Source organism: Mongoliibacter ruber (genome assembly GCF_003003005.1).
Classification (GTDB): domain Bacteria; phylum Bacteroidota; class Bacteroidia; order Cytophagales; family Cyclobacteriaceae; genus Mongoliibacter; species Mongoliibacter ruber.
Window position 1 is genome coordinate 57,672 of sequence record NZ_PVTR01000008.1, and the last position, 197,097, is coordinate 254,768.

At 39.4% G+C, this 197,097-nt stretch carries 197 protein-coding genes, 4 tRNA genes and 2 pseudogenes (1 of these 203 cut by a window edge); 76 read left to right on the forward strand and 127 right to left on the reverse strand.

All coding sequences use genetic code 11. The annotated features are described in order from the left end of the window. Both CLW00_RS13890 and CLW00_RS13895 read left to right on the forward strand, forming a co-directional pair. A protein-coding gene (locus tag CLW00_RS13890) for an acyl-CoA dehydrogenase family protein (RefSeq protein ID WP_106134304.1) crosses the window boundary here: on the forward strand, positions 1 to 442 show its 3' portion. 698 nt of this gene lie to the left of the window's left edge; 442 of the gene's 1,140 nt are visible here — the last part of the coding sequence; its start codon lies off the left edge, out of view; its stop codon occupies positions 440 to 442. Between the two features lie 409 nt (positions 443 to 851). After that, positions 852 to 2,306: a bifunctional metallophosphatase/5'-nucleotidase gene (locus tag CLW00_RS13895; protein WP_106134305.1), complete on the forward strand. Its 1,455-nt coding sequence runs from the start codon at positions 852 to 854 to the stop codon at positions 2,304 to 2,306. 296 nt (positions 2,307 to 2,602) lie between these two features. Here CLW00_RS13895 and CLW00_RS13900 read toward each other — a convergent pair whose 3' ends face one another. The 3 genes from CLW00_RS13900 to CLW00_RS13910 all read right to left on the reverse strand — a co-directional run bounded on the left by CLW00_RS13900 (position 2,603) and on the right by CLW00_RS13910 (position 6,619). Beyond that, entirely contained in the window at positions 2,603 to 3,349 is a 747-nt protein-coding gene (locus tag CLW00_RS13900) for an MIP/aquaporin family protein (protein ID WP_106134306.1), read from the reverse strand. Then, positions 3,349 to 4,839, reverse strand: a complete 1,491-nt coding sequence (gene glpK / locus CLW00_RS13905) for a glycerol kinase GlpK (RefSeq protein ID WP_106134307.1) — start codon at positions 4,837 to 4,839, stop codon at positions 3,349 to 3,351. The genes CLW00_RS13900 and glpK overlap by 1 nt, the downstream gene beginning before the upstream one ends. A 214-nt stretch (positions 4,840 to 5,053) precedes the next feature. Further along, a complete protein-coding gene (locus CLW00_RS13910) occupies positions 5,054 to 6,619 on the reverse strand; it encodes a glycerol-3-phosphate dehydrogenase/oxidase (RefSeq protein WP_106134308.1) in 1,566 nt (521 codons plus the stop codon). A 131-nt stretch (positions 6,620 to 6,750) separates the two neighbouring features. On the opposite strand from CLW00_RS13910, the gene CLW00_RS13915 reads away from it, so the two are divergent. Further along, positions 6,751 to 7,512, forward strand: coding sequence for a DeoR/GlpR family DNA-binding transcription regulator (locus CLW00_RS13915; RefSeq protein ID WP_106134309.1), 762 nt, complete (start codon positions 6,751 to 6,753; stop codon positions 7,510 to 7,512). A 58-nt stretch (positions 7,513 to 7,570) separates the two neighbouring features. Here the strand turns inward: CLW00_RS13915 and CLW00_RS13920 are convergent, their stop codons facing one another. Then, positions 7,571 to 8,083, reverse strand: a complete 513-nt coding sequence (locus CLW00_RS13920; protein WP_106134310.1) for a phosphoglycerate mutase family protein — start codon at positions 8,081 to 8,083, stop codon at positions 7,571 to 7,573. A gap of 70 nt (positions 8,084 to 8,153) precedes the next feature. After that, a complete protein-coding gene (locus tag CLW00_RS13925) occupies positions 8,154 to 8,888 on the reverse strand; it encodes an RluA family pseudouridine synthase (RefSeq protein WP_106134311.1) in 735 nt (244 codons plus the stop codon). Positions 8,889 to 9,037: 149 nt separating this feature from the next. On the opposite strand from CLW00_RS13925, the gene CLW00_RS13930 reads away from it, so the two are divergent. Then, positions 9,038 to 9,961: a YihY/virulence factor BrkB family protein gene (locus tag CLW00_RS13930; RefSeq protein ID WP_106134312.1), complete on the forward strand. Its 924-nt coding sequence runs from the start codon at positions 9,038 to 9,040 to the stop codon at positions 9,959 to 9,961. Positions 9,962 to 9,964: 3 nt separating this feature from the next. On the opposite strand, the gene CLW00_RS13935 is transcribed toward CLW00_RS13930, so the two are convergent. Next, complete coding sequence (locus CLW00_RS13935; RefSeq protein ID WP_106134313.1) at positions 9,965 to 11,545, reverse strand: peptide chain release factor 3; 1,581 nt, start codon at positions 11,543 to 11,545, stop codon at positions 9,965 to 9,967. 113 nt (positions 11,546 to 11,658) lie between these two features. Then, on the reverse strand, positions 11,659 to 12,888 hold the full coding sequence (locus tag CLW00_RS13940; protein ID WP_106134314.1) for a sensor histidine kinase: 1,230 nt from the start codon (positions 12,886 to 12,888) through the stop codon (positions 11,659 to 11,661). Between the two features lie 137 nt (positions 12,889 to 13,025). Between CLW00_RS13940 and CLW00_RS13945 the strand changes: the two genes are divergently transcribed. After that, the gene (locus CLW00_RS13945) at positions 13,026 to 13,496 is read left to right on the forward strand and encodes a Dps family protein (protein ID WP_106134315.1); all 471 of its coding nucleotides are present in this window, start codon (positions 13,026 to 13,028) and stop codon (positions 13,494 to 13,496) included. A 49-nt stretch (positions 13,497 to 13,545) separates the two neighbouring features. Here the strand turns inward: CLW00_RS13945 and lipA are convergent, their stop codons facing one another. Then, a complete protein-coding gene (lipA, locus tag CLW00_RS13950; protein ID WP_106134316.1) occupies positions 13,546 to 14,424 on the reverse strand; it encodes a lipoyl synthase in 879 nt (292 codons plus the stop codon). 62 nt (positions 14,425 to 14,486) lie between these two features. Next, the gene (locus CLW00_RS13955; RefSeq protein ID WP_106134317.1) at positions 14,487 to 15,215 is read right to left on the reverse strand and encodes a hypothetical protein; all 729 of its coding nucleotides are present in this window, start codon (positions 15,213 to 15,215) and stop codon (positions 14,487 to 14,489) included. A gap of 71 nt (positions 15,216 to 15,286) precedes the next feature. Between CLW00_RS13955 and CLW00_RS13960 the strand changes: the two genes are divergently transcribed. The 5 genes from CLW00_RS13960 (at position 15,287) to sdaAA (ending at position 19,612) form a co-directional block, all read left to right on the forward strand. Further along, positions 15,287 to 15,691 carry an OsmC family protein gene (locus CLW00_RS13960; protein ID WP_106134318.1) on the forward strand — a complete coding sequence of 135 codons (405 nt, stop codon included), beginning with the start codon at positions 15,287 to 15,289 and terminating at the stop codon, positions 15,689 to 15,691. Between the two features lie 86 nt (positions 15,692 to 15,777). Further along, positions 15,778 to 16,326, forward strand: coding sequence for an RNA polymerase sigma factor (locus CLW00_RS13965; RefSeq protein WP_106134319.1), 549 nt, complete (start codon positions 15,778 to 15,780; stop codon positions 16,324 to 16,326). Then, positions 16,307 to 17,662, forward strand: coding sequence for a hypothetical protein (locus tag CLW00_RS13970; RefSeq protein WP_106134320.1), 1,356 nt, complete (start codon positions 16,307 to 16,309; stop codon positions 17,660 to 17,662). Before CLW00_RS13965 ends, CLW00_RS13970 begins: the two co-directional genes overlap by 20 nt. A 4-nt stretch (positions 17,663 to 17,666) precedes the next feature. Continuing rightward, positions 17,667 to 18,614 (forward strand): FKBP-type peptidyl-prolyl cis-trans isomerase, encoded by a 948-nt coding sequence (locus CLW00_RS13975; RefSeq protein ID WP_106134321.1) that lies wholly within the window; start codon positions 17,667 to 17,669, stop codon positions 18,612 to 18,614. Positions 18,615 to 18,703: 89 nt separating this feature from the next. Then, positions 18,704 to 19,612 (forward strand): L-serine ammonia-lyase, iron-sulfur-dependent, subunit alpha, encoded by a 909-nt coding sequence (gene sdaAA, locus CLW00_RS13980; RefSeq protein ID WP_106134322.1) that lies wholly within the window; start codon positions 18,704 to 18,706, stop codon positions 19,610 to 19,612. On the opposite strand, the gene CLW00_RS13985 is transcribed toward sdaAA, so the two are convergent. From CLW00_RS13985 to CLW00_RS14000, 4 genes are all read right to left on the reverse strand, one after another. After that, entirely contained in the window at positions 19,601 to 20,050 is a 450-nt protein-coding gene (locus tag CLW00_RS13985; RefSeq protein WP_106134323.1) for a hypothetical protein, read from the reverse strand. The genes sdaAA and CLW00_RS13985 overlap by 12 nt on opposite strands. Then, positions 20,050 to 20,973 carry a calcium/sodium antiporter gene (locus CLW00_RS13990; RefSeq protein WP_106134324.1) on the reverse strand — a complete coding sequence of 308 codons (924 nt, stop codon included), beginning with the start codon at positions 20,971 to 20,973 and terminating at the stop codon, positions 20,050 to 20,052. The genes CLW00_RS13985 and CLW00_RS13990 overlap by 1 nt, the downstream gene beginning before the upstream one ends. A gap of 5 nt (positions 20,974 to 20,978) precedes the next feature. Continuing rightward, on the reverse strand, positions 20,979 to 21,629 hold the full coding sequence (upp, locus tag CLW00_RS13995) for a uracil phosphoribosyltransferase (protein WP_342747911.1): 651 nt from the start codon (positions 21,627 to 21,629) through the stop codon (positions 20,979 to 20,981). Between the two features lie 119 nt (positions 21,630 to 21,748). After that, positions 21,749 to 23,071 carry an OmpA family protein gene (locus CLW00_RS14000; protein WP_106134325.1) on the reverse strand — a complete coding sequence of 441 codons (1,323 nt, stop codon included), beginning with the start codon at positions 23,069 to 23,071 and terminating at the stop codon, positions 21,749 to 21,751. Positions 23,072 to 23,244: 173 nt separating this feature from the next. Between CLW00_RS14000 and CLW00_RS14005 the strand changes: the two genes are divergently transcribed. The 9 genes from CLW00_RS14005 (at position 23,245) to CLW00_RS14045 (ending at position 31,431) form a co-directional block, all read left to right on the forward strand. Next, positions 23,245 to 24,153 (forward strand): aminopeptidase, encoded by a 909-nt coding sequence (locus tag CLW00_RS14005; RefSeq protein WP_106134326.1) that lies wholly within the window; start codon positions 23,245 to 23,247, stop codon positions 24,151 to 24,153. Between the two features lie 82 nt (positions 24,154 to 24,235). After that, positions 24,236 to 24,769, forward strand: coding sequence for a hypoxanthine phosphoribosyltransferase (gene hpt / locus CLW00_RS14010; protein ID WP_106134327.1), 534 nt, complete (start codon positions 24,236 to 24,238; stop codon positions 24,767 to 24,769). Positions 24,770 to 24,786: 17 nt separating this feature from the next. Next, positions 24,787 to 25,359: an adenylate kinase gene (locus CLW00_RS14015; RefSeq protein ID WP_106134328.1), complete on the forward strand. Its 573-nt coding sequence runs from the start codon at positions 24,787 to 24,789 to the stop codon at positions 25,357 to 25,359. Between the two features lie 84 nt (positions 25,360 to 25,443). After that, a complete protein-coding gene (obgE, locus tag CLW00_RS14020) occupies positions 25,444 to 26,439 on the forward strand; it encodes a GTPase ObgE (protein WP_106134329.1) in 996 nt (331 codons plus the stop codon). Between the two features lie 72 nt (positions 26,440 to 26,511). Continuing rightward, entirely contained in the window at positions 26,512 to 27,099 is a 588-nt protein-coding gene (locus tag CLW00_RS14025) for a nucleotide exchange factor GrpE (protein WP_106134330.1), read from the forward strand. Between the two features lie 9 nt (positions 27,100 to 27,108). Continuing rightward, positions 27,109 to 28,218 (forward strand): molecular chaperone DnaJ, encoded by a 1,110-nt coding sequence (gene dnaJ / locus CLW00_RS14030; protein WP_106134331.1) that lies wholly within the window; start codon positions 27,109 to 27,111, stop codon positions 28,216 to 28,218. A gap of 78 nt (positions 28,219 to 28,296) precedes the next feature. Beyond that, positions 28,297 to 29,184, forward strand: a complete 888-nt coding sequence (locus CLW00_RS14035) for a hypothetical protein (RefSeq protein WP_106134332.1) — start codon at positions 28,297 to 28,299, stop codon at positions 29,182 to 29,184. Between the two features lie 44 nt (positions 29,185 to 29,228). Beyond that, a complete protein-coding gene (locus CLW00_RS14040; protein WP_106134333.1) occupies positions 29,229 to 30,128 on the forward strand; it encodes an ABC transporter ATP-binding protein in 900 nt (299 codons plus the stop codon). Continuing rightward, complete coding sequence (locus CLW00_RS14045) at positions 30,121 to 31,431, forward strand: ABC transporter permease (RefSeq protein WP_106134334.1); 1,311 nt, start codon at positions 30,121 to 30,123, stop codon at positions 31,429 to 31,431. Before CLW00_RS14040 ends, CLW00_RS14045 begins: the two co-directional genes overlap by 8 nt. 34 nt (positions 31,432 to 31,465) lie before the next feature. Here CLW00_RS14045 and CLW00_RS14050 read toward each other — a convergent pair whose 3' ends face one another. From CLW00_RS14050 to CLW00_RS14060, 3 genes are all read right to left on the reverse strand, one after another. After that, positions 31,466 to 31,906, reverse strand: coding sequence for a UPF0158 family protein (locus tag CLW00_RS14050; protein WP_106134335.1), 441 nt, complete (start codon positions 31,904 to 31,906; stop codon positions 31,466 to 31,468). An 83-nt stretch (positions 31,907 to 31,989) separates the two neighbouring features. Beyond that, positions 31,990 to 32,631 carry an alpha/beta hydrolase gene (locus tag CLW00_RS14055; RefSeq protein WP_106134336.1) on the reverse strand — a complete coding sequence of 214 codons (642 nt, stop codon included), beginning with the start codon at positions 32,629 to 32,631 and terminating at the stop codon, positions 31,990 to 31,992. After that, positions 32,631 to 33,113, reverse strand: a complete 483-nt coding sequence (locus tag CLW00_RS14060) for a cytidine deaminase (protein WP_106134337.1) — start codon at positions 33,111 to 33,113, stop codon at positions 32,631 to 32,633. Before CLW00_RS14060 ends, CLW00_RS14055 begins: the two co-directional genes overlap by 1 nt. A 127-nt stretch (positions 33,114 to 33,240) precedes the next feature. Here CLW00_RS14060 and CLW00_RS14065 point away from each other — a divergent pair, with 127 nt between their 5' ends. Next, positions 33,241 to 34,575, forward strand: a complete 1,335-nt coding sequence (locus CLW00_RS14065; protein WP_106134491.1) for a saccharopine dehydrogenase family protein — start codon at positions 33,241 to 33,243, stop codon at positions 34,573 to 34,575. On the opposite strand, the gene CLW00_RS14070 is transcribed toward CLW00_RS14065, so the two are convergent. The 8 genes from CLW00_RS14070 to aroQ form a co-directional block, all read right to left on the reverse strand. Continuing rightward, positions 34,572 to 35,630: a DUF4249 domain-containing protein gene (locus tag CLW00_RS14070; protein WP_106134492.1), complete on the reverse strand. Its 1,059-nt coding sequence runs from the start codon at positions 35,628 to 35,630 to the stop codon at positions 34,572 to 34,574. The genes CLW00_RS14065 and CLW00_RS14070 overlap by 4 nt on opposite strands. Positions 35,631 to 35,635: 5 nt before the next feature. Then, a complete protein-coding gene (locus tag CLW00_RS14075) occupies positions 35,636 to 38,038 on the reverse strand; it encodes a TonB-dependent receptor (RefSeq protein WP_106134338.1) in 2,403 nt (800 codons plus the stop codon). 13 nt (positions 38,039 to 38,051) lie between these two features. Continuing rightward, on the reverse strand, positions 38,052 to 39,512 hold the full coding sequence (locus CLW00_RS14080) for an IPT/TIG domain-containing protein (RefSeq protein ID WP_106134339.1): 1,461 nt from the start codon (positions 39,510 to 39,512) through the stop codon (positions 38,052 to 38,054). A 94-nt stretch (positions 39,513 to 39,606) separates the two neighbouring features. After that, entirely contained in the window at positions 39,607 to 40,323 is a 717-nt protein-coding gene (locus tag CLW00_RS14085; protein ID WP_106134340.1) for a tRNA1(Val) (adenine(37)-N6)-methyltransferase, read from the reverse strand. A 17-nt stretch (positions 40,324 to 40,340) separates the two neighbouring features. After that, entirely contained in the window at positions 40,341 to 40,796 is a 456-nt protein-coding gene (gene rnhA, locus CLW00_RS14090) for a ribonuclease HI (RefSeq protein ID WP_106134341.1), read from the reverse strand. Positions 40,797 to 40,816: 20 nt separating this feature from the next. Beyond that, positions 40,817 to 41,404, reverse strand: coding sequence for a MarC family protein (locus tag CLW00_RS14095; RefSeq protein WP_106134342.1), 588 nt, complete (start codon positions 41,402 to 41,404; stop codon positions 40,817 to 40,819). 1 nt (position 41,405) lies between these two features. Further along, complete coding sequence (locus CLW00_RS14100) at positions 41,406 to 42,461, reverse strand: aminotransferase class V-fold PLP-dependent enzyme (protein ID WP_106134343.1); 1,056 nt, start codon at positions 42,459 to 42,461, stop codon at positions 41,406 to 41,408. Further along, positions 42,461 to 42,886: a type II 3-dehydroquinate dehydratase gene (aroQ, locus tag CLW00_RS14105; protein ID WP_106134344.1), complete on the reverse strand. Its 426-nt coding sequence runs from the start codon at positions 42,884 to 42,886 to the stop codon at positions 42,461 to 42,463. Before aroQ ends, CLW00_RS14100 begins: the two co-directional genes overlap by 1 nt. 140 nt (positions 42,887 to 43,026) lie before the next feature. Between aroQ and CLW00_RS14110 the strand changes: the two genes are divergently transcribed. From CLW00_RS14110 to pyrF, 9 genes are all read left to right on the forward strand, one after another. After that, positions 43,027 to 43,251 carry a hypothetical protein gene (locus tag CLW00_RS14110; RefSeq protein WP_146131429.1) on the forward strand — a complete coding sequence of 75 codons (225 nt, stop codon included), beginning with the start codon at positions 43,027 to 43,029 and terminating at the stop codon, positions 43,249 to 43,251. A gap of 6 nt (positions 43,252 to 43,257) precedes the next feature. Then, complete coding sequence (xerD, locus tag CLW00_RS14115) at positions 43,258 to 44,163, forward strand: site-specific tyrosine recombinase XerD (protein ID WP_106134346.1); 906 nt, start codon at positions 43,258 to 43,260, stop codon at positions 44,161 to 44,163. Positions 44,164 to 44,222: 59 nt separating this feature from the next. Further along, positions 44,223 to 44,519 (forward strand): hypothetical protein, encoded by a 297-nt coding sequence (locus CLW00_RS14120; RefSeq protein WP_106134347.1) that lies wholly within the window; start codon positions 44,223 to 44,225, stop codon positions 44,517 to 44,519. Then, on the forward strand, positions 44,489 to 44,734 hold the full coding sequence (locus CLW00_RS14125; protein ID WP_106134348.1) for a hypothetical protein: 246 nt from the start codon (positions 44,489 to 44,491) through the stop codon (positions 44,732 to 44,734). The genes CLW00_RS14120 and CLW00_RS14125 overlap by 31 nt, the downstream gene beginning before the upstream one ends. 87 nt (positions 44,735 to 44,821) lie before the next feature. Continuing rightward, positions 44,822 to 45,328 (forward strand): hypothetical protein, encoded by a 507-nt coding sequence (locus CLW00_RS14130; RefSeq protein ID WP_106134349.1) that lies wholly within the window; start codon positions 44,822 to 44,824, stop codon positions 45,326 to 45,328. A gap of 99 nt (positions 45,329 to 45,427) precedes the next feature. Beyond that, complete coding sequence (locus CLW00_RS14135; RefSeq protein ID WP_106134350.1) at positions 45,428 to 46,477, forward strand: quinone-dependent dihydroorotate dehydrogenase; 1,050 nt, start codon at positions 45,428 to 45,430, stop codon at positions 46,475 to 46,477. Between the two features lie 52 nt (positions 46,478 to 46,529). Next, positions 46,530 to 49,016, forward strand: a complete 2,487-nt coding sequence (locus CLW00_RS14140) for an FtsK/SpoIIIE family DNA translocase (protein ID WP_106134351.1) — start codon at positions 46,530 to 46,532, stop codon at positions 49,014 to 49,016. Between the two features lie 42 nt (positions 49,017 to 49,058). After that, a complete protein-coding gene (gene lolA1 / locus CLW00_RS14145) occupies positions 49,059 to 49,712 on the forward strand; it encodes an outer membrane lipoprotein periplasmic chaperone LolA1 (protein ID WP_106134352.1) in 654 nt (217 codons plus the stop codon). 61 nt (positions 49,713 to 49,773) lie between these two features. Then, positions 49,774 to 50,589, forward strand: coding sequence for an orotidine-5'-phosphate decarboxylase (gene pyrF, locus CLW00_RS14150; RefSeq protein WP_106134353.1), 816 nt, complete (start codon positions 49,774 to 49,776; stop codon positions 50,587 to 50,589). A 3-nt stretch (positions 50,590 to 50,592) separates the two neighbouring features. On the opposite strand, the gene CLW00_RS14155 is transcribed toward pyrF, so the two are convergent. After that, entirely contained in the window at positions 50,593 to 51,132 is a 540-nt protein-coding gene (locus CLW00_RS14155; RefSeq protein WP_106134354.1) for a septal ring lytic transglycosylase RlpA family protein, read from the reverse strand. A 116-nt stretch (positions 51,133 to 51,248) separates the two neighbouring features. Here CLW00_RS14155 and CLW00_RS14160 point away from each other — a divergent pair, with 116 nt between their 5' ends. The 7 genes from CLW00_RS14160 (at position 51,249) to CLW00_RS14190 (ending at position 60,670) form a co-directional block, all read left to right on the forward strand. Further along, complete coding sequence (locus CLW00_RS14160) at positions 51,249 to 51,497, forward strand: DUF6364 family protein (protein WP_106134355.1); 249 nt, start codon at positions 51,249 to 51,251, stop codon at positions 51,495 to 51,497. Further along, complete coding sequence (locus CLW00_RS14165; RefSeq protein WP_106134356.1) at positions 51,494 to 51,919, forward strand: type II toxin-antitoxin system VapC family toxin; 426 nt, start codon at positions 51,494 to 51,496, stop codon at positions 51,917 to 51,919. Before CLW00_RS14160 ends, CLW00_RS14165 begins: the two co-directional genes overlap by 4 nt. A 31-nt stretch (positions 51,920 to 51,950) precedes the next feature. Further along, a complete protein-coding gene (locus CLW00_RS14170) occupies positions 51,951 to 53,168 on the forward strand; it encodes a metallophosphoesterase family protein (RefSeq protein ID WP_106134357.1) in 1,218 nt (405 codons plus the stop codon). A 202-nt stretch (positions 53,169 to 53,370) separates the two neighbouring features. Beyond that, on the forward strand, positions 53,371 to 56,400 hold the full coding sequence (locus CLW00_RS14175; RefSeq protein WP_106134358.1) for an SbcC/MukB-like Walker B domain-containing protein: 3,030 nt from the start codon (positions 53,371 to 53,373) through the stop codon (positions 56,398 to 56,400). 306 nt (positions 56,401 to 56,706) lie between these two features. Beyond that, positions 56,707 to 57,111: a septal ring lytic transglycosylase RlpA family protein gene (locus CLW00_RS14180; RefSeq protein WP_106134359.1), complete on the forward strand. Its 405-nt coding sequence runs from the start codon at positions 56,707 to 56,709 to the stop codon at positions 57,109 to 57,111. Positions 57,112 to 57,371: 260 nt separating this feature from the next. After that, the gene (locus CLW00_RS14185; protein ID WP_106134360.1) at positions 57,372 to 59,738 is read left to right on the forward strand and encodes a TonB-dependent receptor; all 2,367 of its coding nucleotides are present in this window, start codon (positions 57,372 to 57,374) and stop codon (positions 59,736 to 59,738) included. Positions 59,739 to 59,740: 2 nt separating this feature from the next. Then, entirely contained in the window at positions 59,741 to 60,670 is a 930-nt protein-coding gene (locus CLW00_RS14190) for a DUF4249 domain-containing protein (protein ID WP_106134361.1), read from the forward strand. 63 nt (positions 60,671 to 60,733) lie between these two features. On the opposite strand, the gene CLW00_RS14195 is transcribed toward CLW00_RS14190, so the two are convergent. The 9 genes from CLW00_RS14195 to CLW00_RS14235 all read right to left on the reverse strand — a co-directional run bounded on the left by CLW00_RS14195 (position 60,734) and on the right by CLW00_RS14235 (position 69,776). Then, positions 60,734 to 61,345: an alpha/beta hydrolase gene (locus tag CLW00_RS14195; RefSeq protein ID WP_106134362.1), complete on the reverse strand. Its 612-nt coding sequence runs from the start codon at positions 61,343 to 61,345 to the stop codon at positions 60,734 to 60,736. Further along, a complete protein-coding gene (locus CLW00_RS14200; RefSeq protein ID WP_106134363.1) occupies positions 61,338 to 62,288 on the reverse strand; it encodes a ring-cleaving dioxygenase in 951 nt (316 codons plus the stop codon). Before CLW00_RS14200 ends, CLW00_RS14195 begins: the two co-directional genes overlap by 8 nt. Positions 62,289 to 62,347: 59 nt before the next feature. Further along, a complete protein-coding gene (locus CLW00_RS14205; protein WP_106134364.1) occupies positions 62,348 to 62,863 on the reverse strand; it encodes a YceI family protein in 516 nt (171 codons plus the stop codon). A gap of 84 nt (positions 62,864 to 62,947) precedes the next feature. Further along, positions 62,948 to 63,397, reverse strand: a complete 450-nt coding sequence (locus CLW00_RS14210) for a MarR family winged helix-turn-helix transcriptional regulator (RefSeq protein ID WP_106134365.1) — start codon at positions 63,395 to 63,397, stop codon at positions 62,948 to 62,950. A gap of 120 nt (positions 63,398 to 63,517) precedes the next feature. Next, complete coding sequence (locus CLW00_RS14215; protein ID WP_106134366.1) at positions 63,518 to 64,318, reverse strand: alpha/beta fold hydrolase; 801 nt, start codon at positions 64,316 to 64,318, stop codon at positions 63,518 to 63,520. Positions 64,319 to 64,372: 54 nt separating this feature from the next. After that, on the reverse strand, positions 64,373 to 65,965 hold the full coding sequence (locus CLW00_RS14220) for an amidohydrolase family protein (RefSeq protein ID WP_106134367.1): 1,593 nt from the start codon (positions 65,963 to 65,965) through the stop codon (positions 64,373 to 64,375). 105 nt (positions 65,966 to 66,070) lie between these two features. Continuing rightward, entirely contained in the window at positions 66,071 to 66,520 is a 450-nt protein-coding gene (locus tag CLW00_RS14225) for a hypothetical protein (RefSeq protein WP_106134368.1), read from the reverse strand. 66 nt (positions 66,521 to 66,586) lie between these two features. After that, positions 66,587 to 69,106, reverse strand: coding sequence for an ABC transporter permease (locus CLW00_RS14230; protein WP_106134369.1), 2,520 nt, complete (start codon positions 69,104 to 69,106; stop codon positions 66,587 to 66,589). After that, positions 69,099 to 69,776: an ABC transporter ATP-binding protein gene (locus CLW00_RS14235; protein ID WP_106134370.1), complete on the reverse strand. Its 678-nt coding sequence runs from the start codon at positions 69,774 to 69,776 to the stop codon at positions 69,099 to 69,101. The genes CLW00_RS14230 and CLW00_RS14235 overlap by 8 nt, the downstream gene beginning before the upstream one ends. Positions 69,777 to 69,934: 158 nt before the next feature. Here CLW00_RS14235 and CLW00_RS14240 point away from each other — a divergent pair, with 158 nt between their 5' ends. From CLW00_RS14240 to CLW00_RS14255, 4 genes are all read left to right on the forward strand, one after another. Beyond that, positions 69,935 to 70,621: an arylesterase gene (locus CLW00_RS14240; protein WP_106134371.1), complete on the forward strand. Its 687-nt coding sequence runs from the start codon at positions 69,935 to 69,937 to the stop codon at positions 70,619 to 70,621. Between the two features lie 101 nt (positions 70,622 to 70,722). Beyond that, positions 70,723 to 72,465 (forward strand): GMC family oxidoreductase, encoded by a 1,743-nt coding sequence (locus CLW00_RS14245; RefSeq protein ID WP_106134372.1) that lies wholly within the window; start codon positions 70,723 to 70,725, stop codon positions 72,463 to 72,465. Between the two features lie 11 nt (positions 72,466 to 72,476). Continuing rightward, positions 72,477 to 73,184: a gluconate 2-dehydrogenase subunit 3 family protein gene (locus CLW00_RS14250; protein WP_106134373.1), complete on the forward strand. Its 708-nt coding sequence runs from the start codon at positions 72,477 to 72,479 to the stop codon at positions 73,182 to 73,184. 158 nt (positions 73,185 to 73,342) lie between these two features. Then, positions 73,343 to 74,053 (forward strand): hypothetical protein, encoded by a 711-nt coding sequence (locus CLW00_RS14255; protein WP_106134374.1) that lies wholly within the window; start codon positions 73,343 to 73,345, stop codon positions 74,051 to 74,053. 80 nt (positions 74,054 to 74,133) lie between these two features. On the opposite strand, the gene CLW00_RS14260 is transcribed toward CLW00_RS14255, so the two are convergent. The 51 genes from CLW00_RS14260 to CLW00_RS14510 all read right to left on the reverse strand — a co-directional run bounded on the left by CLW00_RS14260 (position 74,134) and on the right by CLW00_RS14510 (position 114,241). Beyond that, a complete protein-coding gene (locus CLW00_RS14260) occupies positions 74,134 to 77,364 on the reverse strand; it encodes a S41 family peptidase (RefSeq protein ID WP_106134375.1) in 3,231 nt (1,076 codons plus the stop codon). Positions 77,365 to 77,493: 129 nt separating this feature from the next. Next, positions 77,494 to 78,777 (reverse strand): phosphopyruvate hydratase, encoded by a 1,284-nt coding sequence (gene eno, locus CLW00_RS14265; RefSeq protein WP_106134376.1) that lies wholly within the window; start codon positions 78,775 to 78,777, stop codon positions 77,494 to 77,496. Between the two features lie 25 nt (positions 78,778 to 78,802). Continuing rightward, positions 78,803 to 79,897 carry a glutamine-hydrolyzing carbamoyl-phosphate synthase small subunit gene (gene carA, locus CLW00_RS14270; protein ID WP_106134377.1) on the reverse strand — a complete coding sequence of 365 codons (1,095 nt, stop codon included), beginning with the start codon at positions 79,895 to 79,897 and terminating at the stop codon, positions 78,803 to 78,805. 128 nt (positions 79,898 to 80,025) lie between these two features. Then, positions 80,026 to 80,553 carry a 50S ribosomal protein L17 gene (gene rplQ, locus CLW00_RS14275; protein ID WP_106134378.1) on the reverse strand — a complete coding sequence of 176 codons (528 nt, stop codon included), beginning with the start codon at positions 80,551 to 80,553 and terminating at the stop codon, positions 80,026 to 80,028. Between the two features lie 5 nt (positions 80,554 to 80,558). Continuing rightward, on the reverse strand, positions 80,559 to 81,548 hold the full coding sequence (locus CLW00_RS14280; RefSeq protein ID WP_106134379.1) for a DNA-directed RNA polymerase subunit alpha: 990 nt from the start codon (positions 81,546 to 81,548) through the stop codon (positions 80,559 to 80,561). Between the two features lie 31 nt (positions 81,549 to 81,579). After that, positions 81,580 to 82,182, reverse strand: a complete 603-nt coding sequence (gene rpsD / locus CLW00_RS14285; RefSeq protein ID WP_106134380.1) for a 30S ribosomal protein S4 — start codon at positions 82,180 to 82,182, stop codon at positions 81,580 to 81,582. Between the two features lie 20 nt (positions 82,183 to 82,202). Next, positions 82,203 to 82,601, reverse strand: coding sequence for a 30S ribosomal protein S11 (gene rpsK, locus CLW00_RS14290; protein ID WP_084118500.1), 399 nt, complete (start codon positions 82,599 to 82,601; stop codon positions 82,203 to 82,205). A 15-nt stretch (positions 82,602 to 82,616) separates the two neighbouring features. Next, positions 82,617 to 82,994 (reverse strand): 30S ribosomal protein S13, encoded by a 378-nt coding sequence (rpsM, locus tag CLW00_RS14295; protein WP_106134381.1) that lies wholly within the window; start codon positions 82,992 to 82,994, stop codon positions 82,617 to 82,619. A 5-nt stretch (positions 82,995 to 82,999) separates the two neighbouring features. Beyond that, positions 83,000 to 83,116: a 50S ribosomal protein L36 gene (rpmJ, locus tag CLW00_RS14300; protein WP_092174341.1), complete on the reverse strand. Its 117-nt coding sequence runs from the start codon at positions 83,114 to 83,116 to the stop codon at positions 83,000 to 83,002. Positions 83,117 to 83,205: 89 nt separating this feature from the next. Then, entirely contained in the window at positions 83,206 to 83,424 is a 219-nt protein-coding gene (infA, locus tag CLW00_RS14305) for a translation initiation factor IF-1 (protein ID WP_009034195.1), read from the reverse strand. Between the two features lie 2 nt (positions 83,425 to 83,426). Continuing rightward, the gene (gene map / locus CLW00_RS14310) at positions 83,427 to 84,200 is read right to left on the reverse strand and encodes a type I methionyl aminopeptidase (RefSeq protein ID WP_106134382.1); all 774 of its coding nucleotides are present in this window, start codon (positions 84,198 to 84,200) and stop codon (positions 83,427 to 83,429) included. Further along, positions 84,197 to 85,519: a preprotein translocase subunit SecY gene (secY, locus tag CLW00_RS14315; protein ID WP_106134383.1), complete on the reverse strand. Its 1,323-nt coding sequence runs from the start codon at positions 85,517 to 85,519 to the stop codon at positions 84,197 to 84,199. The genes map and secY overlap by 4 nt, the downstream gene beginning before the upstream one ends. 4 nt (positions 85,520 to 85,523) lie before the next feature. Continuing rightward, on the reverse strand, positions 85,524 to 85,970 hold the full coding sequence (rplO, locus tag CLW00_RS14320; protein ID WP_106134384.1) for a 50S ribosomal protein L15: 447 nt from the start codon (positions 85,968 to 85,970) through the stop codon (positions 85,524 to 85,526). 2 nt (positions 85,971 to 85,972) lie between these two features. After that, complete coding sequence (gene rpmD / locus CLW00_RS14325; RefSeq protein WP_211300199.1) at positions 85,973 to 86,152, reverse strand: 50S ribosomal protein L30; 180 nt, start codon at positions 86,150 to 86,152, stop codon at positions 85,973 to 85,975. A gap of 4 nt (positions 86,153 to 86,156) precedes the next feature. Continuing rightward, on the reverse strand, positions 86,157 to 86,675 hold the full coding sequence (gene rpsE / locus CLW00_RS14330; RefSeq protein WP_106134386.1) for a 30S ribosomal protein S5: 519 nt from the start codon (positions 86,673 to 86,675) through the stop codon (positions 86,157 to 86,159). Between the two features lie 9 nt (positions 86,676 to 86,684). Continuing rightward, on the reverse strand, positions 86,685 to 87,035 hold the full coding sequence (rplR, locus tag CLW00_RS14335; protein ID WP_106134387.1) for a 50S ribosomal protein L18: 351 nt from the start codon (positions 87,033 to 87,035) through the stop codon (positions 86,685 to 86,687). Between the two features lie 5 nt (positions 87,036 to 87,040). Beyond that, positions 87,041 to 87,598, reverse strand: coding sequence for a 50S ribosomal protein L6 (rplF, locus tag CLW00_RS14340; protein ID WP_106134388.1), 558 nt, complete (start codon positions 87,596 to 87,598; stop codon positions 87,041 to 87,043). Positions 87,599 to 87,607: 9 nt separating this feature from the next. Then, a complete protein-coding gene (gene rpsH / locus CLW00_RS14345) occupies positions 87,608 to 88,003 on the reverse strand; it encodes a 30S ribosomal protein S8 (protein ID WP_106134389.1) in 396 nt (131 codons plus the stop codon). Positions 88,004 to 88,088: 85 nt separating this feature from the next. After that, the gene (rpsN, locus tag CLW00_RS14350; protein WP_106134390.1) at positions 88,089 to 88,358 is read right to left on the reverse strand and encodes a 30S ribosomal protein S14; all 270 of its coding nucleotides are present in this window, start codon (positions 88,356 to 88,358) and stop codon (positions 88,089 to 88,091) included. 2 nt (positions 88,359 to 88,360) lie between these two features. Next, positions 88,361 to 88,921, reverse strand: a complete 561-nt coding sequence (rplE, locus tag CLW00_RS14355) for a 50S ribosomal protein L5 (protein ID WP_106134391.1) — start codon at positions 88,919 to 88,921, stop codon at positions 88,361 to 88,363. Next, positions 88,914 to 89,258 carry a 50S ribosomal protein L24 gene (rplX, locus tag CLW00_RS14360; protein WP_106134392.1) on the reverse strand — a complete coding sequence of 115 codons (345 nt, stop codon included), beginning with the start codon at positions 89,256 to 89,258 and terminating at the stop codon, positions 88,914 to 88,916. The genes rplE and rplX overlap by 8 nt, the downstream gene beginning before the upstream one ends. A gap of 2 nt (positions 89,259 to 89,260) precedes the next feature. Beyond that, on the reverse strand, positions 89,261 to 89,629 hold the full coding sequence (gene rplN / locus CLW00_RS14365) for a 50S ribosomal protein L14 (RefSeq protein ID WP_106134393.1): 369 nt from the start codon (positions 89,627 to 89,629) through the stop codon (positions 89,261 to 89,263). 2 nt (positions 89,630 to 89,631) lie between these two features. After that, positions 89,632 to 89,895, reverse strand: coding sequence for a 30S ribosomal protein S17 (gene rpsQ / locus CLW00_RS14370; protein ID WP_106134394.1), 264 nt, complete (start codon positions 89,893 to 89,895; stop codon positions 89,632 to 89,634). Positions 89,896 to 89,902: 7 nt separating this feature from the next. Beyond that, the gene (gene rpmC / locus CLW00_RS14375; RefSeq protein ID WP_106134395.1) at positions 89,903 to 90,097 is read right to left on the reverse strand and encodes a 50S ribosomal protein L29; all 195 of its coding nucleotides are present in this window, start codon (positions 90,095 to 90,097) and stop codon (positions 89,903 to 89,905) included. Between the two features lie 8 nt (positions 90,098 to 90,105). Next, the gene (gene rplP, locus CLW00_RS14380) at positions 90,106 to 90,525 is read right to left on the reverse strand and encodes a 50S ribosomal protein L16 (RefSeq protein WP_106134396.1); all 420 of its coding nucleotides are present in this window, start codon (positions 90,523 to 90,525) and stop codon (positions 90,106 to 90,108) included. 23 nt (positions 90,526 to 90,548) lie between these two features. After that, on the reverse strand, positions 90,549 to 91,283 hold the full coding sequence (gene rpsC / locus CLW00_RS14385; RefSeq protein ID WP_106134397.1) for a 30S ribosomal protein S3: 735 nt from the start codon (positions 91,281 to 91,283) through the stop codon (positions 90,549 to 90,551). A gap of 9 nt (positions 91,284 to 91,292) precedes the next feature. Further along, complete coding sequence (rplV, locus tag CLW00_RS14390; RefSeq protein WP_106134398.1) at positions 91,293 to 91,685, reverse strand: 50S ribosomal protein L22; 393 nt, start codon at positions 91,683 to 91,685, stop codon at positions 91,293 to 91,295. Between the two features lie 2 nt (positions 91,686 to 91,687). Continuing rightward, the gene (rpsS, locus tag CLW00_RS14395; RefSeq protein WP_009034213.1) at positions 91,688 to 91,966 is read right to left on the reverse strand and encodes a 30S ribosomal protein S19; all 279 of its coding nucleotides are present in this window, start codon (positions 91,964 to 91,966) and stop codon (positions 91,688 to 91,690) included. Positions 91,967 to 91,968: 2 nt separating this feature from the next. After that, positions 91,969 to 92,793, reverse strand: a complete 825-nt coding sequence (rplB, locus tag CLW00_RS14400) for a 50S ribosomal protein L2 (RefSeq protein WP_106134399.1) — start codon at positions 92,791 to 92,793, stop codon at positions 91,969 to 91,971. Positions 92,794 to 92,806: 13 nt separating this feature from the next. Continuing rightward, positions 92,807 to 93,094, reverse strand: a complete 288-nt coding sequence (gene rplW / locus CLW00_RS14405) for a 50S ribosomal protein L23 (RefSeq protein WP_106134400.1) — start codon at positions 93,092 to 93,094, stop codon at positions 92,807 to 92,809. Positions 93,095 to 93,098: 4 nt separating this feature from the next. Further along, a complete protein-coding gene (gene rplD / locus CLW00_RS14410; RefSeq protein WP_106134401.1) occupies positions 93,099 to 93,728 on the reverse strand; it encodes a 50S ribosomal protein L4 in 630 nt (209 codons plus the stop codon). A gap of 4 nt (positions 93,729 to 93,732) precedes the next feature. Further along, the gene (gene rplC / locus CLW00_RS14415) at positions 93,733 to 94,365 is read right to left on the reverse strand and encodes a 50S ribosomal protein L3 (protein ID WP_106134402.1); all 633 of its coding nucleotides are present in this window, start codon (positions 94,363 to 94,365) and stop codon (positions 93,733 to 93,735) included. A gap of 256 nt (positions 94,366 to 94,621) precedes the next feature. Next, on the reverse strand, positions 94,622 to 94,927 hold the full coding sequence (rpsJ, locus tag CLW00_RS14420; protein ID WP_106134403.1) for a 30S ribosomal protein S10: 306 nt from the start codon (positions 94,925 to 94,927) through the stop codon (positions 94,622 to 94,624). A gap of 13 nt (positions 94,928 to 94,940) precedes the next feature. Further along, positions 94,941 to 97,061, reverse strand: coding sequence for an elongation factor G (gene fusA / locus CLW00_RS14425; protein ID WP_106134404.1), 2,121 nt, complete (start codon positions 97,059 to 97,061; stop codon positions 94,941 to 94,943). 6 nt (positions 97,062 to 97,067) lie between these two features. Beyond that, positions 97,068 to 97,535, reverse strand: a complete 468-nt coding sequence (rpsG, locus tag CLW00_RS14430) for a 30S ribosomal protein S7 (protein ID WP_106134405.1) — start codon at positions 97,533 to 97,535, stop codon at positions 97,068 to 97,070. A 23-nt stretch (positions 97,536 to 97,558) separates the two neighbouring features. Continuing rightward, a complete protein-coding gene (gene rpsL / locus CLW00_RS14435; RefSeq protein ID WP_106134406.1) occupies positions 97,559 to 97,948 on the reverse strand; it encodes a 30S ribosomal protein S12 in 390 nt (129 codons plus the stop codon). 100 nt (positions 97,949 to 98,048) lie between these two features. Then, positions 98,049 to 98,378 (reverse strand): DUF3467 domain-containing protein, encoded by a 330-nt coding sequence (locus CLW00_RS14440; protein WP_106134407.1) that lies wholly within the window; start codon positions 98,376 to 98,378, stop codon positions 98,049 to 98,051. 69 nt (positions 98,379 to 98,447) lie between these two features. Continuing rightward, entirely contained in the window at positions 98,448 to 102,761 is a 4,314-nt protein-coding gene (rpoC, locus tag CLW00_RS14445) for a DNA-directed RNA polymerase subunit beta' (protein ID WP_106134408.1), read from the reverse strand. 47 nt (positions 102,762 to 102,808) lie between these two features. After that, positions 102,809 to 106,684: a DNA-directed RNA polymerase subunit beta gene (gene rpoB / locus CLW00_RS14450; protein WP_106134409.1), complete on the reverse strand. Its 3,876-nt coding sequence runs from the start codon at positions 106,682 to 106,684 to the stop codon at positions 102,809 to 102,811. Positions 106,685 to 106,840: 156 nt separating this feature from the next. Next, positions 106,841 to 107,221, reverse strand: coding sequence for a 50S ribosomal protein L7/L12 (gene rplL, locus CLW00_RS14455; RefSeq protein ID WP_106134410.1), 381 nt, complete (start codon positions 107,219 to 107,221; stop codon positions 106,841 to 106,843). A gap of 48 nt (positions 107,222 to 107,269) precedes the next feature. After that, positions 107,270 to 107,806, reverse strand: a complete 537-nt coding sequence (gene rplJ, locus CLW00_RS14460; RefSeq protein ID WP_106134411.1) for a 50S ribosomal protein L10 — start codon at positions 107,804 to 107,806, stop codon at positions 107,270 to 107,272. 2 nt (positions 107,807 to 107,808) lie between these two features. Continuing rightward, a complete protein-coding gene (gene rplA, locus CLW00_RS14465) occupies positions 107,809 to 108,507 on the reverse strand; it encodes a 50S ribosomal protein L1 (RefSeq protein ID WP_106134412.1) in 699 nt (232 codons plus the stop codon). 12 nt (positions 108,508 to 108,519) lie between these two features. Beyond that, entirely contained in the window at positions 108,520 to 108,963 is a 444-nt protein-coding gene (rplK, locus tag CLW00_RS14470; protein WP_009034228.1) for a 50S ribosomal protein L11, read from the reverse strand. Between the two features lie 3 nt (positions 108,964 to 108,966). After that, positions 108,967 to 109,524, reverse strand: a complete 558-nt coding sequence (nusG, locus tag CLW00_RS14475; protein ID WP_106134413.1) for a transcription termination/antitermination protein NusG — start codon at positions 109,522 to 109,524, stop codon at positions 108,967 to 108,969. An 18-nt stretch (positions 109,525 to 109,542) separates the two neighbouring features. Continuing rightward, positions 109,543 to 109,731, reverse strand: a complete 189-nt coding sequence (secE, locus tag CLW00_RS14480; RefSeq protein WP_106134414.1) for a preprotein translocase subunit SecE — start codon at positions 109,729 to 109,731, stop codon at positions 109,543 to 109,545. A gap of 17 nt (positions 109,732 to 109,748) precedes the next feature. Next, a tRNA-Trp gene (locus tag CLW00_RS14485) sits at positions 109,749 to 109,819 on the reverse strand. 117 nt (positions 109,820 to 109,936) lie between these two features. Next, positions 109,937 to 111,124 (reverse strand): elongation factor Tu, encoded by a 1,188-nt coding sequence (gene tuf / locus CLW00_RS14490; RefSeq protein WP_106134415.1) that lies wholly within the window; start codon positions 111,122 to 111,124, stop codon positions 109,937 to 109,939. Positions 111,125 to 111,183: 59 nt separating this feature from the next. Continuing rightward, a tRNA-Thr gene (locus CLW00_RS14495) sits at positions 111,184 to 111,255 on the reverse strand. Positions 111,256 to 111,285: 30 nt separating this feature from the next. Next, a tRNA-Gly gene (locus CLW00_RS14500) sits at positions 111,286 to 111,358 on the reverse strand. Positions 111,359 to 111,407: 49 nt separating this feature from the next. Beyond that, a tRNA-Tyr gene (locus CLW00_RS14505) sits at positions 111,408 to 111,490 on the reverse strand. Positions 111,491 to 111,649: 159 nt separating this feature from the next. After that, positions 111,650 to 114,241, reverse strand: coding sequence for a M1 family metallopeptidase (locus CLW00_RS14510; protein WP_106134416.1), 2,592 nt, complete (start codon positions 114,239 to 114,241; stop codon positions 111,650 to 111,652). Positions 114,242 to 114,287: 46 nt separating this feature from the next. Here CLW00_RS14510 and CLW00_RS14515 point away from each other — a divergent pair, with 46 nt between their 5' ends. The 3 genes from CLW00_RS14515 to frr all read left to right on the forward strand — a co-directional run bounded on the left by CLW00_RS14515 (position 114,288) and on the right by frr (position 116,170). Continuing rightward, positions 114,288 to 114,782, forward strand: a complete 495-nt coding sequence (locus CLW00_RS14515; protein ID WP_106134417.1) for an acyl-CoA carboxylase biotin carboxyl carrier protein subunit — start codon at positions 114,288 to 114,290, stop codon at positions 114,780 to 114,782. Positions 114,783 to 114,881: 99 nt separating this feature from the next. Further along, on the forward strand, positions 114,882 to 115,592 hold the full coding sequence (pyrH, locus tag CLW00_RS14520; protein WP_106134418.1) for a UMP kinase: 711 nt from the start codon (positions 114,882 to 114,884) through the stop codon (positions 115,590 to 115,592). 17 nt (positions 115,593 to 115,609) lie between these two features. Then, positions 115,610 to 116,170 carry a ribosome recycling factor gene (gene frr, locus CLW00_RS14525; RefSeq protein WP_106134419.1) on the forward strand — a complete coding sequence of 187 codons (561 nt, stop codon included), beginning with the start codon at positions 115,610 to 115,612 and terminating at the stop codon, positions 116,168 to 116,170. A 159-nt stretch (positions 116,171 to 116,329) separates the two neighbouring features. Here the strand turns inward: frr and CLW00_RS14530 are convergent, their stop codons facing one another. Together CLW00_RS14530 and CLW00_RS14535 are read right to left on the reverse strand one after the other, a co-directional pair. Continuing rightward, positions 116,330 to 117,160, reverse strand: coding sequence for a purine-nucleoside phosphorylase (locus tag CLW00_RS14530; protein ID WP_106134420.1), 831 nt, complete (start codon positions 117,158 to 117,160; stop codon positions 116,330 to 116,332). Positions 117,161 to 117,166: 6 nt separating this feature from the next. Beyond that, positions 117,167 to 118,003 carry a purine-nucleoside phosphorylase gene (locus tag CLW00_RS14535; protein WP_106134421.1) on the reverse strand — a complete coding sequence of 279 codons (837 nt, stop codon included), beginning with the start codon at positions 118,001 to 118,003 and terminating at the stop codon, positions 117,167 to 117,169. A 115-nt stretch (positions 118,004 to 118,118) separates the two neighbouring features. On the opposite strand from CLW00_RS14535, the gene CLW00_RS14540 reads away from it, so the two are divergent. Beyond that, the gene (locus CLW00_RS14540; protein WP_106134422.1) at positions 118,119 to 118,643 is read left to right on the forward strand and encodes an NADPH-dependent FMN reductase; all 525 of its coding nucleotides are present in this window, start codon (positions 118,119 to 118,121) and stop codon (positions 118,641 to 118,643) included. A gap of 3 nt (positions 118,644 to 118,646) precedes the next feature. Here the strand turns inward: CLW00_RS14540 and ftsZ are convergent, their stop codons facing one another. From ftsZ to mraZ, 13 genes are all read right to left on the reverse strand, one after another. Further along, positions 118,647 to 120,293 carry a cell division protein FtsZ gene (gene ftsZ, locus CLW00_RS14545; protein WP_106134493.1) on the reverse strand — a complete coding sequence of 549 codons (1,647 nt, stop codon included), beginning with the start codon at positions 120,291 to 120,293 and terminating at the stop codon, positions 118,647 to 118,649. Between the two features lie 106 nt (positions 120,294 to 120,399). Then, positions 120,400 to 121,713 carry a cell division protein FtsA gene (gene ftsA, locus CLW00_RS14550; protein ID WP_106134423.1) on the reverse strand — a complete coding sequence of 438 codons (1,314 nt, stop codon included), beginning with the start codon at positions 121,711 to 121,713 and terminating at the stop codon, positions 120,400 to 120,402. Positions 121,714 to 121,724: 11 nt separating this feature from the next. Next, complete coding sequence (locus CLW00_RS14555; RefSeq protein WP_106134424.1) at positions 121,725 to 122,480, reverse strand: cell division protein FtsQ/DivIB; 756 nt, start codon at positions 122,478 to 122,480, stop codon at positions 121,725 to 121,727. Continuing rightward, entirely contained in the window at positions 122,470 to 123,864 is a 1,395-nt protein-coding gene (gene murC / locus CLW00_RS14560) for a UDP-N-acetylmuramate--L-alanine ligase (protein WP_106134425.1), read from the reverse strand. The genes CLW00_RS14555 and murC overlap by 11 nt, the downstream gene beginning before the upstream one ends. Further along, positions 123,861 to 124,943, reverse strand: coding sequence for an undecaprenyldiphospho-muramoylpentapeptide beta-N-acetylglucosaminyltransferase (gene murG / locus CLW00_RS14565; RefSeq protein WP_106134494.1), 1,083 nt, complete (start codon positions 124,941 to 124,943; stop codon positions 123,861 to 123,863). The genes murC and murG overlap by 4 nt, the downstream gene beginning before the upstream one ends. Positions 124,944 to 124,976: 33 nt before the next feature. Then, entirely contained in the window at positions 124,977 to 126,146 is a 1,170-nt protein-coding gene (locus tag CLW00_RS14570) for an FtsW/RodA/SpoVE family cell cycle protein (protein ID WP_425437970.1), read from the reverse strand. Next, the gene (murD, locus tag CLW00_RS14575; protein ID WP_106134427.1) at positions 126,146 to 127,498 is read right to left on the reverse strand and encodes a UDP-N-acetylmuramoyl-L-alanine--D-glutamate ligase; all 1,353 of its coding nucleotides are present in this window, start codon (positions 127,496 to 127,498) and stop codon (positions 126,146 to 126,148) included. Before murD ends, CLW00_RS14570 begins: the two co-directional genes overlap by 1 nt. Then, the gene (gene mraY / locus CLW00_RS14580) at positions 127,499 to 128,710 is read right to left on the reverse strand and encodes a phospho-N-acetylmuramoyl-pentapeptide-transferase (RefSeq protein ID WP_106134428.1); all 1,212 of its coding nucleotides are present in this window, start codon (positions 128,708 to 128,710) and stop codon (positions 127,499 to 127,501) included. It lies immediately after the preceding gene. Between the two features lies 1 nt (position 128,711). Then, positions 128,712 to 130,175, reverse strand: a complete 1,464-nt coding sequence (locus CLW00_RS14585) for a UDP-N-acetylmuramoyl-L-alanyl-D-glutamate--2,6-diaminopimelate ligase (RefSeq protein WP_106134429.1) — start codon at positions 130,173 to 130,175, stop codon at positions 128,712 to 128,714. Next, complete coding sequence (locus tag CLW00_RS14590; protein WP_106134430.1) at positions 130,176 to 132,284, reverse strand: penicillin-binding protein; 2,109 nt, start codon at positions 132,282 to 132,284, stop codon at positions 130,176 to 130,178. Continuing rightward, positions 132,281 to 132,661, reverse strand: coding sequence for an FtsL-like putative cell division protein (locus CLW00_RS14595; RefSeq protein ID WP_106134431.1), 381 nt, complete (start codon positions 132,659 to 132,661; stop codon positions 132,281 to 132,283). The genes CLW00_RS14590 and CLW00_RS14595 overlap by 4 nt, the downstream gene beginning before the upstream one ends. Before the next feature lie 2 nt (positions 132,662 to 132,663). Further along, a complete protein-coding gene (gene rsmH / locus CLW00_RS14600) occupies positions 132,664 to 133,569 on the reverse strand; it encodes a 16S rRNA (cytosine(1402)-N(4))-methyltransferase RsmH (protein ID WP_106134432.1) in 906 nt (301 codons plus the stop codon). A 3-nt stretch (positions 133,570 to 133,572) separates the two neighbouring features. Continuing rightward, positions 133,573 to 134,013, reverse strand: a complete 441-nt coding sequence (gene mraZ, locus CLW00_RS14605) for a division/cell wall cluster transcriptional repressor MraZ (protein ID WP_106134433.1) — start codon at positions 134,011 to 134,013, stop codon at positions 133,573 to 133,575. A 470-nt stretch (positions 134,014 to 134,483) separates the two neighbouring features. Between mraZ and CLW00_RS14610 the strand changes: the two genes are divergently transcribed. Next, on the forward strand, positions 134,484 to 135,704 hold the full coding sequence (locus tag CLW00_RS14610; protein ID WP_106134434.1) for a peroxiredoxin family protein: 1,221 nt from the start codon (positions 134,484 to 134,486) through the stop codon (positions 135,702 to 135,704). Between the two features lie 20 nt (positions 135,705 to 135,724). On the opposite strand, the gene CLW00_RS14615 is transcribed toward CLW00_RS14610, so the two are convergent. After that, positions 135,725 to 136,699, reverse strand: coding sequence for a polyprenyl synthetase family protein (locus CLW00_RS14615; protein WP_106134435.1), 975 nt, complete (start codon positions 136,697 to 136,699; stop codon positions 135,725 to 135,727). 232 nt (positions 136,700 to 136,931) lie between these two features. Between CLW00_RS14615 and CLW00_RS14620 the strand changes: the two genes are divergently transcribed. The 6 genes from CLW00_RS14620 to CLW00_RS14645 all read left to right on the forward strand — a co-directional run bounded on the left by CLW00_RS14620 (position 136,932) and on the right by CLW00_RS14645 (position 145,342). Then, positions 136,932 to 138,632, forward strand: a complete 1,701-nt coding sequence (locus CLW00_RS14620; RefSeq protein WP_106134436.1) for a 1-acyl-sn-glycerol-3-phosphate acyltransferase — start codon at positions 136,932 to 136,934, stop codon at positions 138,630 to 138,632. After that, on the forward strand, positions 138,607 to 139,665 hold the full coding sequence (locus tag CLW00_RS14625) for an NAD(P)H-dependent glycerol-3-phosphate dehydrogenase (protein ID WP_106134437.1): 1,059 nt from the start codon (positions 138,607 to 138,609) through the stop codon (positions 139,663 to 139,665). Before CLW00_RS14620 ends, CLW00_RS14625 begins: the two co-directional genes overlap by 26 nt. Before the next feature lie 13 nt (positions 139,666 to 139,678). After that, complete coding sequence (locus CLW00_RS14630; protein ID WP_106134438.1) at positions 139,679 to 140,971, forward strand: APC family permease; 1,293 nt, start codon at positions 139,679 to 139,681, stop codon at positions 140,969 to 140,971. A gap of 46 nt (positions 140,972 to 141,017) precedes the next feature. After that, the gene (locus CLW00_RS14635; RefSeq protein ID WP_106134439.1) at positions 141,018 to 142,673 is read left to right on the forward strand and encodes a DUF5060 domain-containing protein; all 1,656 of its coding nucleotides are present in this window, start codon (positions 141,018 to 141,020) and stop codon (positions 142,671 to 142,673) included. A gap of 141 nt (positions 142,674 to 142,814) precedes the next feature. Next, positions 142,815 to 143,756, forward strand: a complete 942-nt coding sequence (locus tag CLW00_RS14640; protein ID WP_106134495.1) for a nucleoside hydrolase — start codon at positions 142,815 to 142,817, stop codon at positions 143,754 to 143,756. Between the two features lie 257 nt (positions 143,757 to 144,013). Further along, entirely contained in the window at positions 144,014 to 145,342 is a 1,329-nt protein-coding gene (locus CLW00_RS14645) for a pyridoxal phosphate-dependent aminotransferase (RefSeq protein ID WP_106134440.1), read from the forward strand. Here CLW00_RS14645 and CLW00_RS14650 read toward each other — a convergent pair. Beyond that, positions 145,293 to 146,339 carry a zinc dependent phospholipase C family protein gene (locus CLW00_RS14650; protein WP_245917303.1) on the reverse strand — a complete coding sequence of 349 codons (1,047 nt, stop codon included), beginning with the start codon at positions 146,337 to 146,339 and terminating at the stop codon, positions 145,293 to 145,295. The genes CLW00_RS14645 and CLW00_RS14650 overlap by 50 nt on opposite strands. A gap of 205 nt (positions 146,340 to 146,544) precedes the next feature. Here CLW00_RS14650 and rpsT point away from each other — a divergent pair, with 205 nt between their 5' ends. From rpsT to CLW00_RS14695, 9 genes are all read left to right on the forward strand, one after another. Continuing rightward, positions 146,545 to 146,799 carry a 30S ribosomal protein S20 gene (rpsT, locus tag CLW00_RS14655; RefSeq protein ID WP_106134441.1) on the forward strand — a complete coding sequence of 85 codons (255 nt, stop codon included), beginning with the start codon at positions 146,545 to 146,547 and terminating at the stop codon, positions 146,797 to 146,799. Positions 146,800 to 146,937: 138 nt separating this feature from the next. Further along, positions 146,938 to 147,636 (forward strand): RadC family protein, encoded by a 699-nt coding sequence (gene radC / locus CLW00_RS14660; RefSeq protein ID WP_106134442.1) that lies wholly within the window; start codon positions 146,938 to 146,940, stop codon positions 147,634 to 147,636. A gap of 109 nt (positions 147,637 to 147,745) precedes the next feature. After that, positions 147,746 to 148,369 (forward strand): DUF1684 domain-containing protein, encoded by a 624-nt coding sequence (locus tag CLW00_RS14665; RefSeq protein WP_106134443.1) that lies wholly within the window; start codon positions 147,746 to 147,748, stop codon positions 148,367 to 148,369. 326 nt (positions 148,370 to 148,695) lie between these two features. After that, on the forward strand, positions 148,696 to 151,107 hold the full coding sequence (gene pheT, locus CLW00_RS14670; protein WP_106134444.1) for a phenylalanine--tRNA ligase subunit beta: 2,412 nt from the start codon (positions 148,696 to 148,698) through the stop codon (positions 151,105 to 151,107). A gap of 3 nt (positions 151,108 to 151,110) precedes the next feature. Then, positions 151,111 to 151,395 carry an alanine--tRNA ligase gene (locus CLW00_RS14675; RefSeq protein ID WP_106134445.1) on the forward strand — a complete coding sequence of 95 codons (285 nt, stop codon included), beginning with the start codon at positions 151,111 to 151,113 and terminating at the stop codon, positions 151,393 to 151,395. Position 151,396: 1 nt separating this feature from the next. Continuing rightward, positions 151,397 to 151,681, forward strand: a complete 285-nt coding sequence (locus CLW00_RS14680) for a cell division protein ZapA (RefSeq protein WP_106134446.1) — start codon at positions 151,397 to 151,399, stop codon at positions 151,679 to 151,681. A gap of 64 nt (positions 151,682 to 151,745) precedes the next feature. Continuing rightward, positions 151,746 to 153,311: a ribonuclease Y gene (gene rny, locus CLW00_RS14685; protein ID WP_106134447.1), complete on the forward strand. Its 1,566-nt coding sequence runs from the start codon at positions 151,746 to 151,748 to the stop codon at positions 153,309 to 153,311. A 443-nt stretch (positions 153,312 to 153,754) separates the two neighbouring features. Further along, positions 153,755 to 154,546, forward strand: coding sequence for a zinc-dependent peptidase (locus tag CLW00_RS14690; RefSeq protein WP_106134448.1), 792 nt, complete (start codon positions 153,755 to 153,757; stop codon positions 154,544 to 154,546). Positions 154,547 to 154,862: 316 nt separating this feature from the next. Next, a complete protein-coding gene (locus CLW00_RS14695; RefSeq protein WP_106134449.1) occupies positions 154,863 to 156,146 on the forward strand; it encodes a M20/M25/M40 family metallo-hydrolase in 1,284 nt (427 codons plus the stop codon). Here the strand turns inward: CLW00_RS14695 and CLW00_RS14700 are convergent. The 5 genes and pseudogenes from CLW00_RS14700 to CLW00_RS14720 form a co-directional block, all read right to left on the reverse strand. Next, positions 156,111 to 156,350, reverse strand: coding sequence for a hypothetical protein (locus CLW00_RS14700; RefSeq protein WP_211300200.1), 240 nt, complete (start codon positions 156,348 to 156,350; stop codon positions 156,111 to 156,113). The genes CLW00_RS14695 and CLW00_RS14700 overlap by 36 nt on opposite strands. Beyond that, a complete protein-coding gene (locus CLW00_RS14705) occupies positions 156,319 to 156,531 on the reverse strand; it encodes a hypothetical protein (RefSeq protein WP_106134496.1) in 213 nt (70 codons plus the stop codon). The genes CLW00_RS14700 and CLW00_RS14705 overlap by 32 nt, the downstream gene beginning before the upstream one ends. A gap of 272 nt (positions 156,532 to 156,803) precedes the next feature. Continuing rightward, positions 156,804 to 157,148: a type II toxin-antitoxin system PemK/MazF family toxin gene (locus CLW00_RS14710; RefSeq protein WP_106134450.1), complete on the reverse strand. Its 345-nt coding sequence runs from the start codon at positions 157,146 to 157,148 to the stop codon at positions 156,804 to 156,806. Beyond that, positions 157,135 to 157,368 carry a hypothetical protein gene (locus CLW00_RS14715; RefSeq protein ID WP_106134451.1) on the reverse strand — a complete coding sequence of 78 codons (234 nt, stop codon included), beginning with the start codon at positions 157,366 to 157,368 and terminating at the stop codon, positions 157,135 to 157,137. The genes CLW00_RS14710 and CLW00_RS14715 overlap by 14 nt, the downstream gene beginning before the upstream one ends. A 172-nt stretch (positions 157,369 to 157,540) precedes the next feature. Continuing rightward, positions 157,541 to 157,837, reverse strand: a pseudogene (locus CLW00_RS14720) (efflux RND transporter permease subunit); the annotation flags it as partial. A gap of 753 nt (positions 157,838 to 158,590) precedes the next feature. Here CLW00_RS14720 and CLW00_RS14730 point away from each other — a divergent pair. From CLW00_RS14730 to CLW00_RS14740, 3 genes and pseudogenes are all read left to right on the forward strand, one after another. Then, the gene (locus CLW00_RS14730) at positions 158,591 to 159,733 is read left to right on the forward strand and encodes a YncE family protein (RefSeq protein WP_146131431.1); all 1,143 of its coding nucleotides are present in this window, start codon (positions 158,591 to 158,593) and stop codon (positions 159,731 to 159,733) included. Between the two features lie 403 nt (positions 159,734 to 160,136). After that, a complete protein-coding gene (locus CLW00_RS14735) occupies positions 160,137 to 161,288 on the forward strand; it encodes a DUF4221 family protein (protein WP_106134455.1) in 1,152 nt (383 codons plus the stop codon). A gap of 91 nt (positions 161,289 to 161,379) precedes the next feature. After that, positions 161,380 to 161,649, forward strand: a pseudogene (locus tag CLW00_RS14740) (cysteine peptidase family C39 domain-containing protein); the annotation flags it as partial. A gap of 98 nt (positions 161,650 to 161,747) precedes the next feature. Here CLW00_RS14740 and CLW00_RS14745 read toward each other — a convergent pair. The 4 genes from CLW00_RS14745 to CLW00_RS14760 form a co-directional block, all read right to left on the reverse strand. Next, a complete protein-coding gene (locus tag CLW00_RS14745) occupies positions 161,748 to 161,939 on the reverse strand; it encodes a type II toxin-antitoxin system PemK/MazF family toxin (RefSeq protein ID WP_106134456.1) in 192 nt (63 codons plus the stop codon). 212 nt (positions 161,940 to 162,151) lie between these two features. Then, positions 162,152 to 165,259 carry an efflux RND transporter permease subunit gene (locus tag CLW00_RS14750; protein WP_106134457.1) on the reverse strand — a complete coding sequence of 1,036 codons (3,108 nt, stop codon included), beginning with the start codon at positions 165,257 to 165,259 and terminating at the stop codon, positions 162,152 to 162,154. A 598-nt stretch (positions 165,260 to 165,857) separates the two neighbouring features. Continuing rightward, entirely contained in the window at positions 165,858 to 168,893 is a 3,036-nt protein-coding gene (locus CLW00_RS14755; protein ID WP_106134458.1) for an efflux RND transporter permease subunit, read from the reverse strand. A 4-nt stretch (positions 168,894 to 168,897) separates the two neighbouring features. Beyond that, the gene (locus CLW00_RS14760; protein ID WP_106134459.1) at positions 168,898 to 169,971 is read right to left on the reverse strand and encodes an efflux RND transporter periplasmic adaptor subunit; all 1,074 of its coding nucleotides are present in this window, start codon (positions 169,969 to 169,971) and stop codon (positions 168,898 to 168,900) included. Positions 169,972 to 170,146: 175 nt separating this feature from the next. Between CLW00_RS14760 and CLW00_RS21760 the strand changes: the two genes are divergently transcribed. Together CLW00_RS21760 and CLW00_RS14765 are read left to right on the forward strand one after the other, a co-directional pair. Beyond that, the gene (locus CLW00_RS21760) at positions 170,147 to 170,272 is read left to right on the forward strand and encodes a hypothetical protein (protein ID WP_281257442.1); all 126 of its coding nucleotides are present in this window, start codon (positions 170,147 to 170,149) and stop codon (positions 170,270 to 170,272) included. A gap of 246 nt (positions 170,273 to 170,518) precedes the next feature. Then, the gene (locus tag CLW00_RS14765) at positions 170,519 to 171,127 is read left to right on the forward strand and encodes a Uma2 family endonuclease (RefSeq protein WP_106134460.1); all 609 of its coding nucleotides are present in this window, start codon (positions 170,519 to 170,521) and stop codon (positions 171,125 to 171,127) included. A gap of 179 nt (positions 171,128 to 171,306) precedes the next feature. Here the strand turns inward: CLW00_RS14765 and CLW00_RS14770 are convergent, their stop codons facing one another. Beyond that, positions 171,307 to 172,569, reverse strand: a complete 1,263-nt coding sequence (locus tag CLW00_RS14770) for a replication-associated recombination protein A (protein WP_106134461.1) — start codon at positions 172,567 to 172,569, stop codon at positions 171,307 to 171,309. Positions 172,570 to 172,729: 160 nt separating this feature from the next. Here CLW00_RS14770 and CLW00_RS14775 point away from each other — a divergent pair, with 160 nt between their 5' ends. Beyond that, positions 172,730 to 172,981, forward strand: coding sequence for a type II toxin-antitoxin system Phd/YefM family antitoxin (locus CLW00_RS14775; protein WP_106134462.1), 252 nt, complete (start codon positions 172,730 to 172,732; stop codon positions 172,979 to 172,981). Positions 172,982 to 172,986: 5 nt separating this feature from the next. Next, positions 172,987 to 173,241 carry a Txe/YoeB family addiction module toxin gene (locus CLW00_RS14780; protein ID WP_106134463.1) on the forward strand — a complete coding sequence of 85 codons (255 nt, stop codon included), beginning with the start codon at positions 172,987 to 172,989 and terminating at the stop codon, positions 173,239 to 173,241. Positions 173,242 to 173,298: 57 nt separating this feature from the next. Here the strand turns inward: CLW00_RS14780 and CLW00_RS14785 are convergent, their stop codons facing one another. From CLW00_RS14785 to lpdA, 7 genes are all read right to left on the reverse strand, one after another. Next, complete coding sequence (locus CLW00_RS14785) at positions 173,299 to 174,510, reverse strand: ATP-binding protein (protein ID WP_106134464.1); 1,212 nt, start codon at positions 174,508 to 174,510, stop codon at positions 173,299 to 173,301. A gap of 307 nt (positions 174,511 to 174,817) precedes the next feature. Further along, positions 174,818 to 175,834: a threonine aldolase family protein gene (locus CLW00_RS14790; protein ID WP_106134465.1), complete on the reverse strand. Its 1,017-nt coding sequence runs from the start codon at positions 175,832 to 175,834 to the stop codon at positions 174,818 to 174,820. Between the two features lie 154 nt (positions 175,835 to 175,988). After that, positions 175,989 to 176,918 carry a glycerophosphodiester phosphodiesterase family protein gene (locus tag CLW00_RS14795; RefSeq protein WP_106134497.1) on the reverse strand — a complete coding sequence of 310 codons (930 nt, stop codon included), beginning with the start codon at positions 176,916 to 176,918 and terminating at the stop codon, positions 175,989 to 175,991. Then, positions 176,908 to 177,366 carry a DUF2721 domain-containing protein gene (locus tag CLW00_RS14800; protein ID WP_106134466.1) on the reverse strand — a complete coding sequence of 153 codons (459 nt, stop codon included), beginning with the start codon at positions 177,364 to 177,366 and terminating at the stop codon, positions 176,908 to 176,910. The genes CLW00_RS14795 and CLW00_RS14800 overlap by 11 nt, the downstream gene beginning before the upstream one ends. 158 nt (positions 177,367 to 177,524) lie before the next feature. Beyond that, positions 177,525 to 178,343 carry an anti-sigma factor gene (locus CLW00_RS14805; RefSeq protein WP_106134467.1) on the reverse strand — a complete coding sequence of 273 codons (819 nt, stop codon included), beginning with the start codon at positions 178,341 to 178,343 and terminating at the stop codon, positions 177,525 to 177,527. Next, positions 178,343 to 178,876 carry an RNA polymerase sigma factor gene (locus tag CLW00_RS14810; RefSeq protein ID WP_106134468.1) on the reverse strand — a complete coding sequence of 178 codons (534 nt, stop codon included), beginning with the start codon at positions 178,874 to 178,876 and terminating at the stop codon, positions 178,343 to 178,345. The genes CLW00_RS14805 and CLW00_RS14810 overlap by 1 nt, the downstream gene beginning before the upstream one ends. 96 nt (positions 178,877 to 178,972) lie before the next feature. Then, positions 178,973 to 180,373 carry a dihydrolipoyl dehydrogenase gene (lpdA, locus tag CLW00_RS14815; protein WP_106134469.1) on the reverse strand — a complete coding sequence of 467 codons (1,401 nt, stop codon included), beginning with the start codon at positions 180,371 to 180,373 and terminating at the stop codon, positions 178,973 to 178,975. Between the two features lie 178 nt (positions 180,374 to 180,551). On the opposite strand from lpdA, the gene CLW00_RS14820 reads away from it, so the two are divergent. From CLW00_RS14820 to CLW00_RS14850, 7 genes are all read left to right on the forward strand, one after another. Further along, the gene (locus CLW00_RS14820; RefSeq protein WP_106134470.1) at positions 180,552 to 180,935 is read left to right on the forward strand and encodes a GxxExxY protein; all 384 of its coding nucleotides are present in this window, start codon (positions 180,552 to 180,554) and stop codon (positions 180,933 to 180,935) included. A gap of 113 nt (positions 180,936 to 181,048) precedes the next feature. Continuing rightward, positions 181,049 to 181,795 carry a 3-oxoacyl-[acyl-carrier-protein] reductase gene (gene fabG, locus CLW00_RS14825; protein ID WP_106134471.1) on the forward strand — a complete coding sequence of 249 codons (747 nt, stop codon included), beginning with the start codon at positions 181,049 to 181,051 and terminating at the stop codon, positions 181,793 to 181,795. Positions 181,796 to 182,147: 352 nt separating this feature from the next. Next, the gene (locus CLW00_RS14830; protein WP_106134472.1) at positions 182,148 to 183,446 is read left to right on the forward strand and encodes a M23 family metallopeptidase; all 1,299 of its coding nucleotides are present in this window, start codon (positions 182,148 to 182,150) and stop codon (positions 183,444 to 183,446) included. Positions 183,447 to 183,841: 395 nt separating this feature from the next. Then, positions 183,842 to 184,690, forward strand: a complete 849-nt coding sequence (locus tag CLW00_RS14835) for an SPFH domain-containing protein (RefSeq protein WP_106134473.1) — start codon at positions 183,842 to 183,844, stop codon at positions 184,688 to 184,690. 6 nt (positions 184,691 to 184,696) lie between these two features. Then, positions 184,697 to 185,188 carry an LYR motif-containing protein gene (locus CLW00_RS14840; RefSeq protein WP_106134474.1) on the forward strand — a complete coding sequence of 164 codons (492 nt, stop codon included), beginning with the start codon at positions 184,697 to 184,699 and terminating at the stop codon, positions 185,186 to 185,188. A 2-nt stretch (positions 185,189 to 185,190) separates the two neighbouring features. After that, complete coding sequence (locus CLW00_RS14845) at positions 185,191 to 185,673, forward strand: hypothetical protein (RefSeq protein ID WP_106134475.1); 483 nt, start codon at positions 185,191 to 185,193, stop codon at positions 185,671 to 185,673. Further along, positions 185,663 to 185,821 carry a type II toxin-antitoxin system antitoxin gene (locus CLW00_RS14850; RefSeq protein WP_106134476.1) on the forward strand — a complete coding sequence of 53 codons (159 nt, stop codon included), beginning with the start codon at positions 185,663 to 185,665 and terminating at the stop codon, positions 185,819 to 185,821. Before CLW00_RS14845 ends, CLW00_RS14850 begins: the two co-directional genes overlap by 11 nt. Before the next feature lie 198 nt (positions 185,822 to 186,019). Here the strand turns inward: CLW00_RS14850 and CLW00_RS14855 are convergent, their stop codons facing one another. The 3 genes from CLW00_RS14855 to CLW00_RS14865 are packed head-to-tail and all read right to left on the reverse strand — an operon-like array spanning position 186,020 to position 190,135. After that, entirely contained in the window at positions 186,020 to 187,501 is a 1,482-nt protein-coding gene (locus tag CLW00_RS14855) for a TolC family protein (RefSeq protein ID WP_106134477.1), read from the reverse strand. Then, a complete protein-coding gene (locus tag CLW00_RS14860) occupies positions 187,494 to 188,813 on the reverse strand; it encodes an ABC transporter permease (RefSeq protein ID WP_106134478.1) in 1,320 nt (439 codons plus the stop codon). Before CLW00_RS14860 ends, CLW00_RS14855 begins: the two co-directional genes overlap by 8 nt. Positions 188,814 to 188,815: 2 nt before the next feature. Continuing rightward, on the reverse strand, positions 188,816 to 190,135 hold the full coding sequence (locus CLW00_RS14865; protein ID WP_106134479.1) for an efflux RND transporter periplasmic adaptor subunit: 1,320 nt from the start codon (positions 190,133 to 190,135) through the stop codon (positions 188,816 to 188,818). 318 nt (positions 190,136 to 190,453) lie between these two features. On the opposite strand from CLW00_RS14865, the gene CLW00_RS14870 reads away from it, so the two are divergent. Next, positions 190,454 to 191,218 carry a class I SAM-dependent methyltransferase gene (locus CLW00_RS14870; RefSeq protein ID WP_106134480.1) on the forward strand — a complete coding sequence of 255 codons (765 nt, stop codon included), beginning with the start codon at positions 190,454 to 190,456 and terminating at the stop codon, positions 191,216 to 191,218. On the opposite strand, the gene CLW00_RS14875 is transcribed toward CLW00_RS14870, so the two are convergent. From CLW00_RS14875 to CLW00_RS14895, 5 genes are read right to left on the reverse strand one after another with little or no spacing between them, the layout of a single operon-like run. Continuing rightward, positions 191,215 to 192,177: a glycosyltransferase family 2 protein gene (locus CLW00_RS14875; RefSeq protein WP_106134481.1), complete on the reverse strand. Its 963-nt coding sequence runs from the start codon at positions 192,175 to 192,177 to the stop codon at positions 191,215 to 191,217. The two genes, CLW00_RS14870 and CLW00_RS14875, sit on opposite strands and share 4 nt — an antisense overlap. Continuing rightward, positions 192,177 to 193,139 (reverse strand): glycosyltransferase family 2 protein, encoded by a 963-nt coding sequence (locus CLW00_RS14880; RefSeq protein WP_106134482.1) that lies wholly within the window; start codon positions 193,137 to 193,139, stop codon positions 192,177 to 192,179. The genes CLW00_RS14875 and CLW00_RS14880 overlap by 1 nt, the downstream gene beginning before the upstream one ends. 6 nt (positions 193,140 to 193,145) lie before the next feature. Continuing rightward, complete coding sequence (locus CLW00_RS14885; RefSeq protein ID WP_106134483.1) at positions 193,146 to 193,691, reverse strand: DUF4199 domain-containing protein; 546 nt, start codon at positions 193,689 to 193,691, stop codon at positions 193,146 to 193,148. A 6-nt stretch (positions 193,692 to 193,697) separates the two neighbouring features. Continuing rightward, on the reverse strand, positions 193,698 to 194,210 hold the full coding sequence (locus CLW00_RS14890; protein ID WP_106134484.1) for a DUF4199 domain-containing protein: 513 nt from the start codon (positions 194,208 to 194,210) through the stop codon (positions 193,698 to 193,700). Next, on the reverse strand, positions 194,211 to 195,452 hold the full coding sequence (locus CLW00_RS14895; protein WP_106134485.1) for a dihydroorotase: 1,242 nt from the start codon (positions 195,450 to 195,452) through the stop codon (positions 194,211 to 194,213). A gap of 689 nt (positions 195,453 to 196,141) precedes the next feature. Between CLW00_RS14895 and CLW00_RS14900 the strand changes: the two genes are divergently transcribed. Next, a complete protein-coding gene (locus CLW00_RS14900) occupies positions 196,142 to 197,044 on the forward strand; it encodes an IS4 family transposase (RefSeq protein ID WP_281257444.1) in 903 nt (300 codons plus the stop codon). The last annotated feature ends 53 nt before the right edge of the window (positions 197,045 to 197,097 follow it).

The window sequence follows — 197,097 nt, forward strand, 5'->3', positions numbered from 1 at the left end:
ACAGTCCATGAAAATCCTTGATGGTGGAAGAATTTCAATTGCAGCTTTGTCTTTGGGAATTGCCGAAGGTGCACTTGAAGAATCAATCAAGTATGCCAAAGAAAGAGAGCAATTTAACCAACCGATCAGTAAATTTCAGGCAATTTCTTTCAAACTGGCTGATATGGCCACACAAGTAGAAGCTGCACGCTTACTGACTTTCAAGGCTGCTGATTTGAAAAACAGAGGAGAGAAAGTAACATTGGCCAGTGCTAAGGCTAAATATTATGCCTCGGAAGTATCTGTAAGTGTTGCTAATGAAGCGGTACAGATTTTTGGTGGCTATGGCTTTACCAAAGACTATCCGGTAGAAAAATACTACAGAGATGCAAAGCTTTGTACCATTGGTGAAGGAACATCTGAGATTCAGAAGCTGGTGATTTCAAGAGAGATTTTGAAGTAATTAATTCCCACACTCCCAAAGTTCAGAACTTTGGGAGATTTTTTTCTTATAAGATGAACTACTGAAAATCAAATCAGTTTTTTTCAGTCAAAAAAGAATTCTAGTAATATGCATATTTAGAGATAATAATCTCCAAAATTACATTTTTTCCATCAGCATGCCTTTGTATATTGTGAAGGACTCATCTTCTTTATCCTTGTTGAGAGGCTTCATCCATCAGATTTCATCATCGATCACGCGGTAACTATCGTAATGCATTGGCGGTAAGACAACATCATATTTTTCTCCGTTTTTGAAAAAGACTGTTTTTACCTTAAAGTAGTGCATTTTAAAGATATTTTTTGTCATTTTTCACTAATAAACTAACTTGTAATTATTACCGCTCAATGAACTTGAATTGATTTTATTCATGCTAAAAAGCATTTCGAAAAACATCCTGTTGTTAATACTGATTTTTGCATTTTCCTGCAAAGATCAAATTGAAGAATTAGAGCCCTTAGATGAACTCATTGAAGTGGTGATACTAAGCACCAATGACGAACACGCAAAAATAGAACCCTTCTCAAGGCTCCAAAAATTAGTTGAAAGAGAAAGAAAACTGAACAAAAATCTGGTTTTGGTTTCTGCTGGTGATTTTTTTTCAGGCAATCCTTTTGTGGATTATGCTGATGAACCCGGTGCCCCAATGATAGCCCTGATGAATCTGGCAGGATATGATTTAGCTGTTTTGGGTAATCATGATTTCGATTATGGATTGGATATTTTACGGTTGAGAATGTCGGAAGCAAATTTCCCCATGATTCTGGCCAATGTAAAGCAAAATGATTTATTACCAGGGTTAGAACCATATAAAGAATTCCATTTTGAAGATATTGACATATCCTTAGCATTTGTAGGCTTGGTCCAAACAAACATCAATGGGATACCTTCTACCAGACCCGACAATGTCAATGGGCTCGAATTTAAGGAGCCCGAAAAAGCACCTATTGATTATTCCGAATTAAAAAATCGAAATAGTGCTATTATAGGCCTTACCCATTTAGGGATTGAAAGAGACCTGTTATTTGCAAGGCAAAATGAAAATATTGACATAATAATAGGAGGGCATTCTCATACCCAAATCTCGAACGGCAGGTATGAAAATGGCATTCTCATTACCCAAGCAGGAACAGATTTGAAGTTTGTAGGCAAGACTGTTTTAGGGTTTCGTAATGGCAATTTGGTTCATGAAAGAAATCAATTGATTCCCCTTGAGGATTTCCCTGAGTCAGATCCTGAAATTGAAGAACTGATAAATGGATATTTGTCCAATCCTATTTTGGAAACTGTGATTGTTGAACTTGAAAAACCGATTTCAGGAATTTCTCAATTGAGCTGTCTGATGACAGATGCTTTGAGGTTTGGCCTTGAGGTAGATATTGCCTTTCAAAATGTAGGCGGAATTCGACTTGGAGAACTAAAGGCAGGTCCTGTCAAAATTAGCGATGTTCTTACTCTTGACCCATTTAGAAACAATGTTGTGCTTATGGAACTGAATGAAGATGAAATCAAAAATCTCATTGCGACCAGAACAGCTAATACAGGATTGATTGATTTGTTGCCTTCCGGAATTAATTACACTGTTTTTCGGGATAGTCAAGGAAATTTCCAAAGATTTGAAATCAAATTAGAAAACGGAGATAAATTAGATCCAAACAAAAAGTATAAGGTTGCGATGAATAGCTTTATCGGAACCACATATAATTTTCAAAGACAAGATCCAGGGGAATTGTTGTTTTATCAGACTACTGACCTCTTGATTCAATTTCTTCAGGAAAGCAAAAACCTTGACTACACAGGGTGGTTGAGATTCTCATTGGAATAGAACGTTTTTTTAACACTTTCTTTACCTTAATGTCTTGCTTCTTAATCACTTTTTGACTTTTCTTGACAGTTTTTGATTGCTCTTAGTATCCTCTTTGCCCTACCTACAGTAGGAAGTCCTACGGCATTGGTACATCGTTATTTAGATGGAATCTTTAAGGTTTTTTCCCTTCATCCTTACTTCCCTACGCATGGGATTATTTCTACAATATTTCTATCTATATCAACTGTATTTCTACTCTTTATTCTCTAGACCTTTGAGGCAGGATACTTCTATCTAATCTCTCGCTTCTTCCATCAAACCACCCCTCCAACACCTAAAAGCATATAAATTCCTGCGGCTATAGCAGCACCCAAAACAGGCCCAACTATTGGCACCCAACTGTAAGCCCAGTCACTTCCACCTTTTCCTTTGATGGGTAAAATCTGATGCATAATTCTCGGCCCTAGATCTCTGGCAGGATTGATGGCATATCCTGTGGTACCTCCCAAGGCCAAACCAATCACCCAAACCAAAAATGCTACAGGAAGTGCACCAAGTGACCCAAGCCCGATCGGTGTTCCGCTTCCATCTTCAATTACTGGTTCAGTCGAATAGAGGATTACAATGATCAAAACTGAAGTTCCTACGATTTCAGAAACAAGATTGGAAGGAAGGTTTCGTATTGCTGGTACTGTCCCAAAAGGAGCAAACTTTAAACCTTGATCATCGGTGGCGTCAAAATGATCTTTGTACACCAACCAAGCTATCCCAGAGCCAAACATCGCACCCAGCACTTGAGCAAAAACGTATTTTGGCACCAAGGCCCAAGCAAAATCACCTGCAATTGCCAACCCAATGCTGACAGCGGGGTTCAAATGGGCTCCGCTGTATGGCCCAGCTACCACTACACCTATGAACACACCCAGTGCCCAAGCTGTGGTGATGACCATCCATCCACTATTTTGTCCCTTGGTTTTGTCTAGTACTACGTTGGCAACTACTCCGGACCCCATTGCCAAGAGCAAGGATGTTCCTACAAATTCAGCAACAAATGCATCCATTATTCAACCCAGTTTTTAGAACGTTCAACAGCCTTATGCCAAAAATGAAGATTGGTTTTTACCTTTTCTTTCCCCATTTCAGGTTTAAATTTTTTATCTGACTCCCACAGTTTTTGGAGCTCAACTTCATCCTTCCAGAAGCCTACAGCCAAACCAGCTAAGAATGCGGCTCCTAAAGCTGTGGTTTCGATAATTTTTGGTCTGGAAATGACACAATCTAAAATATCCGATTGAAACTGCATCAAAAAATCATTTGCTGTTGCACCACCGTCTACACGCATTTCTTTGGTCGGTTCTTCACTGTCTTTCTCCATGGCCTTGAGCACATCATGAACCTGGTAAGCAATAGCCTCTAGTGCTGCCCTTGTCATATGGGCAATGGTAGTTCCTCGCGTAATTCCAAAAAAGGCTCCTCTTGCATTTTGATCCCAATGTGGTGCACCCAAGCCTGAAAGAGCAGGAACGAAATAAACACCATCATTATCTTCAAGACTTTCGGCAAGGGATTCACTTTCTTTTGCATCTTTAAAAAACTCTGTCCCATCTCTCAACCACTGGATGGCAGCTCCTCCAATAAAAACAGATCCTTCCAATGCATAATTGACTTTACCGTTGACCTCCCATGCAATGGTAGTCAAAAGGCGATTTCCTGAAGACACGGGCTTCTCACCTGTATTCATCACCAAAAAGCATCCTGTCCCATAGGTCGTTTTAGCCATTCCTGCTTCAGTACATTGCTGTCCATAAAGTGCTGCCTGCTGATCACCTGCGATTCCGGAGATAGGAATCTGATGAGAAAGAATATCTCCTGATGTTTTACCATACACTTCCGATGAAGACTTGACTTCCGGTAAAATTGTCTCTGGAATATCAAAAAGTGCTAACAATTCCTTATCCCACTGACGCTCATGAATATTGAAAATCATAGTACGGCTGGCATTGGACACGTCCGTTACATGACATTTCCCACTTGTCAACTTCCAAACGAGCCAAGTATCTACTGTTCCAAATGCAAGTTCACCATTTTCTGCCTTCTCCCTTGCCCCTGATACATTGTCTAATATCCATTTGATTTTAGTAGCGGAAAAATAGGCATCCAGAATCAATCCTGTTTTCCTGGCAATCATATCTGCCTTTCCTTTTTCCTTCAATTCATCACAGTAAGACGCAGTTCTTCTGTCTTGCCACACGATGGCGTTGTAAATGGCTTTCCCTGTATTTCTATCCCAAACAATTGTCGTTTCTCTCTGGTTGGTAATGCCAATTCCAGCTATTTCAGAAGCTTTGATCCCCTCATTGGCTAAAGCTTCAATCATGACTGCTGACTGACTTGACCATATTTCCTGAGGATCGTGTTCTACCCATCCTGATTTAGGAAAATGCTGTTTAAAATCTTTCTGTTCCGAAGAAACAATTTGGCCTTTTTTGTCAAATACTATCGCTCTTGAACTAGTCGTCCCTTGGTCTAGGGATAAAATATATTTAGACATCAAATTTGGGGTTTATGGTTAAATCTATTCAAAAGAAATACAGTAGATATAAGGTTGAAATATAGTCGAAATACAATTGAAATATTACCTAAAACACCCTGTTGACCTGGTAGTAATATTTCTACCATATTTCGCAAAGCATATCTCTATCTTACTTTTATGTTCGAGCAGCTAGGCCAAACATATTTCTATTTTATTTCACATCAGGTATATCTCATTTCAATATATATTTATTTGCTGTTTTTTCGAAATCTTTTATCTCTGCCTTCACCCAATCTTGATCAAATCCATTTGCTTCTGCCATAATTTCCGCAACTTTTGGAGCCATCTCAATTGCTACTTTCGCATCAAGAAACAAAACTCTTAATCTTCTAGCCAAGACATCTTCCACTTTGGCTGGCATTTCTTGACCTACTATCCATTTCACTTCTGCAAGGGTAAATGGATATTTTGGATGCAACCTTACAGCGATATCTTTGTCCTTTTCCATCATCTGCTCAATCAAAACAGCATCTGCGCCAAAACCGGACAAATGTCCTTCAGGCACTTTCTCAGTATAACCATGAAGTTTTAGAGTAGCAGAACTGCTTTCTTTTATGGCTTCTCCTGTCACTTCTGTGAATCTTTCAACTGTATCCTCTCCCATTTTCCTGAAAGTTGTCCATTTCCCTCCCGTGATGGATACCAGTCCACTTTCTGAAACGATAACTTTATGGCTCCTGGAAATTTCTTTTGTTTTGGCACCTCCCTCCTTGGGTGCTGCTAGCGGCCTCAATCCGGCAAATACTGACAGCACATCTTCTCTTTGTGGTTTCTTAGCGAGATATGCCTGGGCAGTTTCAAGTACAAAATCAATTTCTTTTTGTAAAGCTTCCGGCTCAAGCTTTACCTTATCTCTCAATGTGTCTGTAGTCCCGACTACCAGTTTACCCAACCAAGGCACAGCAAAAAGTACTCTGCCATCTGAAGTTTTTGGAATCATCAATGCATCCTTTCCACCAAGAAAACTCTGGTCAAATACTAAATGTATGCCTTGACTTGGCCTGATGCTTTTGGGTGCTCCAGGTTTATCCATCTGAAGAATTTTGTCTGCAAAAACACCTGTTGCATTCACCACCATTTTTGCTTTGATGGTATATTTCTTATCTGAGACCTCATCCTTGAATTTCAAGCCGTCAATTTTACCCGACTCGCTTTTTGTCAATGAAGTCACTTTGGCATAATTGAGTACACAAGCTCCTTGTTCATCGCAAGTTTGAGCCAGAGAAACTATCATCCTGGCATCGTCAAATTGACCATCATGATATACAACACCCCCCTTTAAGCCTTCTTGTTTGATCTGAGGCAGCCTTTTGATAGTTTCTGATTTGGAAATAAAACGTGATTTTCCCAATCTCAACTTCCCTGCCATCCAATCGTATATTTTCAGACCTGCACTGTATTGTACGCGGTCAAACCAGGTGTAAATAGGAATGATAAAAGGCTGATTGAAAGTCAAGTGCGGAGCATTAGAAATCAGGCGTCCTCTTTCCTTCAAGGCTTCAAAAACCAAGGCTACATCACCTTGAGCCAAATACCGCACTCCACCGTGTAGTAATTTGGTACTTCTACTAGAGGTTCCTTTCGCAAAATCTGATTTCTCAAGAAGTAAAACAGACAAACCTCTTGAAAGTGCGTCAATAGCCACCCCAAAACCTGAAGCACCTCCACCGATCACCGCTACATCCCAAACTTTATCTTTGCCATTCTTTAATTTTTCAACACTGACTGAACGCTTCATACAATTTATTTTATATCCCAAATATATACAAAAAGAAACAAAAGAAAACAAAACGAAACACATTTTTATCATTCGAAAAAAAATAGATATCTTTATAAGATAAACGAAACAATACGAAACTCCACAACAGCATGACTATAGCGGAAAGGCATAAGTACATTTTGGACAAACTTGAAGCTCAGGGATTTGTAAATGTAGCTGACTTGAGTAAGGAATTGGATGTGACTCAGGTCACTATCAGAAAAGACCTCAAAATCCTGGAGGACAAAGGACTTCTATATCGCTCTCATGGATCTGCCACTCCCAAATCCCCTTATGTCAATGATAAGCCTGTACAAGAAAAGAAACTTGTCAAGATTGAAGAAAAGTATAGAATTGCCCAAGAAGCAATCCGGTATATCAATGAAGATGACGCAATAATCATAGGCTCTGGAACAACAGTTGTGTCCTTTGCACAAGCCATCCCCAACCAACAAAAACTAACTGTATTGACAGCCGCCATGAATGTGACCTTGTCACTGCTGGACGCTCCTCATATTGAAATCGTTCAGCTTGGAGGGGTAGTCCGGAAAAGCAGTAGCTCTGTGGTTGGCCACTATGCGGAGGAAATGCTCAAACAGTTTGCCTGCTCAAAATTATTCTTAAGCGCTGACGGAATCAGTCTTGACCACGGATTGACCACGTCCCATATGATGGAAGCTCATCTAAATGCCCATATGATAAAAGGGGTACAAAAAACAATTGTATTGGCTGACTCAAGCAAGTTTGGCAAAAAAGGATTTGGGAAAATCTGTAACCTTGAAGACATCGATATCATCATCACAGACCAAGGTATTCCAGAACTTTACAGAGAAAAAATGGAGGGAATGGGAATTGAGGTAAGGATAGTTTAACTGACTTTTTATTGAACATCCATCAACATGAAAAAGAGCGCCAATTATGGCGCTCTTTTCAATTAAAATCTCTGTAAATTTTCCGTTCTACCATGGAATTGCCTCTTTCATCCAAAGTGACTTTGAATATGAAGTCATATTCAACATCCTTTAACTCTTCGTATTCCACATCATCATTTATGAAATAATTGACCAAATGATGGATCGTATTGCTGTGGCCGACTACTAGAATATTCCCTTTTCTTTGTTTAAGTTCTTTTACCAAATCATCATGTCTTCCAGTATCGTACGCTTCTATCTGGGCTCCAGAATGATTTGACACATGTCTCACTGTAGCTACTGTCCTTATAGTATTGGTACTGAAAATATGCGCAATCTCTTCTCCTTCAAGAATCTGCCCAAGTTTCACCGCCCTTGCAGCACCTGCTACGCTCAATTCTGGATCATCCCCCGTCAACAGTTTTTCTGCATGGCGTACAATGTAAATTGTTTTGGGTTCTTGTTTCTGTGAACAGGCCTCCATTATAGCCATCAGAACAATCACTAATATAATTTTGGTGAAATTTCGCATAGTAGTAGGTATCACTTGAGGTGAAACTGTAATTTACTTGGTGAAAATAAAATAAATGTATTGGTCAAAATTAACCACTGTAAGAATTATCAACATGTTGATCTTTTGCCCTTACAGGCTCAAATTCGAGGTATTGTTCCCAAAACGGCTCTTCGGGCAAGGCTGCACGTAAATACACTTTTTCTTTTTTGATGGGGTGAACAAACACCAAGTGAAATGCATGCAAGTTGATACTGGCATCTGCATTTGCCTTATGAAAGCCGTACTTCAGATCCCCTCTTATAGGGCAGCCCATAGAGGCTAGTTGAACCCTGATTTGATGAGGCCTTCCGGAAATAGGTCTTACCTCCAAAAGCCAATGATCATTCATTTTTCCTAAAGTTTTATAATTTAACTCGGCTTTTTGTGATCCCGGCACCTCTTTTTCATGAGCGGTGACTACATTTTTCTTCTCATCCTTGACAAGGTAATGAGTCAACTTACCGGTTTCTTCTTTAGGTCTTCTTTTTACCATTGCCCAATATACTTTGTGTATATCCCGCTTACGGAAAAGCTCCATCATCCTCTCCAAGCCTTTGGAAGTGCGTGCAAAAACCACAAGTCCACTGACAGGCCTATCCAACCTATGAACAGGATGCAAAAACACAGCTCCCGGTTTATCGTATTTATTGGCTATATAGTCTTTACAATAATCCGTAAGGGTTTTGTCTCCTGTTCTATCTCCTTGAACAAGGATTCCGGCAGCTTTATTCACTACCAAAAGATGGTTGTCTTCAAAGACAACCGAAAAAGGTTTATTTCTCATTTTAATTTTCCGGATTTTGACACAAAGATATTTTATTAATTACAGACCTCAGGGTCTTATTTGATTTTTATATTAAATTAAAGCCAATGTGTAACCTTCAATTTACTAATAACCTTACATTTAGAAACAGTACCTAGAAACCTGATTTGATGAATTTAAAAAAAACATATCGTGATACCATCGGAATTCTCAAAAACACAGTAAGCTATATTGGCCAAGACCAACCCATCGTTTACAGTGCCGCTATTGCCTTTTTCACACTTTTTTCACTTCCAGCCATTTTGGTCGTGATCGTCACCATTGGAACTGTTTTTTTTGAAAGGACTGAAATCAAAGATGAAATTGTAAGTCAAATTGAGCGAAACGTGGATTCTGAAGCTGCTGAACAAGTAAGTGAGGTGTTGAACAACGTGATGAATCTGCCAGACTCTACTCTTTACATCATAATTGCCATTTTGGTGATTTTCAAAAGTGCCACGATGATTTTCGGCATTCTTCAAAAAGCCTTAAATTCTATCTGGAAAGTAAAACTCAAAAAAGGTGTCAGTTTTTGGAAGATTGCCAAATACCGTACTATTCCATTGCTATTTGTAATTGGATTAGGCTTTTTGATGGTATTGACCCTTTTTATTGATCTGTTGCTATCATACATTTCAAATGTTGGCTCCGGAATTTTGCCGGAGACAGTAGAGTCTATCCTATTCGGCCTGACAAAAATGGCGGTCAATTTCTCCGTGGTGATTCTATTTTTCACCATAGTTCACAAAACCCTTCCTGACGCAATCGTCCAATGGAAAGACGCCATTGCCGGTGGAATCATTACTACCGTTCTCTTTTTAATCGGGACCAGAATTATTAATCTCATCATCTCCAATCTTGACCTCAATGATTACTATTCAGCGGCTGGCTCTTTGGTTATCCTCCTACTCTGGATATTTTATAGTTCAGTGATTCTATTTCTTTGCGGAGAGATCACCAAAGCATATGCTGTACAGCGTGGTCATAAAATTAAGGCCAAGCCCATTGCAGAGCTGTACTCGTATACGACAGATGAAGAAAAGGTTGCCGATTGAAATCTAAAACTCTGAAGTAAAATGGAAATCAATCTCAGGGTAATTGTCCTGTACCATCTGCAACCAAGACTTAGACTCCGCCATAAAGACAAGTTTTCCATCTTTATCTTGGGCAATATGCCTACTCTTACTTCTTACAAACTCATCTAATTTTTTCTTATCAGTGCTACTGATCCAGCAGGCTTTGTACAGATTCATAGGAGCGAATTCTACAGAAGCATTGTATTCATTTTTCAACCTGAACTGAATCACCTCAAATTGTAGCTGACCTACCGTGCCCACTACTTTTCTGGCGCCCATTTCATAGGTGAAATACTGGGCTACCCCTTCTTCCATCAGTTGCTTCAGCCCCTTTTCCAATTGCTTGGTCTTCATAGCGTCTTTGTTGATGACTTCTTTGAAGATTTCCGGAGAAAAAGAAGGAATACCCTTAAATGTCATGTCCTCCCCTTCCGTCAGGGTATCCCCAATCTTGAGGTTCCCTGTGTCAAAAAGCCCCACAATATCTCCTGGAAAAGCTTCATCCACCATTTCCCTATCTTGAGCCATAAACTGTGTGACGTTCGAGAAACGAAGTGGCTTGGGTCCTCTCACATGATTATAGGGTTTATTTCTTTGAAAAGTACCACTACAAATTCTTAAGAATGCAATCCTATTCCTATGGTTTGGATCCATATTGGCATGAATCTTAAAAACAAAACCTGAAAACTTAGACTCTTCTGGTTTCACTTCTCTGTCCTCAGTCTGACGGCTTTTCGGTGTCGGTGCTATTCTAATAAAAGTATCCAGCATCTCATTGACTCCGAAATTATTAACTGCCGAACCAAAAAATACAGGAGCTACTTTGCCTTCTAGGTACTCTTTTGTATCAAAATCAGTGTAAACACCTTCAATCAATTCAACATCCTCACGCAATTGATCTGCATAACTTTTGCCAATGATACCATCTAGTTTTTGGTCATCCAAATTCTCAAATTCCTCACGGGCATCACTTAGCTTTCTCTGACTGGGAGAAAAGAGGTTCAGTTTTTTATCGTAAAGATTATATACTCCTTTGAAGCTTTTCCCCATTCCTATTGGCCAAGAAAGTGGCCTTACTTGAATGTTGAGTTTTTCTTCGACTTCGTCCAAAAGTTCATATGGGTCTCTGCCTTCCCTGTCCAATTTGTTGATGAAACATATTACGGGAGTATTGCGCATACGGCAAACTTCCATCAACTTTTCAGTTTGAATCTCCACACCCTTGACACAATCAATCACCATGATAACTGAATCGACGGCTGTAAGGGTTCTGTATGTATCTTCTGCAAAATCCTGGTGACCGGGAGTATCCAATAAGTTGATTTTGATTCCTTGGTATTCAAACCCCATGACCGAAGTAGCTACAGAGATACCTCTTTGCTTTTCAATTTCCATCCAGTCAGATTTAGTCGCTGTATCAATTTTATTTGATTTCACAGCACCTGCCGTTTGTATGGCTCCACCAAAAAGTAAAAGTTTTTCTGTCAATGTAGTTTTTCCGGCATCCGGGTGGGCGATGATGGCGAAGGTTCTTCTTTTTTGTATTTCTTTGGTCAAACTCATGTCTTTCCCTTATCAAGTCGATTTTAAGTCTGCAAAGGTAAACCTTTAATTCAAAGGTTGGAAGGAGAGTGAACTTAAATTATACAGCGCTATACAAGCCGATTAAAAAGTAATTATTGTATCAAAAAATCCTCACGCTTGAAGCCAGAAACTCCTTCTTTGCTTCCGTGGAGCACAATCCTAAAAGTAGTACCGATTCCAGGCTCTGAAGTTTTGACATAGATTTTCCCACGATGATAGCCTTCTATTATTCTTTTAGCCAAAGTAAGTCCTAACCCCCAACCTCTCTGACGGGTGGTAAAGCCAGGATTAAACACCCTTTTGTACATGCTTTTCTCCATTCCTTTACCGGTATCTGTGATGTCCACAAATACAAATTTTTCGCTCTCTTTGATTATGTCGATTGATATGACACCCTGCCCTTTCATGGCATCTACAGCATTTTTACATATATTCTCCACTACCCATTCAAACAGCGGCTTGTTGATCATCGCTTCTATCTCATTGGAATAACCGTTGACTTTCATCTCTACTTTTGATGAAATACGTGGTCTCAAATAATTTATAGCTTCATCTACTACTGAAAAAACGTTTTCTGATTGGATGACTGGTTTACTCCCTATGGAGCTAAAGCGCTCAGTGACCATCCTCAACTTCACGATGTCTTTATCCATTTCCTGTATCACCTCCTTGTTTTCTTCCCATACAGGTGAATTACGAAGGTAATCTATCCAAGCCATTAACGAAGCTATTGGGGTTCCCAACTGATGGGCAGTCTCTTTGGTAAGGCCTGCCCAGACCCGGTTTTGTTCAGCCACCTTGGATTGATTGAAAACAGCATAAGCCAAAACCCCAAAAACAAGAATGACTGAAAGTTGTATATAAGGGTAATATTTGAGCGAGGTCAAAAGCTCTGAATTGCGGTAATAGACCAAAGCATCTTCGGTCACAATAGGCTCATACTCCGCCTTCATTGTTTCTACCTCTTTGCGCAATGTTTTCTGTCTGTCCTCTTCTGTACTTCTTTTCTTGAACTTGATGTTTCTATAATCGACAACATTCTCATCTGAATCTACGACAATCACAGGAATCGAAGTATTCTGCTGAATGATTTCTTGATTGATAAAGGTGAGGTTATCTGTATTCAAGGAAGCATACTCCAATGCCCTCGCCAAGAGTTCGATTTGCCTTTTCTCACGGTCCTTCAACTCTTCCACCAAAAGATTAGTATAATAAATAGAACCAAAACTTATGATTATAGAACAAATGAAAATGAGCCACTTGATTTTGTTCTTGTTGGTATATAAATCTAAAGTTGCGATATCCTGAAGTCTGTTCTTCATCAAAGGGGTGTTGGGGATTTTCTATTATAGACAACTCATTTTATCGATAGATATTATCAATCTGACAATATTACCTTTTCAACTCATGCGGTCTTATATTTGTACAGGGTGAGTTATAAATCAAAAATATAAATATTATGAGCACAAACGACATAGGTTTAAAAATAAAAGACAGTAAATTATTGGTGGAAAAACTGAATAGCCTTTTGGCTAACTATGAAGTTTATTACCAAAACCTGCGAAACTTCCACTGGAATATTACGGGTCCAAACTTCTTTGAACTTCATGCTAAATTTGAAGAGCTATACAACGAAGCCAATTTAGGTATTGATGAAACAGCCGAAAGGATCCTGACATTAGGAGCAAGACCTTTTTCCTCTTTTGAGGAATACATCAATAATGCGGAGATCAAAGAAGCTAAGCAGGTAGAAGATGGTAAGAAAATGGTGGAAATTATCAGAGATAACCTGAATACTTTATTGCGACTAGAAAGATCCGCTCTGGAAATAGCTGCCGAGCACGGAGATGAAGGAACAGTTTCTTTAATGAGCGAATACATCACAGCAAAAGAAAAAACTGTTTGGATGCTATCCGCATACCTGAAATAAAAATGACTCTTAAAAAAAAGGCTGGAATTGCTCCCAGCCTTTTTTCATATTAAACATTCACGTGTCTTTCGGCATGATAAGAAGACCTTACTAGTGGTCCTGATTCCACATATTTCAAACCTCTTCTCAATCCTTCTTCTCTGTAAAGATCAAACATGTCGGGATGAATGAATTCAGCTACTTCTATATGCATTTTAGTCGGCTGAAGATACTGGCCTAATGTGAGTATATCACAACCATGAGCTACCAAATCATCCATAGCTTTATATACTTCATCTTGCTTTTCACCTAAGCCCAGCATAATTCCAGTCTTGGTTCTCTTCCCAAATTCTTTGGTCAGTTTAATCTGCTCCAATGATCTATTATATTTGGCTTGAGGCCTCACCCTTCTATAAAGAGATTCAACTGTTTCCATATTATGAGAAACAACTTCCTGGCCACCGCTGATCATTCTATACAGTGCATCCCAATTTGACTTCACATCCGGGATCAAAGTTTCTATTGTAGTTTCTGGAGAAAGTTTTTTGGTTTCTACTACTGTTTGATACCATATCTCTGCGCCTTTATCTTTGAGTTCATCCCTATTGACTGAAGTCAGTACAGCATGCTTGACTCCCATCAACTTAATGGCCTCAGCCACTCTTCTGGGCTCATCTGTATCATATTCAGGTGGGCGTCCTGTTGCAACAGCACAAAAAGAGCAAGAGCGTGTACAAACATTTCCCAAAATCATAAAAGTTGCAGTTCCAGCTCCCCAACATTCGCCCATATTGGGACAATTGCCACTCTCACAGATGGTATGGAGCTTATGTTCATCTACAAGCTTCCTGACTTTAGCATATTCTTTACCTACAGGCAATTTTACCCTCAACCAATTAGGTTTTTTCTTTTTAGTTGCCTCTTCGGATATTACTGGTAGTTCGATCATTATATTTCTGATTTTACTTTGGCGAAATTACTCCCAAAGATTCATTTTACCCAATCGCTGGCCTATTTCCTGAAACCATAGAAGAAAGTAAAATAAACCGACTGAAAAACCTGCCTGTTTTCAACAGTTGGCATCAGCGGGATTTCTCTTGTAAAACCTTCCAATTGATAACCAAGTTCCAAACCTGTGACATTTGATTTAAATACACCAAATTCGAAGTTTACTGCAGCTTTGGCATTCGCCCCAAACGCAATGTCAGAGCCTCCAATACCTTCAAAAATTCTACCTGGCCCAAGAATATTGAACCTACTCTGATGAACTGCAGGATCAAATTGTTCTCTCACTGTCTCAACACGATTGACAGTATACTCTATAAAATATGGAGCAATAACACCAATTGAAGGACCCACTGCGCCTAACACTGACACCTGTACTCCTTGTTGGGGTGCTTTTTTGAACAATATCCTTTCCCTTCCGTAATATGGCCGGATTGAGTATAGATAATTCGATTTTCCGAAAATAAAAGAATTGCCCAATACTGTGGTGTTCCTTACTTCTTTAGGGTTTTTGACATTTGCCAAGTCCAAACCAAAAAACTGGAAGTTGGTATCATCTATTCTCATTCCATATTTAAATGAAAAACCTCCCACCAGTCCTCCATTGGTATTTTTATTGATCCCAATTAAAATCTCAGTATCATATTCATAATCTCCGGCATCTAACCGCTGTCCTAGCACGATGCCTGAAAACAGGAAAAAAAACAGGGCTACTGTATATTTAATACCTTTCATAATGTGTCGCTTGGGAAATTAACGCTAATTTCGTTTGTAAGTTATAGAACCAAAAATAAAAATAAGAGTTTATGGCTACTATCAAAAGTTCCTATTCCGGAAATCTTAGGACAGAAATGATCCATATTCAATCCGGTAGCAAAGTAATCACTGATGCACCATTGGACAACAATGGAAAAGGGGAAGCATTTTCTCCAACAGACCTTATTGCAGCTGCCTTGGGAAGCTGTATGGTGACCATTATGGGTATTGTTGCTGATAGAGATGGCGAAAAGCTTGAAGGACTGAGCTGGGAAATCACCAAAGTCATGCAATCAAATCCAAGAAAAATAAGTGAGATAGCTATTCATTTTATCTGGGAAAAACCTTCAGAAGACAAAAACATGCGTCAAAAGCTAAAAAACGCGGCTTTAACTTGCCCTGTAGCCCTTAGCCTAGATCCCTCTATCAATCAGACCATAACTTTCAACTTTTAGTCTTAAATAAATTACCTGAGTTTGTAGCGTTATCTTTACCCCCTGCGTCTAGTATTTAACATCTAACAATAAGTAAGTCCTCATCATTGGAACAACACCTGATTAAGGAAGCAAGGAAAGGAGATCAAAAATCTCTTGAAATGCTCTATAAGCATTTCTATGGCTATGCTATGAGCATTGCCTTACGTTATTCCAATGGTAGGGATGAAGCCTGCGAAATTGTCAATGACAGTTTCATGAAAGTATTTGATAAACTCCCTCAATATAGTGAAGCCAATTCATTTAAAGGATGGTTTAGAAGAATACTCGTCAATACCTCCATAGACTATTACAGAAAAAATGTCAAACACTTTTCCGCAATGGATATTGAAAAGGTAGACACAGAAAGCTATGAGCCTGAAATCATCAGCCAATTATCAAAGGAAGACATATTAAACATCCTAAGATCTCTGCCCGAAATGCTCAGGATAGTTTTCAACATGTATGAAATCGAAGGGTATTCACACAATGAAATTGCTGAACAGTGTGGCATCCCTGCCAGTACATCCAGAACTTACCTAGCTAGGGCTAAACAAAAATTAAGAGACAAGATAACAGAGTTAAATCAAATCAGAAATGAAGGAGCAGTTCGATAAAAAACTTGCGGATAAAATCAAAGCCTCCTTTGAAAATCACGAAGAGGCTTACGATCCCAAAGAATGGGATAAGCTTGCGTCTGCATATTTCGCAAAGCCAAAAGGTACTGCATTTCCTTCTTGGATTTATTGGGCTGCATCTTTCGCAGCGATTGCTTTGGTAGCAACTTTCCTACTTTTTAACCAAGGAGAAGAACCCATTGAAAGCCTTAGTGATATCAAAACGGAAACATTCGAAGAAGAAACACCAAATGCTGAAGAAAAAGAAGAAGAAAAAGATATTTTGAATATTTCACCTTCAGCCCCTATCGAAAGGAATAAAAATCTGGCCAAATCAGAATTACCAAACCAAAGGCCAAATCAATCCCCGCCAAAAAAACCTATGCCTAGCCAAACTTTAGCAGAGGCATCTTCCGAAGTCAAATTGACTGACGAAAAAGTAACTCAAATAGAAGAAAAACTTATCGCCAGTACCAGCAAAGAAGAAGAAATCATAAAAGAAGTCATCAAGGAAACTGAAAAAGCTACACCTATTTCAGAAAAAACTTTGGCCAACGCACTGAAAGAGGAGGATGAAAGTAAAGCCCTTGCTACAATAAATGAGTGGCTATCTGATGGGAATGAAAAAGATGTAAGAGAAGAAAAAGAAGATGAGGCTTTTGAACCCTTAAAACTTGGTGTATATCTTATGCCTCAAACAACCACTTCTTCGACCCAAGCCTTGAATTTAGGAGCTGGAGTGATTACAGAACTATCAGTATCAAAGAGGTTCAAGATTGATATTGGCTTGGCCTATGCCCAACAAAACCTAGTCCCTGGCACAAACAACAATTCTAATGTAATGGTGGCAGAATCTCTATCTTATTCCGATAGGTCAGCCATGATGTCTAGTAACTTTATTACTACGACCAATGAGTTGAGTTTTGGTCAACTTGAAGTACCCTTCAATCTCAAATACAAAATCTTTGAGAACCAAAAATCGGACATCTATGTCATCTCAGGGGTATCCAATATGTTCTACCTCAACCAAAGAAATACTGTAACTTACAATACTGTCAATTTGGCCAGCTCTGGGTTTGCAGGCTCACAAGCTGCAATAACAACCGTCTCTGAGACTTTCACCCCTGACTCACAGAACAACACGAACAGCAACACTGGCATTGGCCAATTGCTTAATTTAAGCATGGGATTTGAACAAAACCTTAGTAATGGCACGTTCATTTCCATAGAACCCTTTTACAAATTATCATTGGGCAATCAAACATTCATCAACCAACAGTTTTCAATTGGCGGACTCAACTTAAGGATGAACTTCCAACTAAAGGATAAAAAATAATGCTATGAAAAAATATTATTTGTTTCTGTTCTTGGCCTTTACAATGGGTTGTACGCAGGATGCGGATGAAGGAGTCAATGAAGATATTGAAAGAGATGAAAGAAAACTTTTAGAATTCTTTGCTCAAAATAACATCAATCCTAATGAAACCTCTCTAGGTATTTTCTTCGAAAAAATAGAGACCAATGACCTGGGAAATCAAATCACAAGTGGAGACATAGTAGGCATATATTATGAAATACGCACGATAGATGGCAGATTGATTGATAGCTACACGGATGAAAGCAGACCCCCTCGTTTGTATATTCATGAAGATGGCGGTACTATTCCTAGAGCGATAAATTTTGTTTCTAGTTTTGCAAAAGAAGGAGAAACTGTCTTACTCTATGCCCCCGCTTATTTGGGGTATAATGATTATTATTTTGGACAGCTTATTCAGCCTGAAGAAAATTTGAAGATCCGTATCAAGTTCAAAAAAATATATAGTGAGCAGGAAATACAAGAACTTGAAGACCAAGAAATCACAGAACACATAGCATTTAACAATCTTGTTGGTTTCGAAGAATCTGAGTCCGGTTTATTCCTATTGGAAATTGCGGAAGGAGATACTGAAAGTCCAAAAGCTGAAAATGGTAAAATCATCCGTATCACTTATAGCATATCACATCTAAATGAAGTACAGCCTGTTGCACAAGTCAGCTCCCAATCCAACCCATTCCAAGTGACTATTGGGGATGCGCAAAACGTTCCTTTTATTGAAGAATTGCTGAAAGGACTCTCTAAGGATGCAGAAATCCGAGCAATAGTACCTTCGCATCTTGCATTTGGCGCCACCACTCAGGTATTCCCTTTTGAAATACGAAGTGACTTGGTCCAAAAAGGCAGGCTCAATCAAACCGTGAGGCCATTTGAACCCATAATCTTTCAGGCTAAAGTTGTGGATGTAAGGTAAGAGGCTATTCAATTTTCACGCTAGCTTACTCATCTTTTGGTTTATCATCTACTTTTAGCCAATTTTGGAAAGATATAACCCAAATTGATATGAGTTACCTTTTTGAAAGTTTTGCAGGTTGGCAGTCCTATTGTCAGGAAAAAGATCTGAATCTATATGAATCTGTCATTGAGTATGAAGTTACCCAAAGGGGTAAGACGGAGGAAAGCATCTGGAATAATCTGGATAAAGCCTATACAGTGATGAAAGAGGCTGTAGAAACCGGCTTAAAAGAAGAGATGACCTCTAGGAGTGGGATGATCAACAATGGAGCTAAGAAGGTATACAATCACCCAGTATCTGTACTTTCTCCAGAATTCCAAAGACTGATTTCAAGAGCCTTGGCGGCAAAAGAGGTTAATTCTTGCATGGGAAGGGTTGTGGCTGCACCGACTGCAGGTGCTTCAGGAATTCTTCCAGGTACACTTTACACACTTCAAGAAATACATAATCTTTCCGATAAAAAAATATTGGAAGGCTTGTTGGTAGGTGCAGGTATAGCCTTGATTATCGAACAAAAAGCAAGTCTTGCTGGTGCTGTAGGAGGTTGTCAGGCAGAAACTGGCTCAGCTGCGGCAATGGCAGCTGGAGCAATGGTCTATTGCTTAGGTGGTACAGTAAGCCAGATTTTCAATGCGGTCGCCATTACAATTCAATGTATGCTTGGGTTGATATGTGACCCTGTAGCTGGATTAGTTGAAATCCCCTGTGTAGTGAGGAATGCCAGTGCCGCTGCCATCGCCAATAGCTCAGCTCAAATCGCCTTGGCTGATGTAAGTGCTGTCATTCCTGTGGATGAATGCATCGACGCAATGGGAGAGATCGGAGCAAATATGGAGACAAAATACAAAGAAACTGCACTCGGTGGTTTAGCTGCTACGATCACAGGTCAGGAAATTTCAAAAAGAGTACTGATTCAGGACATTGAGATCTTACCCGACGAAGACTTACCCGAATAACTTTTGAAAAAGGGGTATTGTCAAAATCCAATTTATCGAAGTTCCCATAATTATCACCCAAGCAAGACCACTGAAGAACATATAAGACAGTATCTTATTTCTTTTCACATTAAATGCCACCATGATGATGGTGCCACCGATTGGCGTCAAAAATATTGGAGTAGCAATGGCAATTCCTATTACTCCAAATTTTTGCCAAACTTGGACAATTCTCCTTTTTCTCTTGGTAAACCTCTTTTTATTCACATTTAATGTCCAATGTGATTTAAACCAATTCCCCAAATAGGTAACAAAAAGAACTGATGTCATCATTCCGCCAAGCGTTACAATAATAATCTCAATGAGTCCATAACCTGCTGCTGCACCAAGCAAGGGACCCGCTACAAATTTGAAAAGGCAGGTGAAATAAATAGCTAGAAATTTCAAAAAGTACTCCATTAGATTAGTGTATAAATATATAGTAAGTAAATGACCAAAAGAACCAACCCTTCAAGCCTGCTGATCTTTCTTTTGGTTCTAAGTATGGGGAATAGAAGAAGTGTAAACCCAAGCATCCAAATAAAGTCAACATTGATAAACTCTTGACTTACGGCAATTGGATTAATAACGGATGTAATTCCTATTATTGCAAGTACATTCATGATGTTACTCCCTAGAATATTACCTATTGCGATATCGGTTTTTTTATTCCATGCAGCTATCAGGGAAGTAACTAATTCTGGCAGACTAGTACCAATTGCGATAACGGTGACCCCTATTACTCTTTGACTAATACCGAAACTTTCAGATATTTCAACCGCACTATCCACAAAAAGATCCGAACCAAAATAAAGCCCAACAATCCCAACAATCAATAAGATTAGAGGTTTAAAGATATTTGATTGCTCAGTGGAAGAATTTTCTAAACTAACAGGGTCCACTCTTGCTATTTTTTTGAAAAAATAAATATTAAGCGATACGAGAAGAACAATGAAAATAAGGCCTTCAAACCTTGAGAGTATTCCATTGTATGCAAAAACAAAAAATAGTATTGATGACAATAAAGTAAACAGGTAATCAAGCTTCAATATAGACTTATGAATCGCAATAGGATAAACCATCGCACTTATTCCAAGGACTAAGGAAATATTTGAAATATTTGACCCTATCACATTCCCCAGAGCAATGTCACTATTTCCTTTGAGGGCTGCATTGACACTGACCAATAGTTCCGGAGCTGAAGTACCAAAAGCCACAATTGTCAAACCAATCAATCCTTCACTTAGGCCAAAGAAGGATGCTATTTTTGACGCCCCATCTACAAGGTATTTTCCGCCTGCGAGAAGTATGACCAAGCCCAAAAACAAGAAAAAGTACACCATGGTATTTACAGCTTAGGACCAAAAGCCAAATCACCTGCATCGCCCAAGCCTGGAACTATATATGATTTTTCATTCAAGGCTTTATCTATAGTTCCAACCCAAATTTTATGCGGTATCTCAATTTGGCTGGAAATATGCTCAATTCCTTCCGGAGCCGCTATCACACCAACTATATGTAGTGATTTTGGAGCCCCTATTTTTAGCAAATTTGAAACGGTACTCACTATTGACTTACCCGTCGCTAACATCGGGTCAATCAATATTACTTCTCTATCCGAAATATCAGGGGTTGCTTGATAAAGAAACTCTATATCAATTCTATTTTCTTTTTCTTGCCTGTATGCTCCTACAAAACCACAATCAGCCTTGTCAAAAACATCCAAAAATCCCTGAAAAAAAGGCATAGCGGCACGCAAGACACATATTAGCAAAGGCTGTTCATCCAGCACTTTCCCTTTTGTTACCTCGATGGGTGTTTGTATGGATTTTGAAATAAAATGTAGATCCTTTGAAAGCTCATATGCCAAGATTCCGCCAATCCTTTCAAGATTTTTTCTAAATCTTGTCCTATCCTTTTGAATCTCGACATCTCTCAATTCACTTAGGTATTGATGGACTATATTGTCACAATCACTTAATACAAACATTTTTGACATTTACTGAAGGTTTATTTTTATGATCAAATATAAGATGAGAAAAAAATATTAAGATTAAAATTGCACAAAAAAAGCCTAACCGAAATGGTTAGGCTTTATATTTATTGACGTATTGTCTATTACTTAACTTCGAAGCTTGTTCTTCTAGCAAGTTGTCTAGCATCAGCTGACCTCTTATCTACACTAGTATCTTCACCGTATCCTTTGTAAGAAATTCTACCACCTTCAATACCTGATGCAATTAGCAAGTCATAAACTGCTTTAGCTCTTCTTTCAGATAATTTCATGTTGTAATCCTCAGGTCCGATTTCGTCAGCATAACCTTTGATTTCAAGGTTAACACCTGGATTTCTCTTAAGGAAGTTAGAAACATAATTTACAGATGAAGCAGAATAACCTAGTGGTTTAGAGCTGTCAAATGCAAAATACACATTCACATAACCTTCATTGATTGCTTTCATGAAGAAATCTACTTCTTCAACTTCTTCAATAGGACATCCATCGTTAGATGCAGGACCTGGAGCAAATGGACACTTATCCAAGTGATCAGGGATACCATCACCATCAGAATCCAAAGTTCTACCAAAAGAATCTACTCTTGCACCAGCTGGAGTATTAGGCTCTTTGTCAAGATAATCAGGGATACCATCACCATCAGAATCTTTCAACATGTCCTTGATTTCACCAACTTGCTGAGCAAGTTCTTCCTTGGTAGCATATTTATCAGCAGCAATGTACCAATCAGCATGCTGATTTTTACTTCCTAGATAAATATTCAAACCGATAGTACCAGTCCACCAAGTCGCGCCAGTTCCAAAGAAACCGTTGTTAGTCGCTGCTGGGACGTTAGGATTAGCCACACTTGGAGGCATTGTGCTTGGAAGGATTGCAGAAGCTCCATCAAATGTAACAGTCTGACGACCATTCATGATGTGGCTAATATCACCTACCAAAGCTACTCTTTCAGATAGTTTAACTTGTCCAGTCAAACCGGCGATAATATTGTATACATTATCATTGAAATCATTGAATGCATTTTCTTGTGGTCTTACCTGGCCAATACCGGCACCGAAATGACCTAATAAACTTACATTTCTAGAGAAAGTCTCCCAATTCATGATTCTACCTAAGTTAGCAACACCTTGAAGGTTTACTCTATGGTAGTTAGTAGAAAAGGAAGGGCTATTCCCACTTGATTCGTTGAATGTTCCGAAACCGAAATCCAGCTTCGCACCAAATTTTTCATTGAACATATATCTCACCCCAAGGTCAGCATGTCCAATGTTCAAGGTTGGAGACAAAAAACCTGGAGTTAACGGAGCCATTGGTTTATTGAATCCACCACCAAATTCGACAGACCATCTGTTGAAGTCGTCGTCCTGAGCATTGACTCCGAAAGCCAAAGCACCAGCCATGATTGTTGATAGTAGTAATTTTTTCATAATAAAAAATTCTTTCAAATTTTGAGTGTTTAATTGATTTTACTGCAAATTTATAAACTTTTAACTTATCACAAATGTATATTAATATTTTAAAACTTTAAACTTTCTGAAAAATCTTTTCAAATTTCCAGCTGCAATACTATAGATTTAATACCACACAAATTATGCCATTAATGGATATTTTAACGGACATTTTAAAAATTCAAAGCACCTCAGGGGACGAATCCGCTATCAAGGATTTCCTATTGAATCAAATCAGAATACGTCAAACTTCATGGAAGGTTCAGCCTGAAATCTACCATGGCCCACAAGTACATGACTGTCTGTTACTTAAATTTGGAAAACCTCGTGGAGCTGTCTTTGCACACATTGACACAATAGGCTTTATGACAAGGTACCAAAACCAAATTGTCCCTATCGGAGGACCAGATGTAGAGGATAGTGTGTCAGTAGTTGGTCAAGACAGACTTGGCCCTATCAAATGCAATATAACTGAAAATGAGGGTCAGCTTACCCACGATTTTCCAAGACAGATCGCTCCTGGGACTAGACTTTCATTTGAACAGGACATTCAAATCTCTGAAAAGTTTATTCAAGCTGCATACCTAGACAATAGACTTGGTGTATATAATGCTTTAAAATTGTGTGAAACGTTAGAAAATGGATGGGTGGTTTTTTCCACTTATGAAGAGCACGGTGGAGGAAGTGTCCCTGCTTTGCTGAATTTTATCCAAAAAGAATCGCCGATTTCATTTGGGTTGATTTCAGACATTACATGGGTTACTGACGGCGTACAACATCACGATGGTGTGGTTATTTCTATTCGGGACAAACATATACCACGTAAAATTTTTCTGGATAAAATTCTGGAATTGGCTTCAGACAGTAAAATACCTTTTCAACTTGAAATTGAAGATGCCGGAAGCAGCGATGGAAGAGAGGTTCAGTTCTCTCCATACTTTATTGATTGGTGTTTCATCGGTGCCCCAGAAGACAATGTCCACAGCCCCAAAGAAAAAGTTTCCTTGTTTGACCTAAACGCTATGATCGAAATGTACCGATATTTAATGGCCCATCTATAAGTATTAGCAGAAATAAGGAGGTGACAGTTATGATTTTTTATATATTTGTAAATGCTCCTTAGAGGAGCTTTTTTATTTGCTGATGATAGAGATTAAAGATAAAAAGTTTATTCCATTCATTGATTCCGATCAGTTGGACGAGAGGGTCAAGGAATTGGGAAGTGAAATTTCACGGGATTTTAAAGGTACACAACCTGTGATTATCGGAGTTTTGAACGGTGCGTTTATGTTTCTTTCAGACCTTTCAAAGTCTATTTCTATCCCAGTTGAGATATCTTTTGTCAAAATATCATCATATGAAGGTGAAAATTCGACAGGAAGTGTTAAACAGCTTTTCGGATTGGAAGCTGACATTGAAAATAGAGAAGTAATTATTGTAGAGGATATAGTGGATACCGGTCTGAGCATGTCGCATTTAATGGGCATGATCAGAGATAAAAAGCCCAAAAACATACACATCGTAACCTTACTCCACAAGCCTGAAGCCTTGCAAAAGGAAATTACATTGGATTACATCGGGTTTAACATCCCGAATAAATTTGTCGTAGGATATGGTTTAGACTATGATGGATTTGGGAGGAACCTCGCTCAAATTTACCAACTTAAAACAGATTAAAACCAAACACCTGTAAAATGCTGAACATCGTTTTATTTGGCCCTCCGGGAGCCGGAAAGGGAACTCAAAGTGAAAAAATAATCACGAAATACAACCTCACTCATCTTTCTACCGGCGACCTTTTTAGGAAGCACCTTGGAGAAGGAACAGAACTTGGAATACTTGCCAGAAAGTATATGGATGAAGGCAGGCTTGTCCCAGATGAAGTAGTGATAGGAATGGTAGGTGATAAAATCAAAAGCACTCCAGACACCAACGGATTCATTTTCGATGGCTTTCCACGCACTGTCGCACAAGCTCAGGCGCTGGATCACCTAATGGAGGAACATAAAATGAGCATTTCAGGGATGATTGCCCTAGAAGTAGAAGAAAAAGTGCTCAAGGAAAGAATCAGGGAAAGGGGAAAAACCTCTGGAAGGACTGATGACCAAGATGAGAACAAAATACAAACAAGGATAAATGTGTATTTAGAGGAAACCTTACCGGTAGCTGAATACTATAAAGCGCAGGGAAAACTCACAAAAGTAAATGGAGTTGGAACTATCGATGGAATCTTTGCAGATATCTCAAATGTGATGGACGAGTACTAATACTCAAAATATCATTACCTTTGTAAAAATTATAGTTGGCTAAGCTTCAGAGCTTAGCCATTTTTATTAGATAAAACTCAAACAGTGGCGGATTCCAACTTTATAGATTATGTAAAATTCTGTTCTAGATCTGGAGCCGGTGGTTCTGGTTCGGTCCATTTCAGAAGAGAAAAACATGTGCCCAAGGGTGGCCCAGATGGAGGTGATGGAGGCAGAGGTGGCCATATCATCCTTCGAGGTAATTCACAACATTGGACCTTACTTCATCTTAAATACAAAAAGCATGTCATTGCTGATGATGGAAAAGGTGGTGAAGGAGGTAGACGAAAAGGTAAAGACGGCCCCGATGTGATATTAGAAGTACCCCTAGGAACTGTAGCCAAAGATGCAGAAACGATGCAGACACGTTTTGAAATCACTGAAGAAGGGCAAGAAGTAATACTAACTCAAGGAGGTAGAGGTGGCTTAGGTAATGACCATTTTAAAACTTCAACAAACCAAGCTCCGCATTATGCCCAGCCTGGGGAGTCCGGCATTGAGGAATGGATCGTATTAGAATTGAAATTGCTGGCAGATGTTGGACTGGTCGGTTTTCCGAACGCTGGAAAATCAACTTTGCTTTCCAGTATTTCCGCAGCCAAGCCAGAAATAGGCGATTATCCTTTTACGACATTAGTACCAAACCTCGGTGTAATTCCCTATAGAAACGACAGGTCCTTTGTAATGGCTGACATTCCTGGAATCATTGAAGGTGCTTCAGAAGGCCGAGGTTTAGGACTTCGCTTTTTGAGACATATCGAAAGAAACTCCATACTTCTCTTCATGATTCCGGCTGATGCTGAAAGTATCACCGAACAATATCAGATTCTCTTAGGAGAACTGAAGAAATATAACCCAGAGCTTCTTGACAAAAAAAGGTTACTCGCAATAACAAAAGCGGATATGCTCGATCAAGAACTCATGGATCAAATGGAACCTGATATTCCTACCGAATTGCCATCACTTTTCATCTCTTCAGTCACCCAGTATAACTTGGAAAAATTAAAAGACATGCTATGGCAGGCAATTACACTCGAATAAGTGTCAGTTTGTCAGTTTGCTTGGTATGGCAAATAAATTGTTAAGTAAGGTTAGAGTATAAAATTGAAGAAAATGCAGGAAAAAGAAACCATCAAAGAGGAGCAGTCTCATTCAAATGAAAATGAGTTAAAAGAAGGTAAGGAAGCAGTTCTTGACCAGTCTTCCGAAAACACAGAAGAACAAACATCCTCAGAGACCTCTGAAATATCCCCTGAAAAAAAACTACAACAAGAAGTAGAGGAATTGAAAGATAAATACTTGAGGCTATATTCTGAGTTTGACAATTACAGGAGAAGAACTGCAAAAGAAAAGTTAGATTTAATCAAAACAGCTTCAGAAGACCTTATAAGAGAAATCTTGCCAGTGATAGATGACTTTGAAAGAGCTTTCAAAGCAAGTGAAAATTTGACTGAAATAGAAAAAGTAAGGGAAGGCAACCAATTGGTTTTTCAAAAATTACTTAAAGTATTAGAAGCAAAAGGAGTAAAGGTCATGGACGATTTGGTAGGAAAAGCGTTCGATCCGGAAACTCAAGAAGCTATCACCCAGATCCCTGCGCCTAATGAGGAGTTGAAAGGCAAGATAATCGATGTTGTAGAAAATGGATATACGCTAGGTGATAAGGTAGTGCGTTACGCCAAGGTAGTCACAGGAGCATAAAAAGAAATCATGGCAAAAAGAGATTTTTACGAAATATTGGGAGTATCGAAAAGTGCAAGTCCTGAGGAAATTAAAAAAGCCTACAGGAAACTTGCTATTAAATACCATCCCGATAAGAACCCAGACAATCCTGAAGCTGAAGATAAATTTAAAGAAGCAGCTGAAGCATATGAAGTTCTAAGTAATCCAGAAAAGAAGCAACGCTATGACCAATATGGACACCAAGGACTTGGTGGAAATGGCGGCTATGGTGGTGGCGGTATGAACATGGATGACATCTTCTCTCAATTTGGAGATATCTTCGGTGGTGGAGGAGGTGGCTTTGAATCTTTCTTTGGAGGAAGAGGTGGAAGAAGAACCAAAAAAGGCACTAACCTTAGGGTAAAACTTAAGCTGAATCTAAAAGAAATCGCCAATGGGGTTGAGAAAAAAATCAAAGTCAAAAGACAGGTTTTAGCTGATGGTGTCACTTTCAAGACCTGTGGTACCTGCCAAGGTTCCGGACAGATCAAGAAGGTAGTGAATACAATGCTCGGTCAGATGGTATCAGCAAGCACATGTCCTGCATGTGGAGGCAATGGTCAAATCGTTGATAAAAAACCAGCAGAAGCAGATCCAAGAGGTCTCATTCTTAAGGAAGAAGTCATTTCTATCAACATCCCTGGAGGAGTAGCCGATGGAATGCAACTGAGCATGTCAGGAAAAGGAAACGAGACTGCAGGAGGCATCCCCGGAGACCTATTGATAGTAATAGAAGAAATAGAAGACAACACGCTACAGAGAGATGGTAACAATGTAGTTTTTGACCTATATGTAAGCTTCATCGACGCTGCATTAGGTGCTTCCATTGAAGTTCCTACCATCGATGGTAAAGTCAAAATCAAACTGGAACCAGGTACTCAAAGTGGTAAAATCCTGCGGCTGAAAGGAAAAGGCATCAAAGATATCAATGGATATGTCAAAGGTGATCAATTGATCCATGTCAATGTATGGACGCCTAAGCAGCTTAGCAAGGAAGAAAGAACAGCATTGGAAGGACTAAAGGATTCAGAAAACTTCAAACCTGACCCAGGAAATTCAGAAAAAAGTTTCTTCGATAAGATGAAGGAATTTTTCTAAAAGTATACAGCCGGACAAAAATCCGGCTTTTTTTTTACCTTTAGGAACCTTTTAGAATCACCGCCGTAATTTATGCGTATGTTGAATAAATTATGCTTAATAATTTGCCTGGTATTTGGAGCAAGGCTTGAAAGCAGCTCTCAGATTATTAAGGAGTTTAAAGTTGAAGAAAAACACGGATTTAATTTGATCCAACTTGACTTCAATGTCTATAAGGGAATTTCTAATATTGAAAGAAAGCAAAGTGAGAACCCTGTATTTATACACTGTGACCTTGCCAAGGTAAATATTCTCCCCACTTTTCATCACGAAACGATCAATGGTGTACTCAATACCTATCTGACACACCGAAATGTAGAATCCGAAAATCTCGGAAAAAGTCTCTCCTATAAACTATTTTCAAATTCCAATGATGACTTTGACCACAAATGGAAAGTAGGACTTAACTCCAACTACCTCTATGACCTCAATTTCAATTTTGGAATCGGAAAGGCGAATTTCGACTTATCCCACCTGCCCATTTCCAATTGCAAGGTAAATTCTACGAGTGCGGACATTAATCTACATTACAGTAAAAAAATGGCAAACTCAGTAAAAATGGATACCCTGTTGGTAAAAATCAATATGGGCAACCTTGAAGCTTCAAACCTCAATTTTACAAATGCTAAAAAAATGATTTTTGAAGCCAACTATGGAACCATGAATTTGTCATTTTCGGACAAAATGCCTGAGTCTTGTGATATTACAGCTATCGTAGGTGCGGGGAAAGTAGACCTCATCCTTCCAGATGAATCACAACCATTTATCTTAAAAGTAAAATCTACTGCCATGTGCAGGACTACCATACCAAAAAGCTTGAAAGATATTGGTAACAAAACTTATGTAAGCAAGTCTTATAAAGAAGATGCGGAAAACTTGATGTCCTTTATCATTGATGTCTCTGTCGGATCTGTAAATATTAGATAAATACCCCACGATTTTTTTATTACTTTTAGTGTAAAATCAATCCCTTGGAAATTCTAAGTATTCAAAATCTAAATAAATCCTACGGTCCAAGCAAGGCCCTTACAGATATTGATCTCTCTATTCCGGAGGGAGTGATTTACGGATTACTTGGACCTAATGGTGCAGGAAAAACTACTTTGATCAGGATAATCAACCAAATCATTGATGCAGATTCCGGTAGTATTTTCTTTAAAGGCGAACAGCTAAACCCTAAACATATCGCACAGATAGGATACCTCCCTGAAGAGAGGGGCCTATACAAGAAAATGAAAGTTTGGGATCAGTTAATCTACTTTGCACGCCTAAAAGGCCTAAGTGCTAGCGAGGCCAAAGAAAAGGTTCATTTTTGGTTGGATAAGTTGGATATCAAAAACTGGAAAGACAAACGGATAGATGATCTTTCGAAGGGCATGGCTCAGAAGGTCCAGTTTATTTCAACCATTATCCATGAACCGAGACTTTTGATTTTGGATGAACCGTTTTCGGGTTTTGATCCGGTCAATGCAGACCTGATCAAAAATGAAATCCTTGAACTAAAACAAAAGGGGATAACCTTGATCCTGTCCACACACCGGATGGAGTCAGTAGAACTACTCTGCGACTATGTAGCCATGATCAATCAATCAAAGAAGATATTAGACGGAAAACTTACAGCCATAAAACAGCAATTTCGTCCAAATGAGTATGAGGTACAATTGAGGTGCGAAGATAATAGGCTACCTGAGCAATGGCAAGCAACTTGGGATAATCAAATTGCAACATTTACTATCAAACTCAATGGAGGAACTGCGAATGAAAGTTTGGCACATCTCATGCAATTTGGTGAAGTTATCGGCTTTTCTGAAAGGATGCCGAGCATGGAGGAATTATTTATCCAACAAGTAAACGCTAGTTCCAATGGATAAAATCTGGCTTGTCATCAAAAGGGAATACCTTTCCCGGGTACAAAAGAAATCTTTCTTATTGGCTACATTGCTCACACCTCTGATTTTCCCAATCATCATGGGCGCTTTTCTGTGGATTGCAATGGATGAGGCAGATAGTGCTGCCCTGAGGATTATTGAGGTAATAGATGAAAACAATATGTTTTTTATCGAAAGCTCTGAACAATATGCATTTTCCTATTCCAACGGTGATTCGGAAGAAGGCAAAGATCTTGTGAAATCAGGTGAAAGATTCGGGTTTCTATACATTCCAAAGATTGACTTGAGCAATCCCTCTGGTATAGTTTTTTATGGAGACAGCAATCCTAGTATGAATTTCATCAATTACCTGGAATCCAGCCTGAAGAGGAGAATTGAAGAACAGAGACTTTTTGAATCAGGAATTGATCCTGAAGTTTTGTCCGCTTACCGCACCAAAGTAAATATTCGTGCTATAACCTTAGACAACAGTGGTACAGAGACATTTTCAGACGCAACGGTCAATTATGTTATTGGATTCTTTACAGGCATCCTAATCTATATATTCATATTTGTCTATGGCAATCAGATCATGCATGGCGTAATTGAAGAAAAATCGAGCAGGATTGTGGAGATACTGGTTTCCTCACTCAAGCCATTTCAGTTGATGATGGGGAAAATCATCGGCATCGGTGCTGTTGGTCTGACGCAGTTCCTTATTTGGATGATTTTAATATCTTCCATTTCATTTGTGGTGATGGGCTATTTTGGTATGCAGATGCCACAACAGCAAGCGATGGAAATGGCCAATTCTCAAATGGGGTCCTCAATCAGTACTGAAACCCCGGAAATTGCGGGGATACTTCAGGTAATTCAAGAGATTAATTTTATCAAATTGGCTCTGACCTTTATTTTTTACTTTCTTGGTGGATACCTTTTGTATGGTGCGTTTTTCGCAGCTATAGGAGCGGCAGTTGATGCTCCTTCAGAGGCTCAGCAATTTATGCTGCCCATTACCATCCCACTCCTTATAGCCTATATGGGACTGTTTGTTTTTGTCTTAAATGACCCCAACAGCAATGTTTCATTTTGGCTTTCGATAGTACCTCTCACCTCCCCTATAGCAATGATGGGGAGAGCTAGTTATGGCATTCCTTTTTGGGATCTAGCATTGTCAATGTCCTTGTTGATTGTCGGCTTTCTTTTCAGTACCTGGGTAGCGGGAAAAATCTACCGAATTGGAATCTTGGTACATGGTACAAAAGTCAATTACAAAACACTTTGGAAATGGATCAAGAGTGAATAAAAAAAACCACATAGCGTGGTTTTTTTCTTACTCATTAATCTTCTGCATAATTGAAACTATCAATCTGCTCTTTTACCCAGTCCTTGTATTTACTAAGCCTGTATTCTTTCCATTTTTCATTGTACTTTCCAGAACTATCTATCAAAAATTTGAATCCTGTAGCAGCTTTAGGCTTACTTAAGGCATTAAACAGTTCATCCTGAAATCCTCTTTCTTTCACTTGTCTATCTGTGAAAATCTCCATGATCTGATGCTCTTGGTGAGGCTCCATCTTGGTAAACTCGGCAAAATTATCCGGGTTGTCATCTATTTCGTCCAATACATCTTCTTCATCTGATGTAAGGTCATAATTGAAATAGTCTTCATCATCAGGCATATGATGAATCTTTTTAGTGTCAATTTGATAAAAACAAATCATCCCCTTTAGCAATAGTGCTGCTATTTTCTCTACTTCTTTTTCAGATAGGGTTAGCATTTTATAAAAGCTATAGTTTTAAGAAATATAATTAACTGTGTATAAATATCAAACATTTTTTATTGTGATAATACCTTTTGCACTTATGCGTCCAAAAGTTCTTTCAACAATGGCAAATTTAAGTCATGTCCACCATCATAAAAGCGCTTTTCAACATTTAATTTCAAATCTGCTATAATTTCTTCCTGTTTTTGAATTGTTTCTGGTGTGATAAAATCATCATTTGTTCCAAGAACAACATATGTCTTAGTCTGGTCTAGCGAAGATTTTGTTTTTTCCAAAACCAAATCATGGGCAAAACCTCCACCCCAAAGAATTAGAGTATCCACTTTTTCTTCAAGCTGACTCACCCAACGGGTAGCTGTGGCTGCCCCTTGACTGAAACCTAACACTTTTATTTTGGGCGGTGTTTGATATTTTATCAAAAAAGCACGCAACAATTCATTAAGATACATATGATTATTAGCGATAGCTGTTTCCCTTTCATGACGTGTCATCCAATTGGCACCTACCCTACCTGAAAAACCTTCTAAATATGAATAATTAGTGGCTTCGGGAACCACGAAAACCCTTTCTTCCATAAACAAAGGGGTAAGCTTCCGGAGAAAAAATTCTGCTAACTGACCATACCCGTGTAAAGCTATAATGATTTCATTTTCTTCACGGTTGACTACATGTGAAATCCTGTAGTGAGCATTGTAAGTAAATTTTATTGATCCTTTCATTATCCATTCAAATCATTGAACCTAAATGGCAATAATTGATCTATGCCACTGGCTTTTAACAATTCTCCTTGAGGGTTAAGCATTAATATTTCAATCGCATGCCCAAATTTAATCTCGTACTCATTGATTGTTTGGCGACATAATCCACATGGAGTCACTGTCGCCCACACCTTGTCTTCCCTTCTTTTGGCTATAATTACGAGTTTTACTGGTCTTGAATCAGGGTAGTTTGCCATCGCATAACTGAGCACAGCACGTTCTGCGCAGATCCCCACGGGAAATGAGACATTCTCTTGGTTGTTTGCAGAAAAAACCTTGCCATTTTCAAGCAACAAAGCTGCCCCGACCATAAAATTTGAATATGGGGCATGGGCATTTTCGACCGCTATTTTTGCTTGCTCGACAAGCTCTATTTCATCTGTAGCCCATTCCTCCCGCTGAAAAACTTCCAGCGATACAGTAAGGTTTATTTTTTTTCTCATGTTCAAAAACTAAAAAGGATCTCAATTAACAAAATTAAATTGGCAATTGTTCTTTTGGGGCAATCTAAGGTTTGTATTTTTACTTTTATCTATCAGATATGATACGAAATATAAACCCAAAATACAGATGAAGAAAATATTGATCTTGGGAGCTGGTAAGTCTTCCATATTTTTAATTGAATATTTAGCAAATACCGCTCAGTCTAAAAACAGGGAAATAATAGTAGCCGATTTATCGAAGGAAGAAGCGTTAAAAAGAATAAAGGGCTTACCTCAAACGAGGGCTGTCGCTTTTAATTCCGACGATCAGGAAAATCGAGAAAAACTTATTCAAACAGCTGATGTAGTCATCTCAATGCTTCCAGCATTTTTACACCCCCTCATTGCAAAAGACTGTTTACAGTACGGCAAACATTTTTTTTCCGCTTCCTATGAATCTGCCGAAATAAGGAAAATGAAAACTGAAATCGAGCAAAAAGAGCTTTTGTTCCTCAATGAATGTGGGCTAGATCCTGGCATTGACCACATGTCTGCCATGCAAATCATAGATAGAGAAAAGAAACTTGGAAACGAAATATTTTCCTTTAAGTCTTTTACTGGAGGACTTCTTGCTCCTGAATCAGAAGATAATCCTTGGAATTACAAGTTTACCTGGAATCCAAGAAATGTAGTCATTGCAGGACAGGGAGTATCAAGGTTTATCAGAAATGGTAAATACAAATACATCCCTTACCACATGCTATTTCGAAGACTTGAAAAGATCAGTTTTGACGGAATTGGAGAGTTTGAAGGATACCCCAACAGAGACTCGCTAAGCTACCGTAAAGTGTATGGCCTAGACAATATACCTACGATCCTGAGAGGTACACTCAGAAGGTCTGGATTCTGCCAAAGTTGGGATGTTTTTGTTCAACTTGGCCTTACAGATGATTCATTTGAAATGGATCTTCCAAGCGATTTCACCCAGAGAATGTTTATCAATTCATTTTTACCATACCACCCGGAAAAAACTGTAGAAACAAAAATAAAAGAACTGCTTCCTTGGGTTGATGAAAACATACTGAAAAAAATAGCCTGGCTTGGATTGTTGGAAAACAAACCTCTTCCAAAATTCAAAGGAAGCCCTGCTTCAATTTTGCAGATGATTTTGGAAAATAAATGGGAATTGAACCCCGATGATAAGGACATGATTGTGATGCAGCATCAGTTTGAGATTAAGTCGGCTGGTAAAAAGAAAAGACTTACCTCAAGTATGGTCAGCATTGGAGAAAACCAAAACCAAACAGCCATGGCAAAAACCGTTGGTCTGCCATTGGCAATAGCTGTCGATTTATTTTTGGAAGGCACGATCAAAACCAAGGGACTGATGTTGCCGATTCATCCTGAAATATATAATCCCCTGCTTTCCGAACTTGAAAAACAAGGGATTAAATTCACTGAGAAGGAAGAGTTGATTGACTAATTTCTCAACCAGTTTGATGGAGGGCTCAATGTAGCGCCAGGAACAGTTCGGCAATCATCTGGAATTATTCTTGGTGTTGCTTTTATATCCAGATCATCACTTTCTATATAAAGCTCTGATGTCGCTACATCAGCGGCAATGAAATAGCCTAAAACCGTCTCATCTGGATTGTCTAAGCTGATAATATTGCCCCTGATATTTGCAGGTGGCTGGTCAAAGACACTGCCTGTTATGCTCAATTGTTGCTCTATCAATCTTAAAAATCTAAAGGCTTCTTGACTAATCCCCATCTGCTGTATCTCGGCCCTATAAGTATCTTTAAACCTTAATCCATTATCTTCTATAAATGCAACAGGGAGCCTGGTTTCTAGCCCGTTAAAACTTTCATCTGATGCAATTGTAAAATTCTGAGAGCGACTAGACTCAACCAGGTAACAAATAGCACAGCAATCTTTTGGAGCTGGCCCCCGTGGATCACTAGGGTGCGTGGGAGGATTGGTATACAATTCAGGATTGGCCACCAAAACGAATGACCCCGGAGCTGTCCTCCAATAGTAATTATTAGCTTGATCTCCAGGATCTTTGAAATGCGCTATCAATTGCACACCTACTCTTTGCTCAAGTCTATCGTCAGTAGCTATCTCTACAGTTCTGATAGAAACCTGATCTATGGGAGCCACCTGATTTACTTTTTCCGGAAATGATGTGTATTCTCTCCCTTCTATAAGCCTCAATTGTAAAGTATACGACAATCCTACTTTTGCTTTAAATCCAGCTGGTGTTTCGTAAACCCCTGCTTCCACTTCTGTGAGAAAGGTCACCATACCCTCACTGTCTCTCACATTTACTGTAGCCAATCTAACAGGCCTGATCAAGCCTTCAAAGACAGAACCATAGGTATCTGTTCTTGTCAATCTGATACGATGTGGCCCAGGCTCCGTAGTTATAAATCCGTCCACAGTAAGAAGTTGCTCTCCTCTTTCTAGTTCCAGCGTATAAGGATCTACACAGGAAAGCGGAATTATTAATAGTATATATAGTAATCTTTTAAGCATTTCCATTAAAATTTAAGCGAGTAACTCAAGGTTGGCAAGGGAACCCCTAGAATAGCTAATCTAAAGGCCTGAGGTGGCGATCCAGGTTGATCCGCAAAGAATATTGAGAATGGGTTCTTTCTACCATAGGCATTCATGACAGCAAATGTCCAATCACCATCATAGAACTTACCATCTCCTTGGAATTTGAAATTCAATGACAAGTCCAACCTGTGGAAATCAGGTATTCTCTGCAGGTTACGGTTTCTGAAGAAAGCAAGTGAATTGCCGGCAAAGTCAAATTTGGCTTCGGGGAAGGTGACCGGCCTGCCAGTGCTGTAAGAGAATGTGGCTGAAAGGGAAGTAAAAGAGCTGATCTTATAATTACCAATCAATGTAAGGTCATGTGGTTTATCAAAGTTCGCAGGAAACCAGTTACCATCATTGATGATTTCCTCTTCAAAAGGTGTGATCACTCTTCTCAAGGCTCTGGAGTAGGTATATGAAGCCCAACCGGTAGCTCTGCCTAGATTTTTCTTTACATATACTTCTACACCATAGGCCTGCCCTTCACCGGGAATAATTTCAGTTTCAAGGTGATTCTGAAGTAACAATCTTGCGCCATCTTTATACTCTACTACATTTTGAATATCCTTGTAATAAACCTCTACAGAGCTTTCAAAAATATTCCCTTTGAAGTTTTTGTATATACCTAAAGAGTATTGATCTACAATTTGTGGTCTCAAAAACTGGTCACTTAACTTCCAGACATCCGTCGGGGCTATGGTGGCTGTATTTGAAATAAGGTGGATGAATTGGTACATTTTATTATAACCTGCCTTGATGGACGTATTCTTGTCTATTGAATACCTTATAGAAGCCCTCGGGCCCCATCCATCATATGTCTGTATTGCCTCTCCATCTGAATAAGTACGTTCTCCTATGACATTAGAGGCATTGAGGGGTAAGTTTTCCGCATATTGCCTCACCGTCCTTGGTCCATAGTAAGTATAGGTATCATACCTCACCCCATAGGAAAATCCCAGTTTTTCTCCTAATTCAAATTCATGCTGGAAGAAAAATCCGGATTCCATAGCATATTCATTCTGTACTTTTTGCGGCAGCACTCCTGACTCACCATTTTCGGATGGAATAAGTTCTCCGGGCTGAATCGTTAATCTCTTTGTATCACCACCAAAGTTTATCCTGTTGTTTTCTCCTAACTGATAAGTCAAGCTTAACCTCCCTCCAGTATCGATTATTCCTGAGTTGAGGTCGAAATTATTGATCCCTGATTGATTAAAAATAGAAAAATCATATAGTGTATGAAAACCAATAAGATCAACGCTGAGTTTTTCTCCAAACTGCCCCAAATACCTTAAGGACTGACTTTGATTTGTCCATGAAATTGTGGTGTCAGAAGCCAATGCAAAATCATCATAACTTCTATAAAAGCTATACGTGAGGTTGTGGTTTTCATTGATCTCTCCGTATAAGATGCCATTTATATCATTGAAATTAGCCTGACTTGTTCTGAGTTCGGGATTGTTTAGCGAATTCAATAACCAATTGATATATGAACCCCTAAAACTCAATTGGGCAGATACAACATCTTTCACAATAGGCCCATTGATTGAAGCTTTTCCTGATACAGTACCTACCATCATGTCCCCTCCCCATTTGGTTAGACTTCCGGATTTGGGAGTGATATCTAGAATTGAGGAGCCTCTTCCTCCAAATTTCGTTGGTATTTGGGCTTTGTATAAGGTAAAGTCGTTGACCACATCAGGATTGAATGCTGTGAATAAACCAAACAAATGGGACGGATTATAGACAGGCGCACCTGCAAAGGTGATCAGGTTTTGATCAGCACCCCCACCTCTCACATTCAAGCCTGAAGATGCCTCCCCTACTTGACTAACACCCGGTAAGGTTGCTACTGATCGAATGATATCCACTTCACCCAAAAACGGAGGGAGTTCTTTAAGGGTATTCATACTGATACTGATGGCACCCATCTCTGTACTTCTGATGTTTTTTTCAGGGTCTCTTCCAAAAATCACAACATCGTCTAAGGTAAAGTCCTCCTGTATCATGGTAAGGTTGATCCTGCCATCACCTACCGCTACTATGGGATATGTTACTGTTTCATACCCAATATACCTAAATTCCAAAATGTATTCTGCCCTGTCCAAAACAAAAGAAAATGTACCATTGGTGCTGGTCACTTCCGTCTTATTTAATTCCCTTACAGTCACAGTAGCACCTACCAGTGCATCTCCTGTAATCTCATCAATAATCCTCCCTGATATATTCAGGTTTTTCATTGACCCTATATCCCTACCTACTACTACTCGCTTTTCCTGCGCTTGTAGATGGGTAGTCAAAAGGAGTTGAAATAATATAAATATTGGTAAAAGTTTTTTCATACATCATGATTTTTTAAAATGCATTTGGCTCAATTTTCCAGAATTCAATAGAACCACCTACTTGGGTTTCGGGGCTTCTTAAAATAAAAATTTCATCATCAATCTGATACGTCCCGATTACTCTAGCCAGGCTAGAACCAGTGAAATCATTTTTACGATCCCACTCCAAGGTTTGCATATTCAATTCCCACATTTGATTGGACCTATTGCCTACTCCTACGAATACTTTATCTCCGATCACTGCAGCAAAGCCTCCGCCGTTGTTACCAAGTTCCCCGGGGTAACTTCCTACAATTTCCCAATTGTTGAAATTCGGATCATAATAATATAAGTTTCTAGTTTCTGGATCTATGAAGTACTGTTTTGATTGGTAGGTAAATGAAAAATCTGTACTCAAAATCTTAAATGGCGAATGACTTACAAACTCCCAATCTCCTGTGTTTGTATCAACTAGAAACGTTGCTGTTCCTTCTCCTGTATCACCTCCAGCTAAATAGAGCTTTTCATCAATTTCAAAACCAACCCCATTTATGAAGAGCAGGTCCAAGTCAGGCAGTTGGATAAACTCACCATTTTCTAACTTATAAAAGCGTTCATTATTCGGAATGGCTGCCGGCACATCTGAACCACCACCAAAAAAAGTTTTGGTAGAAAATGCTCTCCTCAATGGTGGAGAGGGTGAATCTACCTGAGTCCATTCCGTTTCTCCATAAGTCCACTTCCAAAAGGTTGAGTTCAATGTTCCAGGCTGCACAATACCCAAACCTGCATAAAAGGTTGTTGATTCTTGTAAACTTACCCCTTCTGTAAATCGGATATTGCCAGGGAACTGGGAAATTTTCGTGTAAACACCAGTTCTATATACAAAAGGCTCCTGAAAAACTATTTCTTTTGATTGAATGACAACCCTCACAGGAACTGTACTTTCATCCCCTATCGCAGGCACGCGGACTCTTAAAATCGTCTCAAAATCAACACTTACCACCTCAGCTTCAACATTTCCAAAAAAGACCTTTACATCTTCCGTTATGTTTACCCCATTGATTGTCACTACCATTCCAGGCTGACCTCTATTTGGTGAGTATTCACTTACATTAGGACTAAGCGTCTGAAGTTCAACAACATTCCCAAAAATCGTTTCACTTGGAAGGTCCACAAATGACTTGACGAAATAATTCTTCTCAATTGTCAATCCGGAAGTTTCACCTATAAACCTGCCAGGCGTCTCTCTTTCTCCAAGGGAAATAATAATCGGCTGTGAAAACCCTTCATTGTCGGAGATATAAAAACCGTGATTAGTTGCTGATATATTTTGAGTAGTTATGATTCTACCTGAAAGCCTCATCCTTTCACCACTCACCAATAATGCTTCTTCTGTGATAATTGAGGGGGCAATTTCACCTTGTTCTTCACAAGCGAAAAAAGAAAAGGCAAAAACCAAAATAACCAAAGCACTTGAAACTCTGCGGATCATTAAATTTGTGTTTTTAAAGAAGATGCTAAAAATACGGTAATATTCAATTTTAAAAAATTATTCTTCTAATGCCTCAAATCTTTTATACAAAAGCTTAGAATATGATAAGAAAATCTTTTAAAAGATTCTTGTAGTCATTTGAATATTCGCCGTTTAATTCTTTTATAGATAGACTTTTATTCAAAATTTCATTTCTATTTTTTGTAAAGGAAGAAATCTTTCTTAATATGGTTTTTTCCATACTATCTTTTATTTCAATTGATATCCGAAGAAAAAACCCCATATCAACCGCCATGTCAGTCACTATGTTGGTCTCATATTCGGGCAAGATGACCCAAAACTCTCCTTTTTCGCTCAGCAGCTGGTTTACGCCTTTTAATAAAGCCTCAAATGACAAACTATCTGTATGCAGTGCCAGATTTCTTTTCGCATTAGGAGACTTTAGGTGAGAAGCAAAATATGGCGGATTACTTACTATCAGATCGAAGCGCTCTTCATAGTTTTGAAAAAACTCATTAAAATCCTCATGCTCAAAACTCAACCTATCAAACCAAGGTGAGCTTCTCGCATTTTGATTTGCTTGTTCGAATGCATCAAAATCAATCTCTACCCCTTGAATGTATGCCTTTTCAAATCTTTGGGCCAACATTAGTGAAACCAATCCGGTACCTAACCCTATTTCAAGGATCTTAGAATAGTGCGGCTTCTCCCCAGAAAGAGCTCCTAATAAAACGCCATCAGTCCCGACCTTCATGGCACACTTGTCATGATGTACATCGAATTTTTTGAAGCGAAAAGGACGGTTAGACATTTAGACCTTAAAATAAATCAAGAAATAGAGCTTTCATAACCTAAATCCGGAGGTAAATTTCCCGATTCCGCGGCTTCCACTGCCAACTGGTCGCAGCGTTCGTTTTCAGGATTACCTGCATGACCTTTAACCCAAATCAACTTAGGCTTGTATTTGACATGAAGCGGAATATATTTTCTCCATAAATCCGGGTTTTTTTTATCCTTAAACCCTTTTTTCTGCCAACCCCACAGCCAACCTTTCTCTATAGAATCTACTACGTATTTACTATCTGAATAAATCGAAACCGGAATTCCGCTGACTTTTATTTCTTCCAATGCCTTGATGACGGCTAAGAGCTCCATACGATTATTCGTCGTAAGCCTAAAACCCTCTGAGAGCTCTTTTCTGTGTTGCCTAAATTTCATCACCACACCATATCCTCCAGGTCCTGGATTTCCTTTGGCAGCTCCATCGGTGTAAATTGTAATCATGGTGGGTTTATTTTTTTAATTTAAAGTATAGAGTCACCTGTGTTCAGGGCTGTTTTGAAAATTTTAATAGCTATTGACAAAAGGATGATTCCGAAAATCCTTCTCAAGACATCTAGGCCTGTTTTCCCTAGCTTCCTTTCAAGCCAATTGGTGCTTTTGAGAACCAGATATACTATACCGAGATTGATAATTATTCCTACTCCAATATTCAACTGGGTGTATTCGGATTTTAACGTCAGTATGGTAGTCAATGTCCCCGCTCCGGCTATCAAAGGAAACGCTATTGGCACTATTGAGGCACTGGTAGTTGATGCCTCTGGATCTGGCTTGAAAAGCTCAATTCCTAAAATCATTTCTGCACCCAATGCAAAAATAATCAAGGCTCCCGCAATCGCGAAATCCTCCACTCCTATCCCAAATAATCCCAGAATAGATTTACCTACAATCAAAAATAAAATCATCAGCACTCCCGCCGCAAGTGTTGCTTTGCTGGACTGGATATGCCCTACTTTTTTTCTAAGGTTGATTATAATAGGAATGGAACCCAAAATGTCAATCACTGAAAATAAAATCAATGTGACAGAGAAAATTTCCTTGAGATCAAACATGTCAATACTGTTTCAAGAATTGAATCAATTTATCCAATTCTGCCTCTGTGATGGCAGGGAAATTAGCAACCCTGAAACTTGTAGGTTTCAATGCTCCATAGCCTCCACCCAGTTGCATACCTTCTTTTTCTGCCGCTTTTTTGATTTGGGAGATAAACTCTTCCTTTCCTTCAACAGCCAAAACAGTAGTACTGCGGGCCTCAGCATTTTGGATCAACATTCTGAATTTTGAGGTATTGGCGATAGTATCTTCAAGCTTTCTCATTCTGGCGACCAACTTGTTTTCTACGTGCTGAATCTCCTCCAAGTCCTGCAAAACTCTTTTCAATAGGTAAATACCAAAAACATTGGGGGTGTAGTGAGTCTGATATTGGGTAGCGTTTTCCAACATAAAGTTGAGGCTATTGTACCGCCCTTTTTCCCCTTTTTTCTCTGCTTTAGATATCGCTCTTGGTGAGACCAACAGTATACCCAATCCAGCTGGAAGTCCAAAACACTTCTGTACAGATGCATACCATATATCCGCCAAAGCGAAATTCATCTCAATCCCTCCCATGGAAGATGTCGTGTCTACAGCAATGATTTTTTCCGGATACTTATTGGCTATAGCGGAAATAGATTCCATCCTTACCTGAGTTGCATTGGAAGTCTCATTTTGTGTAATGGCAATCAGGTCGTAATCTGCCCCGATTTCCAGGTTGGAAACATCGATGGTTTCATCTGGATTTATTTTATGGGCATAGGTTTTGGGTTCGATATGCTTGGCATAATCGTACCATTTTTTACCAAAAGATCCAGAAAAAAGATGGTAACCTGCTGACTCAACCACTGACTGAGTGATGATTTCCCAGTTTTCTGTAGCGGATGAAGTGAACAACAGTTTATAATCATCAGGCAAATGAAGCTTTTCCCTGAAAAGGGTCTCTGTCTCCTGATAAAGATTCATAAAGACTGCTGAACGATGGTTGGCACTTAGAATGCCTTTTTCATATGCATCCTGCATATATTCCGGCAGTTTATCGTAAACCTTAGAAGGTCCTGCTGCAAAAGTCAACATCATATTTTTGGATTAAGAAAATAAGAAATAGCCAATTCATAACCTTTCAAGCCCAAGCCAGAAATCATCCCTATACACTCTTTGCTGATGATGCTTTTGTGTCTGAATTCCTCTCGCTTGTAGATATTGGAAATATGTACTTCCATCACTGGTGACTTTACTCCTGCAATAGCATCAGAAATAGCCACGGAGGTATGCGTATAGCCTCCTGCGTTGAGGATGATTCCATCGTATTCGAATCCGATCTCGTGTATCTTATCAATTAAGTCTCCTTCCACATTGGATTGGAAATACTCTAACTCCAAAGAGGAATACTTGGCTTGAAGTGTGCTGAAGTACTCCTCAAAAGAAGTGCTGCCATAAATCTCAGGCTCTCTCTTTCCAAGGAGGTTAAGGTTTGGCCCATTGATGATGATTATTTTCAAAGCTTGATTGTTTACTGGTTTGAGGTTTCAAAAGTATCAGTTATTTGCCACATTGCCCAAAAACATTGCCTCTAGCAATTTTTTATTTTTGATGAATTTTGTTCAATATTGATGTGAATTCTTTTTCTAGTCAGTTTGAAATGAAAAAACCAAAACAAGTAACCTTCACAACACTTTTGATCCAAACAGCAATTTCTGGATTGATCATTTCCTTGATTCATTATTTCTGGCTACAAAGCGAGCCAAGTTTCGGTAATACAGGGATTTCCTTTTTGGTTTTTTGCGCCGTCAACCTGACTATCATGAGCTTGATGTATAAAATCAACCCATTTAAGCGAAGATTTCAAAGTCCATATAAAGACTAAACTGTTGTGGCAAAATCTTGGGACCAACTGATCCGTCAATTCCAACACTATCTCAAAATCGAAAGGTCTTTGAGTGAAAATTCCATTATTGCCTACCTGCAGGATATGGATAAATTCAGTGGATACATGGAGAAAAACCACCCCGACACAGGTCCGCTGGAAGTTCGGCTCGAACATCTCCGGTATTTTGTAAATGGCTTGGCCCAACTGGAAATTTCAGCATACACACAATCACGAATAATTTCAGGGATAAAAGCCTTTTTCAGGTTCATGATGTACGAAGATCTGATCAGTGAGGACCCTTCTCAGCTTTTAGAATCTCCCAAGCTAGGCAGAAAACTACCTGACACCTTAAGTTTCCAGGAAATCACCTCCATTTTAGAAAGTATTCCTCTTGGGGAAAAAGAAGGCCACCGAAACAGGGCCATGCTTGAAATCCTATACTCTTCTGGACTTAGAGTGACAGAGTTGATTGAGTTGAAAATATCCAATGTGTATGCAGATGTGGGTTTTTTGAGGGTAATAGGAAAGGGAAATAAAGAAAGACTTGTCCCTGTTGGCAGGGATGCTTTGAAATACCTCAAATACTACACAGAAGAAATCAGGCCTCATGTAAAACCGGTCAAAGGACATGAGGAATTTGTTTTTCTAAACCGCCGAGGCAAAAAACTGAGCCGTGTGATGATTTTTTTGATCATCAAAAAACAGGTTGAAGCCATTGGGTTGAAAAAAAATGTAAGCCCCCATACTTTCAGGCATAGCTTTGCTACGCACATGATAGAAGGAGGCGCAGACTTGAGGGCCGTCCAGGAAATGCTAGGCCATGAAAGTATTACTACCACCGAAATTTACACTCACCTTGACCGGGACTATCTGAGGCAGGTATTAAATGAATTTCATCCAAGAAAGTAAGGTTTGTCTATTTTATTGTAAAAAAGATTAGTTTTACACACACCCCTAACAGCTTTATAATGAAACAGTTGTTCTTGATCTTTTTGGTTTTCTGTTGTTTCACTTCTCATTCAGGATTCAGTCAGGAAGAGACCCGTTCGGGCTTGATGATGTTTCATGTATCTAATGGCAATATCCGCTTTATTCCAGCATTAAGAAGAGTTACTGTCGTGGATAAAAATGGAGTGAGGGCAAAGGGTGAATTAAGGGTCTTCTCTAAGGAGGAAGTCTATGTAAACGGAAAGACATTCAAAATTGGAGATATAGCAAAAATCAAGAGAACCCAATGGGTACCAAAATCGCAGGTGCCGGTTTGATTGGCCTAGGATTGACGGTCATCCAACTAGAGCTGATTTTTGGTGCAGCTGTCGCATCTATCCCCATCCCACCTGCTGATGAACCAAAAACAGTAAGCATCTCTCCTACTGGTTTTGTTTTAATTGGTAGTTCGCTACCTTTTTTTCTTTATCCCCCTACTTACAGAAAGGAAAAATGGATTTTTGAAGCGCTAATACCAAGATCTCCTACATAAAACGCTAAATCGATAGTTAAAACTTGATTAATAAATTGTTTTAACTTAAGAAATAATTTATTTTTAGGTAACTAACTGGCTTCTACTATGAAAACTTTAGCTTTTTTTTTGACAGGTTTCTTATTATTAGTTGTTTTTCAAACAGCAATTGCACAAGAGGCTGCATCCTCAGGATTAAGGATGATTCACCAACAAACTGGTAAAACCAAATTCATCCCGGAAAATAAAAGAGTTACATTAACTCATTACAGAGGCTTTAAATCAAGCGGGAAACTAGAGGTAGTTTCAAAAGAGGAAGTAATTGTTCATGGCAGAAGGTTTAAAGTAGATGAGTTGTCGAAAGTGCGTAGGAATTTTATCGGAGCAAAAATAGTCGGAGCGATATTATTTGTAGGAGGACAGACTGTCATTCAGGTAGAAAAATCAGTTTCGTCCGGTATGTTTGATAGGGATATTGAGGAATTACAGGAACCGCAGATTTCTGCTGCTGGCTTTATTATCATGGGTGCCTCACTTCCTTTCCTGCTTTATGCCCCAAATTACAAGCAGGATAAGTGGGTTTATGAAGCCATTCCAAGTCAGTCTGGTATTTAATTCTATTTTTAGACAGAATAAATAATTCAAGTAAAAATCATTTTAATTTAATCTATTCCGAGGCAAACTCTATTTTTGCACTGACCAAAAACTTGTCTTGTGTACAAATCTATCCTCAAACCTCTCTTATTTAAGCAAAACCCTGAAGATGCACATCATTTCACCTTCAGTTGGATCAAGCGGACATTTAACCTTCCCTTGATAAAAAATATTATTAAAGGATTTTTTGATTATGACCATCCCTCTTTGGAAAGGGAGGTTTTTGGTTTGAAATTCAAAAACCCTGTAGGCTTAGCTGCAGGATTTGATAAAGATGCCAAGTTGATTGATGAAATGTCTTTGTTAGGATTTGGTTTTATAGAAATCGGCACCCTGACACCCAAGCCTCAGGATGGAAATCCAAAGCCTAGGCTTTTCAGGTTACCAGAAGATCAGGCCTTGATCAATAGAATGGGATTCAACAATGGTGGCGTAGAAGCAGCAGTGATGAGGCTTAAATCAAGAAAATCTAAGGTTTTGATCGGAGGAAATATCGGTAAAAACAAAGTCACACCAAATGAAAACGCGGTGGATGATTATATCAATTGCTTAGATGCCCTACATCCCTATGTAGATTATTTTGTAGTTAACGTCAGTTCTCCAAATACGCCAAATCTTAGAGAGCTTCAAGAAAAAGAACCATTGAAAAACTTGCTTGCAGCCGTCAAAAAAGCGAACGAAGAGCACAAAGATCCCAAACCTATTCTTTTAAAAATCGCACCTGACCTCACTGTAGGGCAATTGGATGACATTGTTGAAATCATAATAGAGACAAAAATTGACGGGGTAATAGCGACCAACACCACCATTGACAGGAGTGTGCTCAAAACTGCCGTCGAGAAAGTTACAGCGATTGGAGCGGGAGGTGTGAGCGGTAAAGTATTGTCCAAAAAAAGTACAGAGGTCATCAAATATCTTCACCGGCAATCTAAGGGGGCTTTCCCAATAATTGGAGTAGGTGGCATTTATTCTGCCAAGGATGCCATAGAAAAACTGGAAGCAGGTGCTTCCTTGGTACAGGTGTACTCGGGCATGATTTATGAAGGACCAAGCTTGGTAAAAGAAATCAAAAAGGGATTGGCAGAGTATTATCAACTTCAAAAAAGATAATTTCTGTATATTTCACTTATTCTTGCATTCAACAGAGAGATAATAATCAACAATGGCTTCAGAGAAACCAAGAGAAAATACTTTTCGAAGGAAAAACAGTCCAAAGTCCACTACAAAAGAAAGGGTTAAAAGAAACTTTTCTATGGGCTTTCTTAAAGACAAAAGAATCCCCCTGACTTTTGGGATTATTCTTCTTTCCCTATCACTTTTTTTATTCTTTGCATTCATCAGCTACCTTTTTGAAGGGAATGCTGATCAAAGTTTAGTGGCCTCGGAATTAGAAGAGGATATAAGGAGCACAGCTTCAGAAGCAAGGAATTGGTTGGGGCTTTTTGGTGCTCAGATTTCATATGTGATTATTCATAAATGGTTTGGGATTGCAGCTTTTCTGCTGCCTCCTTTTATATTCCTTTTAGGCTTCAATATGGCCTTCAAAAAGTCACTTTATTCCATCCCTAGATATTTGGTTTTTGCATTGTTTTTCACCTTTTGGCTTTGTTTGGTAACTGGATATTTAGGCAAGATTTCTACTGGCTACAATTCCTATGCGGATTGGAGTGGCGGATTTGGATATGAGCTAGGCAAATTAGCAGAAGAGTTTTTGGGCTGGGGCACCTTTATTCTTATTGGGGGATCACTTCTGATTTTTAGTGTGTTCTTTTTTAACATTCAACAATTGAATCTTTTTGGCAGTGCCAGAAGAGAAGATGAAGAAGACTTTGAACTGGAGAAGAAACCTTCAAAAGCCAAATCTCCATTTGATCAGGTAGAAGAGGAACCTGTACTGAATGAATTTGAAGAGGAGTCGCTGTTGGTGGAAGAAGATGATGGACTGGAAGATGATGGGAGTTCTTGGACCATCAAGTCAGACAAGGCCACTGATAAAGCAAAGTCTGGCTCCCAAGAGTTGGCCTTGAATATTGAGAGTACAGTACCCGAAAAAACCATCGAAGAACCTCCTGTTGAAGAAAAGAAGTTTTCGGTAACCAAAGCTGATGGTGAAGAAAAAACAGCTGTCGAGGTCCAAAATCTAGACCCTTATGACCCAACTTTAGACTTACCGCATTACAAGTATCCAACTCTTGAATTGCTCAATTCTTACGATCTGCAAAAGGTAACGGTGACTCGTCAAGAACTGGAAGATAATAAGAACAAGATTGTAGAAACCCTGGTCAATTTTAAGATTGGGATTCAGGAAATCAAGGCTACCATTGGACCTACAGTAACATTGTATGAAATTGTCCCCGATCCAGGAGTTAAGATTTCCAAAATCAAGAACCTCGAGGATGATATTGCACTAAGCTTGGCTGCCTTGGGCATTAGAATCATCGCTCCTATCCCCGGAAAAGGCACTATAGGCATTGAAGTACCCAATAAAAACAGGGAACTCGTGCCAGCTAGAGCTGTAATTGGGACAGAGAAGTTCATGAAAAGTGACAAGGATTTGCCTATAGCCCTGGGAAAAACCATCTCAAACGAAGTATTCGTAGTGGATTTGGCCAAAATGCCTCACTTACTTATGGCTGGAGCAACTGGACAAGGTAAGTCAGTAGGATTAAACATGATTTTGGCTTCCTTGGTATACAAGAAACACCCTTCCCAATTAAAATTTGTATTGGTCGATCCTAAAAAGGTGGAATTGACCCTTTTCAATAAAATAGAAAGGCACTTTCTAGCCAAACTTCCGGGCTCAGAAGAGGCAATCATAACCGATACCAAAAAGGTAATATATACCCTCAACTCCCTATGTATAGAGATGGACAACAGGTATGACATGTTGAAAGATGCCGGTTGCAGAAACCTCAAAGAGTACAACGCTAAATTTATTGCCCGTAAACTCAATCCTGACAAAGGGCATAGGTTTATGCCATATATCGTCTTGGTAATTGATGAATTGGCAGATTTGATGATGACCGCCGGCAAGGAAATAGAAGCTCCGATAGCCCGTCTAGCCCAGTTGGCAAGAGCGATAGGCATACACTTGGTTGTAGCTACGCAGCGTCCTTCGGTCAATGTCATCACAGGTATCATCAAGGCCAATTTCCCTGCAAGGTTATCATTCCGTGTAACTTCCAAAATTGACAGTAGAACAATCTTGGATTCAGGAGGTGCGGATCAGTTGATCGGTCAGGGGGATATGCTACTGTCTTCAGGTTCAGAAGTTACCAGGTTGCAATGTGCCTTCTTGGACACACCGGAAGTAGATGCGATCTGTGATTGGATCGGTGAACAAAAAGGATATTCTGACGCTTATTTGCTGCCGGAATTTGAAGGAGAAGACAGTGACAGTGGGCTGGCAGATATCGACTTGGCGGATAGAGATCCACTTTTTGATGATGCAGCAAGACTTATTGTAATGCATCAACAAGGCAGTACATCTTTGATTCAGCGTAAATTAAAACTCGGGTACAACCGTGCGGGAAGGATTGTAGATCAATTGGAGGCTGCAGGAATTGTAGGCTCATTTGAAGGCAGCAAGGCCCGAGAAGTCTTGGTACAGGATGAAGCAAGTTTGGAACGGTTATTGAACAATTTGTAACACCTTGTGCTTTTACCCATCAGGGTTTAATTAAATATTATAATGACCAGAAAAATTACGCTAATCGCATTATTCTTATCTTTTTTTTCAACAGTTGCTTTTTCACAAAAAGACGCTGAAGCAAAAAAAATACTGGATGATGTAAGCACAAAATACAAATCACTCAAGGGCCTTCAAGCCAGTTTTGAATTCACCTATGCCGATGTGTCTGACGGAAGGAGCCAGTCCCAATCAGGCGAAATATCCATCAAAGGGGACAAATACCATCTTAAACTTCCTGAGCAGGAAATTTTCAACAATGGAAAAACAGTATGGACTTATATTGAGTCCAGCGGTTACAAAGAAGTCACCATCAACAATGCCTCTGAAATGGAAGATGAATTGACGCCTTCCTCTGTCTATACCATCTACCAAAAAGGATACAATTACAGGCTGTTGGGTGAAAGGAAAGAAAATGGTTCGACCATACAAGAAATAGAACTTACGGCAGAGAAGTCAAATGCTCCATTCCAAAGAGTCAAACTTTTTGCAGATAAGGAGAAAAAAGATTTGGTAGGTTGGGAAATTTATGATGACCAAGGAGGTGTATTCAAATATCGGTTTAAGTCAGTCAATACCAATGTGGATCTTGCAGACAGCTATTTTACTTTCAATCCACAGAAATACGGTAAAGTTGAAATTATAGACCTGCGCTGATTTTAATTGATAAATCAGCGCAGATATTTTTTTATCCTTATTTTTGGGAAAAACACCCAAAATGAACAGAAAAGAACTTTTCAAGCACATCCAGAATAAGAAATCATTTTTATGCGTGGGCCTCGACACAGATTTGAGCAAGATCCCCGTCCACCTTCTCAAAGAAAAAGACCCTGTTTTTGAATTCAACAAACAGATAATAGATCATACTATAGATTACGCCGTGGCTTACAAGCCAAATATCGCCTTCTATGAAGCCTTGGGTCCAAAAGGCTGGGAAAGCCTTCAAAAAACATTAGAATATATCCCTAAAGACATTTTCACTATCTCAGACGCTAAGCGTGGTGATATAGGAAATACTTCAAAATTATATGCAAAGGCATTTTTTGAAGCTATGAATTTTGACTCCATTACTGTGGCTCCGTATATGGGGAGGGATAGTGTTTTGCCGTTTTTAGATTTTGAAAATAAGTGGGTGATATTGCTGGCCTTAACCTCAAACGAGGGAAGCGAAGATTTTCAACTGATCCAATCTAATAAAGGAGAATTTTTATTTGAATCAGTCTTGAGAAAAAGTGCTGAATGGGGAAATCCGGACAACCTAATGTATGTAGTAGGTGCTACACGCGGAGAAAATATCGCCAAAGTCAGAGCTCTGGTTCCTGACAATTTCTTTTTGGTACCCGGTGTGGGTGCACAAGGCGGAAGTTTGGAAGAAGTGGCCAAGTATGGCATGAATGATCATTGCGGCTTACTGGTCAATTCCTCCCGAGGGATTATCTATGCGGGAAAAGATCTGGATTTTGGCAAACAAGCTGAAAGAGAATCGAGAATTTTACGAGATGAAATGGAAAAACTATTAGAAAAATATCTCTGATTTTTAGAATCTCTTGGCGCTGATATTGGCCTGAAGCTCGATTTTAAGGTCTAAAAGAGAAACATCGTTTCTTTTGATTTCTATGGGATTTTCAAAAATCCTTAATCTTATGTCCTCCGGTTTTTCTTCTTGGTAATACTCCATCAAAGCCAACACTGTATCTTGATCGGGAACTTCCATTTTGACTTTCACAATTCCATCCTGAATCATATCGAGTTTTTTGGCAGCCCCTCTGGAAAGATCTATGCTCCTTTTAGAAGATTGAGGCAAGCGGTCGTTGATACGAACCCATACTTCTTTGCCATTTTTGAGGTTAGTCACTTTAAGTAAAGTCCCAAACGGAAGGTTTTTGTGTGCAGCTGTCAATTCTTCCATGTTGAAAATCTCACCATTGGCAGTTTTTTTATTATGGAATCTTTTCCCATAAAAACTGGCCACACCTTCTTGGATGACCAATTCTTCATTACCGTTTTCGGTGCCATTACCGGAAAAGCCAAGAAGAGGCAGACACAAAAGAAATATAAAAAGGCTGTATTTTTTCATATGCGGCAATTAAGCAATTTACAGACCAATTTTTTTAAAATGAAAAAAATCACCTTTTTTTAAAGGACATAACAGAAGAAAAAAAGTTTACGTATATTTCATAATAACTTACGTATATGGCTAAAAAACTCACCCTCAATGTTGACGAACATGTAATTGAACAGGCTAAGATATACGCCCATAAAACAGGCAGAAGTCTTTCGGCTCTGGTAGAAACATATTTGAAAAATCTGGTGAATCACCAGCAACCTGATACATCCATGGAGGAGAAGATCAAAAGGCTTTCTGGAAAAATCCAGCTACCTGCTGATTTTGACGAAAAAAAAATACTTTCAGATTATTTAACCCTTAAACATCTGAAATGAAAGTTTTCCTAGATACTAATATCCTTATAGATTTTTTATCTGACAGGGGGGCATTCACAAAATATGCGACCGAGATCTTTCTATTCAGTGCACCAAAAAAAGTTTGGCTTCACAGCTCTACTCATACTATCGCCACCACATATTATATTCTCAAAAAATTTACAGACGAAAAATCTCTCCGATTAAAATTACTCGATTTAATACAAATGATTGAGGTGCTTGATGTGACTAGAGCCCAACTCAAAAAGGCTCTAATTTCAGATTTTAGTGATTTCGAAGACGCTCTCCAAATTTTTAATGCTGATTCTATTTCTGGGGTAGATTATATCGTCACACGCAACCTTAAAGATTTCAAAGACTCTCCAATTCCTGCTATCGCTCCTGATGAGTTTATGGAATTGATTCAAAGGTTAAAACCTTAAAACATTATTAAAAGCATCCTATTTTTAAACCATGAAAATTCTACACACTGCCGATTGGCACCTAGGCAAAAAATTACAGGAATATTCCCGATTGGAAGAACAGAAAGAGGTCTTGGATGAAATCATTCAAATTGCTGAGGCAGAAAAGGTAGATCTCATCTTACTGGCAGGTGATATTTTTGACAGCTTCAATCCCAGCCATGACGCCATTGACTTACTTTATAAAAAACTCAAGAAGCTATCCAATGACGGCAAAAGGCCAATTATTGCCATTTCCGGTAATCATGACAGCACCCAATTCATCGAGGCCCCGGATCCTTTGGCAAGAGAGCTGGGGATTTTCTTTTACAGTAAGTATGATAGCAAAATTGCCATTGGACAGTTAGATAATGGCTTGGAAGTAATCAACTCCGAACCAGGCTATATGGAATTGAAGTTACCAAATTTTGACTTTCCTATCAGAATCATTCTGGCACCTTATGCCAATGAAACCTTACTAAAAACCTATCTGGGCGAAAACGACAGAGAGCAGAAGTTCAGGGAATTACTGGCTGACAAGTGGCGAACGTTGGCTGACAAATACTGTGATCCATCTGGCGTCAATCTTTTTGTAGGACATTTCTTTTTCACCAAAGAAGGAGAACCCTTGCTGGAAGAACCTGAAAGTGAAAGACCTATTCTTCATGTTGGAGGGACTCAAGCCCTTCTCACCCATAATATTCCACCCCAAATCCAATATGCAGCCCTAGGACACCTCCACCGATACCACGCGGTCAGCAAAACGCCATTCCCTGCAGTATATTCCTCTTCACCCCTAGCCTATTCTTTTAGCGAAGCCGATCAGCAAAAGCAAGTCGTGGTCGTCGAACTCAATCCGGGACTACCTGCAGCTTACAAACCAATAGGACTTACCAAAGGCAGGCCTTTGTTTAGGAAAACCTTCAGCGAATTAACCACTTGTCTGGAGTGGTTGGAAACCAATCCATATTGCTTTGTGGAGCTCACCTATGAAACAGAAAACTCCATAGACGCCGATACCCGGAAGGCCATCATGAAAGCCCATGATGGAATCGTGAGCTTGATTCCAAAAATCAAAAATCCACAGAGCCAAGAAAGTCTCAGCTTAAAAGCTGAAGACCTTGAAAAAGATATGGTCAGTCTTTTCAAAATGTATTTTAAAAGCGAACGCGGGCAGGAACCCAATGACGAGTTACTCGGTATATTTAAAGAAGTGATAAGTGAAGAATGAATAATCGGATGAAATCAAAAGAAATTGATATTTATTGATATTTGATATTTATAGATATTGGAAGAACTCCATGCATCGCTTAACTCATTGTTCAATTATAACGGTCCATATGGATTCTAATATCTCAATATCCAAGTATCAATTAATACCAGTTAAAGCAAAGGCCTTAAAATCATCACATTAATTTTTAAATAGTAGAATAATGATTCCAATCAGATTAGAAATTGAAGGATTATACTCATACAAGGAAAAGCAGGTTATAGAATTTGATAAGTTGACCGGCGCTGGTCTATTTGGAATATTTGGGGCAGTGGGCAGTGGAAAATCATCTATTCTGGAAGCCATTCTTTTGGCACTTTACTCAAGTACCGAAAGGCTCTCTGACCGCGGAGAAAAAAACAGCATGGTGAACCTTCAAAGTGAAGCACTCTTGATCACATTTGAATTCCGTGCCGGGAAAAACAATGCCAATACCTATGTCGCAAGATATTCAGCAAAAAGGAATTCCAAGAACTTTGAGGATGTCAAACCGGCCGAACATACTTTTTACCTGAAGACAGGGGATCACCTCGAGCCTTTGACGCAAAAGGCGGAAGATATAGTAGGCATGAAAAAAGAACATTTCAAGCAAACTGTCATCATTCCACAGGGTAAATTTCGGGAATTTATAGACCTAACTCCCGGACCAAGGGCGGAGATGATGAAGGAATTGTTCGGTTTGGAGCGATTTGATTTGGCTGCCAAGACAGGAACTTTGCTCAGAAACCTCAAGGATGAAAAGATCAGGATGGAAACACAATTGGGTGTTCTCAAAGAGATAAGCCCTGAATTATTGGAGGAGAAAACAGGCTTGATTCAAGAAATTGCAAAGCAAGCTGAAGAGGGTGAGAAAATTTTTAAGCAAACTGAGCTGACTTTTAAAAATCAGGAGGAAGTAAGAGCCAAGCATATACAATTACAGGATTTTTTGAAAGAATGGGAGATTTTGAATAACAAAAGGCCTGAAATAGAAAACAAGAAAGCCATTTGGAAAGACTTCCTAAAAGCAAAAACCTATCTCAAACCAGTATGGGAACAGGTTAATGAGAAAAATACTGAACTGGAAAAATACCGTATCAGCGTAACTGACTGCAAAAGGTTCAAGGACAATTTTTTGATAGAAATTGAACATCTAGAAAAAGAAGAGCTTGAACTCAAAGAAAAAGCAGACAAGAAATCTGAGAGAGAAAGTAAGATCCGAGACCTGGAAAAGGTAATTGAAATCAAAAATCTTAATAAGGAACTTGAGGAAGCAAAAAAAATAACAGTAACCTTAAAACCTGATTTGGAATCAAAAAAGGAAACATTGTCAGAGATTAAAGAGCAGATAAAACAGCTAGAAGAAGAATCTGAAAGCATAAAAACTCCTGACAGCAATACACTATCCGAACTGAAAGGACTGGCTAAAGATTGGGGAAACTGGGAAAGCCAAATCAAAGAAAGACAAAAAGAAGCGAATGAAATCTCAGCATCGACGGAAAATTTAAAGGCACAAATAGATACCCTAAGAGAAAAATTACCTGAATCAAATCATTCATTTGAAGAATGGATCAGTACCCAAAAACTGACCATCAATAAGCTCGAATCTGATAAAGAAAGGTTGATCCAACAATCCGGATTGTTCGCACATGCCCATCTCCTGATTGCCGGAGAAGCGTGTCCACTTTGCGGCTCAACAGATCACCCTCAGCCATTAGGAGAACCCGACAACAATACCCTTGATTTGAAAAACAAGGAAATTGAATCAGCAAAAGACTTATTGGAACAGATTACAACTTGGAAACAAACCCTTTCTGAGCAACAGATCAGGCTGGACAACCATCTCACCAATAAGACCAAAACAGAAACCGAGATTAATACCCTTTTCGAACAGATTAAAAAACTAAAGCAGGATCTGCAATCCCATCAAGTAGATACCAGTGAGGCTTTAAGTACACTGATCCAAAATTCTGATCAAGCAATCTCAAGAAGAGAGAAAATGCAATTGCAGATCAGGAGACTCAGAAAAACCTTGGAAGAGAATCAAATTAAATATGAAAAAGAGGAAGAACTAATCAGAGAAGCCGAACAAACTTTATTGGGATTGAGCAGTAAAATTTCAGCCAAAAAAGATGAGATCAAAGACATTTTATTCTGTAAAGCCTTCTTTGAAAAGGACAAAACTGCTATAGTACAAACCATCCAAAAAGTCCAACTGGACATAGAAGAAACTGCTTTCAAACTATCCGGAAAACAAAAAGTACTTTTGGAAAAGAGAAACAAACAGGCCACTAACTTGGCCAACCTCAAAAACTTTGAAAACCTCACTGAAATTACCAGCAAGAAATTAGATGAATTACAAAAGGAATTCGAATCACTCAAAATCACGCATGGATTTGAAGATGAAAAAAAATTGATTGCTCTTTTCCACCATTCATTGGATGCAGACAAAGTAGATGCAGAAATCAGACGTTTTGAAGACCGAAGCCTTTTGGTCAAAAACAAAGTAGATGAACTCCAAAATCAACCTGGGGTAAGCAGTTTTGATCAGGAAGCATTCATCCAATTTCAAAATAAGCTTCAGGAAGAAAAATCCGCTTTGGAAGCTATTAAAAAATCCTTCACACTGCTCGATCAGGAGCTCATTTCTATCAAAGCAAAGTTGGAAGAAAAACAAAAACTCCAAGCTACTTTTGAACAGCTTGAGAAGCGGGAAATCAACCTAAAGGAACTGGACCGACTGTTCAAAGGCAGCGGATTTGTGAAATATGTCAGTTCCATCTACCTCAAAGAACTTTGTGCCACTGCCAATCTCCGCTTTTCGAAATTGACCAAAAACAGCCTTAGCTTGGAGATTGATGACAGCAATACCTTTTGGGTGGTGGATTACCTGAACGGCGGCAAAAAACGCCTTCTCAAAACCCTATCTGGAGGACAGACTTTTCAGGCTTCTCTTTGTTTGGCCTTAGCATTGGCAGAAAAAGTAAAGGCACTCAACCAAGCCGATCAATCTTTCTTCTTTTTGGACGAAGGATTTGGAGCCTTGGACAAAAATTCTTTGAGGGTTGTTTTTGAAACCCTAAAATTACTCCGACATGAAAACAGAATTGTTGGCATTATCTCCCATGTGGAAGATCTCCAGCAGGAAATCGGTGTCTATGCCAAAATAGAGCTGGATCCTGAAAAGGGAAGTCAGGTGGGGTATTCATTTTGAGACTTGAGATGGCTTAGTTTTATAGGTAGGAAGGTTGGATCTTTTAAGTGAGGTTAGTGGGTTCGGAAATAATGTAGGCGGTATGAGTTAGAAATGGTTCAAGTCTTCAGACTTGGGCCATCAAATTGCAGTCTTCAGACTTCCCAGTGTACACATCAATAATACCGAAAGTACAGCATGACTAAATAATTGACAGAAATATAATTCTAGGTCAATGGCATGATAGGGGTTGTCTTTTTGTCTGTTAGGGTCAGCGTAAATCCTTAATTTAGATGATCTTGACGCAATTTTTTATTATATTAAATCATGAAACTATCGAACTCATTCTTTTTCACTGTTTTTTCAATTTTCACTTTGATTTTACTTATCGTATGCTGTAAAGAAGAAATCGAAATGGAAGAAGTAGAAGGAAAAGCCAGCTACTATGCACGCAGGTTCGATGGCAAAAAAACAGCAAGTGGAGAGGTATTCGAAAACCAAGAGCTTACAGCAGCCCACCGTTCCTTACCATTTGACACAGAGGTAGAAGTTGTCAATCCAGAAAACGGGAAATCTGTTACGGTACGCATTAATGACAGAGGCCCTTTCCGTCGAGGTAGAATCATTGATTTATCCAGGGCTGCGGCACGCGAACTAGGCATGTTGGACTCTGGTATTATTGATGTGATTATCCGCTATCCCAAAGTGGTAGAAGTAGATGAGGGCAATTGATCTTCAATAGAATTCAGTCAGTATGTACTTTCCATTTTTACCAGGTGATTACTGAATAAGTCTTGAACTTCCAAAACACTCCCCCATGTCCCTTACGACAGCAGAACTTTAGTCAAAGCAATGACATTAAAAAGCCTTAATTATGCCCGCTTAACTTTTTCAAAAGCTTTTTCAGATTCAAAAAAAAATTTAATTTCTGCAAAAGTGAACCAGACTTAAGTTTTTCTTTATTTTCGCAGATTATTTATATCACTATTCAAATGAAAAACATAGCTTTGTCCTTGGCATTCTTTTTAATCTATTCATTTTCTTTGGCTCAAAAGGTAAGTATCAGCGGTACGGTGAAAGATGCTAACAATGGTGAAACTCTGATTGGGGTGAATGTTTTTGACAAACAAAACCAAAAAGGCGCCATCACCAACAATTACGGGTTTTTCAGTTATACACCTCAGGACAAAAATATCGACCTCGTTTTTAGCTATGTGGGCTATGAACCTTTTAGTCTTTCATTGAACTTGGAAAAGGATACCCTAATTTCTGTAGAACTCAATCAGTCTGGCCTTTTAAAAGAAGTAGTAATTGAGGGAGAACGCACAGATCCTATCCAAGAGAGTACTTCTATGGGAATGATCAATGTTCCTCTCAGAGAAATCAAGAATATCCCTGCGCTGATGGGCGAGGTGGACATATTCAAAGTCATTCAGTTGCTTCCCGGTGTACAATCGGGTGCGGAAGGTGCATCTGGATTGTACGTCAGGGGTGGAAGTCCTGATCAAAACCTTATCTTATTGGATGGAGTCCCGGTATACAATGCAAGTCATTTATTTGGTTTTTTCTCTGTTTTCAATGACGGAGCCATCAACAATGTTGAACTCATAAAAGGTGGTTTTCCTGCCAGATATGGAGGTCGACTCTCCTCTGTGGTCGACATCACGATGAAAGAAGGGAACATGAAAGAATTTAAGGGTGAAGGCAGCATAGGGTTGATCGCTTCCAAACTCACTATTGAAGGGCCCATAGCTAAAGACAAGACTTCTTTTCTCCTTTCTGGTAGAAGGACATATCTGGACTTGATCGCAAGGCCTTTGATTCGAAATCAAACAGACGGCCAGGAAGATGTGGGATATTTCTTCTACGATGTCAATGCCAAAGTCAACCATATTTTCAATAAAAAGAACAGGTTATACCTCAGCTATTATGGTGGGAGTGACGTGGCATACACCTCATACAAAGGAGACTGGGAATCAAATGTTGGGAAAACAGAGTCTCAAGAAGAAGCTGGACTAGGTTGGGGTAATAATATTGCAGCCGTTAGGTGGAATCATATTTTCAACGAAAGACTATTTGCCAACTTCACCGGTACTTTTACAAAATATCATTTCAGTCTCTTTTCAGAATACGAAGATATTTTTACTTCTAACCAAAGTAATGTACCTGTAAGGGATTTTTATACTGCACGTTATACTTCAGGAATCAGAGATTTGGCGATCAAGGCAGATTTCGATTTTATACCAAATCCCGAAAATTATATAAGATGGGGTGCCATGCTGATAGACCACAGGTTCACTCCAGGAATATTTGTATCAAAAGAAAATCAAAGACCTGAAATCAGAGAAGGCGCACAACCTGCTGATAGTAAAGAAGTCTCAGCATATATTGAGGATGATTTCAGCCTAGGAGATCGTTGGAAATTCAATTTAGGGATGCATTTTTCTGCATTTTTGGCCGGAAATGAAACTTATACCTCCTTTCAGCCAAGAGCGGCGATGAGGTATCTTATCGATCCCAGCTCATCCATCAAACTCTCCTATGTACAAATGGCTCAGTTTGTCCACCTATTAACCAATGCGGGTTTGGGACTTCCTACTGACCTTTGGGTCCCTTCTACAGACAGAATCGGCCCACAAGAAAGTTGGCAGGTAGCAGCTGGTTATTTTAAAAAAATCGGGTATGGTCTGGAGTTCAGCGCCGAGGCCTACTACAAAAACATGAATGGAGTCATCGAGTATCAAGATGGCGCATCTTTTCTAAACACTACCGAAGACTGGCAAAACCAGGTCACATCCGGAGAAGGACGGAGTTACGGAATGGAGCTGTTTTTACAAAAGAAAACAGGGAAAACTACGGGATGGATAGGTTACACACTTTCCAAAACAGAGAGGCGATTTGATGAGATCAATTTTGGGGAATGGTTTCCATTCAGATATGACAGGAGACATGACATCAGCGTCACAGCTGTACATCAGTTGAGCGAGAAAATAGATATCTCAGGGACATGGGTTTTTGGCAGTGGCAATTTCATAACAGTTCCGAACCAGAGGTATCAGCACTCCACCTCAGTAATCAATGAGACCAATACTACTTTTGGGGGCTTGTATATCGACCATTTTGATTCAAGAAATAATTTCCAGATGAGAAATTACCATAGAATGGATGTTGGAATTAATTTTCACAAAGATAAAAGGTGGGGAAAAAGGACTTGGAATATATCAATCTATAACGTCTATAGCCGATTGAATCCGTTTTTTATGGATATTTCCTATAATTATGAAACACAAAGCAATCAATTTAGGCAGTTCAGTCTCTTCCCAATTGTCCCTTCCTTTTCTTACAGATTTACATTTTAACCATGAGAGTTTCCCTAAATATCATAAGCATAATTGGCATTGTATTGCTATGCTCTTGTGAGCGTTTTATAGAGGTAGAAATCCCCAATCAAGAGCCTAGGCTAGTGCTAAACGCCTTATTGGAGCAAAATGACACGCTTAAGGTATATTTAACCAAGAGTCGAAGTGTCTTGGAGGGCAGGGAATATGATGGATTTGAGTCAGTTAGAAATGCCATCGTAAGCTTAAGAGATGAGTCTGGGCAGGTTTTCACTTTTGATCCGGTAGACCGGAGCTTACCTTGGATGGATAATTATGTCTACGAACTACCAAACCCTGGACTACTTGAAGGGAAATCTTATGAAATCATTGCCGAAGCTTCTGGATTCAATACAGTAAATAGCTTTCAAACCCTTCCTGAATCTGTAAAAATCAAAGAGGTCAATTTTACTGACTTAGGTGAGGATCCAAATTTCACATCGCAAAATATATATGAGGTTTCCGTTAAATTTGATGATTTGCCAGGCTCAAATTATTATGAAATATCTGGGAATATGTTGGGGAAAAGCTTCTATGTGAATGAAGGTGATACGATGTTCTATTTCTACTCCTCTGAACTTTATCCTAACCCTGTAAATCAAGCATTAAAAAAGGATCACATGATGAGGCAGGTACTTTTGTTTCAAGATGTTTATCTTAATGGAGAAGATTCTGAAGTTACCTTCAGGACAAGGTTCCCCAGGGATGTTGACATTGAAATTACCATAAACTTATCTCATGTAAGTGAAGCGTATTATCGTTATTATGATACCGCAGACTTACAGCGATATAATCAGGGTGACATATTATCTCAACCGGTCCTAGTATATAATAACATCAGACAAGGTATAGGTATTTTCAAATCGAGAAACACTAATCAAAAAACATTTAACCTTAGGGTAGAAGAGAATTAATTATCAAAATTCACCCTATAAGTAAATCCAAATAAAATTCCCTTCATCATCGTTAACAGGCCCCTATTTCAGGATATGCTCATTTACCCAGTCAACTTCTTCTTGTCTGATGGTATGTTCAAAATCCTCAAAAATAAAAGTCTTGACAGTCGCTCCCATTCTACTTAACAATTCTTGAGACTGCTTAATTCTTGATAAAGGAACATGCGGATCTTTGAACCCTGAACCGATAAAAACAGGAGTTCCTCCAAAATCTCCTTTGTATTTTTCTTCTTTTACATGCTCTCCTATTAATCCTCCCGTAAAGGCTACCACTCCGCCATATTTTGCAGCATTCTGCGCCGCATACTCCAAGGACAAACAAGCACCTTGAGAGAATCCCAGGATAAATATTTGTTCTGTGGAAAATCCCTTGGCTTTCAGGTCCTGAATTACTCCATCAATTGCTTCAATTGAGTTAGAAAAAGATGGTTCATTGTTTTTGTCAGGTGCCATAAAGCTATAGGGATACCAGGTATTCCCAGGTGCTTGAGGTGCTATCAAGGCAAAATCTTCAAGGTTCAGGCTTTGCTCTAGGCTCAAAATGCTTTTTGCAGTACCTCCCCTACCATGGATCATGATGGCTACTTTTTTGGCCTCATTCAGTGCTAACCCTGCATTGATAATATTAGACATAATCTTGAGTTTTTAAAGTTACTTTAGCCAATTTGGATTCGATAGCTTGGCGTTGCGTTTCCGCCCATTCAGGTAATTTTAATGCTTCTCCAAGAAGTGCTTCATCTTCGTCAATAGCGAATCCAGGATCATCTGTAGCTATCTCAAACAATACCCCTCCAGGCTCTCTGAAATAGATAGATTTGAAATAGTTTCTATCCTTCACCTCAGTGACGTGATACCCATTGTTAATCAGGATTTTTTGAATCTCCAATTGAGAAGATTCATTTTCAGTTCTAAATGCAATGTGGTGCACAGTTCCAGCACTTTGGATACCTTGCCTTCCATTTTTATCTACAACAATATCTACAATATCACCTGGCTCCCCCTTTGTACCATACCTGAACCGACCGTCTTCTTCAGCGATGAATTTGTAATCCATAAACTGCGTCAAAAGCTTTTCTGTAAGCTCTTTGGCTTTAAGATTTAGTGTTGCTCCATAAAAACCTCTAATAACATGATTTTCAGGGATTGTTCCTGTGGTCCAGCCTTTACGAGAATCTTTATTGTTGGCAATTAACTCAATACCCATACCATCATGGTCTTCAAAACGAATGAGTTTTTGATCAAACCTATTTAGAATTGAAGAAACCGTAACATTATATTTCTTCAATCTTTCAACCCAATAATCGAGAGAGTTTTCTGCTATTGAAAAAGCTGTATATGTCAATTCGCCAGTTCCTTTGGTCCCTTTCCTTGCACCTTCAAAAGGGAAAGTAGTAAAGACGGTTCCTGGTGTACCTAACTCATCACCAAAATAAAAATGATACACATCCGGCGCATCAAAGTTGATGGTTTTCTTGACCATTCTAAGACCTAAGATCCCTGTATAAAAATCAATATTTTTTTGAGGATTACCCGCTATTGCTGTAATGTGATGAATACCTGTGATAAGAGCTGACATAAGATTATAATTATTGTTGGAAAATAAAGCTGGCAGTTATACACCGCCAGCAATATTATTTATTGTTTTACAAGTTGAACACTAAGGATCAATTTTACCTGATCGCTCACTACTACGCTACCTGCTTCAGTGACAGCATCCCACTTTAATCCAAATTCTTTTCTGCTGATTTTACCTTCGATTTCAAAACCAGCTTTGGTATTACCATAAGGATCACCCGCTACACCACCAAAGTCTACATCCAACTCTAAAGTTTTTGTGAAATCTCTAATAGTCAAGTCACCTTTCAATTTATCTCCGCTGATGGTACCTTCAAACTTCAGATGTGGATACTTTTCTGCATTGAAAAAATCATCCGATTTCAAATGCCCATCTCTATCCTTTTGATTGGTATCAATACTATCGATTTTAGCAGCAAATGCTACTTTAGCGCCTTGAAAATCATCAGAAGTAGACTCTGCAGAACCTTCAAACTCTCTGAAATAACCTGTTACTGTAGAAATTACCAAGTGTTTTACTTTGAAAGAAACTTCTGAATGCGTTGGGTCGATTGCCCATTTAGTTAATGTGCTCATTGTATTTGAATTTTAAATTTGAAATTATATTAAGATGATAGTTATATACATTAATTGTATATACATTTATTTGTTTAAATTTTTTTATTCTCTCAATCTGTCAAGGAGATTATTTAATTGACCAATCTCTTCCTCATTCAATTGAATTAATTCTCTATTTAGACTGTGTATTTTTTCTTCAAGTTGCTTAAGTACTTCCATTCCCTGATCAGTAATAACAACGTCCACTTGTCTCCTATCTCTTGGACACTCTTCTCTATTGATAAAGCCCTTTTGCTTGAGTTTTTCGACAAGTCTAGATGCATTTGACATTTTATTCAGCATCCTATCTTGAATCGACGAAACAGTGATTGGGTTGCCGTTTTGGCCTTTGAGAATTCTCAAAACATTGTACTGCTCAGGTGAAAGTCCGAAGGGCTTGAATAAACTACTTTGCTTGCTGACAATATAACTTTGGGTATAAAGTAAATTTACAACCGCCTTGTTATATATATCTTTAAAAGCTTTTTGCTGGATTGCCTCTTCGATCTTCATATGTATAATTTGTGTATGTATTAAATGTATATACACATAAAGGGGTGTAATAGTTTCACTTTTTTAAAAAAAGATTCAAAAATGTTGAAAAACATGGATAGGGTGGACAAATATTTTGCATCAAAAATGCTTCATCCAATCAGAAAGTAGCCTGTTAACCTCATCAGGTTTTTCTATGCTACTGCTATGCCCAGCACCTGGAAGTATATGCAGCACAGCGTTTGGAATGGACATTTGTATAAATTTTGCCTTTTCTGGTTTGGTTGCCACATCTTCATCTCCCACCACAATCATGGTCGGGCATTTGATATGTCTAATCTCTTCCTCTACACCTTTTCGATAGATAACTGCTTCTACTGATTTTGTAATCGACTTTTTATTGGATTGAAGTTCTTTAGACCATTTTTTATAATCTGATTTATTTTGTGGATTTGTCAGCCAGCTTTCTGCAAACATGATCTTCATCACAGAACTGGCTACAGTTGGGATTACACCAAACCATTTGACTACACCATTCAAGAATTTATACTTGGGGAGATTTTCGACAGGTTCGGGATTGGCTGAGGTTTCTAACAAGGTCAAACTTTTGATTTTATCAGGATATCTTGCCGCAAGACGCATACCTACAAATCCACCCATTGACAGGCCTACAAAGTGGACTGACTGACCGACTGCCTTTTCTATCAACTCCAGAGCATCGAGAGCCAACATATCCATATCATAAGTCCCTGGACTAACCTCACTCTGCCCCTGCCCCCTATGATCGTAGGCTATGACTGTATAATCCTTACTTAAATGATGGATTTGGGCTTCAAACATTTTATGGCTCCACAAAAGACCATGTGAAAATAGAATTACTTCTTTTCCTTCACCTTCTTTAATATAGAAAAGGTTAGTATTTTTTAGTTGTATGTGCGGCATGGCTATAACTTTAGAGTTCTAGGAAAAGTATCTAAGAACAAGACCAAACTTTAATTACCAATCTAATCCCGGTTGTTTATTTTTTCTTGATTCTTCTCTTGCTTTATGTTGGTTCACTATAGAACGTACATCTTCTAGCATCTGTTTGGCATCATAGACTATTCCGTCTTTTACAGTGTATTTTACTCCACCCGCACGATATGGTTCATTGTCTTCTCCTATCCTGATCGCACCGGTTCCATAAAGGACTTTGAAATTCTGTAAGGGGTTCTCATCCAATATCACGAAATCTGCCAATTTACCGACTTCTACACTTCCCAATTCTTTATCCACACCTAATGCTTCAGCACCATGTAAAGTTGAAGACCTGAAAACTTCCAATGGATGAAAGCCAGCTTCCCTAAGCAATTCCATTTCGCGGATATAAGCAAATCCATAAAGCTGATAAATAAAACCAGAATCAGAACCTGTAGTCACCCTCCCACCACGGTTTTTATATTCATTGATAAAAGTCATCCAAAGCCTGTAATTTTCTTTCCATTGGATTTCATCATCTGTAGTCCAGTCAAACCAGTATGAGCCATGGGATTCTCTGCTTGGCTTGTAAAACCTCCAAAGTGAAGGTAAGGTATATTCTTCATGCCATTCAGCTCTTCTTGCCCTCATCAAATCTCTATTTGCCTCATATATATTAAAAGTGGGATCAAGGGTAAAATCCAAGTCTAACAATTCCTGCATTACTTTGTTCCAGTGCTCGGAATATGGAGCCGCAGCTTGCTTCCACAACTTTCCAGCCTCAGAAAACCTGTGCTGTTCGTTCTGGTAATTATAATCCAATCTATAGTCCTGTATAGTCCGATTCTCAAACAATGCCTCAGGCAATCCATACCAATGCTCCATACTAGTCAATCCTGCCCGTGCAGAGTGAAGTACATTCCACCTCGCTACATCCATTTGAGCATGATGCATAGCAGACCTAAGGCCCAATCTTTTGTTTTCCTCTAAGGCAGCTTGCATCACTTCAGGTTTTGCTCCAAAAAACTTGATACCATCTGCCCCTTTATCTTTGTTCTGGTTCACCCAAGCCTTAGCTTCTTCGGCATTGGTGATTGTCTTGCCTGCATTTTGGCCAAAAACTGTATAAGCAAATATTCTAGGTGCTGTAATGGTATTATCAAGAGCCTTTTTCTTATGCTCTAATACCCAGTCTAATCCATTGCCAGCTGAAGGCTCTCTTATAGAGGTGATGCCATGAGCCATCCATAATTTAAATACATATTCCGCTGGAGTACCTTGTCCAGCTCCACCGATATGCCCGTGCATATCTATAAAGCCAGGTAATAAATAATGCCCCTCTAAGTCCATTACTTTATCATCAGGTCCTGCTACAGGCCTTCTTTCATCCTTGATAGCGAGACCTGGATATCCCACAACTTTGATTTCCTTGATGATATTCTTTTCAACAACAATATCAACTGGACCGATTGGTGGCGCACCTGTACCATCTACCAAAGTCACACCTCTTATAATTAATTTATCGTAAGGGCCTTCTCCTTCAGCTCTTTCCGGTGATGGCATCACTTGAGCAAAGGTCAAAAACGGCATGAGAATTAAAACTAGTAAGATGATGATTTGGCGGTTTTTCATAGTCTAATATTTATTGAAAAGTTTAAAATAGCCGAATTATGTACAATAAAAAAACCGCTTGTACTTTTTACATACAAGCGGTTAAAATGCTATAATTTTCTTCTTTTAATTCCCAAATGAATACCTAATTCCAAGAACGCCCCGTAAACCTACATTTCCAAATGATGATACAATCGGAGTTGTTTCAAGTAGAATCCCCAAGTTCCGATGCGCCTCAATGGGTTTTATAGTAAGGCCTAAAGGCAAGCCTGCACTTAGATCACCAAATTCCCATACCCTGAGCATAAGACCCAAATGAAAATTATACCAATCCGTCCTTTTCAAATTTCTATTAAAATACCCTTCTACACTAAAAGGAAAATCTAATAAATCAGTTGCATTCAACCTCAATTCACCATAATACTTCTTTTCAAAATCTGTACCTATTGATACCTGAGTGATTAGCCCTCCTTGATAAACACCCACATGCAAAGGCTTTATTTTACTTTGTGAAAAAGCCTCAGCGCAAAACAACAAACAAAAACAGGAAACAAGCAACAAATATTTTTTCTTCATAAAACTATTCAATAATCTATATAAATAATGAAAGTCAAATATGGAGAAAATAACATGAATTCAAAACTATTCTCTTAATATTTCCATTGGAGGCCTCTTTATAATTTTGCTTCCATTGAGCCATCCTAAGAATACGGTAAGTATAGTAATTGCCAAATAAACAACAATTGCTTCCTTCAGTACAGGCCTAAATGGTAATTGAAACACAAATTGACTTAAAAGAAATGCCGCCAAATAGGAAAGCAGAATTCCACTCAATGACGCCAAAGAACCCAAAAAGAAATATTCTAAAGTATTGATCGTAGTTACTTTTTTTGAACTTGCCCCCAAGGTCCTTAGTAGAATGCTTTCCCTCATCCGCTGATATTTACTTATAATCAGCGAACTTATCAATACAACAATTCCTGTAGCAATACTAAAGAAAGCCATAAACTGAATCACAAAGCCAATTTTTGATAGAATCTCTTCCAAAGTTTCAACTATGGCTCCAAGGTTTACTACTGAAATATTGGGGTATTCCCTCACTATCTCTGCCTGTACATCTGCAGCCTGCCGATCGTTTTTAGTCTTGGTAATCACCACATGAAATTTAGGTGCATTATCCAATACTTTTTCAGGAAAAAGAACAAGGAAATTGGTGGAAACCTGATTGAATTTGACATCTCTAAAGCTACCTACATAGGTCTTGATAGGCCTTCCTTGTACATTGAAAATAATCTCGTCTCCTAATTTTATACCTGTTCGCGATGCATATCCCTCATCAAATGATACAAATATGGAATCTCCCGCATTTTCTACTCTTCTGAGCTCTCCTTTTACAAGTCTTTCTGAACTGATCAATGTATCCCTGTAAGTCACCCTAAACTCCCTGTTGTACAATCCTCTTGACCTTCTTTCTTCATCAGGAAGGGTGTCATTGACTTTTTTACTTAATCCATTGATCGATTCCAGCGCCATGGTAACAATGGGTACCTGTTGCAGAATGGGCAAATCCCTTTTCTGTAAAGAAGCCACTACTGATTCTACCTGGCGTGTCTGAATATCGAAAAGTAACATGTTGGGTTGATCTTCCTTGTCAGCAAACTTCACTTCGTCTAACAACTGTCCTTGAACAAAGAACAGTGTACTGATCATAGCAGTGCCTAAACCTATGGTTGCGATCAAAGAAACTGTCTGATTATTTGGCCTGTATAGGTTGGATAAAGATTGTCTCAGGGTGTACCTTAAGGATATTGGCAAAAACCTTCTTATTGACCACATGATAAACAAGGCTACGGACCATAATACTGCAAACGCAAAAATTATAAACCCTGTAAAACCTGCAGCAATTTTCCACCCATCAAGAAGAAAATAACTAAAGCCAAAAATGAACAATAAGATACTCAAAATGACTAACCACCTCCATTTGTCTGCTCTTAGACTTATCTCATTGCCGCCAGGTCTCAAGGTTGCCATGGGAGACACTTTCCTGATTTTCAAAAGAGGCAATAAACCAAAAAGGATGGATACAAAGAGACCTGTAATCAACCCAAACGCAACACTTGTCCATGCAATACTTATACTTACCTCCACTGGAAGAAAATCAGCAAAAACAGAAGGTAATGCAAATTGCAATAAAGTGCCAAGAAAGGCGCCAAGGATGGATCCAAAAAGCCCCATGATCAAAATTTGCAAAAGATATATTTTCATGGCTACCCAAGAAGAAACACCAAGACATCTCAGAACGGCGACTGAGGCAAGTTTTTCTTTTACAAAGACATTAACTGCCGAGGCAACCCCCACACAGCCTAAAAGGAGAGCAATAAATGCCACCAAACTTAAGAAGTTTGCAAGATTCTCAAATGATCTTCCCGTTTGATTCCTCCTGCTCTCTACTGTGGTACTGCTTATTTTCTCCTCTTCCCATTTTTCCTCATATATTTTGATCACTGCTTCAGCGGACAATTCATCCGACAACTGATAATATTTCTGATAATTGAGCCGACTTCCATATTGAATCAGACCAGTAGCTTCTGCATATTCCATTGGAATATATACAGCTGGCGCTACTGTGGCAGTGATTCCCGTCTGACCTGGCACTTTTTGCAACTCTCCTTCGATCACAAAAGTCAATTCACCGACCTTAATGCTATCACCAACGACTGCATTGAATTGAGCCATTAGAATTTTTTCTACCAAGGCCTTCCTTCCTCCTTGTCTGAAGGTGCTTTCTGCTTGCGAGGGGACCGTTTCCAATTCACCATAGAAAGGGAAACCACCATCGAGTGCTCTTACTTGGGTAAGCCTACTTTCTCCTGTAGCAGGGAAAGCTACCATACTGGCAAAATTGACTTCTTCAGAAATTGCTATTGCCAAGCTGTCGGCTTCCTGTTTGCCAATGGGTTGATTGTTTCCCAAAACCAGGTCGGCACCCAACAATTCTTTCGCCTGACTGTCGATGTCTTTACTAAGGTTGTCTCCAAAGGAACTGATTGCAACCAAGGCAGCAATCCCCACCACCATTGCAGAAACAAAAAGCATAAGCTTGGAGAAATTTTTCCTAAAATCTCTCATTGCCATTTTGAATACCCAGGCATTCTTACCCATTGTGAGCCTCCTGTACTTTACCGCCCTTGATATTGATAATTCTGTTTGTTCTTTTGGCCAAATCAAGGTCATGAGTAACCAGCACTAATGTGGTTCCTTGATCCTGATTCAACTGAAAGATCAAATCCTCAATCATTTCTCCGGTCTCCGTATCAAGATTACCGGTAGGTTCATCCGCAAAAAGAATCTTAGGTTCATTGGCAAAAGCTCTAGCAATAGAAACACGTTGTTGTTCACCGCCGGAAAGCTGTGTAGGGTAATGGGTCATTCGATCTTCAAGCCCTACTTTTTTGAGTAATTCAGTAGCTTTTTCTCTTGCGTCTTTCCTTTTTTTGAGTTCCAGCGGAACCATTACATTTTCAAGAGCAGTGAGTGTGGGCAAGAGTTGAAAATTTTGAAATATAAAGCCTATATTTTGGCTTCTGACTTCAGCCCTTTCATCCTCATTCAAATCTTCCAATGCCCGATCTACAAGCATCACAGAACCCTGACTCGCAGCATCCAGTCCAGCGCAAAGACCCAACAGCGTGGTTTTCCCACTTCCGGATGGCCCTACTATAGCGATGCTTTGTCCTGGTTCCACTGAAAAATTAACATTATCCAAAACGGTCAGTGATCTATTTCCGCTTTTGTATGTTTTTGAAACATTTTTGACTGCAAGTATTGCCATAAATAGTAATTAGATAAATCGATGATTGCCCTTAACCTTAATACTGTTAAATTGTTGAATCAATATAAAGGTTCCTTATATAGCCAACTATTATATTTAAGAAAAACATCATCTCAAGAAATATTTTAACTTAAATTTTGAACAACAGTATGGATTTAATGAAATTAAGATACCCTAAACAAGGTATTTCAATTATAGTGATAGTTTCCACTTTTTTATTTTATTCTTGCGGACAGGGAAAAATCGATGAACAATCAAATGAAGAAACCGAAGAACTGGTACAAGAATCCAAACCTACTATTCTGTTTTTCGGCAACAGTCTAACCGCCGGTTATGGTATCGAAGAAGATGAAGCTTTTCCTGCATTATTAGGCGAAAGATTAGATAGCCTTGGATACAACTACCGTGTCATCAATGGAGGACTTAGTGGAGAAACCACCGCAGGAGGTTTGAGCAGATTAGACTGGTTTTTGGAAGAAGAACCTGAAATTTTTATTCTGGAATTGGGCGGTAATGATGGCCTCAGAGGAATTGCATTGGATGAAACCAAAAAAAACCTAAAGGCTATAATAAATACAGTCAAAAATAAATTTCCAAGTACCAAGATTCTTTTAGCAGGCATGCAGATTCCGCCAAATATGGGTCAGGAATATACTGAGCAGTTTAGAGAAATCTATCCACAAGTGGCTGAAGAGGAAAGTGTTCAGTTGATCCCATTTATGCTAGAGGGGGTGGCGGGAGATCCGGAATTAAACTTAAGAGATGGAATTCACCCCACAGAAGAAGGTCATAAAATTGTAGTGGAAAATGTCTGGCCCTACTTAAAAGAGTTGGTCAAAAGGTAGGTTGTATTTAGTTCATGAGGAGGTGTATTTTTTTGTAAGCCAATTTGATTTAAGAAAATTTTTACAGAACTTTCCAAAACATAATAAAAAAATTAGAAAACATGAGCTTTGAAATCAAGTCTTCGAGTGAAACTTATGATGTAATTATTGTAGGCTCAGGTGCTGGAGGAGGTATGGCCTCAAAGATACTTTCTGAAGCAGGTCTTTCTGTAGCCGTATTAGAAGCTGGGAAAGACTTCGATCCAGCTAAAGATGAAGACAGAACGCAACTACGCCCATCTTGGGAATCCCCTAGACGGGGAGCAGGAACTAGAATTCGTCCTTTTGGAGATTTTGATCAAGCCATTGGTGGCTGGGATATTGAAGGGGAGCCCTATACTAGGGCGCAAGGCACATCCTTCGATTGGTTTAGATCAAGAATGGTAGGTGGCCGAACCAATCACTGGGGTAGAATTTCCCTGAGATTTGGGCCAAATGATTTCAAAAGAAAAAGTATAGATGGCTTAGGTGACAACTGGCCTATTGGCTATGATGACCTAAAGCCATATTATGACCGGGTTGATAAACTCATAGGTGTATTTGGGTCAAAGGAAGGGATATACAATGAACCCGATGGCTTTTTCTTACCCCCTCCTAAACCAAGACTTCATGAATTATATATCATGAAAGGAGCGAAAAAATCCAATATGCCTGTAATTCCAGGAAGGCTTTCTATGCTTACCCGACCTATTAACAACGAGCGGGGAGTTTGTTTTTTTTGCAATCAATGTAATAGGGCGTGTCAAGCTTATGCTGATTTTTCATCAGGCACATGTCTGGTAAAGCCCGCTATGCAAAAAGGAAACGTAGAATTGTATACCCAAGCAATGGTAAGGTCTGTAACTACTGATGAAAAAGGAAATGCCACTGGTGTGTCCTTCATTAGCAAGGTAGATATGAAAGAATACAAACTACGCTCAAGGGTGGTAGTACTGGGTGCATCTGCTTGTGAATCCGCACGTATCATGCTCAACTCAAAGTCAAAAACTCATCCAAACGGTGTGGGGAACACCAGTGGAATGGTAGGTAGGTATCTGCATGATTCTACTGGTGCTGACAGGATGGGTATCATGCCTGACTTGATTGACAGAGAGAGGTATAATGAAGATGGTGTCGGAGGGATGCATGTATACACTCCATGGTGGCTTGAAAATAAGAAGCTTGACTTTGCTAGAGGATACCATATTGAATATTGGGGTGGAATGACCATGCCATCCTATGGCATTGGCTTTTCCATGGATACCATGAGAAAATATTTGAAGGATGAATTTGGCAACCCAAGTCCAAACGGAGGGTATGGTGAAGGACTCAAAAAAGACATTCGAAGGATCTATGGTTCAACTCTTGGAATGTCAGGAAGAGGTGAAAGCATACCACAATACTCCAACTACTGTGAAATTGATAACAATGTAGTTGATAAGTATGGTATCCCTGTATTGAAATTCCATTACCAATGGACTGATCAAGAAATCAAACAGGCGAAACATATGCAAGATACTTTTGAGGAGATCCTGACAGAGTCTGGTGCCACCTTACTAGGCAAAAAACCTGGACCTGAAACTATGTATGGCCTTGCAACACCCGGTAGGATCATTCACGAAGTAGGCACAACAAGAATGGGTGATAATCCTGACACATCAGTATTGAATAGTAATTGCCAAGCACATGATTGTAAAAACCTCTTTGTAGTTGACGCAGGTCCTTTTGTATCACAGGCTGACAAAAATCCCACTTGGACCATCTTGGCTCTGGCATGGAGAACATCTGATTACATCGTCAGTGAATTGAAAAAGAAAAACATTTAAATCCTTGAACAATGAATAGAAGAGAAAACCTAAAGCTCCTTTTTACCGGATCATTGGCTTCTGGATTATTGTTGACCAATTGTACCCCAGAAGACAAACAAGCTGATCTTTCTCCCAAAATTGCCGGAGGAACGCCAGGAGGCCGAATTGAAGCGGAGATAGAAAGAGACCAACAACTCCTTTCGGAAACATTTTTCACACAGGAAGAAAGAAAAAAACTGGATATACTGGTAGACATAATAATGCCCGCTGACGATGAATCAGGAAGCGCAACGGAGGCTGGAGTTCCCGATTTTATTGAATTTATGATGAAAGATTCTCCTTCCTATCAAACTCCCATGAGGGGAGGTATGATGTGGCTGGACAGTTACGGTAATGATCATTATGGGAAAACCTTCCTTGAGCTTTCTGAAAATGAAAGGATGGAAATAATTGACTTGATCGCATGGCCTGATAAAGCCTCTCCGGAAATAAAAGGCGCTGTTAACTTCTTCAATATCCTTAGAAATCTTACCGCTACGGGGTTTTTCACTACCGAAATGGGATTCAATTACCTGGGCTACAAAGGCAATGTTGCCAATGCTTGGGATGGCGTCCCAAAAGATGTCATGCAAAAACATGGTGTAGAATTACCTGAAAAATACTTGCCCTACTACCTCAAACCAGAGGAAAGGGGCACCGTGGCTGTCTGGGATGATGAAGGCAACCTCATTGGCTAAATAGAAACTTACCAGACCCTATCTCTATCGATAGGGTCTCTTTTTTAATTTTTTTCAACTTATTATGAGCCGGTTACCTCTTTGTTTTTAAACTTTCAGTCAATCCTACCTACTTTTTTAATCCAAATACGTCTAAAACAAAAACAATTAATCAACAAATGAACAACTACAAAAAAACCATCCCCTTAGCATTGATCTTTACATTTTTTTCTTTCTTAAACAGCTCAGAAGCCCAACTGATAAATAAATTTGAAAATCTTCAAGGTTTTACCAAGACAGATGACATTACCATTTTGGATGATTTCAGTGAGGTCAGTGGTTTAGTGAAGATAGGTGAAGCATACTCTAAAGCCAGAGGAGTAACCCTGTTTTCAGCCATGAACAATTTAAACTCCCGAGCAAAAAGAAAACTTTTAGAAGAGGCAACTGTAAGAGGGGCTTCTCATGTCTTGATAACCAAAAGACTCCCTGATGATGGAATAGGTTTGACTTCACTTTTCCTAGGTCGTCTCTTTAGCTACCAGGCAATATTTTATAAAGAAGACAGTAATATAATCAGTGAAAACCAGGTACGTTCAGTTATCCAAAACAACAGATTCACTGCAACACAAACAATGACTACAAATAGAAATACTTTTGGCGCAAAGCATGCTAATTTTGGCTCTGGAAGCATATTGAGAGTAGATTCAAATACAGAGCTGACTTCTAAAAACGGAAAAGTCTTCATCATTGCTAAAACCCCCAAACCGACAGGTATAATCATATCGGACACCTATGAAGTCATTGGATTCAACAGTGACTATATATTGTTGACAAAGGAAATCAAAGACGAAAAAATGTTCAGAGCTTATCTTTTGAAAAAGAATTGATTTCAGATATTTTTTCCAGAATTAAAGCTGTCAAAAACCATATATAAGAAAAAAGGGGTGCCGGTCGGCACCCCTTTTGGTTATTTCACCTGTTTCAAAAGTTCTTCAACAGCCGCCTCAATCTGAGCGTCTTTTCCGAACAGCACTTCTTCAAATGGTGTTGCTACCTTAATATCCGGCTCCAATTGCAGGTTTTCCAAAGGTCTATCCTCTTCAATACCATAGAATGCAATCATTGGAATCCCAAAAACAATAGTAGGATCAATTTGTGTTTCCCACCAAACAGCAGTACTTGTCCCTGGGACAGGCATACCGATCAGTTTACCGATACCTTTGGCCCTATACGCATATGGAAATGCGTGTGCATCAGAGTAATTGCTCTCACTCATCACTACCACACTTGGCCTAGACCATTTATCTCTTGGCTCACCACCTCTCGCAACGAAGCCATAAGGTCTAAAAGTAGCGTAGGGTTTACCATCTAAGAAAGTGGAAAGATCCTCATGTAACCAGCCACCTCCGTTGAATCGTGTATCTACTATCAAAGCCTCTTTGTCAGCATTTTTACCTAGGACTTCGTCATATACGGTTCTGAAACTATTGTCATTCATCCCTTGAACATGGACATATCCAATGCGTCCATTGCTCAAGCTATCCACCATAGTACGCATGGTCTCTACCCATCTTTTGTAAAGAAGTTGATTTTCCGCTCCCATTGCGATGGGCTTCACGATCTCTTCCCACCTGGTGTTTTCCTTCGGGTCATAAAGGGATAGCAACACATTCTTATCAGCTTTTCTATTTAGGGTTTTATTCCAATCCAAGTTGACGTCTAACTCGATACCGTCGATTTTCTCTATCACATTGCCTGCCTTGACTTTGCTTCCTGCCTTATCCAATGGTCCTCCAGTGATCACTTCTGTGATTTTCAAACCAGAGCTTTGCAAGCTTTCGTCATAGAACAATCCCAAAGAAGCTGTTTGATCTCCATTTTCAGCCCTGTGAGAATACCTGCCCCCGGTATGCGAGCCATTAAGCTCTCCTAAAACTTCACTGAGCAATTCCTGGAAATCGTAATTATTGTTTATGTGCGGCAAAAATCTAGCATAAGATTCTCTATACATTTCCCAATCAACTCCATGCAGTTCTGTATCATAAAATTTCTTTTTTACCTGTCTCCAAGCATGGTGAAATATATACTCTCTTTCGGCAGTAGCATCCAATACCATCTCTTCATTGACACCAATGTTAGAAACTTTTCCGCTTCCGGTTTCAATTTTTGACAGTCGCCCATTTGCCAATACGAAGAGATTTTTACCCTCTTTATCAAGCTCAATACTGCCTGGACCCGAATTTGTTTTTGCCAAGGATTTCAATTCTTTGGTCCTGGTATCAAGAACCCAAACATCATATTTATCCTCAAATCTTGCCATAAAATAAAGCTTATCTCCATCCGGAGACATGTCAAAAGAAGTCAAGTTCAAGGAGCCTGTGGTCAACCTCAACTTACGGTTTTCCAATCCCTCTAAATTCAATTCAAGTGGTTCAACCTTGTTTTTTTCATCAGACTTTTTATCAGCATCTTTTTTGTCATCTTTATCTTTTTTCTCCTGATCCTTCAATAGATCATATTCTGCTTTTCCCAGTTTGAATTTATCAAATGCGGGTTGATCAAAGAAAATAGCGTAAATATCGAGTTCTCTTGCCCCTTGTAATGCTAGAGGTTTTTTACCATCCTTGTCATTGGTCCAGACCAATGCTTTCCCATTCATGGCAAATCTGCCTCGACCATCTGAAAACCCACTGTTTGTCAAGTTGACTCCTTCTTTTTGGCCTTGTGCATCATAAAGCACCATATGGCTTGCACCATAAAGACCCATTGCATTTTTGGCAACAATCCACTTACTGTCAGGACTCCAAGTAAAATCTTGATCCCCATCTGCATACGAGAAATTCTCTCCAGCTGGAATAATTGTTCTGGAAGTCTTTTTTTCTAAGTTGTATACTTTAAGGATATTTCTTTCTTCCAAATAGGCTATCTCTTTTCCATCAGGTGACACCAAAGGCTGAAACTCATCCTTTTCCGAAGCAATGACAGGTTCCTCATTGATCAGTGTTGCTGCAAAAAAATATGGCTCCTCACTCCTTGAGATAGACGCTTTGTAAATGTCCCAGCTTTCGCCTCTCTCTGTAGAATAGAAAAGCGTCCTACCATCTTCCCCCCAGCTGAGCATTCTCTCCTGAGCTGGAGAATTGGTAATCCTCTTGGTTTGGTTATTATCCACTGATGTGACAAAAACCTCACCCCTAAAAACAAAAGCCACCTCTTTACCATTGGGAGACAAGGCCATTTCTGTAGCACCGCTATTCACAGATACTATCTTTTCCTCTCTACCCCTGAAGTCACCAAATATTTGGATATTGACTTTTTGAGGTGATTCACCTTCTTTCAAAGTATATATTTCTCCATTCCAAGAAAAAGTAAGGATGTCATTATTTGACCTGCTAAGATGCCTTACCGGATGATTTTCAAATTCTGTCAGTTGAGTTTCGTTTCCCGAGGCCAAATTTTTCTTAAAAATGTTTTGTGCCCCGTTTTTTTCACTCAGGTAAAAAACAGACTGGCCATCATTGGAGAATACTGGTTCTCTATCTTCCCCGTCAAAATCACTCAATTGGGTGTACGAATCATCTTTTGTATTAAAAACCCACACGTCGCGGGTGACAGAGGAGGTATGCCGCTTTCTCCATTCATCTTCATAACCCTTTCTGTCTTGAAAGACTATCCTTTCTCCGGCCCCATCAAATGAAGCATTTTGCATTCCAGCTGTAGAAAGCAGTATACTTCTACCTCCTTCTATCGGAACTGAATAGAGCTTACCAAAAAGACCTTTATTGGGAAACCTTACAGAGGTATTTAGATCGTTTCTGGGTGAACTGAAAATAACCTGCTTTCCGTCAGGTGTGAAGTCCCAAGGAATATCATTCCCCGAATGATAAGTCAAGCGCTTTGCTTCTCCTCCTGATGAAGGAATGATATACACGTCAAAATTCCCATACCTATCGCTAGCAAAGGCAATTTGCCTGCCATCAGGACTCCATACAGGCATCGCATTATGCGCATCATGTAAAGTGAGAGGAGCTGCAACACCGCCATCGGTACCTACTTTGAACAAGTCTCCTTTATATCCAAAAACTATCTCTTTCCCATCAGGTGAAATAGCTGGATACCTCAGCCATAAAGGCTCAGTCTGGGCCATAGCCCCAACTTGATAACCAAGTAAAATGATTAGTAAACTTAAAATTCTCATAAATTATAATTTGGATTATCTTGAAATATAATAAAGTCACGCTACAAGTACCACTCATACCTTATAAGTGGGACAAAAAAAAGGCAACCTGATGAGGCTGCCTTTCATTTTTTACATTCAACTTGGATATCAAGCCTTTTTTTGCGGGAAATAAGCACTTTCGCCCAATTGTTCTTCAATTCTTAGCAATTGATTATACTTGGCCATCCTGTCTGAACGGGAAGCTGAACCTGTTTTAATCTGACCACAGTTTACAGCTACTGCCAAATCTGCAATAGTAGAATCTTCTGTCTCTCCAGACCTATGAGACATAACAGCTGTAAATCCAGCTTTATGCGCCATAGAAATAGCATTCAAAGTTTCAGTCAAAGTTCCGATTTGATTTACCTTGATCAGGATAGAATTAGCAGATCTTTCTTTAATGCCTCTTTCAAGGAATTTCACGTTGGTAACAAATAGATCATCACCCACAAGTTGAACTTTATCTCCAATTTTGGCAGTCAACATTGCCCAACCTTGCCAATCTTCTTCAGCGAAGCCATCTTCAATTGAGTCTATTGGATATTTCTCAGTCAATTCAGCCAAATAAGCTACTTGCTCTTCTCTACTTCTAATTTGTCCAGAATCCCCTTCGAATTTCTTGTAGTCATACATTCCATCCACAAAAAATTCGGACGCTGCACAATCAAGTGCAATCGTGATTTCTTCACCAGCTTTATAACCTGCTTTTTCGATAGCCTCTAAGACACTCCCCAGAGCTTCTTCAGTACCACCGGAAAAGTTTGGTGCAAATCCACCTTCATCACCTACAGCTGTAACCAAACCCTTGTCATGAAGAATTTTTTTCAAATGATGAAACACTTCTGTACCCATTCTGATTGCCTCAGAGAAGCTGGAAGCGCCTACAGGGCGGATCATAAACTCTTGAAATGCAATAGGTGCATCGGAGTGAGAACCTCCATTGATGATATTCATCATTGGAACAGGAAGAGTATTGGCATTGACACCACCTACATATCTGAAAAGTGGCTGACCTGCTTCCATCGCAGCGGCTTTTGCTACAGCTAGAGAAACACCCAGAATGGCATTTGCTCCAAGCTTGCTTTTGTTTGGCGTACCATCAAGGTTGATCATGATTTGATCTATGGTGTTTTGCTCAAACACATCCATACCCAAAAGTTCTGGAGCAATAACATCATTGACATTAGAAACTGCTTTCAAGACTCCTTTTCCAAGATACTTACTTTTATCACCATCACGCAATTCCACAGCCTCATTTACACCTGTAGAGGCTCCACTAGGAACTGCAGCTCTTCCAAAAGCACCTGTTTCTGTAAATACATCTACTTCTATAGTCGGATTTCCACGAGAATCCAATATTTGTCTAGCGTGGATGGATTGAATCACTGTCATAATTTAAAAGGTTTAAGAGTTTTAATTATTTATTCATTAAGGATATAAAATCATCAAATAAGTACCGCGAATCATGTGGTCCAGGCGATGACTCCGGATGATATTGAACTGAAAAAGCAGGCTTATTTTTTAGTTTAATTCCTGCGACGGTATTATCATTTAAGTGGTAATGTGTCATTTCCACAACTTCACTATTTTCCACATCTTCTCTTTTTACCACGAAACCATGATTTTGAGAAGTGATTTCACTTTTACCAGTGAGAATATTCTTGATTGGATGATTGAGACCTCTATGACCGTGATGCATCTTGTAAGTAGAAATACCACAAGCTTCAGCTAGAATCTGATGGCCAAGACAAATACCAAAAACAGGCTTCCCAGTTTCTAATATTTCTTTAGTAGTGTTTACTGCATATCCCATTACTGCTGGATCGCCAGGGCCATTTGAAAGGAAATAACCATCTGGATTCCAATCCTGCAATTCCTTAAGGGTAGATTTAGCAGGGAACACTTTACAATAAACACCTCTATCAGCCAAATTTCTGAGAATATTTAATTTTATACCGAAATCAAGGCAGGCAACCTTAAGAGGAGACGCTTCATCACCAAAAAAGAAAGGCTCCTTCGTGCATACCTGAGAGCTAAGCTCTAAGCCATTCATATCTGGTACAAGATTTAGCTGAGCTTTCAAACCAGCCAAATCCTCTTCATATTCGGAACTTATGATTGCATTCATGGCACCCTTAGAGCGAATATGCCTTACAAGCTTACGGGTATCAATATCTGCAATGCCAGTAATATTATATTTTTCTAAATAATTTTGTAAGGAGCCGCTAGCGTCTAGCCTTGAATAAATTTCAGAAAAACTATTCACGACTATCCCTGCAATAGTGGGATAATGAGACTCTACCTCTGTGTCTATGACACCATAGTTTCCGATATGTGAAGTAGTCGAGACTATTATTTGACCCGTATAAGAGGGATCTGTGTAAATCTCCTGATAACCAGTCATTCCGGTGTTGAAACAAATTTCACCGCCGTTGGTCCCGGGGCTTCCGATGAGTGTACCTTTAAACATGGTACCATCTGCAAGAAGTAAGGTTGCTTTTTGTTTATTCATTTTGTTTTATTGGACTCACCAAAGTTAATTATTTTATAATAAGAGGCCTAAAGTAAATGGCTTGGATATAAAAAAAGGGATTGAACCAAAGTCCAATCCCTTTTATATGTTAAAGAAAATATCATGAATTAATCTTCAGATTTATCTTCTTTTTGCTCGTCAGCACCTTTATTATCAGCATCTGAAGTATCAGCTTTTGCATCTGCAACCTGCTCGTTGGCATCAGTTGATTTTCCAGTGCTTCTTCTGCTTCTTCTGGTTGTCTTCTTCGCTGGTTTTGCGTCTTTCAACATCAACTCATTAAAGTCGACCAATTCAATGATACACATTTCTGCATTATCACCTAAACGGAAGCCAGTTTTAATAATTCTGGTGTAACCACCATTTCTAGCGGCAACTTTCTCAGCAACTTCACCGAAAAGTGCTTTGATACCTTCTTTACTTTGAAGGTAAGAAAAAGCCACTCTTCTATTGTGAGTTGTATCTTCTTTTGCCCTTGTGATCAAAGGCTCTACATATTTTCTTAGCTCTTTAGCCTTGGCAAGCGTAGTAGAAATACGCCTGTGAAGAATCAAGGATGTAGCCATATTAGAAAGCATTGCTTTCCTGTGACTGGCTGTCCTTCCAAGGTGGTTAAATTTCTTGCCGTGTCTCATTTTATTTATTCTTCATCAAGTTTATACTTAGACAAGTCCATTCCGAAGGTCAAGCCTTTTTCTTGGATCAACTGCTCAAGCTCAGCCAAGGATTTTTTACCAAAATTTCTAAACTTCATCATATCAGAAATTTCAAGTCTGGCAAGATCCCCAAGGGATTTAACATCAGCAGCTTTTAGACAATTGAATGCGCGAACGGAAAGATCCAGATCACCTAGAGGTGTCTTAAGAAGCTTTCTCATATGAAGAAATTCTTCATCTATTGGCTCTGGTTCAGAAATTCCAGTTGAATCCAAAACCATAGTCTGGTCAGAGAATAACATGAAATGCTGAATCAAAATCTTCGCAGACTCTTGTAACGCTTTTTCTGGGTGGATTGATCCGTCAGTAGAAACTTCAAGAATCAATTTTTCAAAATCGGTTTTTTGTTCAACCCTTGTATTTTCAACACTATATTTCACATTTTTTATAGGAGTGAAAATAGCATCAATCGGGATAACACCAAAAACCTGCTCTTTAGGTTTTGATTCTTCAGCTGGAAGATATCCTCTTCCTTTTTCCACTGTCAATTCAATTTCAAAACTTTTACTGTCGTCCAAGTGACATATTACTAAGTCTGGATTTAAAACTTCAAATGAAGTGGTAAACTTAGCAATATCTCCTGCAGTGAAAACAGACTGATTAGAAACCTCAACAGTAATTTTTCCATCAATAGAGTCGTGGACTTTTTTGAATCTTACTTGCTTCAGGTTTAGAATGATATCAGTCACATCTTCTACAACACCCTCGATAGTGGAAAATTCGTGCACTACACCTGGTAGTTTCACTGAAGTAATGGCATAGCCTTCTAGAGAAGATAAAAGAATTCTTCTCAAGGCATTGCCTATGGTGACCCCATAGCCCTTCTCTAGTGGCTTGAAGGTGAATAAGCCGTGGAAGTCATCGGCCTTTTCCATCACCACTTTCTCGGGCATTTGAAATGCTAGTATGGACATATCAATAGTTCTATTTAAGTCTGAAAGTTAATTATTTAGAGTAAAGTTCGACGATCAACTGTTCCTTGATATTCTCTGGAATATCATCTCTAGTAGGAACAGAGACAAACTTACCTGCTAAAGAGGAGTTATCCCACTCTAACCAAGTGTAACGGTTAGTTTTTCCAGCTAAGCTTGTGGTGATAGCTTCCAGAGACTTAGAACGTTCTCTTACGGAAATAACATCACCTGGCTTCAAGGAATATGAAGGGATATTTACCACTTCACCATTCACAAGAATGTGCTTATGAGAAACCAACTGTCTAGCACCTCTTCTTGTAGGAGCAATGCCTAGTCTGAATACAGTGTTGTCTAATCTTGACTCAAGCAATTGAAGTAAGTTTTCGCCAGTTATACCTTGCTTTCTTGAAGCAATGTCAAACATTTTGGCAAATTGTCTTTCAAGTACTCCATAGATGTACTTGGCTTTTTGCTTTTCTGCAAGCTGAATAGCATATTCAGATTGCTTTTTTCTTCTGCCCCTACCATGTTGTCCTGGAGGGTAATTTTTCTTTTGGAGAGCTTTGCTATATCCTTCGATAGGCTCACCGAATCTTCTGGCGATTTTTGCCTTTGGACCTGTATATCTTGCCATTCTATATCTTCTTTAAGAAATTATACTCTTCTACGTTTTGGAGGACGACATCCGTTGTGAGGAAGTGGCGTCACATCAACAATAGTAGTTACATCTAGACCTACATTTTGTAAAGTTCGGATTGCAGATTCTCTACCTGCACCTGGACCTTTTACAAAAACCTCAATTTTTCTCAAACCCAAATCATATGCAACTTGACCACAATTTTGAGCAGCCATTTGTGCAGCATAAGGAGTATTCTTTTTGGAACCTCTGAAACCCATTTTACCGGCAGAAGCCCAAGAAATAACCTGACCTGAATTATTGGTAATAGAGATGATAATATTGTTAAAAGAAGCTTTGATATGCACTTGGCCTACCGCTTCAACTTTAACAACTCTTTTTTTACCTTTAGCTTTATCGTTTCTTTTCTGAGCCATAATCTAATTCAAGATTTATTTAGTTGCCTTCTTCTTGTTAGCAACAGTTTTTCTCTTACCTTTTCTAGTTCTTGCATTGTTTTTGGTTTTTTGACCTCGAACGGGAAGACCCTTTCTATGTCTCAAACCTCTATAACAACCAATATCCATCAATCTTTTGATGTTCAACTGAATCTCAGATTTCAAAGCTCCCTCTGTTCTGAATTCATCAGCGATGATATTTCTAATAGCAGTCGACTCTTCGTCGTCCCACTCCCCGGCTTTCTTGTCTAAAGAAATTCCTGCTTTGTTTAGGATCGCTTTGGCTGAATTCCTACCTATACCGAATATGTAGGTCAAGCCAATCTCACCACGTTTGTTGTCTGGTATGTCAACACCTGCAATTCTTGCCATAATGATTAACCTTGTCTTTGTTTAAACTTAGGATTCTTTTTGTTGATCACGTAAAGTTTACCTTTTCTTCTGATCACTTTACAGTCAACACTTCTCTTCTTAACTGATGCCTTAACTTTCATGTGTCTTTAATTTAATTTTGACCGCCACATGGAATTTATCTCGATTTGATAGGATTTAATTATCTCACCTTGACAAACTTCATGACATTTTACTTATATCTGTAAACTATTCTCCCTTTTGATAAATCATATGGAGATAGCTCTAGCTTCACTTTATCGCCCGGAAGAATTTTTATATAATTCATCCTCATTTTCCCTGAAATATGGGCAATCAATTGATGTCCATTCTCAAGTTCCACTTTAAACATAGCATTGGACAAGGCCTCTACTATTGTTCCATCTTGCTCTATAGATGTCTGCTTAGCCATATTTAGAATTTAAAATTTTCTTCTATGTATTTATGAGTAGTTAGGATTTCAGTCCTATCTTCAAAGATTGCTACTGTATGTTCGTAATGTGCTGAAGGTTTTCTATCAGCAGTTCTAATCGTCCAACCATCTCTTTCTTGAACAATGTTTCTTGTCCCTAGATTAACCATTGGTTCAATTGCTATTACCAAACCATCTTTTAAAATGGGACCACTACCTTTTTTACCGTAATTGGGGACTTCAGGAGATTCATGTAGGTTTTTACCTAAACCATGACCAACTAACTCCCTCACTACAGTGTATCCCTTAGCTTCAACAAACTTTTGGATAGCATTACCAATATCACCTACCCTATTTCCTGCTAGAGCTTTTTCAATACCCAGATAAAGAGATTCTTTAGTTGCTTTAAGCAATGACAAAACATTTGGGGAGACTTCACCGACAGGGTAAGTATAAGCACAATCGCTATGAAAACCTTGGTGAAAGACTCCACAATCTATTGAGATTATATCGCCATCTTTCAAAACATAATCACTTGGAAAACCATGCACTACAACCTCATTAACTGAAATACATAGTGAGGATGGAAAACCATTGTAACCTTTAAAAGAAGGTACACCATCGTTATCTCTGATGTACTCCTCTGCAATTTTATCTAGAAAAGAAGTCTTTACTCCTTCTTTAACATACTTCGCTACTTCGCCGTGGGCCTTACCTAATATCTGAGCACTTTCTTTTATTAGTTCAACTTCTTCCGAAGATTTATAATGAATCATATTGCGGCTGCAAAATTAGAAGGATTGTTTTTCATGTTTCCACTTTTCATCATTCCTTCATAATGTCTCATTAGCAAATAACTCTCAATCTGTCTTAATGTATCCATGATAACACCTACCATAATCAGTAAAGATGTACCACCGTAGAACTGTGCGAAAGATCCACCAACACCGGCTATTATCGCAAATGCTGGAAGTATTGCAACAACAGATAGAAGTATAGAACCTGGAAGCGTGATTTTAGAAATGATACCATCAATAAAATCTGCCGTAGGAGCACCCGGTTTAATACCCGGCACAAATCCTCCATTTCTTTTTAAATCTTCTGCAATTTGCTCTGGATTAACAGTAATGGCAGTGTAGAAGAAAGTAAATAATATAATCATTACAGCAAACACAAGGTTGTACTGCCATGAAGTGAAGTCACTAAACGTACTTCCGATATAATTGGCAATATCATTGTCAGCTGACCAAATCTGCGCAATAAGTGCAGGAAGGAACATCAATGACTGCGCAAATATAATCGGCATTACACCTGATGCATTTACTTTTATCGGAATATATTGTCTTTGACCTCCATAGACTTTACCACCCACTACTTGCTTGGCATATTGAACTGGAACCCTCCTGGTAGCTTCTGTAAGAGCAACTACTCCCACCACTACAAAGAAAAGCACTGCAGCCTCTATTATAAGCAATAACATTCCTGAAGTTCCTTTTGATAATGCTTCCGCTATAATTGCGCCTGGCAAAGCAGAAATAATACCAATCATGATCAACATTGAAATACCGTTCCCAATACCTTTTTCAGTGATTTTTTCTCCTAACCACATGCAGAACATTGTTCCAGCAGATAAAAGTACCAAAGAACTAAACATAAAGAGAGAAGTACTAACCATCACAGCACCAGTAGGAAGAATGGTTGCAGTAATGTAACCTATACCCTGAGCTACAGTAATAGCAATGGTAAGTACCCTGGTGATCTGATTGATTCTTTTTCTACCGGATTCACCCTCTTTCTGTAATTTCTGAAAATAAGGAACCCCAACAGTTAACAGCTGCAAAACGATTGATGCAGAGATGTAGGGCATAATACCTAATCCAAAGATTGAAGCATTACTAAATGCACCACCAAGGAAAGTATCTATCAAACCGAAGATACCCTCAGGAGCATCTCCAAGCTTTGAAGGATCCACACCTGGAAGTACGATAAAAGAACCTAATCTAAAGACAACCAGAAAACCGATCGTGTTGATTATTCTGATTCTTAAATCTTCAATAGAAAAGATATTCTTAACTGTTGAGATAAACTTTTTCATTTATTTAAAGCTTGTTTACTGTTCCGCCTACTTTTTCAATTGCTTCTATAGCGGAAGCAGAGAAAGAATGAGCACTTACATTTAATTTGGCTGTAAGTTCGCCTCTACCTAACACTTTTACAACATCTTTTCTAGAAACTAATCCATGATTGATTAAAGTTTCCAAAGTAATGCTTTCTAAGTTCTCAGCTTTAGCTAGCTCTTCTAGTGCGTTTAGATTGATTGGCTTGTATTCAATCCTGTTCAAGTTCTTAAACCCGAACTTAGGAATTCTTCTTTGAAGAGGCATTTGACCACCTTCAAATCCAAGCTTGGTTTTATAACCTGATCTAGACTTGGCGCCTTTGTGACCTCTTGTAGAAGTACCACCTCTACCAGAACCCTGACCACGTCCGATTCTTTTTCTTGATTTGATGGAACCTTCAGCAGGTTTCAATGTATGTAATTTCATGATTAAGCTTCCTCCACTTTTAAAAGGTGACTTACTTTCCTTATCATTCCAGCCATCTGAGGAGTATTTTCAACTTCCACAGTTCTGTTAATCTTACCAAGACCGATTGCTATAATAGTAGCTTTTTGATCTTTTGGTCTCTTGATTATACTCTTTATCTGAGTTACTTTAACTTTTGCCATTTTCTTAACCGTTAAAAACTTTTGACATTTTAACTCCTCTTTGTTGAGAAACAGCAATAGCATCTCTTAGCTGTACAAGCGCATCGATTGTAGCCTTCACAACATTATGAGGGTTGGAAGAACCTTTGGACTTGGCTAATACATCTGTAACACCAGCACTTTCAAGCACAGCACGCATTGCACCACCAGCAATAACACCAGTACCTGGTGAAGCTGGTTTAATCAATACAAAACCACCGCCAAATTTTCCTAACTGTTCATGAGGAATAGTACCTTTCAATACCGGAACCCTCACAAGATTTTTCTTTGCATCTTCGATACCTTTAGTGATAGCATCTGTAACTTCGTTGGCTTTACCAAGTCCGTAACCTACTACACCATTGCCATCTCCAACTACTACTATCGCAGAAAAAGAGAATCTTCTACCACCTTTCACCACTTTGGCTACTCTGTTGATAGCTACTACTTTTTCTTTAAGTTCAGTATCTGTTGCCCTTATGGGTTTTCTTTTAACTTGAGACATAATATCTGATTAAAATTTAAGGCCTCCTTCTCTTGCACCTTCCGCAAGAGCTTTCACATTACCATGATATAAGTATCCACTTCTGTCAAAAACAACGTCAGTGATACCATTAGAAACAGCTCTTTCAGCTAGTTTTTTACCAACTTCTTTAGAGACTGCAACTTGAATATTCTTTGCATTTCCAAGTTCTTTGGAAGAGGCCTGTGCTAAAGTATGACCCTTAAGGTCATCTACCAATTGTGCGTAAATCCCAGTATTGCTTTTAAATACTGATAAACGAGGTCTTGAATCAGTACCAGAGATCTTTCTCCTAATACCTTTCTTGATTCTAAGTCTTCTTAAGTTCTTATTAAAAGCCATCTTAATTATTTTTTACCGGCAGTTTTACCAGCCTTACGTCTAATTTGTTCACCTACGAAACGTACACCTTTACCTTTGTAAGGCTCAACTTTACGTAACGATTTGATTTTTGCAGCAACTTGGCCTACCAATTCCTTATCGATTCCTTCAAGAGTAACCAAAGGGTTTTTACCTTTAGGAGTCTCTGTTTTCAAAGAAATAGTATCTGGTAAAGCAAAGAAAATGTTATGTGAATAACCTAAAGCAAGTTCTAAAACTTGACCTTGGTTAGACGCCTTATAACCTACACCCACTAATTCCAGCTCTTTTTTGTATCCTTCTGATACACCAATAACCATGTTATTGATCAAAGATCTGTAAAGACCGTGTAAAGATTTATGTCTTTTTGATTCTGTCGGTCTGTCAACAACCACCTGATTGCCTTCGACTTTAACAGTAATGTCAGGATTCACATCCCTACTTAATGAACCCTTGGGACCTTTAACAGTCACTTCATTATGAGAAGTGACGTCTACAGTAACACCCGCCGGTATATCTATTGGTTTTTTACCTATTCTTGACATGACGTTCTATTAATATACGTAGCAAAGTACTTCTCCACCAACGCCCTCAGTTCTGGCTTCTTTATCGGTCATTATACCTTTAGAAGTTGAAATGATAGCAATACCAAGACCATTGATGACTCTTGGCAATTCTTCATGTTTTACATATTTTCTCAAACCTGGCTTGCTAATTCTGCTAAGGCTTACGATGGCGTTTTGCTTAGAAGAAGGATTGTATTTCAAAGCTATTTTGATGACACCCTGTGGGCCATTTTCATCAAATTTATAGTTTTGAATGTATCCTTTATCATGAAGCACCTTCGTGATCTCCTTCTTGACATTAGAAGCAGGTATCTCAACGATTCTATGAGACGCCTTTATGGCGTTTCTTAATCTTGTTAGATAATCAGCTATTGGATCAGTCATAATTATATAAGTCTAACTACACGCCCCTTTAATGGGCGTGCAAAGTTACACAATGATTTTTAGAATAAAAACTCTTGTTTATTTTTTACCAGCTAGACTTTGTGACTCCAGGGATTTTACCAGCAGAGGCCATTTCTCTAAATGTAACCCTGTTGATTCCGAATTTCCTCATGTATCCTTTAGGACGACCAGTCAATTTACATCTATTGTGTAATCTAACCGCCGAGGAATTTCTTGGTAACTTATCCAAAGCCTCATAGTCTCCTGCAGCTTTAAGTTCAGCTCTCTTTTTAGCATATTTAGCTACCAAGCGCTCTCTTTTTCTTTCGCGTGCTTTAAGTGACTCTCTTGCCATAATTAATCTTGGTTATTTTTGTTAACGAAAGGCATTCCAAAAGCTTTCAAAAGAGCATAGCTTTCTTCGTCGGTATTTGCAGTCGTCACAAATGTGATGTCCATACCAGAAATTCTATTTACTTTATCAATGCTTATCTCAGGAAAAATGATTTGTTCGGTCACACCTAAAGTGTAGTTACCTCTTCCATCAAAACCCTTATCGCTGATACCTTTGAAATCTCTCACCCTAGGTAAAGCTACAGTCATCAACCTGTCCAAGAATTCATACATTCTGTCTCCTCTTAAGGTAACTTTTGCTCCGATAGGCATTCCTTCTCTCAACTTAAAGTTTGAAACAGAAGTTTTTGCTATTGTAGCTACTGCTCTTTGACCTGCGATGATTGAAAGCTCTTCAACACCTTGATCTACCAATTTCTTATCAGCTACTGCAGCACCAATACCTTTGTTAATCACGATCTTGGTCAACTTAGGAACTTGCATTACAGAACTGTACTGAAACTTTTCCTTCAATGCAGCTACTATCTCTGCATTATATCTTTCTTTAACTCTAGGATTAGCCATTGATCACCTCCCCAGTTTTCTTAGAATACCTAACTAATTTTCCGTTCTCTCCTGCTTTTCTACCAGTTCTAGTAGCTTCACCTGTTTTTGGATCTACCAACATAAGGTTACTTACATGAATAGAAGCTTCTCTTTTTTCAATTCCTCCTTGAGGATTGTTAGCTGTAGGTTTCACGTGCTTGGTCACCATATTGATACCTTCCACGAAAGCTCTTCTTTTTTGAAGATTTACAGAGAGTACATTACCAGTTTTACCTTTGTCATCACCTGATAATACTTTAACAGTATCACCGGTTCTGATATGCAATTTTGGTTGTTTATTAAATTTCCTTTCCATGATTACAATACTTCAGGTGCCAAAGATACAATTTTCATAAATTGCTTTTCTCTTAACTCTCTCGCTACTGGGCCGAATATACGCGTACCTCTTGGCTCGTCATTGTTATTTAAAAGAACAGCAGCATTATCTTCAAATCTGATATATGAGCCGTCTTTTCTTCTGATTTCTTTCTTCGTTCTCACGATAACCGCTTTTGAAACGGTACCTTTTTTCATGCTGGAGGAAGATAGAGCTGACTTAACAGTAACTACAACCTTATCGCCTATGGAAGCATACCTTTTACCAGTACCTCCCAACACGCGGATCACAAGTACTTCTTTAGCACCTGAATTATCCGCTACGCCTAGTCTAGATTCTTGTTGTATCATAATTACTTAGCTCTTTCAATTATTTCAACTAATCTCCAACGCTTGTTCTTACTCAGCGGACGAGTTTCACTAATTTTGACGACATCGCCTTGCTTAGCATCATTTTTCTCATCATGAACCATAAATTTTGTAGTCTTAGCAACGAATTTACCGTAGATAGCGTGTTTCACTCTTCTCTCTACGGCAACAGTAATGGACTTATCCATTTTGTTGCTGACTACCTTTCCTATTCTTTCTTTTCGAAGATTTCTCTCAGTAGTAGCCATTTGTGTATTATTTAGCTATTTTTTTTTCAGTCAAAGCCGTTTGTAGTCTAGCTACATTACGCTTCGCCTCCTTTATTTTATTCGGATTCTCAATTGGAGAGATAGCATGAGCAAACCTCAATTTGGTAAGATTCTCCTTCTCAGAGGCTAACCTCTCAACGATTTCACTTTCGGAAAGTGATCTGATTTCTGAATTTTTCATAATTCTTATTATCCAACGTAATCTCTACGTACTACGAATTTTGTACTTACTGGTAGTTTCTGCTGTGCAAGTCTCAAAGCTTCTTGCGCAACTTCCACACTGACACCTGTAGCTTCGAATAGGATTGTTCCTGGCTTGATAACCGCTACCCAATACTCAGGAGCACCTTTACCTTTACCCATACGAACCTCTGCAGGTTTTTTGGTAATAGGCTTATCCGGGAAAATTCTGATCCAAACCTGACCTTCTCTTTTCATAGCTCTCGTCATCGCAATACGAGCTGCCTCGATCTGACGTGACGTTATCCAACCTGCTTCAAGGGATTTGATACCAAAGTTGCCAAAAGAAAGCGTGTGCCCTCTTTGAGCAAGTCCTTTGACTCTACCCTTGTGCATTTTTCTATATTTAGTTCTTTTTGGCTGTAACATGATTTCTCACTTATAAGGTGAAATTAGTTATTTCTCTTTCTTCTCTTTGGACCACCTTCTCTTCTCTTTCCTCTAGCATTACCACCGCCCTTAGGCTCATTGGCAGCACCAACATTTGGAGAAAGGTCTCTTTTACCGTATACTTCGCCTTTAAAGATCCATACTTTGATCCCTATAATTCCGTAAACAGTATTGGCTTCGGAAATAGCATAATCTATGTCAGCTCTTAGTGTATGCAAAGGAATTCTTCCTTCTTTGTACATTTCAGATCTTGCCATTTCAGCACCTCCAAGTCTTCCTGAAAGTTTGATTTTGATACCTTCCGCTCCTACTCTCATAGATGCAGCGATAGATTGCTTCATAGCTCTTCTAAAAGAGATACGGGCTTGCAATTGCTGTGCAATTGACTCACCTACCAATTTGGCATCAAGTTCTGGTCTTTTGATTTCAAAAATATTGATCTGAACATCTTTGTTAGTCAATTTTTTGAGTTCCTCTTTAAGTTTATCAACTTCGGCACCACCTTTACCAATTACAACTCCCGGACGAGCGGTATGAATTGTAAGGGTGATTCTCTTCAAGGTTCTTTCAATGATCACCTTGGAGATGCCTCCTTTTGGAATTCTGGCAAGTACATACTTCCTGATTTGTTGATCTTCATACAACTTTTCAGCGAAGTCTTTACCTCCATACCAATTGGAGTCCCAACCTTTGATAACACCAAGCCTAAAACCAATAGGGTTAACTTTTTGTCCCATAGTCTGATTTTAATTAGATTTTTCAGTTGTTTCTACTTCATCAGCGGTAACTTCTGTACTGTTGAAAGAATCAACAATAAGGGTTACATGATTTGATCTTTTACGAATTCTATGTGCCCTACCTTGCGGAGCTGGTCTTAGTCTTTTCAACATGCGTCCACCATCTACAAAAATGGTTTTTACATAAAGGTCAGCCTCTTCCAATTTTTCATCTGGATTTTTAGCCTGCCAGTTGGCAACTGCAGAAAGTAGAAGCTTCTCCAACCTGATTGCACCATGATTGGGGGTGAACTTCAATATGCTTAATGCATGTCCTACTCTTTTACCTCTCACGAGGTCAGCTACCAATCGCATTTTGCGAGTAGAAGTAGGAACGTTATTTAATCTTGCTACTGCTTCCATGATTATCTCTTTCCTTTATCTTTTTTGGCGATATGACCTCTGAAATTTCTAGTAGGTGCAAATTCTCCCAATTTGTGACCGACCATGTTGTCAGTTACAAAAACAGGTATGAATTTATTACCATTATGCACAGCAAAGGTATGACCTACGAAATCCGGGGAAATCATAGATCTCCTTGACCAAGTCTTGATCACAGACTTTTTCCCAGATTCGTTCATTACATCTACTTTTTTCGCCAAGTGATGCTCTATATAAGGGCCTTTTTTTAATGAACGTGCCATAATTACTTGGTTCTTTTACTGATGATGAATTTGTTAGAATACTTTTTACGAGATCTTGTTTTCTTACCTTTAGAAAGTAAGCCTGTTCTAGATCTCGGATGACCACCTGAAGAGCGACCTTCACCACCACCCATTGGGTGATCTACTGGGTTCATGGCTACACCTCTTGTCCTTGGTCTTCTTCCTAACCAACGTTTTCTACCAGCTTTACCTAAGACAACGTTCATATGGTCTCCATTAGAAACAATTCCAACAGTTGCCATACAAGTTCCGAGAACAAGTCTCATTTCACCTGAAGGCAATTTGATTGTAACATATTTCCCATCTCTCGCTACTACTTGAGCATAACCTCCAGCACTTCTTGCTAGGGCACCACCTTTACCAGGCTTCAGCTCAATGTTGTGAACGATAGTACCCAACGGAATATTGATTATTCTCATTGCGTTACCTACTTCAGGAGCTACAGAATCACCTGCTACGATTTCTTGATCAACGACCAATCCTTGTGGAGCGATGATGTAAGCTTTTGCTCCATCTTTGTAATATAAAAGAGCGATTCTTGCGGTTCTGTTTGGATCGTACTCTATAGCTTTCACTACAGCTGGTACATCAAATTTATCCCTTTTGAAATCGATGATTCTATATCTCTGCTTATGACCACCACCGATATACCTGGTAGTCATTTTTCCTGAACTATTTCTACCGCCTGACTTAGACCTAGGAGCCAATAAAGTTTTCTCTGGCGTTGACTTTGTAATTTCGTCAAACGCTGGAGCAACTCTAAATCTGGTTCCTGGGGTTACAGGCTTTAATTTTTTAACTGCCATGATTATGATTCAATTAAATTTCTCCGTAAAAATCAATAATATCACCCTCAGCCACCTGTACGATAGCCTTCTTGAAGGCATTGCTGAATCCGGATACAATTTTAGTCTTTGTATATCTTGTCTTTGGCTTACCTGCATACCTCATGGTACGTATTTCAACCACTTTGACATCATACATTTTCTCAACGGCCTTTTTGATTTCTGGCTTTGAAGCTTTTTTCTCAACAATGAATCCATAGATTCCTTGTTCGTTCATAGCAGAAATCTTTTCCGTAATCAAAGGTTTTTTTAGTATATCCATTTTCTTACTGCAATAAAAGGGTTTCCAACTTACTTACTGAACCTTCACACAACACCAAATTATCTGCATTAAGCAATTCATAGGTATTGATACTTTCAACGGTGATTACTTTTGCTTTTGGTAAATTCCTGCTAGATAAATACACGTGTGTATTGTTTTCAGGAAGCACCAACAGCGTCTTTTTATCAGCTAGGGCTAATCCGTTCAAAAAGGCTACATAGTTCTTAGTCTTGGTAGTATCAAAGGATACATTTTCCAATACTGTCAAACCATTTTCCTTGGCCTTGTAAGATAAAGCTGACTTTCTTGCCAATTGCTTTAACTTTTTATTGAGTTTGAAAGAGTAGTTCCTTGGTCTTGGACCAAACACTCTACCACCACCTTTGAACAAAGGCGATTTAATAGAACCTGCTCTAGCACCGCCAGTACCTTTTTGCTTTTTGATCTTTTTAGTAGATCCAGCAATTTCATTTCTTTCTTTGGCTTTATGAGTACCTTGTCTCTGGTTGGCCAAATATTGTTTCACATCCAGATAGATCGCATGATCATTAGGCTCAATGGCGAAAATGTCATCAGAAAGAGTGATCTTTCTACCTGTGTCTTCTCCGTTTTGTTTTAATACTGCTAATTCCATATGCTTACTTCTCTAGAATAACGAAAGAATTTTTTGGACCAGGAACAGAGCCACTCACTAATAGCAAGTTTTTATCTGGATAGATTTTCAAGACTCTAAGGTTAATTACTTTAACCCTGTCACCACCTGTTCTACCAGCCATTCTCATACCTTTGAATACTCTTGAAGGCCATGAACAAGCACCAATAGATCCTGGGTGTCTTGCTCTGTTGTGCTGACCGTGAGTTTGACCACCGACACCAGCAAAACCATGCCTTTTAACTACACCTTGGAAACCTTTACCTTTTGAAGTTCCGATTGCATCGACGAAGTCACCTTCTACGAATACTTGACCAGCTTCAACAGTTTTTCCAAGATCAACCTGACCTTCGAATTCGACCCTAAAGTCCCTGAATTCAACAACTTTCTGTTTTGGCGTAGTACCGGCCTTTTTGAAGTGCCCGATAAGTGGCTTAGGAGTGTTCTTCTCCTTACGCTCACCATACGCCAATTGAACAGCTTTGTACCCGTCTGTTTCAACATTTTTTACTTGCGTCACTACGCAAGGACCAGCTTCTATTAGCGTGCATGCGACATTACGTCCATCGGCACTGAAAATACTAGTCATTCCTACTTTTTTACCTATTATTCCAGACATCTTCTGTTATATAATAATCTTGAAACCCAAGTGCTTAAGCAGATGGGTGCTTTTTAAGGACTGCAAAGTTAGAAATTATAATTCGCCTAGCAAACCCCAACTATAATATTTTCAAATATTTACGAAAATAAATTTGGAATTTGAAAGGAGAACAATATCTCAATGCAGTTCTCAATCTTTTTTTTATTCAAATACAAAAGAAAAACCTATCCATTAATGCGGACAGGTTTTCGTTTAATAATGTTCTAAAGCTATGTCAGACTTTGATTTCAACATCTACCCCACTTGGAAGTTCGATTTTCATCAAAGCATCAACAGTTTTTGAACTATTGCTATAGATATCTACCAATCTTTTGTATGTACAAAGTTGATATTGATCTCTTGCTTTTTTGTTAACGTGTGGTGATTTCAACACGGTGAATTTTTCCTTTTTAGTTGGCAAAGGAATTGGCCCTACCACAATAGCACCGGTAGATTTAACCGCCTTTACGATCTTTTCTGATGACTTATCCACCAATGTGTGATCGTATGATTTTAGTTTTATTCTGATTTTTTGATTCATTTTCTTCTAAGATTTAGGCTTTCTCACCTTTAACTTTTGCAATAACAGTTTCAGCAATGTTATTTGGCACAGGCTCATAGTGAGAGAATGTAAGTGATGCGGTTGCTCTTCCAGATGTGATGGTTCTCAAATCCGTAACGTAACCGAATAACTCTGAAAGAGGAACACTAGCTTTAACTACGGTAGAAGTACCTTTAGTATCCATACCTTTCATCAAACCTCTTCTTCTATTCAAATCACCAGTAATAGGACCTGTATATTCATCCGGAGTAACCACGTCTACTGCCATGATAGGCTCAAGTAATTGTGGTTTCGCTTTTTTAGCTGCTTCTTTGAATCCAATTCTTGCTGCCAATTCAAAAGAAAGTGCATCAGAATCGACATCATGGAAGGATCCGTGAAATAATCGTACTCGCATAGCTTCTACTGGATAGCCAGCAAGAGGTCCATTTTTCATAGCCTCATTGAAACCTTTCTGAATTGCAGGAATAAATTCCTTAGGAATCACACCACCAACAATTCCGTTTACAAAGTCAAGTCCTGGTTTGATTTCACCACTTTCTGCATCAGCTTCTTTTGGTCCAAGTTCAAACACGATATCGGCAAATTTACCTTTACCACCTGATTGTTTTTTGTAAACTTCTTTGTGTTCAACGTTTGCAAACAAAGCTTCTTTATAAGCAACCTGAGGAGCACCTTGGTTGATTTCAACTTTGAATTCTCTTTTCAAACGATCAATGATGATATCCAAGTGAAGCTCACCCATACCTCTCAAGATAGTCTGACCAGTTTCGTGGTCTGTATTTACTACAAGAGTTGGATCTTCTTCAACAAGTTTTGCGATGGCCATACCTAGTTTGTCAACATCAGCTTGAGTTTTAGGCTCAATTGCGTATCCGATAACCGGCTCTGGGAAAATCATTGATTCCAATACTACTTTGCGGCTTTCGTCACAAAGCGTATCACCTGTTTTGATATCTTTAAAACCAACTACTGCACCAATATCACCAGCTTGTAATCTAGGGATCTGATTCTGCTTGTTGGCATGCATTTGGAACACTCTAGAAATACGCTCTTTATTACCTGAACGGCTATTATATACATAAGAACCTGACTCAAGAACACCAGAATACGCTCTAACGAAACAAAGGCGGCCTACAAAAGGATCTGTAGCAATTTTGAATGCTAATCCGGTAAAAGGCTCACTCTCATTTGGAGTTATTCTAACGTTTCTTTCTTCGCTATCTAATTCATGAGCAAAAATATCATCCTTATCCAATGGAGAAGGCAATAATTCCATCACGAGATCAAGCATAGTCTGCACACCTTTATTTTTAAAAGATGAACCACAGACCATCGGGACTACTTTCATTTGAATAGTAGCCTCTCTAAGTGCTGCAAGAATTTCAGCTTCAGTAATTGATTCTGAATCTTCGAAAAATTTCTCCATCAAAGATTCGTCAAATTCAGCTACTGACTCTAGAAGATATTCTCTATACTGAGCAACTTCTTCCTTCATATCTTCTGGAATTGGAACCTCTTCGAAAGTCATTCCGAAATCATCCTCATTCCAAACGATAGCTCTGTTGTTGATCAAATCAACTACACCTCTGAATTTATCTTCGGCGCCTATAGGAAGCTGCAAAGGAACTGCATGACTTCCCAACATTTCTTTCACTTGTTTACAAACTTCAAGGAAGTTAGCTCCTGCACGGTCCATTTTGTTAACGAAACCAATACGAGCAACTTTATAATTATCTGCAAGTCTCCAGTTAGTCTCTGATTGTGGCTCAACACCATCAACAGCACTAAATAAAAATACAAGACCATCCAATACCCTTAATGACCTGTTAACTTCTACAGTGAAGTCAACGTGACCTGGGGTATCAATGATGTTGATTTGATACTTCTGTTCTCTGTAATTCCAGAAAACTGTAGTAGCGGCAGAAGTAATGGTAATACCTCTCTCCTGCTCCTGAGCCATCCAGTCCATAGTAGCAGCTCCATCATGAACTTCACCTATTTTGTGACTGACACCTGAATAAAAAAGAATCCTTTCTGTAGTAGTTGTTTTTCCAGCATCAATGTGTGCTGCAATTCCAATGTTCCTAGTGTATCTTAAATCTCTAGCCATTATCAATTAAAATCTAAAGTGTGAGAATGCTTTATTCGCTTCTGCCATTCTATGGGTATCGTCTTTTTTCTTCACAGCTGCACCTTCTCCTTTAGCACCGGAAATGATTTCACCTGCAAGTCTATCCATCATGGTCTTCTCACCTCTTTTTCTGGCATAAGTGATCATCCACTTGATACCTAGAGACACTTTTCTTTCAGGTCTAACTTCCATTGGAACCTGGAATGTAGCACCACCAACCCTACGACTCTTCACCTCTACAGCTGGAGTAATATTGTTAAGCGCTTTTTTCCAAACCTCAAGACCGTTCTCACCTACTTTTTCTTCAACCTTCTCGATTGCATCGTAGAAGATTTTGTAAGCAATACTCTTCTTACCATCCACCATCAGGCAGTTAACGAACTTCGTTACCAAAGTATCGTTGAACTTTGGATCAGGAAGAATATATCTCTTCTTTGGTTTCGCTTTTCTCATTTTCTTGTAATGTTTTTAATCAATTATTTTTTTGCTGCGCCGGCCTTTGGACGCTTAGCACCGTACTTAGAACGACCTTGCTTACGGTCTTTTACTCCTGCAGTATCCAGTGCACCTCTGATAATGTGGTAACGCACACCCGGAAGATCCTTCACACGACCACCTCTGATCAAGACGATCGAGTGCTCCTGTAGATTGTGACCTTCACCTGGAATGTAGGCATTGACCTCTTTACCATTTGTCAACCTTACCCTAGCTACTTTTCTCATAGCGGAGTTAGGCTTCTTTGGAGTGGTAGTGTACACCCTTGTACATACACCTCTTCTTTGAGGACATGCATCCAAAGCTCTAGACTTGGATTTGGTCTCAAGAGTGGTTCTACCTTTTCTTACTAACTGTTGTATAGTAGGCATTTAATAGATAAAATTAATTTAACTTCCTTAAACTTGTGAATTTTGGACTGCAAAGGTAGCCAAATAGGTAAAACAAACAAAATTAAGCTGTTATATTTTATTAGGCTTCACCGAAAGTCCCCCCAAAATTCATTGGGAAACTTGGTCCTTCTGAACCACTTTCGATTTTCCCAAAAGCGGCTTCATATTTACTGATATTATCCTTCAATGCTGCTAGTAACCTTTTGGCATGATCGGGAGTCATTATTATCCTAGATTTGACTTTAGCCTTAGGTACTCCTGGCATAAGTCTGATGAAATCAACCACGAATTCAGAATTACTGTGTGCTATCATCGCAAGGTTTGAATAGATACCTTCAGCTATTTCTTCTGGCAATTCCACGTTGATCTGCTGATCCGGAGAATTGTTTGGTATTTTATCGTCTTCCATATCTCGATACATTTGATTAAAAAAGGCCTGTAGTCTACAGGCCTTTTAATTATTATTACAAATCTCTATTTACTTAACTGACTCTTTGGACTTTTTCATAGATCTTTCTTTTTCTCCTGAAAGTCTATCATAATCATCCTGAGAACCGACAATGATGTTTTGAATACGTCTTTGACCTGTTCCTGCAGGGATGAGGTGACCAACGATCACATTCTCTTTCAATCCCAACAATTCGTCACGCTTACCTCTAATGGCAGCTTCACTCAACACCTTAGTAGTCTCTTGGAAAGAAGCCGCTGATATAAAGCTTTCGGTACCTAAGGAAGCTGCAGTAATACCTTGAAGTGTAGGTTTCGATACAGCTGTTTCAGCATCTCTTACCTGTACAAGCTTCATATCCTTACGCTTCAGACTAGAGTTTTCGTCCCTAAGTCTTCGGGCTGTCACAATCATTCCCGGTTTAAGTGTAGAAGAATCACCTGCATCCATGACAACTTTTTTATCCAAAATGTTATCATTCTCTTCTCTAAACGCCCATTTGTCTACGATTTGGTTTTGAAGGAAATTGGTATCTCCAGCATCCAAAATTTCGACTTTCTGCATCATTTGGCTTACTATTACCTCAATGTGTTTATCGTTGATTTTCACACCTTGAAGTCTGTAAACTTCCTGAATTTCATTGACAAGATATTCCTGAACAGCAGTAGGACCTTTGATAGAAAGGATATCGTTTGGAGTGATTGCTCCATCGGATAGTGGTTCACCAGCTCTGATAAAGTCATTTTCCTGAACCAAGATATGCTTGGAAAGGGATACCATGTATCTCTTCTTAACCCCATCTTTAGATTCGATGAAAATTTCTCTATTTCCACGCTTGATACCTCCATAAGTAACCACACCGTCAATCTCAGAAACAACCGCCGGGTTGGAAGGGTTTCTTGCCTCAAACAATTCAGTTACTCTTGGAAGACCTCCAGTAATATCTCGTGTTTTACCTACTGATCTCGGAATTTTCACCAAGATTTGTCCTGCTCGAACTTTTTCACCTTCTTCTACAGAAAGGTGAGCTCCAACAGGAATATTGTATGACTTAGATTCCTCTCCACCATAGTTTACAACTACAGCTGGATTCTTCGTTTTATCTTTGGTATCAATAATTACTTTTTCTCTGTATCCAGTCTGATCATCTACTACCTCCTTGAAGGTAATACCTTGGAGTATCGAATCAAACTCCACACTACCGTCAAATTCTGACAGAATAACGGCATTGTATGGATCCCAAGTACAAAGTGATTCTCCTTTACCAATTTTTTGACCGTCTTTTACATTCAAAGTAGCTCCATATGGTACGTGGTTAGAAACCAGAACTTTACCAGATTTCACATCATTGATTTTTATTTCACCAGACCTACCCATGACGATTGAAACTGGCTCTCCATCTTTGTTGGTAGTTTCTATCCATCTCAATTCTTCTTCAAACTCAACAATACCTTCAAATTTGGCAATGATGTTTGATTCAGCAGAAATGTTAGAAGCTGTACCACCCACGTGGAATGTTCTTAGCGTCAACTGTGTACCAGGTTCACCGATTGATTGAGCAGCAATAACTCCAACAGATTCACCATTTTGAACCATGCCGCCAGTGGCTAGGTTACGGCCATAACACTTACCGCAAACACCTCTTCTGGTCTCACAAGTCAAAACTGATCTGATTTCGACTTCTTCTATAGCTGATTCATCAACTATTTTAGCTATTTCCTCTGTGATCTCAACACCTGCAGAAACAATAAGTTCTTCAGAAATTGGATCGTATACGTCATGTACAGACACCCTACCCAAAATTCTTTCAGATAGAGGTTCTACGATTTCATCATTATCTTTTAATGCAGAAACAACAAGACCTCTCAATGTACCACAATCTTCTTCAGACACGATCATATCCTGCGCTACATCAACAAGACGTCTTGTCAAGTAACCAGCATCCGCTGTCTTCAATGCAGTATCTGCAAGACCTTTACGGGCACCGTGGGTTGAAATAAAGTATTCCAATACATCAAGACCTTCTTTAAAATTGGATAGAATTGGGTTTTCAATGATTTCACCAACAGAACCTTGAAGGTTTTTCTGCGGCTTGGCCATTAGTCCCCTCATCCCCCCGAGCTGACGGATTTGTTCTCTTGAACCCCTAGCTCCAGAGTGCATCATCATGTAGATTGCATTGAAACCTTGCTTATCCTCTTCCATTTGACGCATCAAAATATTGGTCAAATTGGAGTTGGTTCTGGTCCAGATGTCAATTACCTGATTGTATCTCTCATTGTCAGTAATCAAACCAAACTGGTAGTTATTTACCACTTGTTCAACTTCTTCTTTTGCTTTAGCAATCAAAGGATCTTTCTCTTCTGGAATAATAACGTCGTTCAATCCCATTGAAAGTCCACCTGTGTAAGCCATTTGGAATCCAAGATGTTTGATATCATCAAGGAACTGAGCAGTTCTTGCTACACCACAGATTTTGACTACCTCAGAAATAATTTGCTGGAGTTTTTTCTTGGTCAAGAGCTCATTAACAAAACCTACTTGTTCAGGAACAAACTGATTGAAGATCAATCTACCCGCAACTGTATCTATAATTTTATTGGAAAGTTCACCATTTTCATCCCTCACACTTACTTTACACTTGATGTTTGCGTGTTGGGAAATCCTGCCCTCATTCAAGGCTATGATAACTTCTTCTACACCAAAGAATGTCATTCCTTCTCCAAGAACAATTTCTTCAGGAGTAGATTTTTTCCCTTTTGTTACATAATAAAGACCCAAAACCATATCCTGAGACGGAACAGTAATAGGAGCCCCATTTGCAGGGTTGAGGATATTATGAGAAGAAAGCATTAATGTAGATGCTTCCAAAATGGCTTCGTGTCCAAGTGGAACGTGAACTGCCATTTGATCACCATCAAAATCGGCGTTGAATGCAGTACAAACCAATGGGTGCAATTGTATCGCTTTTCCTTCGATCAATTTTGGCTGAAATGCTTGAATACCCAATCTGTGTAGGGTTGGGGCACGGTTTAAAAGAACCGGATGTCCTTTAAGTACATTTTCCAAAATATCCCAAACAACTGGATCTTTACGATCTACAATTTTCTTGGCTGACTTTACTGTCTTTACAATACCTCTTTCGATCAGTTTTCTGATAATAAAAGGTTTGAATAGTTCGGCCGCCATATTTTTAGGCAAACCACATTCATGAAGTTTCAACTCAGGTCCAACTACAATTACAGAACGGCCAGAGTAATCAACCCTTTTACCCAAAAGATTTTGACGGAAACGACCTTGTTTCCCTTTCAACATATCAGAAAGTGATTTCAAAGCTCTGTTACCATCGGATCTTACAGCATTGACTTTTCTTGAGTTATCAAATAAAGAATCCACAGCTTCCTGCAACATTCTCTTTTCGTTTCTCAAGATCACCTCAGGAGCCTTGATATCTATCAATCTTTTCAAACGGTTATTACGGATAATAACCCTTCTATAAAGATCATTCAAATCAGATGTAGCGAATCTACCACCATCCAAAGGCACCAATGGTCTCAATTCCGGTGGAATAACCGGAACCATTCTTACGACCATCCACTCTGGACGATTTTCAATCCTTGTTCTTGCGTCTCTGAATGCCTCTACCACTTTCAACCTTTTCAAGGCCTCAGCTTTTCTTTGTTGAGAAGTATCTGTAGCTGCTTGGTGTCTTAGGCTGTAAGAGAGGTCATCAAGATCCAATCTTGCCAACAACATCTCAATTGCTTCAGCACCCATTTTAGCGATGAACTTATTAGGATCATCATCATCAAGCATTTGGTTTTCTTTTGGAAGCTTGTCCATGATATCCAAATACTCGTCCTCAGTCAAAAAGTCTAAGTACTGAATTCCATCCTCAGCTTTGATTCCTGGGTGGATTACAGCATATCTTTCATAGTATACAATCTGATCAAGTTTTTTGGTAGGAAGACCTAGCAAATAACCTATTTTGTTAGGAAGAGACTTAAAATACCAGATATGAGCAACAGGAACCACCAATTCGATGTGCCCCATACGCTCTCTTCTTACTTTCTTTTCAGTCACTTCAACACCACATCTGTCACAGATGATACCTTTATATCTTATGCGCTTATATTTACCACAATGACATTCCCAATCTTTAACAGGACCGAAAATTCTTTCGCAGAACAAACCGCCCATTTCTGGTTTGTAAGTTCTGTAGTTGATTGTTTCGGGCTGCGTCACTTCACCATGTGAACTATCCAGAATAGATTCTGGAGAGGCCAAACTAATAGTGACTCTTGAGAAGTCGTTGTTTAGTTTTTTGTTTTTTCTGAACGCCATAATTGTCGAAGAGTATGTGAAGGGCCTTTCGGCCCATTTAATTTAAATTAATCAAGGGTAATTTCAAGTGCCAAGCCTCTCAGCTCGTGAACGAGTACGTTGAAAGATTCCGGAATATTTGGTTTCGGAAGGTTCTCTCCTTTCACAATAGCTTCGTACGCTTTAGCTCTACCCACCACGTCATCAGATTTTACAGTAAGTATTTCCTGAAGAACATGAGACGCACCGAATGCTTCCAATGCCCATACCTCCATCTCACCAAATCTCTGTCCACCAAATTGTGCTTTACCACCCAATGGCTGCTGAGTAATCAATGAATATGGACCAATAGACCTTGCGTGCATCTTATCATCTACCAAGTGACCTAGCTTCAACATATAGGTAATACCTACTGTTACCGGCTGATCAAACTTCTTACCTGTGAGTCCATCATAAAGATAGGTCCTGCCATATGCCGGCAAACCAGCTTTATCAAGCTCTGCAGAAACCTCTTCCATAGTAGCCCCATCAAAGATTGGTGTAGCATACTTTTTATCAAGCTTCAACCCAGCCCAAGCCAAAACAGTCTCATAGATCTGGCCAATGTTCATCCTAGAAGGTACACCTAGAGGGTTCAACACGATATCCATTGGTGTTCCATCTTCCAAGAATGGCATATCCTCATCTCTTACGATACGAGCTACAATACCTTTGTTTCCGTGACGGCCCGCCATTTTATCACCTACTTTAAGCTTTCTCTTCTTGGCTATGTAAACTTTTGCCAATTGAACAATTCCAGCTGGAAGTTCATCTCCTACTTCTAAGGTGAACTTCTCTCTCTTGAACTTACCTGAAATTTCATTTCTGGAATTCACGTAATTCTTAACAAGCTTTTGAATCAACTCATTGGTGTAAGCGTCTTCACTCCAATCATCCAAAATGATATCTGAAATCAGGTTTGCCTCTTCAGGGACATTGTAATTTGACTCGTCTCTATATGGATTCTTAGCAGGGAATAAATTTTGCTCAATGTTCTTCGCATTAAACTTCATCCCTTTACTTATGATTTCATCGCCAAATTTATGTTTGACACCTTGTGATGTTTTACCATCCAATAATGAAATCAACTTGTTGATCATTTTAGCTCTTATACCCAAAAGATCTTTCGCGTACTGACCTTTAAGCTTTTCAACTTCAGCTTTTGATTTAGCTCTTAAATCTTTGTCCTTTTTAGGCCTAGAGAACAGTTTGGTTTCGATCACAACACCATTTAAAGATGGAGAAGCTTTCAAAGAAGCATCTTTTACATCTCCTGCCTTATCTCCAAAAATCGCTCTTAAAAGCTTCTCTTCAGGAGTAGGATCTGTTTCACCTTTCGGAGTGATCTTACCAATGATAATATCACCTTCTTTTACTTCAGCACCAATTCTTATGATACCATTTTCATCAAGGTTTTTAACTGCTTCTTCCGAAACGTTAGGAATTTCAGATGTAAGCTCTTCTTCACCTCTTTTGGTGTCTCTCACTTCTAACTGAAATTCTTCTATGTGTATAGAAGTAAATACATCTTCTCGTACTACCCTCTCAGAAATTACAATTGCATCCTCAAAGTTATATCCCTGCCAAGGCATATAGGCAACCTTAAGGTTTTTCCCAAGTGCCAATTCACCTCTATTGGTTGAATATCCTTCTACTAGAACCTGACCTTTTGTTACTTTCTCACCTTTCAACACCAAAGGGGTAAGGTTGATAGTAGTATCTTGGTTGGTCCTTCTAAATTTAATTAGGTCATATGTTTTATATTGATCACTGAAGTTAACCAATAATTCATCGTCAGATAAATCGTATTTAACGGTGATTTTGGTTGCATCCACATAGTCAATTACACCATCAGCCTCAGCTAAAACGAGTGACCTACTGTCCCTGGCAGCTTTCCCTTCAAGTCCAGTACCTACTATTGGAGATTCTGCTTTCAACAACGGAACAGCTTGACGCTGCATGTTTGATCCCATCAAAGCCCTGTTAGCATCATCATGTTCCAAGAATGGAATCAAAGATGCAGCAACAGAAACAATTTGGTTTGGTGCAATATCCATATAGCTAATTTCATTAGGCTCCAACACGGGGAAGTCACCTTCAAATCTAGCTTTAACCTTTTCATTTATGAAGTTACCTTTGCTATCCAAAGGTGCATTTGCCTGTGCAATGTAATTGTCGTCTTCTTCCTCAGCAGTCAAGAATACAATATCCTCTTCACTCATACTTACCTTCCCATCCTTTACTTTTCTGTAAGGAGTCTCAAGGAAGCCCATGGAGTTTACTTTTGAGTGTACACAAAGAGAGGAAATCAATCCAATGTTTGGTCCCTCAGGTGTTTCAATAGTACACAACCTACCATAGTGAGTATAGTGAACATCACGAACCTCAAAACCAGCTCTTTCTCTAGAAAGACCACCTGGACCTAAAGCAGACAACCTTCTTTTGTGCGTCAATTCCGCAAGAGGGTTGGTTTGATCCATAAATTGAGAAAGTTGATTCGTTCCAAAGAATGAATTGATGACGGAAGACAAAGTCCTTGCATTGATCAAATCAACAGGCTTGAAATCTTCGTTATCTCTTACATTCATTCTTTCTCTGATGGTTCTTGCCATTCTCGCAAGACCTACACCGAACTGACTGTAAAGTTGCTCACCTACTGTTCTAACTCTTCTGTTGCTCAAGTGATCAATATCATCGACTACAGCTTTGGAGTTGATAAGTCCTATCAGATACTTTACGATATTGATAATATCTTCAGTAGTTAATACAATCTTATCAGAATCAATATCAAGACCTAATTTTTTATTAATTCTATATCTACCTACTTCCCCTAAATCATATCTTTTGTCAGAGAAAAACAATCCATGGATTACTTCCCTTGCAGTTGATTCATCTGGAGCTTCAGTATTTCTTAACTGTCTATAAATAACTTCAACAGCTTCTTTTTCAGAGTTAGAATTATCTTTTTGAAGCGTATTGTAGATAATTGAAAAATCTGCCACGTTCACATCTTCCCTATGAAGAATAATAGATTTTGAACCTGAATCCAAGATCATTTCCATATCCTCTTCGGTAAGAATAGAATCTCTTTCCAGAAGCACTTCATTTCTATCGATGGAAACAACCTCACCAGTATCCTCATCCACAAAGTCTTCTACCCAAGTTTTCAAAACACGGGCTGCCAATTTTCTTCCGATGACCTTTTTAAGGTTGCTTTTAGTAGCATCAATTTCTTCAGAAAGACCAAATAAATCCAATATCTGCTTATCCGAACCATAACCAATAGCCCTCAATAAGGTTGTTACCGGGAATTTTTTCTTTCTGTCAATGTATGCATACATGACATTATTAATATCGGTAGCAAATTCTATCCAGCTTCCTTTGAAAGGAATAATTCTAGCAGAATAAAGCTTGGTACCATTGGTATGCTTACTTTGCGCAAAAAATACACCCGGAGACCTATGCAGTTGAGACACGATGACACGTTCAGCACCATTTATTACAAATGATCCTTTTTCAGTCATATAAGGTAGATTTCCTAAGAAAACTTCCTGTTCAATAGTTTCAAAATCCTCATTATCTTCATCGTGACAAAGCAAACGAAGTTTAGCTTTAAGAGGGACAGAATAAGTAAGACCTCTGTCGATGGATTCTCCAACGCTATATTTAGGCGGATCTACAGTGTAGTCAATAAACTCAAGGGTGAAATTTTCCCTAGAATCTGAGATTGGGAAATTTTCAGAGAACACCTTGAAAAGACCATCTTGTCTTCTTCTTTCAGCAGGAGTATCAAGTTGAAAAAAGTCTTTGAAAGATTGAAGTTGGATATCTAAGAAATCCGGATAGTCTTTGACTACCTTAATAGATGAGAAACTTTTCCTTACGGTTTGATTCTGGATAGCCAAGGCAGTATATGTTTTTAGTGAAAATTAATAATAGAAAGCGACAAGTTTCGCTTAGAATAGTGCAATTTTAATTCTGTGCACAAACAGGAAAAGACCTGACTTATTATAGTCAGGTCTAAGCTCATAACCTTATCCTAAAAGGAAAGGTTATTCAAATTACTTGATCTCTACTTCAGCACCAGCTTCTTCCAGAGACTTTTTCAAGCCTTCAGCTTCGTCTTTTGCGATACCTTCTTTCACTGCCTTTGGAGCACTGTCAACCAATTCTTTAGCTTCTTTCAAGCCAAGACCTGTTAATTCTTTAACAAGCTTAACTACAGCCAATTTCTGACCACCAGCTGCTTTCAAGACAACGTCGAATGAAGTTTTTTCTTCAACTTCGGCAGCACCAGCACCGCCAGCACCTGGACCAGCAACAGCTACTGCAGCAGCAGCTGGCTCGATTCCGTAGTTATCCTTCAATATATCAGCCAATTCTTTTACTTCTTTTACAGTCAAGTTTACTAACTGCTCAGCAAGTTGATTAAGATCTGCCATTTTATTAATATTTAAATTGTTGATTTTTACTTAATGATTTGATTATGATTATTCTTTTTCAGAAAGAGTCTGAACAAGTCCAGCAATAGTATTCTGTCCACTCTGAAGTGCAGAAATAAGATTTTTCGCTGGAGATTGAAGAAGCATGATTACGTCTCCTACAAGTTCTTGCTTAGATTTCAAGTTAGAGAGCATCTCTAATTGATTTTCACCCACGAACACATCAGCGTCAATGGAAGCACCCTTGAAGACAGGTCTTGTTTCTTTTTTTCCTATTTTCTTTCTGAAGTCCAAAAGAACTTTAGCAGGTAGATTACCTACTTCTTTTGAAAATATAATTCCAGAAAATCCTTTTAGGGCGTTTGAAGAAAGCTCTTCAAAATCACCATCTAAGTTCTCTAGAGCTTTTTTAATAAGCGTGTTCTTGTACACTTTGTACTCAACACCTCTATCAAAGCAAGTTCTTCTGAAGGCATTTACCTGCGCTACATTGAAACCCGATGCATCTGTTATATAGAAATAAGGGTTCTCTTTGAATTTCTCGGTAAGACCTTCGATTATTTCTAATTTTTCTTCTCTAGTCATGATTAAATTCCTTGAATACTTCCTTTATCTATTTTGATGCCAGGAGACATAGTACTTGACAAGTGTATGCTCTTGAAATAAGTTCCTTTAGAAGAGACTGGCTTCAGCTTGTAAATTGTATTGATAAGTTCTTTTGCATTTTCCTGAATTTTATCAGGACCAAAAGACACTCTACCTATACTAGCGTGTACGATACCGAACTTATCTACTTTAAAGTCGATTTTACCAGCTTTTACTTCTTTAACAGCCTTACCTACTTCTAAGGTAACCGTTCCGGATTTTGGATTTGGCATAAGACCTCTTGGTCCTAATACCCTACCTAATCTACCTACTTTCGCCATAACGTTAGGCATTGTGATGATGACATCAATGTCAGTCCATCCACCTTCTATTTTGGCTATGTAGTCATCCAGACCTACATAATCTGCACCAGCTTCTCTAGCTTCCTCTTCCTTGTCAGGAGTACAAAGTACAAGTACTTTGACATCTCTACCAGTTCCGTGTGGTAATGCAACCACACCTCTTACCATTTGATCAGCTTTTCTAGGATCTACACCCAAACGGATATCTAGATCTACAGAAGCATCAAATTTGGCATTGGTAATATCCTTTACGATGGAAGAAGCGTCCTCTAGGGAGTACTGCTGGCTTGGGTCGTACTTAGAAAGAGCTTCTTTTTGCTTTTTTGTTAACTTAGCCATAGTTTTTTTAAATTAATCCTCCCAGGGGGCTTTACCAGAAACAGTGATACCCATACTTCTAGCAGTACCTGCAATCATTTTCATGGCAGATTCTACTTTGAAAGCGTTTAAGTCAGGCATTTTCACCTCAGCAATTTCTTTTACTTGATCCCAAGTAACTGATCCTACTTTTTTCCTGTTTGGTTCTGCCGATCCTCCTTTGATTTTCGCAGCCTCGATCAGCATATTTGCAGCTGGAGGAGTTTTTACTACGAATTCAAAAGATTTGTCAGAGAAAACAGTAATCAAAACAGGCAATACCTGACCCATTTTATCTTGGGTACGGGCATTAAACTGCTTACAGAACTCCATGATGTTCAAACCCTTGGAACCAAGGGCCGGACCTACTGGAGGTGATGGATTTGCCTGGCCACCTTTCACCTGTAATTTCACATAACCAGTGATTTCCTTAGCCATTTCCTAGTCTTGTTTTTCTACTTGTATAAAGTTTAATTCGACAGGTGTATTTCGACCGAAGATCTTGACCATAACATTCAATTTCTTCTTGTCTTCAAACACCTCTTCTATTGTTCCCGAGAATCCACTGAAAGGACCGTCCATTACTTTTACGGTCTCTCCAACTATAAATGGTGTATCCAGTTTCTCTGCAAACTCATCAATCTCTTCAACACGACCTAAGATCCTGTTGACTTCTGATTGACGTAATGGCTCAGGGGTTTTGGAAGCCCCCCCTTGGTTTGACCCTAAGAAACCTATTACTCCCGGAATACTTGTAATTACGTGATTTGCTTCACCATATGATAAGTCGGCATTGATCAAAACGTAACCAGGGAAGAAATTCCTCTCCCGTACACGCTTTTTACCATTACGCATTTCGTAAACTTTCTCGGAAGGTATCAAAACATCAGGAATATAATCCTCAAGTTTTTGTCGGAGAATTTCATTGTCCAAGTAAGTCTTGGCTTTCTTCTCCTGACCTGCTACCACCCTAAGTACATACCACTTATGTTCAGCCATCAGTAATTTCTATTCAGATTAGAATAAATCGTAGAACCACTTCATTAAATTTTCGAATCCTAAGTCAATAACACCTATAACGAGTGCAAAAATAATAGAAGCTACTATTACCAATACTGCACTGTTTTGTAAAAACGAATATGAAGGCCAAGTCACCTTATTCTTCATTTCGTCTATGGACTCTACAACAAAATTTTTAATATTCATGGTCTACTATCATTTTGCACGGGCAGAGAGATTCGAACTCCCATCAACGGTTTTGGAGACCGCTATTCTACCATTGAACTATGCCCGTAGAATATTTGGTTCCCCAAAAGGGAACGCAAAAGTAGTTACAATTGGAACAAGAAACAAATGCGATCCCGAAAAATAATTCAAGATCGCATTTGGAATTTATAATTAATTTGAATTCTTAGTCTAGAATTTCAGTTACCTGACCAGCACCTACTGTTCTACCACCTTCTCTGATAGCGAAACGTAGACCCTTTTCCAAAGCAACTGCATTCAACAAGTTCACTTCAATAGTTACGTTATCACCTGGCATTACCATTTCAACATTTTCAGGAAGTTTGATCTCGCCTGTTACGTCAGTGGTTCTAAGGTAGAACTGTGGACGGTATTTGTTGAAGAATGGAGTATGACGTCCACCTTCTTCTTTAGAAAGAACGTAAACTTCAGCCTTAAAGTGAGCGTGTGGCTTCACAGAACCTGGCTTACAGATAATCATACCTCTCTTGATTTGAGATTTCTCAATACCTCTAAGCAATAGACCTACGTTATCACCTGCTTCACCTCTGTCAAGGATCTTACGGAACATTTCAACACCAGTCACAGTAGACTTAAGGCCTTGAGCTCCCATACCAATGATATCAACAGGATCACCTGAGTTGATTACACCTCTTTCAATTCTACCAGTAGCAACAGTACCACGTCCAGTAATGGAGAATACGTCTTCTACAGGCATCAAGAAGTCTTTGTCAACAAGACGCTCTGGAATTGGAATGTGATCATCAACAGCACCCATCAATTCCATTACAGTATCAACCCACTTCTCTTCACCGTTCAATGCACCAAGTGCAGAACCTGAAATAACTGGAATATTGTCACCGTCGAATTCATAGAAAGAAAGCAATTCTCTTACTTCCATCTCTACCAACTCAAGAAGCTCAGGGTCATCGACCATGTCAACTTTATTCAAAAATACTACAAGTGCAGGTACACCTACCTGACGTGCAAGAAGGATGTGCTCTCTAGTTTGAGGCATCGGTCCATCAGTTGCAGCTACTACAAGGATAGCGCCATCCATTTGGGCAGCACCAGTTACCATGTTCTTCACGTAATCCGCGTGACCTGGACAATCTACGTGAGCGTAGTGTCTCTTTTCAGTTTGGTATTCTACGTGAGAAGTGTTAATGGTAATCCCTCTTTCTTTTTCTTCAGGAGCGTTGTCAATTGAAGAAAAATCTCTTAATTCAGAAAGACCTTTTTTCGCCAAAACTGTGGTAATGGCAGCAGTCAAAGTTGTCTTTCCATGGTCTACGTGACCAATCGTACCGATATTAACGTGCGGTTTGGAACGGTCAAAGGTTGCTTTTGCCATGCGTGAAAATCCTCTGTTTTAGTTAAAGATATAAATTTGTTTATTTTTCAATGTTTCTGAGCCAACGACGGGATTTGAACCCGTGACCTCTTCCTTACCAAGGAAGCACTCTACCCCTGAGCTACGTCGGCTGTTAACACCATATGCTTATAAAAGCATAGAGCGGGAGACGAGGCTCGAACCCGCGACCTGCAGCTTGGAAGGCTGCCGCTCTACCAACTGAGCTACTCCCGCTTATAAAACTGAACACAAAAGTAATGAAAATTTTTGCATTTCAATTTTGTGGGGGAAACAGGATTCGAACCTGTGAAGACATAAGTCAACGGATTTACAGTCCGTCCCAGTTGGCCGCTTTGGTATTCCCCCAACTGATATATCGCTAATAATCTGGCTTTGTAAAACTTTTAGATGTCTTAACGGATGGCAAAATTATACCCTTTTCGTAAACATTCAAAATATTGGTAATTTTTTTACTGGTAATTTTGTGACAAGTTGTTTAACACTAACAAAATCAACAGCTTAATTTTATTCCAAGTACGGAGATAAGAAAAATTCCATATACTCCTTCACCATTTCATCTTCCTCTCCTTCATAGATAGTTTTGACCCGTTCTACTACTCCAATATCATCAATAAAGCCAAATAAGCCCATAAATGCAGCAATTCTAACGTAGGAAGCTCTATGTTTTGAAGCTAAGCCTTCCAAATTGTCTATGGCAATGCCCTTATCCCCATCTCCTAACTTTGTGAAATAATCTCCATAGTATCCTATGAAATAATATAGGGATTGACCTGTAAGCATTTTGAGCTTTTCATGAAACCAGTCAGCTTTTTCATTTTTCTCTTCGCTGATGAAGTAATCTGCCAATGCAACAAGTACACGGATATTTTCTGTAGACTCAAATCTCACTGCTATTTCTTCTCTATTGGAATTGTTTTCATTTTCCAGATACCCCTGCAAAGCTGTACCAGCTACGTAATACGAAGGGTCATTCATCCACCTCAAAAATGCCGGAGAGTATTTCTCACCGTCGAGTTGCCCCAAAAGTTCAATAGCACCAAGTCTTACCGTGTTTTTCGGGTCATTTTCGGCAATCCGAAACAGTTTTTCTTCCACATCGGGAATATTCTCAAGCCATTGTGGATTTTGAGCAATGTTCATCAATGCCATTTCCCTAATTGCCCAAAAAGAATCTTTTAAGGCCAAATCAACCACTTCTACTACTTCAGGCATATCAGAATAAGCCGTACTCAGACTATCTAATGCCTCATACCTGGCCACGCCTAATGCTGAATTCTTAAATAGTCTTAGAAAGTGCTCGTATCCACGGTAAGATCTTTTTTCAGCCAACAGGACTTTCGCTTCATCAAAATAAAGGTCTGTCACCGGCGATTCATTTCCTATGGCAAATTGTTGCCATTCCTTTTCAAGGATAAATTCTCTCTCTTCTCTTTTTCCATCTGAATACCAACTTACTTTAAAGGGCAACTTATACAATGGTGTAGTTTCGAAATCCTGCCTTTGCGCAACCGTGAGCAGTAAACTTTCAGGCTGTGAATAATCAACTTCATAATCCAACACTGGGTGCCCCGAATCCAAAAACCATTGATTGAAAAACCAATTAAGGTCCATCCCTGTAACTTCCTCAAAAGCTAACCTTAGATCGTGCACTTCAACACTCTGAAAAGCATGCTTGGTCAAATAATATTTGAGGGACTGAAAAAAAGCTTCATCTCCTAAGTAATTCCTAAGCATATGTAGAATTCTTCCACCTTTGGCATAAGAATGGCTATCAAACATGTCCTCCGGATCTTCATAATAGAATCTGATCAAATCAACTTGCTTTTTTGCCGATTCGGCCAAATATTGCTCCATTTCCGACACATGATGTAAGTCCGCCTCATCCCTTCCTTCTTTATAATCATACCACAGGTATTCAGAATAATTGGCAAAAGCTTCATTGAGTGTCAAGTTAGACCAGGACTCGTTGGTTACATAATTGCCAAACCATTGATGGAATAGCTCATGAGCAATAATCCCATCCCACTCTGAATCTATAGCAGCCCTTTCATCAAGGTTGAGTTCCTCCATAAATACAGAAATAGTGGTATTCTCCATCGCTCCGGAAACAAAATCCCTGACAACTACCTGATCATATTTTTGCCATGGGTACCTTACCCCCAACAAATCGGAAAAAAATCCGATCATCTCAGGTGTATTTTTAAATACTGTCTTTGCACCTTCCGCGTATTTCTCCTCTACATAATAATTAACTTGTATATCTTCCCAGGAATCTTCTATTTCCACGAATTCCCCAACCACTACAGCCGCTAAATATGGTGCGTGCGGCAAATCCATTTCCCAATGATCTGTTCTAGTACCGTCGCTGTTTTTTGAAGAGGCTATCATCCGCCCATTACTAATGGTTCGGAAATTATCCTTTATCGTCAATTTAATGTCTTGTGTAGCCCTTTCATTGGGCGTATCAAAGGTGGGGAACCATTTTGAATTGTGCTCCGTCTCTCCCTGAGTCCAAATTTGTATAGGCTTATCTTCTTGTCCGTCAGCATTTATAAAATATAACCCTTTGCGGTCGGTAATGGCCGCACTGCCAGTTCCTGAATTTTCATTCGGCATGGCGGTATACTTAATTTTAACTTGAATAGTATCTATGGAAGTGACTTCCTCAGGAAGGTATACAGTCACTTGTTTGGTATCATACCTAAAATTAAGCTCCCTTTGTTCATTTTTTTCAATTAAAGAAATATTGTGAATTTCAAAATCTTTGGCGTCAAGTGTTAAGGTCTTCTGAGGAAAAAAGTAAGGCTTAAGTGTAAGTATAGCTTCTCCTAATACCCATTCATTTTCATAATCAAAATTGAGGTCTAAAGAAGTGTGTAAAAGGTCAAAAACCCGTTGGTTAGCAGCTCTATATTGAGAAATTTCAGTTTCAAGTCTCCTTACAGTTTGTTTATTTTCCAATTCCTCAGAAGTGGAAGCGTCGCCTGTTTGAGTTGATGTGGTATCACTATTTTCAATCGCTACCCTATTGGACTGACAAGACCAAACAAGTAAGAATATGAAGACCAATATGGGTTTGTATTTATCAAATCTCATAAAATGGTTTTAAGATTAATCGTATATTACGCGCAAAATAAACGAAATGTATTCAGTAAGCATCAATAATTCAGTTTTTGAGGTCGAAAAGTCAAAAGATTCGATCAAAATCGGTGACACTATTCTTAATTGGGACATTTCCCAGATCAGAGAAAACCATTACAATGTCATTTATCAGAAAAACTCCTTCAACCTTGAATTGGTAAGTGTGGATGAAGCTTCTAAAACAGTGGTTTTAAAGCTAAACAACAAACCTTGCGAAGTTAAACTCAAGGATAAGTTTGACATTTTGCTGGAAAAGCTCGGCATGAACATGGCGACCTCAAGTGCAGCAAAAGATATCAAAGCGCCAATGCCGGGATTGATTTTTGATATCAAAGTAAATGTAGGAGATGAAGTAAAAAAAGGAGATCCCGTGCTCATATTAGAAGCTATGAAAATGGAGAATATTTTAAAATCTCCAGGTGATGGAACTGTTCAATCGATAAAAATCAAAAAGGGACAGAGCGTAGAGAAAAATCAAGTATTGATCCAATTTTAAACCCTACCTTATTTAGTTTTCTACCATAAGGCTTTATATTTGTCAGATTTAAAATATTTTAATTAAAAATATTCCCTTCCTTAATACCAAAGAATTACAATGAAATACAATAGGATCTTACTGAAGCTGAGTGGAGAAGCCCTTATGGGAGAAAAAAATTACGGGATTGATAGCAATAGGCTGGAGCAATATGCCAACGAAATCAAAAAAGTAAAAGACCTCGGCGTTGAAGTCGCTATAGTAATCGGAGGTGGAAATATTTTCAGAGGTGTTCAGGCTGAAAAAACCGGCATAGACAGGGTGCAAGGTGACTATATGGGCATGCTTGCAACATTGATCAATGCTATGGCGCTGCAGAGCGCTCTTGAACAAGGGGGAATGTACACCAGACTGATGTCAGGAATAAAAGTAGAAAGCGTATGTGAGCCCTTTATCCGAAGAAGAGCCATAAGGCACCTTGAAAAAGGAAGAATCGTGATTTTTGGTGCTGGCATTGGAAACCCTTATTTTACAACAGATTCTACTGCAAGCTTAAGGGCTATTGAAATTGAAGCTGATGTGGTTTTGAAGGGAACAAGAGTAGACGGTGTATACACCGCAGACCCCGAAAAAGATAAGTCGGCAACCAAATACAGTACACTTTCTTTTCAGGAAGCTTACCAAAAAAACCTCAACATAATGGACATGACGGCGTTTACCCTTTGTCAGGAAAACAGCCTTCCAATTGTGGTTTTCGACATGAACAAACCCGGTAACCTAGAGAGAATTATTGCCGGTGAAGATATTGGAACATTAATTACTACAAACTAATCCAGAATTAAAAAGACATGGAAGAGATTCAACTTTACCTGGAAGAAGCAAAAACACTCATGCAAAAGGCGGTGGACCACACTGCAGCAGAATTAGTCAAAATCAGGGCTGGAAAAGCTATGCCTAACCTTTTGGATGGCATCATGGTCTCATATTATGGTGCTCCGACTCCTTTGCAACAGGTAGCTTCAGTTACTACTCCAGACGCAAGGACTTTAACAGTCAAACCTTGGGAGAAAAACCTTATCAGTGAAATAGAAAAAGCTATCATCAATTCTGATCTCGGATTAGCCCCTCAAAACAATGGTGAAATCATCATTTTGACCATCCCACCATTGACAGAGGAAAGGAGAAAGAATTTGGTAAAACAAGCCAAACAAGAATGTGAAGGTGGGAAAATTTCTATAAGAACTATCAGAAAAGACACTAATGAATCACTCAGAAAGCTGTTGAAAGATGGCGCATCTGAAGATGAAGTAAAAAGAGCAGAAGACACGGTTCAAAAACTTACGGACCAATATTCCGTCAAAACTGATGAACTTTTAGTGAAGAAAGAAGCTGAAATCATGACAGTTTGATGAAAAAAAATATTGAATACTATAATTTAAAAACCGGCTTTTAAACCGGTTTTTTTTATTCAAAAGAGTCATAATTGAGTTTTTTGGCGTTATAATTCTCATGACATCATATGCTATTTTTGGATGAGAGAATAAAGTGTGAACTTGAAGTCTTGAGTACTATTGCCATATTACCCCCTTCAACAAACTGACCAACTTTTCACCGGCTAAATTAGCCACTTTTACTACTTCATTATGGGTGAACTCTTTGGCTACTTCTGGAATGCTTTCGTTGGTAATAACCGAGATAGCCAAAATACTCATACTCATATGATGTGCAGCGATGATTTCTGGCACTGTACTCATTCCTACCGCATCAGCTCCAAGGATTCTCAGGTATTTAACCTCAGCTTTTGATTCCAACTTTGGACCAGGCACACCGGCATATACACCTTCTCTCAGTTCAATTTTCAGCCTTAGCGCATGTTGTTTCGCCTTTTTACTCCATTCAAGATCCAAAGGCTCTGACATATCCGGAAATCTCGGACCGAGTTCATCATGATTTTGACCTCTTAGTGGATTGCCCGGGAATAGATTGATAATATCTTGAATCAACATCAAATCTCCTGCATTAAAGTCAGGATTGAGTCCTCCAGCAGCATTGGTTACAACTAGGTTTTTTACACCTAATCCATTCAATACTCTTAAAGGAAAAACCACTTCATCCATATCGTAGCCCTCATAGAAATGAAAGCGGCCATTCATAAACCAAACAAGTCTTTCCTCAAACCTCCCCAAAACCAATTCACCAGAATGGCCTTCTACTGTGGAGATTGGGAAAAATGGGATGTCAGCGTATGGGAAGCTTTTGATCACCTCTACTTCATCCAGCAGTCTACCCAAACCCGACCCGAGTATTATAACCAAATCCGCTCTTTCTTCTGTGCGCTGAAAAAGAAAGTCTCTGGCAGCCTTAAACCTCTTGGTATAGGAAATATTTGTTTGTTGCATTTCGCTTTAAAGTGTTTTAATCAACTCTTTAATAATGATCCCCATTCCAGGTTCAGCCTTTGCAGCAGCGGCAAGTACTTCTTCTATTTTTACCTTCTTGATGTTCCCTGGAGAACAAAGATCAGTGATCGCCGAAATAGCGAATACAGGCAAATCCATATGTCTTGCCACTATGACTTCTGGAATGGTGCTCATACCTATAGCGTCTGCGCCTATCGTTCTCAGGTATTTATACTCAGCTTTGGTTTCAAGATTGGGGCCTTGTACTGCTGCATATACCCCTTGATGTATTTCTAAAGAGTTATTTTTAGCTATCTGCATAGCCTTTTCTACTAACCCAAGCGCATATGGCTCAGACATATCAGGGAATCTTACTCCAAAATCATCCAAATTCGAGCCTCTCAATGGGTTTTCCGGAAACAAATCAATGTGGTCATTGATGACCATCAAACCGCCGATTTGATAATCAGGGTTGAGACCACCTGCAGCATTTGATACAAAAAGGTGTTGAATGCCAAGTTTATACATTACCCTGACTGGAAAAGTTACTTCTTTCATAGAATAGCCCTCATAATAATGGAACCTTCCCTGCATGGCAACAACTGATTTCCCTTCAAGTTTTCCAAAAATCAGCTTTCCCTTGTGGCTTTCAACAGTGGAAACAGGGAAGTAGGGTATTTCCTCATAAGGAATTTCTTTTTCTATTGTGATATGCTGTATCAATTGTCCCAAACCAGTTCCAAGGATTATCCCAACATCTACACGCTTTGGAAACTTTTCTACTATATCATTGACGGCATGTGATATTTGTTCTGAATAACATATTGTAGGTTCTTGTCTCATAAAATTTGATTTTTCTCCAAGGGTTTATAAAGTCTGCTAAATATTTTTTTTACTTACGAAACTAAAAGGCTTACCTGATTGTAGTGTAGCTGCAATAAACAAGAATTTCATTTCGATGATAAAGATAATAGTAGGCACCAACCGTAAAAACTCACTTTCCCACAAATTGGCATTAATCTATCAGATTAACCTCAAAAAGCTGAATATTGATGCTGAAATATTGAATTTACAGGATTTACCTGATGATTTTGTATTTTCTGCTTTGTATGAAAACAATGGAAAAAACGATCTGTTCAACGGCTTTCACCAAAAGGTAAAAGAAGGAAGCAAATTTGTGTTCATTGTTCCCGAATACAATGGTTCATTTCCGGGAATCTTAAAATCTTTTATTGATGGTATGACCTATCCCAATGCCTTTAGGAATAAAAAATGTGCATTGGTAGGACTTTCATCAGGAATAGGCGGGGGTGGCATCGCATTGAGCCACCTCACCGACATCTTCCATTACCTGGGAATGCATGTACTTGCCCTCAAGCCAAAATTGGCTAAAATAGAGGACAACATGTCAGATAACCTGCTCACCAACAGGCTGTACATGGAATTGCTTCAATCCCAGGCTGAAATGTTGATTGACTTTTAAAAGTCAATCAACATTATCATGTAGAAACTTATTATTCTTCAAGAATTCATTTTCGTCAGTCAGATTAAATCTAGAAAGGCTTCTTTCAGAACTGTGCTGGACATCTGAAAGTTTTACTTGCTTTCTTACAAAAGCCGGCGTCTCCAATTTCTCTTTGAAATCCTCAGGATTCTGACTGTGATTTGTCCTCATGTTTTTCAACTTTTCGAATCTTTCATAGGCCTTCTGAATTGCTTTTTGCCTGATTTGTTCATAGTAGTCATTACCATAAACAGGCTTTGCTTCTGAATTTGAGTCTGCTTTAGGCAATTCAGGCGCTTTTTCCTCTTCCTCTTCCAAAGTGTAGACAACCTTTTTATCCGCTTTTGAATCATCGGCAGATACTATTTCGAAATCATGTTCCTCATCTACCTCTTCGACTTCCACTGGCTTAACTTCCGGCTTTTGCTCTTTTTCGACAGCTTTCACTGGTTCGGATTTTTGTGAAGAGTCATTTGCAGCTGGAATTGGTCTCTGGAAAGTAAAGGTGTATGACTGGCCTGAAGTAACTACTTCATCCACTTTAGATGTCTTACCTGACTCAAGGTCTATTACTTTTATAGCTTTTTCCTCATCTTCCGTTTCTTCCACAACCTCTACTTTGGCTGTTTCTTTTTTCGACTTAGATGAAGCTGTCAGTTTATCCATTTCAAAGCCAGTAGCAATGACTGTCACCCTGATCCCCTTGTTAAGATCCTGATCAATACCCTGACCAAAGATCACTTCTGCATCTTCACCTGCTCTTTCTTGGATATATTCAGTGATTTCGCTCAACTCGTCCATAGAAAGCTCGTCGTCTTCTCCTGACATGATGGACAAAAGAATCTTTTGAGCACCCTTGATATCAACATTGTTAAGTAATGGAGAAGCAATCGCTTTTTCAGCGGCTCTAATGGCACGACCTTCGCCTTCTTCAGTTGCAGAGCCCATTACTGCAGCACCTGCATCCTTCATTACAGTTTTGACATCTTCAAAATCCACATTGACATCTTGATGTACAGTGATGATTTCTGCTATAGATTTGGCAGCAGTGCTCAATACATTATCTGCTTTTGCAAAGGCAGAACGTATCGCAAGGTTACCATATATTTCTCTGAGCTTGTCATTGAGGATCACCAAGACTGTATCACAGTTTTCTCTAAGTGATTCAATTCCTGATTGAGCGGATTGCATTTTTTTCCTACCCTCAAACACGAATGGGGCGGTTACAATACCTACTGTAAGGATGTCCATATCCTTGGCAATCTTAGCAATTACGGGAGCGGCTCCTGTTCCTGTGCCTCCACCCATACCAGCCGTGATAAACACCATTTTGGTATTATCTGACAGCAACTCTCTAATATCTTCCTTGCTTTCCAAAGCGGCGTTTTTTCCTTTTTCAGGATTTGCACCGGCTCCAAGCCCCTCTGTAAGATTAGCACCCAATTGTAGCCTTAATGGCACAGGACTGCTTTTCAAAGCTTGGGCATCCGTATTGACTACTACGAACTCCACATCCTTTATTCCTTGGTTGTACATATGGTTCACGGCATTAGAACCGCCACCTCCTACTCCAATCACCTTTATGATGGATTTTTGGTTTTTTGGAAGATCAAACTTGTAATCTTTCATGTTATCTGACATTTATTTTATTTGTTGGTGAATAATGATTTTTCGAGTTTTAAATTTTTAGGGAAATGAAAAGCAGCACTTTTCATCTCCCCCAATATGATAAGCCCTAGTAATTATTATCTTCATGAATATCATCTGAGATGATATCTTTTAGTCTGTTTTTGATGTTTGAGAAAATTCTGGTACTGAAATCACCTCTTTGGACCTTGACCTGAGGTTTAGCGCCTTCCCTTTCATATCGCTGTTTGTAAGTGTCCTCTCTTTCGTCCAAAGATTTGAACCCTGCCAATACCAATCCTACTGATGTGGCAAACATGGGGCTTTTGATTTCATCCACTTTACACTTGCCAAGATGTTCATTTGGATAGCCAATTCTGGTATCAAGTCCAGTCATGTATTCGAAAAGCTGGGCTACACCTGAGAGCAATGCCCCTCCTCCTGTCAACACTATCCCGCCTGCAAGTTTTTTGTAATGTCCGCTTGCTACCAGTTCATTTTGAACATGCTCAATAATTTCTTCCATTCTAGCTTGAATGATAGAAGCCAGATTTTTAATAGAAATTTCCTTAGGTGGTCTATTTCTTAAGCCGGGAATTGATACGATTTCGTTTGGATTGGCTTCTTCAGAAATAGCCCTCCCAAATTTGGTTTTTAGAAGTTCTGCCTGATGGTATAATACCATACAACCTTCCTTGATATCAGTAGTAATGATATTGCCCCCAAGCGGGATCACTGCAGTATGCCTGATGATGTTGTCATGGAAAATAGCTATGTCAGTAGTACCTCCACCGATATCTACCAAGCAAACTCCCGCCTCTTTGTCTTCCTCACTAAGTACAGAAAGGGAGCTTGCCAAAGGTTCAAGAATAAGGTCTTTGGAAATAAGGTCACCGCGTTTGATACAGCGGTTGATGTTGCTAATGGCTGTGGATTGTGCTGTGATGATGTGAAAATCAGCCTCCAATTTACAACCGGACATTCCGACAGGATCTTTGATTCCGTCTTCATAATCCACAGTATAATCTTGTGGCATGACATGAATTATTGTATTTCCTGGAGGGACGACAATGTTTTCCATGTCATTGGAAAGCCTTCTGACGTCTTCAATGGTAATCTCTCCTTGCTGAGGATTACACATAATACCGCCATGATGAACTGAACTTCTGATATGTTGACCAGCAATCCCCACTATCACGTTGGCAATGTCGACTTCTGCCATATCCGAAGCATCACCCACTGCCTTTTGAATAGCATTGACGGTCTTGTCAATATTGGTCACTATCCCGCGAATGACTCCATCCGAAACAGCTTTACCTACGCCTAAAACCTCGAGCTTGTTAAACTCATTTTTGCGTCCAACAATCGCACAGATTTTGGTAGTTCCTATATCCAGTCCTACAATAAATTTATCGTTTTCCATAGCATCATCAATTATTCACAAACAATCTGACCTTTATATTTTACATTCACCCTGCTGTATGCATTCCACCCTTTAGAAGGGAGGATTTCTTCATAGAACAAGTTGATTTTACTAAATTTCTCTTCTATTTCCGTTGCATCCCCAAACTCAAAAACCTGTTTTCCAACCTGCTGATGCATTTTTATATCCGATTCTTTTTCTATTTCCAATTCTGTCAACTGAGCATTCCAGAATTCATCCTCATGGATAAATTTGAGAAGCTCCAACAACTCTTCATGAGACTCAGTCAACTCTTTTTCCTCAAGTAAAGACTCAGCATAAGCCCCATGAAGCACCAATACACGTGTAGTATACCTCGGAGAGGTAGGCAAGATCAAACCTTCTGTAGAGATATATCCATCAGCAGCCCTTGGTCTTACTATCCTCGCCATTGGAATGTGCTGCTCTATTTCAATTCTGATATTTCCTTTCTGATCTGAGAAAACCTCAGCATTCTTCACAAATGGATGTGCTTCCACTTTTCTCTCCAGCTGATTGAGATTGATCTCTGAAAAAGAAACTCCCGATTTCAGCAAAGGAAATTCAGCTTCTAAGTTTTCAACAATCTCTTTTTCTTCTACGAAATACACATCCGCTACGCTTTTGATGCTTATCTCTAACTCAGCAAACTTACGCTCTGCGTGTTTTTTCTCCACAAAACCGATAAATACCGCCAGTACCAGTAGTAGGAAACTTACACCTAAGATTTTTTTCAGTCTAGTTTTCATAGCTTCTCATCCAGTTTGCAATAGGTTCTACCAATCTGTCTATATCGCCCGCTCCAATCGTGACCAAAACTTCCGGTTGGTTTGAGTTCAAATATTCAAGCAATCCTTCTTTTGTCTGTAGACTTTTCTTATCAATGGCAATATCTTCCAGCAACATACCCGCAGTCACTCCTTCTATAGGCAGCTCTCTTGCAGGATAGATATCCAATAAGATCACTTCATCCGCCAGAGAAAGACTTTCAGAAAATCCCTTTGCAAAATCTCGTGTCCTGGTGAAGAGGTGGGGTTGAAAGATTGCTGTCACCCTACTTTGAGGATACATTGCCCGTACTGAACTTAAGAAAGCCCTGATTTCCTCCGGATGATGTGCATAATCATCTATATAAACTCTGCCCTCTTCCTGAATCCATATTTCAAATCTTCTTTTTACTCCTTTGTAGCTTTCTACAGCTTCTTTGATTGCTTTGGGTGTAATTCCCATATCAAGTGCAATGGAAATGGCGGGCAGAATATTTTCAACATTGTGGAAGCCAGGCACCATTAACTGTAAATCTTTGATTACTTGCTTTTCATCTTCGTAATCAAAAAAGAATGAGGCAGCTCTTGGCCTTACATTGGCAGCTTTGACTTTCCCTCCATTTACCCCATAAGGAATGACTTTAAGAGATTTTTTTGTTTCTCCTATTTTATGAAGAGCGTTGGCTTGTATGTAAAGCTTTCCCTTGTCGGATGTCAGGTTGACAAATTCTCTGAAGCCTTCTACCATGTGCACATCATCACCATATATATCCAAATGGTCAGGATCTACACTCGTGACTACCGCTACATTTGGGAATAATTGCAGGAAAGACCTGTCAAATTCGTCAGCTTCTACCACAACCGTAGCTACATCTTTTGCTTCATCATGAAGAATGAGGTTACTCTGATAGTTTTGGGTAACCCCACCAAGAAATGCAGCCACATTTTTTCCAGAATGCTTTAAAAGATGAGCAATCATACTTGAGGCTGTAGTTTTTCCGTGAGTACCCGCCACAGCTATTGTAGGCATCTCTTTAGTAATCATACCAAGGACTGCAGCCCGTTTTTGCAGGGTATAGCCATTCTGTTGAAAAAACCTCAACTGAACGGCATCTTTTGGAACAGCAGGAGTCCATACTATTAGTGTGTTACTTGTAAAATCTTTTACCCTGTCCGGAATACTCTCTTCAGAATCTTCAAAGGATATCTCCATTCCTTCAGCTTCCAACAATGCTGTCAGCGCAGAATGTGTGCGATCATAGCCAGACACTGGTACTCCGACATGGTTAAACCACCTTGCCAGAGCACTCATGCCAATTCCTCCTATACCAATGAAGTGGACGCTATGTAGTTCCTTCAAATTCATGCTATAATTTCTTCCAATGCCTGTACTATTTCCTTAGCCGCGTTGGCCTTGGACAGTTTTTTTATATTTCTACCTAAATCTTCTGCCTTTCCTTCTTCTTCAAAAAGTAAATCCAAGGTTTCCTTTACTTTTCCTACAGCTTCACTGTCTTTGAGAAGAATGGCTGCATTTTCACTTACAAATGCCATGGCATTTTTAGTCTGATGATCTTCTGCCACATTTGGCGAAGGGATAAATACCACCGGCTTAGCTACAAGACTCAATTCAGATACCGAAAGTGCTCCAGAACGTGACACAACCACATCAGCTACGGCATAGGCTAAATCCATCTCTTTGATAAATTCTCTTACATGTATATGCTTCAGGTTGGATTGATTGACGGTTTCCATCATTTCTTGGAAATAAAATTTCCCACATTGCCAAAGCACCTGATAACCCGACTTTTCCAAAGCCTCCATATCTGCCAATATTGCCTGATTGATGGTCCGGGCACCTAAACTTCCTCCCAGCACCAATAATACTTTCCTGTCTTTGTCTAATCCAAAATGGTTTAGCGCCAATTCCTTCTTACCCGTAAGGTCTAGGATGTCCTTCCTGACAGGATTGCCCGTATGTCGAATTTTGTTTTTGGGAAAAAACTTTTCCATTCCCGGGTAGGCAACACAAATTGCATTGGCTTTTTTAGCCAAAAGCTTATTGGTCAATCCGGCATACGAATTTTGTTCTTGCAATAATGTAGGAATACCCTGTCCTTGCGCCACGTATAAAAGTGGCCCGCTGGCATAGCCTCCAACACCTACTACTGCCTCTGGCTGAAATTCCTTAATAAGCCTCCTTGATTTAGAAATACTTTTCAGGAGTTTGAAGGGGAAACTAAGGTTAGAAAGACTCAAACTTCTCTGCAATCCAGCAACTGTAAGCCCCTCAATTTTATATCCAGCTTCAGGTACTTTTTGCATTTCCATTTTTCCTTCCGCACCTACAAATAGAATCTCCGCTCCAGGGTGCTTTTCTTTCCATGCATTTGCTATAGCAATTGCAGGATAGATATGCCCTCCTGTACCTCCTCCGCTGATCATGATTCTATATGTTCTGTTTCCGTTTTTCACTTCTTATGCTGTCTGAAATACTTTTCTTGGTCTATTCCCTTCACTATTTGCTTCAATTGAATCTACATGGTCACCCCTGCTGACACTAAGTATGATACCGAGAGAAAATCCTGTGAAAACCAGGGATGTCCCCCCCATACTCAAAAGAGGTAAGGGCAAACCTGTCACAGGCCCAATACCTACCGCTACTCCCATATTGACCATTGCCTGAAGCACCAGTGCAAAGCTCAATCCTGCAGAAAGCAATCCTCCAAAAGGCTTGGTCGATGAGGCTACTATTCTCATTCCCCTGTAAAGCAATGCCAAATAAAGAAATAGCACTGTGCCTCCTCCGATCAGCCCATATTCTTCAATAATAATGGCGAAAATGAAATCTGAATATGGGTGTGGCAATGAGTTTCTTTGTTCTGAATTGCCTGGACCTTTGCCTGTAATCCCACCGGTAGAAATCGCGATATAGGATTGCTCTACCTGATATTGGGTCGAATCTTTATCAAAAAAGCTCTCAATCCTCGAAAAGAAGGTATTTCCACGCTGACCAACCATTGCTGAAGCAGAAATAAAGAGAGCCCCAAATAGTGCACACATAACCAAATATTTAGCCGGTACCCTACCGATAAACATCAGGATGAAACAGGTCACTAAAAGCAATAAAGCTGTGGACATATTCGCCAATCCTATCAACATACATATAAACCCAATGACCAGAATAATTGGAAGGAAGGACTTTTTAAGCTCTTCTATATTTTTCTGCCGCTTGGACAACAAACTCGCCAATGTGGCTATCAATGCCAGTTTTGCAATGTCTGAAGGTTGAATAGCCTTATTGATAATTGGTATAGTAATCCACCTATTGGCCTCATTGATATTTGTACCAAAGAAATAGGTGAAAATCAATAATGGTATTGAAAGCAGAAGCAATAACCTTCCAATCAAGCCATACCACTTGTAAGGCACCTTGTGAGCAGCCCACATGACAAACAAACCGGCAAAAACCATCATAGAGTGGTCCAATAGGTACTTCTCTGTATTGCCTCCTTTAAACTTATATGCAAGAGAGCCTGTGGCAGAATACACCACCAGTATGCTGATGATAGACAGCAATATCACGATACCCCATATAATAGGGTCTCCCTTAAGGTTTCTATCGATCCATGATTTCAGTGCTGTAATCATTCCGCTACCGTTTTAAGTTCTTCTACAGCTTTTACAAACTGCCTGCCTCTATCTTCATAGTTTTGAAACAAATCAAAACTCGCACAAGCTGGAGATAACAATACCACATCTCCAGTCTTACCCAATTTCAATCCCCAATTCACTGCCTCTACAATGGATTGGGTTTCTCTGATTTCCTCGATTTTCCCTTCAAAAGCTTTTTTCAACTTTTCATTGTCCTTGCCTAAGCATATAAGCGCTTTAATCTTACCCTTAATCATTGGCTCTATTTGAGCGTAATCATTTCCTTTGTCAACCCCTCCTGCTATCCATATCAGTGGTTGGACAAAACTGTCAAGTGCAAATTTGCTGGCATCCACATTGGTCCCTTTGCTGTCATTGATAAATTTTATCCCTGATATCTCTGCAACTTCTTCCATCCTATGAGCAGCGTTTTTAAAATCAGCCAAACCTTGGAGAATCTGAAGATCAGGGACCCCTACAAGCATTGCAGCCAAAGAGGCCATCATTGCATTCAACGCATTGTGCTTACCTTTCAGAACAATATCCTCAATATCAATATCCAGCTTTCTACCAGGGGATCTCAAATCCATGCTGTTACCATCATAATATCCTCCTCTCCTTTGAGAAGATTCCATTGACACTGGATATGGTGTCGCTTCAAGACATACACTTTCAAAACCTTGATTGGTCAGCTTATCATCTTGATAAAATATTGCCGCATCTTCACTTGTCATCCTTTTAAAAAGAGAAAGCTTAGAAGCGATATAATTTTCAATTTTATACTCATACCTGTCTAAATGGTCAGGTGTAATATTTGTCAATATTCCTATATGAGGTTTAATTGTCTTGAATCCATCGATCTGAAAACTACTCATTTCGATCACCCACCAATCTTTGTCTCCATCGACCAACTGAGCGGCCCAACTTTGTCCAACATTTCCAGCAAGTCCCACATTAATCCCTCCTTTCAGAAGCAAATGGTATGTCAAAAGTGTGGTAGTAGTCTTGCCGTTGGTACCGGTAATACCGATGACTTGACCCTTCGAATACCTTCCTGCAAACTCCAACTCATCTATTACCTGAATTCCTTTTTCCAATGCCTTCTGCACAATGGGAGCAGTTAATGGAATCCCGGGACTTTTGACAATCTCCAAAGTATTCAAAACCTCATCCTCAGTATGCCTTCCTTCTTCAAATCCAATCCCCTTTTCTAGGAAGAGCTTTTTTCTTTCAATACTGATTTGCCCCTTGTCGGATACCCAGACCGCATAGCCCTTCTGATGTGCGAGCAATGCTGCCCCCACTCCACTTTCGCCTGCGCCCAATATGACTATCCTATTTTTCATCTATCTCAATTTCAAAGTTGCCAAGGTGATGATTGCCAGTAGTATCCCTACAATCCAAAACCTCACGACGATCTTGGATTCATGAATATTCTTTTTCTGATAATGATGATGCAATGGAGACATCAGAAAGATCCTCCTGCCTTCACCGTATTTTCTTTTGGTATACTTGAAGTACCCTACCTGCATGATGACCGACACGTTTTCGATTAAGAATACACCGCATAAAACAGGTATCAACAATTCCTTTCTCAAAGTCAAAGAGAGCACTGCTATCACTCCGCCCAACATCAAACTCCCGGTATCACCCATAAAAACTTGTGCTGGATATGCATTATACCAAAGAAAACCTACACAAGCCCCGACGAAAGCGGCACAGAAAATCACCAATTCTCCTGAGTTAGGTATGAAAAAGACGTTCAGGTATTGGGAGAAAATAGCGTTTCCTGATATGTAGGCAAAAATGGCAATAGTGAGTCCTATTATCGCTGATGTTCCTGCTGCCAAGCCATCTATACCATCAGTAATGTTTGCCCCATTTGAAACAGCTGTGATGATAAAGGTCACCAGAAGAATGTACAACACAGGTGTGGCACTTTCCCCTAAAAAACCAAGGAATGTCTCGTAATTCAATTCATTGTTTTTCATGAAAGGAATGGTAGTTTTGGCTACTTTAACATCCCTGAACGCGGGGGTTTCCACAACCCCTTCTTCTATGGAAACAGGGTTGGTAAACTCCCGCACCACTACTCCTTCATGAAAGTATAAGGTAGCCCCTACAATTATTCCAATTGTAATTTGACCGACGATTTTAAACCTACCGGCAAGACCCTCTTTATTTTTTCTGAATACTTTGATATAATCATCCACAAATCCTATAGTACCCAACCACACAGTAGTGATCAGCAAAAGGATGATGTAAATATTGTTGACATTGGCAAAAAGCAAAGTAGGTATAATGATACCAGCCATGAGCATCAGTCCCCCCATTGTAGGTGTACCCTTTTTCTCTTGCTGACCGGCCAAACCCAAATCCCGAACTGTTTCCCCAATCTGCATAGAACGGATCCAGTCGATGATGTTTTTTCCAAAAGTAACCGTGATGATCAAGGACAATAGCGCCGCCATACCTGCCCTAAAGGAGATAAAGCGAAATACACCTGTTCCAGGTATATCCATTACGCTGTCCAAATAATCAAAAATCGGATATAACATATTATTCTTTATTCAAAAGATTAAGCAATTCTCTTACAATTTCTCTATCATCAAATGGGTACTTGACCCCTTTGATTTCTTGATAAGTTTCATGACCTTTTCCCGCCACCAAAATAATGTCACCTTTTTTGGCCATAATACCGGCTGTCTTGATGGCCTCTCTTCTGTCTTCTATGATCATTGTTTTTTTGAAATCCACAGGATTTACCCCTGCTTCCATTTCTCTTAATATGGCCATTGGTTCTTCATCCCTTGGATTGTCAGAAGTCAAGATTACCTTGTCACTGAATTGGGTTGCGATCTTTGCCATGATAGGCCTTTTGGTCTTGTCTCTATTCCCTCCACAGCCAATCAAAGTGATGACTTGTTCTCCACCTGTCCTCACGCCATCTATGGTTTTCAGGACATTTTCTAGGGCATCAGGTGTATGGGCATAGTCTACAATAGCCGTCACACCCGCTATGGAAATCTTGTCAAAACGACCTTGCGCCCCCTTAACTTTGGAAAGCTGCATCAACACTTCCTCCTCCTCTTCTCCCAGCAAGACCGCTGTTCCAAAAACTGCCATCAGGTTGTAGGCATTGAATTCACCTATCATCCTGAACCAGATTTGTCGGTTGTTAACATCCAACTCTAATCCTTCTATGGTATTGGAAAGTACCTTGGCCTTGAAATCTGCTGGATATCTTAAGCCAAACGTCTGATGAGCAGCCTTACAATTCTGTAGCATGACCATTCCTCTTTTGTCATCTGCATTGACTAAGGCAAATGCAGATTTTGGCAAAATGTCAAATAGCCTTTTCTTGGCTTTGATGTATTCATCAAAGCTGCCGTGATAATCAAGGTGATCATGCGAAATATTGGTAAAGACTGCGCCTGTGATTGTAAGACCAATCGTCCTACCTTGGACAATGGCATGTGAAGACGCTTCCATAAAGCAATGGGTACAGCCCTTTTCCACCATTTTCCTCAAAAGAGATTGAATGGAAATAGCGTCGGGAGTAGTATGCGTGGATGGAATAACCTCTTCATTGATCTTGTTTTCTACAGTAGAAAGCAAGCCAACCTGATACCCCATTTCCACAAACAACTGAAACAGAAGCGTGACGGTACTTGTCTTACCATTGGTACCAGTTACCGCCACTAGCTTCAGCCTTTCAGATGGATTTTCGAAATAATTGGCAGCCATAATCCCCAAAGCCACTGAGGAATCAAGAACCTGCACATAGGTAATATGCTCTAGAATGTTATCGGGGAGCTGTTCACAGACAATCGTAGTAGCTCCTTTTTCTATAGCTGTTTGAATAAATTGATGTCCATCTACCTGAGTACCTTTTACAGCTACAAAGGCAGTGTGAAGTGTAACCTTCCGGCTATCAAAGACAAGTTCACTAACTTCCCTTTCCATGTCACCTACAGTGGAAACCAGCGATACTTTATACAATATGTCTTTTAACACTTTCATTTATCCTAAAATCAAATTGATGACATGATTTTGTTGCACAGGGGATCCAGGAGAAATTGACTGGTTTTTGACCCTTCCTTTTCCTTGATAGATCACCCTCAACCCTTTGTTCTCCAATACATATAGTGCATCCCTCAAAGGAAGCCCACTTACATCAGGCACCACGGGAGATTCGACCTGATTGGCCTGCCATTGAATGGATTTATCCATAACCTTAGATTTTACATAACCGTCATTGACCCCATTCCCATGATTTGAAATCCCGAACCTATTGCAGATCAACTGCAACTCATCAAATTTTCCAGCCTGAATCAATGGAAATTCAAATCCTTTTTGAGCCAAATAATTATCAGCTGTAAAGGTCTTGTTGATATGTAAATCCTGGGCATGTATTTTATCTGCGATTTCTTTAAAAACCGGCGCAGAGATATCCCCGCCAAAGGCGTTGAATCCTTTTGGACTATCTATTACCACAATGGCAGAGTATTTTGGATTATCCGCAGGAAAGTATCCAACAAAAGATGTGTAGTACTTTTTGGTGTACCTGCCATCTTCAAGCTTTTGAGCTGTTCCGGTTTTTCCCGCTATTCTATACTGCTCGTTATACACATTCTTGGCCGTTCCATTTTTCACTACGCCCTCCAAGAGATCCTGCAATTGCTTGATGGTCTTTTCTGAAGCAATACTTTTTCGCAACACTTCAGTCTGGAATTGCTTGTCTACCTGATTGCCTCTCGCTATGGCTTGTACAATCATCGGCTTCACCATTTTCCCATTATTGGCTACTGCGTTATAGAGCATCAGCGTGTGCAAAGGAGTGAGTTTTGTTTCATACCCAATGGACATCCAAGGCAAAGTCGTACCGTACCAGTATTTGTCACCCGGCTTCTTGAAGTAAGGAGCTCCTTCACCTTTCAATTGGAAATCAATTGGTTTATCAATACCCGCTTTTTCAATATAACCGACAAATTTGCTCGGATTGTGCCCAAAATGCTGATCCACCAATTTAGAAATACCGATGTTAGATGATTTTTCAAAAACTTCCCTTACGCTAATCCTGCCATATCCACCTGTCTTGGCATCCGTCATTTTCCGGTCATAAATCTGGAACACACCATTCCCAGTTTCCACCATGTCATTGAGACTTACTTTACCTTCTTCCAAAAGGGCAAGCATAGACATCAATTTAAAGGTAGATCCCGGTTCAGTCAGTCCCTGATCACCAATAGCATAATTATAGCTTTCGCTATAGCCTCTCCCATTTTTATTTTTCTGCAGGTTACCCAATGCTTTGATATGACCTGTGGCAACTTCCATCACAATGACAGTTCCAAACTGAGCGTCTTTTTCTACCAATTGCTTTAGCAAGGCTGATTCCGCTACGTCTTGAATATTGATATCCAAAGTGGTCAATACATCAAAACCATCCTCAGGTTTGACGTCTTCAGCATCAAAAACAGGCTTCCAGTATCCACCTGCAATTCTCTGAAACATAGCCTGACCACTTTTACCCTCTAGGTATTCATTGTAGCTATACTCTATCCCTGCTCCATAATTATCATCATTGAGAAAGCCAACAGTTCTACTAGCAAGACTATTGAATGGCCTATAGCGCTTTTCAACCTTTTCAAAAATTACTCCTCCGCCCATTCTACCTTTCCTGAAAATAGGCCAAGTGCTCATTGTCTGCATATCTTGATAACCAATCTGACGTCTGTTGAGAATTAGGTAGCGCTTACCATTCACCTTGGCATCAGAAATCATCTTTTTGTATGAAGCTGCAGATCGGTCTTTATAGAAGGAAGAAAGCAATCGGCTTAAAGAATCAATGCCTGCATTGAAAACCGGATCCTTGGCTACAGATGGATCCAACACAACCCTATAAAATGGCAATGAAGTAGCGAGTAAACTTCCATCGGCAGCGTAAATATTTCCTCGGGTAGCATTTACTTGTCTATAACTGAAATTAGTTGATTCCGCTTTGGCTGCCCATTTTTCACCCTCCACAAACTGCAAACGGACAATCCTAAACAGGATTGTCCCAGCAACTAAGGCTACTATCAAAAAAGCAACCCTAACTCTTAGCACTATGGAACGTTTGATATTCACTTCTTCTGTCTGACTTTTACTGGGGGTTCATTTATTTCTACTATTCCAAATGGTGCAATCTTCTTGGCTACTTCAGATTGCTTACTGCTGAGCATATACTCAGCCTCCAGTGTAGTAACATCTGCCCTGATATCTTCTACTTCTCTTTGCAGTACTTCTATCTTTCTGACCATGTTTTCTGCACTGTGATTACTCCATATATATATAAGCGCAAGCATTGCAACATATAAAAATGGAGGTACAAACTGTACAGGAACTCCTTCGCCAAATAGACCCGTCATATTGAGTTTTTCTTCAATGAGGGTAAAGAGGTTTTTGCCTCCCCTTTTAGGGGAATTTCCTTTCTTGATTTTTTTCTTGAAAGTATTTTGGCGCATCCTTACAGTTTTTTAGCTATTCTAAGTTTGGCACTACGTGCTCTATTATTTACTTCAATCTCTTCCTTATCAGCTATGACCGCTTTTCTGGTCACAGGCTCAAGTGGTCTTTGAAGATTTCCGTAGAAGTCTTTTTCAACCTCACCATGAAACTTCCCTTTGTTGATAAAATTTTTGACCAGCCTATCTTCCAAAGAATGGTAGCTCATGACTACAAGTCTTCCCCCTGGCTTTAGTACCTCTACAGTCTGAAGAAGCATCTCTTCCAGTGCTTTCATCTCATCGTTGACCTCAATTCTCAAAGCCTGAAACACTTGCGCATAGTATTTGAAATCCTTTCCTCTCGGCGCAAATTTTTTCAGAAAGTCCTTGAAATCTCCCGTGGTAGAGAAAGGCTTTGAAGCTCTTTCTGAGACAATTGCCTGAGCCAAAGTTTTCGCATTTTTGACTTCGCCATAGATTCCAAAAATCTTGTGAAGCTGAGCTTCATCGTAATTATTGAGTAGATCTTTGGCAGTCATATCCATCCCACTACTCATACGCATGTCCAAGTCACCGTCAAACCTCGTAGAAAAACCCCTTGTGGGCTCATCTATCTGATGTGAGGAAATTCCAAGATCTGCAAGAATTCCATCTACCTGCTTCACACCGTATAGTTTAAGGTATTTTTTAAAATCCCTAAAATTGGCCTGGACGAAAGTAAACCTCTCGTCATTTGGCACATTGGCTTCGGCGTCGACATCCTGGTCAAATCCATATAGATGTCCATTCTTTAAGTATTTCAATATTTCCCCGGAATGTCCACCTCCACCAAACGTAAGGTCAACATAAGTGCCGTTTGGGTCAATAGCCAAGCCTTCAATGCAAGGTCCTAGCATTACGGGGATATGATAATTAGAAGCTGTCATGGCCTAAGAAAGATATTGATCCAATAATTTTGATAATTCTGCCTGATCAGCTACAATATTCTCTTTGTATTTTTCAGGACTCCATATTTCAACAAAACCTCCCACCCCAATCAATATGGCATCCTTATCAATTCCAGCCCAACTGCTAAAAGTCTTTGGTATCAGTAGTCTCCCCGCGCTGTCAAGCTCCACTTCGGTCATACTTTCAAAAAAACTTCTCTTGATAAGTCTTTGTACTGGATCTCTATCTGAGAGGGAGGAAATCTTATGCAAAAGTTTTTTAAACTCAATCTGGGTATATAGCGCAAGACAGCCATCGTCCCCTTGACGTAGAATGAGTTCTACACCATTGGATTCTGGAATTGCCGCCTTGATCTTGGCAGGCAAAGCCAGACGACCTTTGGCGTCGACCTTACATTCATACCGGCTGTTGAACATTCCCATGGGCTTATCTTGAGTTTGCTATAAATACAAAAGTAAGAAAAGCATCTACACATCCCACCACTTTCTCCCACTTTTCTCCACTTTTTTATAAATCTATCCAAAACTTTCAATTAATACAATGTTTGATGAAAAAATTCACATTTATTTCGCTTGAAGATCAGGTAGTTGAAAATTATTTGTTTTGATAAAAAATCACTTATTACAGGCTCAAAAAAGCCAAATTAAAGACAACATTCCTAAACTATATTTGTGTTTTCACCTAAAATCTGCTTCAATGGTAAAAAGTGGGAGAAATTCCCAAGATGATCAAAACATCGACCATTGAAATGAGTTTTTTTGTCAATTCTATTAAAAATGAAAACCTAAAAGCACCATTCATGGAACTTTAATTAGGAATAAATAATTAACCCTACCATAATTGTAGACTAAAAATTTACAAGAAGAAATACCCCCCTATCCTTCCTTATTCTATGAAAAATAGCTTATTGATATTATTGACAATTGTACTATTTGGGTGTCAAAACAATCCTTCTGAACAATTAAATTTTCCGGAGAAGTACCTTGTCAAGCTAGATATAAGTCCAGACAATATACCGTTTGAACTTGCTCTCAAGAAGAGTGGGGAAAAGTGGTATGCCGAGGTATATAATGCGGAAGAGATTTTGAGTTTCGATGAAGTGCTTGTTAAAAACGATTCCCTTTTCATCTCCATGGGTGTATTTGATGCCGATCTAAAAGCTAAAATCCAGTCCACCGGGGAATTGACTGGGATATTTGTCAAGAATTACCTAAATGATTACGAGGTTGCATTTACTGCTCAGGTCTCTCAGGGGCAAAGGTTTCCTGTCAACAAAACACCAGAAGTTGATTTTACAGGCCGCTGGAAAGCAACCTTCGAGAAGGATGATGATAATTACGATGCAATAGGAATTTTTGAACAAAAGGGTGACCGGATAACAGGCACTTTCATGACAAAACTAGGAGATTATCGCTATTTAGAAGGCAATGTAAGTGGCAAAGAATTCTTCATGAGTACTTTTGATGGAAGTCATGCTTACCTTTTTAAGGGGGAAATGGGAGAAGATGGCACAATGAGTGGAGAATTTAGAAGTGGCCCCAATTATAAAGAAACATTTTCGGCATCAAAAAATAGCACATTTGAACTTCCAGATGCCTACTCGCTAAATTACCTCACTGAAGGATATGACAAACTGGAATTTACTTTCCCTGATGTAGATGGTAATGAGGTCTCGCTTTCAGATGAGCAATTTCAGGAAAAAGTGGTTTTGGTCCAGTTGTTTGGAACCTGGTGCCCAAACTGTATGGATGAAACCAGATTTCTTGGATCTTGGTATGACAAGAACAAAGATTCAGGAGTTGAGATAATAGGTTTGGCCTTTGAAAGCAAAGCTGACTTCGACTATGCAAGCAACAGGGTCAAAAAAACAAAACAAAAGCTTGAAGCTAACTATACTTTCCTACTTGCAGGAGAGAGCAGCAAAGAAAAAGCTTCCCTAGCCTTGCCTGCATTAAATCAGGTTATTGCATTCCCTACATTAATATATATCGACAAAAAAGGCAAAGTGCGACACATTCACACAGGATTCAATGGACCTGGCACTGGGGTTTATTTCGAAAACTGGGTAGAAGAGCACAATAATCTCATAAAAGAATTGCTTTCAGAAATATAAAAAGGGTCCAAATGGACCTTTTACTTTTTCCTCTCAATAGTATATCTGACCAAACCTTCCAACGAATCCCTGTATTCAGACTCAGGAAACTCATTTAAAATCAGCAATGCTTCATCAAAATACTGATTCATAACTTTAGTCGCATATTGCAATCCCCCTGACCCTTTCACGAAGTCTATAACTTCATTAACGGATTTTTTGTCTTCGTTTTTGTTTCGGATCAGATAAATAATACGTCTTTTATCCATCCAAGAAGAATTGTTCAATGCGTAAATCAGCGGTAAGGTCATCTTTTTTTCTTTGATGTCTATCCCCACAGGTTTTCCAATTTCGTCCTCTCCATAGTCAAAAAGGTCATCTTTGATCTGGAAGGCCATGCCTACTTTTTCACCAAAATCCCTCATTTTTTCTATCAGGGCATCATCAGCACCTGAGGTAGCCGCACCTACGGCACAGCAAGAGGCAATCAAACTGGCAGTTTTTTGCCGTATGATTTTGTAATATACTTCTTCAGTGATATCGAGCTTCCTGGCTTTGGCAATTTGGAGAAGTTCTCCTTCTGACATTTCCCTTACAGCCTGAGAAACTATTCTCAACAGCTCAAAATCACCATTATCCACGCTTAACAAGAGCCCCCTTGAAAGTAGGTAATCCCCTACTAATACAGCAATCTTGTTTTTCCATAATGCATTGACTGAGAAAAAACCTCTGCGGTAATTCGCGTCGTCCACTACGTCATCATGTACCAAAGTGGCGGTATGAAGTAATTCTATCAATGCTGCACCTCTGTAGGAGGATTCAGTGATAGTACCACTGACTCCCGCTGTCAAAAAGACAAACATAGGCCGCATCTGCTTTCCCTTTCTTCTTACAATATAATTGGTGATATGGTCAAGCAACTTGACTTTACTCTTCATGAAATCACGGAATTTCTTTTCAAATTCCGCCATTTCAGTGGCTATCGGTGCTTGTATCTTTTTGAGGTCAGGTTTCATAAAACAATTCGGACACAATAATACGATGGATTCATCCTAGGACAAAACCCATTTTCAATTATTACATAAAGAAACAAGTCCTACACCAAAACGTTTGGTAATTTCTACTTATCTTTTTAGATACATGATTAAATACTTGAGAGGCAGCTAAAAACCAATTCGGTGATCTCTACGGAACGTTTCCACTCACCTTTTTTATTATATTTGTCTTTTATGCTAAAAACTAAGAACCTTGGGCGAAACATACATCAAACACAAATATGACCCTATTCTCCCTCAAAAGGACGAATGGCCTGTGGTTAAGCTCAGTAAGAGCAGGAAGGAATTTATCAGGACTGTGGCAGAGGCCAGCAAGCAATCTGTGCTTCAAATCACCAATAACAATATAGACTTACTCAAAGAGGAACTCGAAACTACACTCTACAGAGAAAAGCTCCGTATCAAACAGAACCCTTGGGCTGTAGATCCCGACGACGAACAGGATTTTTGGAGAAAAGTCAAATCCAACTTGGTCCAACTTAGTCAAGATGGCAGTTTGAACAAAACACAAAAAAAGAAGAAATACATAGAGATTCTGGACGAAATCACAACCAGATACGCTGAGGAGATCGCCAGTAACTTTATCCATTCCCACTACAAGCTGACCAGAAGGATGGTCACATATGGGTTTTCCCGATTGCTTAATGCAGCAAGAGTTAAGGGCATTAAATCTATCTTCAGCAACCAATACACCTTACAGGACAAAATCCAGATAGTAGGTGAAACCGATCAGATACGTGAATTGGCTTCCAAAGGAACCATTGTGATGGTACCTACTCACTTTTCCAATTTAGACAGCATTTTGATAGGATGGATTATATCTGTACTGGGATTACCTCCTTTTATATATGGTGCAGGTCTCAACCTTTTCAACATCGGTATTTTTGCTTATTTCATGAATGCCCTTGGCGCCTACAAGGTTGACAGAAGAAAAAAGAACTTGCCCTATTTAGAAACACTTAAAACTTATTCATCTGAAGCAATTCAGTTTGGAGTCCACAGTCTTTTCTTTCCAGGTGGAACACGAAGCAGATCGGGAATGATTGAGAAAAAACTCAAGCTTGGCCTTTTGAGCACAGCTGTGGAAGCTCAAAGAGCCAATTTCCAAAAAGGTGTGGATGATGTCGCAGGGAAAATTTTCATCGTGCCTGTCACCATCAATTATCATTTTGTCCTGGAGGCTCCAAGTTTGATCAGAGAACACTTATCCATCACAGGACAAGAAAGGTACTACAAAGAGTCAGATGAATTTTCCACATCATATAAGATTTCCAAGTTTTTGGTTAAGTTCTTTACAAAAGGATCAGATATTTCAGTATCTATAGGCAAAGCCATGGATGTGCTCGGCAACTACGTAGATACAGATGGGCATAGCATTGACAAGCATGGAAGAAAGATCAATACAAGTGATTACTTCAAGGCCAATGGAAAAGTAAGTGTAGATGTACAACGCGAAGAAGAGTACACCCACCATTTGGGAAAAAGAATTGTAGAAGAATTTCATAAAATCAACAGAATCTTCAGTTCTCACTTGTTGGCTTTTGCCGCTTTTCAAATCATCAAAAAAGAGAATAAAAAAATGGATCTCTACAGCCTTCTCAGGCTGCCCGAAGAGGACATTGAGATCTCATATGACTCATTCAAAGCTACATGCGAAAAACTTCTCGAAGAAATCACCGAGCTGGAAGCTGAAGGAAAAGTTCAAATCGCTCCACATATGAAAGAAGGGATTGATAAAATAATTGATCATGGATTGGCAAATGTGGGTATGTATCACGCTAAGAGACCTTTAGTGAAAAATCAGGATGGCAATATTGTCACCCAAGATTTGTCATTACTCTATTTTTATCACAACAGACTGGTAGGCTATGAGCTCGAAAAGCATTTCAAATAAAAAATCGATTGGAGTAGTGGGGATGGGCAGCTTTGGCACAGCTGTAGCAAACATCCTTGCAGCCAAAAATAAAGTAATTGCCTATGCCAGGCGGGCAGAAGTGGTGGAAGAAATCAACACCATGCACACTGTAGATGGCAGCAAGATACATGAAGACATCCTTGGAACCCAAGACCCTGAATACCTTTGTAAATCCTGCGATACGATTTTTTTCATGGTTCCTTCTGCAGCATTTCAAGAAGTGATTCGCGCTTTTTCTCCATTCCTCTATCCATATCACATGGTCATACATGGCACAAAGGGGCTTTGTCTTAATCTGCCTGAAGGAAAATCTCTAGAAGAAGTGGCCAAAATCAGTCGTAAAAACATCCTCACCATGAGTGAGGTCATACTCAAAGAAACTGTTGTAATCAGAGTAGGATGTCTTGCGGGCCCGAACTTGGCAAAAGAACTTTCTGCAGGACAGCCCGCTGCCACTGTAGTGGCAAGTCGCTTCAATGAGGTGATTCTGGAAGGACAGCGCTTACTCAGAAATGACAAATTTCAAGTGTACGGCAACTCAGATATCGTAGGCGTTGAATTGAGTGGTGTGTTGAAAAACATCATCGCCATTGCTTCAGGAGCATTGGCAGGATTAGGCTTAGGTGAAAATGCCAAAGGTTTACTAATCTCAAGAGGAATGGTCGAGCTGGTTTACCTTGGAAATGCCTTAGGGGGCAGTCTCAAATCTTTTATTGGATTGGCAGGGATTGGCGACTTAGTCACCACATGTAACTCTACCCTATCTCGCAACTACACAGTCGGTTTCAGACTTGCAAAAGGTGAAAAACTTCCCGACATCTTAAATACTATGGAAGAAGTCGCAGAAGGAATCAATACTGTTCGTCTGATGAAGGCTTTTGTGGAAGGCACTGGTATGAGAGCACCAATTACTGAGAATTTATACAAAGTTTTATTCGAGGACTTAAAAATAGAAGAAGCACTTCAATACCTTATGAAATACCCATTCAGTGTTGATGTGGATTTTATTTGACTCTAAAGACTGAATGGAAGACAAAGGACTAAAAAGAGGCATTCAACGCTGGGATTTGGTATTCCTAATCATCAATTCCGTAATTGGAGCTGGTATCTTTGCACTACCTGCAAAAGTGTTTGCCCTTTCTGGCGTGTACTCCATTCTTGCCTTCTTAGCTTGCACTTTGGTCATGATGGTGCTGATTTTGGTATTTGCAGAAGTCAGTTCCAGGTTTGAAAAAACCGGTGGCCCTTACCTATATGTGCTGGAAGCCTTTGGCCCAATCCCTGCATTTGTCATTGGATGGCTCCTTATGCTGACAAGGTTGTTCAGCTATGCCACACTGATCAACCTATTGGTGTTGTATCTTTCATTCTTTTCAGATGTTTTTAACCAGACAGAAGTAAGGGTTATCATAATCATATTGATCACAGGACTGATTACTTATGTCAATTGGATAGGGGTGAAAAACACCGCTAAAATCAGTAACATACTCACTGTCGCCAAACTTTTCCCCTTGGCAATATTTATCATAGTCGGTTTATTTTATATTGATTTTGACCTTGTACAGGCCGGTCCATTGCCGAGTTGGGAAGATTTTTCCGCCTCCACCCTTCTTTTGATTTTCGCTTTTGGGGGATTTGAGGCTGGGTTGGTCAACAGTGGTGAAATCGTAAACCCCAAGAAAAACCTTCCATTTGGATTGATCACCGCAGCGGCAATTATCGCTGGATTTTACATCATGATTCAAGTAGTCTCTATAGGTACATTACCTGATTTGGCCACTTCTGACAAACCACTTGCAGATGCTGCCACAGGATTTATGGGTTGGTGGGGCGGCATGTTCATCACCCTGGGAGCCGTAGTTTCCATCATGGGTACTCTGAATGTTCAGATTCTAAGTGGTTCAAGGTTACCTTTTGCGTTAAGCCTGGAAGACCAATTGCCTCAGTTTTTTGCTAAAATCCACCCTAGGTTTGCCACACCATTTGTTTCCATTGCATTTTTTGCAGCATTGGTAGCCTTTGTGGCCATTGTATGGGGCTTTATGAGCTCACTGGCTGTATCGGTGATTTCCAGACTTATACTGTATGGAATGGTGGCCGCTTCATTGATGAAGCTCAGGAAAAAAGAAATCAAGCGGGATTATTTCAGAATTCCTTACGGCAATCAATTTGCAGTTGTAGGAATATTGGCTACCCTGTGGTTACTTTCCGGGAGTCAAGCGGAGGAGATTTGGGACACTTTGATTTGGACCGGATTGGGACTAGCTCTTTTCGCATTACACAAAATAATTGCACTTACTATCAAAAAAAGGACTTAGACTTCCTTTTATTTTTCTAGATTAGGTTTCATACAAACCCAGCCCAATGAAAACCTACTTATGTTTTTTTCTCCTGTTTGGCATTAGCCTTATCAGTACATTGTCCGAAGCTCAAATTATTGATATTTCTTTTTCTGAAAACTTCAATAGCACAGCCGAGCAATATCAGGTTCATGACATTACCTTTAGAGGGAATTCAAAAAATGAACAAAACCCTTTTGAGGTCATTTTTGGAGCTGTCTACACGGGACCTCAGGGACAAAGAATGAATATCCCTGGTTTTTTCAATGGAAATGGAGAGTGGATATCCCGCTTCTCTGCTTCTGAAAAAGGCACCTGGAGCTTTGAAACATATGGGTCAATGTCAGAACTCAGTGGCCATACAGGGCAAATTGAAATCAAAGAAAATACCAGATCAAATCAAAAAGGCGCAGTCATCATAGACCCTCAAAATCCTCAGGCATTTGTGTACGAAGATGGATCTTCCCATTTTCTTTTAGCTTATGAACTCGACTGGCTGTATGCTTTGGATTATGAAAGTAAAGAGGGGCTTCCACGTACAAATCGAATTTTGGATGATGTGGCTGCCAATGGCTTCAACCATGTCGTGATGAATCTGTATGCCTATGATGTAGGATGGGGAATTGCCAAAGATGTGCCGGAAGAATATTTCTTTGGGAAACCTGATTACGGAATCTTTGAAGGAGGAAATGAAAACCCTGACTTCAGCAGGCTAAACCTGAAACTTTTCCAGCATCTGGATCGGGTTTTTTCCGCCATGCAGGAAAAGGGACTTGATGCCCATCTGATGATTTATGTCTGGAACAAAATGGTCAACTGGCCTGAAATGTACAGTAAAGCTGACAACATGTATTTTGATTATTTGATAGACCGTTATCAAGCCTTTAGCAATGTCATCTGGGACATTTCCAAAGAAGCCTTGGACTATGGAAGATGTGACATTCCATACCTCCACGAGCGCATCAGCAGGGTGAGGGCAAGAGATGCTTTCAAAAGACTGCTCACTGTCCATGATTATGAATACAACTCCAGGCATGAAGACAAAGTGGATTTTGTCTCCATTCAGAGCTGGAGACCCAACCTCTATTCTTTGATGCTTCAGGGAAGGCAGCTTCACAGTAAACCAGTTGTCAATATCGAACACGGTGGATATGAGGAAGGTCCTTTTATCTCTTTCCTAGGCAACTATACCAATGCTGAGACCTGCTTGGAAAGAACTTACGAATGTGTATTTGCCGGTGTTTATGGCTCATATTATTGGCAGGATGCGGCTTGGAATATTGTGGTTTGGGATGCTTTGGATGATAAACATGATTTTGACAAACCCCGCTATGACTACTACAAACATATGTCTGGACTGTTTGGGAAATTGGACTTCAATGATTTTAAACCTTCAGTCCCCAAACTGACAACAAACGACAAAGGAGGAAATGACAATCTTGCAACCAACGGTTATGGCATGTATGATGGCAAAGGCAAATACCTGATGCTCATCCCAAAGGAAACCGAAAGAACCAATGTAATTATAACTAAGCCAGAGAGTGGAAAAGTGAAAATCACTTGGATGAACCCGTTTACTGGTGAATATCAAGACAATGGAGAAATGGACTGGTCAGGATGGATGGAAGTAATCAGCCCTTGGCAATATGCAATGAGCGTGTTGATTATTGAAAGTATTTGAGGGATATATAGTAGAAATAAAGTTGAAATACGGTAGAAATACAGTTGAGATAGCTGGATATAGTATTGAAAAATGGTAGATGTAGATTTAAGGAAATTTCATAGTAAAATGAATAGTCGGACAATGGAAACAGATAGAATTATGAAAAAAAAGAAGGGTGTAATTGGTAGTTTGATTTTGGCAATGCTGCTTCTCTCCGTTTTGCCAAGCTTTGCCCAAAAACAAAAAGTATGGCTGGATTCGGATACCGGAAATGAAATGGATGATTTGTATGCCATCGTCAGGCTACTCAAAGACCCTTCTGTGGATGTAGTGGGGCTTAGTTCTGCGCACTTTAATAATCCGGATCTACTCGTCTTTGAAAAGTGGAATGCCTATGACACCAAAGACCTGAATACCCTGGAAGACTCTCAAAGACTGAATGAATTGATCTTAGAGACCATGAATCTTTCCAAAATTCCACATCCCAAAGGTGGAGACCGTCAAATTGGAAGGGCTTGGGGAGGAACAGAACCTAGAGATTCCCCAGCTGCCAGACAAATTATCGAGATCGCAAAATCACTCCCTGACGGCGAAAAATTAGATATTCTCACCCTTGGTGCCTTGACCAATATTGCTTCTGCAATCATAATTGACCCTGAAATTTTGCTTAAAATCCGGGTCTTTTCCCTTGGGGCAAAATATAATCAGCAAAGTAGGGCTTGGAGCAAAAACGAGTTCAACATCCGAAATGACCTCAATGCGTTTGATTACATGTTGGACTTACAAGACTTGGATTTTACAGTTATGCCACTTGAGACGGCACTACCACTCAAATTTGACAGAGAAGAGACTTACGAAAAAACAGATGATTCCATTCCTATCGAAAAAATCCTGGCAGACAGGTGGAGAGAACAAAATCCCCAAGACAAGACAAGGGTGATGTGGGACTTGGCCTTGGTGCAAGCCTACCTTTTGCCACAACATTCAAAGATGATGCGTGTCAACAGTCCTCCTGAAAACAAATCGTTTACTGTGAATATTTTCTCCGAAATTGACAAAGATGCATTGATGGAGGACTTCTGGACATACCTTAGAAAATAACCGTAATTCAAAGGTTACCTGACTTAACATCATAAAGCTTTTCTAAACTATCCCTAGCGGTTCAAGTCAGTTGAATTCAAACTGGCTTGAACTGTTGTTCCCCTCAAGCTGACTAACATGTTCATTTATTTTTAATTGCCTTTTACATGGACAATGTTTTAGTAATTTCACATTATTGACAATATTTTGATACAGATCAGATAATATCTCTTTAGGTTTTTTGTTTATTTGTCAATGATTTACAAAAATCCTGTCGCATGAGAAACATCCTATTAAGACCTGGAGCGGAAGAATTGAATTACGAAATCAGGGGTATCGTCAAAAAAGCCCGAGAAGTAGAAGCATTGGGCTATCCTATCACTTGGGAAAATATCGGTGACCCTATTCAAAAGCACAATACTATACCATCTTGGATGAAAGCGATTGTTTCAGAACTGGTTCAGGATGATAAAACCTACGGTTATGCAGACTCTAAAGGCGTCTTAGAAACCAGACAATTCCTTGCCCAGCTCAATAATGATAAAGGCGGCGCACAAATAGGAGCAGAAGATATATTATTTTTCAATGGTCTTGGGGATGCGATAGCCAAATTGTACCAATTTCTTATACCTACGGCTAGAATAATAGGCCCTTCCCCAGCGTACAGTACTCATAGCTCAGCAGAAGCTGCACATGCTAATGCTGGACCAATTACCTATAAGCTAGATCCAGACAATCAGTGGTTACCGGACATGAATGACCTTTACAATAAGGTCAAATATAACCCTTCGGTGGTTGGGATTTTGATTATCAATCCGGACAATCCTACAGGGATGGTATATCCCAAGGAAGTACTGGAAGATTTTGTTGAGATCGCAAAAGAATTTAATCTTCTGTTGATAGCTGATGAAATTTATCAAAACATCACCTACAATGGCATAGAGGCTACCGCTCTCTCAGAAGTCATAGGCGAGCTTCCTGCAATTTCGCTTAAAGGCATTTCAAAAGAATTCCCATGGCCGGGATCGAGATGCGGCTGGATGGAATTTTACAACAGAGATGCTTCCAAAGAATTTTCCAAACTCTGCCAGACGCTTGAAAATGCGAAAATGATTGAGGTGTGCGCAACCATTCTACCCCAGTTATCCATTCCACTCATCATGAGGCATCCTAAATACAAAGCTTACAGGCAGGAACAAAATGAGCGTATTGGACAAAGAAGTCAGATCATGGCCGACATTTTGGGAGATATCCCCGGCATCAAGTTCAATCCTACCCAAGGTGCTTTTTACAACACTATCGTCTTTGATGAAATCCTTTTGAAACCTGATCAATTTCTGGAAATTGAAGACCCGAAAGTCAAAGCGCTTTTAGAAAAATGGCTTCAGGAAAAAGACATGCCCATGGACAAGCGCTTTGTCTATTACTTATTGGCTGCACATCAGATTTGCGTTGTTCCTATCAGTTCTTTTTGTTCAGACTTAAGAGGGTTTAGGGTGACATTATTGGAAGAAAATGAAGAAGTCTTCAGAGAAACTTTTGAAAAACTCGGTGGCGCTATCCGTCAGTACCTGAATTCTTCGAAAAAAGAAACGGTTGCTTCCTGAGGTAAACCAGCTGCTTGCGTTTTAGGATTCTTCCAATTGAGGAATAAACCATTCCCTCATGTTCTCGGACTTTGAGATCCTTGTCAGGACTAAGATCCTCCTTTGGCAGATTTTCAACACCAATTATCAAATCTGACAAATCAGGTTGACCGGCATCAATCCATGCCGTATACCAAAAATCAGCTGCCATCTTGATAGATCGCTTCATCTGCCTTTCTACCTGACCAGCCAACATGCTATTATATGCCACAGTAAACTCCCTTGAATATACCTGAGTATTGATACCTCCTCTTTCCTCAAAGCTATATTTCTTATCTTGTGCAAATCTCTCCGTCAGGATTTTCTCGAATCGCAATACCGAATCCAAAGCTAAATGTGAACCAGTCACAGCTTCCCAAACCGATAGTTGAGGCTGTTCGTGGTAAACCGCTTTCCCCACAAAGAAATCAAAATCATCTGATAAAAGCTCAGGAATTCTACTTTCCCAAAACGCATGTATACCATATTGACCTGTCAGTTGGCCATTGTAATTTTTGGTGGTGTGCAAAGGCACGTGCATGTCTCCTATATAATGCCCTAAATCGGCAGACAATCTCAGAATGGCTTTGGTATCCCTTCTTTTCATCGCCTCAGTCAACTGGATTTTGACATGGTAAACGTTCCAAGGCCCTATTCCCATCTCTCTCAAAGAAGTCTCTTCATAAATTCCCAAAGCCTGATTCCAATATCTTGGAAGCGTATAGACAGCACTATCCCCATAACTGTCAACATCAATAAAATGCTTTTCTGCTTCTCCCTTTACAGCATACCGGCGTCGGTCTGGATTGACTGCATTTTCAGATATATAGTCAATGTACCGCTTATAGAACACAATCATTTCTGGAGGAAGAGAAAAAACAGCTTGCCTATTGATCTTCCTATGGGCATAAAAACCCCAAGCTTGCAGCTGTCCTGTAGTTAAAATAAGCAGAGAAAGGAGTACGTAAAAAACTTTCATCTTTAAAAATAACCAATCAAAAACTTTAAATAAAACAAAATATATTACCTTTGACGACTTAGAGCGAAATTTCAAACGAATCACTCAAAACAGCTCCATTTTTGTTTATGTTTTGATTTTCTTTTGTGTTTCTAAAATTATCAGTTAACTTTGCACTCCGTTTAGGTAAAGGGTATAAACAAAGAAATTAAGTTAATAAAAGGATATGGCAAATCACAAATCGGCACTTAAAAGAATCCGTGCAAACGAAGCCAAGCGTTTGAGAAACAGATATCAGCACAAAACTACTAGAACCTTCATCAAAAGGTTAAAGACTACGACTGATAAAACTGAAGCGCAAGAGTTGTTGAAGACAGTTACCTCTATGATTGATAAACTTGCCAAAAAGAATATCATTCACAGGAACAACGCATCCAACAAGAAATCTAAATTGACTAGATTAGTCAATTCAATGGCATAAGAAATTTATCCGTTTAAAAAGCCTTGGAATTACTTCCAAGGCTTTTTTTGTTTTTAAGCTCTTACTATTTTTACTCACACCCCTCTTTTTGAGTCAACGGGGCCGTACCAGTTTTTTTTACTTTTAACTCCAAAGCAAATGGACAGCTATACATCAATCAAAATCTCTCTGCTTTCAGAAGAAGATCGACCAAGAGAAAAACTCCTGCTCAAAGGTAAATCCTCACTTTCAGATGCAGAACTCATTGCAATTCTTATTGGCTCGGGAACAAAACAACTTAGCGCCGTAGACCTCGCAAAGCATATCCTGAGCAAGGTCAATTACAACCTCGCTGAATTGGCCCGGATGAGTATTGCAGACTTACAGAAATTCAAGGGTATTGGTGAAGCAAAAGCAATCTCCATTGTCGCTGCAATGGAATTGGGCAGAAGGAGAAAACTCATTACAGAACAACCAAAGAAAGTCAAAATCAACTCATCAGCAGATGTATGGCATTTTATGAAGCCTGATTTATTGGATGAATCTGTGGAGCATTTCTATATTTTGCTGCTCAATCGTAATAATCAGGTCATCAAAAAACAACTCATAAGTTCCGGGGGAACGAGTGGAACGGTTGCCGACCCCAAAATCATTTTCAAACATGCTTTAGATAATCTGGCATGCTCTATTGTATTGGTACACAACCACCCATCGGGAAACCTAAAACCTTCAGAGCAAGACCGTCGTCTGACCAACAGACTGAAGGAAGCTGGCAAAAACCTTGAAGTCCCTGTCATAGATCATGTGATATTCACAGATCTTGCCTATTTTAGCTTCGCAGATGAAGGTTTGATCTAAATTATTATGAAATCCAACCTGCTTAGAGCAGATACCGTAGCTCAAATTCGAGATGATACATGCCTGACAGGTAAGAAGGTGCGAGCATAATAAAATCATTTAATAACACATGAAAACAAACACCATTCTTATTATCGGAGTGCTGACAGTAATAGCTCTAGCTATAGCATACACCCTTACTGGAACAGACAACCCTGAAACTTATATCGAAAATGTAGAAAAGGAGCGGGATAGGCAGTATAAGTTTATCCGCTTCAATGTAGAATCCCCACTGACAGAAGAACAAAAACGCAGTTTTGGTGAACTTGAGTATTTCCCTATTGATCCAGAATACAAAGTAAGGGCGAGAATGGTACCACTAGAAAACAAAAAAATGGTAGAACTCCCCATGACGGATGGCACTCTGGAAAAATACCTGCAACACAGTTATGCTGAGTTTGAATTGAAAGGCCAAAGCATCAAGCTATTGTTACTGCAATCTCAAAAAGACCCCGACAGGCGTAATTTTTTTCTGGCTTTTGCCGACGCCACAAGTGGGGAGGAAACCTATGGTGGAGGAAGGTATATCAACCTACGCCAGGACGGAAAAAGCAGCATCACCATAGATTTTAATCTGGCCTACAACCCCTACTGCGCCTATAATCCCGATTTTGCTTGCCCCTTGCCGCCAAAAGAGAACATAATGGATATGCCGATATTGGCGGGAGAGAAGGATTATGAGAAAGACAGATGAAATGTAGATTTTAAAATTTAGAATTAGGATCTGACATATCAGTAAATTGAGGGCTTGTTTCGTTGCAGAGGTTAGTGGGTGGTGTTCATGAAAACAGGAAGCTAACCAATTTACTGAACAAGCCATGAACTTATTTCTCCCTAAAAAAGGGGTGTTACCCAAAGGTTGTATTTCCGGACCCTTAAGATTGGAGCTTTTAGCTCGATCTCAAGAATTGTAAGGTGTATTTCATTTTTCACCATTAGGTGGCACATTTTTCATACATCCACTACTTACCTAAGTCAATTCTCTTAAATTTGTACCTTATTCTGAACTGAAGTTTATTCATGAAAATATCAATCAATAGATTAAAGGATTTTATTCAATTAGAACATAGCCCTGAGGAGATAGCCGACCTGCTGACAGGTAGTGGATTGGAAGTCGAGGGAATTGAACTTTTTGAATCCATCAAAGGTGGATTAGAAGGGGTGGTTATCGGAGAAGTGCTGACCTGCGAAAAGCATCCCAATGCCGACAAACTGAGCATAACCACCGTGGATACAGGAGAAGCTGTGGTACCAATAGTATGTGGAGCCCCGAATGTCTCCAAAGGTCAAAAAGTAGTGGTTGCCAAAGAGGGATGCATGCTTTACCCTGTTACCGGAGAACCCTTCGAAATAAAAAAAGCCAAAATTCGCGGCGAAGTATCCCAAGGAATGATTTGTGCTGAAGATGAAATCGGCATTGGTGAAAGCCATGCAGGCATCATGGTGTTGGACACAGATTTGCCAAACGGAACTCCTGCAGCTGAGTATTTCAAGGTGATTAGAGACCATGTGTTGGAAATCGGTCTTACACCCAACAGGGCTGATGCCGCTTCTCACCTAGGCGTAGCCAGGGATTTGAAAGCATTGCTCAAAAGAGAAACATGCCTGCCCTCAGTAGAGGAATTCAAGGTAGACAATACCTCCAGGAATATACCTGTGAAGATCGAGAGTGCGGAAGATTGTCCCAGATATGCTGGTTTGACGATTTCCAATATCAAAGTAGGGCCTTCACCCGAGTGGCTCCAAAACTACCTGAGAGCCCTTGACCTTGAACCCATCAATAATATAGTAGATATCACGAATTTCATTCTGCATGACTTGGGTCAGCCACTTCATGCCTTTGATGCAGATAAAATTTCCGGAGGAAAAATCATTGTCAAAAAACTTCCGAAAGGGTATCCTTTTGTCACCTTAGATGATAAAGAAAGAAAACTTTCCGGAGAAGAGTTGATGATCTGTGATGAAAAAGGAGGACTTTGCATCGCTGGGATTTTTGGCGGAAAAGGTTCAGGTGTATCAGATGAGACTACCTCTGTTTTCTTGGAATCCGCTTATTTCTCGCCGGATGTGATACGGAAAGGTGCGCAACACCACGGATTAAAAACGGATGCTTCATTTAGGTTTGAAAGAGGTACAGATCCAAATATGCCTGTATATGCCTTGAAGCGTGCTGCCATCTTGATCAAGGAGATTGCCGGAGGTGAAATAACTTCTGAAATCTCTGATTTCTATCCTAATCCGGTAGCTGACTTCGAAATCAAGGTCAGTTATGCAAATATTCATAGGTTGATCGGTAAAGAAATTTCCAGAGAAGAAATCAAAACCACTTTGGAAAACCTTGACATCCGCTATATCGGTGAAACCGAAAAAAACATCACTGTCGCTGTCAAGCCTTATCGGGTGGACGTTACCCGTGAGGCCGATGTAATTGAAGAAGTACTGCGGATACATGGTTTTGACAATGTACCTTTGTCCGAAAACCTAAATTCGGATTATCTTGCTGAGCATCCATCCAAGGACCTCAACAAACTCCAATACAAATTGAGTGAGGTACTTTCAGGTCTTGGGTATTTTGAAATCATCACCAATTCGCTCACAAAACCTATTTATGTAGAGAAATCCGGTTTTCTGAATCCTGAAAACAATGTGGAAATTCTTAACAAGTTGAGTGAAGACCTCGGTGTGATGCGGCAGACTTTGCTTTTTTCAGGATTGGAAGTATTGGCGCATAACATCAACAGGAGACAAAAAGACCTGAAATTATTTGAATTTGGCACGACCTACCAAAAAGCATCGGAAGGATACAACGAAGAGAAAAAATTAGCAATTTTCCTAACTGGAGACAAAGCCGCTGAAAGTTGGCTTGAGCCATCTAAGCAGGTTGCCTTCCCCGACCTTTACGCAGTCATTGATTTGCTATGTGACAAATTGGGTATAGAAAACACAGATGTAGAAATCATCCATAATGCACCTTTTGATTATGGGTTGAAATTAAAATTGGGAACAAAAGACCTAGGATATATCGGTGTGGTAAATGAAAAACTCTGTAAACTAGCTGAGGTAAAACAAGAAGTCCTTTATGCAGAACTGAGTTGGGACTTGTTGAGCAAAAAATCGAAAGGATTGAAAAAATATGCCGATATTTCAAAATTCCCCGAGGTAAGGAGAGATCTTTCACTTGTTATTGATAAGGAGGTTACTTTTGATCAAATCAAAAAAATAGCGTTGAAATCGGGAGGCAAGCTACTGCAGCGCATTGGGGTATTCGATGTGTATCAGGGAGAAAAAATCGAATCTGGAAAGAAAGCATATGCATTAAGTTTTTATCTTCAGGACAAAGAACAGACATTGACCGATAAAATCATCGACAAGACGATGGGACGTTTGATCTCAACATTTGAAAATGAAGTAGGCGCATTAATTAGAAAATAGCACATGATTCACGAAGAACTTCAGCGAATGGAGAAGCTAGCCGCTCAGGTAGGCAAGAAACTCCGACACTTGGAAGAGGAAAATATGAACCTTTCCAAAGACCTTAATACCTTGCGTCAGAAGTTGGCAGATAAGGAGCAAGCGCTGGAGGATTTTAAAAATCAAATTAAAATAGCTAAACTTGTAAATAGCATACCGGTAGAAGATATGGAATCTGCCGAATTGAGAGAAAAAATCAATAATTACATAAAAGAGATCGACAATATAATTGCCTATCTGTCTGAATAATATGGAAACACTTTCTATCAGGTTGAAAATCGGAGATCGGGAATACCCCATGAAAGTGAAAGCTGAAGATGAAGCTAAAATCAGACATGCCGGCAAGTTGATCAACGATAAAATAAAGAGATATAGGGAAGAATTTGGTTTAGACGACAGGCAAGACTTACTGGCAATGGTGGCGTTTGACTCTATGGTGGAGTCCATGGAGCAAGACATGATCAACACCGAAGACAGTGAGTTGATCCGCTCAAGCGTAAAAAGAATCAATGACGAACTGGACACTCTATTGTAAATATTCCACTCTCATTTCAGGGTTTTTAAACTTCCCCGGTAGGTAAACATATATATATAAACCTATGGGAGAGTCATTATACATCATAATCGCAGGCGTAATAGGCCTGGGTTTGGGCGCAGTCATTTCTGGGCTATTTTTGAAAAACAACAGTAAAAAAATCGAGGAAGAGGCAAGGGAGAAAGCCAAAAGCATTATCAGAGAAGCTGAAATCACAGCTGAAGCCACCAAAAAAGACAAAATCCTCGAAGCCAAGGAAAAGTATTTGAGGCTCAAATCGGAGTTTGAAGAAGAGGCAAATAAAAAAAAGAACCTCATCATTACCAATGAAAACAAACTGAAGCAAAGAGAGCAAAGTCTATCCAAAGAACTGGAGCAAATCAAGAGGAAAGAAGCAGAGCTAGACAGCAAAAAAGAAAATCTTAGCGCACAACTTCATGCAGTTCAAATAAAAAAAGACGAACTGGACAGGGTTACCAATCAGCGAATTTCGGACTTGGAAAAAATTGCAGCGCTGACAAGAGAGGAAGCACGAGATCAATTGGTAGAAATGCTCAAAGATGAAGCTACTACCAAAGCTTCATCACAAATCAAGGACATTCTAGATAATGCCAAGCTCACAGCGACCAAGCAGGCCAAGAAGATAGTTTTGGACACCATCCAAAGAACCGCTACAGAACATGCCATAGAAAACTGTGTCTCTGTATTCAACATTGAGTCCGACGATGTCAAAGGGAAAATTATCGGCAGAGAAGGGCGTAACATCCGAGCCTTGGAAGCTGCCACAGGAGTAGAAATCATCGTTGATGATACTCCGGAGGCAATCATCATTTCAGGCTTTGATCCGGTAAGGAGAGAAGTTGCCAAACTTTCCCTTCACAGACTGGTACAGGATGGAAGAATCCACCCAGCAAGAATTGAAGAAGTCGTAGCCAAAACTGAAAAGAACATAGAGGACGAAATCATAGAAATCGGTGAGAGGACATGTATAGACCTTGGGATTCACGGTCTGCACCCAGAACTGATCAGGATGGTAGGTAGAATGAGATTTAGGTCGTCTTATGGCCAAAACCTCCTTCAGCACTCAAGAGAAGTGGCTAAGCTTTGTGCTACAATGGCAGCAGAAATGGGCTTGAACGCCAAGCTGGCCAAAAGAGCAGGACTGCTTCATGATATTGGAAAAGTATGGCCAGAAGAAGCCGAATTACCTCACGCGGTGTTGGGAATGGAACTGGCAAAAAAATACAAGGAGCATCCTGAAGTTTGCAATGCCATAGGTGCCCACCATGACGAGATCGAAATGACCTCCATGATATCACCGATTGTGCAGGCATCTGATGCCATCTCCGGTTCAAGACCAGGAGCACGTAGAGAAATCATGGACAGCTATATCAAGCGTCTGAAAGAACTGGAAGAGTTGGCACTTGCCTTTGATGGAGTCAACAAATGCTTTGCCATGCAGGCAGGACGTGAATTGAGAGTCTTGGTTGATGCTGAAAATGTAGATGATGCAACTGCAAGCAAGCTATCTTTTGACATCTCACAGAAGATCGAAAAAGAAATGCAGTATCCAGGACAAATCAAGATCACTGTAATCAGAGAAATGAGGGCAGTGAATTATGCTAAATAAATAATAAAATAATTAGCTATTTCACAAGTATGCACTGGAAAGGTGGTTTTCCACTAATTAGATATTCATGGATATTTTCTCTCTACCAAATGTTAATTCTCGAAATTTAAAGTAGTACTATGGTTGAGGATAATCATCAATAAATAAAATTGACTTTAAAAAAGGTGCAGGAAGAACTCTGCACCTTTTTTGTTTAAAAGTTATTCTTAAACTGTTAAAACTTTTCCAAAGTTTTATAGCTTTTCATCCTAACAAAACAACAAATTTGCATGTAAGCAATGGTCCCTATAATGCTTAAATCTCAATTCAAACAGTAAGTCTGAACCCAATTTCAATCAATATCGAATCCCAAAACTTCGGGATCGGGTAACTTAAAAAAGTAACAAAACTAAGATTGGAGCAAAATAAGGTCATAACATCATATCTCTTGAAAACTCTCTAAAATGCTTTTTTTACACAACCTTTTTTTCTCTCTCGGAGAACTGATTTACTCCAGTTTTTTAACCCTGAAAGTCCGCTCAAAAATTCAAAAACTCAGTAAAGGAGACACCAACATTCTGGAAAACCTTTTCCCTTATTACAAAAACCTGAATCAGGAACACCGCAAAGACTTTGTCTCAAGACTAGAATGGTTTATTGCCGAAAAGGAATTTGTGCCACGCGGAGATCTGAAAACAGTAACTCCGGAAATGAAACTCCTCATAAGTGCTACTGCCATTATGGTTACTTTTGGTTTCAAAGGAGTATTTCTTCGTCATTTCAGAAAAATCCTCATTTATCCCAACTCATACTATTCCTCCATCAACCAGCAATACCATTACGGAGAAGTTAATCCCAAACTGGGCATGATTGTGCTTTCATGGGAAAAGTTTGTGGAAGGATTTATGCATTCCCAAAGCGGTGTCAACCTAGGCATTCATGAGATGGCCCATGCCATGAAACTGGAAAACCAAATCCATTACAACCGGGAAAGTAATTTTTTCAACCCACATCGATGGGAAGTGTATGCCAAAGAAGCAAAGCAAGAACAAAATAAAATTCTCAAAGGAGAGTCCGATATTTTCAGAGCATCTGCGGGAAAGAACATGCATGAGTTTTTCGCGGTAGCCTTGGAAGTGTTTTTCGAAAAACCGCTTGAGTTTTCAACCTATAATCCAAAGCTTTATAAAAGCTTGGTTTACCTTTTGAAACAGGATCCTTTGGCTTTGAGTGGAAATGGGAGTAGTGCCGTTTAATCTATTTTAAATCGTACTTAAAATCACTTTATGTACACCACATCGGTAAAAAAAAATGAACTACCGTACACCTTTGTGCCTTTAGGCCTGCCTGTTCGGTAAGCTGGTACAAAATACATCTCGTACCTAAAGGCACGAAAACCGCCTAACAAACATCAATTCCTACCCACATTTTGTCCCTAAAGGGACTAAAAATCATCATTGTTTTTGCCTTGATTAGTAAATTTTCTTTTCTAAAAATTGAAATGATATTGACCAACGGTATTGCTAACCCGTTTATTTTTTGCCTATTTCGCTTCAACAGAATTCTTAACTTATGAACGTCAAAACCTTCTTTACCCTATTGGCACTTTTGCTTTGCAATCATCTTGTTTCTGCTCAGACCATACAGCCCCAATACCAAAAGCAAGTTTCTGCATTAGTCGAAAAACCGGAAATCAAAAAAGCATTTGACTATATCCGTGAAATCGATGAGCAGACGATCGCCGATATGATCACCTTGACTGAAATACCTGCCCCTTCTTATCATGAGGAGGAAAAAGGAAAAGCTTTAGCCGAAATGCTCAAAGCAGCAGGGGCAGATTCTGTATGGACAGATGAAGTCGGTAATGTCATTGGATTGAGAAAGGGAACAAAAAGGGAGAAAACCATATTGGTGGAAGGTCATTTGGATACTGTATTTCCTTTTGAAACTGATGTGACAGTCAAGCAAAGAGGTGACACGCTGTTTGCACCGGGGATCGGTGATGCCAGCAGATCGGTGGCGATGATTGTGGCTTTGTTGAAAACCATGCAAGCCAATAATATCCAAGCAGAACAGGACATCTGGTTTACCGGAACCGTTGGAGAGGAAGGCTTAGGGGATCTGTATGGCGTCAAACACCTCTTTAGAGATGGTGCACATCCTTTGGCTGCTCATATTGCCATAGATGGAGGAGGGTTGGAAGATATCGTCAATGGCGGCATTGGTTCATTGCGCTACAAAGTCACCTTCAAAGGCAGTGGAGGACATTCTTACGGCGCATTTGGCATTGGCAACCCGCACAACGCTCTATCTCAGGCTGTGGTGGCATTTGTACCCAAGGCTGATGCGTTTACCAAAGAAGGCCCTAAAACCACTTACAGCATTTCTGTACTAGGCGGAGGCACCTCTGTAAACTCCATCCCTTATGAATCATGGATGTTAGTGGATATGCGATCTGAAAGCCAGGAAAACCTGAAGGGAATCAATACGCTATTTTTAGAGTCCATGGAAGAGGGTTTGGAAAAGGAAAACCAAATCATCCGAAGGGGAAAACCACTGACAGTGGATATAGAAAAAGTCGGAGACAGACCCAGTGGTCTAGCCAGTCCTGAGACCCCATTGATCCAACAAACCATGGCCATTGCCAATTTCTTGACCGGAAAAGAACCCAGGTTAAGTTCAAGCTCTACCAATTCCAATATCGCTTTTTCCAAGGGTATACCAGCTGTGACCATCGGCAGAGGTGGAGAAGGTGGAAGCGTGCATTCTCTTGACGAATGGTGGATGAATAAAGACGGGTATTTGGGAATTCAGCAAGCCTTACTCTTGACGCTTATGCAGGCAGGGTATATGTAGTATATCATACCCCATTCGTTTAAACACTAGGATTAGCTTAGAAAAGTTCTCTTCTGATGTATCTATCCAAAAATCTACGTCGGCAGAATGGCGCTGATATCCATGAAAATTTACCGCTCCACCACCTACCAAAAGCATCCTTACACCTTCTCGGGATGCCTCTTTTAAAAATTCATCTATGTTTTGTTTCCAGATTTTTCCCATGTGTACTAGGCTCAATGACGAAATTTTCTTGTGAAGTTTTAACGGTTGTCTTGGAAGGAAACTTCAACACATTTTCGCAAAGATCCAGAAAGCTATTAAAACGTTCAATTGGTTCAAGTTTTAGAAAGGCTTCCTGTTGTTCCTGCTTACTTTCTTTTTTGGTTTGAAACTTAATTTCCATATCAGATGGATTTAGGTTTTTAAATATAACAAACTGATTTGAGATTTCTGAAAAAATTCCAACCCACACCTTTATCGCAGCTAACAAGATTTTAATAAATATGAAAATCCAAATAATTTAATATGTGTAACCGCTTTCATACCAGAAGAATCTAATTAATAGAATTAACCTCTGTTTTCGAACCAATATCTATTAATATCACTTTGCCAAATAAGCCTCTTTTAATTGATTGGTGGCATGATTGCGGATAATCATAAAAACTTTAAAATGCTTTAAAGATCAAGGACAATCAAGAGGTTTTCATTTACTTTTTTTACTTCACTAGCAGGTATAATGCCTATTTTTTTAATTAACCTTTTATTGTCAATTGCCCGCAATTGATCAATCATAATATCACATGATTTATCGACATTAGCGATACCTTTCTGAAGATGAACGCGTAGTATTTTACTGCTCGGCTGTACATTAGAAGTGATCGGGCAGACCAAAGTGGAGGGATGTACTTTATTGAGAAGGTCTGTTTGGACCACCAAAACAGGCCTGGTTTTACCCGCTTCTGTCCCGAATCTTGGATCAAGATTTGCCAACCAAACCTCGAACCTTTTAACCTTCCCCATCTTCAATTTGCTCAAATTCAGATAAAACCTGCATGGATTCCATACCTACAAGCTTAGATTCAGCAGCTAGGACCTTTTCTAAAAACTTCCGCTTTTGGATTTTATTATAATAAGCCAATGCCTCATTGACATAACGGTTCCTTGACTTTTCTAATTTGAATATAAGTTCCTCGGTTTCTTGGAATATATCATCATCCAATTTGAGTGATAGGTTTTTCATATTGTTTAGTAGTAAATACTAAAAGTATATACTTTTTTTCTTTTTGTATAGTTTTGGATTGAATAAATTTATTCTGCTTTAAAATTATCCAGACCATATTGCTCCTGATTTCTGATATCCAAATCTTCCAAAGAAATTTAAGGTTTGTTAGGGAATAAGAATTTCAACAAAATTACCTCACCCCATTCTTCCTCCACAAAAATACCGGCAAAGCCAAAAATACCCCCACCACACTGAAAACAAGCCCTCCAATGGTTCCGATGGCCAGGGAAAACCAGAAAATTTCGTTTTGGCCTTCCATGATAAAAGGAATCAAACCAAAACAGGTAGACAAAATCGTCAATAAAATAGGCACGGCTTTGCCTCCTACAGCTTTCACCACCCTGCGGTTGTATACCCCGATTTTTCTGTTGTTCAGGTCATTGACGATAAAGATGGCTGCATTGACCGCCACACCTCCCAAAATCATCTTTACACCTTCCCGTAATACTTCTTTTAAGATTTTTTTTGAAACTATAAAAAAAGTTTAAAATTATGCAGATTCCAAAATTACTTATCATTTAGTTTGAATTTAGGAGGGTAACCTGAATTGACAAAATAATATTTTGAATTATAGTATTTAAATAAGATAATATAGTAAGAAATTAAACTAAAAAGTTTATTTATTTTTTTGGAATTAAGACTTTTAATTTTAGGTTTCAGAAATAAATAAGCTCATTGAAAGATTATTTATGATTAAAATGTGTTTGTTAAACCATGTTTATCAATGGATATGGATCACCAATAGCTTAAACAATAGAAGATCTATATTTTATTCTGGAGTAATAAGTCAAGCTTGTACTATTTCTAATAAAATATCCAATCGCGATGAATGGTCAGAGTCTTCAGCTGACCTTAATGTCCGAGGAGTCTAATATTCAAAAAAATCCAAAGAAAATGAAAAAGTTCAACTTAGAAATGTTAAGACTTACTTCAGATAAGGTATTGGGAAGAAGTCAGATGAAGAAGATTACGGGGGGGTATAGTACAACCTTAAGATGTTCTGATTGGTCAAGAACAATGCAAGTGCACAGGTGCAATCAAAGCACCATTAACTTTTATTGTCGTGAAGGTGGCTCTTGTACCTGAAAGTTTTGAAGGATTGAATCTTTTTTTGGCAGCCCATTTAAGGGGCTGCCTCAATAAATACTTCATAATTATGGTTACTCTAAACAGGCTTCAAATGAGAAAAATCCTTAGGTTAATTGCATCGATTTCATTTTTACAGCTTATGACTTCTCCTTTCATACAAGCGCAAGTTAAGCTGGAAAAAGTCAATGAGTTCCGCATTGCCTCTTTTGAAACATTTGATATTGTAGACTATGATCCAGAAAAGAAGAACTATTTGGCATATGCACCAAGAGTTTCCGGGTTTGAGGTTGTTGTTATTGATGAAAAAGGGAGAGTTTTAAGTAAAAAAAACCTTCAAGGGCAAGGTCCGGAGCAATTCAATTCTGCTTTGAATTTTCTGGGCTTTTCTGGTTCTGAAAACATTTTGGTCATTACCCCAAACGAACTCATTACTTACGATAATCAGCTTAATTATAAAGGAAGAAAAAAACTTTTAGTAGAAGACATATTTGTCACTTCAAGACTGACTAGTGCTCCAATTTTTTACTACCCAGAAGATAAACAGGGAAAACAGGTGTACGCTGTTGCCCCTTCTCTAACGTCAGTTTTTATGACAGTAAGTAGTCTTGAAAACCAGTTTCTTGTTAAATTCTTTGATCCTGACTCAAATAAGCAAATTAGTTTCTTGCCTCTAAAGGATAGAAGTATTTATGGCAAGTTGGATAAAAGTGTTTTTCCTATGTATGCCCCAATAGTTACAATCGATAGAAACAAGAAAACTTTATATGCGACAGCCACATTGGACGGGGAAATTTCTGTCATGGATATCCCGTCAGGTAAGGTGATTTCCACGGTTAAAATCAACCATGGGAAATTCGGTAGTTTTAATAAGTTTCCAGTTAGTGACAGATCATTGTCGAGTTATTCCCAATATACACTTGCCTCAATGAACCAAAAATTGGTCAGCATTGAAGACGGGGTATTTGTTTTGGATTATGTCAGGGAAATCGAAAAGGAAGTTTTTGAAAGGAATTATCAGGAGGATCCCAAATACCATCACTTTCAGGATCCCAAATACCACCGCATGATCTTCTTTGATGAGAAAATACAACTTTCAAATGATATTCCAATGCCCAAAAATGGTAAATTGATGATTAGCCTTCCAGGCAATAGGCTACTCTTCAAGATTGTTGACCCGGAGGTAGAATTGGATTTTATTAGATATGAAGTTTATAAAGTTGTTCTAAATAAATGAGATGAAAATAGGACTTATAAAAATATTCAATCGCGATGAATGGTCACAGGCTTCGGGTGACTTTAATGTCCGATGAAAGTAATATTTAATAAAATCTAAAAATCATGAGAAAGTTAAATTTAGAAATGCTCAGACTTACTTCAGATGAGGTATTGGGAAGAAGTCAAATGAAAAAGATTACGGGGGGGGTAACACTTATTCATGTAGATGCTATGGAAGTGTAGGCCAATGGACGGGGAATTATTCAAGTGATCTAGATGCAGCAAGAGCAATAGGGACTTGGTGTGCAAGTGGAAATGGTTCTTGTTCAATGATTTAAATTTTTTCAATTATAAAAAAGTACTTAATGCGTTGGTTCCTTCGCATTATGAAGGGACTAACGCATTAATTTATTTTACTAAACATGAAAAAACTGATATTTATTTTAGTCTTTCTAAGTTTTTCTTGCTCAAAAAAAACTGACACAAACAAATTGGGCTATTTCACAGGTACCCATATTTCTATAGACACCTTAGTTATTTATTCAAATAATGAAATTATCTATACTACCAAAAAAATTACTGGATCCGACATCAGTTTAGACAGGAATTACTTATTCAATTTTAACGCCTTTGACCATACGCTTGAACAAATCAACTTGGATAAGCTTAAGCTCGAGAAAAAACTTCCATTTGAAAAAGAAGGCCCCAATGGTACAGGTTATTTTGTCGATTATATAAATATTACAGAAGATAATTATGTTTTGGTAAAAGGAATCAATAAAACCGAACTCTTTAATCTAAATGGGGAGAAATTAAGAACAATAGAATATGAAAACTATTCTTTAGGTTGGGATAAAGGTGGAGAAGTACATATTCCAAGTCCTTTGCTTGACACCTATTTTGATAGATTGTTTGTGCTTATTAACAAGGAACTGGAAAAAAGCTATGCTCTGGGGATCCTTGATACCGAATCAAATGAAATTAACTCAATATCATTAAATTCATACCAGGGCTTTGAGTATTACACCTTTAGCATAACCGTATCTAAAGCTACCATCAATACTCCTCAAAAAATTTATTTAAGCTTATTTGATAGGAAGTTGATGTTGTCAAATCAAGTAGATAATGGGATTTTATTATATGATATTGAAGATAATAGAATTTATACCAAGTTTAATCATAGTCAACTGCATAATGATAAAAAGGAGAAAGATTATCAATTTGAACATGAATCATTTGAAAGTAAAGATGCTGAATACAGTAAGTTTCTTCAAGAGATCAATTTCTTGCACCCTTTTTGGGATGAAATAAACCAGATTTTTTTCCGATTCTCCTATGAGGAATTGGAATCTGGTAATAAGGATGATGATCATGTAAAAATAAAAACATACTTGACTGCTTTGGACAAAGATTTTAATCTGTTGGGCGAAATGTACCTACCCGAATTAAATAAATTACCTTTAGAAGGTACTTACACCCAATTTCCAAAACATTTTGCCAAAGATGGAAATATCTGGATATATGAAAATATTAATGATGAGATGGGTTTTGTGGTTTTGACTATATCTAAATAAAATGCTAGAGTACTTATTTACCAAGTAACCTTTTACTCTTTAAAATTTCCTCTTGAAAACCACCTTCCCCTTCTAAAAACAACCCGACTTTAAAGACTGGGGGCCCACCTGTCTAAGAATAGTCGCTAAGCACTTTGGCATGCTGATCTCCTTAAAGGAAATACGTGAAATATCAGAAACGACAAGGGAAGATAGCAGCTTGCTAAAACTAAGTAATGCCGCAGAGGCTATGGGATTTAAAACTATTGGGACCAAGATGGATTTATTTAAACTTTATATGGCTCCTTTACCACGTATTCCGGGTCATTCGGAGCCTGTGTCTTCGGATCGTTGGTATTTAAGCCATTGGCTTGATTGTTAATGAAGTAAAATACTCCTTTACCATGAGTTCGAAGGCACAGCCTTCGGACAACTGAGGAAAGATACGGTCCATATTTCTAATCCAGCCTATGGTCTGATTCAATATACCAAGGAAGAATTCATTTCACGATGGATCGGCAACAATGCCAATGAGCAGACCAAAGTGGAGGGATGTACTTTATTGAGAAGGTCTGTTTGAACCACCAAAACAGGCCTGGTTTTCCCCGTTTCTGTTCCGAATCTTGGATCAAGATTTGCCAACCAAACCTCGAACCTTTTAACCTTCCCCATCTTCAATTTGCTCAAATTCAGATAAAACCTGCATAGACTCCATGCTTACGAGCTTAGATTCAGCAGCCAGAGCCTTTTCTAAAAATTTCCGCTTTGGATTGGATAAATTTGTTCTGCTTTAAAATTATCCAGACCATATTGCTCCTGATTTCTGATATCCAAATCTTCCAAAGAAACATAAGGCTTATCAGGAAATAAGGATTTCAATAAAATTATTCAACCCCATTCTTCCTCCACAAAAATACCGGCAAAGCCAAAAATACCCCCACCACGCTGAATATCAATCCGCCAATGGTCCCTATGGCCAGTGAAAACCAAAAGATCTCATTTTGGCCTTCCATGATAAAAGGAATCAAACCAAAACAGGTAGACAAGATTGTCAGCAAAATAGGCACAGCCTTGCCTCCGACAGCTTTCACCACCCTGCGGTTGTACACCCCGATTTTTCTGTTGTTCAAATCATTGACAATAAAGATGGCAGCATTGACCGCCAAGCCTCCCAACATCACAAATGCCGCATATCCTCCCTGGTCAAAGTAAAAATCAAAAAGAGAAAAAATCAGGAACAGGCCGATAAAGGAAATTGGAATAATGACGATAATGTAAAATGGCTGTTTGAGGTTTTCGAAGAGTATGGAAGTAATGAAAAATATCCCCACCACCAAAACCAATATCAAGCTATACTGCCTTTTGGCCTTGTCAAAATTCCAGGACCAGGTATTTTTCTCAGCAGTGTATCCAATCGGCATCAGGGTTTTCATTTCTTTCAATACCTCATCGAGGTATTCATTCCCAAACTTGGCAGAGCCCATATATTCAAAAGCCACCAAGCGGATATATTGCCTGTCCTCCTTGTGCAAGGCAGTGGTAGTGGTTTCCTTTTGGAGGCTGCCGAAACTACTGACTTTGAACACCCGGTCTTCACCGGCAATCATACTTTGCTCCTCCAAGTCATAGCGGGAAAAGCCTGCTGAAGTTTTTTCTCTGACCACCACGCCATAATTTTGATCATCCAAGGTCAGGTAAGCAGTTGGGTTCTGAGGTTTGGAAATATCACCCAAAGCGGATACCAGTTCATATTGATTCGTGCCTTGGAGTGCCATGGCAGCCTGGTCCAACCTGAGCACAAATTCTTCAGATTTCAGTTCATTCCAGCCCAAACGCTCGTTGGTATTGACTTCTTGGATACGTTTATGTTGCAAAAGTTTCTCTGCCAAAACCTCTGCCTGTCTCTCCAATTCATCAAAATTATAACCTTTCATAGATACCCTAAAAGAAGGGATTCCTTCTCCTCCTGCACCAGTGTAAAAGCCCTGCCCTACTCCATAAATAGTCCACCTTGCCCCGGACCAATCGGTGGACTTTACTGAAAGCCTTCCCTTCAGTTGGTAGGGCAAAGCACTTTTCTCATATTCCTCTTTGAAGGTGATCACAATCTGCCCAAACTGTCCCGATGGCACATAGGTCACAAACTGATCTATACCCTCAACTCCTTTCAGGTACTTTTCAAATTCCTTAATCAAGAAATCCATTTGGTCCAAAGTATTGCCAAATGGCAAGCGGGCATTGACATATAGCCTCGTTTTCTCTGCCTCTCTGTAACTTGATTTTTCAAAAACTCCCCGCACAAACATCCTCAATGAACCTCCCAATGCTTTGTCCACATAAGGTCTCATCTCTTCCTGATAAAAAGTGCTTCCAACGGATTTGTTGTACCACTCCTGCCCCTCCCACTTTGCCGGAAGGTAGAATATAGGAATGCCAAAGAGCAAAATCAGGGCAGTCACAAATGCTTTTCTATACCTGGCAAAAAAGTCAATTCCTCCTGAATAAAACTGAAAGGCTTTTGCCCGTTTTCTCAACTGCTTAAAAGTAAGCTGTCTTCCTTTTTTGGCTTTGTCCCCAAAAAGCAAAGCATACATGGCAGGTGTGAAAAACAAGGCTACCAATAGCGAGACACCCAACATCACCGAAACTACAATCGAAAACTCAGAGAGATTTTTCCTGTCTTCCTCTGGTAGGAAAAACACAATCATCAATGCTGCAATCGTGGTCAGGGATGCTGCTAACAAGGCCACAAACACATTTCTGTTTTTATGCTTGTGCAAATGGTCAATCATGATGATGGCATTGTCCACGATCAAGCCAAATGAAATAGTCAAACCCGCTAAAGAGTATAAGTGGATATCAACCTTGAGTAGGTATAGAATAATGGCGGTAATGCTAAGGTTGACGACGATACCCAAAAACAGCGTCGAAAGGTATCGTAGATTCCTATTGATCAGAAAAATAAAAACCACAAGGATCAGGATAGAAAGGCCCGATCGCTTGTAGATCTTGTTCATTTCCTTTTCCAAAAACTCCGTGTCGTCATTCTCCAACCTTACCTCCACGCCTGCAGGAAGCTGTTTCTGAGCCTCTTGGACTGCCGCTTTGATGTTTTTGGCCAACAAAATCTTATTCACCCCATCCCTGTTGATAATGGACAAAGTCACAGAATTGTTGCCATTGATGCGGTAATAGGATTGGGCTTCGGCTTCTTCAAGGGTGATCTGAGCCAAATCCCTTAGCATGACTTCTTTTCCCGATTGGGTGGTGATGATCAGGTTTTCGAGTTGGGAAATATCTTGTAATGACCTGTCAACTTGGATAAAAAGGGTTTCCTCTCTGTTGTTGACCACAGCACCGGGGTATGACCTGCCAAAAGCATTTCGGATGACCGATTCTACCGCCCCTTTACTTAAACCCAGGCTTTGCAGTCTTTGGATGTCGTAAGTGATATATAGCTGCAGGTTGTTTGCACCACGGACGGCAATCTCTTCTATTTCTTCAAAGCGGTTGAGAGAAGATTTGAGTACATCTTCGGTGATTTTTTTAATTTCAAAAGTGGCAAAAGGCCCATTGACAGAATAGGTCAAAATCGGGGTTTTCATTTCCGATCTCCTTTCTTCCGATTGGGTAACCAAGGGATAACTTACCTTTTGGTCCAGGGAAGGATATACTTGCCTGACAATAGACGACACCTCGAATTTTTTGAATTCCATGTCGGTGTTTTTGTCAAATCGAAGCGTGATATTTCCTCTGTCGTAATTGGATACAGAATAGATCCTTTTCAATTCAGCCAATTGAGAAAGCGCTCCTTCCAATGGAGATGTGGCCAGTTTTTCTACCAGTTCAGGAGAGGACTGCGGCACGCTGTAACTGACAGTCAATACAGGTTCCCGTTCTCTGGGATTCAGGTCCACAGATAGCTTGGGCACCAAGGCAAAGCCAATGATACTCAACACTACAAACGCTATGATTACCCTAAATGGAGTCATGGGGAAAATGTAGATTTTTGATTTAAGATTTTTGATTGACGAGGCTCAATCTCTATTGAACTTTGTTTTAAGATTTCTCACTTGCTTTTTATTATTTTTTATTCTTTGTAAATCATTTTACTTTTCGTCTCTCGCTTTTTAAGTAATCTGCTGAACTGAACTTAAATAAGTCTCATAATCCGTAAACCTGCCTAACGGATAGGCAGGTCGTCATTTGTAAATTGGCTTACTACTTTTGTCTGTTATTTAATATCGTCCGTGCCTACGGCACTATATCACTCCTCCATTAATTTCTGATCCCGGCAATAAATTACCGGGCTATTATTTCGGTCATGCCTATGGCATTGATTCATCGTCATTAAGATGGGATCGTTCAAGAATTCTTCCTTTCACCCAACATCCCCGAAATACTCCAGGGCAGGCTTTCAACATTTCAATTCCTAATTCCTCGTTTGCAAGTCCATTCAACCATCCTACCAAAAAAGGCTTCTTAATTCGTAAATCTGCCTAACGGACAGGCAGGTCTTCATTCGTAAATATTCTGTCATTCTTCATCCTGTCCTCAACTCTTAACCTACAGATTTCTTAAATCTAAAATCTAAACTTCCGCCTTTCCCCTCGCCAAAACCCAATACGCCAATGGCACAAAGTACATCGCCGTAAAGGTGCCGATGGTCAATCCTCCAATCACGGAAAACACCAATGGACGCTGAAGGTCAGCTCCCAAACCTGAACTGAAAACCACTGGCAACAAAGCCAGAATAGTTGTAACTGAGGTCATCAGTATCGGTTTGAGTCGGATTTCTCCTGCTTCATACATGGCTTGTTCCAAGGCTTTTGCCGGAGAAAGTGTATCCACATATTTAACCCTAAGTCGGTTGATGGTATCAATTTTTAGAATGGCATCATTGACCATAATCCCCAACATCACGACCAAACCTATAGCTGACATGACATTCAGCGAGGTCCCGGTCAAGAGCAAGACAGTAAATGCACCTGCAATTCCCAGAGGCAAAGTGAATATCACCACCAAAGGCTGCACAAAGCTCTCAAACTGTGCCGCCAAAATAAAGTAGAGCAGCAGCACCGCCACCATCAATATCCCCAACAACTCACTGATGGTCTCTCTGTCTTTAAAATATTGTCCAACAAATGAAACCCCAAGGTTTCTCTGGTTACCCCAATTCAGGATTTCCTGATTGTACTGGGCAGGCTCATTTTCTTCCAAATACAAGGATTGGAAAACCCCTCCTTTGTCCGCTGTAACAAATTTGTAATGGTTTTCATATTCAAAACGGATAAAATTAGCCAAAGCATATTCCTGCCCGTCCTTGCCTTGGATATAGGAATTGCGCAACAAATCTTCGAAATCTCTTTTATCCGCTTTTAACTTAATCGGGGTGATTTCACCAAACCTTTTGATGTCTGTAATGCCATACACGCCGAAAAGTCGTTTTACCTTTTCCTGAAGGTCATTGGGGTTGACACCATAAGTGGCCATTTCAGTTGACTTCAGCCTGAATACTACCGAGGCTTCTTTTTGCAATCCAGGTCCTCTAGAAAAGTCCTCTACTGGAAACTCTCCCAACCATGTATCCATTTCAGCCTCTCCAACAGGTTTTTTGGTGGTCAGGTCTTTCCACCTGACTTCGTAATACGGCAAGTTGGAAGCGAAAAGTTGGTCAAAAGCATTCGGAGCATCTTCTGTTTGCACCACTGCATTGGAAAAATTTTCCTGAATCAATTGTTCCATACGAAGCATTTGATCCTCCTTTTGTTCTTGATTTTCAAAAAGGAAATAAAGGGTTGATTCCTGCAAAGAACTTTCACCATCAAACAATAAAAACTGTCTCACGCCAACATCACTTTCAGCCTTGAGGTATTTTCCGCTCATTGCTTCCAACAGAGAAAGTACACGGTCTCGGTTTTGGATAACACCAATCGGTTCATTCCAGTTGACGGTCAAAATTGCATCTGTTTTCTCTATCGGAGGAAGGCCTCTGGTTTCCAACAGCAAGGCCAAAGCCAATCCAGCCGGAATCAACACCACAAAAAGGACAAAACTGAGTTTTCTATTACTGAAGATCTTTTTGTATAACTTTTTATACCCTCCCAAAATCTTGATAAATAACCTAGAGTCTTCTTGTATGGGTTTGTCTTTTGGATGATTTCGGAAGAAGAATCTATAGAGCATGGGCAAAAAGATAAATGCCACCAATAGAGACACGCCCAAGATAGCCGCTACAGCCACCGCCTGATCAAAGAACAGGGCTCCGGAAATTCCTGAAAGAAAAACCAACGGAACAAATACCGCCAAAGTCGTCAGCACGGAGCTGATCAAGGCAGACATGACTTCGTTGACTCCTTCCACACAGGCTTCAAAAAGCGGTAAACCTTCTTTTCTCTTTCTGGTGATATTATCCAATACGATGATGGAATTGTCAATCAGCATCCCCAAACCCAAAGCAAGGCCTGAAAGGGAAATCACATTGATGGAGATATCGAAGAAATAGAATACCAGAAAGCTGATGATCAGAGAAGAGGGCAGTGATAGTCCAATGATGATGGGGGTTCGGTAATTCCCCATAAAAACAAACAAAACCCCAAAGGCGAAAAGACCTCCAAAAAGCAAACTGGTTTGTAGATTGCTGATCCCTGCATTGAGCAAAACCGACTGGTCTTGGGTCATCTCAAATGCCACCTGCGGATAATCAGTTTTGAAGATTTCCACCGCCTCATAGATTTTAGGCAGCAATTCATTCATTTTGGCAGCAGCTTGTTTGTGTACCGTGATGACCAAGCCTTCTTCTTGCCCAAAAAGGTGGTAACCCAAAGGTTCACTCGTCTCATATTGTACAGTGGCTACCGTACTTAAATCCACCGTGACACCTTCGGAAGAAGTCACTGGAAGTTTCATGATATCTTCAGGACTATCCACCCTTGTGGCCAACCTCAAATAATACCGAAACTGCCCATCTTCTACCGAAATTCCCGGAAGTTCCTCATTGCCATATTTGACGGCATTGATGACGTTTTCTTCAGTCATTCCAAGCCCGCGGAGGATTTCAATCTTTGGGCTGACAGTAATCATCCGTTCTTTTTTCCCATTGATATCTACCAAAGAAACTCCCTCCAACTGCTCCAGTCTTTTCTTGAGGACATTTTCTGTAAGCAAACTGACTTCTGTAAAATCAAATCCTTCCTTGGGCACTACCTGCACCCTTACGACAGGAATATCATTGGTATTGATTCGGATGACTTGTGGGCGGCTGAGGTCAGATGGCAAGGTATTGGTCAAGCGGTCAATTTTTTCATTGACTTCTATATAGGCCAGTTCCATTCTGGTACCATAATCAAACGTCAGCCTGATAGTCCCCACTTCCGAACCCGCCTTGCTGTCCATATCTTCCAAGCCACCTAGCGTCATTAGACCTTCACGGATAGGAGAAAGCACATTTTGCTCGATGGCCTCAGGGGAAGCATTGGGGTAATTGACTTTGACCAGAATCTGAGGAACGTCAATGGGAGGCAGCAACGAAATCGGAAGTGTACGGAAAACGATGACTGAAAAAACCATCAAGGCCAAAAATGTCATCAGCACTGCAATAGGTCTTGCCAATAAAAACCTTACCATAAGCCTATTCCTTTACCACCTGTACAGGCGCCTGATGTGCCAATTGAAGATTATTGCTGATAATCACGGTTTCCCCTGCTTCAATCCCACTCAATACCTCTACTTCACGGCCATTGTCTTTTCCAGCCTCCACATAATTCCACTTGGATTCATTGCCATTGACCACAGTGAAGACCACAGGCCTGCCTGACCTGGATACTACTGCTTGCTTGGGCACTACTATGCTGTTGTTTTGCGGTGCTTTGATAATGGCCCTGGCATTCATTCCCGGCAAAAGTCCTTTGCCATCCGTCACTTGTATGCCTACCTGAACCAATCCGTTTTCATCCACCTTGGGATTGATGCTGCGTACTTTTCCTGTATATACTCCTCCACCAGAACCTACAGGGGTAATTTCAGCTACCTGACCCATTCCGATCATATGAATATCAGATTCCAATACTTTGACCTTGAGTTCCAGCTGAGAAGGGTTAATGATTTCCAATAATTCATCGCCTGCACTGACCAATGAACCTGTTTTGGATTGAAGATCAGCAACCCTTCCGGAAGTAGGGGCCTTGATGATGCTTTTTTCAAGTTCGAGTTCGGCTTCTTTCAGTTCCAATTGTGCGGTAAACAATCCACTTTTGGCCATCAACTGATCCCTAACTGGGATTATCCTTACAGAATCACCTGATGTGAAAATTCCATCAAAACTAAGAATCTCTGACTGGTAGGTGGCTTCAGCATTTTTAAGGTTGATTTTGGCTTTTTCGAGTTTGAAAAGGCTTTCTGTCTGATCCAACTTGGCCAGCACTTTTCCTTTTTCCACATAATCGCCTTCTTTCACGGCCAACTCAGTCAGATAGCCTGACCTTTCAAAAATCACCTTGAGTTGATCCAGTGCTTCGATTTTCCCCGAGGCATTGATGAGGTAGTCAAAAGTTCGTTTTTCGGAGACAGCAACCCTCACCGGAGTAGGTTCCACTTCACTTCGAAAGCTATCCATAGGCTGTTCCTGCGAAGTAGTCTTTTCCTCAGAACAGGAAGAAGCCAATCCAGTCAAAAGAACCAAAACAACAATTAATCTCAAATTCATACAAGTTTCTTGAAAACAATACTTAAATAAACTAAGAAATTAAATAAATCAAAAAGAATTGGAAAAAAGATGTTGGTTGAGGATCAATTAAGTTCAGAAAACCCACAAACATCCTTTGTGTTACAGAGGCTCATTTTTGACAATACAAAAAAGTTTATTCTGGTTTTTTAGTCAATTGAAACGGATAAGTAAAAACCTCAAAGACAAAAAAGTCATCCGTGACAACGGCATCAAGGACAGCATCAACATCGCTGATCTCAAACAGAAAATTGAGAAGGTGGATGAATTCAGGTTCCTTTAGAAATTAAGATGTAGTATTCCGCTTGAATTAACTCGCCTCTAAAAAAGGGGATCAATGGATATTGATGGATACTAAATAGATATTAGGATATTTCAAGAGGCTTTTCGGGATTCAAGGGTTGAATTAGTGAAAAACCTGCCAGGTTTTTAAGCTTTATCAGCTTTAAATTAAATCATATCAGTAAGAAAGCTGGCAGGTTTAATGAATCCAGTTTGATAACTGACGTCAATTTTAGTAAATTCAACTATGGAAAAAGAGGCGTCTAAATCATTGGTAAAAGAGCCCGATTTGAGTTACGGGAAATATTCCTACGCCGACTACCTGACCTGGGAGATGGAGGAAATGGTCGAGCTGATCAAGGGCAAGATTTTCAAAAAAACCGCTGCTGCTCCACGAAGAATTCATCAATGGCTGACAGGAAACCTTTACACTGAAATGAATCTTTTTTTGAAAGGAAAAAAGTGCCAGGCCTATATTGCACCATTCGATGTGAGACTTCCGGTCAAGTCCAAAAAAGACGAACATATCCATACTGTGGTGCAACCGGATATCTGCGTGGTTTGTGACTTGGAAAAATTGGATGACAAAGGCTGTGTGGGTGCCCCTGATCTCGTGGTGGAAGTACTTTCTCCAGGCAATAAGCAGATGGAACTTCAGCGAAAATATGAAGTATATGAGGAATCAGGTGTAAAAGAATATTGGATCGTGGATCCGGAAGGGAAAACTGTTTTGATCTACACCTTGACCCAAGGAAAATATTCTGCCTCGCGCTGGATGACCGAAGGTGATGTAGCGAGGTCTTCCGTGATTCCCGGTTTTGAACTGGATTTGGACGAATTTTTTAAAGACGCTTAAACAAACCTATTACCCTACTCAGCTTTGACTTTAGCACATTTTTTTTAATTAAGGATTGCTTCGAGTCAATATCTATTAATATCAAATATCAATGAATAACTTGTCCGCCGTGGTGGATCGAAATTAACCTATAACAGGTCTCATTTCAATAGTGGGAGAGTTTCCTATATATATAAATCCTAATACCCATACTTCCCTTTCCATCTGGAATTCAAATACTTTCTGAGTTCATTTTCACGGGCATTATTGCCTGGGTCATAGAGTTTGGAGTTCTTGATTTCATCAGGCAAAAATTCCTGAGCTACAAAATTCCCTTCATAGTCATGTGAATACTTATACTCCTTGCCATAGTTGAGATCTTTCATCAACTTGGTTGGAGCATTGCGCAAGTGCAGTGGAACAGAAAGGTCGCCTTTTTCTCTAACCAAGGCCTGCGCTTTATTGATCGCCATATAAGAGGCATTGCTTTTAGGGCTGCTTGCCAAATACGTGACGCACTGAGAAAGAATTATTCTTGCCTCTGGATAACCTATGATTTTCACTGCTTCAAAACAATTGGTTGCCAATAACAAAGCATTTGGATTGGCATTGCCAACATCTTCAGAGGCCAGAATGACTAAGCGGCGTGCGATAAACTTCACATCTTCTCCCCCCTCTATCATTCTCGCCAACCAATACACCGCTGCATTGGGATCAGACCCCCGGATGGATTTGATAAAAGCAGAAATGATGTCATAATGTTGTTCGCCTGACTTGTCATACAAAGCTACTTTTTGCTGCGCGATGGTGGTCACGATTTCATTTGTAATCACACAGGGCTCTTCATTGATTCCTTCGATGACAATTTCAAACAGGTTCAATAATTTCCGGCCATCTCCTCCAGACAGCCTCAACAAAGCTTCAGTTTCTTTTAACTCAACAGTTTTCTTTTTTAGCAGAATATCCTTTTCCAAAGCCTGAACCAGCATACCTTCCAATTCAGATTTGCCCAGTGGATTTAAAGTGAAAACCTGACACCTTGAAAGCAAGGCAGCATTGACTTCAAAAGATGGGTTTTCAGTTGTTGCTCCTATCAAGCGGATCACACCTTTCTCTACCGCTCCCAATAAGGCATCTTGTTGAGATTTGTTGAAGCGGTGGATTTCATCAATAAAAAGTACCACGCCCATTTGAAACCTAGCTTTCTCGATTACTTCACGGATATCCTTCACTCCAGAGCTGATCGCACTCAAAGTATAAAAAGGAGCTTTTATTTCATTGGCTATGATATTGGCAATGGTGGTCTTGCCCACTCCCGGAGGTCCCCAAAGGATCAGCGAGGGCACATTACCGGATTTTATGGCTTTATGCAAAAAAGAAGTTGGCGCCGAAAGGTGTTCCTGTCCAATAAGTTCTTCCAAACTTGTCGGACGCATTCTTTCTGCCAGTGGGGTATTGCTCATTTTTCATTTGGATTTATAAAAATGCAAATTAACAATATGCTTTGGCTTTGCGGGATAATTGCACGAATAAAGGTGTGCAAAGAAAACTTAATCACTAAGAAAGAGTACAACAAATTGTACAATAAAAATACTGTTTTTATCTTGTGAAAAAATTAAAACTATGGAAATCACTAGCTATTCCAATTTCAGGCAAAACCTAAAATCATTTTTAGATAAAGTTTTTATAGACAAAGAACCCTTATTCGTAACAAGGTCAAATGGTGAGGATGTTGTAGTACTTTCAAAATCAGATTACGAAAGCATGCAAGAGACTTTTTATCTGCTTAAAAGCCCAAAAAATGCGGAAAGATTGATGAAAGGGCTTAAAGAATATGAAAATATGAAAGGACAGGAAAGGTCACTAATTGAATAACTCTTATGAAAATTATTTTTTTAGATTCTGCCTGGGAAGATTACTTATTTTGGCAGCAACAGGATAAAAAAACTTTGAAAAAAATTAATTTGTTAATCAAGGATGCCCAAAGATCACCCTTTGAAGGTTTGGGTAAACCTGAGCCTTTGAAACATCATCTTTCAGGCTGGTGGTCGAGAAGGATTGACCTTGAACATAGGTTGATCTATAAGCTAGAAGATGACTCGCTCATCATAATGCAGTGCAGATACCATTATTGACTTATAGTTCAGAACCTTTAACCGCTTTCTCCAATTCCTCCTGAAACAGATCAAAATCTATTGTAAAAGCTCAAAAAATGCCCTTACATCTTGAATTATGATTGACTTTTCATTTACAATCAACTGGTCATTTTGTGTCAAAGTGATAATAAAGCCCTTATCCATTTCAAAAAAATTCATTGCCTCAACCAAACCAGCCACTTCCCTATCCCTATTATCGGGATGTAGATTTTCCGTAACCTGTATCAGCCATTTACAAACAGAGCCCTCAAAAACCACAAAATCACACTCCTGCCTATCTTTGAAGTAATACAGCTTTTTGTTTTTTTTCCTGAAATTCAAATAAACAAGATTCTCCAAAAGCCTACCCTTATCCTTTGTAAAACTCAATGAATTGGATTTGGCAAATCCGTTATCAATGCAATAAACTTTCTTGGGATTTTTCGATATACTTTTAGAGGACCAACTGAAACGTGGTAGGAAAAACAGCAAATAGGAATCTTCCATCCAAGACAGGTAATCTGATACAGTGGTAGGAGAACCGACATTGAACGTATTACGGATACCGTTGAAACTTACCTCTTTCCCAATATTGGATATTAGAAAAAGAGCGATATCCATCAGGACATGGGTATTTTTTATCCCATACCTGATAGCTATATCCCTATACAAGATGTCTTTCAGTAACATCTGAAGTATTTCAGGATTTTGATCTCTTAGGAATTCGGGAAAGCCACCTTTGACCACATAGTCATTGAAATTTTCCTGACTATCATCTAGGCCTAAAAATGTGAGGTATTCTTTATATGAAAAGGGGAATACTTCATGACTGAGATATCTACCGGTCAATCTTGTACCCATTTCTCTGCTCAAAAGTGAAGCATTCGAACCTGTGACAAATACTTTCTCCACTCTTTCATGTAGCTGTCTCACAAAAATCTCCCAACCCTCCACGTTCTGGATTTCATCAAAAAAGTAAGCTTCTACATCCTCTCCCATGATTTCATCTAACTTTGAGAAGTCCCCTACTTCAAAACCAAATACTCTTGAATCTTCAAAATTAAAATAGGCGACTTTTTCAAAATATTTTTTGACTATCTGTCGCATCAGGGTACTCTTTCCAGATCTTCTTATACCTGAAATCACCTCGACATGAGTAGAGGATGGTTTGAATATCTCTAACGTGTCACGTTTGATGAAACCAAAATCTTTGGCTAAAACACGTTTTTGACCATCGTATGCGGCTTCTATATCTTCCTTAAAAACCATGGATATAAGTAATTTACATCACAAAGATAAAGTTTATTTTGTAAAAGTAAATTATCTTACATTATAAACGTATAAAGGTTTACGTTTACAACGTAAGGTTATAAATAGTGCTTCCTTGTGTCTCTAAAGGTTAGTCACTGCCAGATTTTTTATTCAAGCTTTGAATATCATCAAATTCCAATCTGAAATTATTGATAGTATTTCGCGGAAATTGATATATGGCTGAGCTATTTCTACTTTATTTCACGAAGTATATTTAGCGAAGCATATATCCATCAATATCCACCTAATATCACGAAGTGAATATCTATTCAATATCTTTCAATCTTTCCCCAAATCTCTCCAACATCTCATCATCAAAATCCAAATGCGTCACAAACCTGATTTGATCCTTGCCGAATTTGACAGCCTTGATGTCTTGGGCATTTAACTTTTCCAGCATTTCGGCAGGGGTAATTCCAGACAATTTTGCAATTACAATATTGGTCATGACAGGGAATACTTCAGCAACCAAGGAGTGTTGGTCCAACATTCCCCCCAATTTTCTCGCCCTTGCATGGTCCTCCTTCAATCGCTCAATATGATGATCCAAGGCATAGATTGCCGCTGCCGCCAAGAAACCTCCCTGACGCATACCGCCACCAAAAGCTTTTCTAACTTTTCTGGCTCTCTTAATATCAGCTTTAGTTCCCAATAACACTGAACCCACAGGACAACCCAAACCTTTACTCAAACAAATGGAAATCGTATCAAACATCGCTCCCCAATCTTTAGGACTTTCACCCGATTCTACCAAAGCATTGAAAATGCGAGCACCATCCAAATGCAATTTCAAACCGTGTTGCTCACAGATGGCTTTGATAGGCCTGATTTCTTCCAAAGTATAAATGCTTCCTCCGCCTTTGTTCATCGTGTTCTCCAAAGAAACCAATGTCGTCTCAGGTGCATGTACGTCATCTGGATTGATGGAATCTAGGATATCCTGAGGACTGATTTTACCATAAGCACCATCCAGCAACTTCACAGAAGCATGGGAATTGGACATGATACCGCCACCTTCGTAGAGGTAGATATGTGAATATTTATGGCAAATCACCTCTGTCTGCAAACCCGTATGCAAGCGAATGGCGATCTGATTGGTCATGGTGCCTGATGGGCAAAACAAACCCGCTTCCATGCCAAACATTTCCGCCAACTTTTGCTCCAATGCATTCACCGTAGGGTCTTCCCCAAAGACATCATCCCCGATTTCCGCAGCCCACATGGCTTTCAGCATTCCTTGAGTCGGTTTAGTTAGGGTATCACTTCTTAGATCTATTATCATATGCTCTATTTAAAGGATGTGCAGTAGAAATATACTGCGTGAAATAAATTGAAATATACTTTCAGTGATATAATATCAAGCATCATACGTTTTTATAAGTACCTCATTACGCTTAAAACTAAATGTTATTTCTACTATATTTCTATAAATTATTTCAATGATATTTCAAATATTTCATTTTCGAACTTTTATCTGGTATTAAGCCCCTAATCGCCTCAGCAGCCTCTATCGGCCTATCTGTTGCAAGGATGTCGGCTCCGTTGTTGATGAGTTCAGTATAAACCTGATCTCCTCGAGCGATGGCACTCCGGTCAAGGTTACCCATGGTGCCCAGAATGGTAAAGACTCCTTTTTCATGCAACATCTGGTTGAATTCGGCTGGTCTTTCAGAAAGACCGGTAAAAGCTATCCACCTGTCAACAGGAATACCGGAATTTTCAAACCTTTCGAGTTCTTCCTCATTCCTGATTGTAACTGAAAGCATCAGTTCGGGATGCAAACGGTGCACTTTTATGGCCGCTCCCACACTGTAGGTAATCACAGCTGCATAGGGTTCGGCATTATATTTTTTGATGGCTTCCACGACAAGTTCAAAGGGTACCTCACGTTTGACATCCACAGTAAAAACTGTTTTTCCTTTTCCCCACTCCAACACTTCTTCTAAAGTTGGAATAAGGAAATCGGTCAAGTTCCCATCATTATCCTTCAATCTCAGTGCTCTGATTTCTTCAAAGGTGTGATCAATGACCTTACCCGTACCATTAGATGTTCTATCCAGTGTATTGTCATGCATGAGTACCATCACAGAGTCTTTGGTCAGTGCGACATCAAATTCGAGGATAGAAGGCGTATGAAGAAGTGTGTTTTCAAAAGTCTCAATGCAGTTTTCCGGGAACCTAGGATATGGTCCCCCTCTATGTGCAGAGACCATAGGAATTCGATCAGGTGTCCAAATGTAAAAATCTTCCATTTCTGAAAGGCTTTCAACTTGAATTATATGAATCTGATCCTGATTTTGTTTTTTACAGGAAACAAAGGCAAGTCCAGCCAATACAGCTGTAATGAGAAAAGCTCTATTTTTCATCAACATTTTTATCTTTTTTAAACCAAAAATCAAGGCTGGCAGATCTTGATCGGAATAAGTCTTCCATATCCTGAATCTCCAGATTAAGTGCTTTATTGGAGACCATAATTTCCACAAAAGAAATGGCCAATGAAACCAAAAGTGCGAACATACTCCCAATAAATACATAATTGGCAGCTTGCTGTGCTTCGATAAAAATCAGATACATACAGATCACACAAAGCAAAAAGCTTAGGACCCCACAAAGCTGCATGTATTTGATCATACTGAGTCGGCTTTTGAGATTTTGGATCTGCCCGATAATGATCTTTTCATCTGGATTTTCCAAATATTTTTTGTGCAGTCCCCTGATCAGGTTAGCAGTAGCCAAAAATCTATTGGTAAATGCCAGCATCATGAGTGTGATGGCGGAAAATAACAAAGCTGGTGTGGAGAGTTGGAGTTCCATTCATTCTTTACTTTAATGAAAGGCTAAATTAATCAATCCTATTTTAAACATACTCAATATATTTTGGACCTATTATTTAATTCGAAAAAGAAAACCCCAAACCAAGCTATAGCTCAGTTTGGGGTTTTATATGATTTGGTTAAGGTCTTTAATTTTTATCACCCAACATTACCGATCACTACCAAATTCTCTAAGGTAGGACTATCGGAACCACCTTTCGGCTCTATAGTGACCGCGAAAGTACCTGCTGCAGCCACAGCTTCCATTTGCTGAAGGCTATATTTCTGGCCTGGATTGATCAATCCTATACCTACCGGGCCATCGTCTCCGATTGCCCAAAGCTGATAGTCTCTACCTTCATCCAAATCAGCCAATGTATTCACTGAAATAAACACAGATTGTTTTCCTTGGTCCCACCAAACATCAATGGCAGCATCTTTTTGGATTTCAAAAGGATCTCCACTCATTGGGATTCTCTCGAAGTTACCTGCAAGGAGCGTTTCAAGCTGGGTATCTACTTGCTCATAGTTAACTTTATATTGATCCAATTCCTCTGCAAGTACTGATTGCTCTTGTAACAATGCGGTAAACCTATTGTCCAGGTTTTGGTATTGAAGGGCAAAGAAAACCGCTGCTATCGTAGCAATCACAGCTGTCACACATGCGGCAACAAAATATGATTTCCAAGGGGTAAGAACCACCTCTTTGGAGGCTGGTTTGGGTGCTACAGAAGATTTTTCTGCAGCAACAAAATCATCCTCAAGGGAATCAAAGATTTTGGCTTTCACTTTGGCTGAAGGAGCTTTCCCTGTTTTGTTATCAAACTCAAAGAAGGCTGCTTCTACCTGATCCAGTTCGGCCTGGATTTCAGGATATTTTTTGGCCATGCGAATGACTTCCTCTCTCTCCCTCTCACTCAATTCTCCTAAAACAAAGAGTTCGAGCTTTCCTGTCGATATGTAATTTTGAATATCCACTAGATTTTTTCTAAATTCTTTTTCAATAAATTAATAGCTGCACGGATTCTCGATTTGACTGTCCCTAAGGGGATGTCGAATTCTTCTGCTATCTCGGAGTGGGTGTATCCCTTGAAGTAGATGCATTCGACTACAAACCGCTGTTCCGCATTCAAGTCGAGGAGGAGTTCTTTGACGCCTATTCCATCTACCAGTTCGGATGTACCTGATTCGCTTTCCAATCCATATACGTAGTCATCTATCGTATTGGTCTTACTGCCTTGTGAAAACTCCTTTGATCTGGTTTTATCAATAGCTGCATTTCGGCAAATATTGGCCATCCAAGTGTACAAGCGACCTTTTGACTCGTCATAACTGTCTATTTTTCTGGTAATCTTGATGAAGGAGTCATGAAAGACTTCTTCTACAATATCCGGATCGGTGATAATCCTGCCAATGACCGTAAATAGTGCCCTGGAATATTTTTCGTAGAGATATTCTACGGTCTTTCTATCCCGTGCCCTAAGTCCGGCTATAAGTTCTTTCTCTTCCAATTTTTATTACTTTATGGAACCATTATTCCTTTTAAAAAGAAAAACACAAGACCAAATATTTGATCTTGTGTTTCCAATATAGCGATATTTTTAAAATTATAAATGTATCACCTCATCATATGCAGCTGCGGCTGCTTCCATTATCGCTTCGGACATGGTTGGGTGAGGATGAACAGTCTTCACCAATTCCATTCCTGTAGTCTCAAGCTTACGGATAGCCACAATCTCAGCGATCATTTCTGTTACATTGGCACCTATCATGTGTGCGCCAAGCAATTCACCATACTTTGCATCAAAGATCAATTTAACAAAACCATCTTTGGCTCCGGCAGCTGAAGCCTTACCAGAAGCTGAAAAAGGAAATTTACCCACTTTGATATCATATCCTGCTTCTTTGGCTTTGGCTTCTGTGTAACCTACAGAAGAGATCTCCGGACTGCAATAAGTACAACCTGGGATATTATTGTAATCTAAGGCATCAGGATGGTGCCCTGCTATTTTTTCTACGCAAATAATTCCTTCAGCTGAAGCCACGTGCGCCAATGCCGGACCAGGAGTCACGTCACCGATAGCGTAGTATCCCGGCATATTGGTCTTGTAGTACTCATCTACTTGGATTTTACCTTTGTCCACCAAAATACCCACATCTTCCAATCCAATATTTTCCACATTGGAAACTACACCTACCGCAGAAAGTACGATATCACACTCTATCGTAGATTCATTTCCTTTTTTATCTTTTACGCTGACTTTACATCCTTTTCCTTTGGTATCTACCGCAGTTACTTCGGTGCTGGTCATGATCTTCATACCTGCCTTTTTGTAGATTTTTTCCAAAGCTTTGGATACTTCTTCGTCCTCATTTGGCACGATCCTATCCATGAATTCAACAATGGTTACTTCTACACCAATAGCACCGTATACATAGGCAAATTCGACCCCAATGGCACCTGAACCCACTACGACCATTTTCTCTGGCTTTTTATCCAATGTCATGGCTTTGCGGTAGCCTACTATCTTTTTGTCGTCAATCTTCAATGAAGGTAATTCTCTCGCTCTACCACCTGTCGCAATAATGATGTTGTCTGCAGAATAGGTAGTCTTCTTACCATCTTTATCTTCAACTTCTACTTTCTTGCCCGGCTTTACTTTACCCCAACCTAGGATTTGATCAATTTTATTCTTTTTCATCAAAAATTGAACTCCCTTAGACATGCCACCTGCTACGTCACGGCTTCTTTTGATCATGCTGGTAAAATCCACTTCCGCATCTTTTACCTTGATGCCGTAATCTTCCGAATGGTTGATATATTCGAAAACCTGTGCACTTTTGATCAAAGCCTTGGTAGGAATACAACCCCAGTTGAGGCAGATACCCCCCAACTCAGCGGCTTCCACAATAGCAGTTTTGAGCCCCAATTGTGAAGCGCGGATTGCCGCCACATAACCTCCGGGACCAGAACCTAAAACAATCAAATCATATTTTGTCGAAGACATATTCTTTTTGTTTAATTTTCAAATAAGCTATGCAAAAATAGGGCTTTTGGGGAGAGAAAAAAATTTGGATAGGAAGGTTTGGGTTCACGCAAAGACGCCACGATGCAAAGAAAAAAATTTTAAATTAAATTAGCTTGATTCTAAAATTTATCCCCATTCCAATAAAGAGCTGAAATCAATGACTGAAAATGATATAGCCAGAGAAATTTTTGATTCTGCATACCACATCCATTACACGCTCGGTCCAGGTCTGTATGAAATTGTTTATGAAAATATCTTAGCTCATGAACTTACAAAAAAAGGATTGCATGTAGTACGTCAAAAGGAAATTAAAGTAAGTTGGGATGGCCTTATCTTTGAGCAGGGTTTTAAAGCTGATTTAATTGTAGAAAGAAAAGTTTTAATCGAAATTAAGGCAGTAGAAGCCCTTCATCCCAACCATTTTAAGCAGGTAAACACCTATCTAAAACTTACGGATATCAAATTGGGGCTGTTGATAAACTTCAATGAAAAGCTCATAAAATATGGATTTAAAAGGATTGTAAACGGTTTAGAAGATTAAAAAAATGAACACCTAAATTCCAAGCCCAATTTTTATTAATCTTTGCTTCTTCGCGTCTTTGCGTGAAATTTTTTATTTTTGACGTTTACGTCACTAATCTAAAAATACAAAACATGGGATTATTAACCGGAAAAACAGCTCTTATCACAGGAGCTTCAAAAGGAATAGGAAGAGCCATTGCCATTCGTTATGCACAGGAAGGCGCAAACGTGGCTTTTACATATTTGTCAAGTGTAGAAAAAGGACAGGCTCTGGAAAATGAATTGGCTGCTTTTGGCATTCAAGCAAAGGGTTATCGCTCGGATGCTTCTGACTTCAAAGCCGCTGAGGAATTGGTAAATACAGTAGTGGCTGACTTCGGATCTCTTGATGTCCTTATCAACAATGCCGGAATCACCCGTGATAATCTTTTGATGAGGATGACCGAAGAGGCCTGGGATGATGTCATCGGAGTCAACTTAAAATCCTGTTTCAATACTGTCAAAGCCGCTACCCGTACCATGATGAAGGCCAAAAGTGGCTCCATCATTAATATTACTTCTGTTGTGGGTATCAAGGGCAATGCAGGTCAAGCCAATTATGCTGCTTCCAAATCGGGTATCATCGGCTTTACCAAATCTGTTGCGCTGGAATTGGGTTCAAGAAATATCCGATGCAATGCGGTAGCTCCTGGATTTATCGAAACTGAGATGACTGGGGTATTGGATGAAAAAACCGTGCAGGGCTGGAGAGATGCCATACCTATGAAGCGTGGTGGTCAACCAGAAGAAGTAGCCAATACCTGTGTATTCTTAGGATCTGACATGAGTTCTTATATTTCGGGTCAGGTAATACAAGTGGATGGAGCAATGCTGACTTGATTTTAGATTGTAGATTTACGGTACTTCATTATTCGAAATTGGGTGCTCTTTATTCGAAATTAAGAATGTTAAATAATGAATGTCGAAATAGACAAGAAGTTGACCCTGCAGGAAAAAGAATTTCTTTCTTGCAGGGTCATTTTTTTACCACATACACATAGGTCGACACAGAATTTCAATAGACTATAAAATTGAAAATGACTCAAAACTACGTGCTCTATGATTCTATGGGGTAAATCAAAAAAAAGATTTTTAGGATTGTTCAGGTGCAAATTGATATAGAAAGACCTTCGGGGTTTTGAAAACCCCAAAGGTCTATCCAAATCGCACGGTATTTGCATTTTATTAATGTATGAATACCAAGTCATTAACATTAATTTTCATTTTCGCAATTTTATTAATGGGTTGCCAAGGCACCAATATCCGGAAAATATTAGGTCCAAGTAATCCCTATGAACAGTACAGAGACTTTCTCCAATCCTCGGAGTTTGAAAACACAGCAATGGTCAGGGATTGGGTTCAGGCTGGAGAAAAGGCGATTTCTTCGCCGATTGTGGTCAATCTTCCTTATCAGGAAATCACCCATTTTGAGAAAAACGAGCCACAGGCAGTCTATCTGGAGTTTGAAGCAAGAGAAGGGCAATTGATTTCATGCGAGGTAGCACTTATTTCCAGTCCTGATGCCAGGTTTTTTATTGACCTTTTTGAAATCACAAACCAGGGTCGAAAGAACCTACAATTTGCCAAAGACACCAATAGGCTTGAACATCAGGTCAGAAATGCGGGCAGGTTGGGGCTAAGAATTCAACCTGAATTGTTCAGAGGTGGCCTAGTAGAAATCACCGCACAGCAAAATCCTTCCTTAGCATTTCCCATCCCAGATAAAAACCACCGCTCCATCGCCTCATTTTTTGGAGATCAAAGGGATGGAGGAAGAAGAAGGCATGAGGGAGTGGATGTGTTTGCACCCAAAGGTACACCTGTCCTTGCTGTGAGTTCAGGAAGGGTCACTCGTGTAGGGCTAAATAATTTAGGGGGAAAGACTGTAAGCGTGAGTAATGATGGTTACTCTTTTTATTATGCCCATTTGGATAGTCAGATGGTCAGATCCGGTCAGGGCGTCCGTGTCGGTGATACTTTAGGTACTGTTGGAAATACAGGCAATGCCATCACCACACCGCCGCATTTGCATTTTGGGATTTACAGAAGAGGAGCTGTGGATCCTTTTCCGTTTTTTGAAGAAGTGGGTTTGCAAACTACCCATACGGCAGCAGATTCTGCAAATTTAGGTCAGTTGGCACGTGTGAAGGTGAGCACTGCAAACTTGAGAAACCAACCCAGCACCAATGCTACAATCACACAAAAGCTTTCCCAAAATGAGATCATCCAACTTCAGGCAAAAGTCAATGACTGGTACAGGGTCAAATTACCTGATGGAACAAGTGGATATATTTTTGAAAACTTGCTTACCTATGAATTGTCTGCATTTGAATCCTTGGAAGAAAATGAGGGCTTGATGATCAGGGAGAACTTTGATGACAAGCATACCTTTGAAGCTTCCAAACTTGGTAAAAATTTAGAGTTGATCGGGGAGTTCCAGGAATCGAGATTACTCAGAACTGAATCGGGAAGGTATTATTGGGCCTATTAACCTTTGAGGTCTTTTTTTGACCTCGAAGGTTTTAATTTCAAAGGAGGCTTTCGAAATTAGAAGCATATGAGTCTATTTTTTCACCTTCGACAAATCAATCCTGTAAAACTCATATTCGTCTTCATTTGGTTGTTCAGGCTTTTTGATAAAAAGACCTTTCAATGTCAGAAACCAGTTTTCTACGTCCAATTCCTCCTTTATTCCTTGATGTGCAGGAAATTGCGACTCCTTGTATTAGAATCAAAATAAAAACTTGAAGACTGATTTTTTTCACCCAACTAACTTAGTAAAAGTTTTTGAAATGGTAAGGCTAGAAAAAAAATACATCAGTAAACGTAACAATTATTTCTAAAACAATGTATATTGAATTGATATCATTTTAATATCATAACAATATGGAAAAAATAACAAAACCCTTTTCAGGCTATTTAATGGTTTTGGTGGCGATAGCCCTGATTCCGGCCACTATTTTCTCATTTGCCAGTGGCACCACTTGGCTAGGAATACTATTTACCGTATTCTTTATATTGGTGCTGCCAGGTTTTTTTACCCTTCAACCCAATAAGGCAATGGTCCTGATCCTTTTCGGTGCTTACAAGGGCACGGTCAAAGCCAATGGTTTCTTTTGGGTAAACCCCTTTATGACCAAAAACAAAATTTCACTCAGGGTAAGAAATTTTGAAAACAAACCACTCAAAGTCAATGACAAAATCGGTAATCCGGTCATGGTAGGAACCATTGTTGTTTGGCAGGTAGAAGACACTTTCAAGGCTACTTTTGAGGTAGAAGATTATGAAAACTTCATTCACTTACAGTCGGATGCTGCGGTGAGAAAAATGGCGGGGAAATACCCTTATGATGATTTTGAGGCTGAAGATGCTGAAATCACCTTACGTTCCGGTGTGGAAGATGTCAATCATTCACTGGAAGCTGAGATTTCTGAACGCTTGCATCATGCCGGCATCAAAGTCATCGAAGCAAGGATTTCCCACTTGGCCTATTCGCAGGAAATCGCTTCTGCCATGCTACAAAGACAACAAGCCACAGCTATCGTAGCGGCAAGAAGGAAAATTGTGGATGGTGCAGTTGGAATGGTGGAAATGGCTTTGGAAGACTTGAAGATAAAAGGTATCATAGATTTCGAAGACGAGAGAAAAGCGGCCATGGTCAGTAACTTGATGGTAGTGCTTTGCTCAGATCGATCTGCAAGTCCAGTCTTGAATGTGGGAACACTCAATCAATAATCCTGTATGGTAGTCAATGAGGTACATACTTTCAGAGGCACTTGGCTAATGTATGCCATCCTAATGCTGGAAATGCCAACCCTGATCATGATGGTGATCCTTTGGCAAACCGGTCATCTAGGGGATGAGGGGCCGATTGCAGTTGCTGTGGTTGGTTCTATAATGGTCTTGGTCTTTTTATTGATCATGAACATCAAACTGCAAGTGAGGTTGGACAGGTATGGATTGGCATTTCGAAATCCGCCTTTCATCAATGGCTGGAAAAAATTCAGCGTTGAAGAAATCCTTGAAGCAAAGGTCAAAAAAACCGATGGTATGTTTGAATATGGTGGAATAGGCCTGCGCATGGGGAGAAAGTTCCGGGCATATATTTTCATAGCCGACTACCTCCTAGAAATCAAAACTCACAAAAGAAAATATGCCTTTAGCCTCAAAGATCCAGTGCTTGCAGAAGAACTGCTTGCAGAATGGAAAGAGCAAACCTCAATTGACAGCTAGTTATGAGCAACTACGTATTCAAAGAAACACAGAAATTTAACCAACCCTGGATTTGGGGAATTGTACTGGTAGCCTCTGGTATCATATTTTATGGATTGTTTAACCAACCGGTGAAAGACTGGGAAATGGCCATTCCCATCATAATACTTGCCTTAGTCATTTTACTTTTGGCCAAAATGCAGCTTAAAACACGTATAGACAATTCCACCCTTTCTTTCAGTTTCTTCCCTTTAATCGGAAAAAGGACTTATAAAATTACTGAAATAGAAAAACTTGAACTCATTGCGTACAACTCTATATTCAAATTTGGAGGTTGGGGAATCCGATACAACTTTGCTATGTGGGGATATAATGTCAGTGGCAATCAGGGTTTGATAGTTACCTTGAAGGATAAAAAATTTCTAATCGGAACCCAAAAACCGGAAGAAATGCAAAAAGCCATCAAACAGTTTGAAGAATTTAAATCAGTATACAATGCCCGCTAAAAAACCATTTGCCCTTCGTCTTGACGAAAAAATGATGAAAGCCGTAGAAAAATGGGCTGCTGATGAATTCCGCAGTACCAATGGGCAGATCGAATGGATTGTCTATGAAGCTTTGAGGAAATCCGGGAGATTAAAAGAAAAAGAATAAAGTTTCCTGCCTTTTAGGCTCTCGCTTTTCCAAAAATTACGATAGATAAATTACGAAGCTTTGTGATTATCAGACATCTACTAAATTTTTCCTGATTTTTACTTTATTGACTGAGGCCTTCGGGGTTTTGAAAACCCCAGAGGTCAACATCAACCCATCTTTGCTTCTTGACTCTTATCTCTCGCATCTCTATTCTCTCTATTCTACATCCGGAGAATATAAGAGTTGACTACTCTGAAAGTCATACAAAGTCAACTGCCTCAATTCATAATAGGCTGTCCAATAATCTCTTAACGACTGTATATAAGCCCTTCTATTCTGATCTTTTTCCTGTTGGGCAATATTCAGGTCAGTAATCGTCACATTGCCATTTTGATATCTTCTGAGTGAAATATCATAGCGTTTATCGGCCACTTCATCCGATAACTGCGTAATCTCTAACCTTTCCCTCAACATGCTGAAGTTTTTGACTTTGGTAAAAATCTCCTGTTCAAAATTGATGATATCTTGTTCAACGGTATATTCTACCAGTTTTTTATTTGCTTCTGCCTGACCCATTCGGGCTTTATTTCGACCCCAGTCCAAGATTGGTACTAGAAAAGAGAGGTTTACCAAAGTCTGTCTATTCGGATCAAAATAAATGTCCTGCCAATTCAAGGCTGCGTTGTTCAGACCATAACTGGCGTTTAAAAACATATTGAAACGTTGTCCTCTTGCCTGCGCCACCCCTGATTCAGCTTGTAAAATCCTTCTATCAAAACCCAGGGCCTCTGCCCTATTTTGAAACGCTAAATCTATTGCTTGTTCAACATTAACAACAAAGTCAGGGACCTCTTGAGGAGGAATTAGATTGATTTCTGCGGCTTCATTCAGACCTACATATGATTTCAACCTTAACGAATTTGCTTCAAGATCCAATCGAGCCTGGGCCAAATCCTGCCTTGCCTGTAGCACCTGCAACTCAACCTGCAATAGTTTGTCCTCATAGGTAGTCCCGATATTGTACCTGCCCTGTTCAATCTTGAGTATTTCTTGTGTATTGTTGAGGTTTTTACTCGCTATTTCAAAATTGACTTGGGATATCAAAAAATCGAAGAAAAGCTGGGTTACCGTCTGGCTAATTTGCTCCATTTCTTCTATAAACTCACGCTTACTCTCCTCATAGACCAGGGGTTCTATTTTTTTATCCCATTTCAGGGGATTGAAAGCAAATATCGGTTGGCTTAACCTAACATTTACCGGCACACCAGACCACTGGGTTTGTGGTACGCCAGCTGGGGTCAAGAAATTATCAAATCGGTTGGTAGAAGAGTTGATAGAAATATTACCACCTGTAGCGGCAATGGTCTGCTCCATACCAAGTTCCAGGTCCATGAAGTTTTGCCTCACCTCCCTGAATCCTATACTTCCATCAGGTTGCACAACACTATTCACAGATTGGGAAAACCCCGGCACAGTTCCACCCAACCTCAACTGGGGATTGTAGTTGGATCGGAAAAACCGGTAATTCCAATACCTATTTTCCCTTCTAGTTTCTGCTCTTAGAGCTGCGGGGGAGCGACCTTTTGCACGAGTCACTATTTCATCCAGGGAAAATGAAAGTCTTTCCTGAGAAAATGAAGAATGGGGTAAAATCAAGGCTAGCATCAACACTGAGCCAGCAAGGAAGCTTTTATTCATACCTTAAAGAAGTTATAGGATCTTGACTTGCAGCTTTTCTGGCAGGAGCTATTCCGAAGATCAAGCCAACAGTAGCTGCCACTCCAAATGATAACATAATAGAAGGAATCGTGACGACAGTAGGGAAATCACCGAACTCGGCAACCAAAAATGCCAGAACTACGCCCAGTATCACACCAATCAAACCACCGGAAACACTAATCATAATTGCTTCAAATAGAAATTGATTGACAATATCGGATTTTTTCGCACCTAACGAAAGTCTTAGGCCTATTTCTTTTATCCTTTCCAATACTGAAGCAAGCATGATATTCATGATCCCTATACCACCAACCAAAAGTGATATTCCTGCAATCGCCCCTAGTACAATATTGAATATGTTTTGAGTACGCTGCTGCTGTTTGAGAAGTAGTTCAGGAATGGTGATTTCGAAATCAACTACATTGAAATGTCTCCTTTCCAAAAGTTTGGAAACCACCTCAGCCGTAGGTGTTAGGGCCTCACTATTTCCTACCTGAATGGTCAATTTATCAATTTGATGGTAATTAGAGGAGGCTTTTTCTTCACTTCTCAAATTGGAAGGCACCAATAAGTCTCTGTTCTTGAAGCGTACCAACATGGTCTGAATAGGCACATAGACATCCATGTTGAAATCTCTGATGCCCAACTTGGAAATACTCTGCTCCGAGACATACCGCTCTTCCATTACACCAATGATTTCGAGCCACTGATTTCCACTTTTAATTCGTTTGCCTATTGGATTTTCCTTCGGAAAAAACTTACTGACAACTGAACGTCCAATAATGCAGACAGGCTCTCCATCCCTTTGGTGTTTTTCAGTAAACATCATACCATCGGCCAGTTGAAAATCCAACACATCGAAATAAGCGGGAGTGACACCCACAAGTTTGGCCGATCTCCTTATTCCCGCATTGACCAAAAAAGTTTCAATCTCTATTTCCGGACTGATATTCACCACTCCGGGAACAGTTTCAATTATAGCCTCAACATCTAATAATTTCAATCCTGGGGAAAATTTACCTCTTTCATCTTCTACATCAGCATCTTCATCCAAGGATTCCTCTCTTTGTTCAGATACAGGTTCGATCACTATATTATTCACACCGACTAACCTGATCTGTTCCAAAATTTCCTGTTGGGCACCATTTCCAATGGCCAACATGGCAATCACTGCTGCTACACCGAATATTATCCCTAGAGCGGTCAGTAATGACCTCAACTTATTGGCAATAACAGCTTCCAAGGCAATATGAAAATTTGCCAGTAACCTGGTCTTATCATCCACTGTCATACTCAGTCTTCTATTTGTAGCTCAGTAAGATTTTCCGGACTTGCAGATATTTCATCAAAATCAGGATTTCTTTTTCCGTTCAACTCTTCTAAAAGATTAACCGCTACATTTTCTGACCAAGTGGGTGTAGATAAATATACTACATCTCCAGCACTTACACCTGATTCTACAATTACATGATTTGAGTTTGACAAACCCAATTTGACCTCTTGTTTCTTCCCATTCCTGAGATGTACGTAATTGATGCTATCATTTTCGGTATACAAAGCTTCTAAAGGAACAAAAGTTGCCTCCTCGATTTCCTCCGCTACAATAGTATTACTAGTGGTCATGGCTGGCCTTAATAATTCGTCCGTTTCATTGACTACTATAGTCACCTCAAAAACTTTAGCATCTGAATTTGGTCTTTGCTGACCGACATTCGCAACTTTGCTTACCTTACCAGTCAGTTTCTTTTCAGGAAAGGCATCCAGCCCAAGGTCGACTCGCTGCCCTACTTTCACCTTTCTGATATCTACTTCATTGACGTAAGTAATACTTTGCATAGTAGTCAAGTCTGGAAGTGTAGCCACTACGGGATTCCAAGAGGACACCTGTGAACCTTCTTTTACCTTCCCTCCTCTACCCCATACGTAGATAACCATTCCATTTTGGGGAGCTGTGACGGTGAACTTCTCCAATACCGCCTCCATTTGATTCACATCGGATTGCACATCTCTGAGTTTGGCGGAAACTTCCACCATTCTCGCTTTTTCTTGTAACAGCTTGATCCTATACCTATCTTTTGCCTGTTGCAAATCCCTCTCAGCTCGTGCAACATTGTTTTCGTTTTGCTTGATTATCGCAGGAGGTTCAAACTGAGACTGCTCTAAGATCAACTCCCTCTCTTCTACCTCGTATTCGAGATTGAGGATATTATCCCGTTCTTGTCTCAACACAAGCGCCGTGTCCAACTGTGTCTGCTCGTGCAATGCTTGGGCCTGTTCTAAGTCCAGCCTTTTATCCTCAAACCGACCAAAAAGTTCTGTTCTGTCAAGCGCCGCAATAAATTCACCTTTTTTGACCACGGTGCCTTCATCTACCATTTCTTCAATGGTGAAGTTTCCAATTCTAAATCTACGTGCGTCTGTAGGCCCCATTACTTGCACAGAATTTAGTGCTTGCAATTCTCCAGAGGTGCTGATTTCCACTTTAAATTTTCCGCTTTTAACCTCCGCCAAAATGTCATTACCATCTTTATTGGACTTAGGTCTAAAAATAAAAAAAGCCAGAATAATTAAAAAAATTACTGATATCGCTATATAAATCTTTCTTTTCTGCATATGCTATCTTAGGCTAAATAGGTTTCTATCAAAATTACTAACTATAGAATTGCTTCTCTGTCCAATAGGCATTTTATAAAACCATTAACATAATTATCAGGCGATTGAACTTGAATTTGGGTTTAAGAGAATAAATAACAAGTTCTTTTAAGCAAAAAATAAGGATTTAGTACCTTTGAGGCAAATCTCAATGCATGAAATCGAGCCTGCCTGAAGCAGACAGGCATGACGAAAATGACACAAAGTGGGATTCCATGCGAAGATTTCAACGCATGCCCCGACTAATCGGGATAACTGCTAAAAAACAATTATAAACACATGAAAACTATTATCAGTTTCGTTATCCGATATATCCCAAGAAAATACCTTCAGCTGGTATCTCATTTTTTCTTGAAAGTTCTATCCATTTTTTATTTTGGCAAAAAAGTCCAGTGTAACGTCTGTGACAAATCCTTCCGGAAGTTTTTACCTTATGGAAGGAAAGCAAGAGAAAATGCACTCTGTCCAAACTGTCTAGCTTTGGAAAGACATCGTTTGATGTGGCTTTTCTTACAAAATGAAACCCCCTTTTTTACGGCAAAACTTAAGGTATTACATGTTGCTCCTGAACTTTGTTTCATTAAAAGAATGGAAGCTTTACCCAACTTGCAATACATTACAGGTGACATAGAATCTCCATTGGCAAATGTAATTATGGATATTCACCAAATTCCTTTTGAAAATAATAGTTTTGACGTTGTTTTTTGCAATCACGTGATGGAACATGTAGATGACGATATTTTAGCTTGTAAAGAAATCAATAGGGTATTGAAACCAGGTGGATGGGGTATTATACAATCGCCTGTATACGACTTGGAAAAGACCTTAGAAGACAGCTCGATCACCGATCCTGTTGAACGAGAACAGATGTTTGGACAAAGAGATCATGTGAGAAAATATGGGAAAGATTATGCAAAAAGGCTGAGTTCTTCTGGTCTCCATGTATCTGAGAACCATTTTGTAAAAAACTTGGATAGGTCGGTAATCGATAAACATGCACTCCCTGAAAATGAAGTCATTTTTTATTGCACTAAGGGTGATTAGCCTTTGAGCCACTTGATAGACAATTCGTAGGCTAGACCAAGACCGTATGCTGTCAATTGGAAAATCGAAAAAACCAAAGCCAATGACCCAATAGAAACCTGGCCATATTGAATACTGGCCATTGCGAAAATAGAAAGACTCCAAATTGCCAAAATCAAGGCCTGAAAGCCGAATAACTCGGGAATCAACCAAAAGGTGAACAACATGGAAAATAAAAAAAGCAAAAACAGAAATGGCATAAAATGAACAAGTTTTATAGCGTCACTGTGGAAGCGGGAAACATTGACTCGGTTTCTACCAAATGAAAAACCCTGTTTGATGAAACTCTTAAAGTCGTTTTTCCTCTTATGATATACAAAAGCATCAGATACCAATTCTAGTTTGAACCCCGCCTTTTTGATTCTGATACTGATTTCAATATCTTCTGCTTTATTGGGATCGGCAAACCCACCAACCTTTTCAAAAACTTTTCTGGAAAAACCCATATTGAACCCACGGGCTTGATACTTTGACGGGTCTTTCATTTTGCCTCTAATCCCACCGGTCGTCAACCAAGATGTCATAGCGAAATCCATGGCTTTTTGAGCTGAAGAAAAATCATCAGAGGCGGCATCTGGACCTCCATGAGCATCAAGTTTTCTTTCAGATATAGATTTTTTTAAGGTCCTTAGGTAATTTTCGGGAATGATACAGTCCGAATCAAAAAAGATAAAATAGCTGCCTTTTGCCTTTTCTATTCCATAATTCCTCGCAAAACCTTGCCCCACATTTTGTATAAAAAAGTACTTAATGTTCAGAACTTCTTTGAAGGCGTCCACTTCTTTACGGCAGTTAAGCACTGAACCATCCTCAATTATCAAAACTTCAAAATCATTGAAACTTTGATGACTCAGACTTTGCAGCAAGTCTAAGATTTCTTTGGGCCTATTGTAAACCGGTATGATAACAGAGAAAAACATCAACCCTCAAAGTTGAATTCCTCATCAATGTTGTAATCTGCTTTTCTGCTGGTATTTGATGTCATCATTTCAGCCAAAAACCCAGTCAAAAATAGCTGGACACCAACTATCAATGCCACCAGCGCCAAAAAGAACAATGGCTGGTCAGTAATATCTCTTACCCTCAAACCTCGGTATACACCATAGACCTTTTCAAAGATGAGCCAAGAGGTAATGATAAAGCCTGTCAGAAAAGAAACTGTGCCCAAAAACCCAAAAAAGTGCATGGGCTTTTTCTTGTAACGATTGACGAACGATACAGAAATCAAATCCAAAAAGCCATTCACAAACCTTTCTATTCCGAATTTGGTCTCTCCATACTTCCTTGGACGGTGCTCTACTACCTTTTCTCCTATTTTAGAAAACCCATTCCATTTCGCTATCAAAGGAATATACCTATGCATTTCTCCATAGATATGGATGTTTTTCACGACCTTATTCTTGTAGGCTTTCAATCCACAGTTAAAATCGTGCAGTTTGATTCCTGAAATTACACGCGTCACCCAATTGAAAAATTTTGAGGGGACTGTTTTAGTGAAAGGATCGTGCCTTTTCTTTTTCCATCCGGATACAATTTCAAAACCCTGATCTATAACCATTTCATACAGTTCAGGAATTTCGTCAGGACTATCCTGCATGTCTGCATCCATGGTGATGACCACTTCTCCCTGAGCTTTACCAAATCCAATATCCAAGGCGGCAGATTTCCCGTAGTTCCTGACAAAATTGATTCCCTTGACGTGAGGATTAATTTGCCCGAGTCTTACGATTTCAGACCAAGATTGATCTGTACTTCCATCATTGACAAAAATTATTTCATAGGAAAAAGCGTTGCCATCCATTACCCGCTGAATCCAATTATGGAGTTCTGGCAATGATTCTTCTTCATTAAAAACAGGTATAACAACAGAGATTTGTAGCATATTAACTTAAAAGTCCAGAGACTTATCTCTTTTCTTTATAATTGCGCCAAGTATCAAGGAAATAAAAGCATAGATAAATAAGGAAATACCAAATGTCTTAGATTGTCCCAATATGGTGAAATTGGAGGAAGCATTATCTCTCATTTCGTCTATTTGGTCAGAAGAAAGCGAATCGGCAGCTCCAAATCTTTCCATCATAGCAATAGCATTGTCAATAGACTCCTCTACTAGAATGCCCGGAAGAGCTGGATCAATAACATTATACAACAATGCCGACCCTAGCTGAGAAATCAGACCTGCTACCAGTAGTGCAATAAAGGAAAAACTGAAGGCAGGTCCAAAATCCATATATCCACCTCTCGATTTCCTGTACTGTATCCCAAAATAAATCAAGGCTCCAAAAAATACTATTAACATAACAAATCCATACCACCCCGAAACTAAGGTTGCCGGATTTATGAAATAAACAATAAATGTAATGACAACAGACAAAATACCTAAAATAAGACCGGAATTTAATCCAGCTTTAAATGGTGTTTCATGATTTTCCATAGTACGTTAAGTTTTAGTTTTTCTTAAAATTATAGAAATAATTATTGTAAAAAATAGGCCGAAGACAATTTTCCAAATAAAATCATTAATTGCAATTTGAAACACATTTAAATCCATTATGCTTTCATAAGTCCTTTGGAAAGTCTCTTCTCCATATTGCCCTATGGTAAAGTCTTTTTTCTCTAAAGTAATATTCACTTTATTTTCTCGAATCCTTTCAAATAAGGCCGGCCAAGAAAACAGTCCGATCAGTATCCCTATAAATGAAACCAGGGCATTCAAAATATAAACTACAAATCCCAAGGTCATTCCCTCTGCAAAACTGAGGTGATTTTCATTTACTTTAAACCTTATGAAATACAATGCCGCTCCAATGAAAAAAGGAGTGATCGCAAAACTAAAAACAATACTTTTTAAAGTAGGATCCTCCCCTAAAAGACCTAGAATAAAGAATGCCAATAATGAAAGTACTGCTGCCAAAACGCCAATTTTAGCAGCATAGCTGAAATATTTTTTCATTTAAAATTTGGCTAGTTTCCCCTTGTTATAAACGAATTTAACTTTCCCTTTAAGAGTATCTCCCATCCAAGGATGATTGGCTGAAAGCGATATGTTTGTTTTTTTATCATAGACCCATTCCTCATCTGGAGAAAACACTGTCAAAGACTCCATCCCTTCACTATCAATACCCAAAACATGTTTTGCTCCTTTGGTGATTTTGGAAATCAATAAAGACCACCCTATCTCTTCACTCAATTTTACCATCGCGGGAAGAAAAGTTTGCAAGCCTATCATCCCAAAATGGGCAAGGTCAAACTCCATATGTTTAGCATCAAAATCCTCCGGTTGATGGTTAGACACTATAGCGTCTATAGTACCATCCTTGAGGCCTTCTATAAGGGCCTTTCTATCCTCTTCTGAGCGAAATGGGGGTAATACTTTAAAATTAGGATCAAAAGTTATAAGATCTTCATCAGTGAAAATCAGTTGGTATAAAGAAACATCAGCTGTCACATGTAAACCTTCTTCTTTAGCAAGTCTTACTTTATGGATAGCGTCTTTAGAACTCAATGTTTGAAAATGAAGCCTTCCGCCTGTATATTTTAGAATTTCAAGATTTTTTTGAACTGCTACATCTTCAGCCAAATTAGGAATCCCTTTCATACCTATCCTTGTTGAAATATTGCCTTCATGCATCTGCCCGAATAGCGCAAGCAAAGGCTCGTAAGGATGGTCAAACAATACTCCATCAAACTTTTGAAGATACTGAAGTGATTTCATCAATCTATCCGGGTTGGAAAGTGGATTGATTCCATCACCAAAGACAAACACCCCTTGAGCATTTAAGTCCAAGATATCGGTGAAATCTTCCCCTAAAGCATCTTTAGTCACCGCAGTTTGAATAATCGGATCAGTCAACCATTGTGCTGTTTTAGCTTTGAAAAATTGAATATCATTCTTGTTTTGGAATACCGGTTTTGTATTTGGCATTATCACAGCCTTGGTAAAACCACTGAATGCCAAAAGTTCACCCAAGCTTTCCAAAGTTTCTTTATACTCATCACCAGGTTCTCCAGAGCTACACCTTAAATCAACCCAACCTTCAGAAGCTAAGAAATCGGAACAATCAATAATTTCTTCAAAATCTAATTTGAGACTTTCGTCAGCTGGTAGTACTTTATTATCATAAAGAATGAAATCTTTGGGTGAATGGATTTTTTCAGAATCAATGATTCTCAAAGATTGGAGTAAAACGGGCATGTGTTTTTTTGTTTGTGCAAAACTGCAACTTAATTCAATAAAATGGAAATAAAACTGCTTAGTTTAAGAGTTGGGGCCCTATGAAGTTGCTGTAGTGTGAAAAATGTTTAAATCTGGATTGATTTCAGGCAGTTAAAAGTTAATCATTAAAAAAGTTAAAGGTTCAGAGTGTTTTCATACAGAGGCTTTCCTCTCTTAAGAATCTCTAGAAAATAGCTGACAGTTTTTGGACTGACTTTAATATCTCCTGTACCATACCTTCGGTAGGAAATCCTACGGCATTTTGAGACTTATTTTCAATGTTTAATCCCCGCAATGGTTTCCTCATGAATCATTCTACAGAATAGCTATGTCACCATTCCTGTATTTCTTGCCCCTCTCCTCTTCATAAAGAATTGCTGAGTTGAATTCAAGAAAGGCCTCGTAAACCTGCCTGACGGACAGGCCATAGCCGTCAGTTTAAGAACGTAAAATAAACGTGCCCAGTCAGAATGCTAAAAAAACGTAGATCCCCCTTGGGATCTTTCTTCCTTTTGTTCATATTTGTGACTGTTTTGTTAGTTTAAAAAGGCGGCTTAACATGCCCGTTTTCCGCCTTTTTTCTTTACTAAATATAATAATATTTATCTAAACAAAGGAATAAAAGACCAAGAGATTTACGGAAAAAAGAAAGTATTTTATCGGAAAAAATCAAATGTTTCTTCGATTATGACAACATTGATTCTCTTGCTGTCGATAGCGGATTTACTGTCAGGAAATCAAAGCTCAAGGGTTACCAATTTCTTTTCAGTCTGATGTTTGCCTACCACAGGGGAAAACATTTCAGTCTTCTGGACATGGCTTCCAATCTATTTAATTGTTTCAGGGTTAAGATCACCAAACAGTCACTGCATGACAGATTTTCGGGGAAGGCCGTAACGTTTCTCAAAAGATGTCTTGATCACATTGTGGCCCGGAAAATCCGATACCGGGGAGATACCGTGTTACTGGAAGGATTTTTTAACAGGATAAGAATCAAGGATTCTACCAAGTTTGCCCTTCCCGCGGCTTTTGCCTGTGTATACAAAGGGTATGGTGGCGCCTGCCATAATTCCTCCTCTATGATCAGTATCCAGTACGAATACGATTTTCTGAGTGGACAGAGCCTTGACCTCAGGCTTACCAACGGGGTGAAGAACGACCAGTCCGACTCGGCCGATTTCACCCATGATATCCAGGAAAACGACCTTTTTTTACGAGACCTCGGCTATTGCACAATAAAATTTCTGAACATGGTCAATTCAGGCAATGCTTTTTTTGTCTCTAGGCTATCACCCCAATCCAATATCTATCCCGATCAGCAATCCAATGATTCCCTGGATGCTAGAAACTGCCTGAATAAACTAAAAAAGCACAATTTGGAGTTTATGGAGGTTCAAGCTTATATAGGCAAAAAAGAGAGGATACCGGTTCGTGTGGTCATCTCTTTAGCCGATGCTGAAACTTATAAAAAAAGGCTGCGCAAAACTTCAAAACAGGCAAAATCGGCAGGAAACAATGTTTCAGACCACTCCTGTTTTGTGCGATGGGACACCCAAGCTAAAACTTCATGATAGCTGAGGTAAGTTCTTGCTGTTCTTCTGTTAGTTTTAAAGGTATTGTAGCG

Excerpts from the sequence above, each read along its gene's own strand:
- CLW00_RS13895 (WP_106134305.1), top strand. The coding sequence starts at position 852 with ATGCTAAAAAGCATTTCGAAAAACATCCTGTTGTTAATACTGATTTTT.
- CLW00_RS13900 (WP_106134306.1), bottom strand. The coding sequence starts at position 3,349 with ATGGATGCATTTGTTGCTGAATTTGTAGGAACATCCTTGCTCTTGGCA.
- glpK (WP_106134307.1), bottom strand. The coding sequence starts at position 4,839 with ATGTCTAAATATATTTTATCCCTAGACCAAGGGACGACTAGTTCAAGA.
- CLW00_RS13910 (WP_106134308.1), bottom strand. The coding sequence starts at position 6,619 with ATGAAGCGTTCAGTCAGTGTTGAAAAATTAAAGAATGGCAAAGATAAA.
- CLW00_RS13915 (WP_106134309.1), top strand. The coding sequence starts at position 6,751 with ATGACTATAGCGGAAAGGCATAAGTACATTTTGGACAAACTTGAAGCT.
- CLW00_RS13920 (WP_106134310.1), bottom strand. The coding sequence starts at position 8,083 with ATGCGAAATTTCACCAAAATTATATTAGTGATTGTTCTGATGGCTATA.
- CLW00_RS13925 (WP_106134311.1), bottom strand. The coding sequence starts at position 8,888 with ATGAGAAATAAACCTTTTTCGGTTGTCTTTGAAGACAACCATCTTTTG.
- CLW00_RS13930 (WP_106134312.1), top strand. The coding sequence starts at position 9,038 with ATGAATTTAAAAAAAACATATCGTGATACCATCGGAATTCTCAAAAAC.
- CLW00_RS13935 (WP_106134313.1), bottom strand. The coding sequence starts at position 11,545 with ATGAGTTTGACCAAAGAAATACAAAAAAGAAGAACCTTCGCCATCATC.
- CLW00_RS13940 (WP_106134314.1), bottom strand. The coding sequence starts at position 12,888 with ATGAAGAACAGACTTCAGGATATCGCAACTTTAGATTTATATACCAAC.
- CLW00_RS13945 (WP_106134315.1), top strand. The coding sequence starts at position 13,026 with ATGAGCACAAACGACATAGGTTTAAAAATAAAAGACAGTAAATTATTG.
- lipA (WP_106134316.1), bottom strand. The coding sequence starts at position 14,424 with ATGATCGAACTACCAGTAATATCCGAAGAGGCAACTAAAAAGAAAAAA.
- CLW00_RS13955 (WP_106134317.1), bottom strand. The coding sequence starts at position 15,215 with ATGAAAGGTATTAAATATACAGTAGCCCTGTTTTTTTTCCTGTTTTCA.
- CLW00_RS13960 (WP_106134318.1), top strand. The coding sequence starts at position 15,287 with ATGGCTACTATCAAAAGTTCCTATTCCGGAAATCTTAGGACAGAAATG.
- CLW00_RS13970 (WP_106134320.1), top strand. The coding sequence starts at position 16,307 with ATGAAGGAGCAGTTCGATAAAAAACTTGCGGATAAAATCAAAGCCTCC.
- CLW00_RS13975 (WP_106134321.1), top strand. The coding sequence starts at position 17,667 with ATGAAAAAATATTATTTGTTTCTGTTCTTGGCCTTTACAATGGGTTGT.
- sdaAA (WP_106134322.1), top strand. The coding sequence starts at position 18,704 with ATGAGTTACCTTTTTGAAAGTTTTGCAGGTTGGCAGTCCTATTGTCAG.
- CLW00_RS13985 (WP_106134323.1), bottom strand. The coding sequence starts at position 20,050 with ATGGAGTACTTTTTGAAATTTCTAGCTATTTATTTCACCTGCCTTTTC.
- CLW00_RS13990 (WP_106134324.1), bottom strand. The coding sequence starts at position 20,973 with ATGGTGTACTTTTTCTTGTTTTTGGGCTTGGTCATACTTCTCGCAGGC.
- upp (WP_342747911.1), bottom strand. The coding sequence starts at position 21,629 with ATGTCAAAAATGTTTGTATTAAGTGATTGTGACAATATAGTCCATCAA.
- CLW00_RS14000 (WP_106134325.1), bottom strand. The coding sequence starts at position 23,071 with ATGAAAAAATTACTACTATCAACAATCATGGCTGGTGCTTTGGCTTTC.
- CLW00_RS14005 (WP_106134326.1), top strand. The coding sequence starts at position 23,245 with ATGGATATTTTAACGGACATTTTAAAAATTCAAAGCACCTCAGGGGAC.
- hpt (WP_106134327.1), top strand. The coding sequence starts at position 24,236 with ATGATAGAGATTAAAGATAAAAAGTTTATTCCATTCATTGATTCCGAT.
- CLW00_RS14015 (WP_106134328.1), top strand. The coding sequence starts at position 24,787 with ATGCTGAACATCGTTTTATTTGGCCCTCCGGGAGCCGGAAAGGGAACT.
- CLW00_RS14025 (WP_106134330.1), top strand. The coding sequence starts at position 26,512 with ATGCAGGAAAAAGAAACCATCAAAGAGGAGCAGTCTCATTCAAATGAA.
- dnaJ (WP_106134331.1), top strand. The coding sequence starts at position 27,109 with ATGGCAAAAAGAGATTTTTACGAAATATTGGGAGTATCGAAAAGTGCA.
- CLW00_RS14035 (WP_106134332.1), top strand. The coding sequence starts at position 28,297 with ATGTTGAATAAATTATGCTTAATAATTTGCCTGGTATTTGGAGCAAGG.
- CLW00_RS14045 (WP_106134334.1), top strand. The coding sequence starts at position 30,121 with ATGGATAAAATCTGGCTTGTCATCAAAAGGGAATACCTTTCCCGGGTA.
- CLW00_RS14050 (WP_106134335.1), bottom strand. The coding sequence starts at position 31,906 with ATGCTAACCCTATCTGAAAAAGAAGTAGAGAAAATAGCAGCACTATTG.
- CLW00_RS14055 (WP_106134336.1), bottom strand. The coding sequence starts at position 32,631 with ATGAAAGGATCAATAAAATTTACTTACAATGCTCACTACAGGATTTCA.
- CLW00_RS14060 (WP_106134337.1), bottom strand. The coding sequence starts at position 33,113 with ATGAGAAAAAAAATAAACCTTACTGTATCGCTGGAAGTTTTTCAGCGG.
- CLW00_RS14065 (WP_106134491.1), top strand. The coding sequence starts at position 33,241 with ATGAAGAAAATATTGATCTTGGGAGCTGGTAAGTCTTCCATATTTTTA.
- CLW00_RS14070 (WP_106134492.1), bottom strand. The coding sequence starts at position 35,630 with ATGCTTAAAAGATTACTATATATACTATTAATAATTCCGCTTTCCTGT.
- CLW00_RS14075 (WP_106134338.1), bottom strand. The coding sequence starts at position 38,038 with ATGAAAAAACTTTTACCAATATTTATATTATTTCAACTCCTTTTGACT.
- CLW00_RS14080 (WP_106134339.1), bottom strand. The coding sequence starts at position 39,512 with ATGATCCGCAGAGTTTCAAGTGCTTTGGTTATTTTGGTTTTTGCCTTT.
- CLW00_RS14085 (WP_106134340.1), bottom strand. The coding sequence starts at position 40,323 with ATGTCTAACCGTCCTTTTCGCTTCAAAAAATTCGATGTACATCATGAC.
- rnhA (WP_106134341.1), bottom strand. The coding sequence starts at position 40,796 with ATGATTACAATTTACACCGATGGAGCTGCCAAAGGAAATCCAGGACCT.
- CLW00_RS14095 (WP_106134342.1), bottom strand. The coding sequence starts at position 41,404 with ATGTTTGATCTCAAGGAAATTTTCTCTGTCACATTGATTTTATTTTCA.
- CLW00_RS14100 (WP_106134343.1), bottom strand. The coding sequence starts at position 42,461 with ATGTTGACTTTTGCAGCAGGACCTTCTAAGGTTTACGATAAACTGCCG.
- CLW00_RS14110 (WP_146131429.1), top strand. The coding sequence starts at position 43,027 with ATGAAAAAACCAAAACAAGTAACCTTCACAACACTTTTGATCCAAACA.
- CLW00_RS14120 (WP_106134347.1), top strand. The coding sequence starts at position 44,223 with ATGAAACAGTTGTTCTTGATCTTTTTGGTTTTCTGTTGTTTCACTTCT.
- CLW00_RS14125 (WP_106134348.1), top strand. The coding sequence starts at position 44,489 with ATGGGTACCAAAATCGCAGGTGCCGGTTTGATTGGCCTAGGATTGACG.
- CLW00_RS14130 (WP_106134349.1), top strand. The coding sequence starts at position 44,822 with ATGAAAACTTTAGCTTTTTTTTTGACAGGTTTCTTATTATTAGTTGTT.
- CLW00_RS14140 (WP_106134351.1), top strand. The coding sequence starts at position 46,530 with ATGGCTTCAGAGAAACCAAGAGAAAATACTTTTCGAAGGAAAAACAGT.
- lolA1 (WP_106134352.1), top strand. The coding sequence starts at position 49,059 with ATGACCAGAAAAATTACGCTAATCGCATTATTCTTATCTTTTTTTTCA.
- pyrF (WP_106134353.1), top strand. The coding sequence starts at position 49,774 with ATGAACAGAAAAGAACTTTTCAAGCACATCCAGAATAAGAAATCATTT.
- CLW00_RS14155 (WP_106134354.1), bottom strand. The coding sequence starts at position 51,132 with ATGAAAAAATACAGCCTTTTTATATTTCTTTTGTGTCTGCCTCTTCTT.
- CLW00_RS14160 (WP_106134355.1), top strand. The coding sequence starts at position 51,249 with ATGGCTAAAAAACTCACCCTCAATGTTGACGAACATGTAATTGAACAG.
- CLW00_RS14165 (WP_106134356.1), top strand. The coding sequence starts at position 51,494 with ATGAAAGTTTTCCTAGATACTAATATCCTTATAGATTTTTTATCTGAC.
- CLW00_RS14170 (WP_106134357.1), top strand. The coding sequence starts at position 51,951 with ATGAAAATTCTACACACTGCCGATTGGCACCTAGGCAAAAAATTACAG.
- CLW00_RS14175 (WP_106134358.1), top strand. The coding sequence starts at position 53,371 with ATGATTCCAATCAGATTAGAAATTGAAGGATTATACTCATACAAGGAA.
- CLW00_RS14180 (WP_106134359.1), top strand. The coding sequence starts at position 56,707 with ATGAAACTATCGAACTCATTCTTTTTCACTGTTTTTTCAATTTTCACT.
- CLW00_RS14185 (WP_106134360.1), top strand. The coding sequence starts at position 57,372 with ATGAAAAACATAGCTTTGTCCTTGGCATTCTTTTTAATCTATTCATTT.
- CLW00_RS14190 (WP_106134361.1), top strand. The coding sequence starts at position 59,741 with ATGAGAGTTTCCCTAAATATCATAAGCATAATTGGCATTGTATTGCTA.
- CLW00_RS14195 (WP_106134362.1), bottom strand. The coding sequence starts at position 61,345 with ATGTCTAATATTATCAATGCAGGGTTAGCACTGAATGAGGCCAAAAAA.
- CLW00_RS14200 (WP_106134363.1), bottom strand. The coding sequence starts at position 62,288 with ATGTCAGCTCTTATCACAGGTATTCATCACATTACAGCAATAGCGGGT.
- CLW00_RS14205 (WP_106134364.1), bottom strand. The coding sequence starts at position 62,863 with ATGAGCACATTAACTAAATGGGCAATCGACCCAACGCATTCAGAAGTT.
- CLW00_RS14210 (WP_106134365.1), bottom strand. The coding sequence starts at position 63,397 with ATGAAGATCGAAGAGGCAATCCAGCAAAAAGCTTTTAAAGATATATAT.
- CLW00_RS14215 (WP_106134366.1), bottom strand. The coding sequence starts at position 64,318 with ATGCCGCACATACAACTAAAAAATACTAACCTTTTCTATATTAAAGAA.
- CLW00_RS14220 (WP_106134367.1), bottom strand. The coding sequence starts at position 65,965 with ATGAAAAACCGCCAAATCATCATCTTACTAGTTTTAATTCTCATGCCG.
- CLW00_RS14225 (WP_106134368.1), bottom strand. The coding sequence starts at position 66,520 with ATGAAGAAAAAATATTTGTTGCTTGTTTCCTGTTTTTGTTTGTTGTTT.
- CLW00_RS14230 (WP_106134369.1), bottom strand. The coding sequence starts at position 69,106 with ATGGGTAAGAATGCCTGGGTATTCAAAATGGCAATGAGAGATTTTAGG.
- CLW00_RS14235 (WP_106134370.1), bottom strand. The coding sequence starts at position 69,776 with ATGGCAATACTTGCAGTCAAAAATGTTTCAAAAACATACAAAAGCGGA.
- CLW00_RS14240 (WP_106134371.1), top strand. The coding sequence starts at position 69,935 with ATGAAATTAAGATACCCTAAACAAGGTATTTCAATTATAGTGATAGTT.
- CLW00_RS14245 (WP_106134372.1), top strand. The coding sequence starts at position 70,723 with ATGAGCTTTGAAATCAAGTCTTCGAGTGAAACTTATGATGTAATTATT.
- CLW00_RS14250 (WP_106134373.1), top strand. The coding sequence starts at position 72,477 with ATGAATAGAAGAGAAAACCTAAAGCTCCTTTTTACCGGATCATTGGCT.
- CLW00_RS14255 (WP_106134374.1), top strand. The coding sequence starts at position 73,343 with ATGAACAACTACAAAAAAACCATCCCCTTAGCATTGATCTTTACATTT.
- CLW00_RS14260 (WP_106134375.1), bottom strand. The coding sequence starts at position 77,364 with ATGAGAATTTTAAGTTTACTAATCATTTTACTTGGTTATCAAGTTGGG.
- eno (WP_106134376.1), bottom strand. The coding sequence starts at position 78,777 with ATGACAGTGATTCAATCCATCCACGCTAGACAAATATTGGATTCTCGT.
- carA (WP_106134377.1), bottom strand. The coding sequence starts at position 79,897 with ATGAATAAACAAAAAGCAACCTTACTTCTTGCAGATGGTACCATGTTT.
- rplQ (WP_106134378.1), bottom strand. The coding sequence starts at position 80,553 with ATGAGACACGGCAAGAAATTTAACCACCTTGGAAGGACAGCCAGTCAC.
- CLW00_RS14280 (WP_106134379.1), bottom strand. The coding sequence starts at position 81,548 with ATGTCCATACTAGCATTTCAAATGCCCGAGAAAGTGGTGATGGAAAAG.
- rpsD (WP_106134380.1), bottom strand. The coding sequence starts at position 82,182 with ATGGCAAGATATACAGGTCCAAAGGCAAAAATCGCCAGAAGATTCGGT.
- rpsK (WP_084118500.1), bottom strand. The coding sequence starts at position 82,601 with ATGGCTCAGAAAAGAAACGATAAAGCTAAAGGTAAAAAAAGAGTTGTT.
- rpsM (WP_106134381.1), bottom strand. The coding sequence starts at position 82,994 with ATGGCAAGAATTGCAGGTGTTGACATACCAGACAACAAACGTGGTGAG.
- rpmJ (WP_092174341.1), bottom strand. The coding sequence starts at position 83,116 with ATGAAAGTTAAGGCATCAGTTAAGAAGAGAAGTGTTGACTGTAAAGTG.
- infA (WP_009034195.1), bottom strand. The coding sequence starts at position 83,424 with ATGGCTAAGCAGACATCTATAGAGCAAGATGGAACAATAGTAGAGGCC.
- map (WP_106134382.1), bottom strand. The coding sequence starts at position 84,200 with ATGATTCATTATAAATCTTCGGAAGAAGTTGAACTAATAAAAGAAAGT.
- secY (WP_106134383.1), bottom strand. The coding sequence starts at position 85,519 with ATGAAAAAGTTTATCTCAACAGTTAAGAATATCTTTTCTATTGAAGAT.
- rplO (WP_106134384.1), bottom strand. The coding sequence starts at position 85,970 with ATGAAATTACATACATTGAAACCTGCTGAAGGTTCCATCAAATCAAGA.
- rpmD (WP_211300199.1), bottom strand. The coding sequence starts at position 86,152 with ATGGCAAAAGTTAAAGTAACTCAGATAAAGAGTATAATCAAGAGACCA.
- rpsE (WP_106134386.1), bottom strand. The coding sequence starts at position 86,675 with ATGTCTCAAGTTAAAAGAAAACCCATAAGGGCAACAGATACTGAACTT.
- rplR (WP_106134387.1), bottom strand. The coding sequence starts at position 87,035 with ATGGCTTTTAATAAGAACTTAAGAAGACTTAGAATCAAGAAAGGTATT.
- rplF (WP_106134388.1), bottom strand. The coding sequence starts at position 87,598 with ATGTCAAGAATAGGTAAAAAACCAATAGATATACCGGCGGGTGTTACT.
- rpsH (WP_106134389.1), bottom strand. The coding sequence starts at position 88,003 with ATGACTGATCCAATAGCTGATTATCTAACAAGATTAAGAAACGCCATA.
- rpsN (WP_106134390.1), bottom strand. The coding sequence starts at position 88,358 with ATGGCAAGAGAGTCACTTAAAGCACGCGAAAGAAAAAGAGAGCGCTTG.
- rplE (WP_106134391.1), bottom strand. The coding sequence starts at position 88,921 with ATGGCTAATCCTAGAGTTAAAGAAAGATATAATGCAGAGATAGTAGCT.
- rplX (WP_106134392.1), bottom strand. The coding sequence starts at position 89,258 with ATGGAAAGGAAATTTAATAAACAACCAAAATTGCATATCAGAACCGGT.
- rplN (WP_106134393.1), bottom strand. The coding sequence starts at position 89,629 with ATGATACAACAAGAATCTAGACTAGGCGTAGCGGATAATTCAGGTGCT.
- rpsQ (WP_106134394.1), bottom strand. The coding sequence starts at position 89,895 with ATGGCTACTACTGAGAGAAATCTTCGAAAAGAAAGAATAGGAAAGGTA.
- rpmC (WP_106134395.1), bottom strand. The coding sequence starts at position 90,097 with ATGAAAAATTCAGAAATCAGATCACTTTCCGAAAGTGAAATCGTTGAG.
- rplP (WP_106134396.1), bottom strand. The coding sequence starts at position 90,525 with ATGTTACAGCCAAAAAGAACTAAATATAGAAAAATGCACAAGGGTAGA.
- rpsC (WP_106134397.1), bottom strand. The coding sequence starts at position 91,283 with ATGGGACAAAAAGTTAACCCTATTGGTTTTAGGCTTGGTGTTATCAAA.
- rplV (WP_106134398.1), bottom strand. The coding sequence starts at position 91,685 with ATGGAAGCAGTAGCAAGATTAAATAACGTTCCTACTTCTACTCGCAAA.
- rpsS (WP_009034213.1), bottom strand. The coding sequence starts at position 91,966 with ATGGCACGTTCATTAAAAAAAGGCCCTTATATAGAGCATCACTTGGCG.
- rplB (WP_106134399.1), bottom strand. The coding sequence starts at position 92,793 with ATGGCAGTTAAAAAATTAAAGCCTGTAACCCCAGGAACCAGATTTAGA.
- rplW (WP_106134400.1), bottom strand. The coding sequence starts at position 93,094 with ATGGATATACTAAAAAAACCTTTGATTACGGAAAAGATTTCTGCTATG.
- rplD (WP_106134401.1), bottom strand. The coding sequence starts at position 93,728 with ATGGAATTAGCAGTATTAAAACAAAACGGAGAAGACACAGGTAGAAAG.
- rplC (WP_106134402.1), bottom strand. The coding sequence starts at position 94,365 with ATGTCTGGAATAATAGGTAAAAAAGTAGGAATGACTAGTATTTTCAGT.
- rpsJ (WP_106134403.1), bottom strand. The coding sequence starts at position 94,927 with ATGAATCAAAAAATCAGAATAAAACTAAAATCATACGATCACACATTG.
- fusA (WP_106134404.1), bottom strand. The coding sequence starts at position 97,061 with ATGGCTAGAGATTTAAGATACACTAGGAACATTGGAATTGCAGCACAC.
- rpsG (WP_106134405.1), bottom strand. The coding sequence starts at position 97,535 with ATGAGAAAAGCGAAACCAAAGAAGAGATATATTCTTCCTGATCCAAAG.
- rpsL (WP_106134406.1), bottom strand. The coding sequence starts at position 97,948 with ATGCCTACTATACAACAGTTAGTAAGAAAAGGTAGAACCACTCTTGAG.
- CLW00_RS14440 (WP_106134407.1), bottom strand. The coding sequence starts at position 98,378 with ATGGAAGACGATAAAATACCAAACAATTCTCCGGATCAGCAGATCAAC.
- rpoC (WP_106134408.1), bottom strand. The coding sequence starts at position 102,761 with ATGGCGTTCAGAAAAAACAAAAAACTAAACAACGACTTCTCAAGAGTC.
- rplL (WP_106134410.1), bottom strand. The coding sequence starts at position 107,221 with ATGGCAGATCTTAATCAACTTGCTGAGCAGTTAGTAAACTTGACTGTA.
- rplJ (WP_106134411.1), bottom strand. The coding sequence starts at position 107,806 with ATGACTAGAGAAGAAAAATTAGAAATAATCGAAGGTCTTACCGAGAAA.
- rplA (WP_106134412.1), bottom strand. The coding sequence starts at position 108,507 with ATGGCTAAGTTAACAAAAAAGCAAAAAGAAGCTCTTTCTAAGTACGAC.
- rplK (WP_009034228.1), bottom strand. The coding sequence starts at position 108,963 with ATGGCTAAGGAAATCACTGGTTATGTGAAATTACAGGTGAAAGGTGGC.
- nusG (WP_106134413.1), bottom strand. The coding sequence starts at position 109,524 with ATGGCTGAACATAAGTGGTATGTACTTAGGGTGGTAGCAGGTCAGGAG.
- secE (WP_106134414.1), bottom strand. The coding sequence starts at position 109,731 with ATGAATATTAAAAATTTTGTTGTAGAGTCCATAGACGAAATGAAGAAT.
- tuf (WP_106134415.1), bottom strand. The coding sequence starts at position 111,124 with ATGGCAAAAGCAACCTTTGACCGTTCCAAACCGCACGTTAATATCGGT.
- CLW00_RS14510 (WP_106134416.1), bottom strand. The coding sequence starts at position 114,241 with ATGAGATTTGATAAATACAAACCCATATTGGTCTTCATATTCTTACTT.
- CLW00_RS14515 (WP_106134417.1), top strand. The coding sequence starts at position 114,288 with ATGTATTCAGTAAGCATCAATAATTCAGTTTTTGAGGTCGAAAAGTCA.
- pyrH (WP_106134418.1), top strand. The coding sequence starts at position 114,882 with ATGAAATACAATAGGATCTTACTGAAGCTGAGTGGAGAAGCCCTTATG.
- frr (WP_106134419.1), top strand. The coding sequence starts at position 115,610 with ATGGAAGAGATTCAACTTTACCTGGAAGAAGCAAAAACACTCATGCAA.
- CLW00_RS14530 (WP_106134420.1), bottom strand. The coding sequence starts at position 117,160 with ATGCAACAAACAAATATTTCCTATACCAAGAGGTTTAAGGCTGCCAGA.
- CLW00_RS14535 (WP_106134421.1), bottom strand. The coding sequence starts at position 118,003 with ATGAGACAAGAACCTACAATATGTTATTCAGAACAAATATCACATGCC.
- CLW00_RS14540 (WP_106134422.1), top strand. The coding sequence starts at position 118,119 with ATGATAAAGATAATAGTAGGCACCAACCGTAAAAACTCACTTTCCCAC.
- ftsZ (WP_106134493.1), bottom strand. The coding sequence starts at position 120,293 with ATGAAAGATTACAAGTTTGATCTTCCAAAAAACCAAAAATCCATCATA.
- ftsA (WP_106134423.1), bottom strand. The coding sequence starts at position 121,713 with ATGGAAAACGATAAATTTATTGTAGGACTGGATATAGGAACTACCAAA.
- CLW00_RS14555 (WP_106134424.1), bottom strand. The coding sequence starts at position 122,480 with ATGAAAACTAGACTGAAAAAAATCTTAGGTGTAAGTTTCCTACTACTG.
- murC (WP_106134425.1), bottom strand. The coding sequence starts at position 123,864 with ATGAATTTGAAGGAACTACATAGCGTCCACTTCATTGGTATAGGAGGA.
- murG (WP_106134494.1), bottom strand. The coding sequence starts at position 124,943 with ATGATCAGCGGAGGAGGTACAGGAGGGCATATCTATCCTGCAATTGCT.
- murD (WP_106134427.1), bottom strand. The coding sequence starts at position 127,498 with ATGAAAAATAGGATAGTCATATTGGGCGCAGGCGAAAGTGGAGTGGGG.
- mraY (WP_106134428.1), bottom strand. The coding sequence starts at position 128,710 with ATGTTATATCCGATTTTTGATTATTTGGACAGCGTAATGGATATACCT.
- CLW00_RS14585 (WP_106134429.1), bottom strand. The coding sequence starts at position 130,175 with ATGAAAGTGTTAAAAGACATATTGTATAAAGTATCGCTGGTTTCCACT.
- CLW00_RS14595 (WP_106134431.1), bottom strand. The coding sequence starts at position 132,661 with ATGCGCCAAAATACTTTCAAGAAAAAAATCAAGAAAGGAAATTCCCCT.
- rsmH (WP_106134432.1), bottom strand. The coding sequence starts at position 133,569 with ATGACAGCTTCTAATTATCATATCCCCGTAATGCTAGGACCTTGCATT.
- mraZ (WP_106134433.1), bottom strand. The coding sequence starts at position 134,013 with ATGGGAATGTTCAACAGCCGGTATGAATGTAAGGTCGACGCCAAAGGT.
- CLW00_RS14610 (WP_106134434.1), top strand. The coding sequence starts at position 134,484 with ATGAAAAATAGCTTATTGATATTATTGACAATTGTACTATTTGGGTGT.
- CLW00_RS14615 (WP_106134435.1), bottom strand. The coding sequence starts at position 136,699 with ATGAAACCTGACCTCAAAAAGATACAAGCACCGATAGCCACTGAAATG.
- CLW00_RS14625 (WP_106134437.1), top strand. The coding sequence starts at position 138,607 with ATGAGCTCGAAAAGCATTTCAAATAAAAAATCGATTGGAGTAGTGGGG.
- CLW00_RS14630 (WP_106134438.1), top strand. The coding sequence starts at position 139,679 with ATGGAAGACAAAGGACTAAAAAGAGGCATTCAACGCTGGGATTTGGTA.
- CLW00_RS14635 (WP_106134439.1), top strand. The coding sequence starts at position 141,018 with ATGAAAACCTACTTATGTTTTTTTCTCCTGTTTGGCATTAGCCTTATC.
- CLW00_RS14640 (WP_106134495.1), top strand. The coding sequence starts at position 142,815 with ATGAAAAAAAAGAAGGGTGTAATTGGTAGTTTGATTTTGGCAATGCTG.
- CLW00_RS14645 (WP_106134440.1), top strand. The coding sequence starts at position 144,014 with ATGAGAAACATCCTATTAAGACCTGGAGCGGAAGAATTGAATTACGAA.
- CLW00_RS14650 (WP_245917303.1), bottom strand. The coding sequence starts at position 146,339 with ATGAAAGTTTTTTACGTACTCCTTTCTCTGCTTATTTTAACTACAGGA.
- rpsT (WP_106134441.1), top strand. The coding sequence starts at position 146,545 with ATGGCAAATCACAAATCGGCACTTAAAAGAATCCGTGCAAACGAAGCC.
- radC (WP_106134442.1), top strand. The coding sequence starts at position 146,938 with ATGGACAGCTATACATCAATCAAAATCTCTCTGCTTTCAGAAGAAGAT.
- CLW00_RS14665 (WP_106134443.1), top strand. The coding sequence starts at position 147,746 with ATGAAAACAAACACCATTCTTATTATCGGAGTGCTGACAGTAATAGCT.
- pheT (WP_106134444.1), top strand. The coding sequence starts at position 148,696 with ATGAAAATATCAATCAATAGATTAAAGGATTTTATTCAATTAGAACAT.
- CLW00_RS14675 (WP_106134445.1), top strand. The coding sequence starts at position 151,111 with ATGATTCACGAAGAACTTCAGCGAATGGAGAAGCTAGCCGCTCAGGTA.
- CLW00_RS14680 (WP_106134446.1), top strand. The coding sequence starts at position 151,397 with ATGGAAACACTTTCTATCAGGTTGAAAATCGGAGATCGGGAATACCCC.
- rny (WP_106134447.1), top strand. The coding sequence starts at position 151,746 with ATGGGAGAGTCATTATACATCATAATCGCAGGCGTAATAGGCCTGGGT.
- CLW00_RS14690 (WP_106134448.1), top strand. The coding sequence starts at position 153,755 with ATGCTTTTTTTACACAACCTTTTTTTCTCTCTCGGAGAACTGATTTAC.
- CLW00_RS14695 (WP_106134449.1), top strand. The coding sequence starts at position 154,863 with ATGAACGTCAAAACCTTCTTTACCCTATTGGCACTTTTGCTTTGCAAT.
- CLW00_RS14700 (WP_211300200.1), bottom strand. The coding sequence starts at position 156,350 with ATGGGAAAAATCTGGAAACAAAACATAGATGAATTTTTAAAAGAGGCA.
- CLW00_RS14705 (WP_106134496.1), bottom strand. The coding sequence starts at position 156,531 with ATGGAAATTAAGTTTCAAACCAAAAAAGAAAGTAAGCAGGAACAACAG.
- CLW00_RS14710 (WP_106134450.1), bottom strand. The coding sequence starts at position 157,148 with ATGGGGAAGGTTAAAAGGTTCGAGGTTTGGTTGGCAAATCTTGATCCA.
- CLW00_RS14715 (WP_106134451.1), bottom strand. The coding sequence starts at position 157,368 with ATGAAAAACCTATCACTCAAATTGGATGATGATATATTCCAAGAAACC.
- CLW00_RS14730 (WP_146131431.1), top strand. The coding sequence starts at position 158,591 with ATGAGAAAAATCCTTAGGTTAATTGCATCGATTTCATTTTTACAGCTT.
- CLW00_RS14735 (WP_106134455.1), top strand. The coding sequence starts at position 160,137 with ATGAAAAAACTGATATTTATTTTAGTCTTTCTAAGTTTTTCTTGCTCA.
- CLW00_RS14745 (WP_106134456.1), bottom strand. The coding sequence starts at position 161,939 with ATGGGGAAGGTTAAAAGGTTCGAGGTTTGGTTGGCAAATCTTGATCCA.
- CLW00_RS14750 (WP_106134457.1), bottom strand. The coding sequence starts at position 165,259 with ATGACTCCATTTAGGGTAATCATAGCGTTTGTAGTGTTGAGTATCATT.
- CLW00_RS14755 (WP_106134458.1), bottom strand. The coding sequence starts at position 168,893 with ATGGTAAGGTTTTTATTGGCAAGACCTATTGCAGTGCTGATGACATTT.
- CLW00_RS14760 (WP_106134459.1), bottom strand. The coding sequence starts at position 169,971 with ATGAATTTGAGATTAATTGTTGTTTTGGTTCTTTTGACTGGATTGGCT.
- CLW00_RS14765 (WP_106134460.1), top strand. The coding sequence starts at position 170,519 with ATGGAAAAAGAGGCGTCTAAATCATTGGTAAAAGAGCCCGATTTGAGT.
- CLW00_RS14770 (WP_106134461.1), bottom strand. The coding sequence starts at position 172,569 with ATGAGCAATACCCCACTGGCAGAAAGAATGCGTCCGACAAGTTTGGAA.
- CLW00_RS14775 (WP_106134462.1), top strand. The coding sequence starts at position 172,730 with ATGGAAATCACTAGCTATTCCAATTTCAGGCAAAACCTAAAATCATTT.
- CLW00_RS14780 (WP_106134463.1), top strand. The coding sequence starts at position 172,987 with ATGAAAATTATTTTTTTAGATTCTGCCTGGGAAGATTACTTATTTTGG.
- CLW00_RS14785 (WP_106134464.1), bottom strand. The coding sequence starts at position 174,510 with ATGGTTTTTAAGGAAGATATAGAAGCCGCATACGATGGTCAAAAACGT.
- CLW00_RS14790 (WP_106134465.1), bottom strand. The coding sequence starts at position 175,834 with ATGATAATAGATCTAAGAAGTGATACCCTAACTAAACCGACTCAAGGA.
- CLW00_RS14795 (WP_106134497.1), bottom strand. The coding sequence starts at position 176,918 with ATGAAAAATAGAGCTTTTCTCATTACAGCTGTATTGGCTGGACTTGCC.
- CLW00_RS14800 (WP_106134466.1), bottom strand. The coding sequence starts at position 177,366 with ATGGAACTCCAACTCTCCACACCAGCTTTGTTATTTTCCGCCATCACA.
- lpdA (WP_106134469.1), bottom strand. The coding sequence starts at position 180,373 with ATGTCTTCGACAAAATATGATTTGATTGTTTTAGGTTCTGGTCCCGGA.
- CLW00_RS14820 (WP_106134470.1), top strand. The coding sequence starts at position 180,552 with ATGACTGAAAATGATATAGCCAGAGAAATTTTTGATTCTGCATACCAC.
- fabG (WP_106134471.1), top strand. The coding sequence starts at position 181,049 with ATGGGATTATTAACCGGAAAAACAGCTCTTATCACAGGAGCTTCAAAA.
- CLW00_RS14830 (WP_106134472.1), top strand. The coding sequence starts at position 182,148 with ATGAATACCAAGTCATTAACATTAATTTTCATTTTCGCAATTTTATTA.
- CLW00_RS14835 (WP_106134473.1), top strand. The coding sequence starts at position 183,842 with ATGGAAAAAATAACAAAACCCTTTTCAGGCTATTTAATGGTTTTGGTG.
- CLW00_RS14840 (WP_106134474.1), top strand. The coding sequence starts at position 184,697 with ATGGTAGTCAATGAGGTACATACTTTCAGAGGCACTTGGCTAATGTAT.
- CLW00_RS14845 (WP_106134475.1), top strand. The coding sequence starts at position 185,191 with ATGAGCAACTACGTATTCAAAGAAACACAGAAATTTAACCAACCCTGG.
- CLW00_RS14850 (WP_106134476.1), top strand. The coding sequence starts at position 185,663 with ATGCCCGCTAAAAAACCATTTGCCCTTCGTCTTGACGAAAAAATGATG.
- CLW00_RS14855 (WP_106134477.1), bottom strand. The coding sequence starts at position 187,501 with ATGAATAAAAGCTTCCTTGCTGGCTCAGTGTTGATGCTAGCCTTGATT.
- CLW00_RS14860 (WP_106134478.1), bottom strand. The coding sequence starts at position 188,813 with ATGACAGTGGATGATAAGACCAGGTTACTGGCAAATTTTCATATTGCC.
- CLW00_RS14865 (WP_106134479.1), bottom strand. The coding sequence starts at position 190,135 with ATGCAGAAAAGAAAGATTTATATAGCGATATCAGTAATTTTTTTAATT.
- CLW00_RS14870 (WP_106134480.1), top strand. The coding sequence starts at position 190,454 with ATGAAAACTATTATCAGTTTCGTTATCCGATATATCCCAAGAAAATAC.
- CLW00_RS14875 (WP_106134481.1), bottom strand. The coding sequence starts at position 192,177 with ATGTTTTTCTCTGTTATCATACCGGTTTACAATAGGCCCAAAGAAATC.
- CLW00_RS14880 (WP_106134482.1), bottom strand. The coding sequence starts at position 193,139 with ATGCTACAAATCTCTGTTGTTATACCTGTTTTTAATGAAGAAGAATCA.
- CLW00_RS14885 (WP_106134483.1), bottom strand. The coding sequence starts at position 193,691 with ATGGAAAATCATGAAACACCATTTAAAGCTGGATTAAATTCCGGTCTT.
- CLW00_RS14890 (WP_106134484.1), bottom strand. The coding sequence starts at position 194,210 with ATGAAAAAATATTTCAGCTATGCTGCTAAAATTGGCGTTTTGGCAGCA.
- CLW00_RS14895 (WP_106134485.1), bottom strand. The coding sequence starts at position 195,452 with ATGCCCGTTTTACTCCAATCTTTGAGAATCATTGATTCTGAAAAAATC.